Source organism: Nostoc sp. UIC 10890 (genome assembly GCF_054786515.1).
Genome location: NZ_JBSGKF010000003.1, coordinates 1 through 230,686, shown reverse-complemented (window position 1 = coordinate 230,686; position 230,686 = coordinate 1). Strand labels below are relative to the sequence as shown.

Sequence of the window (230,686 nt, the reverse complement as noted above, 5' to 3'; positions counted from 1 at the left end):
GCGCACTGCGGCTGAAGCCATGATTGAAGACTGGAAAGGTCAGCGCATCATCGAACTGCATGGTCCGATCGACTACTCACCAAACGATGTCGCTGCTGCTTTTGCCGCTGTGCTTAACCGTAATGTACAGGCAATTGCTGTTCCCGAAAGCGACTGGCAAGCAACAATTTCCAGCTTTGGCTTTTCACCTGAAGCCGTCAACAGCTACAGCGAGATGATGCGCGGTTTCAACTCTGGTCATATCGTCTTTGAAAGTAGCCCAGAGATAGAAACGCGCACCGGACAAACTGCAATAGAAGCTGCTGTTGATAGATTGACTGGAAGCAAATCCAAGTAAAAATTAGCTTGAGGAGATTGAAATAGTGCGTTATTTAAGTCAAATTTTCACGGGAGCAGGACTGATTGGGCTGTTGGCTATTCCGGTGATGATGCAAGCTCGCGCGAAGGCAGAGATTCAATCGAATGTGACTGCATTTGAGTCAAGTGATTACTCGACAGCGTTGAATCAGCAGTCCTCTCTGGTTCAGCCTTCAGCGATCGCAGACTTGTCCCAAGCAACTGCGTCTAATCCAGCAGATGCACAAGCAACTCAGATGATCGAGCAACGCAACAAAGCAACTGTCCAGCAGTCTTTCGACCAATGGCGCAACGGAACTGGCAGTGCATTTGATCTGCTTGCCCCGGATGTAACCTGGACAATTACTGGGACGGGTGCAACTGCGGGCACATATCGCAGCCGACAAGCATTACTCGATCAAGTCGTTAGCCCGACCAGTGCCCGATTATCAACTCCAATCATCCCGACTGTACGCGGCATCTGGGCGGATGGCGATATGGTGATCGTGCTGTGGGACGGGGAGGCGACCGCCAGAGATGGCAGATCGTATCGGAACACCTATACGTGGTATTTCCGCATGAAAGATGACCAGGTAATCGAAGCGATCGCCTTTCTAGACATGAGCAAGTTTACAGAATTGTGGACAAGGGTTTCACCTTCATGATTCAGGAAATGGAAATCAATATTTAGTTCACAGCACTCAACTCGAACAGAAGGGAAAACAACGATGTTAAACATTGAGAACAAAGTCATTGCGATCACTGGAGCCAGTAGCGGGATTGGCGAAGCCACAGCTAAGTTACTCGCTCAAAACGGTGCAAAGGTGCTTTTGGGCGCACGACGCACCGAAAAGCTCGAAAAGATTGTTGAGGAGATCCACGCCTCAGGCGGTACAGCAGAATTTAAAGCCGTAGATGTCACCGATCGAGAAGATGTGAAAGCGTTCATTGGGTTTGCGAAAGACAAGTTCGATCGCGTCGATGTCATCTTCAACAATGCAGGCGTGATGCCCTTATCGCCGATGAATGCCTTGAAGGTCGAGGAATGGGACAACATGATTAACGTGAATATCCAGGGCGTGTTGAATGGCATTGCGGCAGGTTTGCCGATCATGGAAGCGCAAGGTGGCGGACAGATCATCAATACGGCATCTATTGGTGCTCATGTGGTAGTGCCCACTGCTGCTGTTTATTGCGCGACCAAGTATGCAGTTTGGGCAATCTCTGAGGGACTGCGGCAAGAGTCAAAAACGATTCGTGTTACCATTATCTCTCCCGGCGTGGTTGAGACCGAACTCGGCTCTGATATTACGGACGAGCCAGCAAAAGGCTTCTTGAAAGAACTCCGCAAAGACGCACTCAACCCGGATACGATTGCCAGCGCTGTCCTGTATGCCGTATCACAGCCGGATGATGTCGATGTCAACGAAGTGATTGTTCGACCGATCCGTCAGATGATGTAGGTAACAGCTCTTGATCACGTCAGACGGATAGGATTGACCATACAATTAAGCGTTAAATCTAACTTAAGTTAGAGCTTATCTTCTATCTTAAGAAGAAGCAACTGCTCCATCAAATTACAGCCTAAAAATGTTAACTCACTGTAGACGACAACTAAAACCCAATTCCTTATATTGAATTCATGTGGATTGAGCAAGTGAATCGCAAGGTTCCATGCTTGATACAGATGTAGAAAGATGATCGACGACCATAGTTCCAGTTCTTTAGTTGTGCCAGCTTCAACCCAAGATCACAGTCAAGGTGTGCTAAGTGCCGCCGTGGTGTTAGTGATGTATGGGGATTATCAATGTCCTAGAAGTGCAGCCGTTTACAAGCTGATTAAAATCATTCGGCAAGAGCTTACGGTTTCTTTTGGAGAGGATTATTTATGTTTTATCTTCCGCCATTTTCCACAGATCCAGACTCATCCCCAGGCACAACGGGCAGCCCAAGTCGCCGAAGCCGCCGCCGTCCAAGGAAAGTTTTGGTTAATGAGCGATACTTTATTTGACCATCAACAAAGGTTGGAGAACGGTTATCTTGTCGAGTACGCCAATGATTTAGGGCTTGACATTCCTCAATTTCTCAAAGAGTTGTCTAAACAAGTGTATGTTGATCGCATCAATGAAGATATCGAAGACGGAAGACAGAGTGAAGTGACGACTACCCCAGCCCTGTTTATCAATGGAATTCGGTATACCGGGCGCTGGAACACGACGGAGTTGATGGCTGCCATGATTGCTGCAAGTCATTAAGTTCCCCGATCTTTGCTCTCAATTCATATCTGACTTGCCTGTAAGTGCTGTAAGCCATCTAATTTTGATGGCTAGATTTTGCCTGTTTCACTGAACAAAATTGCCGCTTTTTGAACCATGCCAACAACTGAATTCCTGCGTATTGATTTAGTGAATTACAAATCGGTATTTCATTGAGGATAGTTCTATGACGCATTCACTAGTACAAGGCAAGAATAATTCTGGGCATGAAGGTACACCTCAGACTGGTTCTCTTCGCGATTCCTCAGTTAATCATGCCCTGATTGCGATCGCGCAAGAAGTCACTGAGTTGCTAAGACAAGTTTACTCAATACAAACTGACGAAATTAAAACAGGAGAAACAGAATGATATTGCAAGATAAAGTGGCGTTAGCCACTGGCGGAACTTCAGGAATTGGTCGTGCAACCGCGTTAGCGTACCTCTACGGCGAAGCAAGCTACGCGTAGCGTTCCGTAAAGCCTGCGGCATAGCTACGCTTAGGGCGCAGCCTCTCGTAGAGAAGGAAAGCTTAACGTTCGCGTAGCGTCTCGCAGAGAAGTTATCGCATTTGGTGCTGCTGGAGCAAAGGTAGTATTCTCAGGCAGACGCGATGCAGAAGGTGAAAAAACTGCCAAACTGATTCGTGAAACAGGCGCTGAATGCTTATACGTCCATTGAAACAAGTTCACTAACATCACAAAAATCTGACAAATCATTTTAAGAATCTGAAAGCAGTCAAGCATTGGAACTCAAGACACTTTAGATAGATAGAACCAGGAGTATTTAATCATGGTCAAAGAGCAAACTGTAGACGGACAAGCTTCTTTACAAGCAACTACCAATTTGACACCAGCCCAGGAGTTTTTGCAAGAACTCTGGGATGAGCATCTGCAGCTTGAGTTTGACGCTCACAACACTGAAGATACCCTCGCCACGATGGTTGAGGATGCTTACGTTAACGGCATTCCGGTAATGATTGGGGGAGTAGGGAAACCGGCACTGCGCGAGTTTTATTCCAAATACTTCATTCCACAGATACCGCCGGACATGGAGCTGACTCCGGTCTCGCGCACAATCGGGACCAATCAACTCGTCGATGAAATGGTGGCTAAGTTCACTCATACCATTCAGATGGACTGGATGCTACCCGGCATTGCTCCGACTCTTAAACGGGTTGAAGTGGCATTGGTAGCAATTGTTCAGTTTCGTGACGACAAGCTAGCCCACGAACATCTCTACTGGGATCAGGCGAGTGTATTGGTTCAACTCGGCATGCTCGATCCGGGTACACTGCCCGTGGTAGGGGTTGACAGTGCGCGCAAGGTACTTGATCCGAGCTTGCCCTCAAACGCACTGATCGATCGCGACTAAGTGTAGGAGCCAGAAAATATCAATGTCTAAACCCGCCATTTTGTAATCAGGATCGTACTCATCCTGGTTGTAGGAGGTGCTTCTTATTGCTGGCCGCTACACGTATTGCTCATTGAGTTTTTGACAAAGTGACACAGCCATTCACAACAAGAGGTAACTATCATGATGCTGAAAGACAAAGTTGTTTTGGTGACTGGCGGAACATCGGGCATCGGTCGAGCAACCGCTATCGCTTATGCCCAACAACAAGCAAAGGTGGTGGTAGTTGGTCGTCGAATAGATGAAGGTGAAGAAACGGTTCGATTGATTCAGGAAGCTGGCGGAGAGGCGTTTTTTGTGCAAGCAGATGTCACGAAAGAAGCCGATGTTCAAGCAATGGTTGATAAAGCGGTTGACGTTTTTGGTCGGTTAGATATTGCCTTTAATAATGCAGGAATGGTGGGCGAAAATCCCTCATTGATTGAGCAAACAGAAGCGGAATATGACCGCATTATGAACATCAATGTCAAAGGCGTTTGGTTGTTGATGAAATATGAAATTGCTCAGATGTTGAAACAAGGAAGTGGTGCAATCGTCAATACATCATCTGGGGCTGGAGTCGTTGCACTTGCTGGCGTACCCCTCTACACCGCGAGTAAACATGCAGTAGTAGGTTTAACAAAAGCCGCCGCGCTCCAATATGCCAAAGCGGGTATTCGCATTAATGCCGTTGCACCAGGGTCAATCGAAACAGATATGTTTGAAGCAGCTACAGGTGGGCAGGATGAGGTCAAAGCTTATATAACAGGACTTCACCCGATCGGACGAATTGGAACACCGCTTGAAGTTGCAAATGCAGTTCTGTTTTTATCATCTGACATGGCATCGTTCATAACAGGTGAAACGTTGATGGTAGATGGTGGGTTTGTAGCGCAGTAGTCGAACGACAGTGCGAGATGACAACACTTGCAGGCAAAGTTGCACTGGTAACGGGCGGTTCTCGCGGTTTAGGAGCGGCGATCATAGGGTATGCGAAAGGTGTCCAAGATTCCAAATCTGAGTGTCGAAGTTCAGTCGGAAGAAAATCAAAAAAGAGAATTGTACGATGAAAATACGCTACGGGTTTCGACAGGTCGGCGATGTCGAAGTGTTCTACCGCGAGGCGGGGTCAAGCAATGCGCCAGTGATACTGCTGTTGCACGGCTTTCCGACCGCTAGCCACATGTTCCGCAACCTGATCCCTCTGCTTGCCGATCGCTTTCGGCTCGTCGCGCCGGATCTGCCTGGTTTCGGACAGACTAAGGCACCGCCACGCGGGATGTTCGCCTATACGTTCGACCACCTTGCCGACGTAATCGAGGGCTTCGTCGATGCTTTGTCGCTCGATCGATACGTACTCTACATCTTCGACTACGGTGCCCCAGTAGGTCTGCGTCTGGCGATGCGCCATCCTGAACGGATATCTGCGATTATCTCGCAGAACGGCAACGCCTACCTTGAGGGTTTCAGTGATGAATGGGGATCGTGGGAGACCTATTGGCGCGAACCGAGCGCAGCGAACCGGGAAGCCTGCCGCTCCTCGCTCACGCCAGACACAATCCGGAATTGGCAGTACGGTACCGGAGCCGATCCAAACCTTTTGTCGCCCGACGGCTACGAACTCGACATCGCCTACATGGGGCGAGCGGGCGCGGAGGAGATCCAGCTCGATCTGATCCTCGACTACCGCAGTAACGTCGCGCTCTATCCAGCCTTCCAGTCCTACTTTCGCGAACACCGTCCCCCGCTTCTCGCCGTCTGGGGTCGTTATGATCCGGCGTTTCTGCCCGCTGGTGCTGCCGCTTATCAGCGAGATCTCCCGGATGCAGAGATTCATCTGCTAGATGCCGGACATTTCGCGTTGGAGACCCATGCGGAGGAGGTAGCAACGTTGATCCGCGCGTTCCTCGACAGCACGATCGGTTCCACGCTGCGTCTTGAAAGGGAGAACGTACCTACGCTGAGTGGTATCGAAATTCCGTCACTGTTTATTCTAAATCAAGGAGAGTTAGCACAGATGGAATCTATGAAAGCAGCCGTATTAACTGCGTTTGGTGATGCTGAGAATTTTGAGATTCAAACTGTTCCCACACCAACACTGAAGGCGAATCAGGTGTTAGTCAGAGTTTGTGCAACCTCGATTAACCCGGTCGATTACCAAACTCGTCGTGGTGATTACAAGGAACTGGTTCAACTACCTGCCATCCTTGGAGTCGATGTTTCAGGAGTGATTGAGGCAATTGGCGAAGCTGTGACTGATTTCAAGGTGGGAGACAACGTGTATTACTCGCCGCAAATTTTTGGAGAATTCGGTAGCTACGCTCAGTATCATGTGGCTGATGCAGCGATTGTTGCACTGAAGCCTGCAAATCTATCGCACATTGAAGCAGCTTCTTTTCCGCTTGCAGGCGGAACTGCTTGGGATTGTCTAGTGACTAGGGGCAATCTACAAGTTGGTGAAACAGTTCTCATCCATGCGGGTGCGGGTGGAGTGGGTTCGATCGCAGTTCAACTCGCCAAAGCGATAGGGGCATACGTTTTTGCGACGTGTAGTTCTAGAAACCGAGATTTCGTGACAGAACTGGGCGCAGATCGGGTGATTGATTACAAAAATGAAGATTACGTAGAAGTCATTCGTCAAGAAACAAATGGACTGGGTGTGGATTTAGTTCTAGATACGATTGGCAAAGAAACAATTCAGCGTAGTTTAGAAATCATTCGTCCCTTTGGTAGGCTTACAAGCATTGTAGACATTGCAATACCGCAATCGCTTCTTGAAGCATGGGGTAAGAATCTGACGATTCATTTTGTTTTTTCACCCCAGTACCGAGCAAAATTAGAGGCTTTGACAAAACTCATCGAGCGTCATCAGCTTCGTCCAGTGATTGATTCAGTATTTTCTTGGGATCAGGTCGTTCTGGCACATCAGCGTCTAGAGCAGGGAGGAACACGGGGCAAAATTGTGCTGAAGTTTACAGAAGATTAGACCAGCTTTACAGCGTTAATAATTGCTAAACGGATCGGAGTTTGATTGTGTGCTGAAGGTCAATATTGATTGGAATAGGAGAAACATTGGGAATTGGTAGAGCAACAGCGTTAGCGTACCCCTACGGGGAAGCAAGCTACGCGCAGCGTTCCGTTGGCGCAGCCTCTCGTAGAGAAGGAAAGCTTAACGTTCGCGTAGCGTCTCGCAGAGAAGTTATCGCTTAAAGCATCCAATTGAACAGAGGAGAGATTCAAATGTCAGCCAAAAATAAAGCAATCTTAGAGGTAGCAAACGCGGCGATCGCCCAAGGCAACAATGAAGGATTCTTGTCGTTCATACGCAATGGATGCTTGCCCCATCTTGAAGTCTGCTTAACGCAGCATTGTTAAGACGGTACTCGATCTCTGCATAACAATTGTGATGCAACAGACAAAAACACATCATCAATTTACAACGGAGAAACCTCTCATGCCTTACATTACCGTTGGTCAAGAAAACTCTGCAACCATCGATCTCTACTACGAAGATCTTGGGACAGGACAACCGATTGTTCTGATTCATGGATTTCCATTGAACGGACATTCCTGGGAGAAGCAGGTTTTAGTTTTACTGAATGCAGGATATCGAGTAATTACCTACGATCGCCGAGGATTTGGCAACTCCAGTCAGCCCTCATCTGGCTATGACTACGATACCTTCGCCGCCGATTTGAATACACTCATGACCAAGCTTGACTTGCAAAATACCGTGCTGGTCGGTTTCTCAATGGGAACGGGTGAAGTCACACGTTATCTTGGCAAATACGGCTCAGAGCGGGTGCAGAAAGCCGTGCTGATAGCTCCCGTTCCACCGTTTCTGTTAAAGACAGACGACAATCCAGAGGGTGTTGATCAAAGCGTTTTCGATGGCATTATGAAAGCGATTGTTGACGATCGTCCAGCTTATTTCTCTGCCTTTTTCAAAGAGTTTTTCAATGTTGATGTATTGCTTGGCGATTCTCGTTCCGAGAGGCTTCGCCAACGCATCAGCAATGAAGCAATTCAAGCCAGTTGGAATGTAGCAGTAGGAGCTTCTGCTAAAGGGACTTTGGACTGTGTACCCTCTTGGCTCACCGATTTCCGCGACGATTTGCCCCGCATTGATGTACCAACTCTGATTATTCATGGAGATAGCGATCGCATTTTGCCACTGGAGTCCACCGCAGCAAGACTTCCAAAGCTGATTAAAAACAGTCAACTTGTTGTCATCCCTGGCGGGCCGCACGCCATCAACTGGACTCACGCCGATCAGATCAATCCCTTGTTACTGGACTTTCTTCAGCAGGAATAATCAGTGACCTGCTGAATTTCTGGCTTGTGAAAAAACTGTGTGATTCACCCCTTTGATTCAGACTCATACCAATTCAAAATTCAAAATTAAGAAACCTATCTTTTGTAAAGGTTTCTGGATTTGGGTCTGTATCAAAATCTTAGTGAAATGGTATCACACGCTAGTGGCGTGGCAAGCCTTAAATGTTGCATTAAAACTCTCTTGTGGGATGGGCTTCTAGTAGTCTCGCAAGAAAACTTTGCAAGGTTAATAGCAGCAAAAAAAATCTCTTTCTCCCCCTGCTTGCCCTAGCCTAGAAATTTTGGGTTGGTGAACTACTAGCCCGTCATCTGCTGGCAAGATGCCCACACGACAATAACTTATTTTTGCACTATTTTAGCCTTGCCACGCCACTAGGGCGTGTCTAAAAAGTAAACTTGAATGGAGACTTATAGCGATGTCTAAAAATCCAAAAATCGGCTTAGAAGGACTGCTTCGTCCAGAAGATAGCATCCTGGTACTGATTGACCACCAGCCTTATCAGTTCACCAACTTGAACAGCCATGAACCCACGATGATCATTAACAATGTGATTGGTCTTGCTAAATCGGCAAAAGTGTTTAACGTACCCACAATCCTGACCACAGTCATTGAAGAGAGAGGGGGTTACATCATCAAGGGACTACAGGATGTTTTTCCCGATCAAAAACCGATCAACCGCACTTTCATCAATACTTGGGAAGATCCAAACGTTACAGATGTAGTGAAGAAAAGCGGCCGCAAGCAACTTATACTTGCTGCGCTTTGGACCGAGATATGTCTCGCAATGCCAGCAATCCAGGCGCTGGGTGAAGGTTATGAAGTATTCATCGTTACCGATGCTTCGGGCGGTGTTAGTGCGGAAGCTCATGACATGGCGGTTCGCCGAATGGTTCAGGCTGGTGCAGTTCCAATCAACTGGATGGCTGTACTTGCTGAATGGCAACGTGACTGGGCTCGCACAGAAACATCTGCGGGTGTATCAGAGATTCTTCTTGAGCATGGCGGTGCTAGTGCAGTGGCCCTTGCATGGGAACTTCAGCTCCTGGCAACAACCCCTCCAGCGACCTCAGGTGGACATTAATACTTGAGGTTTCCTCTACGGAAGCAACAAGTAAAATAGGAGACAGCATTTTGAAAAAGATAAAATACTGTCTCCGTCTCAAGCGTTAGTGATTCATCTGTTGCGCCACTATTCTGAGGTCGTACAAATTATCATGCCTGAGAATAGAAGCTTAACTTACAGCCAATTGCAGCAAGCGATCGATTACATTCATGCTCATCTGAATCGTGATTTATCCTTAGCCGAACTGGTAAGTGTAGTTTACATCAGCCCGACTTACTGTGCAAGTTTGTTTAAGCGAACGATGGGGATTTCGCCCTATCAGTACGTAATTCAACGGCGCGTGGAACAGGCAAATTTCTTCTCCAAAATTTACAGATTTTGAACTTGCTCCGATTGTGTAATTGCAAGCCTAAACTTATGCTGATCCAAAAACTAAACGACTGTGAAGAAATTATCGCTGGAGATGGAACTGTTCTGCGCGAACTGCTTCATCCTGACAAACAAGACATCAACTTGCGTTACAGTTTGGCGTATGCGATCTTGCCTGTTGGCGAAACTTCGATTCCCCATTCTCTAAAGACTTCTGAGGTTTATTACATCATTAGCGGTGTTGGCGAAATGTCGATCGATAGCGAAGTTCGTCGCATTGAACCAGGCGATGCGGTTTATATTCCTCCAAATGCCATCCAGTTACTTTACAACTACGGCGACGAACCCCTTGTTTTCGTTTGTCTAGTTGATCCAGCTTGGCGCAAAGAAGACGAAACGATTTATGCACCAGTCTGATTCATGCAAATCTCACTGCTAGGGATTTGGCGAGAAGCGTTTATCAACGACGCTGACCTCGAACTAGCTCGATCCAGTTACGCACAATTATCGCCCCAACCGTATCAACCGTGGCTTGACAAGTTAGACCTGAAGCAGTTTTACTCGCTGCCCATCCCCAAAAGCTACCTCTACTGTACCGAAGACAACGTCCTCCCTCAAGGCGATTGGGGTTGGCATCCCAGAATGTCTAGCCGCTTGGGACTATTTCGGCTTGTACAAATGCCCGGTAGTCACGAGGTCATGTTTTCTAACCCGGTTAGTTTAGCAGAAAAGATGATTGTGGCAGGACGTGACTAGCAGCAGAATTTGCGATCGCCAACCCACTAATGTCGCCGTCATTCAACAAACAATGACCTGAAAAGGAGAAATCATGACAACTACATACCATCACAGTGCTGCTTTTGATTATATTGTGATTGGCGCCGGTTCAGCAGGCTGCGTTGTTGCCAACCGTCTTACAGAAGACCCTAATACTAAAGTATTGCTGCTCGAAGCGGGTGATCCTGATACCAAGCCAGAACTTCAAGTTCCCTCATTGTGGCCTACTACACTCTTAGGCTCGGAAGTGGACTGGGCATACTTAACTGAAGGGGAACCTTACTTAAATAACCGCAAAATTTTATCTTCACGCGGTAAAGTCTTGGGCGGCAGCAGTTCGATTAATGGCATGATTTATATACGAGGCAATGAACGTGACTACAATAGCTGGCAAGCATTAGGTAATATTGGTTGGAGTTATCAGGATGTCTTGCCTTACTTCAAGAAATCGGAAAACCAGCAGCGGGAAGCATCGTTATTTCACGGGGTTGATGGACCACTTAGTATCACAGATCCACTTTCTCCTGCAAAAGTGTCGCAACGCTTTGTGGAAGCCGCGATCGCACAGGGCTATGAGCAAAATCCCGACTTTAATGGCGTACAGCAGGAAGGTGCAGGACTTTACCAAGTGACCGTGAAAGATGGCAAGCGCCAAAGTACAGCAGTGGCATTTCTGCGTCCGATTAAAGATCGCCCCAACTTGACCATTCAAACAGGAGCATTGGTGACTCGTTTACTCTTTGAGGGAAAGCGTGCAGTAGGGGTAGTGTATGTTCAAAATGGAACGGAGTATCAAATCAGGGTCAACTCCGAAGTGATTTTGAGTGCTGGCGCCTTCGATTCTCCTAAACTGCTCATGCTTTCTGGAATTGGACCTGCTGAACATCTGCGGGCAGTAGGCATTCCTGTAGTTTTTGATTTGCCGGGTGTCGGCCAGAATCTTCAAGATCACCCACTTGCTGTTATTGCCTACCAGTCTACTCAGGACGTACCCCTTGCGCCAAGTAGTAATGGGGGAGAGGCTGGGTTATTTCTGCATACCAACAATAATTTAGATGCGGCACCTAATTTGCAATTTACAATTGTTCCGATTTTATATGTCGATCCTGCCTATGCACGTGAAGGTCCGGGATTCACCCTTACCTTTTACATCACCCGTCCCGAAAGTCGTGGTAGTGTAAGACTACGTTCCTCCTCCCCCTTCGACCCACCGTTGATTCGCGTCAACTATCTTCAGAAAGAATCTGACATGCAACTGATGGTTGAAGGACTTAAAATTTTGCGTCAAATTGTGTACTCCGATGCGTTTAATGAGTTTCGGGGTGAGGAAATTGCTCCAGGGAGTTCCGTGCATAGCGACAAAGCAATCGAAGATTATATTCGGCAAACGTGCGGTACGGGATGGCATCCTGTTGGGACGTGCAAAATGGGTATTGATCAAATGGCGGTTGTCGATCCTCAACTCAAGGTACGGGGGATTGAAGGGTTACGAGTTGTTGATGCATCGATTATGCCAACTATGATCACAGGAAACACAAATGCATCGGCAATTATGATTGGAGAAAAGGCTGCCGATTTGATAAAAGTTGGAACAAAATTGCCTCAATGATGGTGAAAGCCTCAGAGATAGCCTTCCGCCGCATTATCAAGCGTTACTCGACAAGCTAGCGAGAGAATCGGACGATAATACGATAACGATGCCTTTTGAGATTTGGCGAGAAGCATTTCTCAACGATGCTGACCTCGAACTGGCTCAATCCAGTTACGCACAATTATCGCCCCAAGCGTATCAATCATTATGTTCTCCTCATGTGGGTGATTTTCATGGCTGTTTCTAATCAAAGTACTTCCATTGACAGCGTTTGGCCCAGTTTGCCCTTAGCAGCTTGGCAGGATACCTATGCAACTCTCCATTTATGGACGCAAGTCATCTGTAAAATCCGGTTGGCACTGGCACCTAAACTTAATCACTGGTGGTAATCTACTCTTTATGTCACACCGCGTGGACTAACAACCGCTTCAATCCCTTGCGGAACTCGTAACTTTCAAATTAGCTTTGATTTTCTCGACCATCAACTACAAATCGACACTAGCGACGGCATTACTAAAAGAATTGCACTGGCTCCTCGCTCTGTGGCAGATTTTTACCAAATGGTGCTAACTACATTGAGCGACATCGGCATCGAAGTCCGAATCTGGACGATGCCGCAAGAAGTGTCAGAACCCATCCCGTTCGATCAAGACTATCAACACGCAGCTTACGATCCGGAGTATGCACAACGGTTTTGGCGAATTCTTGTGCAAGTCGATCGCATCATGACCTTATTCCGTTCACAGTTTATTGGTAAATCCAGCCCTGTACATTTTTTTTGGGGCAGCTTTGATCTTGCTGTGACTCGTTTCTCTGGTCGTCGTGCGCCAGAACACCCAGGAGGAGTTCCGAATATGGCAGATTGGGTTACGCGCGAAGCCTATTCACACGAAGTCAGTAGCTGTGGTTTTTGGCCAGGGGGTGGGTCAGTGGTAGAGCCTGTTTTTTACGCTTACGCTTATCCTGCGCCGGAAGGGTTTCGAGATTACCCAATCCAACCCAGAGAAGCTTTTTACAGCTCACAAATGCAAGAGTTTATCCTACCCTATGAAGCCGTGAGACAAGCTGACGATCCAGATGCAATGCTCCTTGCCTTTTTCCAAAGCACCTATGAAGCAGCAGCCAACTTAGGACATTGGGATCGAGTAGTCCTGGAGCGTTCCCCAACCGTGTAAGGCTAACAAATTGCAAATTAGGGAGAAAGAATCTGACTTTTCATGTCATGTGGATTGGATAATTTAATTTCTGGAAGTCCCCAAGGAGCTTTCGTAATCAAAACTGGGGTCAAGTCCGAAATCAGCAGCGCGGTGTAAATCATTTGCAAAAGCTATCTCTTGCGAGGTATGTCACTTAGTGACAAAATGTCATTTAATGACAAATATGGCACGAAAGACGGCTATGGCGAGTGATGGTGACAGCAACGCGATGAGCAATCACAAATCAGGCGATCGCAAATCAGGGGGGATGAATGCACAACGGCAACAGCGGGTACGTCTGGAGATTTCGCGGGAGGCAGCGCGTTTGTTCTGGGAACACGGTGTTGCTGCCACGAGCGGCGAACAAATCGCAAGCGCGGTTGGAATCTCGGTGCGAACCCTCTGGCGGTACTTCCGCAACAAGGAAAGCTGTGCTGAGCCGGTTTTGGCACAGGATGTCGAGGAGTGTGTGGCGGTGCTGCGCCGCTGGCCTCGGGAAGTCTCTCTTGAAGATCACCTCCTTGAATGGGCAACGAACCGAACCAAAGATGTCGAGCAGCAAGCCTACGACGAGGCTGTCATCAAGATGACCGTGCTGGCTGAAAAAGAGCCGGATCTTCGCGCCGCCTGGCTAATGACCCACGATCGAATTGAGCGAGAACTGGTCGAGATCATCGCGGATCGCCTGCGCCGCCCATCTGATGATATTGAGGTGCGGTTGCACGCGGCTGTCACCACCGCAGTTTTGCGCGTCATTAGCGAAGATGTCAGCACCGCCCTCATGTCGGGAGCCGATCCTGCCTCCATCGGCAACCCCATCAGGCATATAGCCCAAGCTGTGCGCGTAGCCACTGGCGGAGCCGTCGGTGATCCCGTTGATCCCTAAAAACAATCGCAACGGCAACTACAGCCCAATTCGAGCAGCCCGATTCGAGCAATACATACACGCACGAGCAAAGGAGACGAAGATGAGGATCAAAGCAATCACAGGACATCAGAAAATCGGAACGGAAGCGAAAGATTCAACTTACGTGGAGGCTGCCGGGTGGGGGAAGTATCGGTGGTGGCGGTATGTTCTGGGGTTGATGATCATCCTCTTTGCATGGATGGTCGTCGGTAGTAGTGCCAGCGTACTCGTCGCGTTCGCGCTCGGCGGACAGGCAGACCCCTCAGTGCTCAGTCCCGTGGAATACTACCTGTTTGTCATGACGAGTTTCTTGTTCTTCTTCGTAGGAGTCCTTATCGCTGTCTCCCTCGTCCACCGCCGCCACCCCCGAACACTCGTCACGGTGCAGGAGCAGATAAACTGGCATCGGGTCGGTCATGGATTCGTGGCGTGGTTCGTGCCGTACTGCCTGATCGGTGGGCTGGGGCAGTATCTGTTTTACCCGGATACCTTCTCCTTTAACTCCGACCTCTTAACCCTCGCACTCTTCGTGCCGCTGGCGCTGGTTCTTACCGCGATTCAGACGACCACTGAGGAGCTTTTCTTTCGCGGATACGTTGTGCAGGGTGCGAGCCTCATCTGGAGCAACCGCGTCTTTCTGGCGATCGTGCCAGCCGTGATATTCACCCTGCCGCACCTCCTTAACCCGGAGGTGTCCGCAGGCGGCTGGCTCACGGTCTTTTCCAACTACTTCTTCGTTCCGGGTCTGGTGTGGACTGTGGTCTCATTGATTGACGGCACCACCGAACTCGTCATCGGCGTACACTTCGCGAACAACATCGGCGGGGCACTCCTGTTCAACATCACTGGAAGTGCCTTGCCCTCACCCGCTCTGTTCACAATCAGCGAGTATCACGCGACCTACGGGGCACTAGCGGTGCTGGTTGCAGTACCCGTGTTTCTGGCGATCGCCTACAAGGTGTTCAAACGCGACGGGGTATCCAAACTCGTTTCCCAGAGCGATCGGAGTGGTCGTTGGTGACCCCGGCAAATCCCGAACCCATCAGCAACTGAAGTCAGCAACCCGATAAAAGGAGTCAATTATCATGCCTCGTGTTTCTTCAAATCACTTGCGGGAGTCGGGAAAGCCCCCTTCCGCGTCCTCGGCTCGGTCTAGCAAGACCTCCCGTCCGGGCTGGCCCGAGATTATCGTCGGACTCGTTGTCTATTTAATTGTAGGGTTCGGAGGCATCTCGCTGTTCAAGCAACTCAGTCTTGACCCCGTGGTCTACGGCCTGATCTTAACTGCATGGACTGGTGTCGCCACGCTGATCGCGTTCGCGGTGGCTGCGCGGCTGCGGATTCGTTCCCTGAGTGCCTTCGGCGTGCGTCGAACCTCCGGACGCTGGCTCCTGATCGGCGTCGGAGTAGGACTGGTTGCCTTCGTGCTCAAGAGTCTGGCGATCCTAGCCTGGGTTCAGATCACTGGGGACACGAACAATGTCCAGGATGTTTACGGAGATGGCGCTCGCGGCGGGTTACTGTCTCTGGTTTTGAGCACGGTGTTCATTGCCGTCTTCTCACCCCTTGGTGAGGAACTGCTCTACCGAGGCATCGTCACCAACGCGCTGCTGCGCTACGGCCCGTTCGCTGGGGTCGTGGGCAGCACTGTGATCTTCGCTCTCATGCATGGGATCAACAACATCTTTCCCGCTGCTGTGGTGGCTGGTCTTGCCACCGCCGAGGTTTTCCGTCGAAGTGGATCGATCTGGCCGGGTCTCGTCGTCCACTTCGTTTTCAACCTGCCCTCGTTCCTGTTGATGGTGTTGTTCACCAGCACGGGCTGATAGGAGGGATCGGAGTTTGATTTTGCGCCGAAGCTCATATTCGATACTTACAAGTTTGTTACCTGTGAGCGGAATGTAGAGCAATGTGCGCCTGAATCAGCAGATTAAACTAATTAAGGAGAATCACAGACATGACTATCACTCGACTAAAGCGCTCTCAAAGCCTCCAGTCGTTCAACTTCCAAACTAATCTCATGAAAAAGATAATTTTGCTAGCACTGGTGGGTACGGGATTCATAGTAAATATGCCCTTTATGGCACAGGCACTAGATTCAGAAAAAATTGGTCAGAACCTTGATCGAGAGCGGAATATGTCAATCGCTCAGTACAATCGCGACGATCGATATCGTCACGATCGATATCGTCACGATCGATATCGTCACGATCGATATCGTCACGATCGATATCGTCACGATCGGTCTCCTTATCGAGTGTTTGTGGTTTATTACCGCAGCCGTGACAATCGGAGATGGATTTTTGTGAGTACTCACTACAATCGTCGCGATGCCGAACGTGCTGCCGACCGCTTGGAGCGGCGTGGTTATCGAACCCAAATTTTATGATAGAGGCGTTTCAAACCAAGAGAGAACAACCAGATTTGATTTTAGGAGAAACACAATGATACTTCAGGATAAGGTGGCGCTAGTCACCAGGTGGCAATCTTTATCTTGACATTGTGTCTACCCAGTATGCTGATGTCTCTGGAGATTAAATCAATGGCAGTTTTGAAACAATTTGGGATTCTATTTGTGTTGGGCATTGCGGGAATTGTGATGCTTACGATTACGTCGGTTCCATTAATTGAGCAACGGTTAGCGAAACTGTCTCCAGAAACACTGGAAAAAGTGCCGCCATTGGGGATTTTAATGCTTCTGCAAGGACTACAGTATTCAATCCTACTGGCAATCAGCATTCTGATCGGAATTGGCTGTGCCTATCGCGTTGGATTACACTCACATTTGATTGATCATTGGGTGTTGCACACCGATAAGTCTCCATCTTTTGCCGTTGAGTTGAAGTGGAGCTTGGGTGTGGGTGCAGCAGGGGCGATCGTTCTCTTGTTGCTCGATCGGTTGATGCAACCTGCCCTACCTGAAGCGCTACAGGCAGCCAATAATACAGAGCGAAGTTGGTTGAATTTGCTCACAGCAATATTTTATGGCGGCATCACTGAGGAAATTTTGATGCGCTGGGGTTTAATGTCGCTGCTTGTTTGGATCGCATGGAAAGTCTTCAAACAAGGCATTACGTTGCCCAGTCAAGGGATTTACCAGGCTGCGATCGTTCTAGCCGCGTTGGTATTTGGACTACTACACCTGCCAGCGACTGCTGCGATCGTTCCCCTCACTCCAGTTGTAATTATTCGGGCGTTGTTACTGAATGGGATTGTGGGAATCGCGTTTGGCTGGCTCTTTTGGCAATATTCGCTAGAGGCTGCAATGTTAGCTCATATCAGCGTTCATGCTTTTACCTTTGTTCTTAGCGGTTTGCTGGCTCTTTTGGCTTAGGTTTTGGAATAGATATCATAGGGCTATCACTGCCCACAAAGTCTTGCTGTGAAAGGTTTTAAAGAGAAAGGTTTTGAAAATGGTGGGCGATGCCCACTACTTGAATTGATGCTCAACTCTACAGTTTTAAGGTAGTAAATCAAATGATTCAGTGCAAAGATTTCGCGCCTCGAATTACTGAACGAGGACCCTTCGGCGGAGCTTCCGATTACGAATCCTTCTCCGAGGTTGTGAGTACTGTCAATCAGTGGATTGCAAGTAAAACGATACAGATAATCAATGTTGAAACTGTTGTTTTACCCGATCGGATTGAAGGCACAAGTGATGGTGACTACGGAGTGACGACCAGTAATGCTTTCTACCCAGTGATGATTAGTCAGGGTCTTGCAATCAATTGCTTTCAATGTGTGCGTGTTTGGTACCGAGAATAAGCTTCACCGGAGAAGAAATGATGCAACGATCTACCTTGTTTACTTTCCTGTATCTGGCGCTCGGAGTTTGCCTGACGGCGATCGCGTTTGGATACCCAAACCTGCCTTCGGGTCTTCAAACCAGCTTGTTGATCAGTGCAGGAGCGTCCTACATCACTTGTATTTTCGAGCCATTTTTGCGGGAGAGGACAATCCGCTTCTATCGCCGCCGCAATTCATCGATCATCCTATCCTCGTTGGTGATTGGATTCATTATTATTTGGATGATTTGGCAGGTTCAAAGTCAGAACTGGACAATGGAAGCCATTTTACAGGTGCTTCCGTGGCTAATAGGTATTTTACTATATGCTGAAAACATTGTGATTATAAGGCAAGTGAATTCTGAACCTTAGAAACTGTTTTCTAACGCTTGTTAAGTGGTTTCTACCTTCCACGTTCGCTTGTTGTTGGCGAGTCTTCGTACATCAATCGAATCATCACCACATAAATCATTCCTTCATGATTCTCTGGCAATCACTCATAGTCTCGATTCAATATTCGTGCATTCTCTAGCCAAGTCCATGTCCGCTCCACTGTCCATCTTTATGGTTCTACCTGAACCTCAGGACATTATTTCAGGGGAGCTATTTGCTGCGACGAGTCAACAATATTCTCGGCTCAACTTCAAAGGAGCGAACATGGCACATCCAATCAGCAAATTTGGCTCCAGTTCGTTAATTTTTGCTCCGAGGAGAACTGCATCCATATTTAACTCCAACAATATCAAGAGTAAAATCAACCATGTTCAAGCGATTCTCTAAAGTTTCTATCCTGTTAGTCACAGTTACAGCGTTAGTGATGGTTTGTTTACAATCTTTTGGGGCAAAGCCTGCCCTATCTGAGATACCAGATTTAGGCTCCTCAAATCAGTCAACGCTGGTTGCAACAGCCGCTCTTCCCCCTGATCTTGTCCCGGCTGTTTTAGGCGGTAGACCTGTTTATGTACTGTATGTGACCAGAGCCGAAGATACGGTTCTCATCCGTTGTTATCCCGGTTATGAACCTACGATCACCGTTCGAGCGATGGGAAATAATCCCAATGCCAACACTCAAAAAGAAGGTGTTATGATGTGCCGCCCTTCTGCTTAGAACTGATGCAGCAAATTTACTCTGGTATCGCTACAGGCACATGGACAGAAGCCGCTTAAGCTCCTTACCTTTCAGCATCAAACTTGCGATTAGCGTCGAGGCGCAACTCTGAAGGAATCGCAACATACCTATCAAGAAAACGGCAGATATGTGGGCTTTTGCCGCTCACTGGATGAGGATGAAGGCTGAAGTAAGCGAAACGATCGCAGACGATTTATAACCACGGATGCGGTGGTTTTCACTCTTGAGCATCACTGCATCCATCATCAAATATCGGAGCTAAAACATGTCACGCAAAACGATCGCTAACAAAGACCAGTCTCCACAACGACCACTTGCTCCCAGTGCCAAACAACCGCTTCGGCGATTTCTTCGCAAACCCCTTCAGATCATTCGCACTAATTTTCGCGCCTACTTCACCATCAACGCCATCGTGTATGGCTTAGTCATCACCGGGTTGGTAGCGGCGATAGTCTTCCCCAACCTGAACGCAACTCAGGTAGCCATCCAGGAAGACAACGGAACGGCGGATCTTGTCCGATCGCTATTCAATAACCCCTGGCTGTTCTCACTGACTATCCTGGGAGTCAACGTCATGACCGGTGCGCTGTGGATCGTGCTCCCTTCGCTGATCATTCCCTTTGCTGGCATCGCCATGTTTGCGTATAAAACGTTCACTCTCGGTTTAGCGATGGCTCCGACTACCAAGATTATGGCGGTGGCACTGATCCCGCACTCGCTAACGATACTCATCGAATTACAAGCTTACGCCCTCTTGATGTTTGGCGCATACATCCTTGGTCGGTCTTGGGTTCGCCCCGCAACCATCGGCACTCGGAACCATCGTCAGGGTTACGTCCGTGGGCTACAACAGCTCGGTTGGCTGAGTCTGTCCACGCTCCCACTGTTCGTCGTCGGCGCGATCTGGGAGGCGTTCTCGCTGCGCTACCTGGTTCATCCGCTGACCCAATGGTTGTTGTAGCCAGTAGGGTGAGTACTGCCCACAAAACTTCTGTGAAGGGTTTTACAAAATGGTGGGCGATACTTTGACACCCTCATTTCTATTGATTGGTTTGACCGATCAGCATTCAAGATACATGATATGTCCACATACACAATTCCATTGGTCGCTGCATTGTTTCTGTTTCCGTTGCTCGGAGTGATACTGACGCTTCCCTGGTTGATCTATCACTACAGGAAGTACGGGTTCTTGAGTTGGCGGCTCTCACTCATTTTCTATTCCTTTGTGTTCTATATGCTGTGTGCCCTCTTTCTCGTGGTGCTGCCAGTACCAGCGGTGAGAGATACCTGCGCGCTGCAAACTCCTGGCACCGTATATTATTCTTTAGTGCCATTCTCTTTTGTGTGGGACATATTGCAAGAAACCGGAGCTGTTTGGTACCAACCATCAACTTACATGCAGGTGCTTGCAGAACCCGCATTTCTGCAAGTCGTGTTTAATTTCTTGTTGTTGCTTCCATTTGGGATATATTTGCGCTACTTCTTTCAAGAAAGGTACTCTTGGAGACGAGCATTCAGCTTGAGTTTTGCGCTTTCACTGTTTTATGAAGTAACGCAACTCACCGGATTATATGGGTTATATACCTGTCCCTATCGAATCTTTGACGTTAATGATTTGCTCTTGAACAGTACAGGTGCTTTGTTAGGTTTTGGTATTGCTCCGATTATTTTGCTCTTGTTCCCATTTCAACAGAGCTTGCTTGCAAAAAAAGAGCAAATGCTTCAACGAGCAATTGTATCGCCAGTCGTTCAACTACTTGCAGTGATTATAGACTACCTCCTAATTAAAGCAAGTTGGGCATTGGTAGCTCCTTTTCTAGCGAACTGGATTCCGGAGTGGCTCTATACCTTGATAGGTTTTCTAGGGATTTTCTGTCTTGCGCCGCTGCTATGGCAAAGGAAAACACCTGGTACAAAAGCTTTAGGATTTCAACTCATCTCTAGTGAAACAGACGAAGCATTGCCGATCCAGTTTCTTGTGCGATCGCTAGCACTTTATTTTCCGTTGTTTCTGTCAGCAGTTCCTAGACTGTCGAACCAAATTCAACTGGAGAGAACTTCGGCGTTCTACCCCGTGCTGATGTGGACACAAGTAGGATTGTCTCTCGCGGTATTACTGACATGGGGAATGTTAGGGCTTCATGTTGCAATCGTCATTGCGAATAAAAGGCATCGCCTCTTCTATTTTGACTCTGCTGCTCATCTTTTACCCCACAAAAAAGATAATTTTCCCATCTCTAAATAATTGTCTGAGCTACCTGGGCACTGCCCACAAAACTTTAAAGCTTACTACAACACACCCATCAGGAGGTTTCCAATGAACCGGAAGATTTTAGTCACTGGCGCAACTGGCAGCAACGGTACAGAGATTGTCAAGCGACTCTCAGCACAGAACGTGCAAGTCCGCGCAATGGTGCGTAACCCTGATCGAGCGAAGGAGATTGCACTCCCGAATGTTGAAGTGGTGGAGGGAGACTTTGATCGTCCTGAAACGCTGTTGCGTGTTTTAGTGAACGTCGATCGTGCCTTTCTTTTAACCAACTCAACAGAACACGCAGAAGCGCAACAACTTGCATTCGTTGATGCAGCACGTCAGAGTAGTGTCAAGCATATCGTCAAACTATCGCAATTTGCAGCCGATGCCCATTCGCCCGTGCGCTTTTTGCGTTATCATGCCGCAGTCGAAGCGGCAATCCAAGCATCAGGAATGACGTACACGTTTCTGCGTCCCAACCTCTTTATGCAGGGCTTATTAAGCTTTAGATCGACGATCACAAGCCAAAACGCCTTTTATGCAGCGATCGCCAATGCAAAGGTCAGCGTGGTAGACGTGCGCGATATTGCAGAAGTTGCAGTAGTTGCTCTAACAGAAACAGGGCATGAGGGAAAGATTTACAACCTCACCGGACCACAGGCATTAACTCATGCTGAGATGGCAGAACAACTCTCGGCTGCGCTCAATCGTCAGATTTCATTCGTCGATATTCCATCTGAGGCAATGCGCGATCAACTGCTCAACATTGGGATGCCAGTCTGGCAAGCAGACGGACTGATTGAGGATTACGCGCACTACCGACGCAATGAGGCAGCAGTGGTTTCGTCTGGTATACAGGACGCAATTGGTAAAGAGCCGCGCAGTTTTAAGACATTCGCCTGCGACTACGCAACAATGTTTGGCTAGACGCAGCCCAATAAGCCTGCTGCACCAAAACGAACCTGAGTTGTCATGGAAGCTATTTTACAAGCGTTTTCGCGGCTATTAGCCGTCTTAATATTTGTAGAAATCATTGGGGTGCGACTCTTTTAGCAATACGGTGTATTATCTGAAGAGTAATATATGACAAGCCTTCCACAGTAGTATCATCAGATAAAAAGGGACTTGATGGAATTGGCTGGTAAAAAGTGAAAATTCCGGGAAAATATCCAGACCTATGCAAGGATCTACTTTAAATCAAGGCATATTTTGGGAAGAAGCACGAGAGCTATTTGAAAAAATAGTAGGTTGGCTAGACTCAGATAGCATTTGCGGCTTAGAGCATGGGGAAATAGAGGGTAAGCTGCTGGAAAACGGGTACGAACTGCTCAGAAGGTTATTGCAAGGGTATTTTGATAAGCGAAGTGAAGACGAAATAGAGGGCTTAGTTGAAGGTAGCGACAAAGCCAAGAGAACGCATAAAAAAAAGTTGTCGCGGAAATTAACGACAATATTTGGTACAGTAATCGCCAATCGAATTGGTTACGGAGGTAGAAAGATAAATTCGCTTTCACCCCTAGATGCCGAGCTAAACCTACCAGTAGAACAATATTCTCACGGACTCAGGCAACGAGTAGCGGTGGAAGTAGCTCGTTCGGGATTTAGAGAAACAGTGGGAATCATCGAACAAACAACGGCAGCAAAAATAGGTAAGCGACAAGCAGAAGAATTGGCTTACCATAGCGCTTGTGATTTTGATGATTTCTATCACGACCAACAAGCTAAATCAAGAGAATTGGAGGAAATGGGTGAAATAGTAGTTATTAGTGCGGATGGAAAGGGTGTTGTTGTGCGTACAGAAGACTTACGTGCCGACACCCAAAAGCGTGCTAGGGAAACGAGCAAGAAATTGAATAAACGCTTAACTAAGGGCGAAAAACGTAATGCTAAACGAATGGCAACAGTGGCTTCGGTTTATACAATCAAGTCCTGTGTTCGCACACCCCAGCAAATTGTTAGCCCATCCGATGAAGATAAAAAAATTAAACGACCTCGACCAATCGGGAAGCGTGTTTGGGCTTCTTTAGTTAAACAGTTTATTTAGATGGATTGAGTACGACCGACTTAGAAATGGCGCTCGTTGGTTAACTAGGTGCAATGGTATCGAAACAAGGCTGATTCCTTGGTTTGAAGAACGCATCATGCACAACCCTAGTATGTACAGAGTCATGGAAGAGAAACGTTTTGGAGTTTGGACTTCAATCCCATTAAATGACTATGAAGCAATGAGGCAAGACGTAAAAGCCATGTCATTTACTGAAAGATTGGAATTAGCGCGAAATTCAGAAATTGGCTGGCAATTATTTCCTTTGGAATGTGGTTCGCAGTTGAAAGTTATCAGTGGTGTAGAGCTTCTCTGTCTTACCAGTGAACAGCTAGAAGTATTACTGAATAAGAAGCCCTACATACAAGAACAGCATCCAGGTATTTGTGCTATTGATGAAGATCCTATTCCTAAGTTGCTATTTTAATGTTGTATTCTTTTGCAAAATTACTACAGCTTTGAAAGCTACATCTCATACCCAAACTCAGACTCCAACAAACTCAGTACTTTCTCTTCCAACCCAGTCAAATAAGCCCGATTCAGCTTTCCCAACGATTCCAAAAACTTCTGCACCGATTCCTCCAGTCCACTCGAATACACTCGACCGATGCGATCGCAAATTACCTGCATCTGCTGACACTCGGCAGGCAGGTAATTGTAAGACTTTAGGTGCTGCAACCCAACCGTATACTCCCCATCCCAGGTTCTGACAGTGCAACTGAATTGGCCCACATGGTTGACTATGCCCCAGCAGCCACCCTTGCCTCTGAGTTCTGGATTGTCTTTGGCAAGAATTTGGCAGACTTCGCCAATTTGGTAGGTGTTGGGTATTCTGGTACGTTCCATAATTTTCTGCACTACATCAGTGACGATCCTCGCACTGGGAACTTTACCACCAGCCTCCTGTACTGCCCGTTGCCAAACTTTAACCTGCTGCTGGGGTTCTAGCTTTGCCAGAGGGCGCACTTGTCCTTCGTTAGTTGGCAGGATTCGTGAGGGGTTAGGTCGAGTTTTGTCTACTTCCTCGTTTTGGGAACAATTTGTTCCCGTTTCATCCACTTCTCCATTTTGGGAGCAATTTGTTCCCGTTTCATCCGCTTCTCCATTTTGGGAACAATTTGTTCCCGTTTCACCCACTTCTCCATTTTGGGAACAATTTGTTCCCGTCACTATGTTGTCAAATACTACAGAACCAGCTATTAGATAATTGACTCGGCGATGGGTGTATCCAAATCTATCACTACAATACTCCTCAAATGTGCGATGAGTGGATCTATATAACCTGCGATCGCGCAACTGAGCCAATGCCTTGCCTGCCTCAAAAAATGCACGTTCCACCTTGCGTTCTAAATGCAAGCGATCGCTAATTTCGTGCTCGGTTAATTCTGGAACTTCAACCGCAGTAACTGTAATTGTTGCTGAAGCTGGATCTTCTTGTTGAGTAAGATTATCTGGTGATGTACTGTCACTGAATGGAGCAGAGGTAGATTTTTTACGATTAGAAGGTGGTTTAGCCATTATTCCACCTTCCCTAGTTCAACAATATTTTTTCAAAGTCAATTGCAAAGTAAATTTTGGGAGTAGTTAATAACTGCTTACGCATAGCCCACCGCAGACATCGTTAGACATCGTTTCTTTGGAGAATTAGAAGATAGGGCAAGAGAATTAATATTCTGAGGGTTAACCATCAAACTTTACACCTAAGTCTATATTTAAAACTTGCTCAATTCTGCGAATTACATCCTCTGTCGCAGGCGCTCTTAAATCTTCGTTTTCCAACTGATACCAGTAAGAGCGGCTTAACTTAGACTCACGACAGATATCAGTCAAAGTCCTTTCATCACGCTCCCTTGCCTGTCTTATTTTTTGCCCCAGTCCTGGAAAGTCTAGGACGGTTTCAACTACTCGCTTTACTTGCACTGAATTCATAGATAAGTTCTCCAAAACTAATCTTATTGTAATTTGTCTACAGACGCTTGACAAGTGTATGCAGACAGTTTACATTAATAGGTATAAAGAAAGCGCCCCGGACTACCAATCAGAAGCGCTTTCCGTTCTTTTAGGAACTTACTAATTATGACTCATAACATCTACAGCCAACAACAGCTGCAACTGAAATCCATTGCGCGGCTCAAGCAAATCTACAGCGAAATCGCCTGCACAGTCGAAGTAAGTGACAAACGCTGCAAGGATGCCTGGATTTCCGCCATTGTTAATTATCAAGCCACCAAGATTCAGACAGTCACCCTCGCTGCCCCCGACGAACAGGCCCTCGCCCAAGCCGAACTCGACAGTTACATCGCTGATCAAGCTCAAGCCGTAGCTCCCGAACCCCTCAGAATAGTCGAAATCTCTTTTTACGATCATGAAATTTACTGCGGCGAGGAACTGATAGCCAGCATTAGCCACGACGATGACCTAACACAGCCTTGGGTAGTCTTGGTACAAGGCAAAGAGAAATTCCGCGCTAACACTTATGCAAGATGCTATCGCTTCATTCAATGGCATCACCAAGACAGCACACTAAACGAACCCGCCCAAGTAGAAACACCCCCCACAACCGAAAACCTAATCATGGCGCATATCTTCAACGAGTGCGAGAAGTACGGGTTTGAAATTCTTGATGATGGCATTTACAACAACAACGGCGTGAAACTGGGACAAGTCGGATGCACTGACAGGAACTGGTGGGTGAAGAGGCGTTATTCACGTCAGCAGCAGTATTCTAACTCTGTGTTTGATGCTGTGCGCTCATTGTCGATGGTGGACGTGTCTACTGATGGTAAATCCATTTTTGAGGAATATTTTTTAGATCAGCCGTTAGAACAGCTAACTGGCGATAAATTGCAACGCCTGCTGGAGAGAACGGAGTTAGTTACAGCGTAATTCAGAAGTCAGAATCCAGGAGTCAGGAGTCAGTAAATAAATAAAGAGCAGGGTGGAGAAGTTAATAAAATCTGCTTTTCTTCCTCCTCTTCTTCCTCTTATCAAAATTCTGACTTCTGAATTCTGACCCCTGAATTCTTCTTTCATTTTCCCTTCATTCACCTATTCATCTATGCAACCCACAATTTCGATCCCTCAACACTGGTCTTACCCTCGCTTTAACTTGGAACAGCGTACACAACAGGGCATCATCTTGGGACTTTACTACTACCCATCTGGTACAGAGTTGGCTGAACAATTTGATGATGGCTGGCGTTATGCGCTGATGCCTAATAAAAATTCTGATGAAATATCTTACTTGCAAGAGGATCAAATCCAAGCACTCACACCAGAAGAATTATTCTCAGAAATTACCGCAGAGATTGAGTTTTATCAACAGCAAATCTCTATTCTGCAACAACAGTTAGCCGTATTAACTGGAGGTTTTACAAATGCCTAAGACGGTTGACCCCAGCTTTGAACGCAGAGCAAATCATTTGCTGCGTTCGATTCAGCTTTGTGGTGGTTGCGTACCTCTGCATCGGCTTCAGTTGCAATTCTCTGATTCAGTAATTCAAACTCTGCTGGATAGAGAATTGGTGCAAGTACAGAACACGGGACGCGGCTTTTTGTTGGAGATTGCCGAGGATTTTTAGCTCTTAATCGAAGAGGAAAAAGCATGATTGACTACGTTAATGCACTTAAAACCAGTTGGTATATCTCCCCACCTTGGGGTCAAATAATTCCACCTGTTGAGGTAAATTTACTGGAGAGAGTTTACCTGAAAACTACAAGAACATTTGGTTATTGCTCTGGTGTGCAATGGAAACATGAGTGTTGGCTTTATACAATCATTTGTGGTGATGAAATTGTTCACGCTACAGAACATCAAATCATTGGGACTGGTCAATTAGAAGCTCTCACGGTACAAAAACCTGCTTTCGTTTTAGGTCAGAAAGTAATCCTTTGTTCTTATGGGGATGACACAAAACAACGGCTGATTCTGGGGGTTGTACTTGTGGATAAGTTTTGGTTTTATCTTGTCGAATTGGTATCACCAACATTGGCTGAAACACCAACCATACTTAATCGCTTCTCGCTGGTTGGTGAAAAAAGTTTGGTGCGCGTGAATGCCTGAATTAATTAACTATTTTGTTCAACACTTCTGGTAATAAACTATGTTGACACACTCATGGCGCGACTCAGAAATTCAGCAAATGCCCCAAGATGGAGAAATAGGTAAATACAGTATCCCAAAGGGCTATGTGAATGCAACCCAGATGGCAAAAGCTAATAAGAAATTATTGGCTGATTACATCAGGCTAAAGTCTACAACCGAGTATTTGCAGGCTCTTAGCCACGATATGGGAATCCCCATATCGTCACTTGTAATCGAAATTTCTGGACGCGCTAACTCTCAAGGCACTTGGATTCATCCAGAAATCGCCATTGATTTAGCTCGGTGGGTATCTGTAGAGTTCCGCATTTGGGCCAACAGAACCTTAATGAAAGTAATGCTCACAAGCCAAGTCGAGCCAGTACAAGAGCAAGAACCACCAAAAGCATTAGTCCCATCCCATGAAGCTGCACAGTTAGCCCTGCTGGTGGGTGAATTCGCTGGGTTAGAAAAATCCCTCACCGCCCAGTTAGCTGTTAACGCCGCCACCAGAGTTAATCCCGCACTTAAACCAGCAGCCGATGAACTCAAGTCAGCCATCGCAATTACCAACGTCAGTGATGACGCATACCTCAAGCCTACAGATATTGGCGAGAAAGTTGGAATGAGTGCGGTGGCAGTGAATAACTGGTTGGTTCATGCTGGCTTGCAATACAGAACTGAAGACAAGAAAATCCCATATCGTCCGACTGACTCAGGTAAGCAATGGGGGCGGATGGTAGCAGCGATCGCCAAAGGTTCAAATCAGACTGTCTTTCAGCTACGGTGGTTGCCAACCATTACACAATTGTTTTATGAACGCAACTGAGGTGAAACAGTGGAAGAACAAATTGACGAAATCGGTAAAGAAATCAGTCTTGCCTACAAATTTTACCAAGGATACGGTTACTTTCTCTCGTCAACTGTAGCCGAATGGTTAGGTGTTGAGTCTCTAGATTGGCAGCACCAAACAATTTTGGATCTGTGTGCAGTCGATTTAATTAGCAATGCTGTCCACAAATTGGGAAATGAGCAAGGGAGACGATACCTTTCATACTTTATGCTGCATGGAACTTACTCCGGCAGACAAACAGTTTTTGATGGTGGCTTGAATACATCCTCGCTTGAAACCATCTTAGTTGTGATTAACTTACACAAAACAATCGCACCCCAATTCATTCCAGATTTTGAGGTAGAGAAATGACACGATTCCACGATCCAAGAGCAAGTGCGATCGCTAAACAGATAGACCAAATTAACGCAAACGGTTGGGAGTCAGCCTGTGACCTTGCCCGACAAAACCACGCAGTTAAAAATGGACTCTCACCAGTAGAAACAGTATTGCGTTTCGATATGCTTCTGGCTAAGTCAAAAGAGACAGCCGATAAAAGACAGGCAATTTGGGTAGAACAAGTAAGCCAGGGTATTAGCGGAATCGAATGGTACACCGTCGAGTACGGTGGCATGGCTGTGGAGCTTCCCCGGCTGTGTGAGGAGTTAAGGCTCGTTCCTGGCGATAAAGAGATTCTTGTGCAGTCCAAGCCGGTGGCGCTCGACTTCCTTGTACATTGGAACCTCGCCTTCAAGCTGTGGCGTTATGACCGTGAAACAGAATCGCGCTGGTTCTCATCTCGGTGGATTCAGTTTTACACCGAATACATCTGCCGGGAATGGCTAGAACTTTGGGCAGAAGATGAGGTTTACCAGATTCTTTTACCAGATGGAACATTCCAGGACAAACCCATGTTTGCTATTAATGCTTGCTGCTGCTGGGGTAATCCTGAAGCAATCCACCGCACCACTGCATACTCTGATTCTGGCTCAAGCTGGTTTCAATGGAATAATTTTACGCCTTGGAGATAAAAAGTATGAAAGCCATAGTCACAGTAGTTGAGAAAATCTCATCTGAAGCTCACATTAATATTCCTGAAGGTTTAGCAGAATCAGGTATTAGACAGCACGTTGTAGACAATTACAACAGTGGCGAAATGCTTCCTTTACTGAATATTTTCCACGTTGATTTTGAATCTATTAGCGTTCACATTGGTAAAAAACTCCAAATTACTTGGCAACCTGGAAAGCCTTGGAGTTCAAAGCGTCCCTATTACTTTTGTAAACTTGGAAGATTTACTTTGACTCTGTTAACTGATACAGAGCAAAACTTAACTCGTACAGAAGTTTACTTTGGGCATCACAAGCAACTTATTTATACGTCAGAAAAAGAGATATCCATTGATTTGGCAACAGTCGAACTCCAAAATTTCTTAAGCGGATTAGCTGTTGAACTTCAGACTTTAAGCCACATTGAATTTAGTGAGGATGAAGTATGACTGTTGTACCATTATTAGCACCAGAAATCACCGTCATCGAAACTGTCACCCGACATCCTCTAAACTTTTACGAGTCTCCATCGTGGTTCACAACTGAATTACTACGCCATGTTCCGTTATCTGGTGTCATTGGTGAGCCTTGTGTGGGACACGGCGCGATCGCATCATTACTTCAGGCGTGGCCACACACCAAGCAAATGTGGACAAACGATATTGTGCGATTCGTTGCTTAGTAAATCACGGTAATCAGTCCGTAAATAACTAAGCCAGCCTGACAGCAGATTACTGTCATCAAAGGCTGAACTCTCGGTTTGATGTAGGTGAAAGCCCTACCATTCAGACTCAGAATTGACTCCTTATCTGCCCACACCGAACAAGCTCGGTTCTTGTAGAGTGAAGCTGGGAACAGGGCGCAATCAGACGACCGTTGCGGGTTGACACTGGCGCTAACAGGGAGTTCCTACGATGAAACAGAGCCTAGAAAAGCGACTTATTAGTGAACAGGGCGCAACACAAAAACCCCTGATTCCACTGGAGTTAATTCCCGCCGTAAAGGATATCACTAACGGCAAGAGTCAGGGGAATCCAGTAGTCGAACTGGCAACATCTAAGGGAACAATCAATCTCACCGAGGGAACGAATAAAAACGAGCTGTGGGTCTAGGGGCTTTTCGTTCCCCAAGTAGCCCAGACGAGCGGAGGAATCCCCACAGTTCGGGTAGGACAGACCGTAATTGGTCTGAGGTGTTCAGAATACACTAACTAGAGAAGAGAAAATGATTAGACACAGTTACAAAACTAGTGAATCTTGGAAAGCTCTACCGTGGAAGAAATTCCGCCGCAACCTTTTCCGCCTTCAAAAGCGGGTGTATAAAGCGGTTCTTGTTGGAGACAAGCGGAAAGCTAGGTCACTCCAAAAGCTTATTATGAAATCCACCTCGGCTCGATTTCTTGCAATTAGACTTGTATCTCAGCTAAATGCTGGTAAAAAGACGGCTGGTATTGATGGTAAAAAATCCCTCACTTCTAGCGAACGCTTCCACCTGGAAGAATGGCTAAGAGCAAACAGCGGAAATTGGAAACATCAAGGTTTGCGAGAAATCCCTATCCCCAAAAAGGACGGGACTACCAGAATGCTTAAAATACCAACCATCGCGGATAGAGCTTGGCAATGCCTTGCAAAATATGCACTAGAGCCAGCACACGAAGCAACCTTCCACGCCAGGAGTTACGGGTTCAGAACTGGGCGCTCTGCCCACGATGCACAACGGTACATCTACAACAACCTACGCTCTTCCTGCAATGGAATAGAGAAACGAGTAATTGAACTCGATATTGAGAAGTGCTTCGACAGGATTAACCACTCAGCAATAATGGACGAACTCATTGCCCCTTTTGGCTTAAAACTCGGAATATACCGATGCCTCAAGGCTGGAGTTAACCCAGAATTCCCCGAACAAGGAACGCCCCAAGGGGGAGTGGTCAGCCCATTACTAGCTAATATCGCGCTCAATGGGATTGAGGGTATCCATAGATACAAATACACAAACGGATGGATAGAGCCATCAGTCCGATATGCGGACGACATGGTTATTATACTCCGACCCAAAGATGATGCGACAGAGATACTTGAAAGAATCAGCGAGTTCCTCCGCAAACGCGGAATGAATGTAAGCCAAAAGAAAACCAAAGTTACCGCCACGACAGATGGGTTTGATTTCCTCGGCTGGCACTTCAAAGTGCAGAGCAATGGAAAGTTCAGAAGTACTCCCTCAGTGGACAACTTCAAAGCTTTTCGTAAGAAAGTAAAACACATCGTCAACAACTCGAATTATGGTGCTACCACAAAGGCTGAGAAATTAGCCCCTGTAGTTAGAGGTTGGAGAAACTACCATAAGTTCTGCAAGATGGACGGGTCAAAGTTCTCACTTTGGTTCATAAGTCACAGAGCATATAAGGTATTCAACGAGGAAACCAAACAAAACCGTCACTCATGCCGGGAGCTAATAGAAAAGGCATTTCCAAAGGTTCCTTTCTCCGAAAATAAACACGTCATGGTTGCAGGAACAAAATCCCCCTATGACGGTGATACAGTGTACTGGAGCGAACGTAACAGTAAACTATATTTCGGCGAAACCTCTATTGCTCTTAAGAAGCAAAACCATAGATGTGCTTCGTGTGGTTTAAAGTTCATCGATGAAGAACGGGTTCACCTGCATCACATCGATGAAAATCATGCCAACTGGAAAAGAAATAATCTGGAAGCAATTCACGAGAGTTGTCACGATTACAAGCACATGAGCAAAGGCGCAAGCTAAGAACATCGGAAGCTGGGTGCGATGAAAGTCGCACGCCCAGATTTAACAGAGAGGTGCCCCGGATAATACCGGGCATCGACTCTACCGACCCCAACAAAGCGGCTGATTACCACTACGATGCAACACTATCTCAATCATGGGACTCTTTCCCAGAGTGTGAGTGGATCTGCACTAACCCACCTTATGCGGAGTTTGCTGCACCAATTATCAAGAATGCTTACCAGAAAGCGCGTGTGGGTGTCGCTGCATTCTTGTTAACCAGCTTTCTCGAACCTTGCGATGACCGGGCTGAATTCCTTCAAGAACACCCGCCGTCACTTGTAATCATCATGCCGCGCTTCTGCTTTCGGAAAGACAAACGGGGTACTCGTTGGGCTACCGATAACGTTACCATCTCGTGCTTTGTATGGGACAAACGCGCAATAGGGCAGCAAATTATTATTCGTCCCAAGTCGGCGATCGCTGGGTTTTACAAAAATCCAGAACAGGCTATTTCACAAGAACGGGCAGAAAAAATTGTTCGGGCGATTGCCAAAGGAGAATTATGCAACAACTAACTTTATTTCCCGAATCTGCTCCTACTTTACCAGTCAACTATTATCCAGAATTTCTGAAAAAGGAAGAAGCCGACGAACTCTACCAACATTGCCAAGAACTGCAATGGCAGCAAAACCAAATCAGGATGTTGGGTAAAACTATGCCCGTTCCGCGTCTGGAGTGCATTTATGGTGACGAAGGGTGTGATTACCTCTACTCCAAGAGTGTACTGCTCAAACCATTACCTTGGACTTCATCGCTGGCCCAACTGCGTGACAAAATTACAGATGCTACTGACTACAGCTTCCGCATTGTCATTGGCAATCAATATAGGAGCGGACAAGACAGTATCGGCTGGCATAACGATAGCGAGGCTTCGATGGGATTTAACCCAGCGATCGCATCCATCAGCCTGGGTTCGGTGAGGAAATTCCAAATCAAGCCCATCGGGGGTAAGCCGACTGACTTTTGGCTGGAGCATGGGAGTCTGCTGGTGATGCTTCCAGGCTGTCAGAGTACTCATCTGCATCAAGTTCCGAAGACCAATAAGGTCGTTAGTACACGGATTAATCTAACTTTTCGACCGCACGTTGGGGGTAAAAGGTAATTCGTTCTGTCTATAAAACATTATCGTATCTTCCAAATATCGAATTCTATTAGTCAGATTGAAAAAGTCTTGAATGTATTACATCCCAAAACATCAGTAGGGGGATCTCATGAAGTTAACCGATTGTTTGATAGACCTTGGTAATTCTGTTGCTTATTACCCAAAACTAGTTGAAGTCACGGGTGGCGTTTTACCAAATTTGTTTTTATGCCAAATGTATTACTGGCTAGGTAAACAAAAAAATCCTGAAGGTTGGATTTATAAAACTCAAGCAGAGATTGAGAAAGAAACTGGACTGACTCGAAAACAACAAGAAACAGCCCGAAAATTTCTTAAAGCCAGAGGATTACTCCAAGAAAAATATACCGGATGTCCCAGACGCTTAGAGTTTTGGTTGGATAAAGATGCTTTAAATCAACGTTGGTCAGCTTTTATGAACAATCTTGAGCTACCAATTGCGAAAATTACTTCATCTTGGACTCGTAGAGCAAAAAAATCTCAGGATGACGCTGATCAAAAACCCAGCATAATGCCCAATTCGGACAATATAAACAGCACCAATAGTGCAATATGTAATGACCAAATAGAGCAATATATATTGCCTCAATCATCCAGTACAGAATGCCCCGATAGTACAGGCTATAATGCCTTCCTTGGACATACTGTAATGCCTTCTTCGGACAATCTATCTATATATACAAAGAATACTTCAAAGATTACTTCAGAGATTACACACAATGCGCCCCTGGCTTCGCCACCCGCGCCCCCCACCCAAGAATGTGTGTGTGAAAAAGAAGAACTTGATTTAACAACGAAAGAAATTGAACTTGAAGAACCAAGTTTAGAAAAACCAACCCCAGAAGAACCAACCCCACAACAACCCACTTCGTTGTTAAAAAATTGCGAGTCTTCGCAACAAACCGATAACCCCTCTTGTAGGTCAACTATTGCGGGGGGGTCGTTCGAGAAATGCGAACAAGCGAATAAGCCGCAACTAACCTGTCCCTACAAGACAGCAAAGAACGTGAAAGAACTGATTGATGCGTGGCTAACAGACCCGACTGCTATGAGTGATGATTGTGTGCCCCTGATTGTCAGAGACTCAATCAAGTGGAATCGCTGGGTTTTACCTTGGCGCAGTGGAGAGCGAAAGCTAAATAACTTGTACCAGAACTTCAACCCCATAGTCGTGGATTTCCTGGCAAAAGAATTAGCCACTAAGTCCAAACTCTCGGCACAACAGGAAATTACTCATGCTGTTGCAGTCATGAACACCTGGGAGAAAACCAAAGGGGGATGGACGAACCTGATGCAGCGCTATAACCAAGCATTGCAAACAGAAAAACAGCCCCTACCCCAACTGCATACTGTTACGGCAAAAAGACCAGGTAACACCACTAGCATCACGCTCGAAGATGCTTTAGCACAAGACCGAATGCGCCGTCAGCAAGAGCAATCCATTCGGGTTCCATCCAATGAATATCAACACAGCCCACAAATGCTGGAGCTAAAAGCGAAACTTCAAGCCAAAGCAAATGAGCCAAAAGTTCCGAGCAACACCAGACCCTCTTCCACGAATTTGCGAGAAGTTGAAGCGCAGTTAAAATTAGCACTAAGGGCATAATTATGCACTCTAATCAAGACAACGTAGTTCCTTTTGGCTCTAACTATCCAGTTTCAGGTCTGCCTCCACAAAACATCGAGGCGGAAGTTGCGATTTTGGGCGGGATTATGCTTGACCCAGAAGCGATGACTAGAGTCAGCGATCGCTTGAGCATTGAGGCTTTTTACATCAGCGCCCACAAAGATATCTATCAAGCCGCAGTCCAACTTCATGCTACATACCAACCCACAGATTTACTAAGCGTGACCGCTTGGTTGGCTGACCACAATTTGCTAAACCGCATTGGTGGCAGAAATAAGTTAGCGACTCTGGTAGATCGCACTGTATCAGCCGTCAACATCGACGCTTTAGCTGATTTGGTGATGGAGAAATATCGACGGCGACAGTTAATCAAAGTGGGATCGGAAATTGTCCAACTCGGTTACGAGACGCAAACTGAACTGCCACTTGTTCTATCGCTTGCTGAGGCGAAAGTTTTCACTGTAACCCAAAATCAAAGCGATGAACGTTGCAAGGTTTTCTCAGCACAAGACATGGGCATTGAACTTTTTCAAAAATTGGAGATGGGAAGTATGGCAGGCGACAAAGTTGGTTGGTACGACTTGGAAAATATCACTGGTGGCATTTATCCCAGTAGCTTGGTAGTTGTAGCTGCTGAATCCCACATGGGGAAAACTCACTTCATGATTTCTTATGCTTACGAAATCATGACCAAACTTGGAAAGCCAGTTCTGTACGTTACTCCAGAAATGGATAAGAATCAACTCAATGCCCGAATGCTGGCCCGAATCACTGGCGTAGACGCTTCTATGATTCAAACCAATACTCAATGCTACTGGGAGCAAATAGCACAAGGCATAGGACAGATGGTGGAGTTGCCTTGGAAGGTTTACGAGCATTCCTCCCCTACAACCACAATGATTGCTTCTGCTGTGCGCCGTGCCATTGCCGAATTTGGTGGTTCTATTGGTGCTGTGTTTATTGATTACTTGCAGCAGATTCCTCTGGAGTCCGGTGGAAATATGGCTTTTGAAGTCGGCAAGATTACCCGCCAGATTCGGGATATTGCCAAGTCTCACAAAATCCCTGTTTTCTTGGGCTGTCAAATTAATCGGGGCAATCAAACAACGGCTGATAAACGCCCCAATCGTCATCTGTTACGTAATTCTGGCGAAATCTTTGAGGTTTGTGACCAGTTAATCATGCTTTACCGCGATGCTGTTTATACAAAAGACCCAAGCGATCGCACTATTGAGTTGATTGTTGAGAAAAACCGCCTTTACGGTAAGCTCGGCACTGCGACCATGTTGTGCGATTTATCGACCTCGAAATTTTTGAACTTGGCGAGGTAAGCGATATGAAGTTAATTAATTCGGCGTACTACTGCCACCATTCCGGTCACGCAGATACTCCCAAATTCTGCGGATTTCTTCTTGAAAAGCTTGACGGTCGCGCTCTGCTTGAAGCAAGGAAGCAAGCAAAACTTCTCGATCGCGGTCAGCTTGAATTTCATTTTCCCTTATGGCTTGGCGATCGCGTTCAGCATCTCTTTGAGCAGCACGTAATCCTTCCTGATGGAGACGCGCAATGTCAGCCAATTCCCTAATGGTACGCTCTAACCTAGCAATGGTTTGGGAGTTACCCCTTGTTTCCCGCCTGTTAGCATTTTGTACTGTCCTTAACAAATCCAGTTCGTCACCTATCTCTTCTAGACGAGTATCAATATTATCAAACCTTGCACTGATATCTTCCGGTGGAAAAGCGTTTGTCATAATCCCTCCTTCTTCTTTCTATTCTCGCAGAAACTCACAATTACAGACTTTATGAGTACAACTATCCAACAACTCTTCCATAAATGGGCAACTCTTGCCCCTGATGAATGTTTATCTACTGAGCGCGATTACAAGTTCAAGCTCCGAATTTTACCAGATGTTGAAAAGTGCAATTCTCTTACTGCTAGTCGCCAAATTATTACTGAGAACTTAGAAACACATTTAGCCAATCGACGTGATCTTACAATTCAATTGTTGAATTTTGTGTTACTGACGATTATTCAGCACTGCGCGGCTCGACAGTCCAGTATCAGCTTCAGCTTTACAGAACTTGGGACTATCGCCACAATCTGCAACGGACTGCGTTCACAGCCACATCCACATCCAGCGATCGCGGCATTAGACGCATACATTCAATTGCTGGAGTTTTAAAACCGATGAAAGCGCTATCTGTTCGTCAGCCTTGGGCATGGGCAATTATTTTTGCTCTAAAGGATATTGAAAACCGAGGCTGGCCCATTCATTATCGCGGCGACATTCTGATTCACGCTGCAAAAACCTGCACCAAAAAAGAGTACCAGTCAGCGAGAGAATTTTGCCAAGGGATGGGGATAGTAATCCCAGAATTAATCTCTCTACGTCGCGGTCAAGTTATTGGCATTGTCACAATAGTTGACTGCCAATTTTCACAAGTTGCGTCTGGCTGGGGAATGCCCATGCAATATCACTGGAAGCTGGAGAATCCACGCGAGATTACACCGATTCCTTACATTGGGCGGTTGGGGATTTTTGAAGTACCGGATGATTTGGTCATGGAGGTGGCTGCATGACTAAAACAGCCCGAAGTCATACGCTACTTCCAAAGCCAAAATCAGTAATAGTTGAGTTATCTGCAACACCCGAAAAATTCTTAGAGGACGACCTTGAAAGCTCACAAATTCATAGCCAAGGATGCCTCTATCCGTATCTCGAAAAGAAAAAGCTACTTGATGGCTCAATAGCTTTTTACCCACGAGTTATAGGTGAGCGTGACCCAAACAACCCGACTCTATGGCGATGGGGATACAACTGGGAAGAACGAGTTGATGGAATATGGAAAGGGCGAAGTATCGGCTCAATTCCCCCTGGCGCTATTCCAATGATTCGTCTAATGCAACAGCAGGAGGCAACTAAGGAAGATATTATCGCCTTTATCAAAAAAGCGAAAACCAAAAAGCCATCACCAAAATCAGATGTCTGCAAAAATTTTGATAACACAAAATTAAAACCAGTTCTTCCAGATGATGCACCGATCGCTGTAATACTTTTCGCTGGTGGCGGTGGGATTGAAGCTGGGATGGTTCAAGCTGGTATTCGCCCAGTCATTGCAGTAGAGTTTGACCCAAGCAAACCAGACTTAAGCAGGGCGATCGCCAAAACCCATCACCGCAATTTCAGGGAATATGGCTGCAAAGTCATCCAGCTAACAGTTCAAGAAGTAGCACGGTTAGGATTTCTAGGTTTTCCCCGCCGCCCCGATTACCTGCACGCCTCCCCGGTGTGCGCTAACTTTAGTCAAGCCCACACAGCTAAAGCAGGTAAAGGTGGGGAAACTCACGATGATCTGACGGCTGCGATCGCAGTAGCAGAAGCCATCCGACAGTTGCAGCCACGGGTGTTTACGCTGGAGAATGTGCCGCGCTATCAGAACAGCCAGAGCTTTGCCATCATCTTGGATGCTTTGGAACAAGAGGGGTACTCGGTCGATTACAGCGTGGTCAACATGGCTGAATTTGGGTTGCCCCAGGCGCGGCGGCGGTTAGTTCTGGTTGCAAGTAGGGGTTTGAGCGTTGCAATACCCGCTCACAGAAAACCAATAGGTTGGTATGAGGCGATCGCCCATCTAATCCCTACGATGTCTGATTCACAACTACTCCCCAAACAACAGCAAGCGGTAGAACAATTTCTGGCGACGGGCATTCCCACACCACTGCTGATCGAACGAGTCGGAGGGCGTAAAGATGTGAAATACAAGCCTGCACATTTACCCTGCAATACGATATTGCGGTCGCATTTCACAGATCACAAAGGTTGCAACCGTAGTAAGTTCGCTGATATCTGGTTGCCGGATGGTACGGTTAAGTCTTTGTCTATTGAAGGGGCTGCAATCTTGCAAGGGTTTCCCGGTTGGTATGAGTTTCCCAACGAGACTGCTACGGCTGGGTCAATCATTGGCTACTCTGTCCCTCCCAGTTTCGCAACACAACTATTTATATCTGCACAGAGTAAATTATTAGGAGTGACTGTATGACTAACCTTGTCCAAAACTTAGAATCACTTCAGGCTATTGCCGATGGCTCCTCACCAATTCCCAGTTCCTTCTTACTGTGCTTTAACTGTTTCCAAAGTCCCTTAATTTGCTGATAAGCATAGCAGCACGAGAAAGATTTTTGGCGATTACTACGTTTAAAAGATTAGACATCTCCAGAAATTAAATATGCTCCCCCCAGAAACCTTGTAGAGAGGTAGCACTGCTACGTCAAAACAATTCTTTTTCGGAGATGTCTTTCATTTACCTGAAATATGCTGTAATTAACGCCGACGCTTGACAAGAATGAATAAAGCGATCGCACTCACACCTAAAAACCATCCCCCTGATGCTTCAGGTACACTAACTTTCAAGGGATTAACGGGTTTAGAGAGATTTTCCTTCCCGTTCTCAACTTTACGGTCAAAGCGATCGCTTTGGGCTTCTGCTTCTTTGAGTAACCGTCTTTGTTCATCGTTGACTAATACCAACATCGAAGAATAAGGGCTGACAATCTTATACTTTTTGGCTACGCCGTGAATCGCATCTAAACCTTTGAGGTTGTCTAACGTAACTTTTTTACTCAACCCTAAAATTAATTGTCTGGCTGCTAATGGCAAGAAATCATCTTGTTGGTTGCTAGTTGCAATTGCTGTGTCTAATGTTTGCAAATACCAAGCATAACCATTAACAACACTCACAACAGAGTTGCCTAAAACTGATTTAGTAGCAATTCGTTGTAGCACCTCAGAAATATTAACAGCAACTCCACCACCACTATCTTGTAATAATTTAATCATGCCATCATTATAAGCCCCAGGTAATCCACCTAGATGTAGCATCCACAAAGGTGCAGGCGTATTAGGGACGGTTTTATTGTTCTTCGATAATTCATAACTGCCTTCATCAGTCAACAACAAAACGACATCATAAGCTGTATCTCCACGCAAATTGTTAAACTGTGTCAGCATTTCTTGGGGTTGAATTGTACCGTAAAAGGCGACTTTTTCCGGTTGGAATTGCTGGAGATTATCTAAGCGTTTGGGTGCAGCACCTGGAGAAACACTGAGATATAAATCTGCATCGTTGTTTGTCAAATGATTATCTGCAAAGCTGTGTTGTTTCAACCATGATAATGTTTGCAGCAATTCTTTAATATGTTCCCCCATGCTGCGAGAAGTATCGAGAACTACAGCAACTCGCTGGACTTTGGGTAAGGTGTAATCTTGACTAGATAAGGGTTTAGCTAATATTTTGTAGCCAGACTCTAAATTTACTTCATGTAATACAGGTTGAATTTTTCCACTTGCTCTTATGAATTTTTCTAACCAAGCATCGTCTTTCAAACCGATTTCTTTGCCGTTGCGGATACGCTTGGTTTGATTAGTCCAGAAAATATTACGTCTTTCCCCTAAATCGGGCATTTCCCAACCCAAGTCTTGTCCCAGCACTTTGTAAGTTAACCATAGGTGCATTTCTGTGGGGAGTGGTGGTTGCCCTTGTATTTGTTGTACATTCTTTGGAGGAATAGGAAAAGCCCGTAAGCGATAATGTCTCGGACCTACTTGTTCCAACAAAGCCGGATCTATAGGGCGTGAACGTCTAACTTGAGAATTGTAAACTTTCTGGGCAGCACCGCGACCAGAGACAACAAAAGGGAAACGTTGGTCTAATTTATTAGTATCTCCCAACCATAAGCCAGTAATTACAGCGCTTTCTGGCAAAGAAAAGGAGTAAAAAACTTCCTGAACTTCTTGTGTTTGGTTTTTATAAATTTCGTATAATTCCACATCAGCCCAATCACCATGTTCTTTAACTGTGACTTCTTGTGATACTAATAAAACTTTTTTTTCGTTGATATTTAATAAACCTGCTTTAACTTCTTGTTCATTAAAAGTAGATTGTACTGCGTGACTAACTGCTGTTTTTTCTGCTTTTTGTAGAGGTGTATCAAAAAAATCGGCGTAAAGTTTCTCTGCCTTGGCGGTATCTTTGTCAGAACCATTATATAAAAATGGTGACATCAGAAAGTTATAAGTTGCTTGCAATCCATCAGTGACCGATTTATCTAAGCCTAATACATGATGATACATAGCACTGATATGGTTATTTTCTTGCTTGCTGCTAAGGTAGCGGTAAGAAGATAAATAAGCATTAACTAATCCTGTACGAATTTGTTCTGATTTGGCTACGAGCGTTTGGCGATCGCTATCATTTGTAGGTGCATTAGCTAAGAGTGAAAAAGCTAATACTTGGGGTTGTTGTTGTAAAGATACAAAAATAACTGCAAACGCCATAATAACTGCACCAGCTCCAGCAAATGTTTTATTCTTACCATGTTCTGAAGCAAAGGCTCTTAAAATTTTTGTTCCTGAATGTACATACATTGCTGTTAACGCCGATGGCATTGCAATAAACAATGTGGCACTGAAACTAACAATAGCCAGCCAAGGAATTATTATAAATAACCCTCCCACAAAAGCTGAGTGATATAGTACATCCCATAATAGTTTTAGCCATGCAAATTTGAGGAATTCTTGCAACAGAAATACTGCTAAAGGCAAGGCGTAAAATAACAACACCGCACCCGCATAAATTCCAAATACTAGCATTAATGTATGGGCTAACATTTGTGCCCATTGCAAACCACTTTTACGTCGGTCAGCATAACCCCAAAATAACTCTCCAGTAAAAGCAGCTATACATACGCCCATTGTTATCAGAATTTGGCTACTGGCTGATGTCAGTTCTCGGATCACAAATAACCGCAACAAACACAATAAAAACAGTGGTGCTTCTATACCATAAAATAGGCGAATTAGTTGTAAAGGTTGTTTGGTAAATCTCCAACCACCGATAATACTGGAAATTGTGGGGATGGCAATTAAAGTAACTAGAGTCAAAGAAAATTCAGATGGGATATCACCTGTTAAGGTTGCCTGAAATAATGGTACGCCTACGTATGGCAATATCCCTATGTAAACTAACATTAAAAATGTCAGATTCCAGATCCAAAAAATTCCATAAAAACTTGTATTCCAAAATAATTTCACAGCTTTACTCCTCTAAAATTAACGTTCATGCACCCATACCCCAGCATTGAAAATAGTTCCTTATTTTAAGTTTTCCCTTAACACTGGCTTTTGTAACAATTTGTTTAGGGACTTCTAGCTCTTTTGGTAATGGTGCTGGAATCTACCAGCCATGTATATATTCATTAGAGCCGGCAATAGCTAAACGCACATCTTTGTAAGGAAGAAAAATGTCCGGTGAGTTAGGTAGCGTTAAGATTTTTGGTATGGGGCGAAATATCAAATAAGGCTGCCGAACATACAAAAATAGACAAGTTGAAATGTAGGTGTTCGCTATTACTCATGAAAAACTGCCCTTGGGCAAGGAGTCCAGAGCAGTGCTTACAAAAAAAATATGGGAGTTTTAACTATTGCCCCCTGCTTTACATATAATTCGTTCGCTATGTAATACTCTTCAGTTCCAGTTTTGTAATTTACGCAAAAAGAGCGAAGAACTTTTCAAGCTGCACTATACAAGGATTAGACGGAATCAACCAAGCCCAATGCAACACCCTTAGCTGAGTGCGTGACAACCAATGGTTGTCAAACTTTGGTCAAACCAACATAAATCCACCATTATCCGAAGGAGCGATCGTAGGCTGTGGAGGGCGGTTGTTGCTTGGGTAGTTTCGGAGGCAATAGCTATGGCAGGGTATATAAGAGTGCAATGCAATCGCAGACGCGCAAAATTATCATAGCTTTTAGCACTTCCCATTATGTTATCTTTTTAACCTTTTTCAACCCCGACTGAGCAAATAAATTTCACGGTTGAGGATGCTGAGAATAGTTATAAATGTTAGTAAGGTAATATCTTTAAAGCTAAAACAAAGAAGGCGAAATTTCAAATGAACAAAAATGTCTCATTGACCTCTTTTCCAAGGTTAGAGACAGAGCGTCTGTTTTTGCGTCAAGAAACCCCAGAAGATGCTCCTGCTGTTTTTACAGTGTTTTCTGACCCAAAAGTGACTCAATTTCATGACCTTGATACCTTCACAAAACTTGAAGAGGCATTTGGTGTTATTGAGCGCCGGACAAAAAGATTTGAAATCGGGCGTGGAATCCGATGGGGAATTGCGCCTGTGCAAGACAACACCTTAATTGGTTCTTGTGGTTTTACATGGGACACACAAGCAATGAGTGCTGATATAGGTTATGAGCTTGCCAGTGCTTATTGGAGGCAAGGGTTTATGACAGAGGCATTACAAGCTATTCTGCAATTCGGCTTTTCTAAGTGTGGCTTGCAATTTGTTACTGCTGAAGTAATGTTGAATAACATCGCTTCCAAAAAACTATTACTCAAATTAGGATTCCAAAGTAGGGGTGTACTGAAACAGCATGGATTTTGGAAAGGGCAGCATCATGACTTAGAGCAATTTGTACTAGCTCGAAATTGAGAGCAGTGTAGGCTAACTAATACAATCAGATAGATTAGCATAGAGCCGAGATGCCACAATGCTAAAGGTGCAATAGCCCAAACCATCGTCCTGACAACGGAACAACTTACAGTTAAATCGGGTACTCACAATGAGAGTACCCTTGGCTGAGTCAAATCTACTACCTAACACCTGACCATTCTTGAACTACTTGGTGGGATCAAAAGCTACGACTATCTTCCTCCAGGTGGGAAAATGTGGAGTTTATTGCAGATGTACCGATTGGAACTCCAGTGCAAGTCTACAACCTCGTCCCCCGGCAATGGCAACCCGAAGCAGTGAGGGACTACTGGAAACCAAAGGGTTTTCTGGTGGTGCGCTGTGGGGGGCGGGGGCTGTTTTCAGTGGAGAGTGGGCAAGAAGAGAGCTGCATCAAGCTCTACTGTGTAGTACTAAAAATTACAGAAAATCATATACTCTCAACGCAGTTTCTAAAGTTCTGGTTACTTCTGGGTAGCAGTTGGCTTGCGAACAGTCGCAGCAGTTATACGATCAACCAATCCTGGCATAATTAGCTTTGCCCAAGGGAGTACTTTACCTTTCAACGTCATGACGTGTTCTCTTTTACGCCGCTCCATCGCCCAGATAATTTGATGTACACACTCATCTACTGACATATTGCCTTGCGTTTCATCACGCGGACTTTTGCCTAATGGTTTTCCATCTGCTCCCAACGCTCGTTGCCGAATATCTGTGGCGACAAACCCTGGTGAAACAACCAATACATCTACTCCTGTTGAGTGCAATTCTATCCGTAATGTATCAAAGAAGCCTTGCATGGCGTGTTTACTGGCAACGTAACCTGTACGAGTCGGTACACCTGTTTTGCCACAAATTGAAGAAATCGCCACTAATAGTCCTCGACTAGTTTTTAGGTAGGGTAGGGCATAATGAGTACAATAGACCGCACCTAAATAGTTGACCTGCATTACCCGCTCAAAAACGGACAAATCTGTGACTTCATCAAAGCACGTCAGCATTCCAATTCCGGCATTGTTGATCAAAATATCAATCTGCCCAAACACGCCAATCGCTCTCTCTACCAACTGCTGGCAAGCAACGGCATGAGTTACGTCTGTAGGTACTGCAATCACCTTCTGTGTATGATTTGTACAAGCAGTCAGTGTCTGTTCTAATCCTTCTTGATTACGAGCCGCTAAGACTAAATTTGCATCTTGTTGGGCTAACGAGATTGCCAGCTTTCGCCCAATTCCTGCTGATGCACCTGTGAGAACAATGGTTTTATTAGCAAAGCTCATAATCAATGTTTCCAGTCAAAAAATTGCCTATTGTAGAGCTTTATATTACCAGTCAATTTGCTTTTTTCTTTACATCTGCTGCCAACGGGTGCTTGGCTCAAGGGAGTCCACCTGCACAATGAAAAACTGCCCTGAGCAGGAGTCCAGAGCAGCGCTTGCAAATCGGTGAGTGGGTCGAATTTCGGTTGTCACTAGATGACCCACCAATTCGGATTATCCAGGGCATTTTTAAGCTATGTAGCCAATAACTAAGGCTCTATTCCTTGATCAATCCAAGCATCAATTGCTGTTTTTACCTCTAATTCAGTCACAGCAGACCATTCTTTTTCATTGATAGTTGTTTTAAATACCGCTCTTTTACCGTGACCAACTTTTTCCATTGAGTGTCCGCGATACACATTTTTAGGCTTAATCATTTTTCTTAATCATATTTAGAGAATATTATAAACTTTCGCTCAATAAGAAGAGTAGTTTGATTTTCTATGATGGCTGCTGATTGAGGAGATTATCATAACTATAGATTATAGGGCTAATTCCAAGTAAGGCAGTTAAAGAATAATTTCTATTATTTAAGTAAACTACAATACTAAATATTGAGCTAAAACACATAGCTAATGGCAAAGTAAATAAAATTATAAATTTAAGATGATTTTCAAATCCTGCTCTACTATCGGGCGCATCTTAAAATAGATAAACAGTTATAGCAAAAAGAATAGCAATTAAAGAGCCTAGCCATTAATAATCATGAGGCTTATTGCTATTGTTTTTATAAGGCTAATTATCACTAATAACATTTGACTACAGATTATTTTCATGATTATTATATTAAATATTATTTTTCAAATATTTATTAATAAGTAAGGTTAATTCAGAAATGTTTGCAACATATATTGTTTGGATAAAACTGGTGTTTAGCTTATCTTGCTATGTAATGCTAGGCTGGCTATTGGCTTGGACACCAGTTTGGAGTGAGGCTTTACAGCAGAGCAATGCCTTGACTTTATCCAGAATTACTTTAATATTTTTGACTTTAACATTGACTCGCACTTTTGCTTGGAAAATTTTTGGCGTTATCAGTTGGGCTAAAACTTTAGGTTGGTGTTACATATTAAGCCAAGGCATAACTGGAATTTTACTTTTAGCATTTAGTGGAGGAGTAACATTATATGTCCTTTTATTGGTAGTACTAAGTATCGCTTGGGCTGGTGCTTTTAGTTCAGTCGCAGTAAAAAACCAACTACTTCCATTTTTTAGTCAGTTGCACACTGTGCTAATTTTGAGACTTACCTTAATTTTTGGTTTAGGTTTAGGGATGTTAGCCCGTCTGAGCAATCCCTAAAAATTATCTTTAACTTTCGGTTATACTACCCAATAGCCAAAGGAGATTTTAGGCAGTTTAGGAATGTCTCAAAAGATTAATTAGCAGACGTAATAAGTCTTAATTAACCTGGTAGATAGTGCTGTTGACTGCTACTAACTTGGTGATTAAGAGAGACAGAATCAGCAGCAGATATACCAGAGAAATATCCGTCTTTTGAACCACAATATGGTAATGCCATTTGTTTAACTTTCACATTATTTAGATATGCTTCTAACTCAGATTCTAGTTTTTCATAGAGCGCTTGCACGATAATCGCGGGTACTGCAACTGATTCAGTAGTTCCAGCAATCCCTCCACTTTTCTGTTGCTCACGATTCTCAAGAATCCTACTTACAAGTCTATTAGCAGCACCTAATTTAAAAGCATTTCTAAAAGCGCGATTCCCTTGAGCTTGTTTTGCCAGTCGTTCAATAGTTTGTTCAAGATACTCAAACTGAATCCGAGTAGAGACGATATTCACTTTTCGCCCTAAGATAATCATTTTAGACCCGCTATAGTAGTGTCTGGTGATTGCAGAGCAGTAATTCCCCCAACAAACACCACTTAGTAAAATAAATTTCCATGAGGTCATGCGTTTGAACTGGCGAACTTCTTCTTCTTCTAGTGGTTGAGGTGTCCAATCTTGGAGTGAGGCTATTGATAAATTGTGCCGGGTTAGCATTTCTTGGGCTTTAGCTGCGGCGGCGCTTGCCTCTGCTTCGTTGGAAGACTCGCTAAGTGCGAATAGTTTTCTAATTTTGTCAGCGATTTTTTCTAGTTCTAACACCTGTGTCTGCATTCGGATCACTCAAGCAACTTTTGAAAGGAAATATCTTTTTTAATATACTTGTGTTAAATGAAAAATGTAGCTAATTTTTATTCATACATAGAAGATTTACTAAATTCAATTGGCAATGCTTGCTGATTATACGCCTCTTGCAAGGCTCACTCAAATTGCGCTTTGCTTAACAATATTTACAAAAAATACAAGCTCGTTTCAAATGTTGTAAAGTTCATATAGATGATAGATCAGTGAAGTTTTGGATTACAAGTAAATACTCTGAGGAAGATGTGCTAAAAATAGTTTTACGGCAAGTATACTGTGGTTAACATCTATATATTTGTTAAGTATTGCACAAGGCATTTAAAGTCTAGATAATTCATTAAATTTTATTAATAAAGCAGTTATGAACAAAAAATGGGCTGTCAAACGAATCACAATAAATCTTGCATCAACTGAAAGCGAAAAACTTGAAAAATATTGTGCAAGTACGGGTAGACCTGCAACTGATGTTATTCGGGAGTTGATTCGCTCTCTCTCCATAACCGAGTTGTCAACGTCTGAACAGACTACACCTACCCTAAAATATGATGTTCCCATTTTGAAATAATGGCAATTGAATAGCTTGTAACTGTTTGGCGTTATCAAGGTTAGACAAGGAAATCCCCAGCAACCTAATACTGCGGTTTTCCAGATCAATCGACTCAAACAGCGCTTTGGCTATCTCGAAAATCGTAGAGAGTTCACTGATGGGAGCAAGCATTGTCTTACTACGGGTTAACTGCTGATAGTCAGAAAACTTGACTTTCAATGTTAATGTACGGCCTCGTGTTTCATGCTTCTCTAACCGTTGCTCGACAATTTGGGCAATCTGTTCGAGTTCTTGTAACATCTGGCTGATATCACTTAAGTCCTGTGCAAATGAGGTTTCTGCACCAATGGACTTGCGAACTCGATTTGCTTCAACTGGGCGGTCATCTTCTGCCCTAGCAATCTTGTAGTAATATTGCCCTGCTTTACCAAAGTGGTGTGTTAACTCAGTCAGCGATCGCCCTTTCAAATCTGCGCCAGTATGAATGCCGAGCGAATGCATCTTCGCCGCCGTAACTTCTCCTATACCGTGGAACTTCTCAATCGGCAGCTGCTCTACAAAGGCGATCGCTTGTTCTGGCAAAATCACCGTTAGTCCGTTGGGCTTGTTCTGCCCTGATGCCATTTTTGCAAGAAACTTGTTAATCGACACGCCTGCGGTTGCCGTCAACTGAGTTTCCTGAAAAATTGCAGTTTTGATGTGTCTTGCGATAGTAGAAGCGTAGGGGATGTTTTGCCTATTCTCAGTAACATCAAGGTATGCCTCATCTAGCGCAACTCCTTCCACTAAATCACTGTAGCGTTTGAAGATAGCGTGGATTGAAGTGGAAATCTCTCGGTAAACGTCGAATCTCGGTCTGACAAATATCAGTCCGGGGCATCTAGCGATCGCTGTTATTGAAGGCATCGCAGAGTGAACGCCAAATTTACGAGCTTCATAACTAGCTGCTGCAACTACGCCTCGCTGATTCGGGCTGCCACCGACTACTAACGGTTTACCTCGGTAGCTAGGGTTGTCCCTCTGTTCCACCGATGCGTAGAAGGCATCCATATCAACGTGAACTATTTTCCTGGTTCTAGCGACAGATTCTTGTCCCAAGGGTAGCTCCACTACAAGCAGTCTCGCTTTTTACGCACTATGCCACGAGCAACAAATTAAATCCTAAACTACAAATCTTATAGTACACTAGCACTAGTTTGGTGATCTTAGTCCCCCACCATTTAGTAGAACCCTTTGGTGGCAATTCTTTATCCCCCATTAATGCAAAAATAATTGATAACTTTTTAACAGTATTGTCTGTTTGCCCCATCTCCTCAATATCCAGAATATGAATATCGACCGATTACATGAACTTAAGCAAAAGCTCACGAATGACGCAGACTTGTCCGATATCTGGCTATTTTATATGGATCATTTTGCAGATTGGCAGGAATTCACTGACATGGGTGAGCCTGCCTATAATGAATACCTAGATACTGTCCTCCAAAAAACTTGTCAGCAGATGTTTGACAGGGCAATAAAGATTAGTGACTGCTTGCTGATCTACATCGCTCCATATCATTTATTTCATGGAGGTTTCCAAGTTGAAGGACGTATCGGGGGTGTGATTTATTTCGAGGATATAAAAATTGGGTTAATTGCAGTGTCAGCAGATTATCCCCTTACTGATACGGTTAAGTATTCACGTTTTACTGAGATGATTCAACTGTCGGCTCCTAATGGCAATGACCGCAATTGAGAGAAACACAACTTATCCCTCTTTTGTCAGAGTGGGAGAATCCAATCGCCCAAACGGTTACAGGGCTTTAATTTTCACGTTTTGTCTATAAATTTTAGTTTCTGTTAGAAAATAAAGCCTCAAACCTTGATGAAATAAAACTTTCAGAATTAGGCTGAGATTATTGTTTTCCGAGAGTGACAAAACAGGGTTATAGATGTTTCAAGAAGTGCGATTACATTTCTTGAGACGGCAGCCGCAGTTTTCAATTTATGGTTGTTAGAACGAGGTTTTGTTGGGTTGCAACAAGACAAGACGATTTTTGAAGGGCAGTGATTCTCACGAAAATACTCTACTGAGTTCTTCCTCTCAATAGAGTATATAAAGTCACATTATTACCTTTTTGCTAAAATTTATTTTATACAATAGCAAGTATTAACACCTCTGTGTAAATACTTAAGATATTGATTGTAGCGATCGCCAACTTTTCTTTTCCATTAATTCGCCTCCACATAGTTAGTGGAGCGACAAATAAAAAATCGCTGTACAATTTCAAGCAATTTACCTTCACTAAAAGCGATTGTCTCTTGCCATTAGTGCTGACCTTGGATCGTATCAAAACTCCTCACTCTTCATCCTTCAGCCACTCCAACCCCATCCGCAACGCCGCCTCTGCCGTGTAATAAATCTTTTGTTCCCCGAATATGCCACCCGTGCGGCTAATGATACGGAATTCCCAGCAATGCCCTGGTGTGTAAAAAACCATTAGGATACTGCTGTTGACACAGAGTACCGTGTAAACTTTCACTTGGGACATTTACTCCGATTGTGGCTGTGATGATGTATTTTAATTGTCTGGGATTTCTCACTCAATCAACCCCAAATGCCGATGGAAAACTTCAACAGCATTCGCTACACCATCTTCACCCCGAATCTTCTCACCTAACTCCTGGGCTTTAGACCGCATCACCTCATCGCCCAGTACGATTTCAATCGCTGCTGCTAAAGTTTTATCTGACAGTTTCTTGTACGGTATCGGCGCAGGGCTGACTCCCAACCAAGTTAGCTTTTCTCCCCAAACTGGCTGATCTGCAAAAAAGGGTACGGTAACTGATGGTGTCCCTGCACGTAACACTGCTGCCGTTGTACTAGCTCCTCCGTGATGTACTACTGCTGGCACTTGAGGAAACAGCCAATCATGGGGAACTTCCTTGATCACAAACACTCGTAGCGAATCTTTTATATTCACTGTTCTTCCAACGTTCCCCCAGCCTGACAATATAATCCCGCCTTGATGTGTTTTCTTTAAGGCTTCTACGATGTAATGTGTGAGATATTCTGGATTGGGCATCGTCATGCTCCCAAATCCAAAACACAAAGGTAATTGCTTTCGTCCCAGAAAATCCTCTAGTTCCAGAGGTGGCTCGTATTCGGAGGCTTGCTCAATAAACCAAAAACCAGTTACATACACCCATGCAGGCCAGTCACGGGGTCTTGGGACGACGTGCGAACTAAATCCATACAATATAGGGATTCGTGATACATTTGCTGGAGTCTTCCGTCTGAAGCGTCTGCCCAAATATGGCAAGGGTGGCAATTTCAATGTTTCTGTTCTGAAGTGATTGAGCAGTGAACGATATCTTTGCCAGTGCAAAAACTCTACTAGTAAGTAGCTACCATAGTTTATCGCTTTCTTTAGCGGGTTTTTAGTTATTTGAGCAAATCTCAAAAACCCAAACATCCCTGTAGGAGTCAACGGTAGAACTGATGCAAAAAAGCAAGGTACGCCTAATTTCTCTGCGATATGATATCCAAAGGTAGCTAACGGCGTGTAGATAATTACCTCACTTCCCTGACACGCACTCCAAGCTGATTCCAACTGTTGAAGTAAAAGCTTATCTCCTTCTTCTTTTTTCAACTTTTCTCCCGCAATCAATCGCTGCCCTTGTTTCGATTGCAGAAACTCTTGCATATTGCCAGCGATCGCTGCAAACTTTAAATCGAACTTCCTCACAAATGGTTCAAAGTTTTCATGGGTTGCTACGGTTACTTCATGCCCCGCACGTTTCAAGCCAATAGCCAAAGCGCAGTATGGTTGCAAGTCTCCCCTTGAACCTACTGTTAGGATCGTAATCTTCAGTTTTCGGCTTGGTGCTATAGGTAGACTTTGGCTCAAATCTTTTTCCCGATGAAAACTCCAGTATCCAAAAATTGTACTAATTTCTTGTGCCTCTGGACGATAAACCAATACAGTTGAAATCAGCCTGCTTTTTCGTAACTGGTCAAAACAATTCACGCATGATCAATCTCATGAAATGGTCAAGGGAATCCCGTTATCTTTGGGTTTTAACTTGAGAATAAATGGAACAGCTTTCAATACCCAATCGGACACAGGTGTATAATTAGCAGCTTCTTCTCCAAAGCTAATAGAAAGCATATCTGTATGAATAATACCTGGATTGAGGGGTATAGCTGCCATACCAGTTGGCAATTCTTGTGCCAAAGAACGAGTTAATCCTTCTATTGCCCACTTAGAAGCGCAGTATGGTGCAACTTGGGGTGAAGTCGAACGTCCCCAGCCAGAACTAAAGTTGACAATAATGCCCCGTTTGTTTTTCACCATTGCTGGTACGAAATGGCGAATTATATTCGCTACTCCTTTGATATTGATATCTATTAGATCCGAAAATTCTTCAGATGGTATTTCCCACAAAGGCGCTGGATAATTGGTAATTGCCGCATTATTAATTAATATATCTGGCGGTGAATATTTTTGAAGTACGAAAGAGTGCCCATTTTTTTACAAGCTGTTCATTTGCTACATCTACAGATGTGAAATCGTTGGTAGCACTAAACTTTTGGCGTATTTTATCAATAACATCTGATGAACGGGCGCAACCAATAACAGTATGCCCCTGTTGAATAAAACCCTCGGTCATCGCATAACCTAGACCTTTACTTATGCCTGTAATTAGGATGAGCTTACTCATATATTTCTGGTATTATTAGATTTCAGTTTTTTTCAGGTCGGTTTCGTGGAGGTAAGGTTCGTCCATCATAAAACTGAATAACTAACTTACTTAGTCCGAGCCATGCTAGTGCAAAAATTAAGGGAGCTAGAGTTTCAATCACAACTACTACAACTGATGTTGTCTGAAAAAATAAAAAAAGCATTGGAGTCCAAGCCAAAGTAAGTACTGTTGCAACTCCACTCCCAAATCTCAATCGCTCAATAATAGAAAGCGCCGAGCTACAACTGGCACATTTTTCCGTATGAGAATGATACCTCTCCAGAAGCACGGACTTTGCCAATGGGGGAGAAAAAGTCTCTTTGCCAAATGGTTCAGCATTATATTGGTTTACCCACTGACGCAATTCAAATACAAAACTATCTGCTTTGGTTGGAAGGTAAAAAGCTTTAGTAAAGTTAGGGCTACCTCCTTTAGCTTCAAGATACCTTTCTTGATAGTGGAGAAAAATTTGATCGTCTTCTAAAACACCATTTTGTCCAATGTGGTAATACCAACGCGGTCTGAGCTTAATAAACCAACCTGGAAGTTTATCAGGAAACTTAAAAGGAAAACGTGCAAATACACGACATTCTCCTTTGCGTATGGGTGTAGCATAAACAACGGTTAGAATTCTACCACGCTGGGAGTTGATGTCATGCCACATTAAACTTGGAGCGACGAAGGTTGTAGACAACTTTCCTGATTGCCCTGGTTTCAAACCTTGTTTCCAAATCCCTTTGAATCCATGTTTCCCAGATTCAATCACTTCAAGTTCCAAAGGTGCTGCATTTGCCCTATTTCCTACCGTTTTATGATGTGTAAACGATATGTGGCTAGGGTCTAGTATATTTTCTAATAGTGTTAATGCGTCATAAGGTACATCTCTAAATGTATTAATTACAACCCATCCTTCGGGAGATTCTTCTAATGGTTCAATTATTGGGACTTCGGTTTTGGCAGCATTTTCATATTCACCAACGTATACAAACAGCAGCCCTTGCTTTTCAATAATTGGTAATGATGCTACACAAGCTCGTTTTGATGTCTCTGCTGTTCCACCTTTAACTTGTTGAGGAATCCTTTGACAATTTCCATCTCCAGAAAAAGCCCAACCGTGATAAGGACATTCCAAAAGCCCATCGTCACTAATCCTGCCTTCAGACAACGGTCCCTGTGCCTTTTCCATTAGAATTGATTACTTCGTACTGTCCGCTAATAGGAGTGCGTTCCCCTGGACTATGCAATGAAGATTGAGCCGACTCTAATTGGCTTAACACTGTAGTACCAGCACTATAAATTAGATAAAACTGCCTCGTAATTTCAAAACCTGGAACATAACCACCGTGGAACGGTATTTCTAATAGTTGACTGAGCGCCCCTTTAATTTCTGAGATTGGTTTAAGCAATCTTTCGTTGTCCTGGCTCCATCTAATAATTTGTGCATCTAGCAATTCTTGAAACTCAAGAGCGTGTAACGTCGCCTGATCTGAGGCAGTTTGGCTATCTACAACAATTGATAACTTGAGAGTAAACAAAAGTTTCGTTTGTATCTCTGGAGAATCATCATTAGAGGTAACTTGCGTACAATACTCGTCTACATGAAAACCAAACTGGGCCTTAAAATGGGAAAAGCGCTGTGTTTGAAGTTTTTCACTAAGATATGGTAGCAATCCAGTGTCTGGCTCTAATAAAATTTGACGGATGATTGGTGTTTGTATCATAAATACTCTACTAATTTTAAATTAGACGTTTTCTTGACTAACAATTTCACCAGATTCAGCAGTTTTATACATCCATCCAACTGACGAGAGTTAGCTCAATCGCTCTACCGATTTACTTAAAACATCTTTAGTGCTGCAATATGCCAGATAATTGCTCCCATTCCTGAGTAAGAGAGCAATTATAGACTATGAGTGGGTTGTTAATTGCAGCATCAGAGGCTCACGCCGATTTTGTTAAAATCACTCTTAATCCCTTCGACTTGTTTTAACCAGATAGGATTTTTGTTTTTAACTTGTTATAAATCAAAGGTTATTTTACTTAATAGAAAATGCCTCACTCTTCACTTGAAGCGGAGGCTACTTGTTGATGCAGCTAAGGTCTATCGAGTGTACACAGCAATTACAAATGATTAACTATTTAAATCAACAGAGCAAAGGGGAGCTTTATTCCTATTCTGATTCAACAATTCGTGGGAAAAAATAACCATTACCTCTTGCGGTCAAGATAAATTCTGGGTCGTTGGGGTCGGATTCTAGCTTTGTTCGCAATCGTGAAATATGCACATCCACCACACGGGTGTCTGTATTCATCTCTGGTACAAAACCCCATAATTGCTGTAATATTTCAGCCCTTGAAAAAATCTTTCCCGAATGATTCACTAACAACTCTAGCAAGCTAAATTCTATACCTGTTAGCCGAATGCGTTGCTCATCTTTATGGACTTGTCGCTTATTCACATCTATTTTGAGATTCCCAACATGAATGATCTCAAATTTAGAAATAATATTAATATCAGTTTTGTGGACGCGTCGTCTGAGTACAGAAGCAATTCGAGCCTCTAGTTCCTTGGGTGAGAAGGGTTTCGTCATGTAGTCATCAGCACCTAACTCTAGCCCAGTGATTCGGTCTGCTACATCTGCCAAAGCTGTGAGCATGATAATTGGTACGTCTGATTGTTTCCGTAATTCTTGACAGACACCATAACCATCTAGTTTTGGCATCATCACATCCAGAACTATCAAATCAGGGGTCAACAGGCGAAAAGCTGACAAAGCTTCTTCACCATCACTAGCTGTAACTACGCTGTAGCCAATCATTTCTAACCGCGTCTGTAAAATCCGCCGGATGCTGGCTTCGTCATCTACTATTAAGATTGTGCCTTTTTCACCTGATAAGTTTCTCAACGCTGTTCCTCCACAGCGAGAACTCTCAACCATCTATTATCTGCTCATTAGGAGTCAAAACCGCAAAACAGTATTTACGTACAGTCATGATCAAGAAGCGATGCCTGCGGCGAGCTACGCTTACGCTTAATACTTGCATCTGTCCTCCTCGACTGCTAGGGCATCTGCACGAAAAAGGAATTTATGTCCAATTAATAAATTCTTCAACCAGGGACTCGTATTTTCCATAGTTTTGGTGTACCTTGTTAATTCCGTGCAATTATTAATACTCATCTTTTACCAATTTTACCCAGACAAATTTTAAGTCAATGCCTTCGAGAAAACAGCCAATGAATACTTCTAATGAGATAACAAAGAAAATTATCAAAAAATCTGACAAGCTTACCCTGAAACAGATGAAATTAATCGAAGAAGCAGAAGACCAACTTTTTCAAGCTAATACTGACAATTCTACTGCCTCCGTGGTTGAGGTTGAGGAGAAACCAGTAATCACAATAGAACCTAGAGTTCCCGACTATATTCCATCGCTTGACAATCCTCCAGTACAGTCTGTTGGCAACTCTGGCTGGCAGGTTTCTGATGTCTGGCGGGATATCCGCGTTGATGATTTTTGTAATTAAAGCAGGCAATTTGTATTCTCAGACGGTTGAACATCAAGGCGGTTGCAATTATTCATGATCCGAATCTTAGAGATTGAGGGACAGGCACCTGATCAGGGAGAAAAGTTTTCCCGAATGCATTCTTGTGCAGCAATACCTCTGTCTCTTCGCTGAACCAATATTATGGCAACCGCCTGAGCAATTTTTGTAAACTATCTTTGCACTCAGTCAAAGCTATAGTTAATTGTGCCTATAACAAGTTACGGCTAACTATAACTAGAAGTTAGCACTTCACCTGTGTATTGCTTGACTTACGCATTACAAGCGATAACAGGGATAACCAAAATTCATCGGCAGCGCAATAGTTGATATTTTCGTTGCCAATATGCTCACTCCGCGATCGCATTGTGGGTTTGCAGACTAAGTGAAATTTTTTTAACGCAAGAATAAGGGTTTGAGCAATCTTTGTTGCAGACTAAATGAAATTTTTTTGCGGACTAAGTGAAAATTTCCCCCTAAATTCGCAGACTAAATGAAATTTTCCACCAAAAGAGCATAAAACGTTCCAATTCATTACAATACAAGGCTTTGAGCAAAAAATCTATCCAACAGCGATCGCCTGTCGCTACGAAAGAATCAGGGTTACACCAACAGATTTTCAATTAGTCTGCAATAGAATTTCACTTAGTCCGCACGAATTTCATTTAGTCTGCAAACCGACACAGTCACATGGTGAAAGTGTTGTGTCTGAGGGGAAGTGGTATTAATCGTAGATTATATCGGATAAAAGATAAGGGTTACTTATTTTGTCTCCCCCCCTAATTCGTGCTGTTACTGAAAGCATAAGATGAGCAAGTTGCTCGCTTTATGGTTTCAAAGCAGGTTGCTCAAGTTATGGTTACGAAAGTAGCGAAAATAAATCCACTCGTGATAGTAGCTCTGCTGCTTTATCTGAGCCGTTTTAGCAGAGCGATCGCTTTTGTATCTGCCTATCTCAAAGTTCTATTCATTTTATGTTTAATTCTCATTAAAGTAAAGTTATTGAAAATAAGCTCTGGTGTAAAACTCCTGCTATACCTAGCTTTTACGCCTCAAAAGGAGAAATCAGGCTGCTTGATATTCTGCGTGAATACGTTTGCTCACATTCTGCTTACAAAACAGCACCTTTGCTCAAGTAATGATTTCAAAACCTATTTTCGACGAATAGTCCCTGACGCAGTTAAAAGGCTTTGGGCAGCGTATTTGCTCAACTTATGGTTTCAAATTTGCTCATCTTATCCTTACAGTGACACGTGCCATACTATACTAATTTGTCTCTTGTCAAGTGAAATCATCTATCTAAAGACAGTTTTTTGGAACCCAAGAAGGAAATATGCTGTTAATATCAATTTAGTTTCAGCTTTGCTCAGTTTCTAATGAACTGAAGCAGGATCTTAAGATATCTTGCAAAGCTCCTCGCTGGAATAAATTGAACAAACCTTCGATACCCTTGCAGGGCAAAGGCATCTAAAGTATAAGAATCCTTCAATAGCAAGGGTTTAGACGTTTTTTAATTGAGCCTCTTTTTTCGTCAATATCCTTATCCTAGCAAGGGTTTCAGAAATGCCGTGCGTTTGCCCTGCATACCCTTGGGACAACATCATAAAAAATGGGGAAGTTTCAAACAACTTAAGTAACTGAGGTGAACAGACAAGCAACCGAAAAAAGCCTCCCCATTTTTTATGATTTGATGAATACCCCACGATTTATAGTGTTGCCAAGACAGAGGCTAACGCATTCAAATCTCTTAAACACTCTTCCCTACTCAGTTCTACTTTGCGGTCACTTTATGGGTTCTTGGCAACTTTTGGTGATGATAAAAGGTTACGCGCTTTAAGGCAGAAGGCAGAAGGCAGAAGGCAGAAGGGTTTTAAGATTTTGCTTGTCGTCGTAGAACTGGTGACAAAGGTTCAAATCTCATTTCAAGACAAGATTGTGATGCAGATATTCTGTAACCCTTGCTAGGCAATAATTTATGGAGTTTTCTTCTTTCTTCCTTCTGCCCTCTGCCTTCTGCCTAAACCAGCCCACTATTGATCACCAAAAGCTGACAAGAACCACATTATCCTTTAAATGACACCATTTGAAAGCATAAACGTGCCGCCCCGGCAAACTTATGATTACAGTCACACCGCCCTTGGTAAAACAGGATTTGCCCTGATCGCAACTCGTTGGGTAATTGAACGCTCAAACGCTTGGATGGAACGATGCAAGAGTTTGGTGAAAAATTTTGAGATAACTCTCAGCAGCAGCTAGAGCAAAGCTCAACCTTTGTTTCATCAGATTGATGCTCAAACGGCTAGCTAACAAATAGATCCCAAATGGGTTCTATACCAGTTGCGTAAGTCCTAACTAAGTACTGAAAAGCCTACACTATAAAGAAAAATGCTACAATGATTACACCTTCATATGAAAATTTAGGTGCAAATGTAAAAGCACTAAGTAACAGTGGGTATCTGGGTATGTCAGCAGATGCTCCAAAAAGTTTGTCAAAAGTTTTACAAAGAGCAGTCAAAAAGCATTCTGGGCAAGACTTAACATATATTAACTTGGATGGTTCTGAGTATAATCAATCGTATCAAGATTTACTTGAGGAAGCGCAAAAAATCTTGGGAGGGTTAAGGAAACTGGGACTCAAACCCCAAGACAAAGTAATTTTTCAGTTAGAACGAAATCAAGATTTTATTGCTGGTTTTTGGGGTTGTATTTTAGGAGGTTTTATCCCTATACCAGTTCCTGTGCCAATTAATTATGAAGAAGGCAGTAATAGTACTAACAAGCTTCATCATATTTGGCAGCTATTAGAACAATGTTTGATCCTAACAGATATTAAATCAGTATCGAAAATACAACCTTTGTCAAAACTCTTTCAATCAGAGCAGTTTGAGACAATCGCCATTGATGAGTTACGAGAGTGCGAACCAGATAAAAACTTGTATGTCAGCCAACCAGAAGATTTAGCATTGCTAATGCTTACTTCCGGTAGTACAAGTATACCCAAAGCGGTAAAAATCTCTCATCAGAACTTGTTAAGTATGACGGCAGGCACAATCATGATGAATGGCTTTAACCGTCAGGATGTAACCTTGAATTGGATGCCGATGGATCACGTGGGAGCGCTAGTGTTCCTTAGCATTATGGCAGTGGATTTGGGTTGTCAGCAAGTTCACATACCAACGGAATACATTTTGCAAAATCCTCTCAACTGGCTAGATTTGATTACTCGTCACCAAGGAACAATTAGCTGGGCTCCGAATTTTGCCTTTACCTTATTGTGCGATCGCGCCGAAGAAATTAGCTGTAAACATTGGAATTTATCTTCCATGAGGTTTTTGGTAAATGCTGGGGAACCTGTTATCGCCAAAACTGCGCGAAATTTCCTGAAATTACTGGGTCAACATGGGTTACCATCCACTGCACTGCACCCAGCTTTTGGTATGTGCGAAACCTGTTCAGGAATCACTTGGTCAAATAGTTTCTCTTTGGAAACCACCTCAGACGAGGATACCTTTGTTTCGGTTGGTGGTCCCATACCCGGAGCATCTGTGCGGATTGTAGATGAAAATCAACAAGTGGTGGAAGAGGGGACAATTGGACAGCTGCAACTTCAGGGAAATTCAGTAACCATAGGCTACTACCAAAATGAGGAGGCGAACCAAGAAGCTTTTACAAAAGATGGTTGGTTTAACACAGGTGATTTAGGATTTTTAAAAGGTGGATGTTTAACAATTACAGGACGACAAAAAGATGTAATTATTGTTAATGGAGTAAATTATTATAGTCATGAAATAGAAGCTGTTGTTGAAGAATTAGGAGAGGTTGAAGTTTCTTATACCGCTGCTTGTGCAATTTGGAATGAAAATAGAAGTACAGATAGATTAGCTATATTTTTTAACACAGAAAAGACTATTGATAATGGTTTAGTGGAGCTAATTAAATCAATTCGCACTCACGTTGTCAAATCTATTGGGATTAATCCTAATTACTTAATTCCGTTAGAAAAGACAGCTATTCCGAAAACTTCTATCGGTAAAATTCAAAGAAAACAATTAAAAGAACGGTTTGAAAACGGAGAATTTAAGGAAATTATTGCTCAAATTAGCACAGCTTTGGCTGAATTAAAAGCACAGAATTTTGTTTCGGGGAATGAGTTGGAACGTGATGTAGCCGAGATTTGGCAAGGAGTATTACAGATTCCGGAAGTGGGGATTCACGATAACTTTTTTGAGTTGGGTGGACATTCTGTAATGCTAGCACAAGTTCACAGTAAGCTACAGGAATTATTTGACACAACCTTGTCAGTTGTAGATTTATTTAAATATCCGACAATTCATACAATAGTTGAATATTTGACAAAAAAAGATTCATTAGAGGGATCATCCCAAGACGGAATTGCCCGTGCGAAATTGCGAACATCAGCAGTTAATCAAAGAGATGTAGCGATCATTGGCATGGCTTGTCGCTTCCCAGGAGCAGAAAATATTTCTCAATTTTGGCAAAATTTATGTGATGGAGTGGAATCAATTTCTTTTTTCTCTAAGGAAGAAGTCCTGAATGAAGGTATTCACAAGCAACGATTGGAGAATAAAAACTACGTTAAAGCTGCACCTATTATCAAAAACATCGAAGAATTTGATGCCAACTTTTTTGGCTATAGTACACGAGAGGCGATGATCATAGATCCCCAACAACGCTTATTCCTTGAGTGTGCTTGGGAAGCACTTGAAGATGCTGGTTACGATGGAAACACCTATGAAGGTGCAATTGGTATGTATGCAGGTGCGGGGATGAATACATACTTCATGCACAATTTATTCCCCAATCGGAATCAGTTTAATGCTGAAGATGGACCTAATTTAATGATGCTGGATTCTATGGGAGGATTCCAAATTCAAATTGCTAATGATAAAGACTATTTACCTACAAGAGTATCTTATAAATTAAATCTCAAGGGTCCAAGTCTGAATGTACAAACGGCTTGTTCAACTTCTTTAGTAGCGATCCACACAGCTTATCAAAGTGTGGTAAGTGGGGAGTGCGACATGGCTTTAGCGGGGGGAGTATCGGTTAGTGTGCCCCAAAAAGCAGGTCATTTATATGAAGATGGGATGATTTTGTCTCCTGATGGACATTGTCGCGCCTTTGATGCTAAAGCTCAAGGTACGATTTTTGGCAATGGTTCAGGAATAGTTTTATTGAAGAGATTGAATGAAGCCATCGCCGATGGGGATCATATTTACTGTGTGATTAAAGGGTCAGCCATTAATAATGATGGAGCTATGAAAGTGGGGTATTCTGCTACTAGCCAGGAAGGCCAAGCTACTGGTGTGACTGAGTCGATTGCTTTAGCAGGAATTAACGCTGAAACTATTACTTATTTTGAAACTCATGGTACAGGAACTTCTATGGGAGACCCCATTGAAGTGGCAGCTATGACTCAGGCTTTTAGATCTACTACTAATAAATTAGGATTTTGTGCTATTGGTTCGGTAAAAACAAATGTAGGACATTTACAAATTGCTTCCGGAGTTGCAGGGTTCATAAAAACTGCATTAGCTTTAAAATATAAGAAAATACCACCAATCTTACATTTTGACCAACCCAACCCTTTGATTGATTTTGCCAATAGCCCATTTTATGTAAATAAAAAGTTACAAGACTGGAAAACTGATGGAATTCCTAGACGTGCAGGGGTTAAATCACTGGGAATTGGTGGTACAAATGCTTGTTTAATTTTGGAAGAACCACCGAATCAAGTCAAAACAGGTCGTGGGGAGGGAAGCAAAAATAATGATTATCAGGAGCGTTCGCTTCACCTGTTAACTTTGTCAGCTAAAACACCAAAAGCACTCGAAGAGTTAGTCAGTCGTTATGAGCATCATCTGGAAAGCAACGTAGAGTTAGAAATAGCAGACATCTGTTATACAGCTAATACAGGACGTAGTCATTTTGATCATCGATTAGCAATTATCGCCTCTGACACTCAAGTTTTAACTGATGAATTAGTAAAAATTAGTGGTAAAGAAGAAATTAATGGTGTATTCACAGGAAAACCTTCTAGTAATAATCAATCATCATTAATTGCCTTCCTGTTTACTGGACAAGGTTCACAGTATATAAATATGGGAAGGCAACTCTATAAAACCCAACCTGTCTTTCGTAGAATCTTGGAGCAGTGCGAACAAATTCTACAACTATATTTAAAAAAATCGATTTTAGATATTATTTACCCAGAAGATAATCAAAAATTAAACAGTAGTATTATTGACCAAACCGCCTATACCCAAGTAGCTTTATTTGCAATAGAATATGCTCTTTATAAACTATGGGAATCCTGGGGAATAAAACCGGATGTGGTGATGGGGCATAGTGTTGGGGAATATGTGGCAGCCACAGTAGCAGGAATATTTAGTTTAGAAGATGGCTTAAAACTGATTGCTCATAGAGGAAGACTAATGCAACAGTTACCCTCTGGGGGTGAAATGTTATCTGTAATGGCTTCAATTGAAAAGGTAAATCAACTAATTGCACCATACTCTCAAAAAGTAGCGATCGCATCGATTAACGGACCCCAAAGCATTGTCATTTCTGGTGAGGCAGAAGCAATTGGAGCGGTTCAAAATAGCTTAGAAGCAGAAGACATTAAGACAAAACGACTGCAAGTATCCCACGCATTCCATTCACATTTGATGGAACCAATGTTGGCGGACTTTGAAGCAGTAGCATCAGAAATAACCTACAATCAACCAAATATTCCACTAGTATCAAATGTAACGGGAGCTAGGGCAGAAAATAGTATTGCCACAGCAAGCTATTGGGTAAATCATGTCCGGCAACCGGTGAAATTTGCCCAAAGTATGGAGACATTACAGCAAGAAGGTTATTCCATCTTCTTAGAAATTGGACCCAAACCAACTTTGTTAGGCATGGGAAGACAGTGCTTGCCAGAAGATGTGGGAGTTTGGTTGCCTTCTTTGAGACCAGGTCAAGAAGACTGGCAGCAAATGCTACAAAGCTTGGCTGAACTATATGTGCATGGAGTTAAAGTTGATTGGTTAGGGTTTGATAAAGATTATTCTCGTAGCAAGGTAGTATTGCCGACTTATCCTTTTCAACGGCAACGTTATTGGATCGAGGCTTCCCAGGGATATACGAAACAACTGAATCAACAAATGTATCCACTATTGGGAATTAAGGTAGAACTACCATCCACCGAGCAGATAATTTACCACCAGCATATCAATCTAACCAGTCATCCCTGGATTAGAGACCACAAACTCTACGATACGGATGTAATTCCCGGTGTGAGCTATATTGCCATGACATTTGCAGCTGTGGGCACACCAGTAGCGGTGGAGGAGGTTAACTTTATACAACCTCTAATTTTGGCAACCGCCAATACTACCCGTGAAACAGAACTGTTGATTCACCCTGCTGATACTACCCAGACTAAACAAAAAGTACAAGTTTTTAGCCGAGATGCTACCTCCAAAGACCAATGGGAGCAGCATGCTGAAATGACTTTAGTGAAGACCCCCCCGTCTTTGCCAGTTTTAAACCTAGACATCAAAGCTCTCAAGCAAAAGTTGAGAGCAATTGATAATGATAATTTAAAAGAAATTTACAACCAAATGTATGTGAACACAGGCTTCTGGATCGGTCCGATGCTGGATGCAATGCGTCAGGTTTGGGTAGGCGAAGGAACTTACCTTGGGGAAATCGAAGTGCCACAAGCCTTGGAATCCCAACTTGCTGGGGAACCAATCCATCCAGCTCTTCTTGATGCCTGTGCTCGCGCAACTCCTGAGATTTTAGATTCTCGTCTTGATGAACCAGGAGTATTTTGGACTCCATGGAAGGTGCAGGGGATGACCCTGAGCCGTCCAGCTCCGCGCCGTTTCTATGCCTATGTTAATCAACCCACTCGATTCAATGAACAATTGCAGACCCGTACTTTTGATATGCATCTACTAGATGAAAAGGGTCAGTCCTTTGGTCGCATTGACGGTTTTACCCTTCGACGTGCTCCCCGTGAAAAATTTTTGAGGAGTTTGCAACTTACACAAACGGAATCAATTACAGATTGGTTGTATTCTGTGGAATGGAGAAGCAAAGGTCTTTTGGGTAGGCTGCCAGCCCCTGATTTCCTGTTAACACCAGTAGAAATAGAGCAAAAACTGACGAAGGACCTTACAGAATTAGTTACTCAGATAGATGACAATAGTACTTTGCTTTTCGCAAGAAGCTTAGAGGAATTAAGCGTAGATTATATAGTGCAAGGACTGCTGTCAATGGGTTGGTCATACAAACTGGGAGAGACTTTTGACTCCGATACAGCAGCCCAACGCTTAGGAGTAGTTCCAACTCAGCAGCGATTATTCAAGCGTTTATTACAAATATTATCAGAAGCGGGCATTCTTGAGTGCAAACAACAACAGTGGAAGGTTGGACAAACCTTGGAAAAAGTCAACCCCACGGGAAAAAACCAGAATTTACTTCGCCAAGCTCCAGATGAAGCTGCAACATTGACATTATTAGACCGTTGTGGTACTCAACTGTATGGGGTACTGCGAGGAGCAGTAGACCCAGTGCAACTGGTTTTCCCCCAAGGAGATTTAACTACAGCAACCCAACTGTATGAAGATTCAAGTGCAGCCAAGGTGATGAACACTATTGTGCAAAAAGTCATCACCCAAGGCACCGAGAAACTACCTCCGACAAGAGGAATACGGTTATTGGAAATTGGAGCTGGAACAGGAGGAACCACTAGTTATGTTCTACCTAATCTAAATCCAAGCCAGGCACAATATCTGTTCACAGATATTGGAGCATTATTCACTGGTAAAGCCCAAGAAAAATTCCGTGATTATAAATTTTTAAAATATCAAACCTTAGATATTGAAGAAGACCCAGCAACCCAAGGATTTGAATCTTATCAATATGATGTAATTATTGCAGCCAATGTCCTCCATGCAACAACTAATATCAAGCAAACACTATCCAATGTGAAGCAATTGTTAGCACCAGGGGGAATGTTAGTTTTGTATGAAGCAACAACTCGCACAAGTTGGGTGGATTTAGTCTTTGGATTGTTAGAAGGATGGTGGAAGTTCCAAGATTATCAATTAAGACCAGACTATCCTCTGCTAAGTCGTAGTAATTGGAAGAAAGTGTTAGAGGATACAGGCTTTACTCAGGTAGTTACCTTGCCAGAAGTTCAGGGAATGCCAGAAATATTGTCTCAACAAGCAGTAATTATAGCTCAAGCACCTCAAACAATTGAGTGCACTGGATCAACAGCGAAGAGTTGGTTGCTATTCGCAGATGATAAAGGGGTTGCTCAACAACTAGCAAGACAACTAAATTCTCATGGAGATGTTTGTACCTTAGTATTTGCTGGGGACAAATATGAACAAATTGCCCCAACAGAGTTTACTATTAACCCCAATAACCTATCAGAATATGAGCTACTCATAAGGGAACTAGCAACATCTTCACCATCATTAAACGGAGTAGTGCAATGTTGGAGTATCTCTTCAGGAGTAAGTAAAACTATCAATTCTGACGAATTAGAAAAGTTATCTTTCAATGGGTGTGGCACCACCTTATTTTTGCTACAGGCATTAGTCAAAGGGGGGTTATCTCAACCACCCTGGTTATGGTTAGTGACTTCTGGTTCTCAACCAGTACCGACGAATCACCCAGTCATACCAGGAGTTGCCCAATCTTCACTATGGGGAATGGGTAAAGTGATTAACTTAGAACACCCAGAACTCAACTGTGTACGCATAGATTTAGACCCACTGCAGGCCATAGAAGATCAAGTAAATGCACTATTTAATGAAATCTGGTCTCTGGATAAGGAAGACCAGGTAGCATGGCGTGGTAATTCTCGTTATGTAGCTAGGTTGGTGCCCAGTTCTTATAGGCAAACCTTGATCGAAGGACGACAGTCATCATCAGATAATGTAAATACTCAAAAGCCTTTAAGTTTCCGCTCCGATGCTACCTACTTAATTACCGGAGGTCTGGGAGGTTTGGGCTTACTAGTAGCCCATTGGATGGTATCCAAGGGAGCCAAGAATTTAGTCTTGGTAGGGCGCAGTTCACCGGATGAAGCCGCCAAGAAAAAACTCACGGAGTTGGAAATGGCCGGAGCGGCAGTGGTAGTAGAAAAGGCAGATGTGTCTGATATTACAGCTATTACAAGAGTGCTGCATAACATTGAGAACTCCAAGATACCATTAGCGGGGATAATTCATTCTGCGGGAATGTTATCTGATCGGGTATTGGCAAATCAAACTTGGTCAAGCTTTGAGAAAGTTATGGCTGCCAAAGTCCAGGGAGCTTGGCATCTGCATCAATTAACTCAAAATCAGTCATTGGACTTTTTTGTGTTGTTTTCTTCTGTTGCATCCCTGTTGGGTTCTTCTGGTCAAGGAAATTATTCTGCAGCCAATGGGTTTCTTGATGGTTTAGCCCATTATCGTCAAGCTATGGGACTACCAGGATTGAGCTTGCATTGGGGGGCAGTTTCTCAAGTGGGAGAGGCTGCAGAACGAGGTGTCGAAACTAGGATTCATCAACAGGGTATGGGTGTGATATCTCCGAACCAGATGTTAGAATGCCTAGAATTACTAATGAGTGGTAATGCTAGACCGGAAGGTAAGCTATCAGACGCTGAAGTAGGGATTGTGCCAATTGAGTGGTCAGCATGGCAGGAGAAAGTAGCCAATTGGACATTTTTGTCAGATTGGCAAAAAATTATCCAAACAACTTATGGTGTAACTGGCTCGGAATTTCTGTCTAAGTTGGAAGCTGCAGCGACCGAGGAGCGTCGTTCCCTATTAGTGGCTCATATCCGTCGTCAATTATCCTTAGTAGTGGGAATCAATAATCCCGAATCTATTTCATTAGAAACTGGCTTTTTTGACCTGGGTATGGATTCTTTAACTTCTGTGGAGTTGAGGAATAAGTTACAAACTAGTTTGAGTTGTTCGGTACCATCTACTTTGGCTTTTGATTATCCTACAGTTGGTAAGCTAGTAGATTATCTAGTATCAAATGTTCTTTCTATGGAATTTTGTAATTTATCTGATGATTTGGAGTTGCAAAACGAGAATGAAACTGAATTAACAATTCCTGCAGAGCTAGAAGAACTTTCGGAATCAGACGCTGAAGTTTTGCTTCTTGAGAAACTTAGAAATATTAGTTACTGAAAATAAATTTAAATAAATTTTTACGTGGACATGAATATTAATAGGCGTAATACTTCTAACTCAAAACAAGCTGACTCTCTATCGCCAACTAAACAAGCGCTACTTGCCTTAGAGAGGATGCAATCCAAACTGGACGCTTTAGAATATGCCAAGACTGAACCAATAGCAATCATTGGAATGGGCTGCCGCTTCCCCGGAGGTGCATCTACTCCGAAAGGGTTTTGGGAAGTTTTAAAAAACGGAGTAGATGCCATCACTCAAGTACCCCCAAATCGATGGAATCTTGATAATTACTATGACCCAAACCCAGAATCTCCTGGTAAAATTTATACTCCTTATGGGGGATTCATTGAGCTTCTAGATCAGTTTGATGCTAATTTGTTCGGTATTTCTCCTAGAGAAGCGATTCATTTAGACCCTCAACAGCGATTACTATTAGAAGTTACTTGGGAAGCCATAGAGAATGCTCTAATAAATCCGACTGAACTTAACGGAAGCCAAACAAGTGTTTTTACTGGCATTTGTGGCAATGATTATTACCAACGCGTAATTGCTCAAGACTCAGAACAAATTGATGCTTATGTTGTATCAGGTAATGCTCATAGTACGGCATCGGGGCGAATTTCCTATATTTTAGGGTTACTCGGACCTTCTTTAGCAGTAGACACAGCCTGCTCCTCTTCTTTGGTAAGTGTGCATTTAGCTTGCTCCAGTTTAAGAAGAGGAGAATCTAACTTAGCATTGGCAGGAGGAGTGAATAGAATAATTTCTCCAGAGGTAAGTATAGCTTTTTCTAAAGCCCGTATGTTGTCCTTTAATGGGCGATGTAAGACTTTTGACGCTAGTGCAGATGGTTTTGTTCGTGGTGAAGGATGCGGTGTTGTTGTACTCAAACGTTTATCAGATGCATTAACTGATAAAGACAATATCTTGGCTGTGATTCGGGGAAGCGCCATTAACCAAGATGGTCACACCAGTGGTTTAACGGTTCCTAACGGTCCTTCTCAACAAGCAGTAATTCGCCAAGCTTTGGAAAATGGGGGAGTAGAACCGGCAAATATTAGTTATTTTGAAGCTCATGGTACAGGGACATCCTTGGGAGATCCGATTGAAGTTGGAGCCCTAGGGACTGTATTTGGCACAAGCCACTCTAAAGAGCAACCTTTAATAGTTGGCTCAGTAAAAACTAACATTGGACACTTAGAGGCAGCAGCAGGAGTTGCTGGTTTGATCAAAATAGTCCTACAACTGCAAAATCAACAAATAGTACCATCACTGCATTTTAACCAGCCTAATCCTTATATTAATTGGTCGGAATTACCAGTAAAAATTCCGACGCAGATTAGCCCTTGGACAACAAATGGAAAAAGCCGTATAGCTGGAGTTAGTTCTTTTGGGTTTAGTGGAACTAATGCTCATGTAATTTTAGAAGAAGCTCCGACTCAACAGTCCCAGGTTAAGGATTCTGATTTGGGTGAGCATCCTTGGCACATACTAACCTTATCTGCCAAATGTGAAAAAGCACTGCAAGAAATGATCCAAAACTATGAAGAATTTTTAAGTAGTGATAATACAGCAACAATTGCTGATATATGCTTTAGTGCTCATATAAGTCGCAGCCATTTTGACTATCGCCTTGCTTTAGTAGCTCCATCAACCGAGAAATTGCGCCAAAAATTAAAGGTTTTTCAAAAAAAACCGGAAGATACTCTAGGAGTGGTGAGGGGTCAAGTTGACAGTAAAAAGTTAGCAAAAATAGTATTTTTATTCACTGGTCAGGGTTCCCAATATATCAATATGGGAAGACAACTATATGAAACACAACCTGTCTTCCGTAGAATCTTGGAGCAGTGCGAACAAATTCTACAACTATATTTAAAAAAATCGATTTTAGATATTATTTACCCAGAAGATAATCAAAAATTAAACAGTAGTATTATTGACCAAACCGCCTATACCCAAGTAGCTTTATTTGCAATAGAATATGCTCTTTATAAACTATGGGAATCCTGGGGAATAAAACCGGATGTGGTGATGGGGCATAGTGTTGGGGAATATGTGGCAGCCACAGTAGCAGGAATATTTAGTTTAGAAGATGGCTTAAAACTGATTGCTCATAGAGGAAGACTAATGCAACAGTTACCCTCTGGGGGTGAAATGTTATCTGTAATGGCTTCAATTGAAAAGGTAAATCAACTAATTGCACCATACTCTCAAAAAGTAGCGATCGCATCGATTAACGGACCCCAAAGCATTGTCATTTCTGGTGAGGCAGAAGCAATTGGAGCGGTTCAAAATAGCTTAGAAGCAGAAGACATTAAGACAAAACGACTGCAAGTATCCCACGCATTCCATTCACATTTGATGGAACCAATGTTGGCGGACTTTGAAGCAGTAGCATCAGAAATAACCTACAATCAACCAAATATTCCACTAGTATCAAATGTAACGGGAGCTAGGGCAGAAAATAGTATTGCCACAGCAAGCTATTGGGTAAATCATGTCCGGCAACCGGTGAAATTTGCCCAAAGTATGGAGACATTACAGCAAGAAGGTTATTCCATCTTCTTAGAAATTGGACCCAAACCAACTTTGTTAGGCATGGGAAGACAGTGCTTGCCAGAAGATGTGGGAGTTTGGTTGCCTTCTTTGAGACCAGGTCAAGAAGACTGGCAGCAAATGCTACAAAGCTTGGCTGAACTATATGTGCATGGAGTTAAAGTTGATTGGTTAGGGTTTGATAAAGATTATTCTCGTAGCAAGGTAGTATTGCCGACTTATCCTTTTCAACGGCAACGTTATTGGATCGAGAGCACGGAAAGTCAAAGCCAAAAAGCAGCTTATTCCTCTTGTAAAACAGAGAGTACTCCAATTTTCGATTTGCTAATCCATGGGAATATCCAACAGTTGGCTCAACAAATAGAAAAAATTGGTAAATTTTCTCCAGAACAAGTCAATTTCCTGCCAGAATTTCTGGAAGTATTAGTAAAACAGCACCAGAAACAACTAATTACAGAAACTACCAAAGATTTCTTGTACCAAGTACAGTGGAAACCTTTAGTTGATACCCAACCCAAGACAAGCATTAAACCTAGCCATTGGTTAATTTTTGCAGACACCACCGCAGTAGGGGAAAAATTAGTTCAGCAATTGCAATCGCACCATTGTGAATGTAGTTTAGTTTATCGAAGTGATTGCTACCGAAAACTAGACGAAGGTACTTATCAACTCAATCCCACAGAGGCTCAAGAGTTTGAACAACTAATTCAAGCTATCGAGGAAAATAGTAAATTACCCTTACTCCATGTGATTAATTTGTGGAGTTTAGATATTCAAGGAACGCAAGACTTAACAACCACAACTTTAAAACAAGCACAACTTTGGGGATGTGGCACGGTGCTACAACTAGTGAAAGTGCTAACTAAAACCAAAAGTGTAGCCAAACTGTGGTTAGTGACTCGAGGTGCTCAATTAGTCAAATCCCAAACCGAATCAGTCTGTGTGGCTGCATCACCCTTGTGGGGAATGGGGCGAGTAATATCTCTGGAGCATCCCCAACTGTGGGGTGGAATGGTAGATTTAGACCCAATTTCTCCAGAATCAGAAGCATACACACTACTACAACTTCTAGTAAATTCTAACCAATTAGAAGACCATCTAGCTTTACGGGCAGATAATTTATACTTTGCTCGTTTAGTCAAGCAATCTCTCAAACCATATGATTCTGTGTCACTCAAGGATAATGCGACATATTTAATAACAGGAGGATTGGGAGCTTTAGGATTACACACAGCGCGGTGGATGGTTCAACAAGGAGCAAGGCATTTAGTACTCACCGGACGTAAGCAGCCTAACCTTGAAGCTCAACAAATCATTGAAGAACTGCAAAAGCTAGGGGCACAAATATTAGTCTTATGTGGGGATATCTCCGATGAAGTTGATGCGACTACAATTTTTTCAGAAATTGAAGCATCTTTACCGACCCTAAAAGGTGTAATTAATGCTGCTGGGGTATTAGATGATGCCTTGCTCCACTCTATGAGTTGGGAACAATTTACACAGGTGATGGCACCGAAAGTACAAGGGGCTTGGCATCTTCATAATTTAACTCAGAATAAAGCTTTGGACTTTTTTGTTTGTTTCTCCTCGATGGCTTCATTGGTAGGTTCACCCGGTCAAGGAAATTATGCCGCAGCTAATGCTTTTATGGATGCTTTAGCCCATCATCGACGGGGAATGGGTTTACCAGGTTTAAGTATTAACTGGGGACCTTGGGCACAAGCAGGAATGGCAGCAAGCTTAGATAATCGTAATAGAGATCGAATGGTTGCCTCTGGAATCACTCCTTTGACTCCAGAGCAGGGATTGCAGGTTCTAGGACAACTACTCGAACAGTCCTTACCACAGGTAGGAGTTTTATCGGTTCAATGGTCAGTGTTCCAAGAGAAATTTAGTTTTGGTAATCAAATACCATTACTTTTGGAATTGCTAGGAGAAACCGAATCACAACAAAAAGCCTTTAGAACAAAGACAAAGCAAAATGAGCTTTTAAAACGATTGGAATCTTTGCCTTGTAAAGAGCGCTACCATGTATTGAGAACTGAAATTCAGAGTGAAGTAGCTAAAGTATTGGCGCTCAATGATTCCCAACTACCTGGTTTTGAGCAAGGATTCTTTGACTTGGGTATGGACTCATTAATGGCAGTGGAATTACGTAACCGCATCACCCAATTACTAAAGGTGACATTACCCTCAACCCTAAGCTTTGACTTTCCCAACATTGAACAACTAACTAAGTATATAAGCTCTCAAATACTAGACCTGAGTACCTCGAATGATGGTCAGCAGCCAGAACAAAAAGTAAAAGCTGCAGAACATGAACCCATAGCGATTATAGGTATGGGATGTTCCTTACCTGGTGGAGCAAACACCCCAGAAAAATTCTGGGAATTATTGCATTCAGGTACTAGTGCCCGTGAAGAAATTCCAGCACAGCGATGGGACGTCAATAGCTACTATGACCCAGACCGAGAAGCCGCAGGTAAAATGGTCACCCGTTACGGTCACTTTATTAGTGGAGTAGATCAATTTGACCCAGAATTTTTTGGCATCTCTCCGAGGGAAGCAACAGCCATGGATCCCCAACATCGGTTGCTACTGGAAGTAAGTTGGCAAGCCTTAGAGCGAGCCGGACAAAAGGTGGAACGTCTATCATCCGAACCCGTTGGGGTATTTGTGGGTAACGATGGACATGACTACGAACAACTGATGCAAAAGCATTTAGAGCAAGATCCCAACAGTACCTTTGGCACCTATACATGCACTGGTAACAGTCCTTCCAGTGCGTCAGGACGTTTGGCTTATACTTTTGGGTTCACGGGACCAACAGTAACCATTGATACCGCCTGTTCTTCTTCCTTAGTGGCGATTCATCAAGCTTGCAACAGCATACGCCTGGGAGAATGTCAGATGGCAATTGCTGGGGGAGTGAAACTCCATCTAACTCCTAGTAGCTATATTTTTACTTCCCGAGCCGGAATGATTTCCCCAGACGGATTGTGCAAAACCTTTGATATATCAGCGGATGGTTATGGTCGGGGAGAAGGCTGTGGTATGGTGGTGCTCAAGTCTTTGAGTCAAGCCCAAGCAGACGGTGACCCAATTTTAGCCTTGATTCTGGGCAGTGCGGTGAACCAAGATGGACCCAGTAGTGGCTTAACAGTGCCTAATGGCCAGTCCCAACAAAAATTGATTTTACAAGCACTCAAACAAGCTCGGGTAGAACCGGCAGATATTAGCTACTTAGAAGCCCATGGTACGGGTACATCTTTGGGAGATCCCATAGAGGTAAATGCAGCAGCAGCAGTACTAGGGCTCCAACGTTCACCAAGTCAGCCCTTGTGGATAGGTACAGTAAAGACAAATATTGGGCATTTGGAGTCGGCAGCGGGGGTATCGGGACTAATTAAGGTAGTACTATCTCTACAGCATCAGCAAATACCTGCCAATTTACATCTGCAAGAGCCTAACCCCAAGATTGACTGGCAACCTTGGTTACAGGTACCTCAAGCTTTGACCCCTTGGGTTGGGCCGAAAGGTAGGTTGGCGGGGGTAAGTTCTTTTGGGTTTACGGGTACTAATGCCCATGTGGTGCTATCGGAAACCCCTGCTGCCATTGCCAGTTCTACAGTAGAGTATGAGCGTCCACTACATCTGTTGCAGTTGTCAGCCAAAAATGACTTGGCTTTGGCACAGCTAGCCCAACGCTATAGTGACCATTTAAAAACGCACCTAGAGCAGGACTTAAGGGATATCTGCTTTACTGCCAATAGTAGTAGGTTGGCTCACAAGCATCGTCTGGCGGTGGTCGCGAGCAATCGAAAAGAGTTGCAACAAAAGCTGGGTAACTTTGGTACAGATTCAGAAAGGATGGATTTGGTAACTGGACAAGTCAGTAGTAGTCAGTTGACCAAAGTTGCAATGCTTTTCACTGGTCAAGGGTCTCAATATGTGGGTATGGGTCGCCAGCTTTACCAAACCCAACCGACCTTCAAACAATTTGTGGATCAATGTGCCCAAATATTAGAAAACTACTTAGACAAACCTTTATTAGAAATACTTGATGTCGCTCAAGTACAGGAAAATGTCCTAGCTCAAACCGCCTATACCCAAGTAGCTTTATTTGCAATAGAATATGCTCTTTATAAACTATGGGAATCCTGGGGAATAAAACCGGATGTGGTGATGGGGCATAGTGTTGGGGAATATGTGGCAGCCACAGTAGCAGGAATATTTAGTTTAGAAGATGGCTTAAAACTGATTGCTCATAGAGGAAGACTAATGCAACAGTTACCCTCTGGGGGTGAAATGTTATCTGTAATGGCTTCAATTGAAAAGGTAAATCAACTAATTGCACCATACTCTCAAAAAGTAGCGATCGCATCGATTAACGGACCCCAAAGCATTGTCATTTCTGGTGAGGCAGAAGCAATTGGAGCGGTTCAAAATAGCTTAGAAGCAGAAGACATTAAGACAAAACGACTGCAAGTATCCCACGCATTCCATTCACATTTGATGGAACCAATGTTGGCGGACTTTGAAGCAGTAGCATCAGAAATAACCTACAATCAACCAAATATTCCACTAGTATCAAATGTAACGGGAGCTAGGGCAGAAAATAGTATTGCCACAGCAAGCTATTGGGTAAATCATGTCCGGCAACCGGTGAAATTTGCCCAAAGTATGGAGACATTACAGCAAGAAGGTTATTCCATCTTCTTAGAAATTGGACCCAAACCAACTTTGTTAGGCATGGGAAGACAGTGCTTGCCAGAAGATGTGGGAGTTTGGTTGCCTTCTTTGAGACCAGGTCAAGAAGACTGGCAGCAAATGCTACAAAGCTTGGCTGAACTATATGTGCATGGAGTTAAAGTTGATTGGTTAGGGTTTGATAAAGATTATTCTCGTAGCAAGGTAGTATTGCCGACTTATCCCTTTCAACGGCAACGTTATTGGATTGAGACAAATAATAATCTAATACATCAAAAACAGTTTTTATCAAATCATAAAAATCTTCACCCTCTACTCGGTAAAAGATTACATTTAGCAGCCTTAGAACAGCAAATTCGTTTTGAATGTCAAATTAGTGCTTCTCAACCAACTTACCTGCAACACCACTGTGTTTTTTCTCAACCTGTTTTCCCAGCAGCAGCTTACTTGGAAATAGCCTTAGCAGCAGGTTCAATTTTATTCAATTCAAATGATTTAATCCTAGAAGATATAGCAATCCAAAAAGTATTAATCTTATCAAAAGATGAAATTAAAATAATTCAGATAGTTTTAAACTTACAGTTAGTACAAAGCTATAAATTCCAAATTTTCAGTTTGGATATAAACACTAATTCTTCAGAACCTAAATGGATTCTACATATTGAAGGAAAAATATTACTAGGTAATAAAGACCCTCAATTAGAAACAACAAACTTAAAAGCGATTAAAGACGAGTGTAACCAACAGATATTACCTACTGAATTCTACCAAAAATTTGAAGAATGGGGTCTTAATTACGGTTCTTCTTTCCAAGCCGTTAAACAACTGTGGCACAGTGAAGGAAAAGCACTAGGTGAAATTCAGTTACCAGAAACTGAGGTGAATGTTGCAACTTTATACCAACTGCACCCAATTCTTTTAGATGCTAGCTTCCAGGTGTTAGCAGCAGTTATGGGTAAAACGGACAACCAAGAAACTTATTTGCCATTGGAAATAAAACGACTACAAATTTATCGGAGTGGTAGTAATAGTTTGTGGACTCAAGTAGAGATAGATGCAACAGAAACTAATAAACAAACTTTGAGCGGTAAAGTTTGTTTATTGGATGAACAAGGAATAGTAGTAGCAAGAGTTGAAGGTTTAACTTTATTACGTACTTCTCACGAGGCTTTGTTGCGTAATATTGAACCAAAATTTAATAATTGGTTATATCAAATCCATTGGCAAACCCAATCAATTTCACCCCATAACCAATCAATTGACTTAACAAAATCAGGTAGCTGGTTACTGTTTTCCCCACCCACAGGTATAGGCAAAGATCTAGTAGAATCCTTAGAACAACAAGGTTGGCATTGTATATTAGTAACACCAGGGGAAAATTACCAGCAGTTAGAATCTCAACATTATCAAATCAACCCCAACCATCCTGAGGAATTCCTGCACCTATTACAATCAAGCTTGGAGCAGCAACCCCCATTACGAGGAATTATTCACCTGTGGAGTTTGGACTCAACAATAGCACTAAGGACTGGGGCACAGGAGTTGCAAAAATCCCAAGAACTGGGCTGTGGCAGTGTACTTCATTTAGTCCAAGCCTTAGTAAAAAATCAAGATATGGAAAGTGCCCCATTATGGTTAGTGACTCAAGGCTCACAATCTGTGGGTAATGAGTCCCTTCCTATACAATTCCAACAAACACCTTTATGGGGGTTAGGTCGAGTAATTGCCCAGGAACATAGGGAATTACAATGCAGGTGTTTAGACTTAGATCCAACTATGGAAGATTCCCAAACAGTAGCTGCTTTGTTAGAGGAACTATTATCTCCTGGTGATGAAAACCAAATTGCTTACTGTCAAGGGGTACGTCACGTTGCCCGGTTAGAGCGGCAACAAAAAATGAGTACATCTACACAGTCCGGATTACAAATTTCCTCGCAACAACCATTTCAACTGAAGCTATCAGAATATAAGTCTTTAGACAACCTAATCCAAGCCGAAGCCAGTTACTTAATTACCGGAGGTCTGGGAGCACTGGGGTTAAAAACCGCTGAGTGGATGGTACAACAAGGGGTCAAATATTTAGTACTTACCGGACGTAGGCAGCCATCAGCAAAAGCTCAACAAACCATTGAACAATTACAGAAGGCAGGAGCGCAAGTATTAGTCCTGTGTGGAGATATTTCCCAACAAGAAAATGTGGCAAGAATTATAGAGTCAATCAAAGTATCTTTGCCAGCATTACGAGGAATAATTCATGCTGCTGGGATATTGGATGATGGTTTGTTGTTAAACATGAATTGGGAAAAATTTACACGGGTGATGGCACCAAAAGTACAAGGGGCTTGGCATTTGCATAATTTGACTCAGAATCTACCTTTGGACTTTTTTGTTTGTTTTTCCTCTATGGCTTCAATATTGGGTTCGCCTGGTCAAGGGAATTATGCTGCTGCTAATGCTTTCATGGATGGTTTAGCCCATCATCGACGGGGTATGGGTTTACCTGGCTTGAGCATTAACTGGGGGCCATGGGCACAAGAGGGAATGGCAGCAAATTTGGATAGTCCTCATCAAGGTAGAATGGTGTCCAAGGGAATGACTTTTTTGTCTTCAGAACAGGGATTGCAGGTTCTAGGACAATTACTCGAACAATCCATACCACAAGTAGGAGTCCTACCAATTCAATGGTCAGTGTTCCAAGAGCAATTTAGTTTTGGTAATCAAATACCATTGCTGTCCCAATTGGTAAAAGAAAGCAAATCTCAGCAAAAAGCCCTCAAAACAAAGACAAAGCACAATAATTTTTTAGAACAGCTAAAAGCTGCTTTACCAAGAGAAAGAGAAAAGCTTTTGATAATTTACATTAAAGATGAAATTTCTCAAGTACTTTCTTTGAGCACTTCTCAAATTGATATGCAACAGCCCCTGAACACTATGGGACTTGATTCTCTAATGGCTGTGGAATTGCACAATAGGCTTCAAACTGACTTGCTCGTGGATATATCTATAGTCAAATTTATAGAAGATATCAGTATCGTTGATTTAGCAACTGAAGTGAATGAGCAACTGAGCCAAGTTGCTCAGAATCAAGGAGTTGAGTCAGAAAATAATGGGCAACTCTACCAAAGCAATGGGAAAGAAAACGAGCGGATAAGAGGTGAATTATGAATTTAATCGAATTTTTACAAGATATTTCAATAAAAGGTTGGCAAGTGTGGAGTGAGGGCGAACGGCTTTGTTACGATGCTCCTCAAGAAGAATCAACTGCTTTAGTATTAGCTCAACTGAAACAATACAAAACCGAAATCTTACAATTGCTGCGCGATCGCCCAGATATTTTAAACGTCTATCCCCTTTCTTACGGTCAACGGGCACTTTGGTTTTTGTGGCAATTAGCACCAGAAAGTCATGCTTATAACGTATCATTTGTCGCTCGTATTTGCTCAACAGTAGATATTACAGCAATGCAAAAGGCATTTGAGAAACTAATAGAACGGCATCCTATATTGCGTACAAATTATCCCAAACTCGGATCTGATTCAATCCAACAGGTAAATAATTTTCAGGAATTAAATTTCTTGCAAATTGATGCTTCTGCTTGGAGTGAAGATGAACTGAAAGGGAAAGTGATTGAGAGCCATCAACAATATTTTGACCTCGAACGAGGACCTGTTATGCGAGTTCGGTGGTTTACTCGTTCCAAGAAAGAACATGTCCTGTTGCTGACCATACACCACATTGCTTGCGATGCCTGGTCTTTAGATATGTTAATACAGGAGTTGCCACAACTCTACCAAGTACAATGGGCTGATTTTAAGACATCCCTTTCTCCTCTAAAGCATTCTTACCAAGATTACGTTCGTTGGCAGAGGAATATTTTGCAGGAGACTGAAGGGGAAAGACTCTGGAACTACTGGCAGCAAAAACTGACAGGCGATTTGCCAGCACTAAACCTAGCAACCTCAAGACAGCGACCACCGATAAAAACTTATAATGGTGCTTCCCATCACTTCAAGTTATCTGACAAGCTCACTAAGCAACTCAAGGAGCTGGCTTTAAACTCGGGAGCAACACTTTACATGATGCTCTTAGCAACTTTTCAGGTGTTTTTGTATCGTTACACAGGCCAGGAGGATATTTTAGTCGGTTCTCCCACCTCAGGTAGGAGTCAAGCTAAGTTTGCTTCGATCTTGGGCTACTTTGTTGATCCTGTTGTTATGCGAGCAAATTTATCGGGAAATCCCAGTTTCAAAGATTTCCTCGCCCAAGTGCGCCAAACCGTATTGGAAGCACTTGCTCATCAAGATTACCCATTTGCTCTATTGGTAGAAAAGCTACAGCCACACCGCGACCCCAGTCGTTCGCCGATTTTTCAGGCTTCTTTTTCTCTACTGCAGTTCCAAAAATCTCAAGATATACAGAAGTTGTTTGTAAATCAAATAGAAACCTATGTTGATTGGGGAGAATTGAAGATAAAACCTTATGAAATACCTCAACAGGAAGGTCAGTTAGATTTAGGTTTAGAAATGGTGGAGGGGAGTTCATCTGTTTTTGGGGTTTTTAAGTACAACACTGACTTGTTTGATGAGTCAACCATTGAGCGCATGGCTGGTCATTTCCAGAATTTATTGTCAGCGATTGTGGAAAATCCTCAACAAAAGGTAAGTGAATCACCCCTATTGAGTGAAGTAGAACGGCATCAGTTGTTGGTGGAGTGGAATGATACAGCAAAGGAATATCCCAGTAAATGTATCCATCAATTGTTTGAGGAGCAGGTAGAGAGAACACCGGATGCAGTCGCGGTGGTATTTGAGAATCAGCAGTTAACCTACCAACAATTAAATCAAAAAGCCAACCAACTAGCACATCACCTGCTTTCCTTGCGAGTCGAACCAGAGGTGCTGGTAGGGATTTACGTGGAGCGTTCTTTTGAAATGGTGGTAGGACTCTTGGGGATACTCAAGGCTGGTGGGGCTTATGTACCCCTTGACCCCAATTATCCCCAAGAACGGTTGAGTTATATGTTGGCGGATTCAGGTGTTGAGGTGTTGTTGGCTCAAAAGTCCCTACTGGAATCTTTGCCGTCACATACTGCACAGGTGGTTTGTTTGGATAGTGATTGGGAAGTGATTGAGCAACACAGTCAGGAGAATCTTGATGTTGGGGTATGTTCAGATAATTTGGCTTATGTGATTTATACTTCTGGTTCTACTGGAGTTCCCAAGGGGGTTGGGATTGAACATTTTTCTTTGTGCAACCTTATTCAAGCACAGAAAAATTTATTTTATCTAGAACCAAATAGTCGTGTTCTTCAATTTGCTTCTATAAGTTTTGATGCTTCAGTTTCGGAAATATTTATCGCTTTGACTTCTGGAGCAATGCTAATTTTGGCTATAGCTTCTGAGTTAATCCCCGGTTCGGATTTAAAGCGAATTTTACAAGAAAGATGTGTAACTCATGTTACGCTACCTCCCTCTGCCCTGGCAGTACTAGCTACTGATGAATATCCATCCTTGGGTCAGATAATTGTGGCAGGGGAAGCTTGTAATTTAGAATTGGCCAATCAGTGGTCTGTTGGTCGTCGTTTGTTTAATGGTTATGGACCTACTGAGTCTACTATTGGTGCTGCAGTGGCTCAAATTAGCCATGGTAGCGAGAAAGTTACTATCGGTCGCCCCATTGCAAACACCCAAATCTATATCTTAGATAAGTACTTAGAACCAGTACCCATAAGTGTATCCGGAGAATTATACATCGGAGGTTATGGCTTAGCCAGAGGTTACCTCAACCGACCGGAATTAACTTTAGAGAAATTTATCCCTAACCCCTTCAATAGCAGATCAAAACTATATAAAACTGGAGATTTAGCTCGATACTTACCAGATGGTAATATTGAGTTTCTTGGTCGTCTTGATAACCAGGTGAAAATACGTGGTTTCCGCATAGAACTAGGAGAAATAGAATCAGTTCTGAGTACCCATCCTCAAGTACAGCAAGTCGCAGTCACCGAAAGGGAAGATACTCCGGGTCACAAACGGTTGGTAGCATATTTAGTTCCTTTTCAGTCAAAAGAAAAAGATCCCCAGCCCCAGACAGGAATTGAACTTTGGCCCTCAGTAGCAGAATTCTACGTTTATGATGAGCTCTTGTACTATGCGATGACCAATGATCATCGTCGAAACCAGAGTTACCAAGTCGCAATTAATCAAATGGTTAAAGATAAAGTAGTTGTTGAAATTGGCACGGGCAAGGATGCAATTATAGCCAGATTTTGTGCAGAAGCAGGTGCTAAGAAAGTCTACGCAATTGAGAGAGACGAGCAAACCAGTAAGTTAGCTTCAGCTTGCGTGCAAGAGTTGGGGTTATCAGAACAAATTCAAATCATACATGGAGACGCTACTACAGCCAACTTACCAGAAGAAGTTGATGTATGTGTTTCTGAAATTGTGGGACCCATTGGTGGATCTGAAGGAGCAGCAGTAATTATCAACAACGCCAGAAGATTTCTCAAATCAGATGGTGTAATGATTCCCCAAAGAAGTGTGACTCAAATTATTGCAGTAACTCTTCCTGATGAATTACTAAATCAACCTCAATTTACAAAAGTTTCAGGTTATTATACCCAGAAGATATTTGAGCAAGTTGGATATCCTTTTGATTTACGAGTATGTATTAAAGGATTAAATCAAGTAAACTGGTTGTCCAATCGAGGAGTTTTTGAGGATTTAGACTTTAGCAAGCTTGTTAGCACAGAATCTACTCACCAAATTAAATTAACTATTGAAAAATCAGGAAGATTAGATGGTTTTTCAGTGGGATTAAACTTACACACAATTGAAGGAGAATGTATAGATATTTTAGAAAATGAACATTGCTGGTTACCAGTTTATCTTCCAGTGTTTGAACCAGGAATTTATGTAAATGAAGGAGATATCATCGAAGCTGTTTGTACGAGAACGCTTTGTGAAAATAATTTGAATCCAGATTATACTCTTCGAGGTCGTCTTTTAAAAAAAACTGGAAAAGAGATTGAGTTTGAATACATCTCATATCATTGGAAACAATTGTTTAAGCAAAACCCTTTTTATCAACGATTGTTTGCTGAAAATAATCTAGAAGATTACGCAATTAATAAGTCAAAGCCTGAACGTAAGGTACTGAGTAGCAATGAATTGCGCTCCTACCTAAAGTCTAAATTGCCAGAATATATGCTCCCCTCTAGCTTTGTCATCTTAGACACCCTACCGTTGACACCCAACGGTAAAGTAGACCGCAAAGCCCTAAGTGCACCTGATGGGGAAGTTAGCCGAGAAGATGAATACGTCGCACCACGCACAGAAATAGAACAAATCTTAACCAACATTTGGCAAGAACTGCTCCTTAAAGAACAAGTCAGCATCCATGACAACTTCTTTGAAATTGGTGGCGACTCCATCCTTGGTATTCAAGTAGTTTCTCGTGCCAAAAACTTAGGAATACAAATCACTCCCAAACAAATATTCCAAAATCAAACCATCGCCAAACTAGCATTAGTAGCCAATACAACAGTTACTGTCAGTGCTAACCAAGGTATAGTTACTGGAGTTGCACCCCTAACACCAATTCAACAGTGGTTCTTTGCACAAAATAGCCAAGAAGCACACCATTACAACCAATCAGTTTTATTGCAGATTCCCAATCATCTGCAAACTGAATTAATCGAAACAGCCTTGAAAAAATTATTAGAGCATCACGATGCTCTGCGTTTACGATTCACATCAGTTGCATCTGAGTACAAACAAATAAACCATGGCTTTGATGATCCCGTAGCATTTACTGTAGTTGATTTATCATCAACTCCTGTCATTGAACAACCACAAGCTTTATCACAGATCGCCACGGAATATCAAGCAAGTTTAAACCTCTCAGAGGGACCTTTAATGCAAGTGGTGATGTTTAACTTAGGTAGTGAAGTTGATGCCCGTTTACTGATTATTATTCATCACCTAGCAGTAGATGGTGTGAGTTGGCGAATTTTACTATCAGACTTAGAAACAATCTATCAACAACTAATCGCTCAACAATCAATACAGCTAAGTGCGAAAACAACAGCATTTATTGATTGGGCAGATAAATTGAAAAATTATGCACAATCAGAAAAAATCAAACAAGAGTTAGACTATTGGCTCAACCAACCTTGGTCAGAAACAACACCACTACCATTAGATTCTGCTCACACTCAAGCAGAAAAAACAGTTGATAGTGCGATTAATTATAGAGTGAAATTGAGTCCAGAAGAAACCCGCGCTTTGCTGGGGTCAGTAAACTCAGCTTATAACACACAAATTAACGATATCCTCCTCAGTGCATTAGTAGTTTCCTTGGCAGAGTGGACGGGAGATTCAAAAGTACTAATTGACCTAGAAGGACATGGCAGAGAAGAACTATTTTCAGATGTAGACTTATCAAGAACAATAGGTTGGTTTACCAGTTTATTCCCAGTATTATTGCGATTACCAGACGATAACAAACCAGCAGAAGTTATCAAGTCAATTAAAGAACAATTACGAGAGATTCCCCATCGTGGTATTGGCTTTGGTATATTGCGTTACTTGTGTGAAGATACTACTGTAACCCAAAAACTACAGACAATTCCTACTCCAGAAATTAGTTTTAACTACCTAGGACAATTTGACCAAATACAATCGGAAACTGGTTGGAAATTTGCGCCAGAATCTACTGGAGATAATCATAGTTCAAAGCAAACTCGTCACCATCTATTAGAGATTAATAGTCTGGTGGTAGAAGGTGAATTACAAATTGATTGGACTTATAGTAGTAATTTTCATACTTATGATACAGTAAAAAAATTGACACAAAGCTATATTCAAGCAATCAAGTCAATAATAGAACATTGCCAGTCAGAAAATGGTTTTGGATATACAGCTAGTGATTTCCCAGATGCACAGTTAAATCAATTAGAACTTGATGAGTTATTAAAAAATTTGGGCAAATAGTGTAAATATAAAAAATATAGATAAAAAAAGAGAGAACAATGAGCAACGAAGAAATTAGAAAAAATATCTCTTCAATTTATCCACTTTCTCCCATGCAACAAGGGATGCTGTTCCACAGTCTTTATGCACCTTATAGTGGGGTATATCTTGAACAGATGACCTTGGGTTTGAAGGGTAATATCAATGTTGCTGCTTTTGAAAGAGCTTGGCAAAAAGTTTTAGATAGACATTCAATCCTACGTACATTTTTTGTTTGGGAAAATCGCCAAACTCCATTACAAGTAGTACTAAAACAGGTTAATGTTCCTTGGAATACTCTTGATTGGCGAGAACTTTCTTCTAATGAGCAACAACAACAATTAAAACAATTATTGCAAACACAAAGAGAACAAGGTTTTAACTTATCCCAAGCACCATTAATGCGGTGTACGTTAGTCAGGCTTGGCGAAGATAATTACAAATTTATCTGGAGTCATCACCACATCCTTATGGATGGATGGTGTTTATCAATTATTTTTAAAGAAATTTTAATTTTCTATAAAGCACATCTGCTTGGTGAAAATTGCCAATTACCAAAACCACGTCCTTACCAGGATTATATTGCTTGGTTGAATTCTCAAGACAAATCAGCAGCAATTGAGTTTTGGCAACAAACTTTGCAAGGTTTTAGTGCTCCCACTCCATTGGTAATGGATAAAACTCAATTTCTGAAAGAGCAACAGTATAAAACTGCGGATTATCAGGAGAGAACAAGTAGTTTATCCCCTGAATGCACTCAGAAGTTACTTCATATAGCACAACAACATCATGTGACTTTATCAACTGTAGTACAAGCTGCTTGGGCTTTACTATTGAGTCGTTATAGTGGTGAGAAAGATGTAGTATTTGGTGTGACTGTTTCTGGTCGTCCTCCTAGCCTCTCTGAGATAGAAAATATGGTAGGACTGTTTATTAACACCCTTCCCTTACGAGTACAAGTATCCACTCAGGAGCAACTCCTACCTTGGTTGCAAAAAATACAACAGTCAATGGTTGAATTACAAGAGTATTTTTATACTCCTCTTGTTGATATTCAAGCCACTTCTGAGATACCAGGTGGAATACCTTTGTTTGAGAGCATTGTGGTGTTTGAGAATTATCCAATTGATAATTCTTTGTTGAATGAAGAAGGTTCATTACACTTAGGTGATGTAGAGGTTTTTGAACAAACTAATTATCCACTAACTTTAGTTGCAGTTCCTGGGGATAAGTTGTCAGTTAGGATTAGTTACGATACTGCTCGTTTCTCTTCAAATACTATTGAGTGGATTTTAGGGTATCTGCAAACTGTTTTATCAGCAATTGCAATTGTGGAAAATCCTTCACATAAGGTAGCTCAATTACCTTTATTAAGTGAAGTAGAACGTCATAAGTTATTGGTTGAGTGGAATAACACTGCAACAGATTACCCATCTGATAAATGTATTCATCAGTTATTTGAGCAACAGGTAGAAAAAACCCCCAACTCCATAGCAGTGGTGTTTGAAGAAGAACAATTAACCTACCAACAATTAAATCAAAAAGCGAACCAATTAGCACATTATCTACAAACTCTGGGAGTGAAACCAGAAGTGCTGGTGGGTATTTGCATAGAATACTCCATTGATATGATTGTAGGACTGTTGGGGATACTTAAAGCTGGTGGTGTATATGTGCCGTTAGATCCGAACTATCCGCAAGAACGACTGGCGTTCATGCAGGAAGATTCGAATGTGCATATCATATTGACCCAGCGGCCTCTGCTCGAAAAGATTTCCCCTCAAAATGCCCATATCGTTTGCCTGGATAGGGATAGGGATGTCATTGCTAGGGAAGGCGTTGAAAATCTGGATCGGCAAACAACACTGGATGACCTTGCATACGCAATCTATACGTCTGGTTCTACTGGAAAACCCAAAGCCGTTCTCGGCACGCTTCGCGGCATTGTCAATCGCTTGCATTGGATCTGGGAAATGCTACCATTTGGGGCAGATGAGATTTGCTCTCAGAAAACATCCATCAATTTTGGCGATCATGTTGCGGAAATATTTTCTCCCCTTCTCAAAGGAATTCCCCTTGTGATCGTTCCAGATGATATACGGGGCGATATTCCCAGGCTAATGAGCCTGTTGAGCGATCGAAAGGTAACTAGAATTGTTCTCGTTCCATCGCTATTAAAAGCGATACTGGAAAATGCGCCCCAACAACTGACAAAACTTCGATATCTCAAATATGTCTTTTGCAGCGGTGAAGTCTTACCGCTAACCTTGGCTAAGGAATTTCACCAGAAAATCAGCTCTGCCAGATTGTTCAATCTCTACGGCTCTTCAGAAGTTGCCGCTGATGTTACATGCTTTGAAGTCAAACTGAGAATCGCAAATCAAATTGAAGCAAAAAGTAAAGAGAAACTTGATGCTTTAAAAAATCTTCCTAGTGGCTCAGGGGATAGGGAAACTGCTGTCCTGCATAAAGAAATAATACATTTGCAGTTGGTAGACGAGCCAAGAGCAGATTTAGGAGAAGCTCTAGAAAAATATCTGAAAAGAAATACGATTCCGATTGGAAAACCGATTTCAAACACACAAATTTACATCCTCGACAAGTATGGCAATCTTTTGCCACCTGGTGTTACGGGTGAGCTATACGTCGGCGGAGATGGGCTTGCAAAAGGGTATTTAAATCTGCCCGAGTTAACGCGGGAAAAGTTTATCCCCAACCCGTTTGTGAAGGACAGGGGGAAAAGTAAAAAGGCACAAGCAGAAAGATTGTTTAGGACTGGAGACCTAGCCCGCTGGCAGCCGGATGGTAATATCGAATTTGTAGGGCGTATCGATCACCAAGTGAAGGTGCGGGGCTTCCGCATTGAACTTGGAGAAATCGAAGCAGTCCTCAGTACCCACCCCCAAATCCAACAAGTCGTTGTCATTGCCATAGAAGATATTCCAGGTAGCAAACGTTTAGTAGCCTACATAGTCAGTGAGGATGAATCACTAAGTACCCATCACCTGCGTGAATTCCTCAAACAAAAGCTACCAGAATACATGATGCCCAGTGCCTTTGTCATCTTAGACACCTTACCGTTGACACCCAGCGGTAAAATAGACCGTAAAGCCCTTCCAGCACCTGATGGAGAAATTAGCCGAGAACATGAATATGTCCCACCACGTACATCGGGTGAAGAAATAATAGCCAACATCTTCGCTTCTATTCTAGGTGTGCAAAATGTTGGAATCCATGACAACTTCTTTGAATTGGGAGGACATTCCCTACTAGCAACCCGATTAATTTCCCGACTCAGAGTTGCCTTTGAAGTAGAAATAGAACTAAGTGCAGTCTTTTCCTCTCCCACTGTAGCTCAATTAGAGCAAACATTAACCCAATTACGTAGTACTAATAGCGCATTAAGTCTTCCCCCCATTCAGCCAAGAACACAGAACCAACAATTACCCCTATCTTTTGCACAAGAGCGGTTGTGGTTCCTCAACCAACTTGAAGGGTCAAGTGCCACTTATAACATGCCAGGAGCAATTCGTGTCACTGGAAAGTTGGATATTAATGCCTTGCAACAAGCATTATCAGAAATAGTCCGCCGTCATGAAGTACTACGCACCAGCTTCCGAACTGTGAATGGCACACCAATACAGGTAATTCACCCAGAAGCCACCATGAACATCAGTGTGGCGGACTTACAGCAACTAGAAGCAACAGAACGGGAAAGTGTCCTTCACCAACAAGCACAACTTGCAGCAATTACCCCCTTTGACTTAGAAACTGCACCACTAATCAGGTGTAGTTTATTGCAGTTAGATGCCAGGGAATATGTGTTATTACTGACGATGCACCACATTGTCTCTGATGGTTGGTCAATGGGGATATTCAGCCAAGAACTATCTACTTTATATCAAGCTTTTAGTGCAGGAAAACCATCCCCCTTGGCAGAATTACCAATCCAGTATGCAGACTTTGCAGTTTGGCAAAGACAATGGTTAAGTGGAAAGGTACTAGAAACTCAACTCAATTACTGGCTTTCTCAGTTAGAGGGTGCACCAGAATTGTTACAATTACCTACTGACCGTCCTCGTCCAACCGTGCAAACTTTCCGGGGTACTACTCAAAGTTTTAGTTTAAATACTGATTTAAAAGAGAAGTTGCAAACCCTGTCTCGGAACTCGGGTACTACCTTATTTATGACCCTGCACGCAGCGTTTGCCACTTTACTCTATCGCTACAGCGGTCAATTAGATATTTTAATTGGTTCACCCATTGCCAATCGCAACTGCAGTGAAATTGAGTCTTTGATTGGCTTTTTTGCCAATACCTTGGTATTGAAAACCCGTTTTGAAGATAATCCCAGTTTTGAGAATTTGCTGGCACAAGTTAGGGAAACTACACTTGAAGCTTATAAACATCAGGATGTGCCTTTTGAACAGGTAGTTGAAGTACTACAACCACAACGCTCTTTGAGTCATGCACCCTTATTCCAGGTAATGTTTGTGTTGCAGAATGCACCCATGGGTGAATTAGAATTACCTGGTGTGACCCTTAAATTATTGAGTTCTCAAACAGAAACAGCCCGGTTTGATTTAACAGTATCAATGCAGCAAACTTCCGAAGCACTAGTGGGTTCATGGGAGTACAACACTGACTTATTTGATGGGTCAACTATTGAGCGCATGACTGCTCATTTCCAGAATCTGTGTAGCGCGATTGTAGAAAATCCCCAACAAAAGATAAGTGAATTACCATTATTAACAGATTCTGAGCAAGAGCAGGTACTGCACAGTTACAATAACATCGCTACAACTTACCTGCTGGATAAATATGTTCATTTCCTGAGTTCAAATAATTTACAAATTTACATTTTAGATAACCATCAACAATTAGTTCCTTTGAGTGTAGAAGGAGAAATTTATTTGGGGAATTGCGATTTACTCCCAGACAAGTTACATCCAGAACCAGAAAAATTTATAAGTTTCATAGAACATACCCAACTGGGTAAGTTATTAAAAACAGGGGAATGGGGTTGTCGTCGAGTCGATGGTTCTCTGGAATTGCTAGGAAAAGAGCATCGAATTGTCACAGTTAATGGACAACGAATTAACCTACAACGTATTGAACAAGCTTTACAAACAGCGAAAGGGGTAGAAGATTGCTATGTAATGGTACGCAATCAAAAATTAGTCGCTTACGTAGTCAAAGATGGTTCTTGGTCTAGGGAGTTTTTACACCATTATTTAAAATCTCAGTTACCTGGATACCCATTACCCTGCATCTATGTACCAGTATCTGCTTTACCATTGACAAGTTTTGGAGAAGTTGATGAAGTAGGTTTAGCTTCTATTAGCATAATTGATTCTGAGTTAATTAACACTTGGGAAGAACAAATAGGTTCTCAGGCGGAAATTGATAAAGTTGCTGTTTTTATTGAGCCAAATGTAAAAACGATTTCTCCTATACATTTAGAAGAACTTTTACCATCAACCCAAGCTATTTTCAATCAAGGTTCTACTCCAGTTGAAACTCCCAGAACTGCTAGGGGAAAAGAGAGTAGTTCCCTATTAGAAATAAAATCACCTGCCATCAGCCACGAAGAAGTATTAATCTTTCCAGAATCATCTCCAGAAACTTTAGGGGAGATGCTGCAAAAAACTGCTGGGAAATTTCCTCACAAAGGAATCACTTATATTAACTCTGATGGTTCCGAACAAGTTCAATCATATGCCCAGTTATTAGAAGATGCTCAAAGAATTCTAGGTGGCTTCAGAAAACTGGGAATTAAGCCACAAGATAAAGTTATTTTGCAATTAAAAGAAAATAAAGATTTTATTAGTGCTTTTTGGGGTTGTGTGTTGGGAGGCTTTATTCCCGTACCCGTTGTAATTCCTGTAAGCTATGACCAGCCCAATGTCAATCTAAATAAATTACAAAATAGTTGGCAGATGTTAGAAAGACCTTTGGTTTTAACAGATAAAAAATCATTGTCAGAACTAAAGAAATGGTCTCAAAATCTAAATGACGACAACTTTAAGTTAGAAACTATTGAAAGTTTACAAAAGTTCTCAACAGATAAGGATTACTATAATGCCCAACCAGAAGATTTAGCACTGTTCATGCTTACTTCCGGTAGTACAGGTATGTCTAAGGTGGTACAGTTGAGCCATTTAAATCTACTGAGTAGGACTATTGGTTCAATACAAATGAATAATTTTACCCAAGAAGATATAACCTTAAATTGGATGTCATTAGACCATGTTGCAGGTTTAATATATTTTCATATCCGGGATATTTATTTAGGATGTAAACAAATTCATGCTACTAGTCAATTAGTGATTGAAAAACCTTTAAGATGGTTGGATTGGATTGATGCTTTTGGTGTCACTGTTACTTTTGCTCCCAACTTTGCCTATAGTTTAATTAATGATTTTGTTCAAGAAATAGAAAAGCAGAATTGGAATTTATCTTCTATTCGCTTGATGTTAAATGGTGCGGAACAAATTGTTGCAGCAACAGCAAGACGTTTTTTGAAATTACTTGCTCCCTTTGGCTTATCTGGGGATGCTATGACTCCATCTTGGGGAATGGCTGAGGTTTCCTCTGGTATTACTTATTCTGACAATTTTTCACTCTTATCAAGTTCAGATGATAATTCCTTTGTAAATCTTGGAAAACCGATTAGGGGTACTTGTCTGAGAATAGTCAATCAAGACATGGAAGTATTATCAGAAGGTGAAATTGGTTTACTTCAGGTCAAAGGATTAACCGTTACTTCTGGTTATTATCAAAATCCAAAAGCAAATAAGGAAGCATTTACCGAAGATGGTTGGTTTAATACAGGTGATTTAGGATTTATAAAAGATGGATGCTTAACGATTACAGGACGACAAAAAGATATCATTATTATTAATGGAGTTAATTATTATAGTCATGAAATAGAAGCTATTGTTGAAGAATTAGGAGAGGTTGAAGTTTCTTATACCGCAGCCTGTGGAGTCTGCGTTGCTAGCAACAATACCGAAGAATTAGTAATCTTTTTCACTCCGTATGTATCTGAGAAGAATCAATTATTAGAGCTTTTGAAAAAGGTTAGGGAACAAGTTGTAAAATACTGCGGGATAAACCCAAGTTATTTAATACCCATAGATAAAGAACTGATTCCCAAAACTTCCATCGGTAAAATTCAACGTTCCCTCCTTAAGCAACGTTTTGAATGTGGTGAGTTTAAATCTCTCAGACAGAGTGTAGACTTGTTGCTTGGTAATACTAATACTATTCCCAACTGGTTTTACCGTAAAGTATGGAAAATTAAAAAAAATAAAAATAGTTTACTCAATTATTCTTCTCATAAAACTTTAACCCTAATATTTACAGATAATTTGGGTTTGGCAACAAGATTAACCGAGGAATTGTCCCAAACTGTTCAACCATATGCTCAAGTTACTATTGGTTCAAATTTTGCTCAAATTAGCCCAAATCATTATTCTATTGTTCCTGGAAATCCACAACACTATCGCTTGTTAATTGATTCTTTGAGGCAAAATAGCCAAGTAATTAGTCAAATTCTTCATCTTTGGAACTACAACGAGCAGACTGAAAAAATTTCTAGCTTGGAAAACTTAGAGTCCACTCAACAACAAGGAATTTACAGTTTACTATTTTTAGTACAAGCTTTAGAAGAAATTCAAGGCAAACAGCAAGCAGTCAAATTATTATGGATTGCTAATCAAAGCCAATTAGTTCATCCCACAGATAAAATTCAACCCGAAAAATCCACTGTTTTAGGCTTACTTAAAACTGTTAGTCAAGAAATGCCTTGGTTAACTACTCGTCATTTAGATTTACCATTAGCACCAGAACTCAACAATAGTTATATTTGGCAAGAACTGTATTCTGCTGATAAAGAATTGGAAGTTGCTATACGCAATAGAGAACGTTTTGTGTCTGGTCTGGAACCAGTAGATATGACTGCTAAGGAAAAACAAAAAATTCCGATTATACCAGGAGGAACGTATCTAATTACAGGAGGGCTTGGAGGAATTGGGACTGTTATTGCAAAGTACTTATTAGAACATTATCAAGCACATTTAATATTAGTTGGTAGAACTCAAATTGAAGATAATAATGAGGAAGCTAGCACAAAATTGCAGAGGTATCAAGAATTAGAAAAACTACCAGGTTCAATAATTTATCAAACTGTAGATATTTGTGATTTAGTAGGTTTACAACAGGTAGTAGAAAAAGCAACACAAGAATGGAGGACTCAACTTGATGGGGTATTTCATATGGCTGGGATTATTCAGGAAACGCCAATCGAGAAAGAAACCCCAGAAAATATCGCTGCTGTTTTACGTCCTAAAGTTAGCGGTACTTGGGTATTGCATCAATTGCTCAAGGATAAAGAAAATGCTTTATTTGTCCACTTTTGTTCTGTAAATGGTTTCTTTGGAGGAACCAATGTTGCAGCTTATAGTGCAGCAAATAGTTTTCAGTCAGCATGGAGCGATTATCAACAACAAAACGGTTTCCAAAGCTATTGCTGCTCTTGGAGTATGTGGAATGAAACCGGAATAAGTCATGGCTATCAATTCCAAGAACTCAGTCGTGCTAAGGGCTATTTTATTATTACTCCTCAACAAGGATTTTACTCATTTTTAGCAGCTTTATCTGGTTCGGAACATAATCTATTAATCGGATTGGATGGAACTAAAACAAATGTTGAACATTTGATTCGTGATTGTCAGCCCAAGCAGAAATTAACTGCTTACTTCACCTCTCCCACACCAGAACTTGCTGCACTCTCCTTACAAAAGTTACAACTACACGATCGCTTTGGAATACCCAATCAAATTAACTTTGTCCAACTTGAACAAATACCCCTTACTCAAAGAGGAGAAATTAATCGGGAACAAATTGCTGCTATATATGGAGGTTTGAATACTTCTGAGCAGACAAAACCACGGAATCAAACAGAACGTCAGTTAGTTGAGATTTTCCAAGAAGTTCTCAATCTACCCTCTGTTGGTATTCATGACAACTTCTTTAGCTTAGGAGGACATTCCCTTCTAGCTGTCCGTCTAATGTCCGAGATTCAACAACAATTCCAGAAAAATTTACCTTTAGCCACTCTTTTTCAAAATCCCACCATTGAACGACTAGCACTTCTTGTTGGTTCCGATTCCGGAGCCGAACTTTGGTCTCCATTAGTACCAATTCAACAAAACGGTTCATTACCACCTTTGTTCTGTGTACCAGGAGCAGGTGGAAATGTTCTCTACTTCCACCACTTAGCACAATATCTTGGGAATAATCAACCGTTATACGGTTTACAAGCCCAAGGTCTTGATGGTGAAACCGAACCTCATAAAAGTGTTGAAGAAATAGCCTCCCAACACATTAAAGCAATTCAAACAGTTCAACCAGTTGGTCCTTACTTCTTGGCTGGTCATTCCTTTGGCAGTCATGTAGTATTTGAAATGGCGAATCAACTACAACTTATTGGAAAGTCTGTTGCTTATGTTGGAATTTTAGATACTCATGCACCAACTTCTCAAGCTAATCATCAGAATGATTTTTCTAACTGGGATAATGCAAAGTGGATATATCGAATGGCTGAGGTTATTGAAGATATTGTTGGAGAAAATCTATTTTTATCTTATGAAACTCTAACTTCTCTAACTCGGGAGCAACAATTAAATTATTTCAAGCAAAAGTTAGAAATAGTTGGTTTTTTGCCTGCTCAAACAGATATCAAAATGGTTCGTGGTTTATTACAAGTTTTCCAAACTCAATGTCAAATTAAGTATGAACCGGAAAAGACTTATAAAACTCCAATCACTTTGTTCTGTGCGAGGGAGATAAATCCAGAGCAAGAAAGTTCTTCTCACATTTTCCAAGAGCCAACATGGGGTTGGAATCAGTTTTCTGATGGAGAAGTGGAAATCCATATAGTTCCGGGTAATCATGTTTCAATGCTGAGTGAGCCTCATGTCAAGGTATTGGCTCAACAAATGCAAATATCTCTTGAACAAGCACAGAAAACCCATCAATTGGAAAAATGAAATTCAATAGTGTCCAAAGTCTAATTAGTAAATTTACGCCAAATCCAGCATAACTAAGAATGATTAATACTGCTAAATCCTCATTACTTCCTGGTCCCAATACACCATCTTGGTGGAACTTATTGCAATGGCTTAATAATCCTTGTGAATTTTTGGAACAGTGTCGAGCACGCTATGGAGACACTTTTACCTTCAAAGCTATTGGTTTTGAACCTTTAGTACTTATTAGTAATCCTAAGGATATAAAAGAAATTTTTGATAAACACAAGTATTTTGACAGTGGAAAAGCTAAAGCTAACGATTTAGCAGGATTTTTTTTAGGCAACAATTCCGTCACCTTGCTTGATGGAAGTAGTCATAAACGACAGCGTAAACTACTGATGCCTGCTTTTCATGGTCAAAATATATCTAACTATGGAGAACTAATATGCCATGCAACGAAGCAGGTTACTTCTAATTGGCAACCTGGTCAAAGATTGATTATTTACAAGGAAGTCAAAGAAATTACGCTGCGAGCGATGTTAACGGTTTTACTGGGTTCAGATAAAACGGAACGTTATCAACAACTCAAATTGATAGTTAATCAAATAGTATCCACTATAACTAATCCCTTTGCTTCTAGCTCTCTTTTCTTCAATGTGTTTAGAAGAGACTGGGGTTCTTGGAGTGCCTGGGGTAATCTTTTACGTTGCCAACGTCAGATTGCAAATATCATTTCTGCAGAAATCAAAGAACGTAGAGAAAATTATAACAATTACAACAATGATATCCTCAGTATGATGATGGCAGCACGAGATGAAAATGGAGGAAAAATGACAGATGAGGAGTTGCAAGATGAGTTAATGACACTTATCTTTTCTGGATATGAAACTACATCTGCAGCAATAACATGGGCATATTATTGGATTCATTACTTACCAGAGATAAGAGCCAAGTTATTTCAAGAATTAGATGAGTTAGGAGATAATCCAGACCCAACGGAAATAAGCAAATTACCTTATCTCAATGCAGTTTGTGCTGAAACCTTGAGAATATATCCAGTTGGTCTAACTACTTTTCCTCGAATTGTAAAATCGCCAATAGAAATTGGAGGTCATCAATTTGAGGTAGGAACTTGTCTTTATCCATGTATTTATCTAATTCACCACCGGGAAGAACTATATCCTAACTCTAAAGAGTTTAAGCCAGAACGTTTTCTAGATAATAAATTTTTAAATTATGAGTATTTCCCTTTCGGTGGCGGTAACCGAACTTGCATTGGTATGGCATTTGCTCAGTTTAAAATGAAGTTAGTATTGGCTAATATTTTGCGGAATTGGCAATTGGAATTGGTAGGCAAACCTCCTTTAAAACCAGTACGAGATATTTTCTCAATTTATCCTCAAGGTGGATTAAAAATGGTTGTATTGTAAAAAACTGAAGTTTAAACTATTAGAGTAGAGGATGTTTAAAATATTTTTTACTCAACTCCCAATTTTTTAAACATCCTCTTAAAAGCTTATATCGGCGGATTATTGCATTCCCAGGTAAAATCAATAGCTGGTAAGTCTTTTGGAAAGCTTTTTGGTCTACTGAATGTAAATAATTCTGTTTAAACATACTTATCATGCTCTAAATAAACATGCAATAGAGGCATTTAAATTTATGTTTGATTATTACCTAGCTATATCGAGGGATTTACAACCTATATCAGCAAGACTTATAGTATTTTTTTTGAAAACGTATTTATTGTAAACATGAGAATTCTAAAAAAATTAAGCTAGTTGTAGCAGAGCAGTGACATCCAGGAGAAAATTAAAAGTGTATTCAATAGAAATTGAAAATCTAATAATTAGAGTGAAAAGTGTATTAGAAATGCCAGTTTCTAAAGAAGCTGAGATGGCAAATAAATTTAATGAGTTTGGATTCGTAATACTAGAACACGAACCTTCAGCAACACCTAAGAATAACTTATTAAAATTGTCTGATTATTTTGGAACAATTATTCAGCACGAACATTCTGATTCACAGGGAATTGTCCCCATCAGTCCTGTTGATAGTTATCCAGAATATGTAAATACTACAACTACAGATTTATCGTTACATACGGATGGAGCGTTCACAATTACTCCACCAAAAGTAATGGCAATGCAGTGCCAGATTGCTGCTGCAAATGGCGGGTTCACGAAGCTTATTGATGGCAAGCTGGTATATGAACATCTAAAGCGGACAAACCCAGTTGGATTATTAACTTTGTTTAATCCTAATGCGATTACAGTCAAAAGAGATAATAAAAAAGCAACTAAACCTATTTTTGAAGAACATCATGCTGGGCTTATTGTAAGGTTTAGAGCAGATAATGCAGCTCATGTTTCGGTTGAATCGAAAAGTTTTGCGGCATTTAAATCATTTGAAAACTTTGTAAATAATCCTGATAATCAAGTAATTTTTAAACTGGCACAAAACCAAATAATTATTGTAGATAATACTAGAGTTTTGCATGGAAGAACTGCATTTTGCAAACAAGAGTATAGGCTACTAAATCGACTTTGGTTTGATGGACAATCTAATATTATAAATTTAAAGTTTGGTATTTCTATAGCCCAAAAAAACTTGAGTTTATTTGCTAAAAAGTATCAGCCATCTCAAATAAATATAGGCTCAGATATTTCTCAGTCAACTCAATTGAAATTTAAAGCCACATGAGGAAAGAAACGATGCGTATTATGTTGAAGTCGAAAATTCACAGAGCGACGGTGACGGAAGCCAACGTTAACTACATCGGAAGTATTACAGTAGACAAAGTTCTGATGGAAAAGGCAGACATACTACCGGGTGAAAAGGTTATGGTGGTGGACAACACTAATGGTAATCGTCTAGAAACCTATGTCCTAGAAGGTGAGGAAAATTCCGGGGTCATCTGTATGAACGGTGGCTCCGCCCACCTAGTCAATTCAGGAGACCTTATCACATTGCTAGCATTCGAGGTAACTGACGAAATCAAGGAACCGAAAAAAATTATCGTGGATGAAAACAACAAGTTTCTCAAGTACCTGTAAAGCGTAAGCCCATCGCATTTTAAAAGTGTGCTTTTAAAGGTTGTGTCGCAAAAAGCTGAGTGAGATAGTGCAGGGTAGGAAATCCTTGTCGTTAATGCTTAGAGCTTGTCATGTAACAACCTTGCCTCTTTTGAGCTAGAAATGTCTTCTCAGTAAGCTTTCTAGATAATAAATTGTAAAAGTTGTTTCTTGACAGGCTCTTAGCTTTCCATTTCCACTCGCTCCCTGTTCAAATGGCGTCACCTTTTGCCAGAAATCATCCTGCTTAATGTGCGTTGGTACTGCCGCTCGTTGTTCTATTGGGACTTGGAGGAGATGATGTAGGAGCGAGGCATAGACGTGGATCATTCCACCCTGAATCGATGGGTGTTGAAATGCGGCTTGGAACTGGATTTCGGATTCGTCCTCATTTATTTGAAGCAGACGAATGATTCATGGCGGGTAGACGAAACTTACATCCAAGTTAAAGGGGAGTGGAAGTATCTTTATCGGCCGGGGAACAGTGTAGCTCAAGCCAAGTTTATCAAAGAAATCTTTGGAGTTGTCGCTTAATGCCACACGAGTAAGACAGATTGTTTGTCCCTAGGCGACACAACCGCCATTGTTGCGAAAATACTGTATCTTTTGGAGAAGAAACCTGCAATGTCTACACTGCCTAATTCCACACAGATTCTAATTATCGGAGGGGGACCTTCTGGATCTACTGCTGCTACCCTATTGGCTCGTGAGGGCTTTGATGTAACGCTTTTAGAACGAGAGGTATTCCCGCGTTACCACGTTGGGGAATCTCTTTTGCCCTCTGCTTTAGAAATTTTTGACCTGCTTGGCGTACGCGAGAAAATTGAAGCTTATGGCTTTCAGCGTAAACCTGGAGCGTACATAGAATGGGGAACGGAAAAGTGGAGCCTCAATTTTGGGGAACTTACGGGGGACAACACCTACAGCTTCCAAGTTCGCCGTGACGAATTCGACCACTTGCTTTTAGAGCATTCAAAGAGCCAGGGTGTGAAGGTTTTTGAAGGGACTAAAATTCGCCAGTTGTCTTTTGATGGCGATCGCCCGCGCAGCGCTACTTGGTCACAATCAAATGATACTACCGGGGAGATTTCTTTTGACTTTATGATTGACGCTTCAGGTCGTGCTGGGATCATGGCGACGGAGTATCTGAAAAACCGCCGTCTACACGACGTATTCCAGAATGTTGGCATCTGGGGGTACTGGAAAAACGCCTTGAGACTACCTAAAGGTCAGTCGGGTGCGATTGCCTTGGGCTCCATTGCAGATGGTTGGGTGTGGGGAATTCCTTTGGATGAGGAAATTATGAGCGTTGGTGTAGTGATGCATAAGTCAACCTACAAGGAGAGACTGACTAAGAACTTGAAGGATATCTACGTGGAGGCGATTGCAGAGTGTCCCTTGATAGCGGATCTGGTTGCACTAGGGGAGCTAGTCTCAGACGTGAAAGTTGAGCAAGATTACTCTTACACTTCCGACTCCTTTTCAGGACCAGCCTACTTCATATCGGGAGACGCTGCTTGCTTCCTAGACCCCCTACTATCGAGTGGGGTGCATCTTGCTACCTATAGCGCTTTGTTAGCCGCAGCCAGTATCACAAGTGTTATACGTGGCGAGGTGACTCAGTCACAAGCTGCTTCTTTCTACGATCATAGCTATCGGCAGGCTTATTTGCGTTTCTTAGTGTTCGTATCAGCCTTCTACGATCAAAACCGTGGCAAGGATTCCTATTTCTGGGAGGCACAACGGCTTAGTCGCCGTGACTTCGGCAGTTCTAACCTAAAGCTAGCATTCTTGAATCTGGTGTCCGGCGTCGAGGACTTGGAGGACGCTAAGGAGGGGATTGCCGATTTTGTTATGGCAGAGATGTCTCAGCGGATTCAGTCAAGCCACAGCATTAGGCAAGACAAGCAGGCGTTGGCAATCGAAAGGGAAAAAGGTAACGAGGTAATGAAGACAAATGCCCAGTTTTTCAATGCAGTCGAGGGATTTTCCATACTATCGGCAGTTGGGGCAGTTGATGGTCTATATGTTACAACTCAGCCAAAATTAGGATTGGTACAGGTAATCCCTCTCCAAAGAAACTCTTTGCTCCACACTTAGAGCCTGGAAATACTAAAAATGGTAAAAATTTATGCGATGCTGATCGCCAAGACGAACATCTTGTCATGACGTAATTGTTCATGATCGAATGGCACTAAGAAAAGCTCTAAGCTATACGGGATAAGGAGTCTAGCTACTCAAGAGTCTGAAACCATTGAGCATAGTGTCTAAAAGCTTCATCAATTAAACTAACAAATACTTCACCGATAGCTTGATTATGAAGACCGGGAAGTTGAATTAATTTTTTGAAGTGACGGCGTAGATGAGCTAAACATTTTTGTTGGGCAGTAACTTGATGCCGTTGTAAACACTAAAATCGTTGCTGATAATTACGCCTTGATATTGGGTTCCTAAAATTGCTTCTAATTCGGATCGTGAGCGAGTATCAGCCGCAGTAAACAAGCAAAACTCAGAATTAGCAACTACCCACAACCATTCTTTGGTTCCTTTGACTGACCAAGGTGTTTCATCCACATAAATGTTCGGCTGCGTCTGTTTTAGCCAATTACTTAACTCAGTGATGCTTGGTTCAATTGCTCCAGTTATTCGTTCATTGGTTGCAACTAACGTTCCCAGCCCAATATCGATTTGCCCCAGTTCCCACAACATTTCCTGCTGTTTTTCGTAGGGCATATGTGCATAGTTATTTGCCCATCCTAAAAACGCCTGTAATTTCACCCCTAAATCTTGTCCTGGAATGATATCTTCTGGCCAAGAGGCAGCTTGTACATTGCCACAACTCTCACACACGCAGGTTTGGCGTTGATACTCCACTATTTCTATAGGACGTTCTACTAGTTGCGCTACCGCGTGTTTTTCTACTTTTACTGCTAGGGGTGCAAATGTTTTTTGGCCACAGTAAGCACAATCCGTAGGACTGATAATTTCATAGCGATCTACTCTGCCAAAGCCCTTACGGGTTTTGCCTTGATGTCCTGGCTGCCCACCTGGTTTCTTTTTGGGCTGATTTGATTCCTCTTCTTGAGGTGGTGCTTTTTGTTTTCACTCTTTTTGTGAATGTCAAGAGACGGTGGTTTCGACGAATTAGAACTGTCTAAATCTCTACTGACTTTTAAACGCTCTATTTCTTGTTGTAGTTCTTTGATGATTTTCTGTAACTCACGTATTACTTGAGTTTGGACTAATTAGCATTTAGCAGTAATGAATAGAAGGCAAGAAAAAGTTACCCAACTTCTTTCAGAGGCTGAGTTAAGTTGAATCGTTGAAAAAGAAGCAGAACCTAAGCAGCAGTTGAGTCGGCTTTGTTCAGTGATTCTTGGGATTTAGCTTTTTTAGATGCGTGTTTTTTGACAATGGGATAACGAGGACGTAAAGGTGGCTGATGCCCTTGGGCGCGACCAGGTGATTTACCGCGAGTTTTAGGGGGTTGAGCAGGAGTACCAATGGCGGCTAAAATTAGTGGAAAGGCTTGTGCGACGCGCCCTGGAGATAGTTTATCCTGATTTGATTGCCAAGGTAATGGGGAGTCGATACAGGCAACTCTAGCTAACCATAGTTGCCAAGTTAACAGGGGCATCAGGTGACTCCATCGCTCTGCTGCCTGAGTAGAGCCAAGTTGAGGTTGTGTCCAATACAACCTCTGCTTCGCTTTCTCGATACCAATGCTCTAGGGCAAAACGGCGCAAGTATTTGTGCCATAGATCCTCTAATGCAGGCATTGTCTGACCCAAACAAGCTAGCCATAAGGGTTGGAACTTACGATAGCGTCCGACTGGTTGGATCACCTCGACGCGAATGATTTCCATTGCTCGGTTTGGGGATTGAAGGAAATGAAACCCACTCCAACGCATTACTTTAACTCGACCAAATTTTAGGTCTTCAACTTCTAGAGTTTCAGTTGCTACAGGCCAAGTTTCAGGGTCATTGAGCTTAAACTTATGACCATGCTTACACGGTGCGCCTCGTCCTTTATAAGCACTAGGTTTACCCCATACGCATCGGTTAGAAGCTAAACGTAACAACAGGTCTGCATTAATCTCCTCCGTCGCTTGCACAAATTTGGCGTTGCCGTAACCTCGGTCATAAGCGGCAAGCGGCCTTTTTCCTAACTCACGAGTGATTTGTTTGAGTTGGAATGCTGCTTTGCTTGTTGGCGTTTCAAAGGTGGTGAGCCGTTCATGTTTCAACGGCAATGCCCAACTCCCATCTGCCTCTGGTATCCACGAAGACAGTGCTGTAACTTTGTCCGATACCTATGCTTCCCTTGGAGTCCCCATGAAAAGTTCTTTCTTTCTAGCGTGGCAAAACTTACTAGAGAAGACGACTCTCTAAATTAGCCAAGTAACCCTTGGGGTCTCTGCGAAATCGATATTGTTCAATTCTGGCAATGCGTGGTGTTTTTGCAATTGAGAGCGTAATTCGAGCCAAGTAACGATATCAACTTGTGCTAAATCAGATGCGGTAAAAGAATGAAGTTTAGTAGCGATGGCACAGGCAAGTTTGACAGAACCACGAATAACGAGGGATGAGGGGGCAACCTTACGACCAGTACAACGACGTTGATGATGACGTAGCATACCAAAAGCATGTTCTAAGTCATTATTAGTTCTGGGAAAATCTTCAATTTCATAACAATGAAAAAGTCCAGACCAGTAGTTATGAGTGGTTTTTATAAAGTTATCGATTGCGCTACTAAGTGTACCAGCTTTCTGTTTTTGTTGGGACATTTCTGTTAATAATTCCTGATAACTTTGTTTAACTCCAGCAGCATCAAGACCTATTTTATTATTGAGAATATTACTAGCTTTATCAACCCACTGATATGCAACTATAACAGGTGAAAATAAAGATGCAGTTGCAGATAATCCCTTAGCTATAAGGTGTTTTAGGTTGACTAAAGGTGGTGGTAAAGCACTTTTTTTTCCATCCGTTCTAAGCTTTGCTCTATCAATGTCAAATTTTCTTGTAACTTTAATCCAGATGCTTCTAACGGTGGATGACCATCATTGGTTATAGAACTACGTACTGCCGAACAATAATCTTCAATAATTGTCGCCAAATCCTTATCTTCATTGGTAATACTACGTTCAATGTCTCGTAATCCTCTAACTTTTTTCTTTAATTCCTTTTTTGCATGTCGATCCGCCTCATATATGGGAATAATAGCCTCCTTCAGGTAATGATAATGACATAAACCATGAGCAATACTAGGTAATGCTAACCTAACAGCTTTGCGAATTGATTGTTGTCCATCACTAACAACGCCATCAATTGGTACATTTAGGGTATTAGTTACTTCTAATAATAACGCCACTAAATCTTCATTTCTTGATGATAATAAGGTTTTAGCAAGTATTATTTCTCCTGATAAGCAATCTCGAATTACCCATAATACTTCATGTCCAATTTCTGGCTGCATTCCATCGATCGCTAATATCACCCGTCCTTGATCAGCCACTATTGCTTTTAACCTTTTATGGTCTTTTAGCCATAAAGAAAGTAATTCGTCATATCTGTCAATTAGGTACGTGACCGTTCGTTGACTGATACATATACCCTTTAATTCAAGGTAAGTGTGTATTTGAGGAACACTTCTATGTTCTTGGTAGCGTAATGCTCCTATATAAGCAATCACATCCAAACCAAATTCGTTTTGTGGTAGAGCGAGTGACCCTTCTTGCTCTGGTCGATATGCTTTTTTATACCGCACACATAACTTATTTTGACATCGACGAATTTTTAGCTGTAGTTCTACTACCCCATTTAATGTTCTTATATGTCGAGGATTATTGTATTCATTCCACATTGCTTCCCCGCACGAAGGGCATCTTTTTTGAACACAATCGAGTACTTCAAACGATGTTGCCTCTGGTTTTAGACTTTTTCTTGCCAAGTTTTCGCACCATTATTTCGCTACAAGGTCAAGATTACAGGATTTTTACTCTTCTCTAGTAAGTTTTGCCACGCTAGCTTTCTTTTAGTGTCTTCGCTTCTGGTCGTGCCCAAAAGCTATGATCTCCTGCTAGAAATGGCTGTTCATCCGTCGCTATCTCCTGTACCAGCAGCTTCATCAGCAACATTTTCGGTGGACGACTATCATGCAGTGCTGCATAAACGCTCGACCATTGCCGTCGAAATACTGGGCTTTGTGACAAGCTTACAAACGATGGGATACTCGGACTTGTCAATACTGCATCCATCAATTCAAATACAGCATCTTTTGCCTTCCCCAAACAATCGTAGATAGCTTGCCGGAATTTTTCTAGTTGTGTCAAGATCATCACGTCAATGATTTATCGATTACTTTCATTGACTTTACGGCAGTCAGTGTTACTGCTGACTGCTTTTCTCTAGCCTTTTAGTCCAAAGTCCAGGTATTACCTTGTTCTGCTCAATGATTATCTCTACCAGTTCTTCCTTCGATAACTGGTTCAAGCTTTCTCGGTCTAAAACAGTACGGCAGGTTTTGGTTCATATCTGTGATACTCCCCCTTAAGTGTTCCCTTTGTCAATACTCTGCTACCTGAATCCTTACAATTTTGGGAAATGAATTTATAATCTACAATTAAACTAATTATATTTTAAGCCCTTGCCCAAAATTACCATATTTTGGGTTATTTTTATCGGATTTTTCTTAACATTCAACACTTCTGCTTTTAACCATACTTTTTGACTGCCATAATTTTCTCAGCTATGGACAGCATTCGTATAGTCCCCCCCTAATTCGCGATGATATCTCGCGAATTATTTTTCCTTTCTTTGGTCTTCTTGCCAAATTGGGATGCTCCTCGAATTGGCTGGCAATATTGCGGCAGACTATTCTTAATTTGCAAGATAGACCTGAGAATTTCAGCCGCTTAGTTAGTCGGCTACATAATGAAGAACAGGCGTTATCACACGCTATTGCAGTTAAAGATGGAACTGCAATCCAAATACTCTATTTGCACAAAGTCATGTTGTGTTATCTATTTGAAGAACACCATCAAGCTGAACAGACTGCTATTTTGGCAAGGCAACATTTTGAAGAGGTGACAGCAATAACGGTTCTACCTATATTCTGTTTCTATCATTCGCTGGCGCTTTTGAGCCTATCGCCTGATGCTTCAAACTCTGAAAAAGTAGCTTGGCTAAACTCTGTTAACACCAACCAAGAAAAAATGCAGAAATGGGCAGAACATGCTCCCATGAATTATCTACATAAATTTTATCTAGTCGAGGCAGAGAAAGCGCGAGTCTTAGGGCAATTTCTTGAGGCTGAAGAGTTTTATGAACAAGCGATCGCAGGTGCTGCTGAAAATGAGTATATCCAGGAAGAAGCACTCGCCTATGAATTAGCGGCTAAACATTATCTGGCGCGAGGTCGGTCAAAAATTGCTCAAACTTATATGAAAGAGGCGCACTATTGCTACGATCGCTGGGGCGCAATCGCTAAAGTTAAAGACTTAGAAACTCGCTATCCACAGTTCTTTTCTCAGTCGTCTAGAGCCGCTTCCACATCAATTCCTATTACTGCTGAAACTATCTCTAATCCCTTCCATACCGCTTTCGATTTAGCAGCAGTGATGAAAGCTTCACAGACGATTTCTCGTGAAATTGAACTGAAGCAATTGCTGCGATCGCTGATGCAAACTTTAATTGAGAATGCTGGCGCACAAACCGGATATCTGATTTTAGAAAACTCAGGAGAATGGTCGATTGAAGCGGCTTGTGAACTCAATGCCGATGAGAATGCTTGTGCGACTCAGGTGTTACAGTCTATTCCAATTGCCGATCAATTGCCAGAATCAATCATTCAATATGTGATTCGGACTCTAAAGCCTGTCACCTTAAATGATGCGACTCGTGAAGGTGCTTTTATTAATGAGCCATACATTCAACAGAACCAGCCTCAATCTATTTTCTGTTTGCCGCTGCTGAATCAAGCCAAGCTGGTCGGTGTATTGTATTTAGAAAATCGGTTAGCAGTTGGAGTATTTACACCAGAGCGATCGCAGGTCTTGCAGCTATTATCACCTGAGTTCGATGTAAGGAAAGAAGCTATAAATCTTTCCTGATAAGAGTTACAGGATTTTGTTAGGCTTGAGTAATTGTCAATAATTTTAAGCTATTTATAAATAATTGCTAGTAGACAACTTCAATAAGTAAATTTTTCTAACAAAAACCTAAGTAATATTACTAGCAACAATCAATATTGTCTCTAAGCTCTGAGAATAAAGTAATTATTTCAGAGAGAGGAACGGATAATGGAATTAGAAAAATTATTTTATGAAATAGATAATTTTTGTGTGATTTTTGAAGAAGCTTTTCAGTCTAAAGCTATTGCATCTCAAAAGCAACAAAGAGAAAGCAAGAGTCAACTATGTTTAAGTGAGGTCATGACAATAATAGTCTATTTTCATCATTCTAATTATCGAAATTTTAAGAGTTATTATCAAGAGAATCTAGTAAAATATCATCAAAAAGAATTTCCGTGTTTGGTAAGTTATAACAGATTTATCGAATTAATGCCTCATACTTTAATGCCCTTAATCTTATACTTAAATTCTCGGAAAGGAAAAATCACTGGCATCAGTTTTATTGACAGTACATCGATTCCAATTTGTCATCCAAAAAGAGCAAAAAGAAATAAAGTATTTAAAGGGTTATCGGGTTGGGGAAAGAGTTCTGTAGCTTGGTACTTTGGGTTTAAGCTTCATTTAATCATTAATGAGCAAGGAGAATTATTAGCTTTTCAAGTAACTCCTGGAAATACAGATGACCGAGTACCAGTTCCGACCTTAACTCAAAATTTATGGGGTGATCTTTTTGGAGACAAAGGGTATATTTCTAAAAAGCTATGGGAAGAACTTTGGTCAATAATATCAAGCTAATTACTCCCTTTAAGAAAAACATGAATAATAAGTTGATTGAGTTGTGGGAAAAACTGATGTTACGCAAAAGGTCGTTAATTGAAACTGTTAATGACCAATTAAAAAACATTTCTCAAATTGTTCATTCTCGCCATAGAAGTGTTAATAATTTTATGGTTAATCTCCTTGCAGGTTTAATTGCTTATACTTTTCAAGAGAAAAAACCCTCTTTAAAGCTAGATAAAAATGAAGCCGAAAATTTACCTGCTTTGTTAGTTTAATTACTCTTTTTATTGAAGTAAATTATTTAACTTAAATTTTCCAAAGTAGCAGTTTTTGGATTAGCTTATTTTGACTATTAATTCTCAAGAAGAATCACTAATTGATAGAACATCGACTACGACTCATTTTTAAGCGTTTCTGTTATGTCGAACTCAGGTATTATCGACTCAAGCAGCGATTGCCATCGAAAATGCCAACCTTTACTCAGAACTACAGGCTAAGGAAAGCAAGATCACCCAGTTCCTCGAAGCGATTCCGGTGGGAATTGCGATCGTGGATGCGATGGGTCGCCCTTACTATACCAACCAATGCGGCAATCAACTCATAGGCAAAGAAACTGATACTTCCATCGCACCGGAGCAGATATCAGAGGCTTATCAACTTTATGTAGCGGGAACGGATCAAATCTATCCAGCGGAGAGCTTGCCTATTGTGCGGGCATTAAGGGGCGAACGCGTTAGGACTGAAGATATAGAAATTCGTCGAGATCAGGTCACAATTCTACTTGAGGCACGGGGAACACCAGTTTTCGATCGACAGGGCAATATCACTTATGCGATCGCTACCTTTCAGGATATTACAGAGCGCAAACAAGCCGAGAAACTCCTAGCTGACTACAACTGCACTTTAGAGCAACAGGTCGCAGAACGAACTGCTGCGTTACGACAAAGTGAGGCCAATTACCGCAACCTGCTACAAACCGCGAATTCAGTCATCATTCGCTATGATCCGCAAGGACGAATTCGATACATCAACGATTATGGGGTAAAACTCCTGGGCTATGAAGAACATGAGATTTTAGGGCGAACCTTATTTGAAACGATCATTCCAGAAGTCGAACTCTCTGGACGCGATGTAAGACCTATAGTTCACGATTTACTTCGTAATCCTCAATCGTACCCACAAGGCGAGGGTGAAAACCTGTGTCGAGACGGTAGACGGGTTTGGATTGCCTGGTCGAATCAAGCCATCTTCAATGACCAGGGAGATGTCGTTGAAATCTTATCGGTGGGCAATGACACCACCCAGCGTAGGCAAGCAGAAGAGGCATTACAACGCAGTGAAGCCAAGTTCCGAACTATCTTTGAAAACTCGCAGGTCGGCATCTTCCGAACCCGCCTCTCGGATGGATTACTTCTCGATGCCAATCAACGCCATGCCAATCTGTTTGGCTTTGATTCACCAGAGGAGAGCATTGGGCTTGAATACGCCACAGACTACTATGTAAATCCCAGCGATCGCCAACAATTCCTTGAGTTGCTGAAGCGTGATAGGGAAGTGCGAAGCTATGAAGCACAGGGGCGAAAACGAGATGGGACAGTGTTTTGGGGACTTTTCTCTGCTTATCTGAATGCAGACGATGGATACATCGAAGGCGTGATTGCGGATATTAGCGATGTCTACGACGAGCTTCGCTTACGCAAACAAGCAGAAGCAGCCCTGCAAGCCTCAGAGTCAAAGCTACGGACTCTAATTGAGGCAATTCCCGATCCATTATTTGTACTGACTGCTGAAGGGCGATTCCTTGAAATAATCGCACAGGAACCAAATCTACTATGGCAACCCATTGAGGAGATGATTGGTAAAACCATGCATCAACTCGGAAAGGAACAAGCCGATGAATTTCTAAGTTATATTCAGCAGGTGCTGAGAACCCAACAAATCCTCACAGTCGAGTACAGTGCGTTTCTAAATGGACGAGAAGCCTGGTTTTCGGCTCGCATTGCCCCAATCAATCACGACCGGGTGATTTGGCTATCGCGAGATATTACGGCGCTGAAGCAAGCAGAAGAAGCCTCAATTTTAGAGGAGCGCAACCGCATGGCACGCGAAATTCACGACACACTCGCTCAGGCGTTTACAGGTATTCTGGCTCAGGTAGGAGCTGCAAAACAGGTGCTAACAGATGATTTGGAAGCAGCTCAGGCGCATTTAGACCTGATTAAAGAATTGGCGCGAACTGGACTGACTGAAGCGCGGCGATCGGTCGTGGCACTCCGTCCCCAGCTTTTGGAGTCGGGCAGTCTACAGAGCGCTCTACATCGTCTCGTTGCTCAACTCAGAACTGCCGCAATGGAACCCAAGACTAAGAGCATAGCCTATCGACATTGCACGCTCATTCAATCGGTGATCGCCGAGTTCTAAAGTTGCAAAATTTTTTTCCCACCAGTCCAGCATTGCTTGTCACCTTTAGCACCGAGTTTTCATCACTTTACCGTATCTGCCGCGCTGTTTCTTAAATCCTTTACCAGTAAGCTTTTCAAGATTTAACGGGAAAAGTCAGATTCGGATTTGAAGTCAGCTATTGAACTAGCGCAACAGCTTGCATTCGTTGTGCGTCAACGCCTGCCTGAGCAGCTCGATACTTGGTTAAACAAAGCTAAAAACAGCTCTGTTTCTTTGTTGCGCTCCTTTGCTGTTAGTTTAGAGTCTGACTACAATGCTGTGAAAGCAGGTGTAACTATGTCAGTTAGTAATGGCCCAGTTGAAGGCCATATTAATCGCTTGAAAATGTTAAAGCGACAGATGTATGGTCGCGCCAAAATAGATTTACTTGAACGACGATTTTTATTGGCTATTTAAGGATAAAAATTTGACAATTTACACTTGATTATATGAGTTATAGAAATCAGTTTATCTGGCAAAGGGCGGTTCAACTTGCTATCAATTGTTATAAATTTACCCGCCTATTTCCTCAGTCCGAATTGTATGGTTTAACCAGCCAAATCCGACGTTCTTCTGTATCTGTAGCATCTAATATAGCAGAAGGCTATGGAAGGCGTTCAAAGCCAGAATACATACAGTTCTTACATATTGCATTAGGCTCTTTGAGAGAACTTGATACTCAATTAATCATTGCCAAAGAAGTAGATTTAGCGTAAGGATTCAGGTCTAATATTTAGGAAGTAGGGATGGGCGAGACAGATACTTATTAGAATTAGCCAGCAGTGCTTGTGCAAAAAAGTCAATCACAGACCTACCTTGACGGCGGCAGGTTTGCACCACAGTCAATAAATTGGCAGTATGTTGAAACCGCTCCATTGAACGGGAACCACCGCTAACCTTACGTTTTGTCACAGCCAAACGAAGCGATCGTTCGGCCTGATTGTTATCAGGAGGAACTTCAGGGAAGTCAAGGAAATACCACCATTGACTTGCTTTATCGCGCAAAGAACGTAAAAGCTGGCCTGCTGTCGCTCCTGCCTTGTCAATCCACTGATTGAGTAAGGAGTGCAACTTAGCTTTGAATTGATTGACCCAATCGTTATAACTACTTGAATCAAGAGTTTCAAACCATCGAGCATAATTGCTAAAAGCTTCATCAATTAAATTAACAAACGTTTCACCGATAGCTTGGTTGTGAAGACCTGGAATTAAGATTAGTTTTTTGAAGTGTCGGCGTAGATGAGCCAAACATTTCTGCTGGGCAAAAGCTGGATAGCCATTGTAAACGCTAAAATCATCGCTGCTGAGTACCCCTGTATATTCAGTCCCTAAAATGGCTGATAATTCGGCTCTGGAACGAGTGTCAGCAGCAGTAAATAGGCAGAAATCAGAATTGGCAACTACCCACAACCATTCTTTGATCCCTTTGACTGACCAAGGTGTTTCATCCACATGAACATTAGGTTGTGTCTGTTTTATCCAATCACTTAATTCATTAATGCTTGGTTCAATCGCTTGAGTTATTCGTTCATTGGTTGCTACGATTGTTCCTAGACCGATTTCAATTTGCCCCAGTTCACATAGCATTTCTTGCTGTTTTTCATAGGGCATGTGTGCATAATTATTGACCCATCCCAAAAAGGACTGTAATCTGATTCCTAAATCTTGTCCTGGGATAATATCTGGCGACCATAAGGCTGTTTGTATATTTCCACAACACTCACATACGCAGGTATAGCGTTGATATTCCACTATTTCAATTGGACGTTCTACTAATTGCGCTACAGACTGTTTCTCTATTTTTACTGCCGTGTGAGCAAATGCTTTTTGACCACAACAGGCACAATTAGTCGGTCGTAAGATTTCATAACGATCTATTCTGCCAAAGCCCTTACGGGTTTTTCCAGTATGTCCTGGTTGCCCACCTGGTTTTCTTTTAGGATGGTTTGGTTCTTCTTCCAAGGGTGCTTTTTTGTTTTCACTCTTTTTCAGAATGTCCCCAGATGGTGGTTTGGATGAAGTCTTGCTGTCCAAATCTCTGCTGACTTTTAACTGTTCTACTTCAAGGTGTAGTTCGTAGATTATTTTCTGTAACTCACCTATTGCCTTTCTCTGCTCAATGATGATATTTACCAGTTCGTCTTTCGATAACTGATTTAAGCTTTCTCGGTCTAATTCTTGAGGCAGACTTTGGTTCATATTTGTGATACTCACCCTCAAGTGTCCCCCTTGTGAATACTCTGCCACCTGAATCCTTACGATTTAGCCGAGAAAAATCTTTTCACACCCCTATTAAATGAAGTTGAGGAAATGCAAAGTATATTAGTTGCAAGTTTAAACAAACTTAAAGCTTGAACTTACTACTTATTCCTTTCTTTCTTCTGACTTCTGCCTTCTGCCCTCTGCCTTCTGCCTTCCCCAACCAAGATCACCAAAAGTTGCCAAGAACCATTTTATCCTTACAGTGACAAGTAGATCCGCGCTTCCTAAATATTCTAGAATGCCTGGTACTTTATTTTTTCGCAAGTCCCTTACTACAAAAACGAACCTGTATTGCTTGGCAGCCGACGGCTGCCACAAACTCACGCCTCCACAACGATTATCATTCTTAATCAGCTTTATACCTAATTCTCTGAAAGTCCTATGTGGTATACTGTTGGGGAATTAAACCTTGATTATCGATCTTTAATATTTAGATGCGTTCGCCCTAACCAGTTATCCAGTAGAATTGCTTTCTCCTAAGTGTACTGAACTGAACTGAACTGATAACCGCTATACCATATTTAGGGTTTACTCCGAATTACTCCAATATGTTGTTACGCTTCAATCACTCTTCTAAAATGGTAATACTTACTTTGCGGTAACCTCGGTCTCGAAGTGGCAACGTTTCTAAATAACGGGGGTCTGTTAACCACTTTTGTACATGGTCAGCAGAAGGAAACTTTAATATACGAATGGATTCTCCCTCAAAAGAGCCTAGCAATTGTTCTTTGACATTAAGACGCAAAACGAGTTCTGCTCCATATTCATCACGAATAGCTTTAGCTTGTCTTTTGTAATTTTCTAGAGCTTCTGGTTCATCAGGATTAGGTGTCAATGTGGCAAGTACATAAACCATTTGCTTTTCCTCTTCGACTTACTGTTATTGTGCGACTGCATTCAAATTTGAGGCTTCAAGCGATAAGCTTTTAGTGATTCAAGCTGAAAAACTGACACTTTTTGATCTCATCTGGCTTGCCCACTACAGTTGCTTCAGCTACTGCAGGATAAGAGACTAAGGCTAGGCTGTTGACTTTGTGCATTTTTCGGGAATTTTTGGGAAAATTATTCGTGTTATTTTTGTTTGACCTAAACTGCCTGAAACAGACGCTTAACATGCTCTAGTTTCAACGGCTCTTTAAGTAGTGGGTTATCTAAAAGATAGATTTGACCGACAGAAAGATAATTAGCAGCATGCCAGTAAGCGTTAATTTTACGTAGTTCATCAGAAGTCAGAGCGTCCTTTGCAACCTTGAGTTGACTTGAAAAAACCCTGTGTGGAACTAGCTTTAGCTTGCTTGAAAGCTGATATACGCCAAAGTTTAATAGTTTCGTCCCCACTGCCACTAGCTAAGGTATCACCTTGAGGACTAAAAGCAACTGACCAAACAGATTTAGAATGCTCTGCCAAATTGTTTAGTAGTTCGCCAGTAGGTAAATGCCAAAGTTTGATAGTTTTGTCATAGCTACTACTAGCCAGAGTCTGCCCATCTGGGCTAAAGGCAACTGACAAGACTTCTGCCGAATGCCCTATTAATGAACTTAGCGTTTTGCCATTAGATAGGTGCCAAAGCTTGATAGTCTTATCTGCACCGCCGCTAACTAAAGTTTGTCCGTCAGGACTAAAGGCAATCGATCTCACTGTCCCTGAATGCCCTGCTAGTACGCGTAGCAATTTGCGAGAGGGCATTTGCCAAATCTTGATGCTACCACTCTCACTACTAGCAGCTAAAAGATTACCTTGACGGCTAAAAGCGACAGATCTCACCCAATCTACATCTTGAAGTGTGTAGAGCAGTTTGCCAGTCTTCAAATTCCATAGACGTATGGTTTTGTCAGTACTACCGCTGGCAAGTAAATCTCCATTGGGGCTAATGGCAATTGCTTTGATATTATCTGTATGTCCTTCAAGGGTATTAATCAGAGCTCCTGTTTTACGATCCCACAGCTTAATCCGGTTATCCCAACTACTACTAACAAGGATATTACCATCAGGACTAATGACAAGGGATTCAATTCCATCAGTATGTGCTTTGATAGAGTGAAGTAGCTTGCTGTTACGCAAATTCCAAATTTTAATAGTACCATCATAACTACCACTAGCTAAAGTCTTACCATCTGGGAAGAAGACAACTACATAAACCCAAATTGAATGCTCCTTGAAAGTACTAGAATAGTGAGTAGTTAGACAAGAGTTAGAGGTGAGTGTGTTTGTTTTTGATTCTGAAAGCAGTCTAGACGAGTCCATTCCAAGGCTAGCTGCTATTGCCGCTATTGCGAAGGCTACGGAAACTTTGCAGTAATTTGGCTTTGACACTATAAAGAGGCGCTCCATTTACAGAATCTGTTCAAGGTTGCTAGTGCTATCCCATAGTATTTGCTGGCAACTTTCTTTGAGATTTTTTTCCTTTAGGTTTTTGTTGTTTATTTTGGCTTTCAATCCAAAGTCTTATAAGGAATAAAACTATTATCCCGGTAGTAGCTACAATTCCAATGGGCGTTAAATATGTCCAATGCCCTGACATTTTGTCCCAAATATGCCATGTTAAAAGGAACATAGCTAGGTAGGTCAATTGATGCAATTTTTTCCAGTTTTTCTTCAGTTTTTTAATGCTCCAGTTATTAGAGGTTATAGCCAAAAGTGTAAAAATTATAAAAGTGATTGTTCCTTGAGAATAAATCCAATATGTCTTCAGGTCAAAAGCGTCAAAGTTCCTTTTTTTTACCAGTAAGAATCCATGGATCAAGGCAAAAAAAAGGCAAGAATACCAATAGAACGGCGATGTTTTAGCAGCCATTGAGGCAGACCAGTTTCTTTGGTCTGAGGAAAAACAATTTTCAGAATTGTAGGGAGCAATGTGACAATATAGCTAGTTAATGCCAAGAATCCTAATTGATTAGCTAATGATGCTACATCCATTCTCATAGTAAACGCCCTCTTTGCATTTAGATATTGGAATCCTAAAAATTACTAACAAATCGTTGTGACAGTCCTTCTTAGTTCTTTATTTAAATGAGTGACAAATGAACAACATTTGCTACAACGGAGGCAACTTCCGCAACGCACTACCACCCAATAACAACTGACAAAGGACGACCCGAATGAGAGTTTAACAAATCAGTTTCAGAGGTTAACTGTACGCATTAAAGCCTCTGGATAACGCATACCTGATGCAACACCCTGAGGTGCTACCTCGTTAATATGCTGTAGATCATCTACAGAAAGTTCTATTTTTAAAGCATCAAAATTTTCTTCCAAATGAATTCGTTGCTTAGTCCCAGGAATTGGAATGATATCTTCTCCTTGTGCTAACAACCAAGCTAAGACAAGTTGTGAAGGTCGGCAACCTTTTTTTTGTGCGATCGCCTCAATATGCTTGAGAAATACAAGGTTATGTTTAAAGTTGTTATCTTGAAAGCGCGGCAAACGACGCCGCAAATCGTCCTGTGCCAAATTATCAAGATTCTTAATTTTGCTTGTAAAAAAGCCACGACCTAGAGGGCTAAAAGCGACCAGTCCGATCCCAAGTTCCCGACACATTGGCAGAATTTCATTTTCGACATCGCGGCTCCACAAGGAATACTCGTTTTGCAATGCGGTAATTGGATGAATAGCATGAGCACGTCGAACAGTTTGAGGAGCTGCTTCCGAAAGACCTAGAAAGCGAACTTTGCCTTCTTTAACTAACTCAGCCATAGCACCTACAGTGTCCTCTATAGGTGTGTTGGGGTCAACCCGGTGCTGGTAGTACAAATCAATAACTTCTACACCAAGACGAAGCAGGCTAGCCTCGCAAGCAGAACGGACATATTCAGGTCTACCACTAATCTCAGCAATGCTGCCATCTTTTCCTCGAACAATACCGAATTTGGATGCTAAAACTACTTGGTCACGATACTCTCGGATTGCTTTTCCGATTAATTCTTCGTTATGACCAATTCCGTAAGCATCTGCCGTGTCTATGAAGTTTAACCCTAGCTCTAGAAAATGATGAATAGTTGCAATTGCTTCTTTTTCGTCACGGGAACCATAGTATTCTGACATTCCCATGCATCCTAGACCTAGTTCTGAAACAATAAGCCCTTGTTTTCCCAACTTCCGCTTTTTCATTTTTTCTCTCAAATGTAAGGTAAGGTAAGTACTTTGTTGCTTGATTCAAAAAATGTTCATAGTATTGAAAGATTTAGCTGTAATTAGTTAGTACCGCTTTACGGAGTTGCTCTATAGCTTGTTGATTAATTCTTTGGGCACAAGCTTGCGGTAGGATCGTCTCTAGGTTGCGACAGGTGACAAACAACCTACCACCCAACGTAACTGCTCCTACGATAATTGGTGCAATACCTGCCACTGTTACGTAAAGTTGCTTTAGATACAATGAACCGAACTGGATTGGAAAATTTAAGCGACCTAAATTGGTGATAGTCAGGTCTGAACCTATTAATCCTTTCAGATACTGGCGCAATTTTAATGCATCAGGTTTAGTAGATAAAAAAGCTTCTACCTCTAACAGATGATTGAATATCTTGTTATTTTCCATTACCTGTTTGAGCTGATGCTTTACATCTCTAGCTACATCCCATAATCTGCTTGCAGATCCAATTTGATGATAAGTGACTTCACGGGTATAATATGCTCCAAAATCTTCACCTAATTTCGGTGAAAGATAATTTCTAAGATTAATTGGAGACATACACTTAAGAATTTCATCATCTTTCAACTTTAACTCATTAGCAATAGCTAAGAAATATGCTGCACATATTGCACCATGAACACTAGTATGCTCTTTGCGACAGTATGAGATTAGCCTAGCAGTCTCCTCAGGGAAAAGACACCAATAAAGTAAACGGTTTTGCTGCTCACCAGCATTTTCGTTAGGAACAGACAGCTTTCGTTCAAAAATTGTGGAATATACTGTTTTAATAAACTGGTCATCAACAATTTTCTTGTCTCTTAAAGGAATAACTTCCTCACAAGAGGGTAGTTCTTGCAAACAAGGCTGGTTAATGTTGAGTTCACTAAGATAGTGTAGAACATCCCGTATGAGATAAGCTCCTGATAAACCGTCACCAAGACAATGGTCAAAGCAAACAATGAGTTCAGAAATATTGGGAGCTTGAAGAAAAATTACGCGTATTAGGGGTCCTTTAGCCCTAGAAAAAGGGCGGGAAAGTTCTTCTTGAACCTCCAGGCACCAATGTCCTTCTCCTTTCCGCTCAATGACTTGCAGTGGGACACTAGAAACACCTTCAGACACAAAACGTGGGTTCTCAGACTCTTCGCCCACAATTTTTACTTTAAGCAGCGGATGTCGCTCCTGAGCCCAAGCTAGAGCTGCATTGAGTTGTTTGATGGTAATTGATCCTGTAACTGTTGCACAAAGAACGACGTTTATTGGTTTAGTCTGAGCTAGTAAAGACAGTGTGTGTTCTGAGGCTCCTAATAAACGGTTCATAAGTCCTCCATAAGGTTAAGTGCGTTATGACTTAGAAAACAAAGTAGCAGAGGAGTGTGTTGCTAAAAGTTGACTGAAGTTGCTAGAAGAGGTATCTAATTGCACGCAAACCTTGTATATTTTTATACGATTATCTCAATATTTATTGCGGCTATCATTAACGAGAAAGCCAGGATAGCGCACAGACCGGGAAAGCCTATAGGGTGAAGCAAGTTGGTTACTATAGGGCCAAAACTAGCACCAGTAAAAAGCACAAATGTGTATAAAGCGAGTGCAGATCCTCTTGATCGCGATGCAATAGAACCTATAAGGGTAATCAAAGATGGCATGGTAGTAGATATACCTGCAACAAAGATTCCACTTGAAAGTACCAAAATGAACAATTGACCTGAAATAGCTTCTAAACCCAAACCAACAGATGCCAGCAAGAGTCCACGAACCACGGCAGTCTTGCTCCCCCACCGCTTTATGAAATTACTAGTAAATGGAGCTAACAGCATTCCAGGAATACCAGCCATACGGATAAATAAGAGGTCGTTCTGGCTAATTTCATAACGACTGACTAAATGTGGTTCTAATCCGCTATACATTGATACAAAGCTGAAGAGAACCATCAAAGCGGCTCCATAAGTAGCAAGAAGCTGATATGATCTCAAAAGTGATATTATATTTTTGTAAACACTTAGGATGCTTGCACCAGACTTTTTTCTAACACTATCAGGAAATTTATAAGCGACAGTAAAAGCAAATACAGCGTAAGCGATCGCTAAAAACCAGAAGACCCAACGCCAGCCAAAGGTTACAATGACAATGCTAGAATAAACTTGCCCCACAATCCCAGCTAAAAGGAACCCTGTACTAACACAAGCAATACCAACAGGACGAGTTGATACAGGTAAAACCTCACTAACATAAAATAAAGCTATTGGTGCAAATGTTGCTGCAAGAAATCCTTGAAAAGCTCGAAATTTAACTAGTAATTCAAAAGAGGGACTTGCACCCACAGCAACAGTCATCAACGCTAGCATTGCTAGTCCTGGAACTAGCAAGACCTTGCAACTAAATCGGTCACATAAAGGACCAAATATCAAGAAACCAAAAGCATATGCAAAACCAAATGTGCTTGCAGTCCATGTTGCTACAACTTGAGATACACCAAAATTCTCACGAAGAACCGGAATGAGTGGAATTGCAAGGTAAAGCTGGGATAGTACAAGCAAAGCACAGACAGATAGAACAGTGATTACCAATGGAATGTTGAGTGAAAGTGCAAGACGCCGATTTTGTTGCAGCATAATTCTTAATCATCTAATCCTTCAATCATTAACAGTTTTTGGACTGGGTAATATGGTCGGGCTGGCCTGCTCTTGCAACCAGTTTGTAAAAAGCTCATTGAGCAATCGCTGGCGTGTTTGTTCATTCAATTGTGCTACAATCCATTTCTCTAGCCTCACAATCATTACCCATTTCCCTACTTGAATTGGAGGCAAAAGTTGACCTGGCTGACTCATTTTAAACATCTTTGCTAAACCTGGATGGCACTCATTTAACTCAATTGGGCCAACAAATCCACCAGTTTGGGCTTCTGGACTTTGAGAATATCTTTGAGCTAGCTCAGAAAAAGTTTCTTCTTTTTCTAAAATACGGAAATAAAGTTCTTGAGCAAGACCTATATCTTGAACTCGAAGCAAGGAATAAACAACTTGGTTAAGTTCTAACTTACGTTTATGAAAGTAAGATTCTACTTTGTCTCCCCAGTTTGCTTGTTTAAACTTTTCAATTTTCAATTTGCGTGTTACTAAAGCTTCTAATTGTTGTAAGTTCATGCCATAACGACTCAACCATGTCTGACGTTGTGCTTCTGTAACAAGTTGATTGGTTTGACAAAACTGCTGGTAGTTGCTAGCTATTTCCTCAGATGTACATTCCATAGAAGCAATAGCTTCATCAAGAATAAGCTCAAGCGACAATCGGGGTAGCATTTGATAAGTAGTTAATAGAGGGATAATTTCATTAGCACTAATAGTGCGATCCCTAAGTTGTAAAATTGCTACCATATGTGGTATATCATGACCGGGTAATCGCTTACGATAAAAGAAGTGAGTGCAAAGATGACTAATGCCGAAAAGAATTAGTGTAGCCACACATCTAAGTCTAGAAGAGCTAGAAAAACGGGCGTTGCATAATAGAGGGATGAGTTGAGGTTGTCTACTGTGCAATGTCCATACATTAGCTCCTACTTTAAGAAATTAAAGTAGGAGCTAATTTTCATTACACTAGAACGTTTTCGACGATATAGTTGCCCATAGCTATACCGGCTGCCAGGCCTTCTTCACTTGCTGAGCGATAATGTACCCCACCATATATGCGGCTTAAGGTGTCTTCAAGACCAGCTTTGTAGAAACTACCGAAAGAGCGAGCTATACCAGGTGTTTCTGGTGAAGTTACAGTAAAGCCAAAGTCTTCGCCAAAGAAGTGCTCCATGACTGCAGCACCGGCACCACCGCCCATAGCGTGTCCAGCCAGATAGTCAGGATTAGAAGGTGTGGGTAGCAGTGATACCCATTGTGGATCGGCAACTGTATCTGGGTTGTTATCAGTATCAGCCTCTCTAATTGCAGTAATCGGTCTCCAGAAATTGTACTCATATTTAGAAGCCAAAGCAGCAATACTCGCATCAGCTTGTCCAAAGTTTAACAGTGCAAACAAACGGGCATTTTCCTCTAGTGTATTGCCCTGTTGTAAAGCTACTTCTTGTGCAATGATATTCCAATAACCTGTCACTCCTAAGCTATCTATACGGTCAAATGACCAGAATTTTGCAATTTCTGTCTGATCGGCAGTACGTATTGTACTATCAATACTACCTAAAGCCTTGACTTCATTTAGCTCTGCTGCATACTGTTCGCTTGTCAATTCGGGGAAGCCATCTCCTATATATTCATCAACTGAAGGAACACCAAAGGGAGTGACATTGCCCCACTCCGGAAAACCTGCGGGTAAATAATTAGGAGGAGTGGGTCGCCAATCACCCGGTTCAGTTCCTGGTGTATAAGACCCTCCTGAAAAAATATCTGCACCATCTGCGCTGCGAATGGACAATATTTGCTCGGCAATGTATGTTCCTAATTCAATCCCTTTGGACTTTGCATCACCATCAGGAATTTCTGCCAGCGACCTATTAAATTGTAAGTCAAATTCGGCTGTTTGAGTTGGAAAGAGATCGACCAACGCGGTATATGCAGCAGCAGTGGCAGCAGCTTCCCGTGAAGCATCTTCAGCGAGACATGGTTCTACACTGACAAGATAAGGATCGTGGTTTTGGTCTATTGCATTAACAGCATCATATATTGCACCATGAACAATTGCTAAAGACCGCGATCCTCTTAGAACATACTGACCACTACTTTGTACAGCATTCAAAGCAGTGGCATTCCAATCAAGAATAACGTCGCTATTTTCTACAGAAACATGTGTACTAGCTAAGTTATTTGCTAAGTTGGTTTCTGCACTCCTATCACCAACATTCCTACCTGCTTCAACTTCTGCAATTAAATAGTAAGAAGCAGGTGCTACAACAGAGGGATTGCGAACTTCAGTCCCTGCAAAGTCTATAGTAAATTCTTGGGACTCTCCTGGAAATAAGTTAACTAAACGGGAATCTAAGCTACCCAACAGCTCATCTGTACCCACTAAATTACCTTCATTTAATGGGAAATTAAGGGCTGAGTCCACAGATGCATAGAGGTTGATGTCTAAAGGTCCTGCAAATTCTCTCTCACCTTCATTGGTAACAACAACCTTGACTAACCCTTTTTCTTGAGGAAAGAGTTCAGGTGAATCAATATTTTGGACTTGGATAGTTAAATCTGGTGACAAAGCTGTATTCGTTGCGTCCATAGATGCATAGAGGTTGATGTCTAGAGGTTCTGCAAATTCTCTTTCACCTTCATTGGTAACAACAACCTTGACTAACCCTTTTTCTTGAGGAAAAAGTTCAGGTGAATCAATACAGTGGTTCCTGCTATTATGCAATAAAGTTTTTCTCCCTATTCCTCTCCTAGCAAAGCTTTCAGTTTTGAGGCTGTATCTCATACCTGCTGGAAGTGCTGTATTTTGGACTTGGATAGTTAAATCTGGTGACAAAGCTGTATTCGTTGCGTCCATAGATGCATAGAGGTTGATGTCTAGAGGTTCTGCAAATTCTCTTTCACCTTCATTGGTAACAACAACCTTGACTAACCCTTTTTCTTGAGGAAAAAGTTCAGGTGAATCAATACAGTGGTTCCTGCTATTATGCAATAAAGTTTTTCTCCCTATTCCTCTCCTAGCAAAGCTTTCAGTTTTGAGGCTGTATCTCATACCTGCTGGAAGTGCTGTATTTTGGACTTGGATAGTTAAATCTGGTGACAAAGCTGTATTCGTTGCGTCCATCTAAATATTTCTCCTCTCAAATATAAGAAGTGTTGGTTTTAATCCAATACGGTTCGGATAAGACGAAAATTATTATCATCACGGCGATACATAGAGTTGCTATGCCCAGTCCGTAAAGAGCATTGGAAGCCTAACACATCACTAAATTTCACTAAAAATCCTTAACTGAACCGTATTGCGTTTAAATCATTAAAGAAGCTGAACTTCAAAAACTTCCTTCATCTCAAAAAGTGTTGTCTTCAAAGAGTAGATATCCTCTACATTCAAAATTAAAGCAGAAGGAACAATTTTTCGGATTAACTTAGACAATACTTGTCCCGGTCCTACCTCAACAAAAATTTCAATTCCCTGTTGTTGAATATAACGTATTGAAGACTCCCAATGAACAGTAGAAGTCATTTGTTGCGATAACAAATTCATCCATGTATAACCGCCAATCACTGGTTGTGCTGTAATGTTTGAAATGACAGGTACAGTGGCATCATTAAATGAAACATTACGAGTCTCTTTAGCAAATTGTTTGGCAGCTTCTTGCATTAAAGGAGAGTGAAATGCCCCTGAAACAGACAAGGGAATAGCTTTCATATTGTTTTCAAAGGCAAATAAAACAGCTGCATCTACAGATTTATCATCTCCAGAAATTACGATTTGCTCAGGTGAGTTTAAGTTAGCAGGAACTAATACACCTCCCGGCTGAACAGCCTTGTTACATAATTCTTCCACTTCCTGTAATGTAACTCCTTTAAGAGCTACCATACTACCCCTTTGCATCTTTGACATCAAAGACCCTCTGATCTGAATCAAACGTATAGCATCAGAGAAAGAGAGTACGCCAGTAGCGACTAACGCAGCATATTCTCCTGCACTATGACCACAAATAAATTCTGGCTTTGCAGAGAACTGTTCTTGAAAGACAGTGTAAATTGCAATGCTTGTTGTCAACAAACAAGGTTGTGTAATAGAAGTTTCCATCAAATGCTCTTCAGGACCAAAGAAAGAAATATCCCGAATAGCTAAATCGGTAATCTGCTCTGCAGATTTAAAAATTTTCTCGGCTGATGAAAACTCTTTAGCTATTTCTAGCCCCATTCCCACATATTGAGAACCTTGCCCTGGAAAGACTAGCGCATAATGAGCCTGCTTTATTTGTTTCATAACCCAAATAATGCCTCCAATGCCAATGCTACTCCATCTTCTCGGTTAGAGAGAGTCACAAAGTCAGCCACTTGTTTTAGCTCGGTTACTGCATTACCCATCGCAATACCTAACCCCACAGATTGGATCATTTCCATGTCGTTGTAGTTGTCGCCAAAACTGATAATTTCTTCTGTTTCTACTCCGAGACGTTTGGCAACTTGCAAAACACCTTTTCCTTTTGAAGTATTAGGAGGTAAAAACTGCATCCTCCAAATATTACCTTGCCAGGGAACTAGTACGCAATCAACTTCTCCTTGAAATTGAGCAGAGACTGTCGTTAATAATTGCTCTAGTGCATCTTTTCTATCTATTAGCAAGATGCTTGTGGGAGTTAGTTCAAGTTGATGAAGAGAGGAAATATACTTGAAATCAACTTGCAACTCTTGGGAATAAATCTCGCTGTAAGGGTTAGGGGTAGTCAGGTAAATCTCATCATCGCAATTAAAATGAATGACCCCCCCCTTTTCCTCTAACAAATCCAGTAATTTCACAACCGCATTTTTTGGGATTGTCTGATGGTGATAAGTTTGACCGGTTTTTACATCCTTCACTAATGCTCCATTATGTGCAACTATAAGACCGGGCGTCCCCAACTTATCGAGATGATTTTTTACAGCCTTTGCCATGCGTGCTGTTGCCAGTAGAACAAGCACTCCTTTACTGGCAATCATTTGGACAGCGGAAATTGTACGTTCTGAAAGCTGATGGTTAGGGCTTAATAAAGTCCCATCCATATCAAAAGCTGCTATTTTAAAGCGCTCGCTCTTCTTTTCTGAAGATATTTGAAGTAGCTTTTGAAAAGACAATTTTTCTGTGTTAAGCACTCTTCACTCCATCTCCTAAGAATTGATAAGCATCTTGTACAGTTTTAATTTTTCCTGCTTGAGTGGTAGATATCTTAACGCCAAACTTTTGACGTATTAACATTACAATTTTGACGATATCTACAGAAGAAATTCCTACATCATCTACCCATGAAGCTTCAGGACAAAGCACGTTTAAATCTATGTTAAGTCTTTGTGCAACAGCGATGCGAAATTCATCAAATGAGGCTGTAGTAGAATGTTTCTCATCTATTGCAACCATAACTTTCCTCTTTTACTATCCTTGTTGGTAGTGCTTAGTCATCAAACTAAATTCTTTCTCGTTCATGAAAACACAGTCATTTTTTGTTATTAAACCATTTGACTGTTAACTCAAAGAGTTCCTTTTGATGAAATGGAAATGAATGATGGGCTCCTTCTATTATCTGTAACTTTGGTGGGTTCTCTGAAATCATTTGCACTTGCTCTACTAATTGTTTTACCTCTGACAATGGAACTGTTGCATCTTCAGTTCCATGAATGATTAACAAAGGTTGGTTTACCTGAGCAACTTCTTTAAACATATCAAGTTCGGAAGATTGCTTTAGAATTTCAGGTCCACATTGCATAAGTTCCCCATGATAAAGAAATTCTGCTTCATCACTCTCTTGCAAAATAGAAAATGCATCTTCTCCAACCAGTCGCAGCACTATACCTGATAAATCAGTAAATGGTGCCCATGCAACAGTTTTATATATCTGCGAGTTTCTAGCACTTTCTCGGATAACAGTCACTCCACCCATGCAATGTCCAACGAGTCCAATTCTATACGGATCGACGCCTTTTATTGCAGTCACTAAATTGATCGCAGCTTGTAAATCCTCTAATTCTCTATCTAAAGTAAGGTCTACCAAATCACCATCGCTATCACCTGAACCTGCAAAATCAAATCGAAATACTGATAAATTGTGTTTCACAGCATAGCGAGCAAATTCCACAAATCGGCGACTTCCACCAATTTTTGTACCGGCAAAGCCATGGCATACAATCAGGCAAGGTCTAGATCCATCTCCTTGTCCATGATGCATAACACCCACAAGGTTTTGTCCCCGCTTATTTTTAAAGACAAATGCTTCCAGCTTTGACATATTCAGAACCTCTTCTTATTCTCTAAGGAATGCAATTCTTCCAGCACATTGCAACTGCGATAGCTACTGCATAATCTTTGTCATGGCTAATGCTCACATCCAAATAACTGGCTGCTATTTTCTGCCAATACGGAAGAGCAGTTCCTTGTAAAAAAATAATTGGTTTTCCATATCTATCATGTAGAATCTCTATGTCAAGCAATTCAATCTCACTAATGCCACTTCCCAAAACCTTTAAAACAGCTTCTTTGCAAGCAAACTTTCCTGCTAATCGTTGAAGTCGTTGAGCATCATAAGAAAGCTCTAAAGTATCCTTCCACTCTCTCTCTGTAAGCCAGACTCCTATTGGTTCATCTACCAAGTCTTGCATATGTTTGATACAAACTATATCTATTCCAGTCTTTAGTTGAATAGAAGACTGGGTAGAAGATGCACAAAGCCTGTCTTCCATAAACATTTGATTCTTGATATATAAACAACTCTTTAGCAAACAAAGGATTTGTCCCAGCGAATTAAACTTGCTGCACAAGTAAGCCCAGCCCCAAATCCAACCATCATTACATAATCATTTGGTACAATTCTCCCTTCTTGAACTGCATCAAATAAAGCAAGTGGAATTGAAGCTGCAGATGTATTTCCATATTTATGGAGGTTGCACATGAAATGTTCAAATGGAATTCCCAAGTATACAGCTAATTCTTCGATAATATGAACGTTAGCCTGATGGGGGACAATAAGCTGAACGTCTTCAATGGATATCCTTGCTCGTTCACAAGCATCGAGGATAGCATCACAGACTATAGGCACTACAGCTTGGAATAGTTCCTTTCCTTTCATTTTTAGAAAGTGTTGCCTATTTTCAACAGTTTGAATTGACGCAGGAAGTGTAGTTCCACCAGCAGGCATATATAAAAGATCCTGACCTGAACCATCAGCACGAAGCACAGAACTTAAGAAACAATTTTCCTGTGCTGACTCGAGTAAAACAGCGCCTGCACCATCTCCAAACAAAACACATGTAGAGCGGTCTTGCCAATCTATACACCTTGAAAGAACTTCTACCCCTATAACCAAAGCATTACGCACGGTGCCAGTTTTGATGAATTGGGCTGCAATTTCAAGACCATAAACAAACCCCGAACATGCTGCAGATATATCAAAAGCAAATGCGTTATTAGCTCCTATACCATCTTGTACCTTACAAGCCACTGATGGAAATGGAGCGTCTGGCATCATAGTTGCCACTAACACCATTTCTATTTCCAATGGATCGATTCCACGCTTGCTTAACACTTGCTTGGCAGCAGAGATTCCCAGGGTAGACGTGTTTTCTTCAGGAGCAGCAATTCGGCGCTCAATTATCCCAGTTCTTGTTCTAATCCACTCATCAGATGTATCTACGATTTGAGCTAGCTCGTAGTTTGTCATTACCTTAGTCGGTACATAAATTCCTAAAGCAGACAATTTTACAGGTATCATGTACACCTCCTATGAAAACGTGAATATTGTTGTCTTCACTGCTGTCTAAACATTGTTGTGTATTTAAAGCCAAACTGTGTCAGACTGACTGTAACACTTGAGGTACAGCCATCGTGATACTTGGTTCCTGACTCAAGTACGAAACCCGAATTGCAGGTTTACCATCAACTAAAGCCAGTAGAAGACAGCACTTACTACCTGTCCGAGAGTCCCAACAGTAGATTGGAATACCAAAATGCTGTGAAAATTCTGCCACTGCCTTTTGCAGATCGCAAAAGGTAACATTCTTAACTTTAACGAGCTTTGTCCTTAAAATAGCCTCTGCTAGGATAAACACCGATCCAATCTCACTTAAAACTCTACTTTCAAGCGAAATACTATTGCCAGTTTTTAACTCACTCAATTCCGCGTCAGAAAGTTTCAGTCCGAGAAGATTAACTGCTTTTTGGATATTACAAGCCTGTAAGTCTATTGTTGGTTCAAGCATATAACTGTTCAAATTCTCAATCAAGGATAGTAACAGTGTTAAGACGTAAACATTAGTTACAAAATGCTAAAACCACCAAAACATTGGAGAAACTGCATCACTTATGAGTGTCAATAATATTCGTAAAACAATTGACACCTTTAGCTCGGTCATCAATAGTAATGATACAGAAATGTATGCAAAACTTGAAAACCTTTTTATGATTAAGCTTTAACAATTGCTCTGCTATGCCTACCTCAAGTCATTGTAGGAAACTTTGCACACAGAACCCTTTATAAGATTATGAGGGTTTAGAACGTTTACCAAAACGTTAAGTGCTTTTCTCCTTAGGCAAAGTTGGTTTTAGCATACATTGTTAATTCATAGAGAGCAAACTCATTCAAATTCTGAACGCCTCTCCTAATTAAGGCTTTGTAAATTCATTGGCAGGAGTGCCTTCCGAACCTAAACCCAAACCCAGCCAGTATTTCAAAAGTAATAGGGGTCAAATGAGCAGCTATGCAGAAAGTTACGATAAGGACTTGATGACCTGCTGGTAACATACTGATTGACATGGATAAAACTGTACCATTTAAACCCCTCTAGTTTTTGTAGCCTGAAATCCTTATGGCTACGTTGTAAAATTCTGTATCAAATAAACTTTAGGTAAATTGGTACATCGAGAATTGCAAAAAATATCGATTTGCAGAATGCTTATCCAGTAAGGGTTATAGCCTTAGCGTAACTTTCTGTACGATTGCTCATTTACCCCCTAATATGGGTTTGCTCTGTATGCTCTGTTGCTATTCGTACTTGATCAAATATGATCAACAATTTTTTTAAATCTTCATAACAATCATTTTACATTTCGCTGTTTTATGTATTCGTAAATATACTGATTTTTCGTTTTTTGTATAAGATAAATACTACAATGTAGTTAATTATACATCAAGATTGTCTAGAAAGAACATTTTATTGTGTACGATATTTTAGTGATATGACTTATATACAGACGATTTGCAAGCAGCAAAAGTCAAGGAAAAAAAACGAGGTAAACTTCAGCTATTGCATAAAATGCAGAATTTTGATTTGCCTTGAAAAGAAGCAGTTTAAGTGCAATCTTGTAGAATATGAAGCGACAAGATATACGCATTAAGGCACTTACTAGTAATAAAATATCTAGCTGTCGCCCAGCCTGAAAGGCTGGGCGACAGCTAGATATTTTATTTTCTGGATCTTCCTAACGCTCTTCCATCACTCTAGTTAAAGAAAAATCTTAGAAAACTTTTGTACTTCAGATAACAATTGGGTTTAGGCTTTATTTTCTAACATTATGGCTAAAATCGTCATTTTTACCTGAAACTCTTGTGCAGTAAAGATTTTTCTCTGCTTAGAGTGATGGAAGAGCGCTAACTGATTTTTCAAACAAATAATCGGTAATACCTAAAATTAAATTTAATTAACCTGAGAGGCGAAGTTCATCAGATTTTCTAATTCAATAAAGTATGATTAAGCACTTTTTTGCTAGTGATATTACCCTAATGTCAAAATTTCCTGACTTTTTGTTTTTAACAGAGTATCTTTTTAAGCGCTGTTTTTGCACTTTCAATTGCGCTTTAGAGTAGTTTTGTGGCAACGAGAAATTAAATATGGCACGCGGAACCTAAGTAGAAAAGATACTTCATAAGGCAGAGGGCAAAAGGAAAGATTGTAAGCTTTTGTATAAAACTAAATCCTCTGTGCTCTTCTTACAAACTTTTCTCGCCTTGGGAAACCCTCCCCTCGAAAGTTTGCGTTGCCATATGGTAAGACAGCCCAGAGCAGTTGCTTCAAGCTCTGGAAACAAAGCCAACGCACTGCTCTGGGCTTTTAAGTAGGTTGAAAATATATAAAGTGCAAACTTTATCAAATCCCTCTCCTTAAAGAGAGGCGCAAGGGACGCATTTATGCGTAGGGTCTCCTTCAACATAGCTGACGAGCGTACTTCTGCCTTCTTAACTAGTATTAATGCATTATTTGCAATATTGAAATGCATAAAACAATGATTATTAATTTGCATACATTAATTAAGATATTTATTGAGATATTTATTGAGATATTTATTGAGATGACATCAAACAACGCTCGCTATGCAATGTTCAAAGTTGACAGACAATGAGACAGGCTTGCAAGAAGATTTCTTTCTGTAAGGTGCTGCGAACCCGAAGGATTACCCCGTTTATCCTTGTTTTATTAAAAAGAATGCGGCAATCGTTTGCTATGTGTTGGTCATTATCACCTCGATTATGATGCTAAATGTGGGTAAAGGCAGCGTTGCTACCTACCTGGTTGCCTTTTGTCTGATTACTTTCTCCTTGGGCGATTAGCTGGCGATCACGTTGTGCCAGTTGCGTAAGTCGTGAGACTATGCGAAAAACTACGGCATTGTCTTTACCGCATTTGGCGCAGCTGCACTGCTGGGAACACTGACGGTAGGTCACATCCGCGATGTGTTCGGCAGTAGTTATACATCCTTCTGTTACGTCACGGGACTGCTGGCGGTGATTGGGATTGTAATTGCTGTATTTAACTTGAAGCGCAATCTGATGGTTGCGGTGGAACTACAATTAGGCAAATAATTGCTCAAAAGTTTTGTAAAAAGGAACTCTTAAAGCTTAATACCGGATGCGTATAGTGGGGGCTTTAAACTCCCAAATGGCGCGTACCACGCTCTTGAGTTGGCTTTGCTACCGGACTTAACATCAATCCCAGTAAGGAACTCCGCGAAACCGTTCCACTAAGAAGTCAACAAATACCTGTATCTTAGAAGGTATATATCGTCCTGGTCCAAATACAGCAAAAATATTGGTTTCTGGTGTAGTCCATTCATCAAGGACACTCAAGAGTTGCCCGCTTTTTAAATCTTCACCCACAATAAAGGTCGCTAATAATCCTATGCCGTAGTCACCCAAAGCTGCTTGATATAGCGCCTCTGCGTTATCAGACCGGATCTTCCCTCTAACAGGGACAATCACTTGTTTGTCTCCACAGGATAAATGCCATGTATCACCTGTAGCAAGCAACGAAAATATTAAACAACTGTGCTTTTCCAAATCTTCCGGCTTCTCTGGACGCCCGTAACGGTCTAAGTAACCAGGAGAAGCGCATAGGACACGGCGGTTAGGAGCTAGCTTGCGTGCAATAAGTTGTGAATCTCTGAGTTTGCCGATACGGATAGCAACATCAACGTTTTCCTCCATTACATCAACAAATTGATCGGTAAATGATAACTCGAGGCTGATTCGTGGGTAAAGAGCCAAGAATTCTGGTAATGCTGGAGCAATATGCCTTTGTCCGAAGGCAACAGGCAATGTTAAATGAAGGAGACCGCGTGGGTCTGTATGCAGACTAGATACTGTTGCATCCGCCTCATCTAATCTTGTAAGAATGTCTAAACAGCTTTTCAAATAAATTGCACCTGCTTCTGTAAGTACGACGTGACGGGTATTGCGATTGAACAGCCGAACACCTAGCGTTTCTTCTAAACGCCGAATTCGTCGACTGAGGGTAGACGGATCGATTTGCATTTTATCAGCAGCCTCGACAAAGCTAAGTCTTTGGGCAACGGCTACAAAACTACGAATAGATTCAAAACGATCCTCAATCATAAGACCATTCTGTTTACCAAGTGCGAGACATACAGCTTACCAAATATTAATGCATCAGACGCAATATTGAAATGCATGGAACAATGATTATAAATCTTCGTGCATTAGTTAAGATATTTCATGAAATGACACCAAAAAAGCAACATAAGTACTAGACAAACAGTTTGATAGAAGGGCAATGACATCAGAATTATCGTTAAAAGGAAGAAGTGCAATTGTAACAGGGGGTGGACGTGGGCTAGGTCGATCTGTGTGTTTAACGTTAGCACAAGCAGGTGTACGTGTTGCCGTTCTAGCCCGAACATTGGCGGAAATTGAGGCTGTGACCAATTACATTCAGAAGCTAGGCGGTCACGCCCTTCCTATTCAATGTGACATGGCTCAAGCCGATGCAATTGAGGATGCTTGCCTTCGTGTTACCGAGGAACTTGGTTCTGTCGATATCATTGTAAACAACGCAGCGGTGATTGCACCATTCGGTCGTACTGTAGAGATCGATCCGGTCGCTTGGGAACATACTATTAAAATCAATTTAAATGGTGCTTTTCGATGTATCCACGCTGTTCTACCTAGCATGATAAAAAAAGGTTGGGGACGAATCGTTAACGTGTCAAGTGCTGGCGCAACGGGCACAGGCACACCAAGTGGCAACGCTTACGCCACCAGTAAAGCAGCCTTAGAGATGATGACTCTAAATTTGGCGGCTGAGTTAGAAGGTACTGGTGTTAAAGTGAATGCCTTTCGCCCTGGGACAATCGATACAGCGATGCAGGTAGAAGCTAGGTCAGCTCCTGTAGAGGTTGTAGGTGAAAATATGCACAACCTTTTCCAAAGGTTTTACAACAAAGGTATGCTGCGCGATCCGATTATTCCAGCCGCAGTGATTACCGATATAATTCGGAGCGAACTGCATGGTCAGGTCGTTGACATCAATGAGTATCTCAACCGCAGTGCCGTACCTAAATTTTTTTATAGAAAACAATTGAGTCGGTCTGCATTGTGAGAGGGTTGCAACAGTGGTGTACTAATTACTGTTTTGAAATCCAAGCAGCTACCGATAAACAGAGTTCACATACCAAAATTGAGGCTAACGTGCCGATAGGTTAGCCCAACTGTAGAATGGGTCAAATTTTATGTTTAAGACATTTCTTCATACAGCTGCATTTGTGGCGTTTACCTTTAGCTCAGTTCAGCCTGTTGCTGCCTCCGCACGTGTATTAGCCCCTATCAATCTACCCTCTAACTTCCAATATCCGAACGGAATTACACACGCCAGCGATGGTACGCTTTATATTGGTTCGATCACAAGCGGACAGATATTGCGTATTAATCCAAAAGGCAGGGTTGAAACCTTATTTCCTGGAAACGACCAAGTGTTTGCCGCCACAGCTCTGCGACTTGACGAGCAAGGAGGAATTCTCTGGGGAACCTCTCCCGACTTCTTGGGAGTTCGCAGTTCAAATGGTAAAATGACTCGCCGTCCGCATCGGATTTTCGCAATCGATACCCGCACAGGCAAAGTTCTGCGCGTCATCTTGATGCCTGATGGTGGCTTCGGGAATGATATGGCGCTTGATGCAAATGGCGGCGTTTATATTACAGACAGTATGCGTTCCCGCATCTACCACGTCGCGCCTGGAACAAATCGGTTACGCGTTTGGGCAGAAGACGCACGATTCGGCTCTAAGGAGATAGGACTTTCCGGTATTGCCCGTAGATCTGATGGAGTTACTATCGTGGGTCATTACTCCGACGGAAAGCTGTACAAACTGACACCTCAACCCCAAGAAAGTGTCAAGGTTGAGGCTATAGTCCTTGATCGCAAGCTTGAAAACCCTGATGGGATGCAGTTTGCGCCTGATGGCTCTCTAATTGTCACTGAAGGTGCAGTTGCAAGCGGCAATGGCCGCCTTTTACGCATAGATGCACTTTCGACCGGAGCTGCGCCTAAGTTGGTAGAAACCATAGCATCAGGCATGGAGTCACCAGTCAACTTAACAGTGGTGGGTCGCGAGGTCTGGGTCACCGAAGCACGCATCCGCCATCGTATTTTGCCAGGACGGGAAAAAGAAATCCCCGAGCGCTTTTTTATTCGTCGTTTCACGCTGCCGGCGAACACATCCCCTAACTCAATGGAAAATACTACCTCATCTAGGGTAAACTCTCAAAAACAGAGATGCAAACATGGTTGTCTACAGGCAGCTATTGTGGAAGGGTATTGTTTGAGGTTCAGTCTGGCTCAAAATAGGTCTTGAACAAAGTTATTAAAGCTACATAATAATGAACTTGAAATCTTGAGGTGACTTGATGAAAGCAATTGCACTTTGTGATAGATTTGGTCTCAATAACCTCCAAGTTGTAGAGCAATCACAGCGCAATCCAACTAGAGGGGAAGTGCTGGTCAAAATGGAAGCGGTTTCCCTCAACTATGTGGACTTACTTGTAGTTAAAGGGTTGCTCAATCCAAATCTACCTTTACCTTACATCCCTATATCTGATGGAGCAGGAGTTGTTGAGCAGGTAGGTGAGGGTGTCACGGGATTTAAAAGAGGTGATAAGGTTGTGACGACCTTTATCCCTAATTGGTTGAACGGTAAACCGACTCCGGTGACAACCGACTATTCGACTCGACAAGGTTTGGGTAACATTCCAGGACAAATTTCGGAGTATAAATGCTTTCACCCCAATCAACTTATTCACGCTCCAACAAATCTTTCCTTCATTGAAGGGTCAACTTTACCAATTGCTGGACTAACTGCCTGGAATGCACTGCAATATAGCAATTTGCAAGCAGGTGAAACAATACTGCTGCACGGAACAGGTGGTGTATCCATCTTTGCACTCCAATTTGCAAAAGCACGAGGCGCACGGGTGATTATCACCTCAAGCAGCGATGAAAAACTCAAACGGGCGCAACAGTTGGGTGCTGACTCGTTAATTAACTACAAAACAACGCCTGATTGGGAAAAAACGGTACATCTGTTTACTGAAAACAACGGAGTTGATGTAGTTGTTGAGACGGTGGGCGGTCAGAACTTGCAGCGATCGCTCAATGCACTCCGTATGGGGGGACACATTTCGATTGTGGGATTACTGGATGGCTTTGATACCAGTATCAATACATTAACCTTGATGCACCAACAAGCTACAATTAAAGGCATGGAGGTGGGGGGGAAACACGATTTTGAGGCAATGAATCGGGTAATCGAAGTCAAGAACATTCATCCGGTAATTGACAAAATTTTCCCCTTTAAGCAAACCCAAGAGGCATTTGAATATCTGGATAAAGGCTTGCACTTTGGAAAAGTTGTCATTACTCTCTAAAATTTCAGACGTAAATATTGTCAACTTAACTTAAGAAATCAAGTCTGAGATACTGAATATTTGAGCAATTTTTTCATCAGATCATCGACCCAAAAGCTTATACCAATCCACTCAATATTTGAAACAAATGCACCTCATCGCCTACAGCACCTCCATAAGGCTTTGGGGAGGTTAGGAGGGGTTTAAATATGTCATATTGTTTCATGAAACTGGGATTAGCGTCAAGTGCAACAGATTCTTCTGATTGCAGATAATGCCTCCATCGTTTGGATTTGAACAACGTACACTCTGCGTTCATTCAATATATGTGCAGCACAAAGGCAGAATTCCTCTCAACCAACACGACTACGAAAGGTATGCCAACGATTTAAAAGTTGGTGAGAGTGAACTGTCGTCAAAACAGCTACGTAATCAAGACTGTTTTAAAGTAAAGCAAAGGAAATCAATCATGGCTAATAATACCACGAAAGTTTGGTTTATTACTGGTAGCTCAACCGGATTTGGACGGTCTTTGACAGAAGCAATACTCAAGCGTGGCGATCACGTCGTTGCTACCGCCCGTAAACCAGAGCAACTCAGTAACCTTGTTGACCAGTATCCGGAAACAATGAAAGCTGTTCAACTCGATGTTACTAAACCGCAGGAAGTCCGTGATACTGTGAATGTTGCCCTCGATGCCTTTGGCCGCATTGATGTACTGGTTAATAACGCTGGCTACGGTGCTTTGGGTGCAATAGAAGAACTTAGTGATGATGTCATTCGACGCCAGTTTGAGACCAATGTCTTTGGGGCACTTGATATCATGCGGGTAGTGCTTCCAGTCATGCGAAAACAACGCTACGGTCACATCGTCAATTTTTCGTCGGTTGCTGGCTTTGTGGCATTTATGGGAACAGGAATTTATTGTGGCACCAAGTTTGCACTAGAAGGGATATCTGAGGCACTAGCTAAGGAGGTAGCCCCACTAGGAATTAAAGTAACGATTATAGAACCTGGTGCTTTCCGCACAGACTTTAATGGGCGATCGCTGGTTACACCAGATGAACTCATTGACGATTACACCTCCACCTGTGGTCAATTCCTCCAGTGGATTCGGAACATGGACAACAACCAACCAGGTGACCCAGACAAGGCAGCTCTTGCAATAATCCAGGCTGTTGAAAGCGACAATCCACCACTGAGGTTAGCTCTAGGCGCAGATGCCGTCAATGCGATTGATGCAAAGCTTAAGTCAGTTAAAGAAGAACTTGACACCTGGAAATCTGTTGCATGTGATACAGCATTTGAGGGGGTTGAGGTCGGAGCGATTGGCGGGTCAGTAAAAACTTTACTGAGTGTAGCAAGCTAGAAGTAGAGAAGCTTTAAAAGCTAGTGTGGTAAAATTCACTAGAGAAGACGACTCTCTAGATTAGCTAAGTAAGCCTTGGGGTCTCTGCGAAATCGATACTGTTCAATTCTGGCAATGCGTGGTGTTTTTGCAATTGAGAGCGTAATTCGAGCCAAGTATGAATATCAACTTGTGCTAAATCAGATGCGGTAAAAGAATGAAGAGGATTATTGTTAGAGTCGATGGGTGGTATTATCCACCGCACCTCTCCTACAGAACCGTACGTGCCCGTTTCCGTGCATACGGCTCCCAGATATTCTTAGGAGTGTGTGTTCCCTTTTGCCCATGTGTAAATAATCGTGGCAGGACTCGTGTATTGCTTGGAGGTTTTTAGGCTTCCAGTTATGATGATTACCGTCTATGTGGTGTAAATGGACTCGCTCATCACTTGTCAATTTCATTCCACATCGACCACATGAATGGTTTTGCTTTTGCAAAGCTTTAGAGGTTGCGCCATCGTATAGCTTACTATTGCGTTGGCTCCAGTAAGTTAAGTCTAAGTCTCCGTCATAAGGTGACTTATTTCCTTTAACCATGACATAGGCGCTTTGGGAGCAAGGAACCGTTGGGAATGCCTTCTGCACAAGCTTGACGCTTGACTCACGGTCGTTCTTCGTTTCCCTTTTGAATACCATTCTTGCTCTTTCGTTCATGAACCAAAGTGAGAACTTTGACCCTGACATGTCACAGAACCTGTGGTAATTTCTCCAGCCTCTAACTATTGGTGCGAGCTTTTCAGCCTTCACCTTAGAACCATAATTTGAGCAGTTAACGATTTCCTTGACTTTCTGACGGAATTTTTTAAAGTTCTCCACTGAAGGAGTGATATTAAGTTTTCCGTTGGCTTTTACTTTGAAGTGCCAGCCTAGAAAGTCGAAACCCTCTGTCGCAGCAGTTATCTTGGTCTTCTTCTCACTTACTTTCATTCCTCGCGCTGCTAGGAAGTCGTCAATTCTTCCAAGTATCTCGTCTGCATCGTCTTGAGGTCTTATCACTATTACCATGTCGTCGGCGTACCGGACTGATGGTTTTTGGATGTATCTCTCTGGGGTTTTATCGGTGATTCTTTTCCTAAGATTATTGTGGTATCTATGAATGTCCTCAATCCCGTTTAGAGCGATGTTAGCTAGTAGAGGACTTACAACTCCGCCCTGTGGCGTTCCTTGCTCTGGAAATTCGGGGTTGATTCCGGCTTTTAGGCATCTGAAAATCCCTAGTTTGATTCCCTGGGGGGAGATCAAGTTTTCCATAATAGTGGAGTGTGAGATCCTATCGAAGCACTTTTCAATGTCGAGTTCGATAACTCTCTTATTTATTCCGTTGCATGAGGAATTTAGATTTTGAAACAAGAATTGTTGGGCATCGTGTGCCGAGCGTCCTGTCCTAAAACCGTAACTCCTAGCGTGGAAAGTGGCTTCGTGCGCTGGTTCTAGTGCGTATTTTGCAAGGCATTGCCAGGCTCTGTCTGCAATAGTGGGAATTTTTAACAGTCTGGTTGTCCCGTCCTTTTTAGGAATTGGGATTTCCCTTAAGCCTTGATGCTTCCAATTTCCTGCTTCGTTCTTTAGAGTAGTTTCTAGCTCGAAACGTTCTTCCAACGTAAGGGATTTCTTACCATCTACGCCCGCTGTCTTTTTCCCCGCATTTAGCTGAGATACTTGTCGAATTGCTAAAAATCTAGCTGCTTTGGACTTCAGAATAAGCTTTTGCAATGACCGCGCCTTCCGCTTGTCTCCTGCTGAAATCGCTTTAAACACTCTTTTTTGTAGGCGGAATAAGTTTTTCTGAAACCGTTTCCAGGGCAACATCTTCCAAGATTCACTAGTATCGCTATCGTTACTGTGTCTAATCATGCTCTTCTCAATTAAGTGTTTTCTGAATACCTTGCAACAATTACGTTGCATCCTACCCGACTTGAGAGAGTTCCGCGTCTCATCTCGCCTACTAGGGTTCGACATTCCCTAGACTCTCAACCCGTTTTTATTCGTTCCCTCAGATGATTGATTGTTCCGTTAGGTGTAGCCAATTTGACCATCAGAAACCCTAGATTCTCGCAGTTACTGACTACACTACTGCGGGTTTTAACTCTGATAGAGTCAGGGGTTTTTGGTTATGCCCTGCTCTGGAATAGGTCACTTTTCTAGGCTCAGTTTCACCGTAGGAACTCCCCATTAGCGCCAGTGTCAGCCCATAACGGCCGTCTGATTGCGCCCTGTTCCCAGCTTCACTCTGTAAGAATTGAGCTTACTCGGTGTGGGCAGATAAGGAGTCACGCCAGAATCTTGCGGGAAGGGCTTGCACCTTCATCAGTCTGAGAGTTCAACCTTTAATGACAGTAATCTGCTGTCGGGCTGGCTTAGTTATGTACGGACTGGATACCGTGATTCACTAAGCAACGAGTCGCACGTATTCATTCCACATTGCTTCCCCGCACGAAGGGCATTTCTTGCCAAGTTTTTGCACCATTATTTCGCTACAAGGTCAAGATTACAGGATTTCCACTCTTCTCTAGTAAGTTTTGCCACGCTAGCATCTTTCACTATCCGACCAGATGGAATCTTATTGCCAGCTTGCTCTACTGCCTGCTGCCATACATCCGCTTGCACAGCCGGTTCCAACTCGGCTTTCGCCAAAAACCGCAATTGTCGTTCGTTTGTCGGCATTGGAATTTGCCGACCAATGGTCGGCAAAAATTTTTGAAGATTCCCATAAACCACAGTAGCCGAAATCTTTAGGTAGGCGGCATCACGGCTATAATTGAAGCGTTCGCGGCAATACTCCTCAAAAGTCCGGTGCGTGGAACGGTACAGCCGTCTGTCCCTCAACTCTATCAGCGCTTGACCCGCCTCCAAAAATGCTCTCTCCACACGGTGTTCTAAATGCAGGCGTAAGCTTTGTTCTTCCTGGGTGGTTGAGTCGATGGGGGATATTATTCCCCGCACCTCTCAGTTAGATCCGTGCGTACCCGTTTCCGTGTACACGGCTCCCGATGTTCTTAGCTTGCGCCTTTGCTCATGTGCTTGTAATCATGACAACTCTCGTGAGTTACTTCGAGATTATTTTTCTTCCAGTTGGCGTGATTTCCATCAATGTGATGCAGGTGAACCCGTTCCTCATCGATGAACTTTAAGCCGCAGGTGGCACATCTATGGTTTTGCTTCTTAAGAGCAATAGAGGTTTCGCCGTAATAGAGTTTACTGTTACGTTCGCTCCAGTAGGCTGTATCTCCGTCGTAGGGTGATTTAGTTCCCTTGACAGAAATGTGTTTGTTTTCGGAGTAAGGAACCTTTGGGAATGCCTTTTTTATTAGCTCCTGGCATGAGTGACGGTTTTGCTTGGTTTCCTTGTTGAATACCTGAAAAGCTCTATAACTGATGTGCCATAAGGAAAACTTTGACCCATCCATCTTGCAGAACTTATGGTAGTTTCTCCATCCTCTAACTACCGGGGCTAATTTCTCAGCTTTTGTGGTAGCACCATAATTCGAGTTGTTGACGATGTGTTTTACTTTCTTACGGAATGCTTTGAAGTTATCCACTGAGGGAGTACTTTTGAACTTTCCGTTTTTCTGGACTTTGAAGTGCCAGCCGAGGAAATCAAACCCATCTGTCGCGGCGGTAACTTTGGTTTTCTTTTGGCTTACATTCATTCCGCGTTTGCGGAGGAACTCGCTGATTCTTTCAAGTATCTCTATCGCGTTGTCTTTGGGTCGGAGTATGATGACCATATCATCCGCGTATCGGATTGATGGTTCTTTGATATCCCTCGCCGAGGTTTTGTCAGTGATTCTGCGTTTCTGATTATCATGATATCTGTGGATACTCTCAATTCCGTTGAGCGCGATGTTCGCTAATAGTGGGCTGACCACTCCCCCTTGAGGTGTACCCTGTTCGGGGAATTCCGGATTAACTCCTACCTTGAGGCATCGGAGTATACCGAGTTTTAAGCCTTTGGGGGCAATGAGTTCGTTCATTATTGCTGAGTGATTAATCCTGTCGAAGCACTTTTCAATATCGAGTTCAATTACTCGCTTATTTATTCCGTTAACCTTGGAGTTAAGGTTTAGGAAGATGTACTTTTGTGCATCATGGGCAGAGCGCCCAGTTCTGAACCCGTAACTCCTGGAGTGGAAAGTGGCTTCGTGTGCTGGTTCGAGTGCGTATTTTGCTAGGCATTGCCAAGACCTATCCGCAATTGTTGGTATCTTAAGCATTCTGGTAGTCCCGTCCTTTTTAGGGATGGGGATTTCCCGTAAGCCTTGATGCTTCCAATTTCCACTTTTCATTCTCAGTAATTCTTCAAGGTTGAAGCGTTCTTCAAATGAGAGGGATTTTTTGCCATCAATACCAGCCGTCTTTTTACCAGCATTTAGCTGAGATACAAGTCTTATTGCAAGAAATCGAGCCGAGGTTGATTTTAAAATAAGCTTTTGGAGAAACCGCGCTTTCCGCTTGTCTCCAACATGAACCGCTTTATACACGCGCTTTTGAAGGCGGAAAAGATTTCGGCGGAATTTCTTCCACGGTAAAGCTTTCCAAGATTCACTAGTATGTCTACTGTGTCTAATCATTTTCTCTTCTCTAGTTAGTGTATTCTGAACACCTCAGACCAATTACGGTCTGTCCTACCCGAATTGTGGGGATTCCTCCGCTCGTCTGGGCTACTCGGGGAACGAAAGCCCCTAGACCCACAACTCGTTTTTATTCGTTCCCTCGGAGAGATTGATTGTTCCGTTAGATGTAGCCAATTCAACTACTGGATTCCCTTGACTCTTGCCGATACTGAGTTGATGTTCGGCGGGAATGAACTCCAGCAAGGTCAGGGATTTTGTGTTGCGCCCTGCCCATAACTAAGTCGTTTTTCTAGGCTCTGTTTCATCGTGGGAACTCCCCGTTAGCACCAGTGTCAACCCGCAACGGTCGTCTGATTGCGCCCTGTTCCCAGCTTCACTCTACAAGAACCGAGCTTGTTCGGTGTGGGCAGGTAAGGAGTCAATTCTGAGTCTGAATGGCAAGGCTTACACTTGCATCTGACCGAGAGTTCAGCCTTTAGCGACAGTAATCTGCTGTCGGGCTGGATTAGTTATTTACGGGCTGATTACCGTGATTCACTAATCAACGAATCGCACCAACTCTGTTACTTCAATAGCAGTAACCGTAATCGTTGCTGAGGCTGGGTTGTGTTGGCTAGAAGTATTTTCGGGAGCAGAATCGGTTGCTGGCTTTGGTTCACCAAATGCCCCAGGGATAACTTTCTTGCGTCTAGATGGTGGTTTGTTCATTGCCCCACCTCCAGGCTGACAGCAGATGAACAAATATTGAGTTGTGTCATCATGAAATATAGAGTTTTTATTTATGCCCCCATCCTTTAAACAGGTTGGGGTTTTTCATTGCTTTTTATATTTTGCACCGATGAAAGAATACTTTGACGAAAATCAGTTCAATACCACAGTTAACAAGAAAGACTTCAGAAGTCAGGAGCCTGAATTCAATTCTGACAACTGAATTCTGACAACTAACTTCAATTTCAGCTTATTCTAGAAAATACCCTCTTCAGCACATGGGTAAAACAACGGCTAATGCTTGATTATTTAACGGCGGGTATTGCATTTTGGATGACTTTGTTTGGAGTACAAGAGTCGTTGTTAGAATTTCGTCTGGGTTATCTTGGTCGTTACTGGTTTCTTGCAATTAGTGCTAGCTTACTCCTGAGCTTTTTGCTCTCTGCTCCGATTACTATCACACTAATCATTAAATTTGCGGTAGATCCATTCAGTTTCCCAGGTAATGTAATTCTCTCAGGAATTGCTGCGGTAATCTTTGGTGTGATTCTTACCCTGGCGCAGTGGTTGATACTTCGTCAATCCGAAATGACACCGAGAGTTTTTGCACTGATCAATACAGTTATTGGAATTCTCGTCTACTTCCTACTGGTATGGTTCAATGAGGGGAGTTTGGAGTGGAGTGGTAATCCCTTTAGCGGCTGGAAAACTGTAATAATATTTTTAGCTGGTGGTGCGATTACCGGAGCAGCCACTGGTAAAGCCTTGAATTTTTATTGTGAGCGAGTCGAACAGCGATTAATTCAGCTAGAGAGAGAAAGAGAAGAGAAAGAAAGACTCAGAAGAGAAAAAATAGAAAACGAAATATTTGAAAGGAAAAAGCAAGAAAGAGAAAAGCTTGAAAGGGAAATTCTAGAGAGGAAAATGATTGAGAGAGAAATTGCTTTGGAGGAAGAAAGAAAGTGGTATGAAGAACATAGTGATGATGATTTTGATTATGAAGATGAAGATGAAGAATAATATCTTGGCTTCATGTTATCAGTTATACAAGATACGGCATTGTTGCATGAATGGGGAAAAATGGTAAATTTTACTTATTCCTTCCTACCTCTACTAATCCCCTCCTAGTTTCCTAGTTTGACTATGAAGACGAAAGCCAAAGACAACTACAGAGTGCGTAACTGGCAGGAATACGATGCGGCACTCAAGCAGCGAGGCAGTCTGACTTTCTGGGTGAGTGAGGAAGTAATTGAACAATGGCGCAACGAAAAGAAGACAGGACAGAAGGTAGCCTCTAATTATTACAATGACATAGCGATCGCTACGATGGGAACTGTACAATCGGTATTTCACTTAGCAGGGCGGCAAACGGAAGGATTTTTGGAATCACTGTTTATCTTAATGAGAATTGAGTTGAAGGTGCCAGATCACTCCACTTTGTGTCGTCGTTTGAGCAAATTATCGGTGGAACTGCCCGTAATCCCAAAGGATGAGGCAATCCATGTTGTGGTGGATTCAACTGGAGTAAAAGTGTATGGCGAGGGAGAATGGAAAGTTCGCACACACGGGGTAGGTAAACGACGAACGTGGCGGAAGTTGCATCTGGGAGTTGATGAAGGAACCGGAGAGATTTTGGCAGCGGTGGTGACTACTAATGACGTAGTAGATTATGAGGTACTGCCTGACTTACTGGAGCAGATTGATACCCCTATTGAACAAGTATCTGGTGATGGCGGTTATGACACATTTGACTGTTACAACACAATCACCTCACACACACACAATGCCAAAGCAGTGATTCTACCTCGCAGTAGCGCCAAGATTCAGCAACACGCTAACTGTAAAGAACTGCCTTTTAAATATACAAAGTAATCTTAAAAAGCGTTGTACTGCACAGAGAAATACACCCCGTTATCCTGCCAGGTTCTTCCGTTTGAGTCCACCGACATCAAAGGAATTCCCCAATCAACACGAGCGTTAAAGTGATCGCCCCCGCGCCACTGCAACCCTAACCCTACAGAAGCCAGAGTATTCGAGTCAGGGTTTTCCGTGCCTGCGTTCCACACAAATCCGAAGTCTGCAAAGGGAATTATTTGCAAAGTCCCACCAGCCCTGAGAATCGGCACTTGCACTTCAGCCGAAGCAAACACGCCATTATCAACTAAGAAAAAATCTTGGCGATATCCTCGTACACTATCCACACCACCCGCGCCAAACTGTTCTAGCGGCAAAAGTGTAGTAGTAGCTAGTTGCGTATTCAGACGCAGTAACATCAGAGTCTCTGGAGCCAACAGCCGTAACCATTGGGCTTGCCCTTGCCAACTGAAAAAACGACTGTCCGCTCTATCTGAATTTATCGTCGCGTCGAATGCATCAAGTCCCACGTTGAACTGCGATCGCACTGCAAATACTTCACGGTTATTGCGAGACACCCATTCTTGAAAAAATCGCAATGCTGATACTCTTGTACGTCCTTGCTCATCTGCACCCGACGAGGGGAATGGTAGTCGCTCAAACTCCAAATACGAAGCTTCAGTTTCCCGGCGAGAAGCTGTAATACCAAGGGCAAATTCTTGATTAAGGGTTTGGATTATCGGCTGGCGATATGTCAATTCGTAGTAACGAGAAGACGATTGGATGTCTAGAACATTGAAAGGCTCTTCGATGACATTGCTCGATGTTGTACCATAGCTGAAGCTAAATGTCCCATCTTGAGGATTAAGGGGCAGTGTATAACTGGCATCGAAAGAGTTGCTACCATCGGTGTTAGTATACCCCAAACCGATACTATCTCCCAATCCCAACAGGTTTGCTTCAGTTACTTGCAGACGACGGCGGAAACTTCCTACTGCTGGCGATTGCTCGTTGTCTAGTGTTATCTGAGTATTAAATGTGTCTGCTTCCTTGATACTCACTTGTAGTACGCTCTCCCCTGGACTTGAGCCTTCTGATAATTCAGCTGATAGGTTTTCAATCAAAGGATTAATTTGCAACAGTTGCAGTGCTTCTAACAAACGTTTTTGATTGACAGGCCCTTTTGTCTTTGCTTGTATGCGATCGCGTACATAATTAGGAGAAAGTCGTTGAGTACCTGTTATTTGAATTTCTTCCAATTTACCTTCGACTACTTGAATTTTGACAACACCGGAACCCGGACGAATTTCTTGAGGTGGAATATAAGCACCAGAAGTAATGTAACCATTATTCACGTATAAGTCAGTGATTCGAGAACGAGCTTGGTATAGTTCAGCTAGCGTAATTTGTCGATTCGTAAAGTCGGACAAAACTTTAGCCATCTCTTCTTGACTGAAAACTGTACTACCAATAATCTCGAAGCGTTTAACTGTAACTGTTCCCGTCAGATTGCTCGGTAATGATTCTTCTGGTGGGGTTGGTTGGGATGGTGCTAGTAGTTCTGGTGGTGGGGGTAGTTGCTGAGGAACTTGAAATGATGGTTGCGGTGTCGGCGTAGGGGGTTGTATGTCTTGTGGAGGGGGCAGATTAGGTACTTGTCCAGTCTGTACAGTCTGTGCTTGTAGGGGTTTAGAAGTCGCACTAAGCAGTATCAATAGGCTTAAAGGCAGCCAAGTCAATGTGCGGTTTTTGGGGGATTTATCGGTCATCAGATTGGGTAGGATATTGCCGCAAACTCTGGAATTGTACAGCCTGGATGCTTTGGATTGTCGTAGACATCGCGCTTATTCAAACTAAAATCTAAATCTGTTAAATCCAGTAGTTGAGACTATCTTATTGTTTTTTAATAGATAATGCAGATACAAAATCACCGCCATCCTTGAATGCACAAAATCGTCATTTAATCAACCTCTTTTATATTAGTTTTTTGGATGAATAGAATGGTTATATCAATACCTTAATTCTGAAGCTCCATATTATAATCACGATTATTGCGAAGTATATTTTCCCAAAGAATTATATAATATGATTTTGATACCAAAAATAAATATTTTGCATTTTTAGTAAGATTCATGATTACTAAAATACGTATTGCTAACATTCTGAGCATCGACTCATATAAAGCACCAATATTATTTGCAGACTACTGAGACAAAATAATCCAAACCCAATATTAATAATGAGTTTAGATAAGGAACAGAAACAGATACAACATCAGTCGAGACTTGGACTTGAAGTACTACAAGGTTGCAGCCTTATAGACCTCACGGAACAACAGAGGTATGAGTTTAAGAAATCTCTTTGGGAACACGGTGTTGTTGTCGTCAAACAGCAAAGCCTTATCGCATCAGAATTAGAAGAATTTGCCAGAAAAACTTTCGGTAACCTAATGTTTGGTGGCTCTAACACATTAGATTCTGACATCAGTCCAGACTTACAAAGTCAATATATCAATATCTTGGGTAATCCAAAGGAAGAAACAGAACCATTGGAACAGTTCGCCTGGAAGTGGCATCAAGATAAAGACGGTCTTCCACGCACAGAAGGACTAGACATGAATGCTCTATATGTTGTGATGCTTTACGCGGTTGAAGTACCTACGGAAGATATCAATGGACATCCTCACTCTACTCAATTTATTGATTTGATAGAAGCATACAAAAATTTAGATGTCGAAAAACAGCACCAACTAGAAAAAATATACTTGTATCATAAAGCCCCCCAATTCACTAAGAAAGCTGTTGATATTCCCAGCAAAATGCATCCTCTTGTATCTACTCATAAAATCACTAATAGAAAGGGACTATACCTGGGTATTGACACTACAATCCCCGTTGGCATGGAAAATAATATAGAAGGCGCAAAAAAATTTATGGAGGATTTATTTGAAACTGTTTTTAGCAGTACACCTATTTATTCTCATATTTGGGAAAAAGGAGACGTTATATTTTGGGACAATTCACAGGTAATGCATAGAGGTATTCCCTATAATGCAAAAAAATATAAGCGTATTGCATTGCGTTTAGGGGTCGTAGAAAAATAAAATTTTTCATTACTATTCATCTTTTTGTTTAGCTTTAAAATACTAAATTCAACTTTAAAGAGGCGCATTATTTTGAAATCAATTAATATAGTATTTTGGAGTATTAAAGGCATTGCCTTCCTTCTCTTGCTGGATTGCTCATCAGTTATAGCAGAAGTTATGCCAGACCAAAGCTTGCCTGTTAATTCTATAGTTACACCACAAGGTAATACCAAAGTAATTGATGGAGGTACTATACAAGGTAATAACTTGTTCCACAGCTTTGAGCAGTTTTCTATTCCTAGAGATAATACAGTTTTATTGAATAATTCTCTAAGTGTTCAGAACATTTTTAGCAGGGTAACAGGTTTGTCAGCTTCAAAAATAGATGGGCTACTCAAAGCTAATGGGACAGCTAACCTATTTTTAATTAATCCCAACGGGATTATTTTTGGACAGAATGCGCGCTTAGATATTGGAGGTTCCTTTATTGCAAGTACTGCCAATGCTATTACGTTTTCTGATAGTTTTAAATTTAGTGGTGCAAATTCTTTGACAAAACCTTTGCTGACCGTTAGTATGCCTATTGGCCTGCAATATTATGGCAAATCAGCTGCGATTCAAGTCAAAGGAACTAGTCAAGGTTTAATTGCTCCAAGTTCAGCAAACTCTCCAATAATCAGAAACGATGACGTAACTGGATTGCGGGTACAACCAGGTAGAACCCTAGCTTTAGTGGGAGGGGATGTTACCCTAGATGGCGCTACTTTAACAGCAGAACAAGGACGAGTTGAGATAGGCAGTGTCGCCTCTGGCGTGGTCAGCCTCAATCCAATTGATCAAAAATGGACATTGGGCTATGAAGGAACCTCTTCTTTTAAGAACATTCAGTTATCTCAACAAGCTTTAGTAGATAGCAGTGGCGATACAGCTGGCTCTATCGCCATACAGGGAAAACTTATCTCTTTAACTGATGGTTCAGTGGTTTTAAATCAAAATTCAGGTTCGCAACCTTGGGGAGGTATTAAAGTCAACGCTTCTGAATCGTTGCAATTAAGCGGAGCCTCGCCAGACGGAAGATTTATTAGCCTCATACGGACTGAATCGCTAGGGTCTGGAGATGGAGGAGATATAGAAGTTTTCAGTAAGCGGTTAGTTCTTCAAGAAGGAGGAGCTATAACTAATAGAAATTATAGCGATGCTAACGGAGGTAACGTTCTGGTAAATGCTTCTGATAGCTTACAATTACTTGGTTTCTCATCCTTTAATCCTTTTCTTATTAGTAGTATCGTTACCAGTAGTTTAACTTCTGGAAAAGCAGGAAACATTTTAGTGTCAACAGGGCAACTAAATGCTCGTGATGGAGGGCAGATAACATCTATAGCTCGTGAAGCCAGTAATGCAGGAAATGTAACTGTAAATGCAACTGGTTCTATAGAATTAACTAATTCCGCTGAATTAATCGATTTAATTCTTTTAGGGCGAAATGCAAATAGCCTTTTGTCTTCTGTAGCTTTTGGTCAAGGAAGTTCTGGGAATTTAGCAATCAGCACCCCAAAATTAATAGTGGGAGATGAAGCAACAATTAATACTTCCACTACAGGCTCTGGCTCTCCTGGATTTGTTGACATTAACGCTTCTGACATAGAGGTAAAAAGTGGCGCTAGTATTAGTTCGGCTGTCATTATGGCAAATGCGTCCACCCAACAACGACTTTCATCTCGTCCAAATCCAAACGGAGATACTGGAAGAGTAAAAATTAATACTAATAGCTTGCGCTTGACGAATGGTATTATTAGCGTTAGAAGTCTTGGTACAAATGAGGGTGGAACACTTGAGGTCACTAGTAGATATATCTCGTTGGATAAGGAAAGCTTAATTACCGCGGCAACTGTTTTTGGCGAAGGCGGTAATATTTTCTTGAATTCCCAATACTTGCAATTGCGTCGAGGCAGTGCCATCACTGCAACTGCTGGTAATAGTGGCAATGGTGGTAATATCAAAATTGACACAGGGATTTTACTTGCTCTAGAAAATAGCGCAATTACGTCCAATGCCTTTGAAGGAAAGGGAGGTAATATCAGAATCGACACCAAGGGGCTTTTCCTTTCTCCAAACAGCCAAATTACAGCCAGTTCAGAGCGAGGCGTTAACGGTACGGTTGAGATTAACTCTTTAATCAGAAATAATGTGCAGCCTAAGACAGAACCAGAAGCGGTTCAAGTAGACACCAAGATTGCATCGGTCTGTCAAGGGCGATCGGACACACTAGCAAGTACTTTCGTCGTTACTGGTCTTGACGGTTTATTGCCTAGCCCTAGCAATCTGCCATCTCACAACCCTGTTTGGCAAGACAATTCTCTTTTATATCAGTCCGATCATGATTCAGAAAAACTAAAATTAATGGATCAAGAACCTACACGAATACTAGAAGCACAAGCTTTAGTACAAAAATCTGATGGTAGAGTCTTCTTGACAACAAATTCCAGTTCAGTCAGTCCTAACACTGCATTGTCTGCTAGTCCATGTTCCGGCTAAATTGACCAAGTAGGCATGAATCAACTTTAGTTAAAAATTAATGATTAAACGTCGAGATTGGGTCAAATACTTATCTCTAAGCGTTGTAGGGTTATTTACGTTTAATAATAAAGCGTTTCTTACCCCTGCTTACGCCACGAATAAAAAACACAATCAGGCGCGACTATTGACCCAAAGAGGAAAAAAGTATCTTGATATAGGTCGAGCAGCAGAAGCCCTTAAAAATTGGGAAGAAGCCACAAAAATTTATCGTCAAATTCACTATGAAGAGGGCATTACTGGCAGCTTAATTAACCAAAACTTTGCCTTACAAGCTTTAGGCTTAAATCGTCGGGCTTGTACAATACTTTTGCAAGCTTTAAAGTTAGATACGGATGCTGATATTTGCGCCATCCCGTCAGAGAAATCTACTGAATCTACGATGAAATTACTGACGACAGCAATTGATCAGCAAAAGCTAATACCTCTGAATCTGTCTGCATGGCATAACTTGGGAGATGTATTGCGATCAATTGGCAAGCTAGATGAATCAAGAATAGTGTTGACAAAAATTTTGTCAACTGCTGAAAATTTCCCGTCTGCTGATAATAGTATAATTTTACTCTCTTTAGGGAATACTGAAAATTCATTTTATAAGCAAGCAAGAGATAATTATAATTCAATAGAAGAACCAGCGTTCAAGAAAGAAGCTAGTTCTTTAATTCAGAAAAAAGCTCTGCAATCAATTGAGATTTATCGGCAAGTAATTAATTTACCAACAACTTCTCAAGAAGCAAAATTGCAATCTCAATTACAGTATTTGAATTTGCTATTAGATTTTGAGGAATGGCTAACGGCAGAGGTGAAATCAGGGAAAACAAATTTAACCAATGTTCACGCTAGTATCACTCAACAGATTCAGCCAGTAGTGGACTTAGTGTTACAAAACTCTTCAGCATTTTCTCAATTATCTGCTACCCAGTCTGTTTATGCGAAACTTAACTTTGCCAACAGTCTAAATCAAATCTCAGACAAACAATTAGATTCATTAGCTATTGAGTACGCTGAAAGCGCTTTGTTAACTGCTCAAAGCACGAATAACCAGCGACTAAAGTCAGAAGGTTTCGGTACTCTAGGAAAGCTTAAGCTAGAGCAATCACAACCATATTTTGAAGAGGCTTTGAGATTGGCTCAATCAGTTCGAGCATGGGATCTTGCCTATCAATGGCAGCAGGAATTAGCAAAATTGTACAAGGAGCAGGGAAAACATAAAGAAGCTCTCCAAGCATATAGCGCAGCAATTGAAAACGTAACTCAAGTTCGGAACAATCTTTTGTCAACTAATACAGATTTACAGTTCTCCTTCAAAGAAAAAGTTGAACCTTTATATCGTGACTATATGCGATTGCTCCTAACAGAGTCTAATCCCAATTTGCCACGAGTAATTCAGACTAATGAAAGACTGCAAATAGCAGAACTGGAAAATTATCTTCAATGTGGTAAGCTTAATCTTACAGCTTTGAATGAAATTGAAAACTTAGATACTAGCCCAACAATTATTCATATAATCGACTTAGTTGATAGTCTAGAAGTAATCTTTCAATCTCCTAAACAACCTATTCATCACCACTCTGTTGATTCTCAGCTAATTAGAGGGCATATTAATAATTTTATAGACACTTTACAAGATAATAATCTTGCCTATGTTAGTGCAGATGTGATTCTTGACCGTTCACAAGCACTTTATAATTTATTGATTGCACCTATCAAATATTTACCGACATCAGGAATACTAGTATTTACTTTGGATGCATCTTTGCAAAGTTTACCGATGGGCTTGTTTCATGATGGAAAAAATTATCTGATCGAGCGTTACGGTATTACAGGTACTCTCGGTTCTCGAATACAACCACCTAAACTTTTAAAAGAGAAGCAGTTAAAAGCTTTCATTGCTGGACTCAGCAAGATCAGCCCTAGTTTTTACGCTCCCAATGCTCCCAAAGGACTCAAGGTATTACCAGGGGTAGAAGTAGAAATAGCAAATGTAAAAAAAGGAATTACTTCTTCAAAAGTATTGTTAAACGAAGATTTTGTTAGCCCAATGCTAGATAAAGAATTGAGTACAGATGATTTTTCAATAATTCACCTAACTACTCACGCTCAATTTAGTTCTGTTCCTGACCGAACAATGATTTTTGCTTGGGATAAACCAATTACTGTTTCCGAATTTAATGATTTACTCAAAGAAAAAACTCAGTCTAGCCAAGAAGGAATTGAGTTATTAGTTTTGAGTGCTTGCCAAACTGCCAAAGGTAATAAGAGATCAGCTCTAGGAATGGCTGGAGTGGCAGTACAAGCCGGAGCTAGAAGTACTATAGCCACTCTCTGGCAAGTAGATGCTGATTCCAGCGCTTTACTGATGAAAGAATTTTATCAGCGATTGAAAGATGGTTTGACTAAAGTCGAGGCACTACGTCTTGCACAATTGCAACTGATATCAAACCCTCAATATCAACACCCTTCCCACTGGGCAGCATTCTTACTTATTGGCGGCTGGCTATAATTTCATGATCAAGTTAACGATCTTTCAACCATTTCACCAATTTTAACCCTGATTGTACCTTTTCTAATTCAGATGTATTACTACTGCTCAAAGCTAATTGAGCTGCTATCGTGTAAGTATGCTCCGCATCTTCTGGTAACAACGCTCCTAAATAGCGATCACCTAGTAATCTGTAGAGAGTTGGATTTTGACTACCTGCCACGACTCGTGCTTTTAATGTCTTAATTGATTCATCTAAAAGAAGCTTTGACATATATATAGCATCCAAATCTCGGAAAGCGGCTTCATCAGGCGACAATCCCAAGTCTCTAATTTGCTTGACTTCATCAGAAATCTGCTGAACATCATCAAAAGGTAAAAGATGGACTACTAAGGGACTATAATTCAGGGGTTGGTCGCCATAGTTACTAATTACAGTAATTGTATAGGTGTTGCCATACTGTAATTCTTTTTGCTCTTTCGGATATGGCAGATTAGTAGTATTTCTTACATCTGCTTCCCAGCTAACACCATTGCCTTTTACTACTACTGTATAGCTATCAGCGCCTGCCACTGAGCGCCAAGAGATTTCTGGTCTATTATCTATAATTGAACTGCCGTAAGGACTAGTTACAATCGGCGCATTTTTTTCATCATCTGGCCCCTTATAGTCATGTGGACAAGGAATTATATTTAATACTGAACACTGTACAGTTTCATTAGGTGGTGGCGCACATATTTGTGTATTAAAAACAGTGTTCTGCTTCAAATACAGAATTTTTCGGTTTAAGAAACAGAGAACTTTGACCGCGCTTCCGTTTTGAGGATTGATCCGCTCTCCCAAACACAAATATCTTCCTGTTTTTAGGAAGCGATCGCCCATGCTATAAACTCGACCACTTGGTTCATCACATAAATTCTTTTGTAATATTCGTTGCTGTCCCCATGCACTGGTAGCCAACAAAAGTATTAGTGTTGGTATTGATACCAGGGTTGTAAGTCGGACTGCAAAGACTTTTTTAATTGGGCTAGGTACGGTAAGCATTACAACTTCTTAAAAAGCTAATTACTTTTTTGTAGTTTAATCTAAGTAGAGAACAAATAAAGCATAAAATTTAGTTTATAGCGTCAAAGCCTGTTATGGGTTTGTCCTGATCTGTCGAGAATTAGGCTTAAGCCTAATTCTTTGTAATACATCTCCTCGCCAGCGAAAGACTTCTGGCACTTTCGACTCAAGTATCAAGCAGGCTTCCCAATTAAGCCAGGAATTATCGTTATCACCCAAAGCTTCTTGAACTTGTGCCAGTAAGCAGTAAGTGTCTGCTCTTTGAGGATCTAATTCTCCGGCTTTTTCTAAATATTCCTTTGCTTGACCCAACTTGTTCTGCTCTAACTTTGCCCAACCTAAGTTTTTATACAATGCAGCTTGTAATTTTGGTTCTTTAGTTTTTTGTAACCCTTGTAGTGCTATAGCAATCGCCGCATTATAGTCACCTTTTAGATTTTTCAATCTTGATAGATTATTAATAACTGGAATTGCTTGACTATTAATTTTTATCGCCAACTGATACTGCTGCTCTGCTAAATCTTTTTTTCCTTGGTCATCATAAAACGTTCCTAGCCCATAATGTCCTGACCAACTATCAGGGTTCAACTTCAAAGCTTTCTCATAATTAGTTGTTACACATTCAAACTCATTTAATAACTGGCAAACAAATGCTAAATTATTATAAGTTTCTACATCTTGATTATTATATTTTATCGATAATTCATAATACTTTTTCGCAGATCGCAGGTTTTGAGTACTACGAGATGCTTTATCAAAATAAAACTTGGAAATAGAATTTTTCACTTCAGGATTAATTTTTATAGCTGAGTCAAAAGACTCTTGTGCTCCCTGAGAATTATTTGCTGCTTCTAACTTTTGTCCTTGAGTTACTAGATAGTTAGCTGCTAAACGTATAGATAGAAAGACACCCCCAACAAATCCTAAAACCATCAATGTATATTTGCTATATTTAAAAACTTTAGAATTAGCTAATCTATAATTTTTAATTTGCTTAGGCAGTTTTTCTAACCGCTGCAAAATTACTTCAGTAGTCTGCGGACGCTGCCCTGGAAGGAGAGCCATTAATTCATCAAGAAAATCAGCAAAGGGTTTGTCAATCTGCGATGCTTTATCTCTCCAAATTAGGTTTCCTGTTTTTTTATCTGTTGGTAGGTCAATCAGAGAAATACCAGTAACTAGATTTACAAAAGTTCTACCTAAAGCGTAGAAATCTGACTGGGGTACTGCTTTACCATTAACTTGCTCCAGTGGAGAATAAAGAGGCGTGCTGATAGCTGTAATTTCATATTGTCCTCCCCTACCTGTACTAGTCCCTCCGCTACCGCTAACTTTTGCTAGGTAAGTGTCAGTCACTTGCCGGGCTGCACCAAAATCAACTAATGCTAGTTGACCATTTGGCTTAAGAATTATATTAGAAGGTTTAATATCTCGATGAAAAAAGTTAGAGCGATGCACTGTGTCGAGAATGTCAACCAAGTGTTGCAGCCATTCCAATGATAGAGATTGTGAAATCGGGCGATTAGACTCTAACCATCGCTCCAAATTTTGTCCCTCAATTTTATCCATAACTAAGCAATGCAATGTTAAGGAATTATTGGAAGGAACAAAAGTAAAAAAATCATCTATGGTGCTTCTAGGAATACCGGAATGGCGGATTTTTTGTAAACAGAGAGATTCCCGCTCAATTAACTCAACCAGCTTAGGCGAGTTCCATTTCAAAACTTTCATGACTCGCTGCTTGCGAACAGGATTCCATTGAGTACCAGCATCATCTACTTCAAAAACTTCAATGTAATTATACGGGTCGTTAGTGAGCGCTCTCAATGGCTTGACTAAGCGAATGCGATTATTAATCAGCAACGAAGTCCCACAAGAGAGACATTCTTCGACATGATCAGAATTATGATTTTGGCGGTGATTGCAAAGGGGATTGATACAGTAACTCACTGAACCTCCTTACCCAAAAAGCTCCTAGCATTTATACATAGCGAGTGACGTACACAAAAATATAATGTATATTGCAACACCGTGTTATCACCGCTTAAGAAAAAGTCTTCAGTAAAACTATCAGAAAATTTTATGATACTTTTTTACAAAAAATAGTTAGAACTGGAAGAAACAAAGTATATTAATGTGATGCAATACCCTCTTAGAAGTAATCATAGTCTAGGAAAAGCCCTTTATAAAGGCCTTCTAGACCTACGGAAATAGCAAGTCATGGATTTTAGTGCCGTACAAAAACTGAATTCACCTGCCCTTACCTCAGTTATCCCAAAAGGACGGAAGGAAGGGCAAATATCCTTGGCAACAGTAAATTTTGAAGCTGCATTGGTTGTAGTAGATAATTTAGTGTTTGGCAAAAGAGGCAAACACCTATCTGAAGCAGAAATTATTGTCCTAAAGGGAGCATGGGATGATGATGATTACGAAGAGGTGGCAGAAAACTCACCTTACAGCCTTAACTACTTGCAAAGACGCGTAGCTCCTCCCTTATGGGATTTACTCTCCGAAACTCTTGGCAGTGGAGAGCGGGTTGGAAAAAAGAAGCTGCGGCGTATTCTATTAGAGCAGGTTACTAAAAAGTATCCTATTCTATCTGCGTCAATTGAAAACCAAAGACCCTCTGGCAAGGAACTAGTGCAACTTATGGGAAGTCCCCTGCCTGACATATCCAGTTTTTATGGACGGACAAAGGAACTAAACCATCTAAAGGAGTTAGTAATCGAGCAGCGATGCGTATCACTCATAGGAGTAGCGGGCATCGGTAAAAGTGCATTAGCTGCAAAACTATTAACAGAACTTAGTGTAGAATCTCAATCTAGATTTGATTGCTTAATTTGGAAATCGGTGTCCCATGCACCACTACTTCAGGACTTAATAGCCGATTTAATAGAGCTAACTCAACCCACAGAACCGGAGCCAAGCTTACCTAAATATACTCAGGCAATGCTTACTGTGTTAATCAAGCAGTTGCAATCACAGCGTTACTTCATAGTATTGGATGAATGTGAAGCCTTATTTCAGACAAATAATTTGGAGCAGAGGCTAGAGTACAAACTATTTTTTCGCCGCTTAGTAGAGGAGCAGCATAAAAGCTGCTTACTTTTGACTAGTCGAGTTTGGCCTAATGAGTTCGATGTACTGATAGAAGCTGATCGACCTATTCAGTATCTCAGAGTTGGAGGTTTAGATCCGGATGCGGCCATGCAGTTTTTATCTGCCTTGGGATTGTGCAACGAAGAAAAGCGCTGTAGTCAATTAATTCAAACTTATCGCGGTAATCCTTTAGAACTAAAAGCAGTTTCCAATCGAATTCACCACTTCTTTGCAAGTAGTACTGAAAGATTCTTTCAAGATCCAACTACACTCGTTAGTAGTCGGTTTCAAGAAATGCTCAATAAGATTTTTGGTCAAGTATTAAGCAAGATACAGCGAGAAATCATGATTTATTTAGCAGAGAAAATAGTTTTAAACTTTCAATATATTAGTTTCAGTAAATTATTAATTGAATTAAATCAAACCCAAAACATATCTATCTCAACATCAGAGTTGATTACAGCACTAGAAGGACTTGAAAAAAATTCATTAATAGAAAGTAGTAAAGACCCAGTTACAAAAGAAATTAATTTTACTCTACAACCAGTAATAAAAAAGTATATTATGACAGATCCTCTGGGGTTGGTACATACATCTGATGCTTCAACAACATTAGCAATTGCATCTTAAGAGAGGTAGCTATGATTGCAGGCAACCTAGAACTAACAATTAAGATTAACGAACTGTCACAACCCAAGACCATAGAGAATGGTTGGCAACGGTTTGACCTAGACTGTGACGGACGCATCATAACAATCACAGTTAAACCAAGGATTTACAATAAACTGATCGATCATACCAGTAATTACCCACAGTGGGTAACAGCGATGTCTAACGACAAGCCGCGAAGCATCTACGCAGGTAAACTCGGTCAGTCAACTGAGCATGGGTTCGTGTTAGAAGAACCCAGCATACAAGTTTTCGAGCGCAAGCCCAAGGCAGAAACAACGTTTGCGGTAGGTGCTGCTTCTTGAAAAAGTGATTACCCAACTAGGGTAAGCTGAAACCAATACTGATAAATATGGAGGAGTCAAACACAAAAAAATCAGAATCTCGCTAGATACGGAAAGACCACAAGTTATGTAAAATCAAGCTGATTGCGTAAAGGAGGAAAAGGTGAAGATACAACAGTACGACAACTTAACGCACAAAGCGCCACTAAGGAGTAGCGCTTCGTGCGTGGCTTAAATTTCATATAACCTCAGAGCGGGGTTATCTCACGAAAACCAAAGCAGTGGTAGATAAAGTTTGCCGACTTTTCCACTGACTGGTCAGACGAGATTGAATCCGCTGCTTCTCGTATTATACGAGAAGCCGCACGAAACTCACCAGTTTCGTGTGGCAATTTTTGTTGTTGAAATTCATAAGTTTCTGTAAAGTTAAGTTTGATTAAGAAATATCCCGAATTTTGTAGCAAAAAATAGTAGCAGCGCGAATAACAGTTATCAGTTGGAATTCACAGTCCTTTCTCATTGTCAACTGTAGACTGATAACTGATGCAACCCCCTCTGAGCTTGTCAACCAAGTAATCAGGGGAAAAGATCGTGATAAATAGCAAACCCAAGAGCGCAGTAGTTCAGTCCTTGGGATCAGAAAGTGCAGCTTTTGTACAGCAACTTTGTGCTGTAGCGTCGGGTAATTTCAGGAATATCCTGCCTAGTGGTCTACCAACTCAAAAATTCTGGGTGAGGATTGGCGAAAGGTTAAAAGGGAAAGCGATAAAATACCTTTCCCCTTTACCCGTTTCTCTTTACCCAGCCAAGGGAACTTGGCTAACTACTAGAGCAACAGATTTGTTGCTGCTGATTTCTCCAGCGTTGCTTTTGGGCATTGTGTTGGCGAGTGGGAAAAGTTTGGGCACCGATATTACTTTGAGATTAGATACAGCTTTCTCCAAGGAATTCCAAGGGGAGAGCCGATGAATAGCGCGACAATTGAATACCCAAACAATCTCACGGCTACCGAATACCATGAGTTGCTAACTGGTAGCGCCATTCATCCTGCATTGATTGAGCGCAACTTCTTCCACATCGAGGGAGAAACAATTTATGACTACCTGTTTATCTCCAACAAAATTCCTCGAAAAAATGCAGGTCGAGTCACGGATGGATACATCAAAATGTATCAGCATCTATTACTGGGTGGGACGTGGATTCAGTCACTTGACCCATTCAAAAACTGGCAACCGATGGAGTGGGGGCGGATTAAGCCCAACTTCCCGCGCTTTGATTGGCAAACAGGTAAACCAGTTAAATACGAGTCACCCCCCAAAACCCCCAACCGCGTTACCTATTTTGATGTCTCTAACCCCATCTGGGACAAAGTTGCAAAGCGTTATTTAATTAAGCGCTATCATTCACTTTTAGCATTGCGCTTACTGGATCAACTTAATCCACTAATATTTTGGGAGTGGGTGAAACAGCATCCAGAGATTCCGATTATCTTATGCGAGGGAGAGAAGAAAGCCGCTTGCTTGCTTAGTTTAGGGTTTGTAGCGATCGCACTTCCGGGAATTTGGAATGGGCGTGTAGGCAAACAAGATTTTGATGAACGGTTGCATCCTGACTTAGTACCAATGACTCAGGCGGGGCGCAAGTTCATAATTCTTTTTGACTACGAAACAAAAGCTAAAACCAGGTGGTCGGTGTTTCAAGCCACTGTTCGCACTGCAAAAGCAATCGAATCGGCTGGTTGCTTTTGTGAAGTTGCGCTGTTACCAGGCCCAGAAAAAGGCGTTGATGATTTCGTGGTTGGTCGCGGTGAAGATGCTAACGCTCTACTGACCGCAATCATCGATGATGCTAAATCACTTGCTGATTACAAGCGCTCGTATCGGGCTAAAAAATGGGGACTAAGTAAATATAAACCAGATGTCACAGTCAATATTAAATATTTGACCCAAGCACTCTGCATTCCGGATCTGGAGGAAAAATGTTCATCTGTCCCGCCACTTTATGATCTGGCAGAAGAAAAATTGTTTACCCCAAGTGTTAGCTCTACAAGCTGTGGAGAGGTAGAAGGAAAACAAGAGTTAATAATTTCTGACTGCCCTGACCAAGCCCCGTTGGGGCAGGGTGTGGGGTGTGGGGTGTGGGGTGTAAGGAAAGAAATAGCCCCGTCTTTTCAAGACGATTGCATTGGTCGGAGTTCCAAGCTCAGTCCAATGCCGTCTTCACTACACCCAACACCCGACCCCCAACACCCTATTTTTGACCACAAACCCAGTACCCAAAATCCCAAAAAGTCTTTCCGTTTTCCAGAAAAAGGACTAGTCGTACTCTGGAGCGACATGGGCACTGGTAAAACTGAACTTATGCGCTGGTGGCGTGACCAAAATCCTGATGCACGGTTCCTCAACAATGGACATCGGGTTAACTTGTTGAAAAATCTTGCCGAACGCTTGCAGACAGCGATGTACTCCGACTTGGGTTACACAGGTTTAGCCCAGGCTCAAGCCCTTAGTATTACTATTGACAGCTTGCACAAACTCAATACTCAGTCTCTCACCTACGGCTGCATATTTATAGATGAAGCTTGCCAATACCTCACCCACCTACTACACAGTAATACTTGCAAACAGCACCGTGCAGCAATCCTAGAAGTACTGGAATATATAGTATACAACGCGCCACTGGTCGTCATCGCTGATGCACACATGGATGACCTGACTGTGGATTTCTTTCTTGCAATGCGACCAAAAGGTGAAGTACCTTACATCATTAAAAACGAATGGCGGAACGGGGAGCGCACAATTTATTGGTACGAGGGGGATAATGAGAGCGCCCTAGTCGCCCAAATCTCGGCAGCGCTGATGCTTGGTGAGAAAGTTATGGTTGCCAGTGACAGTAAGCGTTTTATCAAAAAACTCGACAAATCCTTTACTATCAAGTACGAAGAATCTAACTCCGAAAAATCACATACACAAAAAAAATGGCGTATCTGGTCTGTTCACTCTGACAATTCTGGCAGTGATGAAAATGTTGCTTTTATCAAAGATATCACCAACGCCGTCAAAAACTTTGATGCCTTGTTCACCTCTCCCAGTCTCGGCACTGGTGTCGATATTTCCGAGTATCATTTTGATTTAGTGTTCGGTGTGTTTCACGGCGTTTCCCAAACTGCTACTGAATGCGCCCAGCAACTGTACCGTTATCGTCCAAAAGTCCCGTTTCATATTTGGGTGGCCCCGCGTCCTCCTTTTGGTTACAAGGATACCAATGCTACCAAGATTAAAGAGCGCTTGCTCCAAACCAATGAAATGACCGCTTTTCTGTTGCGGATTGACCGTCAAACAGGCAAACGCGGAGCCGAGAAAGATTGGGCGCTTGAGGCTTACTGCCAAATTATGGCTAACCGCCACTATTCTCTCAATAATCTGCGTGATGATTTGCGATCGCTCCTCACCGAAATGGGCAATACATTTATATATGTGGGCAGTGATTCAGATCCTCAGTCTCTCGAAAATCTTAAAGCAGCAGCACAAGCTTTGGATAGTGCCCACAATTCGGCTGTTGCCAAGGCCAAGAATATTACTTTGAGCGAGTACCGTGCCCGTCAGAGCAAAGATTACCTTGACCCTAATGAAATTTTTGAATGCGAAAAGTTCCGCATTTCTGATTCTTACGGCATCGAAGTAACGGAATCACTCGTAGAAATGGATAAAGGTGGTCGCTTAATTAGAGCGATCGCCGGACTTGAGGCCATTTTAGCCCCACCCGAAGAATCGTTTACTGACCCGAAAACTGGGCAAACTTATCCTACCCCACCAACAATTGTCACCCAAAAAGACCGCGCCGAACGGGACAATTTACCTTTGTGTATCGACTGGGGGAATTACTCGGCTCGATGGTTGGCTAGATTTAACCTGGGGCTGCATCAAATTCTCACTTCTTTAATGAAGGGTGATGAAGTTACTGCCGACGATTCCACCTTACTCAAGATGAGGGAGATCGCTATACATTGTGCTGCTCACGTCAAAGCAATTCTTGGGTTTACTATTCCCAGTGACTGTAAGCCTATTTGGTTGCTAGGAACTTTAGTCGAGCAGTTGGGGCTAAAGTTGACCTTCCGTAAACAGGGTAAACGGGGGCAACAGGTGAAACTTTTCTCTTTATCTAAAGAGGAATTAGAATTTGCAATGCATGTAATTGCTCATCGTGAAACGAAGCGTAATCAAAAAGAAAATCGAACCTATTATGCCTCCAAAACCCCTGCTGCGTATAGTGTAAACCCCAATCAGCAGGACGTATCCACACCCCCCCTTGATGCTATAGGGAACTCCCATTGCCAAGGGGAGGATACTACCGAATTTGAGTCGCCTCCAACAGATCGCGTTACGCTACTCCACTGTGTAGAAATACTTCGCTCTGGTATTTCTCGTGGAGTGGACGCAATCAAAGGCATTCTTAAACGATGGATTGGGGATTTGCGCTGGGAGACAGTACTGGAACTTGAGGCGATCGCGGCAAATGAACTGCGACTTGTGGAATCTCAAGTTCCTGAATTTTATGAATGGCTCTTGGAAGAAGTGTTGCCTATGGAGGGGGCTGGCTAGAGAAAAATCCCTTTGGCATTTGAAAGCTGTTTTTTATTTCGTTCCCGGTAGCAATTGATGCCACTGGTTCCCATTTGTGCTGCATTTTCACAAGTCATGCAAAATGTTAGAGATCCATCAAGTTTAAAGCGCTACTGTCATTCGGTCTAGCCTTGAGATAGTGATCGGTGATGGCTAAATTGGCATGACCCAAAGTTTCTTTCACCAGCACTGGATTAGTCCCGCGCTCAATAGCGTGAGAACCGTGGGCATGACGTAACCAGTGAGCCGAAACCAGTTCGCTTAATCCAGCTTCTTGTGCAATTGCTTTGACAATCGGGTGCAAGTTTTGACGGTCTAAATGTCCCCCTTTTTGACTTGGAAACACTGCTTGATTGGAGTGAGCCGAAGCTTTGAACTCGATTAATTCCGCCCAAAGCTTCGGCTTGATGAGAATTGTCCGATTTTTGCTGCCCTTGGCTTTACGAACATACACCTGACCACTGTCGCCACGGGGTGTCAAATCTCCCCAAGTCAGCTCACAGATTTCACTTGCCCGTAACCCTGCCTGATACAAGAGTTTGATAATTAACAAATTACGTAGGGCTGTGTACTGTCGTTTGGGAGTTTTCGCATCAGCTAAATGCTTACTTGCTGCCCGTATCAACAATTTAATATCAGCTTCATCGAGATAGCGTTCGTTGATTACATCCGGCAATTCACCCAGTTTTAGTGCCATACCTACATTAAAAGGGAGATATCCAATTTTATGAGCGAAACTAATCAAGCTTTTAGCCGCGGCAATGTATATCCGCTTTGTACTTTGGGCATTGCCCCCAAAACAACTGGCGTATTCTACCAAGTCTTCATAAGTCACTTTTTTGAGGGGTTTGTCCAAAAATTCCAAGAATCGCCTAATGTAGCGTCGGTAAGAGATGATAGATGACTCTGCTTTTCCTTCCAACCACAGCCCAATCAACTTCGCCTCCGCCTGTGCCACTGGCAAGGAAGCGATCGCCTTTCTATGCGCTGTTATGTGGACTAGAGAGAGGGTCATTTTTATTACTCCCTTAAAAACCAGACACAACATAAGTTTCGTCTGATTTTATAGTGTCTGATTTTTATTGTCCTTTAAAATGGGCGTTTCAACTCACCCTCAAGCGAATGAAAATTTCTCGATTTTTGCGTATAGTACACCTCTAATACTGAGGAGCGTGACAAACACAATACTGCTATGCAATTGTTCAGCAGGGTATTTATTTTGAAAAACCTAAAAGTAGGTGAAAAAAAATAAACTAAAAATGACTTTATAGTTAATAAATGATATAAGAGGTCAAAGAGCGGACTCCAAAGTTTATTTACCAAGCCCCGTTGGGGTAGGGGAAGAAATAGCCCCAACAGCCAGTGGGATAAAAGCCCCGCCATCTCTTGGCGATTGCATTGGTGGGGGTTCAAACGCAGTCTTCCCTACCCCCTACACCCTTCTTGTTTACGCCGCAGTGTACTGCTTTTTAAGCGCTATCACGCCATAAAACTATAGAGTCATTTTTAGTTTATTTTTTGAGAGTGGTTTGGCTTACGAGACAGAGGGCGAAAGCACAGCTAGCCCGGATTTCTCACCGATGCTCAAAGTCTGTGCTTGTGCAGGGGAGCAGAAGAGCAGAGGAGAGTTATTGTACAAGTTCTTTCCCCTCTGCCCCTTCCCTCAAGAAGAGTGAGAAATGTGGGCTAGCTACCAGATTTCTCACTCTTGATTGAGAGCAACAACCGCTTGCCGGGTGAAATTGTTAAGTTGAACATTTCTAAATTGCAATCGTCGGGTGCAAAAAAGCGCTTTCCAACCTCTGCTGTAATCGCGTATATCGCAGTTGGCCGTCACTAGAACGCAAAGCCTTGGATATCGCTTTCTTGGAACCAACGACAATCGCTAACTGCTTGGCACAAGTTAATGCTGTGTACAACTGTTTACGAGACAACATCATATAAGGCTGCGTATAAATTGGCAGAATTACTACCGGATATTCTGAACCCTGGCTTTGATGAATGGTGAAGCTCCAGGCGAGGGCAATTTGATTTAAGTCTGCTCCGGTTCTAACAACAGTATGCTTACCATACTGTACAGTAACTTCCATCTTTTCAAGATCAATGGCCTTGATAATTCCGAAGTCGCCATTAAAAATTTCGTGATTATAATCATTAGTCAGTTGAATGATCCGATCGCCTTCTCGTAATAAATTCCCGTCCCTGGTAATCTCTACTTTGTCGGGACTGGGGGGATTAATCAACTGCTGCAATACGGTATTGAGGTTACGAGTCCCAAGCAAACCGCGCGAGGTGGGGCAAAGCACTTGCACATCAGTAGCTCGATTGTAACCGAGGCGGGGAATCAAGTCTGTAATGATTTCGGATATTGCTTTAACACCATGTTTGGGGTGATGACCGCCGCCGTGCCACAGACACTCAGACACGGGATTATCGGAAATAGGTTCAATTGTAGGAAACTGGCTTCGGTTAATTTGGTGAGCAGCGGTGATAATTGCGCTCTGTTGGGCTTGCCTAAATACCTTGGTCAACCGCACCACCGGAACGTGACCAGAATTAATCAAGTCAGCAAGGATTTGACCGGAACCGATAGAGGGTAACTGGTCAATGTCACCCACTAGCAGTAGTTGGGAACCGTATTGTATCGCCTTTACCAAAGAAGATGCCAGAAACAAATCAAGCATACTAGCTTCTAGCGCGACAATTGCGGTATGGGGTAAAGGGTTTTGATTATCGCGTAAGAAGCCCATTGTCTTTGGGTCAAATTCCAACAAGGAGTGTATCGTCTTGGCTTCGAGTTGTGTGATTTGACTCAGGCGTTGAGCAGCGCGTCCAGTTGGCGCAGTTAAGGCGATAGATTTGCCCATTGCTTTCCACAGAGAGACTATGATCTCGGTGGTGAAAGTTTTACCGCAACCGGGGCCACCAGTAAGAATTATTACCCTTGAATATGCAGCCATTTCTACCGCTAGCCGTTGCTGTGGTGAAAGTTTGATTTTACGACTCTTGGTGAAGCGCTCAATCCAGGCGCGAACACGAGGCATATCTTGTGCAACTGGTTGGCAAAATCTAGATTGTATTAATTGAGCAAGGTTCTGTTCGGTGTGAAAGTAGGTTGGTAGATAACATAGCAGCGTTTGGTCTGAGCTTTTCTCGCGGATTAAGTCATCCTTTCGTGCCATGTCTTTGATAATATCAGCGAGGGCATCTTCTTCGGGTGTGTGATCTGGTGTAGTCAGCAGTTTGATAACATTCTCAATGAGTTTTGGCTGGGGTAAATAGCAATGCCCATCGGCAGCAGCTTCGTTCAAAACATGAATTAAACCAGCACGGTAACGGAACTGACTATCAGGCGCAACTCCTAAATTAAAGGCAATTTTATCAGTTCTGAGAAAACCAATACCGTAGATGTCAGCAGCTAACTGGTAGGGATTGCTGGTGAGAGTAGCGAGTGCTTCATCCTTGTAGTGCCTGTAAATTTTGACTGCATAAGTAGTAGAAACGCCATGACTGTGGAGAAATAGGATTAAATAGATGTAAGAGATGTAAGAAAATAAAATAAAAATAAGTTGATAGCTAAATAAAGATATTTTGAGTTGAAGCAGAGACTTGATATTTGGGTTATGCCATCGGCGACGGCGACCCGGACGCGAACAATCCCACAAACTATCGAGTTTGCCCCAGTACCAGCGATGAATTGTGTCGCGTACAGTCTGTGGATGCCATTTTAAGTATTGTGCGATCTTTAGCACTGTCCATCCAGCAGCTGATAAGCGTAGTACAGTGGCACGACTTTGAGTTCTTGGTGGTATACCTTTTACTTGAGTGCTAGTAGGGCTTGATCTTCTATTGGTGACAGGTCAACTTTTAAAGGCGCTGGCATCTTGGTCAGGGGTAAAAATATTTACGACTAAAAGAGATTATCCCAACTTGATGTGCCATTATTCTCTCTCGACCTCGACTCGTTGCTGGTGAGGAAATCACTGCTGACGACCAACATCTATTAAATATGTCGGCGATCGCTGTTGACTGTGCTGCTCACATCAAAGCATTTTTGGGTTTCACTGTTCCCTCTGACCCCAAACCGATTTGGCTGTTGGGGTTGTTAGACCACCTGGGGTTAAAGGTTAAAGTTAACTTACCGCAAGCAGGGGACAAGGGGTCAACAAGTTAAATTATTTTCTTTATCTAAGAAAGAATAAGACAAGACTAGCGTTGGTTGGTTATGCTGGAGATGGAGGAAGTCGCCGCGACTGAACTGCGATCCAAGGAAGCGACTGTGCCTGATTTTTACGATTGCGTTTTCTTCCATTCGTCTACTGTTAAGCAAGTTTTCCCAGTGGGTATTAATCCTGTGGTTGCTGACACACCGAAATTTTTCAGCGCATAATTTTCTACTTCTGCGTCCTTGAAGGCAAGTTCTACTACTGTTTGCTTTTCCTGCTTTGACAGAGCTTCAATCTTCACGTTTGCTGCGGTAGGAACAGGATTCGTTTTATCTCTGGTGAAATTTTTTACATTATAAAATTGCTCTTGTTCTGGCTTACCTGAGTTCAAGCATCCTTTAGACTTGACAAACAATCCTGTAGACCAATAGCTATTAACAAAGTGTTGCTTATTAATAAATTGCACCCCATTAGCTGCCCAGACGTAAACGGGATCAACATATCCTTTAGTTTTGGGAATTTTAGTTTCGCTACATCTTACTCCATCCCGCAGACGGCTTCTATAATCTCCGCATACCTTCCAAGTTATTCTATATAAGTTAGGTGTCTCTTCTACATATTGCCTTATTTGCTCCTGTACTTTCTTATCTTTTTGGCTTTGCACATCAGTTAACTTAGCCCCATAATCATTTTCTGCCTGAGCAACCTTGTCCGTATCAGACAGGCAAGCTCCTAAGCAAAGTCCTACACCTATTGAAACAAGTGCTGTAAATATTTTTCTTTTACTCATAAATACTCCAACAAATGATTATGAAAATTAATTTCCAATTTCCTTGCTTGACCAAATATCTACTTCTAACAAATGCTGAAGTACAAGCTGCAAGTATTATACATATTTGTTCTATACATGCAATCAAGTTTTAACAGTTTTTAGTTATGATGCAAAACATGGTGAGGTATTGAAGGTAAAGTTCAATTTATGGAAAGCGGAGATACTTAAAACTAATTTAGATATTTCGCATCATAAAGCTAGCCAATAGTCAATCCCCCTGCTTGATACTTACTGAAGAAGTTGCACAAATATTTATACCAATAGATAACTGAGGATGTGAGTATATCAAGCACAAAGACTGATAATACAACAAATAACTTTTATCTACGTAGATAATTAATGTTAGTAATACTACTCTAGTACTACAGTTCTGTTTTTTTCAGTACCAGAGTACGTCGATTTTGGAGTTGACTTATTCAAGAATGTGCCTATCCCTCAAGACATCGTTCAGGAGAACGAAAGCAGATGCCTACTGACTACAAATACCCAGAAAGTTTTTCCGCTTCACCAACAGCAACCCTCTCACCTGACCCAAAGGATGAGAGGGCGAAAAAAGGCACACTTACACTCATGGGTGTGACTGGTGTGTTGATGATAGCAGAGATGTCCGTCCACAATATATTGATGGGTGGATTTATGATTGCGTCTGCCGTCGTAATTGCCTTGCCGAAACAGTCACAAGCATTATTTACTAACTTCGATAAACTACAACGAAAGTATGGAGTTAATCTCTATGCAGTGTTATTTGCGGTGTTAGCAGTAATTTGTCTAATTGATTTTGCGGCGGCTCCAGCTAATGCTCAGTTCTTCAATAATGCTCAAACTTGGATGACCACCACTTTTGGTAATGCCGGCAATGGACAAACAGCAGCAGTTATCGCGCTTTTTTTCAATGTATTGAGAGCTTTATTCCTATTATATGTTGGGATCAGTCTAGTTCGGATTATTCAATCTGCCCGGAATGATGAAGACTGGCAGACACTAGCAAGAACTCCATTAATCATAGTTATGGCAGTTTTTGTTGGAGATTTAATTACTGGTTTGATTGTTCAGGTTTAGTAAGAAAGCTTTTTAAGTTATCAGTTATTGATAAATACGTATTTGAATTAATAGCTGATAACTCTTGATTAAATTCAGTAAATATGTCAAATAAACATGATTTTCGGACAGTAAATCGGATTTTAGGAGAAAGACCAAGGCTAGGTCCATTCCCTGCCGACCAAATATTTGCCTGGACATTAATAGCAATAGTCAATGTATTTATCTTTAATTATCTACTGAAAACAAGTTGGTTAGGTACTAGCTTAAGTATTGCTTGGGGATGGGCAACATGGTGGACAATTTCTACAAATAAAGACTTTTTCGGTAAGTTCGTCAGCGTCCCTCGGATTAGTAGGGGATATATGAAATTTCAATCAATACAACAGAAGTCGGAAGCTGGAAGTCGGAAGTAGTCAGAAAAATAAGTTCTAAGTTCTAAGTTCTAAGTTTTAAGTTCTAGTGAAATTTCAGTTATTGGTAAAGTTATGCCAAATTCTTCTAAAAAAGCTAAAGATAAATTAGGTAAAGCCGCATTAGAAAAGGAGCAGATTAGTGTTGTCAAAATGCTCACTCCCTTTGAAGATATTATTCATTTAGCGGGCATTTGTGACCTCAACTTAGGAGGTAGACATGGCGTAGGCGCATTAATTCTCAAAAAAGGTGAAAATATTCAAATCAAATTCTGTTTTGATTGTTTAGGTATTCATTCCAATCTGGAATCAGAGCAAATGTTACCCATTTTCGAGGGAATAGAAGCTGGGCTAAAAGAAATTCCAGAAGGCGAAAACCTGACAATACATCTAGGGTCATTTACTTCGGATTATGACAGACAGCAAGAACTATCGAAGCTAGAGACTAATTGCTCACAAGACCAATTAAAGCTGTTAATTCGGAGTGAAAGGTTAAGAACTAAAGAACTAACGCAAAGCGGAACTAGAAAAAACAAATTCTTGAGGCTATGGTGTACTTATACTGTTATTTCTGACGATGAACGTTCTAAAGATGTTATCGAATCGATTATTAGAAAATTAGAGAAAGGTTGGTTTTCATTTACAGGTGAGATCCATGCCATCAACAATACCAGAATTGAAAATATCCTCCAAAATTCCTTTAGCAATGGTTTTTTGCAGTGGTCAGCTATCCTGGGCAACAAGATGAAGTTGGGGATTAGGGTTTTAAGTGCTGAAGAAATATGGTCAATAATTTGGCAGCAATTCAATCTGTCATCGCCACCAGCAATCCCTAATCCTTTAAAGATAGATTCCGGCAATGGACTAGTAGAAACTCAAACTAGTGATTTTCATATCCGCCACCAGATGTTAGAGAATGAGGAGTCTGTGCCATTCTTTGATAGGAAATGGGTAAAAATCCAAAATAAATATATTGGGGCGCTCAACTTCAGCCAAAAACCAGGGGGCTGGTATGACGAACAAGCTCAATTGCGATATCTGTGGGAACTAATCTCTAGAGATAGTATTTATGATACAGAGGTTATTTGTCAGCTAACAAAGGCAAATCAAGCTATTTCTAAAACTAACCTACAACGGATCACCAAGCAATCAATTACCAGCACTTCTTTATCTACAGGAAAAGGGAACATTGATGTCAAATCAGGTATGAATATTGAGGACTCTGTGGAGGCGCAAAAGACAATATACAAAGGTAGTGTTGTGGTACATACCGGAGTTGCTTTTCTCGTCCACCGCCCAACCCCACGGGAATTAGACGAAGCTTGCCGATATCTTGCCAGCTATTTCTTGCGCCCGGCGGTAGTTGACCGGGAGATTGAATACGCTTGGAAGACATGGTTGCAGTGTTGTCAGATGGTGTGGGAACCACTGTTAACCAAGCCTTTTAACCGCAGACTGCCATATTTTAGTTCGGAAGCACCAGGGCTGATGCCATTAATCAGGACTGCCACAGGAGATCGCACTGGCTTTGAGTTAATCGCAGAAGAAGGCGGCACACCAGTACATTTAGACTTGTACCAAAACCACAAGAATTTGGCAGTCTTCGGCGCAACTCGTTCAGGCAAATCAGTACTGGTAGCGGGTATTCTTACCCCTGCACTTGCACAAGATATTCCGGTGGTGGCATTAGACTATCCTAAACCAGACGGTACATCCACTTTCACTGATTACACGAATCTACTTGGTGAAGATGGGGCATACTTTGATATCTCTAAAGAAGCGAATAATCTTTTTGAACTTCCTGATTTACGCTCTCTGGATGCAGAACTGAGAAATGAGCGATTGAGCGATTTTAAGGAATTTCTCAAATCAGTTCTGATGACAATGGTGATTGGACAGGGCATGATTGGTGTCAGTCCTTCAATGGTTACAAATATTGAGTCAATTATTGCGTTAACATTAAAAACTTTTTTTAATGATGACGAAATTAAATTGCGCTACAAGTTAGCAATACAAAATGGATTTGGAACTCAATATTGGAGCGAAACTCCGACGCTCAAAGATTTTTATAATTTTTGTTCTCCAGCTTTCATACAATTAGATTCTATTGCTAGTAATAGTCAAGAGATTTCCGAAGCCTTACAGCAAATCAGGCTGAGAATAAATTATTGGTTGAGTACCAGGGTAGGACAATCAATCTCACGCCCATCCAGTTTTAGAACTAATGCCAAATTGTTAGTATTCGCTTTACGTAATTTATCGAGTGAAGCTGATGCAGCGATTCTTGCTCTTAGCGCTTATGCTGCTGCTTTACGTCGCGCACTGTCATCAAAAGCTTCGATATTCTTTCTTGATGAAGCACCAATTTTATTCCAATTCGATGCGATTGCTGATTTGATTGGGCGATTGTGTGCCAATGGAGCTAAGTCTGGTATCCGCGTCATCATCTCTGCCCAAGAACCAGAGACTATATATCAGAGCAAAGCTGCACAGAAGATATTTGCCAATATCACTACACGTTTAGTAGGCAGGATTCAATCATCAGCCGTTGACCCATTTATTGTTCGCTTTAAATATCCAACTGTTATCATCAGGGTCAACAGTACAGAAGCTTTTTATCCAAAAAAGGAGGGAATTTATTCTCAGTGGTTGCTTGATGATAATGGCAAGCTTACTTTCTGTCGCTATTATCCTGCCTACTGTTTATTAGCCTCAGTTGCTAATAATCCAAACGAGCAAGAATTACGCAGTTTGTTTCTTAAACACTATCACAATAATCCTATGCTTGGGTTAGTCAAATTTAGTGAGGATTATATCAGAATGATTCGGGGAGAAGAGTTATCAGAATTGGCAAAGAATTTACTCTCAAAATCACGCACAAAGCAAGTAGATTAATATGAAAAAACGGACGATTGGTGTAATAATTTCTGGTGCCGTTGGCAGTTTATTTATTGCTGCACCTAGCTATGGCATCAGCATCAACGATTTTTTTAGTTCGATCGTATCGGATCTTCAAGGAGAAGTATCGGAAATTCAAACATGGGCTAACGAAGAAATTAACAGTGCCTGGGCGGACATCAAAGAAAACGCCTCAGCTGCAATTGATAGTTCTATAGGGCAATTGGGTGCGCCTGACCCAATTGCTTCGGCTGATCAATTGAAGGATTCACTTAAGGACGATTATTCTTATCCTGTCGCCCAAGAAAAAGCACAGAAGTTGGAACGTGAACTAGCTTTGGCTTCTGTCGCTAGCGTCGTCAGCCTTATGGGGCAACAAAAAACTCAAGAAAAAATTGATACTACTGCACAAATCGCCCAGCAAGCAAAAGATATTTCTGATGAAGCTCAGAACATGGATGCCTCTCAAAACATTCTCAAAGCGATCGCCGCTCAGAACGGCTTAATTGTGTCAATGTTGGCACAGCAGCGTACTGATTCTTTATCAGCCCGACAGGACAATGCTTACTCTAATCTGATGCTGACGCAAGTAGCAGATCATCTTGACTCCCAACGGAAAAAGGAAAACTCCGAAGAAGATGGCAGATTGTCTCTAGTGCATGAAGTGGTACTTAATGCACGGCTAGATCCTACTTCTGCTGACTGATTAAAAGGGTATAGAAACACAGTAGGAGGTAAAGTTACAAGAACTTTTTCCTCCTATAAAAACAATCAACTAGCGTTCAAATATCTGACAAAATTACTGTATTGAGCAAGGATTAAAATCATGTTTTTACTAGCCCAAGTAGATGGTGGCGATTTAGCTGATTTAGCAAAAGAAAATGCAGCTTCAATAGCCCAAGGATTTGATGAGCTTTGGAACGAAACTATTACAGGTGGTGTTTATTCAGCAATTTGTACAGTTGGAGCTTTATTCGCTATAGCAACACTAACTTTCTTCGTCGTTGAATGGACAAAAAAAATGATGGCGGGGGAAGAGCAAAGAGCTTATACAGACTTTATTTGGCCGTTAATAGTAATTGTTTTGCTCAGTAATAAGGGGGATGTACTAGGAAAGTCAACTTTGGGGATTAGAAACTATATTAATAATGTAAATAATATAGTTCTTAGCGAAGCGGCGGCAGGAATTGACCTCAAGCAAGCATTTGAAAGTGCATTGGGAACTGAAGCAGCGCGTAGCGCTATTGGTATTGTTGTAAATAAATGTATAAATTCATCTTTAAGTCAACAAGAAGAAATCAACTGTTTGAATCAAGCTAAAGAAGATTTAACCAAAAAATATCCAGATAAGTTTAACAATAATAATGGAGTTTTTTCTTGGTTTATAGATGCGGTTGATGGCGCTATGGATGCTTTTAATGATGTAAAAGATGGTAAAGCAAACGGAATTGATTTAATTTTATCTCCCATTAATGCTTTTGTTGGGTCTGCTGTTACTGACATAGTTACGATAATTTTAGTCGGAATGAATGGGGCTTATCAATGGGGAATTGAACTGACTATGCTCGTAACAGCACTGCTGGGGCCTATAGCTGTTGGTGGTTCTCTGCTACCTTACGGAGCTAAATCAATTTACAGTTGGTTAGTAGGATATTTCAGTGTAGGTTTTGGCAAGCTCTGCTTCAATATCATTGTTGGTTTCGCCGGGCAATTAGTCGCTGATTCTAAATCCTATCAGCCAATGTTCTTCCTATTTACAATTGGTATAATTGCGCCATTCTTAGCTACAGGTTTAGCGGCTGTTGGTGGCGTTTCTGTTTTAATTCAAATTAATAAAGCTACTGAAACTTACAGTGGGATTGCCATTGAGGTTGCTAAAGGTATTGCTACTAAAGGTGGTAGTTTAGTCGGGAAAATAGCTAAATAAGACCTATGCTGAATCAAACAAAAAAACCTCAACCAAAAGAACCATTGCAGTTACTTAGTTACAATAAATATGTAACAACAAGAGTTGGAATAATTTCTCTAGCTGGGTTTTCAATGGCTGCGCTTTCTCTATTATTACAATTTCTCAATTACGGAGCGATTAGTGTTTTAAATAAAAAGCAGTTAGCATTAGTACAACTCTCATCAGGAGAGACAATCGCGGCTAAAGCAGTAGACCCAAAAGAACGGTCTGATGAAGTAATTAAAAAATTCGTATCTGATACATTTATTACTACGTTTAATTGGGATGGATTAGTAAAAGCATTTAATGAGAAAGGAGAACCTATCACTAAGCAAGATACTGGGGTAGAAGTAGGTAAACTTAATAATAAATCTAATAGTAGGGTTGCGACTAGAGCCTATGATGCTGCATTTGCTTTAAGTGAAAATGAAGGATTTCGCCCCGCCTTTCTCAAGAAATTAGCATCAATCACTCCGACAGGTATATTCAATGGTGATACTCAAGTATCTTTAATTCCCAGATTCATATCCCAACCACGTCAAATTAAATCAGGAAAATGGGAAATAGATTTTATTGGTACACTGGTAACTTTTGACCGTGAGTATAACTCAGGGAAAGGAATTGCTTTCAATAAAACTGTTACAGTTTCTTCAATTTCTAATCCAGAATATATCCCAGCTAATACCACTGAGTTAGCTAAGAAGATTTATGCAGCCCGTCGCGCCGGATTAGAAATTACAGAAATTGTAGATTTAAACTTCGGGAGAAGAAAATGAGTGAAGAGAATAATAAAAATGGGTCTGTATCGACTATAGAGGATTTGCTGAATCTAGATGATGCTAATAAAACTGATGGTAATAAAGCACCAGAACCGGAAAGTTTATTAGTACCAACTAAGCACAATTTTGTTACTTCTCCTTGGTCAAGATTAGGGATAATTGCTGTCCCTTTTGGAGTTGGATTTTTAGCTATATTTTTGATGCTCAATGGCGTTTTCAATCCCGCACCAGCACCAAAGATTGCTCAAAAGCCAGGGGAAACTATTACTGCTACAGAACAAACACAAGATGATGAGGGGGATGGTGACGCTCGTGCAAAACTCGCTCTGTCGGATCAAGAAGATGAGTTAGGTCGCATTAACAAAAATAAAAAAGACCAACCAGCGCCAGTACCAGTTTCAGTAGACCAAAAGGTTGTGCCATCTAGCCCACCATCTCCACGACCTGCGCCACGGACTGTTCAAAATACACAACCACGTCGCGTAACTCAGACTGCACCACAACCTAGAAGAACCTACACTCAGCCACCAACACGCAGGAGTTTTTCTCCAAGACCCTCTATATCTGCACGGACACTCACGCCCCAAGATCCCCTTGAGCAAATCAACAAACTTCGTACCATCGGTTCTTATGGCAAAATCGCTTATGCCGAAACTAGCACCACCCTTTCATTAGACCCAGCACAAAATCAACCAAGTGTATCTGATGAGCAAACTGATTTTCAGAATGTAGAGAATGATACTCCTGTCCAAACTACGCTGCAAAACTCAACCGACTCAATTGAAAAAATCCGCCCCAGGTGGCAAGCGACTTCTAAAGTTAACAAGATTACTTTAGCTAACAATTATTTACCTCAAGAAAGCCAAATTCTCCAAGGTAAACAAACTCGTTATTTAACAGTTGGCTCATTTGCTACTGGTGTGATTGTTACCCCATTAGTTCAAACCACAGTTAATAGTTCAGGTAATAATTCAGGAAAGACACAAACACCAACCTCTAATAACACTAAGTCTATTGCTCTCCTGCAAGAGGATTTACGCGATAACTATGGTCAAGTCGCGATCCCTTCGGGAACAATGTTTGCAGTCGAGTTAGCTTCAGTTGATGGCGGCAGTTACGCTGTCGCTTCTGTTCGGGGCATCATCAAAGATAATACAGAATATCCTATTTCTGCGGGTGCGATTTCCGTGACAGGAGTTGGTGGTAGACCCCTAATAGCTCGAAGATTTCAGGACAGGGGTGGCGAGATTGCCCGTAGTGACTTGTTTGGTGGCGCTGTGTCTGCATTAGGAAAAGTTGGGGAGATTATGAACCAACCGGATAGTGAAGAAGAAATTTCTGATGAATTCACAGGCAGGATTCGCAGACGTAGTAGTGGCAATCAGCGCAATCTCACTGGTGCGTTAATGTCAGGTTTTTTTGATCAAGTTAGCCAAAACATCAGCCAACGTAATCAACGTAATACTCAAGAAATTACTTCTCGCCCTAATACTTGGTTTATTCCACAGGGAACCAAAGTCACCTTTAATGTAAATCGTTCTTTAGAGTTGCCATGAAAAACTTTTTGATTGGTATACCGTTAGCGATCTTCGTTGCTTGTATACCAATATCCACAATTGCCGTACCAGTCGTCCGTACCATCTTTCAATCAATGGCTAGTGGAGAGCAGGCCAAACTACAAACTATCAACGTTTGGAATGGTCACGGTGTAGCAATTTCATTTTACGACCTTGGTGAGACAATAAAAAAAGTCTGGTTAGATGATCCGTCGCAAATTCTGCTTGACACAGACGGTTGCTTAGAGGGACTGGATCAGAATTGCCCTAATCCTGGCGCTGGGCTGATTTATCTGCGGCGGATCAAGAAAGTAAACATTCCCGGAATACCGCAAACATCTACCACTTTGTTAACAGTAATTACGCAGTCATCCTCTGGTGAGCGTAAAGCTTACAGCTTTCGGTTAGCAACAAGTAATGGCACTCCTAAATATAGTCAGGTGGCGATCAAGGCTGATGTGGCACGAGAACAAACAGCCCCGAAGCCTCAATTGCAATCATTAGTTAAAACACAGCAAATAATTAACCAAATTCGAGGCGGTATTGTTGCCGCTATTAAAAATGGATGGATGAATCAGCAAGATGAACTACACCAACGCTTGCAAAAGTTAATCGGTTATTTACAAGCAGGGAATGACATTTCTACTGCTGCTAATAAGGCTTCTGTCTCTCAAGACTTAGTTAATAAATTAATTGCTTTGAGTAATAGTTCTGATAATTTAACACGGCGGTAATGGCTTATGAAATCATCTTTTCGCCTCAATGATAACGCCTTACGTTACTTCATTTTTTTTGGTTTAGTAGGTAGCTTATTGATTCATAGTTTTATCAAGTACGGGCTACTCAATCAAACCATAGGGTTAATCATGCCCAAGGCTTCTGCACAAGTACCCGTTATCAATTCCCCTAATGGGTTTACTCCTGATTGGTCGCGCTTGCGTTTTAGCGACATGATTATTTCTGTAAGTAGCAGTGTTACCTACCCAGGCACAAGAGGTACAGAAACTAGAACCTGGACGGCAGGACAAAGCATTAGCGAGTTTATGGAACTGGGAGATTTTGAAACACCTCAATTAGCAATAGAAAATTTAAATATCTCAACCATAGCTTCAGTACAAGGAATCAATTTAAGTAGGTTAACATTAGATGATTTTCAATTAACTCAATGGCAAACTTTACCATCTTTAACCGAAGCGATTCCTGGCTTAGGTAATAGAAATGTTACAAGTGTTAAACCTGTCAGCGATTTCTTGAGAAGATTTGGAATTACTGGGGGCACAATAGGTAACGCCAGCCGGAATTCTCGTTTACGTGACGTTCAATTAGGAAGAGTAATAAATTTAAAAGATTACTCACTAACATCTATTTCCGACATTGAAAACACATCTATTAATAGATTTGAGAATTGGCAAGACTCCAAAATTAATGGAGTACCTGGATTATCAACACTCACCTGGGATAATTTGCCAGGGTTGGAAACACTCGACCTTTCATTCATGGGAAAAGTTGACATTGTACTGCGAGACATAGAAGCAAACCGAACTCGCTCAATTTCCGGTAGTTATCAACAAGGGTTTAATGTCGCTTGCCTACAAAATAATTGCGCTCATGCAGAGATGGCAGGTATCGGCAGGACTACAGGTACTCAATGGATTTCTGGCAAAGTACAGAAGGTAACAGGTGGCTTTGGCATCTTGAAAGCGCTTAACTCCAGTCAAGAACCAACTGGTAGAAATCCTTTTGGTTCGGCATTTAAACAAGTGATTTGGGATATTGATGAAGCAAGCGGTTCTATGAAAACTGCCATGTTCTTCCGTATTTGCAAAACTATTCCCTTCGTTGGTCGCACCTGTTCGCCATACTTTATCGGGCCTGTTCCGTTTATCGAATACAAAGAAAAAGACCCGATTATTTTCGGTCAACCCTCAACACTTCCAGATTAATGCTTTGGTAGGAACAGGGCAAAACTTGTAGACCTTCGACTTCCAATACCTTTATGAACAAGTTTTTAGCGACAACTAACACAACTACTAGTCAAATATTTCAGTTTGAGCAATTGCAGAACCCTCATGACAGCATCGGCAAGTACACTCACTCTCTTTTCACCCCCAATGGACTAACAGTTTTGTCCTTACTTGGTGCTTATATTTTGATGAGGGTGTTTTTTGGCAATGGTAACAAAAAGAAAATCGCTACTTCTTATTGGGGTGGCTCTAAAGAAACTGCTACTGCTCAGAAAAAGGCCATCTTACAAATTGCCAATCCCCAATGTGATAGTGCGGCGCTTTACATTGGTAAGCATCAGGAAAAAGGTGGTGGCGCTACTTTCTATATCCCTGATGTGCAAAGAGGTACAGCAGTCATCGGCGCTCCCGGTAGTGGTAAAACATTCAGCGCCATTAATCCGATGATTTACTCGGCAATTGATCAGGAATTTCCATGTATAGTTTATGATTTCAAATACCCATCTCAAGCGAAAGTTGCTGCCTACGCCAAATACAAGGGCTATGATGTTCACATCTTTGCACCGGGATTTCCTGAATCTGAAGTCTGCAATCCTTTAGATTTTCTTCGGGATAGTAGTGATGCCGAATCATCCCGACAAATTTCAACCGTCATTAATAAGAATTTCCGACTTCTGGGCAATTCAACTGAAGATGGTTTCTTCGGCCCATCCGGTGATCAACTGACTCAAGCAATATTGATGTTAGCTAAAGAGTTCGGTCAATTCGCAGATGTCATGACTTGTGCTGCGATACTCTCTAGTGAGCAAATGGTCAAGCGCCTCATGGCTGCTTCTCTCAATCCTTGGGTAAAAATTGCCTTTGGGCAACTGTTCAGTTCTGCTGCATCTGAAAAGACTGTTGCAGGCATTGTTGCAACTGCCAGCATCATGTTCACTCGCTTTATGGCGAAAAACACATTAGGATGCTTTATCGGCAAGACAACTTTACCTTTGGAAATTAAAGGAAAGCAGATGATTATTTTCGGGTTGGACAGAGAGCGCCGTGATGCAGTAGGGCCTCTCATGACCAGCATCTTACACATGACCATCGCCCGTAACATTGCCAAAAAACGGAAAGCTCCGTTAATCGTTGCATTGGACGAATTACCTTCAATATACCTACCTGATTTATATAGGTGGCTCAACGAATCACGTTCTGAGGGCTTCTGCGGTATTATCGGCTTCCAAAATATGGGGCAGCTTGAGAAGAACTACGGTAAGGATATTGCTAAAGCTATCCTTGGTGCTTGCAGCACTAAGTTTATATTCAATCCTGGTGAGAACGAGTCGGCGCAATTGTTTTCCAACTTCTTAGGTGATGAAGAGATTAAGTACAAGCAAAAAAGCCGTTCTACTGGTAGTAAAAATAATAGTACTAGTATTAGTGAGCAAGAGAAAACTAGAAAGCTTTTTGAATCGGCTCAATTTCTGAAGTTAATTGCTGGTAAATGTGTTTTTATTAATCCGGCTTATGCTAATAGAAAGGAGGGGTCTGTTCCTTTGCTCAAAGCTATCAAAATTAATGAACTACTCAAAAATATTGATAAATATAATCAACTTAAATGGGCAAGGATTGTCACTTTACTAGCTAGGAAAAGTACACAAAAGTTTCCCTCTCAGGAAGATTTAGCTTTGCGAGTTAAGCAAGTCGAGCAGCGTTTTCCCATTCCCGACAATCCTCAAGCTGTTTCTAATAATTCTGGACTGACATTCAAAGAAGTCGGCAGCATGATTAATCAAAACAAATCTGACAGTGGAATTTGATTGTTATGAAAATGACTATTGAAGAATTGAAAATTAATAATTTTGAACTAATTCAAACACTATTTCACGAAAAGATTTTAGCAAATGGTAGTTTTATTGATATTAGTCTGCCTCCCCTTCAAATTATTCAGGAGTTTAAGACTTTATCTGAAACTAGACGAAAGCTGAGGAATTTGGGCATATATACTATCATCAGCTTAAAAAACACTTACATTAAACTAAATCAAGAATCTTGTCTGAAAATTGTTAACCAATATATTCACGGTATCGGCTGGCATGATTTGCAGTATATCTGTTTTTTAGATATTCAACCTACCAATATTTATATTCATATTATTTTTAATCGCGTTACACCAGGGGGTCAACTAATCGATATTAAATGCTTGGGGGCTAACTGGCAACAATATGAGGTTCTACGTCAATCTTGTTCTCTCATCATCGACAACCCTATTCATAACAAATATTTGCAAATCCGCTGCAACTGTTGCGGTTAGACAATAGTGTGGCTGATTAATTTATTTTAGTCCATCATTACCTTAATAAATATGTTTGATGAACGACATCTACAACTCACTTCCGCTTACGCTAGAGCTAGTCAGCATTTTATTAGAGCTTTTATTTACCCTTTAGGAGAATTTCTCTACAAATCAATAGAATCAGCTATTGATCTAAAATGTCGAATCGAAATAGGAGAAGAAACTTATTTTCTTACTCCTGATGAGGATGGTGGCTGGAAATGGTCTTCCTGTAACTTTGAAGGTGTAACAGATGAGGAAATAGAAGAAGTAGAAGAGATGATGGCATATTTATTGCCTAAACTTCTCCCCGGTAGTAATGATATAACACCGTCGAATTTTCCTCCTGAACCTGATTTACCTCCAATTTTACCCAACCCGAACTTTCCCAAAAACCTTCCTCCTTCGGGTACAGGAGTTGACTTTTTAAGTATACAAGTTGAAAGCAATAATACTCTGGAATATGAATATTTTACAATCAGAAATGATTACGTCACAGATGCAGGTGAAATCAAAGATATATCATTTGCTCAAATTGTAGATAAGTCCTCCATTTTGGAAGAAGATGTTGTGCAAACGAATGACATTCATGAAGACTATGAGCAGAGTGAAGTTATTAATTCTCATGAAATTGGCAATGAGCATTTAACAACAAAGATTGTCATCGACCACACAATTCCTGTAACTAGTGAAAAACTTGAGCCACAAAATACTCAACATATCCCTCATCACCCAGAACATATTGATCCGCAACATTGGCACGAACTCGTAGTAGGCAGCGCGATCGCACCAGAGATTGCACATCTCAACTTCTCTAGTCTTCATTTTAGCTATGTCGGTGGCGAACATGAAGCTTGGGAACGACTCATGATCAGCGACAAACTTTCACGTACAAATACAGGTAGCCTCTCTACTAGGCTTTTAGAACTCTATTCCAACTTAGATGCGGGTGGTTGGTGGTGTAATTCAGGAGTAGATCCGCGCACATTTGCTAATCTTACCCCTGGTGAGCAACCTCAAATTAAAGAATGGGGATGCTATAAGCCAAACCGCCCCAGACCCAAAACCGTAAAAAAAGATGGGTTCACTGTTGCGGTTGAAGGCAAATTCATTAAATATGAGCATCCACCATCGGTAGAATTGAGTATCTTCCTGCTTGATGTCCCCTCTGAAATTGCCGAACGCATTTACTCCAAACATCAAGTTAACCCCACCGATAGCGATCGCAGCAGTGGTTTTTGGTATTGTGTGTGTAAACATAACATTCCGATCACCATTACCGAAGGGGCGAAGAAAGCAGCCAGTCTGTTAAGCCAAGGTCACGCAGCCATCGGACTACCGGGAATTTCCTCCGGCTATCGCTCACCTAAGAACGAGTGGGGCAAGAAAATTGGTGATTCCTATCTGGCTGATGAGTTAACTGTTTTCGCTACTCTTTATAGAGAAATCAAAATCTGCTTTGATTATGAAACCAAGCCTGAAACTAAGCTCAATATCCAAAGAGATATTTGGAAGACAGGAAGCTTATTACAAGAATTTGGTGCTGCCGTTAAAGTAGTAACGCTACCAGGGCCGGATAAAGGTGTAGATGATTTTATAGTTTCACGAGGAAAAGAAGCTTTTGAAAAGCTATCTGCCGGGGCTATATCTCTAGAGTCATGGCATCAAAATCAACTTGATAATTTACGTTTTACTATCAAGCTCAAAGATGGCACAGTCAAAACAATTGATCAACAAAGAGGAGACTCTACTGTGACAGATGCTGCCGAATTAGAACCAAACATTGGTGTATTTAAAAAAAGTCGTGCTAAATCACCTATTGACCCTAATTCACAAATTATAGATATAAAAGTTAATGATTCAGACATTATCCATATAGATGTTGCCCCAGAGCCAGCCCAGCCAACTGAAACTGCTGTAACTAGTTCTTCTTGGGCTAAAAAAGAAAATGTAACACTTTATGAGCCTAATTTTTTTAGAAAGCGCCTAGAAGCTAGTGAGAATAAACAAATAGCTTTTGCTGCTTATACTTTGTTAAAAAAATATGGTGTTGAGGCTAAAGATGAACAACAGCAGACCAGTGGCAAAATCTACCATGCAGATGCTTTTGTAATTAAGAATCATGGCGCTGATAAATACAGTATCTATCGTCGTCATGATGATGTAGAGTTAATGACTTTTCAAGCTGATAAATGGGGACACGTAGGCAATATTAAACTTTCTTGCACAGAAATAGAGTCTGAACAAAAAATTTGGAGAGAAAAACAAATTAACATTCTGCCTATTGAAAGGCAGGAGTTTTTGTTAGTGGCTGACTACCTGAAAGCTGGTAAAGAATTGCCCTCTGTTGATGAAGACCCTCGCAAAATAGCTTCTGTCGTTGGTTCAGTCTCTCCTAAAGGCACACACAATATTTTAGAAAGTTTCAAAGAAAACGAGGTATTAAAAATACTCACACAAAGTATTACTAGCTTCGAGAAAGACGACTTAACCTTGGGCAATTACCGGATTATTTTTCAGCAAACCAGTGACAATACATCTACTCTGCAATTACTCAAAACTGAACACAATGGTACAAATCGGGAAGCTGTTCGCTTTCAGTTTGAGAAAACTGACACTGGTATGACTCATCAAGTCCAAGCGATGGCTATCACTGAAGCTGATTTGGAGAAGTTAAGACTGTTGGCTCAAAAACTGCATATTAATTACAAAGCATTATTTGGCAACCCGACAGACACCCGTGACATCGACTTGCCCGTTCATCCCGAAATTACCCGTAATTTAGACGATGATCAGTCACACCAATCTACTCAATCTACGCCCAACGTACCAGATCGCAAGATACAATCAAACCCACAAGAAGCAAGCTCTAATTCTCCAAAACAAGACAACGCTGTGCTACCACTACATCCAGTTTTGAAACAATATTGGGAGCAGTTAGAAAAAGATGGTTCAAGTCATAAGACTGTAGCGCAAGGACATTTAGAATTTCAATCTAAAATTCAGGAAACTGGAAAATTAACTATTGGTGAACAGCGTGAACTTTACCAGCAGATTCAAAATCTTGCCTGGAGTGAAATTAATCACAATGGGCGTACTGATATTGTGCTTCCACCATTAGCCCACATTGTTAATGATTTGCGATCGCACCTTCTTACAGAACCACAGCCACAGTTTTCTTCTGACCCAAAGCGTGATCCACTCGTGCCTCTTCACCCTGACATCGCCTCTCATTGGCACGGTTTAGAAACTAATAATGCTTGGTCTAGTGTTGCCAATCAGTACAACAATCCTTTACGGGAAAAACTTGTCTTAACTGGCAAGCTGACTATTGGGGAGCAACGTGAACTTTACCAAAAAATTCTCCTTCAAAGTCAAGTCGAGCAGCGCAATAAAGGGCAAACGAATATTTCACTTCCTCCTCTGAGTGATGTTATTCAGGATTTGCTCAATACTCGTAGCCAGGTTATTAACAATACCTATACGCCCAAGGTTGAAGTACATTCCCAAAAATATCACACTCCACAATGTACTACTAATTCACAGGAATTGGAATTGTAATACCTATGCAGTCTAACTCAGTAGCCGAAACCATTACTATCATCAACCGCAACAGTGGCTTTTCTGACAACCAAATGGTCTACAGACTGGCACTGATGATGGAGAAACACCCACCCTCACCGTCAATAACCCCCGCACTAGAACCCACACAGCGCGAGAATATTATTGGTGAGGTGAGAAATACTCTATCTCTTACGCAAAATGCTCAAAGTACTGAAGAATATAGGCGATCGCTCAAGCAAAAATATTACCAAGAGTACGCCCAGAAATTTGGTTTGGGTCAGACTGAACAAATACCTGATATGGAGAACTCAACAAGAGTTGAAGATTTGATCAATGAAAAGAAAAAGACGTTCTTGCAGCAGATATTAGAAACTAAAGGGCGCAAACTGCCTTTTGTTGACAGCCAACAGTCAAAATCGGTTGAGAGTGAAAATGATGAGGTTGCTAAAAAGTCTCTCATTCCTGCACTAATGAATATTATCGTTACAAAGGGACAAGATATTATTGGTGGTCGAGTCTATGAAGGTATGGCTTATCAATTAAATTTATTGATGAGAGAAGGTATGCAGCGTCTGACTATTTGGCGCAAAAGTGATAATCAATCGGCTTTTAGTGCTTATAAAGTAGAAGAAGAGGAAGAATACAAGGTAATACACAATCACCTTTCACCACAAGAAATACAAAAGCTGATCAACTTTGATATAAGAGTGCAACAGCAACAGCCACCGCCACAGCAAAACGAGCGATCTCCTGACGGCCCAGAGTTAGACTAACTAAAATACCCGATAAACAACCCAAGAATGTACGCACTAACTAAGACATATCGCTTCGTCACCCGCTCGAATTGTGACCAGGGTGAGATGATGACAGCTAATACTATGTAAAACAATGCTTGTAAAAAATCGTTGTGCCCCAATTTAATGATTGCCGCTATCATCAAAGCCACAAAAATTAGAAATTCCACTCCTGTTTCGATTCTGTCCCAAAGTTTTACATCATATAGGTAACGCATCTTGTAACCTCTTTTAGAAGTCGGAAGTTAGAAGTCGGAAGTCGGAAGTCAGAAATTAAACTCAAAACTTCCGACTTTCGATCTCACACTTCATACTTCTTCCTGTCTCACTATAATTCTGATCTTTCTCCACGATTAAAATTAGGAGCTTCAAACCTTTTTAAACTCAAAACTTCCGACTTCCGAACTCCAACTTCCGACTTGTTTTGATGACTTGGGCAACATCCTACCATCAACCCCATAGATCCCGTCATCTTTGTAAGGAAATATAATGGTGAATTTAGTTCCTTGTCTAACTACCGAGTTTACGCTTATCCTCAAACCATGAGCATGAGCCACACATAAGGCGATGTACAGTCCGAGTCCCATCCCTGATTGATGTAATAAATTGCTATTTGGCATTCGCCATAATGGGATAAATATATTGGAAATTTGTTCGGCGGCAATCCCACAGCCGGTATCTTCAATCTCAATAATTAAATCATCACCTTGATTGAGCAGCCTTAAAAAGATATCTCCGGCAAGAGTGTACTTAATAGCATTTGTCACCAGATTACACAGCATTCTGTCAATACTTATGCTATCACCTCGTACTTGCGTTCCATGCTTGTACGATGATTGAGTTTCATAGTGGAGATTCAAGGAATGATACTGCGCTATTGGTTTGAATCGAGAATAATTATTTTTTAAAAAACTTAACATATCAAACTGCTCGTCTGTCACTGGATTTAGTTCAAAAAAAGCAGTTCTTTTAGATTGAATCAAACTCATCCCTCGCTCATTCGTTTGTTGTAAAGCGATCAGCAACGGCTTTATCTCTTCTAAGGACTGTCCATAAGCACCATCAATTATCTGATTCAAAACTAACGATGCTCCTTGATAGTTGTTTGAAACATCGTGTAACAAACCTAATATGCTTAAAACTTCCTGTTGCATAACTATGTTTCCAACGACAGATGGTATTTTGGCTACTTTTATGAATAAATCCTAATTATGTCTATAAAGTTTGAGAATGCTTTCATTTTAGTTCTAAAAAAAATTATCCAATCAAGCTTTAGTACTAAACTTTCTTTGATTTATCTGGAAAGATTTTTTCTTACTTATATTTTATATTACAGACACAAAAAGTAAAAGGCTTAACACCAATAACTATGTTATAAATATTGAGTCATCTTATAATCGAAGTGATCTATGATTCGATTAACGCTCATTGAGGATGAAGAACTCATTAGGTTGGGGATCACTACTGCTATCAATCAACAACCAGATATGGAAATGGTCGGCGTTGCTCGTACTGGTATTGAAGGGATTAATTTAGTTAAGGAATTAAATCCCGATGTGATTTTGGTGGATATTGGTTTACCCGACATATCGGGGCTAGAAGTGATCAAAGAGGTCAAAGTCAATAGCAAGACTAAAATTGTTGTTCTTTCTTCCCATTCTTCTCAAGGCACTGTTCAATCAGCTTTAAATGCCGGCGCTGATTCTTACATTCTCAAAAAGAATAATGTTCCTCTGATTTTAGAAGCAATTAAAACCACATTCTACGATAATAAGTCTTTTTTTGACCCTGATATTAGCCGACATAATTTTTTCTTCCAGCAGAAAATTAAGGGGAAGAGTTACCAAGATCATCTTAGTGCCACTGAAATGCAAATTATCTCTTTGATGGCAGATGGTTCTTCTAATAAGCTGATTGCCGAGCGGTTATTTATTACTGAAAGTACCGTTAAAGGTCATATTAACAAGATTTTTGCGAAGTTAGATGTCAAGGATCGCGTCAATGCTCTGATTGAAGCTAGTAAACTTGGGTACATCGAACAAGATTACTTGAAAGTAGGTTAGCTACTCACTTACCTACTTGAATTAAACAATAGCCTTGGGTTTTACTCTGCTGTGTTTGACAGGCTTCAATCGCTGCTTGATTCTTCAAGATTATTTGATACATTTGCTTACCCTCTTGGGATTTTGCCCATTGGAGAATCTTTATCTCGTTACGTGAGACTACTACTGACTGATTCGTTCCTATATTTTGCACCAGATTCCATGTGGTCAGCGAACCCAGCAAGGTACTGCCAGCCGCTACTAATCCACACACAAGAGATACTGTCCCCAATCCCCAGCCTGCCTGCACTTTCATGCCTGTGTCGGTAGGCTTGCTTTTTTTGATCTCATCACGCACGGCACTAGAGACAACTGTATAGTGCATTGACTCGGCTTGTTTGCTTGTCTTCTCTAGTTTTTGGTCTATCAGTGCCGCCCACGCTTCTATCATTGCCTCCATTCTTGCCTGGAGGTCTATGATCGTTTCTTCATATCTGCCTAGTGTCGCCATCATCCTAAAAACTGGATCGTCTGGTGTAATTCCTAGTTGATATGCCCCTTCAACTATGCGTTTTTGTTCTGATGGGGAGTAGCCTTGTAATGTGTCTTGTACTCGCATTTCTCACAAGCTCCTTTGCGTTTAATGATGAGTAATAAGTAATGAATGGGTAATGAGTAATGAGTAAGAAGTAAAGAGTAATAAACAAGAAATAAGATATTGAAGTATTCGCTCATAACTCATAACTCATAACTCATAACTCATAACTCCTCCATTTGAGGTGTGTTGAGAAATCTGGGTTGTAGTGTCATTAATCAAGCCCTAGATATTTAATAGCCAAATTGTTATTCATCACTGAATGATGAAACTTTTTAATCCACTGAAAAATGAAGCTTCTCCAAAATAAAATTATTGAGAAATCCTGGCAAACTTGTGAATATGGTTTATCAGCCTTTTCCATTGCTTGATAATGATTCCGATGTAGAGCCATTAATTCTACTTCTGTCCCTCCTATGATTAACAGCTTTTTCCGCATCTTCTCCTCATATTCTCTAAACTCTGGCGCAAAATGGTAATTTTTCACTACCACGTAGTTAGCGTTAGTGGTCGCGTTCTGGATGATTGCATTTAAGTAATATATACAGTCTTCCCTGTGAGAAATAGGTTGAAGAAATGTTAAATTCCAACCAAATTTTACTACAACCTCAAATAAGCTAGCACTCTCGATATATTGAATTACTTTTTCAATATCTTGTCCGGGCATATCAACAATTATCACATCTAACTCAGGATGATTTAAGTCATCTGCTATTGCATCAGCATCGTCATTTGATAAATTAAACTTCTTAATGGTTGCTATATGTTCATAAGCTTGAAATACAGGGAATGATTCTTGGTTATAAACCTTTATCCGTTTTCCTTGTTGGGCGAACATTTCTAGCAATAGCTTGATAACTGTAGACTTACCCACCCGCGCATCTCCTACAGTTATAATCATTCTTTTTGACATATTTATTCCTATTCAGATAAAATCTTCTCTATGCCAAATAAATCTTTTTTTGGCTTTATTTGCCCTTTAAAATTGTTCAGCCAGCTTAAGACTCTACCAAATACAGACGGATATTCATCTTGTTCAAGTCCTTGTCTAAATGTCAAATTTTTCACATCTAAATAATCGTAGGATTTTTTCGCTAGTTTTGGCATATTTATACTTGTGAAATTATGCCCTGTTGCTTTTACTTGCTGTTCAATTACTTTTATTTCTTCGGAACTATCATAAAAAGTAAACTGTTCTGTCTCTCCATAAAACAAGTTTTTTACTATTACATAATCAACCCGATCGCCGCAGAAACTATATAGTTCTAGTAGTTGAGTTATACAATCAATTATTGTACTAATAACTATTACTATAGTTACCTGCATCTTACATTTATTATTTACTACATCTAAAAACCCCATCTCGGTTATTAAAATTTTTAAAGTTGGCAGAAATTGTGATGGCGTTTCTAGTAGTATCAAAGATTGTGAATCTCGATATTTCCCAGATTCTTTTGATTTGGGATAGACTAATTCTTTTAAATTATCTACAAATTCGTCTAATTTATCTGAATTAGATATATCTAAACGTTGAATATTTGCAGCTTTTTCATAAAATCTGATCAAGTGTGGATTAGAATTATCCGCGTCTAACCCAACAAATTTTACTGCATTATCTATGTAAGTTTGCGCTAAACCCCTGGCAAACGTTGACTTACCAACACCTCCTTTATCTCCTGTCACCATTACTAATTTTCTTAGCTTTTCTGGATTAGTTTTATTGTTGGTATTCTTATTATTCTTTTTGGATACTGGATTATTAGACTGTGTATTACCAGTGTTTTCTTTTGTCACATAATTGGGTGCTAGACTGTCGGGATCTGTATTAATAATGTTCTCTTCTACCACATTGTTGAGTGCTATATTGTCGGATGCTAGACTGTCGGGATCTGTATTACTAGTGTCTTTTTCTATCGCATTGTTAAGTGCTATATTGTCGGGTGCTAGGCTGTCTAACTCTGTATTAACAATGTTTTGTTCTGTTACATTGTCGGGTGCTAGGCTGTCTAACTCTGTATTAACAATGTTTTGTTCTGTCACATTGTTGGGTGGTATATTGTCGGGCACTGGGCTGTCGGGATCTATATTACTAATGTCTTTTTCTATCGCATTGTTGGGTGCTATATTGTTAAACTGTGTATTAGTAAAGGGTTGATCTGCCAGATTGTTGCTAGTATTTTGGTTATTATCGTTGGCTATCTTAATAGTCATCATTCTTCTTCCTTTTGATATTGACCGAGAAGATTGGAGATTGAATAGGGCAGATTGGAGTTTGAATGTTTTTGGTACAAGCCCAGCAATAAAGTGGGCAGAATAAATCTAAAAGACGCTCCTACGTCGCTAACGCTACGCTATCGTCAATTCTCTTATCTACAAGACGCTCCTATGTCGCTCTAAGCGAAGCCATGCCGCAGGCTTTACGCTACGCTATCGGCAATCTGCAATTTTTTTACAGATACTGTTTTTGAAATATCGGTCGGATTGTAATACGTACCCAATGCAGAAATTTATTAATCAAGTCCGCTTTTACAATCGTCTTTAAGGTATTGATGGCTGTAAAATTTAAGGTTTTTACTTTTACTACCTCTTCTTCAATAACTACATAACGTTCTTGACTGTGAATATTCATCAGTACTATTTTTTCGTTATTTAATTCTGCTGCAACGACGTTGAACACATCTTCGGCAAATATCTCTAACCCTAGTGGGGTAGAGATTACTCGCACCGTGTTACCCAAAGGATGATCAAATTCCCAATATGTCCATACTCTTCCCATAAATAGATTGCCATATTTGATTCAACACACGAAGCTATTTAGGTACTGTTTTTTTCAGTACTATGGTTTCTTGATTTTTCAAAAATACGTTATACAATTACTAGCGATTATTTTTGATTCTCAAAGAATTGCCTCTGTCAACACTGATATTATTCTTAGGCAAAACGTAAGGATTCAGGTCTAATATTTAGGAAGTAGGGATGGGCGAGACAGATACTTATTAGAATTAGCCAGCAGTGCTTGTGCAAAAAAGTCAATCACAGACCTACCTTGACGGCGGCAGGTTTGCACCACAGTCAATAAATTGGCAGTATGTTGAAACCGCTCCATTGAACGGGAACCACCGCTAACCTTACGTTTTGTCACAGCCAAACGAAGCGATCGTTCGGCCTGATTGTTATCAGGAGGAACTTCAGGGAAGTCAAGGAAATACCACCATTGACTTGCTTTATCGCGCAAAGAACGTAAAAGCTGGCCTGCTGTCGCTCCTGCCTTGTCAATCCACTGATTGAGTAAGGAGTGCAACTTAGCTTTGAATTGATTGACCCAATCGTTATAACTACTTGAATCAAGAGTTTCAAACCATCGAGCATAATTGCTAAAAGCTTCATCAATTAAATTAACAAACGTTTCACCGATAGCTTGGTTGTGAAGACCTGGAATTAAGATTAGTTTTTTGAAGTGTCGGCGTAGATGAGCCAAACATTTCTGCTGGGCAAAAGCTGGATAGCCATTGTAAACGCTAAAATCATCGCTGCTGAGTACCCCTGTATATTCAGTCCCTAAAATGGCTGATAATTCGGCTCTGGAACGAGTGTCAGCAGCAGTAAATAGGCAGAAATCAGAATTGGCAACTACCCACAACCATTCTTTGATCCCTTTGACTGACCAAGGTGTTTCATCCACATGAACATTAGGTTGTGTCTGTTTTATCCAATCACTTAATTCATTAATGCTTGGTTCAATCGCTTGAGTTATTCGTTCATTGGTTGCTACGATTGTTCCTAGACCGATTTCAATTTGCCCCAGTTCACATAGCATTTCTTGCTGTTTTTCATAGGGCATGTGTGCATAATTATTGACCCATCCCAAAAAGGACTGTAATCTGATTCCTAAATCTTGTCCTGGGATAATATCTGGCGACCATAAGGCTGTTTGTATATTTCCACAACACTCACATACGCAGGTATAGCGTTGATATTCCACTATTTCAATTGGACGTTCTACTAATTGCGCTACAGACTGTTTCTCTATTTTTACTGCCGTGTGAGCAAATGCTTTTTGACCACAACAGGCACAATTAGTCGGTCGTAAGATTTCATAACGATCTATTCTGCCAAAGCCCTTACGGGTTTTTCCAGTATGTCCTGGTTGCCCACCTGGTTTTCTTTTAGGATGGTTTGGTTCTTCTTCCAAGGGTGCTTTTTTGTTTTCACTCTTTTTCAGAATGTCCCCAGATGGTGGTTTGGATGAAGTCTTGCTGTCCAAATCTCTGCTGACTTTTAACTGTTCTACTTCAAGGTGTAGTTCGTAGATTATTTTCTGTAACTCACCTATTGCCTTTCTCTGCTCAATGATGATATTTACCAGTTCGTCTTTCGATAACTGATTTAAGCTTTCTCGGTCTAATTCTTGAGGCAGACTTTGGTTCATATTTGTGATACTCACCCTCAAGTGTCCCCCTTGTGAATACTCTGCCACCTGAATCCTTACGGCAAAACTGATAACGGTTGGATGTTAAGCCGATCGCCAACCTTGATATTGGCAGTGCCTTTTACTAGCTCTAGCACTTGGGAGGCAACTTTCCCCTTGTAGATGGGACAAGGGGTTTTGTAACACGGTTGGGCATTGTAGACCGCAGTTGTCACCACATTGTCCTTAAGATAAAAGATGTCTAATGGAAAATTTACCTTGTACATCCAGAAAGGCACGTCGTAAATTTCTCTGCCCAGGTTGAATAACATCCCGTGGTCGCCGTTTAAGGATGCTCGAAATTTCAGCCCTTTCTCTAATTGCTCTGGTGTAGAGGCGACTGAGAGCTTAAATGTGCGATTGCCTTTCGTGAGAAGGTGCGTAACTGGTAAATCCTGGGGACGAGTTTGGACGTAACCGAGCGCCACAGTGCCGATGATAATTGATACTCCAGCTAGGGGGCCTAGTATGTTTAGTAACTTGAAAGCAGCAACGTATAAATCCTTTTCAGAATTAATTTTTAAAGTTTTCATGTTTCACCAAAAATATCAACGTTGCCGAGACTATATATAGATGAATCAATTGGACTAGATGGAAGGCCATGCAAAGCCGCAATGTTACGCATACTTTCAACTCGGTCAGCTTCGCGGATGGCCAGAGGATTCATACTCTGCCTTGCAGCCAACAATGCCGACAATGTAATCTCAAGTGATGGCAGTTCGCTAGCTGGTGCAACATCATCACCAAACATTTCACAGAAACTAAAGACGGCGGCACGTTCAACAATGGCTTGAATCTCCGCCCCCACACATCGCTGCGTGGCTTTGAGTAACCTTTTCCATTCTTCTTCGCTGTACCCATCGCCCCCGTTACGAAAACGAGGATCGAATTTAGCGAGATGGATCTTGAATATTTCGTGCCGTTCTCCATAATTGGGTAAATCCACCTTAAAAATCTCGTCAAAGCGTCCACTTCTGGTTAGCTCTGGTGGTAGCCATTGAATATTGTTAGCCGAAGCGATAATTAAAACCTCACTAGTACGTTCTTGCATCCAGGTCAAAAGCATACCAGCGAGGCGTTTAGATAAATCATCATCCCCGGCGAATCCCTTATCAAAGTCATCAAGGTATAAAATTACACGATTGATTCGGTCTACCAGTGCGAGTAAACTCTTGAGTTTATATTCAGCCAAATTACCGTAACTACGGAAACTTCCCCACTCCAAGATAATCAGAGGTAGCCCTAATTGTGCAGAACTTGCTTTAGCGGAGTAAGATTTTCCTGTTCCCGGTGGGCCGATTAGTAAAATCCCCTTGGGTAAACGAAGATTATACGCTTTTGCCAGTGTTGTTAATAACCGCTTGTAAGTTTTAAATGCCGACTGCATCAGTTCTAAACCACCGATAGGGGTAGTTGGGGGCTGAAGGAATTGAATATTATAAATTCGCTTAAACAGTTCGATTTTGTAAGCGGACAGTCTTTCTACTAACTCATCCGGTGTAATTTCATCAACAATCGCCTGTCGAATGCCATAATCGATATCTGCTAAGTACATCCCTAAGCCAGCGATCGCCGTCGCATGAATATCGCTATGACTGTAATCCGGTAATACTTGAGCTAAGTAACTGCTTATTTCCTCTATAGCTGGCAGTTGTTGAATGACTGTCGGAACTTCGGGGGCAATGTCAGATGACACGGTGGCGTTTGACCCTAAGAGAATCGCTGCTTTGTTAGCATTGCAATTGTACAGCTTCAGGTTAATGAGGGCTGACTTAATCCACTCGGAAGTCAGAAAGAAATCGGGGTCAGTGGTAGACTCTCCCAGCCAAGGGAATATGCCCTCTAGTATGAGAATCCCTTGTAAATCGGTAGTTTTCCAGAATCGGAGAATTTCAAAGTAATGTTCGCGCCTGCTTTTAGCGATCGCTTGATACTGATTAACAGTTTGTAAACTTAATCCCTCCTCATTAGTAGATAACTGGTGCAGTTGGTCATCTTCCAGCATCCACAGGTAACAGTTAATATTGTATTGCTGGCATTCCAGGGCGAGATTTGTCAAAAGTTTGAGTCTTTCTTGTAATGGAGACTCGACAGCTATCAGCTTATTGTTAAGTTTGATTAGAGAGAATATTTGTTTAATTAACTCATTATTCATTAGGGCTTTAGTTAAATTTCACCCCAATATTATTGATAGCTAAAACTCTTTACTAGCTACTTTGGTACTGAAAAAATCGGTACTAAAGTAGCTTGACTTTTTTGCAACTATAGCTCTAACTCCTCGTGTTTTTGTTGTGAGTACCGTTGTTGCAATTGATGGGAGAAATTGATTAACTGCGTATTCCAATCCCGACTTTCGCACTTGAGTTGAGTCGAGTGTGGCAGCAGTTCTTTAACAGCCCGTGCCACTGTTGGTTGACTAAAAGCTACCTGTACATGAGCCACATTACGTAATCTTTCAACAGGTAAATTTGAAGTGTCATCTACTGCCATGTAAACTGTTCTGTTTTCTGGTATTCCTTTAACCTGATATTCCAGCATGGCTACTGAAATGGTGTCAATAGGAGAGTCAGACAGTACGACAGTACTAGTTTGTTCGCTAGGCTTTTTCCCCAAAGTAAAGTAAAACCAGCTATCACGGCGAACTGTACCTAACTCATAACCAGAGAAATTATTAGCTGTCCCTTCTAAAAATGCTCCTTTGGTTTTTCCGTTGAGATCCCGCATCACAAAAACTACATTTGCTTTTGAGTCGGCATAAATTAGTCCCTGGTTATGTAACATTTGTACACAATCAGAGGGTATGCCTCGTTTCTGAGTTAGGTAATGTTCAACGCCTGACCAATTAGCTTTATCCTCAACAGGTGGGGTGAATTGGGGTGCTGGTTGAGTTTGGATAATGTCAGCCGTAACTTTTTGAGCATGAGCGATCGCTGCACGTTTTGCGCCGACTTCACCAAATCTTTCCCCTAGCCATGCGATCGCAGTTGTTTGGTTGCATTGATTAACGTGCTTGACTAAATCAATAGCACTGTTACCCCCTAACGAAGAACCATTGCCAAAGTCAGTAAATTGAGAGGCATCTATATTAATGATGTGGTTTCCTCCAACCCATTCATTCCCTTTACGCCACAGCCCTAACTCAATAGCAACATCATCTAAAGCTAAATCAGTTGACCATTTGGTAAGTTTTCGTAATTGTTGATTATCTTGTTCTAATTGCTCTATGCGCCGCCGTAATTGGTCATTCTCAAGTGAGAGAGCTTTGGCTGTAGCTTCCATCTCTTCCTTACGCTGATTCGCCCTGTCTCGGTCAGCAGCTTTGGCTAAAAGATGTTCTGCACTTAGCTCATCAACTTCTAAATCCCGCCCCTCCTCCACTATGCGGTAAAAATCTTTGATGTCCTGGTGCTTTGCTCTGCTTCCTTTAATACCGCGCTCCAACCCAATTAGCCGCATTGTCTGGTAGTACGAATCCTGAAACTCATGAATTTTCTGCCGCCCGTCAAAGAAATGATTGCACCGTAGCTGTCCCTTATCATCCAAAGGCACAAAATAAGCGTGAATATGGGGGGTGGCTTCGTCCAGGTGTAACTCGGCGCGGACAATGCGATTGCCATATTCATCCGCTAACCATTGGTGAGTCGCTTCTAGCCAATCATCCAACTTTTGTGGTTCATAGTAACCGGCATTAGTTAGGCAGTTGGGACGGAAATAACTGGGCGATGCACTCAACAGTAACTCCACGCAGTACACCGCATCAGTGCGAATCTTCCGCTTCTGCTCCGAGTCCCCTATCTTAGCTAAGACTAAATCCTCTAGTCGTTCTTCTGGGGCGAGGCTACCGATGAACCGAATATTTTTTTGAGTGGGATCTGCATTAGGGGTTTCTCTTTCTCGTGCGGTGTGAGATGCACTCCCTGATATGTTACCCCGCTTTAATTTTTTTAATCGCGCGATCGCGTATGCCATTTTTTATCTACACTAAAATTTGGAAATACAAGTTTTTGGGCTGACTGACTGAGAAACAAATATCACTCAAATTATTGCTGTTTTTTCTCGGTTTAACGCCTATTTTAAAGCCAAATCGCTCAAATGCGAAAATGGCCAAATAACCGTAGTGAGTACGACTATCTTAAGCCACCCTACAGCAGTTCTGAGGCATTTCACAGGCAATTCTCCCGCTATCCCCAAGATTCCCTTAGTAGCATAGTCACTGTTGACACAATTTCAGCCTAAATAGGTAACATCCGGCTTTCTGTGATTTGGACTAAAAAACCACGCAATAGCAAGGCTTTTGGGCTGTTTTACTGTCAATAAGTCTTGATTAATGAGAATTGATGGTCTGCTCACAGAATTTTTTGAGAATTACTCAAGGTTTTCAAAGCCAATTCAGAATTTTTTGAGAATTACTCAAGATTTTCAAAGCCAATTCAGAATTTTTGGGAGTTTTTGTAGTGCAAAATCAACAAGCTTGTAGTACACATTCTCAATAAGACCTAAGCTTATTGAGAATAAAAACATGGCGAAAAAGTGGCTGTAGCTGATTAATGATAAGGCTTTCAAGAGAATAAATGCAAAAACAGTGGACGGCCAAGAGGACAGAAAACGGCGTTTCTTGTCCTTTTGGCCGTCCAAAGGAAAGTCATGAAATCTAGATATTTCCAATTTTGGCTTGTGTGAGGACGGCCAAGAGGACAGAAAACGGCATTTCTTGTCCTTTTGGCCGTCCAAATTCATAGTATTTATTTTGACCAAAAGCGTACTTAAAAATCAAATAAACCCGACTTAAATAGTGTAGATTCAATATTTTGAAGGAATTGCGTTATGAAGTCTAAAAAAAATGATTAAATGAACAAGTAGAAATAAAATTTAAGCACTTCAAGATTGCTTCATAGATAAAAAAAGTGAAATTGAAGTTCCTCAAGACGAAAAGTGTTGAAACTAAATTTTAAGAAAAATAAAGTTCAGCAGTATTAAAAATAAAGTGTCATAATTTTCAATATCTGCATTACCTCTGTGAGAAGCATAAAATATGGCAGAGATAGAACAAATAAGAGTTTCGATTAAGCGCCCGAAAGATAGTTTAGATGGAAAAGTAGTTGGCTACATAAGGTCAAATCCATTTGGTTTAGAAGCAGATTATTCGCAAGTTATAACAGCAACGCTAAAAAACCACTGGCTACCTCTTGCCTTGTTTTCTTCGGGACTGAGGGGAGAAGAATTAAGACAGATTGGCATTTGGGCAATTAGTCAACTAGAAGCACAAATTAGTATGATTCGGAGAACTTGCGGGATAGCACCAGACCCACTAGTGGTGACATCAAATATATCAATGCAAGCATCAAACATAGTGGCATCAGATAGTCTATCTGTCTTAGGGATTACTTCAGGAGATGGGCAAATAAGTTCTACTGATGAGGAAGATGAAGACCATGAAGATGACGATGACGATGAATTTCTTGACTCGCAAAACTATCAAGAGATGACCGACATTAAGCGGATGTTTGGCTGGAACAACCAGAACGGGGGCTGAAGATGAATAAAAAGAATAATTCTAAAGACTACACAAAAGTTGCGATAACGATTGATTTAGGGACAAGTTTTCAGAAGGGGATAGCACAGATTTATCCAGATGGGGTTCCAATAGTTTTAGCAATGGAACCAGAAATAGCGGATTTAGGGGTAGAGTCAATAGAATATTTGTCAAATCAACTCGTACAAGATACGACGGTGTGGATAGGAATTGGGTCAGACTACTATGTCTTGGGAGCATTAGCCAAAAGTATGTTCGCGGGGACATCAGCTATTAGAGATTTAAAGTATCAATATGCCTTACCGAAAGTAGCAGCTATGTTATGGTTGGCAATTCGGCGGCTGGGAGTGAAAAACCCAGATATAGAGCTATATGTACATTTGTTGTTGCCAGTGGGAGAAGCTTCGGATGGGCAAACGCTCAGAGCAAAACTAGCACAGAACTTAAAAACAGGAATAATCACGCCAACAGGGAGGTTAAAAGCAAAACTGCGTAGCTTTGATGTCAGTCCAGAAGGGGCGGGTATCATGGCATATCGCAGTCGCAACGTCAACATAAACTATTTCCAAAAGAGTATAGGAATGCTGATGTTAGGCTATCGTAATGCCAGTTTTATCCTGTCGCACAAGGGGAATGCAATAAAAGCTGAATCTACAGATTTAGGGATGAATTGGGTAGTGCATCAGTTTGTAGAACGTACTGCTGTAGGTTTATCAAAAGATGACTTACGCCTAATTTCAGCTTTAGCCGAAACCACGAATAACAATTTTGATGCACTGCGGTTTCTATCGCGCAAAACCAAAATTGAAGAAATCAATGCTGATGTAGAGTTGTTTTGTCGGATTTTACCGATAGTTCGCAAAGAGTACTGCCGTGCTTTATGGCGCTGGTTGAGAAATATTGCTCAAATGGATGAAATTTTAGTTTGTGGTGGGACAGCATCCTTTGTACGCCAAGAGCTAACCGAACATTTTGATAGTGAAGGCATTCCCATTTGTTGGAATGGCGGAATGGAACTACCTAAATATTTAGACACAATGGGATTAGGTGATAGGATAGCCGATGCTTGGGCATCCCATATTAGCCATATCAAGTTTTTGGATCATGAATTGAGCTATGACCGCCAAGACAAACCCCTAGTTCCTGATTATTATGTTCAACCATTCAAGAGTTTTAAACCGGACATGGAGATTTGGCAAAGGAACGGTTATATCACTACAAGTCTTGGGATTTAGATTAGTTTGCATTTGTACGACAACTGTTGCGACTAATGCTGTCTGATGTTAGACAGACATTCTGTCTAACATCGCCAAAGCTAACAAATGCAAGGGTTTGGCTTTGAATGGTGTTTCCCTCCGCTTAATCAACAATTGCTCAAGATTGTTGGCTCAAACAATAAACGCGAATAATTAACCTTAGTCAATTGATATGTCAGAAACGACACAATTACAAGTACAAGAATTAGCCCACTTCGCCCAAGAACAAGACTTTAATCAGCAATATCGTCAGTATTTTGGCGATGTCTGGGACGAAGTTGGAGTTAGAGATATCTCCAAAATGACCATCCAAGATGCCGAGCAAACTTTGAAGGTACTAGCTGATAGTGAAGCATCTCCCCAATTCATTAAATCCCTACTAGCACAAGCAGCAATTGATGGTGCTACACCGCAAGTTTTAGAGTATTTTCTCACAAGCGACATTGACGGCGATGGACGGACTTTGGCTGAGGAAATATTTCAGGATGGGACGAACCCACTAGAGCCGGATACACCCCAACCATCACCCAAGGCACAGGTTTTATCTCCATCTCCAACAGAAGATTTGGACTGGGCAATATAGCATATATCCTCAAACTTTACTAGCAACCTGAGTTTTGATTTTTTCAGTACTCAAGTTGCTAGTTCTTTTTAGAAAGCATATCTAAACTTCTTAAGTTAGGTATAAGTTCCATTTTTCAAAAAGCACACTAGGGTGTAATTGACTTATCAATTACACCTGTTCCCTCAACTAACTCAACAAATAAAGAAGGCTATAGTATGACTATATTAGGTATTAATAGACCTTTAGATACAACCCAGGCAAAACTGTGGGATGAGCGCGATTTGTCTACAAGCGATCGCCGCCGAGAGCATCTAGAAATTCTCCTGTGCCAGAAAGTACAAATAGGTGAAGACCCCGCCTTATGTAAACAAGTGTTGAATTATTTGTATTTCTCGGCATTTCAACAGAATCTGAATCGCATTACTGTCCAAAAGGAGAAAGAAAAGTCGGTCTTTGCATCCGTACAGCAAGTGATTATTACGTCCTTTGCTATTTTAGGAATGTTTGCGTTCCTTGCCGCCGCTTCCAACAAGTCAGTTGTGCGATCGTCTGGGGTAATCCCTCCAGCTATAGAACGCCTTGCCAATTAACCAAACAATTCGCTTTTTCGCCCAGCAGACAACGGAAGACCAACTGCAAGTGTATATGTGGGCTGAAGTAGTCAGAGAACACTCGGCATTCAATTCACTGCACATATTAATCATTACACCCTTTGCCATTTTAGGAATGATTGCCTTTTTTAACGGGGCGTTTCGCTCTGCCAAACCATCGGCTGCTGCTAACCTGCCTGCTGTTCAAGCTCATGAAAAGGATGTTACTAAAAAGCTGAAAGCTCTGTTTGATAATGCTTTCAGCTTGTATTATCACTCGTTCTGCTTCGGCTCACCTAAAATGCTGTGTCCTTGTCGAAAGGCAAACTGTCTTCCGGCTCAAAGTTACGCAGGTCTTGCTCCATCTGCTGCCGACGTTGAACGTATGTTTTGCTGGCATACATTCTGCTATTCATTTCTTGTTGACCGAAGTTGATGCCTTGTTCTGCCTTTTTTGCAGAAACTTTGTTGTAATCATCAACTTCAATTTTCTTGCGTCGCTCCATCTCTTCAAGCCATCCCTCACTGATGCCCTTGTCTAGAGCTTCTTGAACGTACTTAGGGTTAAGAGAACCGTCTGGGTTAAACTGCCGCTTTTCTTCTGCTGTAAAGAAATCGTAGGCAGTGTAAACAGGCCACGCCTCTGGGTCGGTTTCATCTAAATGCTTCCACTCATCATATTTGATTTTTAACCTACGGGCATAGTCATCAATGGCTTCTGGAATCATTCCACTAGACAACATTTCAATTCTTGCCTCATTTTTTAAAGTCCCATCTGGGTTGAACTCCTTCTTATGCATATTTATCCAACGTTTAATTCTCGACATATAAAACCTCCTAAAAATTACAAATTATTAATAATTTATGACACTAGAATTCAAACACTTTGATACTAGACTAAATCAGTGGATTTATCCAGATGCCAATAATAAAAATCCTGAGTCAATTTTAGCTGAGAAGTTAGACAACACACTACTTGAATCTTACTTTCCTGAAAAAAAATTCTCATTTGGACATATTGATGAGTACAGTAAATCAGAAGACTTAAAAAATCATCCAGATGGTCATGTTCTTCTGTTATCTTCAAAGACACGTTTATTATATGGGCCACCAGAATGTTTAGAAGTAATCGAAAAACTTTGTCCAGACCGTAAAGACCGTGGTGCTTATGGCTCTATCTTTCTAGGTTCGTGTAGGGATACCATTAGTGAAAAATTAAATATTCTAGTAGTAGATGATTCGACCGATGCAAAGGGAAAAAACGGAGGAATCCTTGACAACGAGGTTGCTTGGAAACTGGTAGGGGATTGTTATGGGCAAATTTCAACTGAATTATATGATAAGTTAACCAAAAGAGAAGAACAATCAGACAAAAGTTATCGCGTAATTCAGCATCGCTTCGGCTGGAAAGAAGGGGATGGAGAAGATACTGAATATCGTTTTGGCAAGGGAACATTAAGACCATACGACTTAAAAGAAATAAAGTATGCTAACCCCAATAACACGCCTAAAATAGACCTGATTATCCCCATTAGTAGCTTTAAGGGTACAGACAAGGATAAGCCTGGAAGCCCATCTAAACCTCAAATTGAGCCAGGATTATATCAGCAAACTATTTGGTTGGGTGAAAAGGTACAATCTCAAAAAGGTAAAACTGCCATATCTCAATTATTGGCATCATTTCCTCAAGGTATTAAGGATTTTGCAGAAGAATTAGAGGTACAAGCCCAAAAGCTAGCAGAAGCTCAAGATGACCCTAGAATTGTTGCACAACTGTACTGTGAAAACTACGAAAAGCGAAAAGAATTTTCAGAAGAGCAAAAAGAATCTTTAGGACAAGAAATTATTGAATCAGTTAAAACTGATACTTTAAGTAAACAAGTAGAGAATAATTCTGATGAAGACTTAGAGCTAAACGATGAATCAGATGAATCTCAGAAAGATGATATGTTCATGTACAAACTCATCAAAGCTGATTTACTTGGTCATCAACAATTACTAGAAACGGAAAAGGTAAAACAAGAGTTGAATCGGTTTATACAAAGTCAGTGGCGTGATATTGCAGTTGGCAAGACACTAACTTTTGACCGAGGAATGATTATCCCTTCCAAAGAACTTAAGAATGGCGAAATTTGTGTGACTTGGATGGATGAAAATGAAAAAATATTAAATTTTCGTTCTCCCTTTCTTAATTCTAACGGTCTGTGTGTTTCTAATAACAAATATGTTGAAGACCGCCTAGCTCCAGATGGTACAGACTTACAAGGAATTATTGTAGTCAATGATGAAGATCACAAACGCATACTTGCTCGGATTGAAGCGTTAGAAGCCCAAGGTATTCAACACAACGAAGTTAATCCCGTCGAAACCGAATCAGAACGCCAAGCACGAGACTACGATGGTGACTGCATTGGTGTAGCAAGAGCTAGCTTATACCCTAACCTGACAGCAGAGGCAGAGCAAAGAAATCTTCCCAAAAACGCCTATTCGCCCACGGTTAAGCTCAAAAAACAATCATTTTATGATCCCACCGATGGAACCCAGCCTCCATTTGAAAAAATCGCTATCCACATGAGCGATAGCATCAGCGTGGGCATAATCAACAATCAAGTGACAGCACTGGAGGCATTAGAATCAGAAATTGAGGTACTAAACACTTATGGTACTTTTGAGCAGAAATCAAATTATTTAGACCAAGTTTCTAACCATTACGAAACCCTGTTTGAGCAAGAACGCCAGAAAGATCCAAAGTTAATTCGAGAAGAATACAAGCCTTATATGCAAGGGGTTGTTGAAATTGCTCATTCTCAAAGAACTCCCGAAATTATCCAGCAAGCAATGGACATTAACCGTCAAATGTACCGGAGCATGATTGAAGAAGGATGTTATCAAAACCAAATAGCGGTTGATTTATTCAAAAGTGCTAAAAAACCTGAGATGGATAAAATCAGGGAAAACAGCCGCTACTTGTATCGTGATGTTAATTATATTAAAGATAAGAAATCTTCGTCAGTTTATTTAAACACGGGGATAACGCCAAAGGGCTACTCACCAGTAGAATTATTGATTAGCCAAACCAATAAATATTTCCAAGAATCACAGTTAGAATCGCGTCCCATCGTCCAGTTTAAAGACTTATTCAAAGGAGTAGAATTTACACCACAACAAAAATTTGCAGCGATCGCCGCGAAGTACGAGTTCGATCTGAAATTCAACGCTGCGGTACGGATGTCTCAACGGCGTGAAACTGAGAAAGGGCCATCCGCAATTGTGCAAACTCCACAGGGAACGCAACTGGAAATTACCAACCTCACCCGCTACGGGCATCCTCTGATTTGGAAAGCCCAAACGTTGAACATTCGCTTAGATGAAATAAGAGAGAAATTCAGAAGTTTTGAACGCCCGCACCGATTATTAGCAGTTGCACAGATAGATGGTGAGGTTGGGTCAGATGGAAAACCCGCTTACCGCAACCTGGGGACAGTTAGCCAACAATCTGTAACTGACCACAACCTCAAGGCGGGGATGACCATGCAGGGAGCTAAACTCTTAGAACTAAAACCAGAACTTACTAGAAGCCAAACTAAACTACTCTTTGCCAAGGCTTATGAAACGGCAGAAGCATTTTACACGAAGATCCCAGAGTCAGAAAAACTTGCATCCGCCGCCGCCGCTTGGAATATCTGTGCATCCCGCCAAGATGAACTTGAAGTTGCAAGAAAAGAAAACGCAAATCCCCAAGCGATCGCTAAAAAAGTCTCTAATTTTGCTTTCGCTGCTTTCCCCAATGAGATTATCTCTCGCTTAGATAAATTGCAATTTACTGAACCGAAGTTAGTCACACTGAATAATGAAGCGAATCAATTTTTGGGTCGAGACTGGAATCCCACCGAAAAACACCCGATAGAAATTAGAGCTAGTCACCACCCAGTCGGACATGAGCGCCATGTTTCCAGGCTAATGTTTGTCCAGGATAGTGACGGCGAATATAAGGAATTCGCCATGCTCGAAACCAGAACCGCACAGCTTCCCATTGGAACGAAAGCGCTCTCTTGTATGGTTGGGGTAGAACCTGCCACAGCATCAGCAACTATTGGACTACCAGGAAACGAGCCGGTTGAAATTACTATCCGTGAACTCAAGAACTTCTCTTATGCAGGACTTGTTTTCAACGCCGAATCGGTCAACTTAGAATTTGGCACTGTGCCGATTCCTGATAAAACAGTAAAAATCAAAATTGATGCTTTGACCCTGGGTGAGTTAGACAGTGATTCTGCCCAACAGTTAAAAGAAATTAATTATCTTAAAAATGGTAATCCCCTAAAATTAAAGCTCACGTCAATTTCTGAGACAGGAGATCAAGCTTTTGTCCTGGGTGAGTCTCCCAATGGAAATCTCCTCAAAATTAATAAAATTAACTTCTATGATTTTTCTGGTCAGACATTCAATGATCAAGATTACCGAAAACTGACTATCGAAACCTCAGCTTCTAAAACTAGAGATGCTGCGTTTTTGAATGGTGAACCCTTGGGAGTATTGCACTTTAAAAAAGACAAAGACGCGCTCAGACAGCTTGGACTGCTCAAAACCGGAAAACTAACACCCGCACCCACTATTATTGAAAGTAATTTCTCTGTTATTTGCGCTCAAATTGACCCTAATACCGTTGAATATCCTACTATTTGGACGAAGGAATTTCAGGCTTTTGGGACTCAATCAGTTAATTCTGAAGAACAAGAGATGATTGAGAGTAGTACGAAAATTCTCCATCATATTAAAGAGCGTCCTACTTTCTTATTTTCGACAGAATCAAACAAAAAACTTGGAGTCATGGGCTTGGCTGTTGACAATCAGAAAGCTGAAACTGTGACTAAATGGTTAACTGCTCAAAAAGTTGAATGTCAGCAAGTACCAACAGAAGATGTTATCAGGGAAACTAAAAAAGGTCTAGCAGTATTTAACTTAGTCAGTAGTTCAATTCCCCCCAAAACTTTGGAGAGCATGACCAAGAAATTCGGGGCTGTGATTGAATCAAATAGTGGCTATCAACAAAGAGTTAATTCCCTCGCCACACGACCGCAGTTTTTGAAACCACCAGAACAAACAGCGCAATCTCCGCCTCAACAAAGCGCTCAATTCCACCCAAACCAAGAGGTTCAAAATATCGCTCCTCCTGTCATCAAAGGCAAACCGATTCCGATGAACTACCCTTTAATGATGCATGGTGACACCAATCCAATACCAGTAAACACTTGTATTGATGCGATGAGAGGATATGGTCGAACTCACACTACTAGAGCTTATGAGCCTTACAAACAGTATGGATTTAAGGAGGGCGATATTGCTCTGGCAACAGGCATTGGTAAGCAAGTCGCCTTTCGAGTCGGTAAGCAGTATCAAATCACACCTGATATGATTGCTGACCCCGTTTATCAACAGCAATGGGCTGACATGGAAAAGCACTCACCCAAAGCATTACCAGAATTGTTCACGGAAAAACAGCAGGTGTGGGGACTACATCTAGAGCCATTGGGGGATTATGTGGACGGGAAAATAGTCCCGTTTCCTGAACCACAAAACAGAGCCTCACCTAATCAAGAAGTCCAACCTCAATCAGTTACCATTGATGATTTAAGAAATTGGTACAATGCCGCAGATAAGTTAGGGAAGTCGGAGAATTACAAAAAACGCATTGTAGAAGTGGCTAATCGGTTTAAAGCTGGTGAGCAATTATCAGCCGAAGCCTTGACAGTAATGAATCAAGATACATTTGAGCTTGAAAGAATCAGTCGGCTGACTCAAATTGCTCAAAGAATTGGCATGGTTTGGGGTAAGTCTAATGAAAATGGCACTCAAGTCCAAGGAAAGATTTATGACTTGGCTTTCAATACCCAGCAGAGGGATTTAACTATTTCGCAGAAAAATGGAGAGGTAATTTTAAACTTGCAATCTGGCAAGGTGCAGACTAATAAAGTAACTCCACAGATATTGCAAACTTTTGAGTATGCTAATACTCAAATTGATAAAATACTAGCTAAATCTCAAACACAACAAATAGACATACAAAGATAGATTTATCCTAGAATAGCCTTTTTAAGCAATAGAAAAGGAGGACAGCACTATGGAGACGGCTAATTTAGAGCAAGCACAGGTTTCTTATAATCAAGGTCTGGCACATCTAAAGTCAGGCAATTTAGATGCAGTTATCGAGTGCTTTAGAGCAGGGTATACAGTCAGCCAACTGTAAGGATGTTCAAAACTGATTTTTTCGCAAGTAATAAAGAGAAAGCAGGAGTGTTGGCAAAAATCTAACTATTGAAGAATGACTTACTCATCATCTTCTTCAAAAACGCTTTGAATGTCTCTTGCCCCATGTATAACACGAATAACTTCAATCCCTTGGTTTATAGAACGGTAGAAAATTAGATAATTCCCTACTGGAAAACTTCGCAGATTTGGTGCTAAGGAATCGCGTTTTCTTCCCATACCTGGGTTTGATGCCAACATTTTGAGCTGACTGTCTATTTTTTTTAGAAGCTGATCTGCTTTATCAAAGCTGTCACTGGCAATAAAATTCCAAATATCCAATAAATCAGCTTGTGCTAACGGTTTTATAAGAATTGTCGCCATTATGGGGATTCTCTCGTCTGCCGTTGTTGTTTCGCCAATTCGATAATTTCATCCATGTTTAGCGGTGTAGATTCTCCGCTATCAATCCCCTGCTGTATCTCCCTACGTAACTCGGCAAGGCGTATTGCTTTGAGGGCATCCTGCTCTTTGAGCAGCCGCAGACCTTCACGGATCACTTCACTAGCCGAAGTGTACATACCGCTTTCAACTTTGGATTGCACCCACTTTTCCAGTTCTATGGTCAGAGAAACGTTCATCTGCTACCTCTTGATAGGCTCATAGCAATAATCCTACCGGGAATAACAAAAAATGTCCAACTTTGTTATTACTGGAGTTGAATAATGCCCAAGTAAGAAAATTGGCGTTGCAAAAATTATTACATTAATTGTTACAATTGAGGGATACAGTTGAGGTCTGGCAAAGCTTTCAGGGCTAATTCCCCTTCTTTAGCGTTGCCAACTTCCTGTGACGGTTACAAATCAAAATCAAGGCTGAATGTTTCTCCTGAAGAATCCTCTTCTTTCTCGTCTGCAAATGGAGTTTGAGTCCAAGACGTGAGTTGGTTTGATTCAGTATTAATAGGTGAGGAAGGTAAAAGTTGTGCAGGTAATCCAGCCTTGATGAAAACAAAATAGCAATCAACTATAAAGTAAAGCGTGTCCAGGTAACTTTTATCTAGTTTTTGCGATTCTGCAAATATGCGCTCTCGGTAATTATCTTTGAGGCGAACTTTTTCCGGTGCTAAGTCTTTTTTATCTGCCATTGTTATAACTTCACTTAAGAGATGTAGTAGTTGGGTTCTTGGCAAAAATAGTTTTTGCCATCTCTAAAAGCCCAGAGACATTGGCTTCTACCGGATTGTCCAGGATTTTGAAGCCGTTTTTCTCCAACAGCTTCTTAAATCCTGGTAAGAGACAGCCTCCACCAATCGCCCAGATTTCATCTCCCTGGTGCTTGGCATCCAGTGTCAGATTCACCACTTTCTTCAAGTATTTTTCATACCAATCTTTCAAACAAGCGCTGTATATATCTTTGATATCGATGTCACGACTGTATCGAGTATGCCCCATTTCCAAACAAAATCGGATTTTGGATGGATCTCCGATTTTTCCACCATTTAGATGTTTCATTTTTTGGGAAATATCATCGATGAGAACTTCTACTCCTATGGGGTAAGCAGTGTGAACTTCTCGCTGACCCCGGTTGTAACGAGAATACAAAGTCGTACCATTGCCAAAGTCTAAAATGGTTAATTTTTTGGGTAGTGGATGCCCAAACAATGCACCCATTCCCTCTAGTACAACTTTCAGAACTTCTACTTTCACGTCTGATTGTTTGCCAGCAAGTATTGGCTGATATTCTCCATTGAGTACTTTTTGTAATTCTTCAGCCAGACCAACATCATGTAAGCTGACGACTAATTTTAAGTGCCAAGCTTTACGGTGTGGTAGATGCGCCAATGCACCCAATAAAGTCAATAATGCGTTGTTGACTTTATTTTCATTATTGTCTGTGTTGCGGTCAAAATAATTCCCTGTCCGGTAAGCAGATTCTCCAACTGTATAAGCAGTACCGTTAAAAACTACACGCCCTGGCACATCTTCCATCTCGGCATTGGTTATATAACTGGGTACACGAATTACTTCAAACCCTTCGACTAAAAGTTTGAGACTTCCGTAACCGTTATCGAAACCCGCAGGAAAAATTTTTTGCGACGTGTGAATGTTTGACATCTGCTCCAAGTAATACACTTTAATTTGTGAAAATTATCTGTTCAAGGGATCTGCAAGAGCAAGAGAAAGAAGAATAAAATAACTTCCCCTTTTTTGCCTAATCTCAAGAGCTTATCATAACCCCTTGGGGGCTAAATGGGGTACAAAATATTAACCAGTCAAATATACCCCATTTAGCACCTATATATACCCTATATAGGGGTTAAAATGTCACCAAAGGCTTGAACTAATATTGGGGTATATATAGCCCCTATATAGCCCCCATCAGGAATTTTTGAAATCTTTTTTATCAACGCAGCAGAAATTAAATTAGATCGTTGTTGACTTTTTGATTTATACTTTACTGTCAATAAGATTGTTGAAAAGCAATTCAGTCTTGATCTCTAACTTCTTGCTGAATACGTAATTTAGGGTCACTACTTGCTTACAGGTTCAGCTTTCTCAACTGAATTATCATTAACACCCAAAGTCAATTCCAAAGGAGTTCTTTCTGGGTAAGCTTTTACCACTTGTCGATAAACTTCATAGTTAGTAGGTAGCGTGTTCTGAGAATTACCCACTCCATAGGTCAGTTTGTACTTTATATCTTTGATCAATTCAGGTTTACCTACCTCTTCTTGAGGTCTTTTTTGTTGTTCAACTTCATCAACACTTGGCCGCAACGGTAAAGTAGGCCACCATAATCCTTGGTCATATAGGCCAACAACTGCTCCTGGCGGTTTCAATCCATTTGGATTCACCACTGAAGTATTCGTTCATGTTTCAATGTTTTGCTTAAAGATTAGAAATGAAAGACTTCAGAATTTTGCATACGCAAAAATATGAAATTTCAGTTTTTCATCTATCTGATTTACTAGATTTTTGCTTTTTCAGCCATGTTCCTAATAGTTCTTCTACTAAATCGCTTACAGGGCGCGGTGTTCGCTTTCTCAATTCTTTTCTTTCCTCTGCTAAGACATCTTGAACTTCTAATAACATATCCAAAGGAATATATGCAGAAATTTGAGTATAGTTGGGATTGCTCCGACGACCAGCAGGCCGTCCTGGCCCACGCTTTTCATCTTGAGGTACAGTTTTATTTTTCTGAGGCAGGTTGCTTTTTGTTTTCTTTGCTACAACTGGTTGAAGCTTCGTTGCCTCTGGTATCTCTTTCAAGCCTTTCTCTGTTTTCTCTGTTACATCTGTTTGTAATAAACTAGCTTGTTCTATTTCTTGCTCCTGAAGTACTTCTTGTGGTTCAAGTACTTCTTGTGGTTCAGGTACTTCTTGTGGTTCAGGTAATTCTTGTGGTTCAGGTACTTCTTGTGGTTCGAGCGATTCTTGTGGTTCAAGTGGTTCTTCTGTACGCTGTTCTCGCAATGCTCGAAGGCTTGCAAAGCGACCACCTGCTGGTTTTTCTTGTGTCATTAGACCATTATCTCCTTTCCAAGTTCTTCATACCCAGCCCAAGCAGCATCTGCTCTTGGGTCAGGGTAATCTTTGACGATAACACCCTCTAAAGGCGCTCTCTCAAAGGCTACTAGGCGCTTAATTTCGGCTTTAAAAATAGGAATATTTTCAGCTAAAAGCATTTCTTTTGCCTCCTTCCCAGACTGGCTTGGTGGTGGTGGAACCATCGTTAGTAAAACTTTAAAATTGGATTTCATCTGGTGCAAGATTTCAATTGTTCTTAAAAGAGCATCCAAATCTAAAGCTTTTGGTGTCGTTGGCAAGATAAGAAGATCACAAGAGTCAGCTAGCTCTTCAAGGTCTTCTTTGGTTGGTCGGGCTTGGGTGTCAATTATAATATGCTCAAACTGACGAATATATTTAGGCATCTGAATATCAGTAACTACCTTGAATGGTAGTTTCCCTGGTGCAGCCCATGTCATAGCAGAACGGTTCTGATCACCATCAACAAGTAAAGCTGCCCCCTTTCGGTTTAAATAAGCTGCTAAGTGAACAGCCGTTGTTGTCTTGCCTACTCCACCTTTGAAACTAGCTACTGTAATAATCACTATTGGTTCCTTTTGCTGAATTAGAGCTTAGACTTATAGCGTATGTTAGCGAAATAGTGAAATTATACAACTTTAAAAATTTAGTTTTTCATAGTTTCAGCATTTTGTAGTTTCGCGTATGCAAAATTCTGGTATAGCGAAACTCTGAAAAATCAAAGCTCCATATTGCTGGAATGTCGTTATAGGGTTTTCTCAAGCCGAGGTTACACAATGATGTTATTTTCGCGTATGCAAAATTCTGGTATAGCGAAACTCTGAAAAATCAAAGCTCCATATTGCTGGAATGTCGTTATAGGGTTTTCTCAAGCCGAGGTTAAACAATGATATTATTTTCGCGTATGCAAAATTCTGATATAGCGAAACTCTGAAAAATCGAAACTCTATATTGCTGGAATGCCGTTATAGGGTTTTCTCAAACCGAGGTTAAACAATGATATTACTTTCGCGTATGCAAAATTCTGATATAGCGAAACTCTGAAAAATCGAAACTCTATATTGCTGGAATGCCGTTATAGGGTTTTCTTAAACCGAGGTTAAACAATGATGTTATTTTCACGTATGCAAAATTCTGATATAGCGAAACTCTGAAAAATCGAAACTCTATATTGCTGGAATGCCGTTATAGGGTTTTCTTAAACCGAGGTTAAACAATGATGTTATTTTCACGTATGCAAGATTCTGATATAGTGAAACTCCATATTGCTGAAATGCCATTTTTGCAAAAAAATTTATATAAGCTCACACACAAGATTGCGGTAAACCGTTGTCAGCTTACCGCAGAACTCACACTAACTATTCCACATTCCAACCATCAAACAGATTAGGCTGATCAATTCCGTACTGCCTCTGCACCAGCCGCCTCAGTTCTGCCACCGATTTAGCCGACTTCATCAGAACTAGGACTGATATCACGTGGGGAGATAATCTCTCCTTTGTTTCTTTCGACAGCATTTGGTGTATTTTGTACTTTCTTCTCCCGTTAGGCAAAATTGGATTAACAATATCGAGCTTGGCTTTTTCTTCTGGAGTCATCCAGTTGTAGACAAACTCCCAATAGTATTTACCATTTTGTATGTGCCTCTTATGCAGCTTGCTTATCCGTGCTAGATTCTCCTCAAATTCAGTCTCGAAAAGTTTCGTCCAAGGGCGGGGCGTATCCAAGATGCGAGAATCATCGATGCGTCGTTGTTCAACTGTCCGCGACTCTCCCCAGACTTGATCGAATCTGCTAGTGAGTGAGTCTTCAGACAAGGCATCTATTAGCTTTTGAGCTTGTGTATTTCCTTTCGTGTCGAAATAGCGCCAAATTATTCTGGCATCCTTTACTGATATAGTTTCAGCACGGGTTCCCACGCCATTGACGGTATATTCCGCAAAAAGGGTAACATGATTTAGTCCTTGTCCTACAAGCTTTTGATAGACTTTGGGTGCTTTAAAAGGTAACGTGATTAGCCAGTTACGATTGATACTAATGGTTGAAAGGATTTGATTTTGAGACATGCGGTACTCTTCCGTCTCAACAATCCTAATGGCATCAAACCGATAGTTGCCGATGTACAACTCAACGGCTTGGGCGGCTGCAAATTCTTTCTTAGCCATGATTGCTTTCTCCACAAAAATTTCATCAATTTCTCGCGGAGCGTTTGCATGGTAGATTGCACTTCCTTTGGTGTTATCATCGCTGCCCAATTTGTGAAAGTAAAAAAGACCCAGATTAAATGTCATGCCTGGGTCTTTGAGGTTGGGAATTATCCCAAGATTTCAATCACAGCCGCTAGAATAGCTGGCGCTTTATCTGAAACCGGAATGAACACCCGCTTTTTCCAGTTGATGATCTCGGTGAAGCAACCTACAGCTAAGAGTCGCTCTGCCAGTGAGATAGCATTAACCAGTTCTATGCGAGGTTCATTAGCAACGAAAGAACGTCGCAAGGTTACACCACCTGGCAACTGCTGTGTATATCTCTCGTTGAGTACCAGCTTCACAAGTTCTTCTGGAGAAAGCAGCTGGTTCCTGAGTCCAAGTTGTTCGCGCACGGTTTGAATGTCGTGAGCATTCACCACCCGACCGAGAATCTTTTGTCCATCGCTGGTTTGCAAGCGGAAGACTCGGCTATTGTGCTGTGGCAGGATTTTCCAGGTGACAACTCTCACCGCTAACTGCAAGCAGTGTAGCGGGAGCATCTCAGATTCACAAATGAGACTTGCTGCTTCATAGGCTGGGTATCCCCTAAGCCTCCACAGCCAGGAATCGGTAGTCCAACCGACCCACGCTTTAACACGGCAGTCGCTCCACTTGGGGAAACCCCAAGACCGCGCTGCCTCAAATTCATTGCGCTGTTCCAATCGCGGTCAATGACTAATCCACAAGAACAACTATGAACGCGGACGGACAAAGTTTTCTCGACTCTTTCGCCACAATTTGAACAATTAATACTTGTCCCTCTAGGGTCAACTCCAAGTGTCAGCTTGCCGCGTTTTACCGCTACTGCTTGCATGATTTCCAGGAATGCACCCCAGGCAACATCAAGTATCGACTTAGCTAATCGTGTTCTAGCTAAACCTCTAATGTTCAAGTTTTCAAAAACAATCAAGTCATAAGATTTAACCAACCAATGAGCGACATGATAGTGAAACTCTTTTCTTTGTCTCGCAACGTGCAAATGAGTCTTTGCAACCTTGCTAGATTGCTGACTGTGATTCTTAGACCCTTTGATTTTACGAGCAAGTTGCCGTTGCTGACGGGCTAATTTTGATTGTGCTTTACGGTAATACTGCGGTACTTCAATACTTTGTCCATCAGCAGTAGTTAAAAATTTCTCCAGACCGACATCTATACCTGTGGCAGACTTAATTTTATCAACAGATAAAGAATCAGGTACAGTTTTATCCTCAAGAGAAAAACTCACATACCACCCATCAGCTTTACTTAAAATTGTTGCTTGCTTAATCTCAAATCCTTCTGGAATTGGTCGATGCAAGATAACATCAATCTCACCAATCTTGGACAGCTTGAGAGTATTACCTGTCAGATGTGCGCCAGCTTTTGGTGAATTAACGCGAGGAAATGTAAAAGAACTTATATCACCACGCTTTTTAAAACGTGGTCTTCCTCCCCTTTTACCCTTTTTGTCAGGTGTTAACCATCGTTTCCACGCCTTGTCCAACCGCATTAAATTTTGTTGTTGGCAGTCGGCGTAGATGTTTCTGTAATTAGGAAATAGCTCTTTAGTCCGCTTGAGGTTGCTTGCTTGTGTATAGTAATCTGCTTTGTCTGGTATCTCCCCAATTGGTTCAGAAACTAAGCTACATCGGTCAATTTGTGACCTTGTGCGCCTTAGCCAGTCCAATCTTTCCCCTAGTGCGTAGTTCCAATGACGACGCAGCAACTCGCCCCAAGTCTCAAGAATGACAACTTGTTCGGGAGTAGGGTTGAGTTTGAACTGATAAGTTAGTAGCATATAGTCATAATACCATTTGGTGGCATGACTTACAACATAGGACACAGAGCAGTTTATAGCCTTAATATTCATTTAGTGCTTGTCACTAAATATCGGAGGAAGGTTATCAACCAAGCAATGCTCAAACGACTGCAAGAAATATTTGAAAACACCTGTACTAAGTGGAGAAGCAAAGTTACGGAATTCAACGCAGAATCAGACCATGTTCACCTGGTTATCAGTTACCCGCCGGATGTGGAAGTCAGCAAGCTAGTGAACAACCTAAAAACAGTGTCTAGTCGTTTAATTCGCAAGGAGTTCAATGAACACGTTGATCGGTTTTACAGTAAACCAGTCTTTTGGACAGGTGCATACTTTGTCGCCTCGTGTGGAGGTGTTACCCTGGAACAACTTAAATCTTATGTTGAGAAACAAAGCAGTCCTGATTGCTGATTTCGGGGGGATTGACCCCCACTCAATCAGCCCTTTTATCCCCATCACCGCCAAGCTTCGCTGTGGCGGGAGTACCCCGGAGGCTTAGATGGGTAGGAGAATACCAGTTACCAAATGCAGGTAATCGGTTGTGAACTTAGGCAGTGCGTCTATTTCAGTAGACCAAGCAGCAGCAAACGCATCAATAGAAACTTGCTGCCAAGTGGAAGATTCCAAGTCTTGAATTGGTACGCGAGTTTCTTTCTGTGGGCGAATCAGCAAAACTCTTGGGACAACTCCACCCTCAGAGTCGTATATACTATGTGTTGGAATTGACACAGCAGCATTGCCTGACTTGGAGTTGATCATGAGCATTCCTTGATATTGAGTTGCGAACTCCAACATCTCTTCGGCAGTTTTGATGCGGTTATTTTGGGTGCGTTCTACTTTCAAGTAATTGGTGACGCTACCAGTTTGAGCATGAGTATATACAGCTTCCTGGCTCAATACAGTAAAGCGTTCAGCCCGTAAAGTCTCCACCCCCATTTCATAGACACCAGCAGCGATCGCTGTTTCAATCTGCTGACTTAGCAACAACTCAAAACGCTCGAAAATGATGTTTTGTATATCAATGCGTAAAGCCAGCAGTCGGTTAAGGAATTGGCGCAGGGGTGGGAGATCGATTTTCATGCCGCCTTCGTGGGAAGTGAGCGAGAGTCCAGTCATTTGCTCAAAAGTCCCTAGTGGAACTTCATAAAATCGACCTTGGTATATTTGTCTGAATAATTCATACAGCGCGTGTTCTGCATAGTTCGACTCCAGATTATCTTTAGCCTCAAATATCCCATTGCCACCCGTCTGCCGTTGACCGCGAGTAAGAGCGCCCAAGCTATCCAGCCTTCGGGCAATGGTTGAGATAAAGCGGCGTTCACCTATAACGTTAGTGGTAACAGGTCTGAACACGGGTGCAGATGCTTGGTTGGTTCTGTGCGATCGCCCTAAACCTTGGATGGCATTGTCTGCCCTCCAGCCGGCTTCCAACAAATAATGCGATCGCCGTCTCCTATTCACAGCGTTGAGGTCAGCATGATAGCTGCGACCCGTACCACCAGCGTCACTGAAGATGAGGATTTGTTTGTCTCCCTGCAAAAACGCAGCAGTTTCAGCAATATTCGCTCCAGCACCGCGTGAATCTACAAACAAACGTCCAGATTCATCTTTGAGAACTCGCTTACAGCGACCAGTTACTTCAGCCACTTGCTTGTGACCAAAATGCCACAGTAATTGTTCTAATGCACCAGGAATGGGATCAAGGCTTGCTAACTTATCGACTAACACATCCCTCAAGGCTACAGCTTCAATAGAGATAACTGGAGAGCCATCAGCGTCAAAGACTGGCTCGGATCTTTCTTCTCCATCAACGGTTGAATGGATGGAATGAAGATGAACAGGGAAAGCACTCATCAGGTAATCCATGACGTATTCCCGTGGGGTCAAGTCAAGATTGAGATCCTTCCATTCGGAAGCCGGAACTTCATCAAGTCGTCGTTTCAAAAGTTCTTCATTAGTCGAAACTATTTGAATGACAATTGCAAGACCTTGGGCTAAATCCTGCTCAATCGCTTTGATCAGGGTAGGGCATTTCATCCCGGTCAGCAGATGATTGAAGAACCTCTGTTTATGGCTTTCAAACTGCGACTTAGCAGACATCTTAGCAGCACGATTGTACGTTTTTGCGCCAGTTATATTGCAAGCTTCTAACGCTTTGTGGAGGTTATTATGAATAATTTGAAAATATCGGAGTCTAAATGGATTGTAGGGTAAATTTTACAAGTATTTTTATTACGAATGCACACAGGTAGGAGATTCAGTTCAAAGTATAGAATCTTCTTTGGCTCCTACAGCTTTTAATGTAGCTCTCTGAATTTTTGTTAAGCCGATTACATTTGTAATGTTCATACCTTCATAAGGACGAGGGATTCTTAAAGTTTTATTTTCAATTACCTCTTTAGTTTCTACACTATGATAAATCTTGATAGTCTCGTCATCACTACCACTAACTAAAAATTTCCCATCTGGACTAAAAGCGATTGACCTTATACCTTTGGTGTGATTTGAAAAAACTTTTTCACATTTACGAGTTGAGGTATGCCACAATCTTAATGTTTGATCTTCACTACCACTAGCTAAAAATTTCCCATCTGGACTAAAAGCGATTGTTCGTACCCAACTAACATGCTCTCGTAAAATTTTAAGACATCTTCCTGATTTGACATTCCATAATCGTAATGTCTTATCTTCACTACCGCTAGCAAGAATTTTACTATCTGGGCTGAAGGAGATTGATCTTACTGGACTAGTATGACCAGATAGAATTTTTTCACATTCTCCAGTCTTGACATTCCATAGTCGAATTGTGCGATCACCACTACCGCTAGCTAAAATCTTACCATCTGGACTAAAGGTGACAGACCACAACCATTTTTGATGACCTTTTAAACTATTCAAACGCTTAGGCTCATTCTTTAAATCAGTCCATAAGTGAAGAATATGATCTTCACCGCTAGCCAAAATCTTACCGTCAGGACTGAAAGCAATTGATCGCACTGGATTATTAAAGTTTAGAAAATGATGCAGAGCTTTACCTGTTGCGATATCCCACAGTATAATTTTGCAATCATTACCACCACTTGCTAGTATCTCAGCATCAGGGCTATAAGCAAGAGTTAGAACTCGGTCAGTATGACCTTGTAAAACACTTAGACATTCACCAGTGATAACATCCCATAATTGTAATGTTTGGTCTCTGCTAGCACTAGCTAGTACAGTATTTTTACAAAAAGCAATTGACTGAACCTGATTTACAGCTTCTTGCAAAATAGGATTTTGACCAATTAAAGTTTTACCATCAGGACTGAATAAAACTGATTTAACCCAAGCCCGATCAGCATTTTCTTCTAAAGATATGCTTTCACCAGTTTCAACATTCCATAACTTAATTTGTTGATCTTCGCTACCACAAGCCAGAGTTTTACCATCAGGACTGAAAGTTATTGACCTAACTGGACTCTTATTTAGTTGTAGAGTTTTACTACATTCTCCGGTATCAACATTCCATAACTTAACTGTACAATCAGTACTACCACTGGCTAAAATTTTATCATTTGGGCTAAAAGTAACATTTAATACCCAATCGTTATGCCCACTTAAATTACATAAGCATTTTTTCGTGTTTACATCCCATAATCGTATTTTTTGATCTTCACTAGCACTAGCAAGAACTTTGGAGTCACTACTAAATACAATTGATCTAACAGGGCCGAGGTGTCCTTTTAAAACTCCAATTTGTTTACTACTAAGGACATCCCACAATATAACTGTGCTATCACCACTACTACTAGCTAATGTTTTACCATCAGGACTAAAAATAACAGACCAGATCCAGCCTGTGTGTCCTGGAAGAGCGTAATGCAATTTGCCCGTAGCAGTTTCCCATAAACGTATTGTGTTATCCTCACTACCACTAGCTAATATATCTCCTTTAGGATTAAAGGTAACTGTGCGTACTGGAGCTTTATGACCTTTAAGAGTTGAAATATGATGACCATCTCTAAAACGTACTAACCTAACATCACCATTATCATCACCCGTAGCTGCCAAACTGGAATCAAAATTGGATGCAACTGCCAAAATTTTCCCCAGTCCAATATTAAATATTGAATTTTCTAAATTTGCATTTGTAAAATCAACATCTTGAAGAATGGCATTGGTAAAATCAGCTCCTAAAATTACACTACGTTGAAGATCACAACCTTTAAGACTGATATTATCTAGTTTTAAAAGAAGTGTCGCTGCATTACCTCCAAGAAAATTAACTTCTTCTTGATTTTTCCCTTTAGTCGAAAAAACAATATTTTTTAGCACTTCAATTGTTTCTGTGCCGGGTTTAATCATTAAAATTAATAGATCGATAATTGCTCTAGTCAAGGTTAGCTGACCAATCGTTTTTGATAGATATTCAAAAGGTTCTTGTAAGAATCTACCAAGCGGTAAAATAGGTATAATTTCACCCTGATGATTAATTGTCCTCTGAAAATATGAAGACCATGTATAATCTTGTGGTGATTCATGAGATAAATGTGATTGCGATCTAGCAATTTCAACAAATTCTGAGTTTAATATACCTAATTCAGCAGCTAACTTGTAAGCAATAAAAAACTCTAGGAAAGAACGATGCGCCGGAGTATAATCTCCATCAGCATTACGAATAAGCATCGTCTGTCCCATCATGTCGTATTGCCAGTGGTCTAAATCCCTTTGTTTCTGAACTACAGAACCAAACAAATGCCGAATGCGGTCTGGAAATTCTTTGTAGTTCATGCTCATCTTGTCTGTAGAAAGCATTTCCCACGACAGTTCACACAGAAAGTAGAGTTTATCTGCCAATGAAGTAAAAGTGCGTTCGGCTTTGATATCCCTCTCCATCTTGTGCCGCACAGCATATAGATATACCCGTGATATATCAACTGGTTTACCCGCTTCAATTTCTGGCAAGGCTTCTATAATAAGTTCTGTCATTACGGGACGACGTGCTAAATCCCGCAGTGTCGTATTATTCATTACTCTTTTTACAGTCTCTGGTTCAGTACGAAACGCTAGTACCTGCCGAATTTGCTCGTCATCAAATTTTTCTAATTCCAGCACTTCAAAGCGCGGTGTTTCTAAAGGCAAGTTAATTGTAGATGCTTGCAACTCTGCACTTAGCAAAGCTCTGCCTTGTTTGGCTTCTGGAAAATGTTCGGTGCGACAGGTGAGAATTACCTTTGCCCCTGGTACTACTACTTTGGCTAGTTCCCAGAAGTTGTTAATCATTTGTTGGCGATTTACCCTGGCTGCCATTTCATCAAAGCCGTCGAAAATCAATAGCACTTTACCCATGCGATTGAGTTGTTCAAAAGCAGAATAACCAGGCAGTGGAATTTCATGCTTACGAAAAAAGAACTCGGAAAATAACGATTCTACACTGACTGCTTTTGCATAATCCCGTAAGGGAATAACTAACGGCAAACGTGGACGTTCTACTCCCCGGTGTTGAGCATCACGATAGCGTTGCAAGGCAGTCCAGGCATAATGCAATCCAAACCAAGTTTTGCCAGTACCAAATTCACCCAGAATGGACAGGTGTTCTTTAGCAGGATCATCAAGCCAGCGATCAACATAACCATCAATCCAACCATCAACTTCACCATAACGGCTAATGCCCATTTTCTGCTTTGAGATGGGATCAAATTCCTCTTTGGTACAAGCTAGGGGTACATAGGTGCGGTCAATTCCTCGTTGCTTAATTTCATCTTCCAACCAGTTGAGATAGCCACTAAAATCGGCATCTCGATCCAGTAACTCATCAAGGGTATAGCAAAAAAATTCCTGGTTTTCTTGCTTGCTCACCTCATCTTTAACAGCCCGACTGATACGGCGGTTTGTAATGAGCCAACCTATATCTGTTCTTTGAGAATTGACTGACTTTCGCAAGGCGGCAACATCTTTCATTTCAGCTTCTCCTGTGATACCGCGTACCAAAATTCGGTTATAACGCTTGCGTCCTATGGGATTAATGACATTAATAATCCACTCAAAATAAGTTTCATTGTTAATTTCATACTGTTCAAAGTCATAGCGTAAAGCAGTAAACCAAGCTCGTAACTGTTCTGCTAATTTAGCTGTTTGATTTGGCTGATTGGCAGTTGGTGTAGCAGGTTGAACAGCTTGTTTATTGCCTGTTTCTGTTTTAAAAATAATATTAATACACCCCAAATTATTAGAGATGAATTTTTGGGGTGCGGTTTTTAATTCTTCTCGCAAGAATGCCACTAATGTTTCGTTCGTCACCCATTGGTTAGATACATTAGCCAAGTTAAATCCTCGCAAAATTGCGTTAGTCAAGACACTATTTGCTCCACCCACATTTTCATAGGCTGGCTCAAATTCTCTGGAAGCAGCAATGAAACAGCGATCACGTGTATTGCCACGTTCACCTGGATCAGCTTCGGTAAAATTGAGTAGTTCACCACTAAAACAACAGTCTAACCAAATAATTTGCTGTCTTACTGGGCTTTCTTGTAATAATTCACGTAACCACTTTAAGCTTAGTCCCCAGTTTCCCACATCAGGATTAGTATCACTGGTAGCTAGAAAACCTTCTTTAATCCGCCGACCTGTGCGAATACCATGCCCAGAAAAATAAAACAAGGCTGTATCAGGAATGCTCTGACCTTCAGGATAAAATAATTCTTCTAAAGCATCTTTTAAATCTGTCAGCTTGACTTCCTGATGTGGTGATATCCGTGGAGCATTATCTTCAAAGGGGTCTAGAAGTTGTGGCAATCTCTTGACATGAAAATTTCCAGCTTTACTAAGTCGCTTGGCGATCGCTTCTGCATCTATTGCAGGTGATCGTAAAGCTGACAGTCTTGAAAAATTGTATTGATTAATGCCAACTACTAAAGCATCTCTACTCATTAAATATGGTACTTTATTAGCAAAACTCTGGAAAATTTATCAAAATTCTAACGGCTGTTTAATTCTACTTGTCTCTTAAGATACAATATTTAAGTAAATTTTCTTTACGAAATCTCACCACTCATAACAATCACTTGTCTTTTAGTGGCGTAAAGGTTGGAGTGTCCTGATCAGATCCCCGCAACAAGTAGACTGTTAATTGCTTACCGAACTCTTGTTCTTGCTCAGGATTTATCGGGATTGGCCAGCGAAGAGATTTATAAAGTTCTAATCGGTATAAATCGAAAGCAGATTCTAGCAAGCTACAGTAAACACTTGCGGCATCAACTGCCCAGTAATAGGTAAATATAATTCCGAGTAGCCCAACAGGAACAGCCCACCAAGCCCAAACAGCCCAAACTATAAATAGCAAACTCCAAAGCCAAAAACGGGCTGCTGTGTTCAAACTTGACCTTGCTTCCTGTAGTTCTTTCTTGACTCCATCGGGTAATACTAGCCAAAGGCGAGACCAGCAAATTACTGCATCCAGTCGATACTTATCGTAAGGGCGGCTTTCAGCTGCTCTAAGAATATTGCCTAACTTTGTAGGCATTAATCTATTAAGCTGAGATGGAAACTGCATAAGTTGTCCATCTAGCGTGACATATTCGGCTAATTCCTCGTTAGTCAAAACTTGTTTATTTTGTTTATCAGCCAGAGCTTGCCATCGTTTATCTTTTCGTTTAAAGTCTTGCTCTTGTCGGTGTATCATCCAACGTCTTAAAGGCTGTAACCAAGCAAACCAATAGCCTTCTAAAAATCTCAAAACAGGTAAATCAAACCTTTGAACTACAAAAGCTGAGACAGCAATTATTAGTAAACCACTTACCAGAACAGCAATTAGCAAAGATTCTGGTTGCTGTTTGAACGAATCTTCCAACGGTTTTCGTCCAAAACGCCAAACCCAAGCAAGTAGTCCCCCTAACCAAAAAACAAAAGCTGGTGTCAGGATGTTTGCTGCCCAGTTTTCTGCAAGTTTTCCACCCAGACTTTCTAAAAATTTGGTTGGCATACATATTAATGAGTGGCAGGGATTAACTCTACACCATGAGTAGGGCAAATCGGTATTGTTGCACCGACAATCCGACGATACCAAACATAATCTCCTTGAGGACAATTATATTTTTGAGCAGATATCGGTTGACCTTGACCTGGAAGTGGCTCAAAACCTTTTGATACCTGTTTCTCACTCAGAAACTCCGCTATCCAACTACGTGTGTCTGAGTAACTTTTGAGGATTTCTAAAATCTGCTGATCTGTTGATTGCCCTGCTTGAGCTTGCGCTAAAAGTTCAGCCAATTTATTGTCTACTTGAACCGCATCATTTCCTAAAAGTTCTCCCAAATAAGGACGAATCGACCGACCACCCTCTAGAACGTCTTCAGGTTTAAACACCACAACTAAAACCTCATGATGTAGAGTTAATCACTATTTTTCTAGTTATACACCCAGACCGACTAGCAGAGTTAATTTTTCTGAACCATCTACGTTATCACTGTACAAATTACCAAAGTCTCATACTCCACGCCGTGACATACTCCCAGTATTGCCTTTTGGGACAACCTGAGCTTCTCAGCGACTCCCCCCAATGGGTCGGACATTAACTGAGCTTTAAAGGACGCGATGCCCCACCGCCCTATGTTTTATATTTCGTGCTGCGTTGTGGTCACGGTCGTAGCTTGCACCACACTGGCAATTGTGCCATCGGTCAGCCAGTGTTTTTGGTACATCTTGACCACAATCAGAACATTCAATGGTTGATTTATGTGAGTTTTGTGGCAATCCTGCGCCTCCAGCGTTTGCAGCTTTGAGACTAGCGATTGCCAAAAATTGACCCCACCCTGCATCAAGAATTGATTTGGCTAGTCGCGATCGTCGCGATCTAGCTAGACCTATGATATTTAAATGTTCATAAGCAATAAATTTGTATCCCTTAGACAGCAACCACAGAGCAGTTTTGTAATGAAAATCTCTACGTTGGTTGGCTACTTTTTGATGCAACTTGGCAACTCGTTTTACTGCTAATGCTCTACGTTTTGACCCTTTTTGTTTACGAGACAACTGACGTTGCAGGCGTTTCAGGCGTTTTTGTGATTTGCGGTAATACTGGGGAATAGCAACTTCTTCACCGTCACTGGTTACTAAGAAAAACTTAAGACCCATGTCAATACCCACTGTGTTATCTGGTGTAGGTATGGCATCAGTTTTAAGACTAGGCACAGTCATATCTTCTAAACTAAGTCCGATGTACCAGCCGTCAGCTTTCCGCGTGATAGTAGCAGTTTTGATTTTAAAATCGTCAGGTATGGGGCGGTGCAATATTGCTTTTACCTTTCCAATTTTAGGCAACTGAATAAACTTACCTTGAATGTGTTCAGGCTTAATTGGATCGGGGAAAGTTAAAGAACGATAACGCCCTTTACCTTTAAATCTAGGACGACCAGACTTTTTACCATTTCTATCACCTTTCAACCATCGAGTGTAAGTTTTATCAACTCTTGCAATTACATTTTGTAATGTATGCAAAGAAAGTTCTTTATACTCAGGAAATAGAGCTTTAGTATTAGCTAAATCCTTTTGTTGTGACCAACGATTTGGTTGGTCTTTCAACGGTGCAATGCTGCAACAAACCATAGAGCATCGGTCAACATCACAACGATTTTGTTCCCACCAGTTAAACCGTTCTGCCAACCTGTAATTGTACTGGCGGCGGCATAATTCGAGCCAGTGTTCAAATGTGTCTATTTGTTTTTGAGTTAGACGTAAACGGTACTGGTAGGTTATTCGCATTGTTAAAAACTCCTCTGCTTTAGACTTAAATACTGTTTAGCTACCCCACCAAATACCTAAGTACTTGCGGATCTATCGCAGCAATCCGCTTCTTAATGGAATGTGGGGGATTCTTGAAAAACCGTTTTAAGTCCCGACTCTTGACTAAATAATTTCTAGCAGAACGTCTGATGGCTTTAAGCCAACCTAGTCTTACCCATCTAGCAACAGTACAGGGGTTCAATGAAAGGGCTTGAGCAATTTGATTGCAACTGTAATTGTCCAAAGTGGGACGTGCAGAATAACCCAAGGAGTACAGTTTTTTATGAACAGCTAAAGTTGTGCGATGATAGCCTCGTCTTCTGAGTCTGTATGCTATCTGTTTAGGTGTGTAAGCTTCAGACATCTCTTCAAGAATTTCTAACTCTTGGGGAGTCCATTTTTTCTTCATTTGTTAACCTCCAGAATTGCTGGTAGAAATATTTAGAGGGACTTGCTTGATTTCTTTCTCCGGGGCGGGGTCTCTACTTTTGCAGGCCAACACCCGCCCCATCATCTAGACAACCTTGTGTCAACGCTTCTTACCCTGTGGTAATACCTGCTGATTCTGTGGTTGTAAAGATGCTCTGGCTTCAGTTTCAGACATAGATGGCAGTGCTAAAGCCGTCTTATTTGCGTTCTCTGCCCATCTTTCATAAGTTTCATTAGTCACCCAGTGAATTGTTGCTCCCGATTCAGCACCAGAGCGAATCATCTCTGCTGCAACTAAAGCGTCCCTTTCAAAATCAGATTCCGGGTTGCGGTAACTCCACTGAATAAACCAATACGTTCCTAATGCCCCTTCTACTTTCTGAAACTCGGCGCAGAAGATGTAGTTTTTGAGTACGCTAGCGATCGCGCTATAACAAAACTCTTTCGGATCTCCCGCCATTCCCTCTTCACACCACGATTGAAAAACACGATGGGCGAAGTGATTGTACAGTGAGGCGAATGAATCCTTACTACGGCGGTGCATCAAGAAAGAAAGCAGCATTGAGGCTGGTCCTTTGAACTGGTCTTTTAACCCACCAGTTACAGGAATGACCCACAGTTCGGTGAAGGGTTCATTGATAAAGTTCTCGTTGATTGTGAGTAGACGGTCAGGGCGAGAAATAGCGATCGCAAAATCAGCCTTGTTCCCTTTGAGATATCCCCCCGCTTGTGCTTCTAAAATTGTGAGCTTCGGGGGGCAATCGAGAAGGAATTGCCCGTATTCTTTAGCGCAGTTAGCTTGTAGTTTAGGTTGACTGGGTGGGATAAGAAAAACGCTGTTATTGATTTTGATGGTTTCCATAATGGTGTTGTATTTGTTGTGTTTGTTTTGGTGAGTTAGTGGGTTTAGTTCGTCGGTGATTTGTCAGAATCTTGTGTAATTGTCAGTAAAAAACCGTGTTTGGTATTCTGTACTCGTACTAGTTCTCTATCGAGTAATGATTGGATTACTGTTCGTGAGAAATTAATGCTGTGCAAAGGAGCAGAACCACCACTCAAGAATTACCAATTCGCAATTCGCAATTCGCAATGACGGACGAAACTTGTACTGAACAAAGCCGAAGTATTGAAAAATTCATTCAGAAATTTAAGTTCCTAATTTAAATTCTGAAAAAACAATTAGTATTAATATTCAAACCAGCGTATTTTTGCTTAGTATTTTAATTGCGAATTGCGAACTGCGAATTGCGAATTGTTCGGTCAGAGCAGTTTTTGGGCGATTTAGCCATCAGCTATGCCTCCAGGAATTGCTTTTAATTCGTACTTAAGCAGTTCAAGTTGGCGTAGACATTTTTCTATTTCAGCCTGAATCTCTGCTCTCAATTCCTGCGGTGTCAGTAATTTAATCTCATTCTCTAAGTGATTTCCTTCATCAATGGAATTGATGTCAGGCATGACGATGTACCGCCAGCCTTCGCCATATTCATGTGTTAAAAGACTATCGCTTAGGTAATACTTGATGCCGATGATAATTCCCTGCTCTGTACGTTGTCCTAAAGTAAAACGAGGGTATTTCCAACCGTGTGGAATGGTGATTGTTGGTTGCATGGTTGTAATTGTTGAAGTTGACTATGCTGCTATGGCTTTATCTGTAACTCTGGATTTATTTGCTACTTTCATAAAGCCATCCAACCCAACTGCTGCTTCTTCTGCCTGGGCGTACCGAATCTGATCCATAGCGTTAGACCAGTGGGTAATATGCTGAAATATCACTCCAATCATCGAATCAACTTTGTACACTCGATAATTTTTGGGGCAGGCTCCATTGACGTAAACGAGCGTGTAACCAGGGATTTCGATAATCTCTGCATTCGAGTCTGTTGGCGGGAGAAAAATTTTCTCTGGTGAATCATCCAACTCGGCTACTTGAAGAGAGGGTGTAGTTTCTGTGGTGTATGCCATTGTGATGTTTGTTACCTATTACGCTGTAGAGGCGATTACAATTGTCTTGATGTGCAATCGCCCTTTTAATGTCAGTAGTTACGCTGCTAGAGCTGGTCGAACTCCCAAAAACGTAATCGCTTCTTCTGCACTCGATGCGAATCTGTTCATGCCGTATGTGCGGGGTCTAGAATACCAACCCTCAAGATTGCAACCGATGTAGCCCACTAGCTGATTATTTCGGTAAAGTTTAGTACTGAAGGATAACCAATCAATCTGGGGATGCCACAGATTGAACTTGACACAAGCTTCTTCTAATTCATCGCTGAGGCGTTCATTGCGCTCCAATGGAGTTTCGGGAAGTGTCGCTTTAACCTCTGTAACTCTTTTTGCAAACCAGTCTCGATCAAACGGTAGCCGTCCGCCACAGACTAACTGCACCCATACTGTGATTCCGCCTTCTATCCAGATGGTACGGACGGATTCGGGTTGGACTTCGATAATCTCGCCAATAATCCGACGATCACGAGCAGTCAGGGGGTCTTGGGTTGGGGCTACAGCTTCGGCTTGGGTTTCCAGGTGGCTGTATAGTTCAGCTTGGGCTAGGGCTTGCTCATCTCTGCGAGGAGCATCAGCAAATGTGATTAGTGTGTTGAGATTGAAGCTTGGAGGTGCTTGCTCTGTATAGGTTGAATGCGTCATAATTATATTCCTGACTCATGCTTTGGGTTAGGTTTTCACAAAGGGCGATCGCTTCGTTGTCCAGACTGCGGCGGTCGTCTTTTGTTTAGGCTTATAAATATAGTATAGTGTCTGTTATCCCAATTGTCAATACAATGGGATAACAAAATATAAATACCTGGGAGTACACTTGTTAATACAAGGGTTTCGCTGATAGCGTTGATCAAGAAAAGAGGAAAGTACTATGACTGAATCAAGGCTAAATATCAGGATTTCACCAGAAAAGAAGGATGCTTTTTACCAAAAGGTCAAGGAAGAAGGTAAGAACGCTACCGATGTCCTGCTTGATTTAATTGAGCAATATCTGGGTAACAAAGCTGAGTCTGGCGATATTGTGGAGCTAAAGCACAGAGTCGCAAAATTAGAAGAGTTAGTATTGGGGGAAACTGCCGCCTGAGAGAAGAGAACGAATCTCTCAGGCAATTACTAGAAAAACTAAAAGAAATGCTCAAGGAAAAACCCGCCAACCAATAGGCGGGTTTACTGCTTTAAAGGTGTTGCATCTTTTGTGATGATACTGTGCTACCATTTGGGATAACAAGCATATTCTGTAAAAGTGTCACATCCCACATGGAAGTGGCGCATCTGTACCATCTGTGAGAACAGTTGGCTACAGGCAGTAAACAGGGGGTATAGCTAGTTCCTATACACCTCAAAATATGTTTTGTGCCTTTCAAAATTTGGAGAAAACTAAACCCTTGAGTTAGTGCCTCAAAAACATTGCTCTTTGGTCAGTCTCACAAATTGCACAGTTCATGATCAATAAAACAATATCAAATCGCCCTGTACCATCTACAGTGGCTAATTTTGTTCGCCCATATAAGCAGTTTTTTACGGGTGTATGCAGCACATATAGGTAAAACCATGCTGACACTAAACCGTTCCGAGACAACATCAGCACTCGATTACAGCAACCTCAACGCCAGCATTCAGGAAACCTTCGCTGCTATCGACCGATTCGAGTGGCAAGCGGTAGATGAAATCCTCCAGATGAGGGAACAACAGCTTTATCTGCAAGCTGGATATAAAAACTTTGAAGAATACTGCCAGCGTGAATTATACGCCTGGGGTGGATACCGACGAATCAACCAACTGCTAGGAGCCAAAAAGGTCATAGACGCAGTTGGTGAATTGGGCGGACACATCAAAAATGAGCGCCAAGCCCGTCCACTGCTGCGGCTAGTCAAGGAACCAGAGAAACTAAAACAAGCTGTAGCGATCGCTCTCAAAGATAACCCTGACCCAAGCGTTTCAGACTTTGCTGCTGCTGCCCAAAAAGTGGTTCCTCAACTTCCACGCAAAAAGCAATCTATTCAGGAACCAATGGTTCCCAAAATTCAAGAACCAGTGGTTCTTCAAAAAGCTATTGTCACAGTTTCACAACAGTCACACCCAAGGTATGGAGAAGAGGGAACCATTGAGGCAGACGCACCGAATCACTGGCAACAGATTGTCACGTTCAGTGATGGTGAAAGGTTGTTGATCAACAATGGGGATCTAGATGCCGCCAGCGTCCCATTCCCCAGAGAACGCACTCACCCCGCAGAATACACAGAAGCGATCGCGGCACTCAAAGAGCAGCATAAACATGAACTAGAGCGTCTAGAGCAGGAATTGAGAATTGGGCTACAAGCAGAAGTATCGGCCAGAGCAGAAGAACAAGTAATTGAGCAAATTCAATCTCTGCAAAACCTGTACAAGCAACAAAGGGAGCAAAACATCCAGTTGCAGGAACGGCTGGATGAGATGGAGGCATTGAAAAAACTGGAAATTGAAAACCAACAACTCCAACAACGTATTCAGGAATTAGAACACGCCGTACAACAGCATCCGGTTCAACAATGGGAAAATACTATGACCCAGCAAGCTACCAAAGCGTTGAACAAGCAGGTGAAACAGGCGCTAGAGAAAACCATTGATTTGCGATCGCTAGCTGTTGAACCCCCAAGAGAAAATGCTCAGGAATGCTTACGACTCATGGGTATGGCGTTGAAGAATCTCGCTAGTGCTATGAACAACACCCAAGCTTTGGAAGCTGCATCCATAATTCTGGGGAGCGAACCTACACCATCTGCGATCGCCTACCGAGCCGAGCAACTGGAAATGTTACCCCAGGCAGTTAGTGATATTAGGACAGTGCTAGCTAAACCTGGATGTACGTGGCAGGACTTTTGTAGTGTTGCTCAAGAGTATGAGGTGATAAAAGCAGACTATCTAGCAGAATTGACCACCCAAGAGACTGATTTAATTACCGCACTTCAAACGGCATCTACTGAACCGGACACAATCGGGCTTGGTTCTATCGTTGCTCACGCTGACCCATACCGCACTTTGTATGTTGAGAGGGGTGAAGTTGTAGAGGATTTGGGCGAAGAATTGGTGGTTGCGTGGGATCACTGGAAGGAGCAATCGAAAAAAGCTGATAGGTATTCACGAGATGAGTTGCGATTCTGGCAGGGTGAGAAAAAGTAGATAAAACTCGCCTCTAGCAAAAAGACTAACGCGGCATGGGTGCAATGTCGCTCACATTGTCATGGAAAAATTTAGGAGATAATTATGACTACAGCGTTAAAAGCAATCAATGGTGGTAGCAAACAACGAAGCGATCGCAAACAAGCTTCAGAAGATAAATCGATTAGACCACATTGCAAAGTATCGATAGAGGATATTAACTGGGTTCGTCAACAGCCTCCATCAGTCCAACAGCTTTGGTTAGATAGCGTGGCGGCTGAACAATTTGGGGGTTCTGCTCATAAACTCGATACTAACCTCACCTACAAATCTTTGCAAAAAGCAGGGGCGGCGTTAACTGCCCAAGGCTTGTTTCAGTTTGAGGAAGTGTTTGGCCGCTTGCCTTCCGGTAGACCAGGACTGATTAGCTACCGTGTTCGTAACTTGCACGGTTATTACAATCGCTTTTACTGGGAATCGTCCACGTCTGGGGAAACCAATTCTTGTGACGAGAAAGCCGTCCACACCGGGGAGAAAGTAAACCAGCCCGGAGTGAATGAAAACCATCCCAAAGTGGAACAAATTCAGTCTGATTGGAAATCATTCCAAAAGAATGGTCAAAAAAGTGAGGAATTGCAAGGGTTTCAAAAACCTAACAACGTTTCTAACTACCCGTTAACTACCTACCAACAACCAACTAAGGTTGTTGGTATGGTAGTTGGTTCTGACGCGCCAACTGAAAATTCGCGTTTAGAGGAGACGGCTCATGCGCCCTTGAGGGGCGCGTCGCCTTCACGTACTGAAAGCGCATCAGAACTTGAAGACTTGCCTGTGGCAAAAGACTGCACGACGCTAGCGCTTGTGGATGATGCACAGGGTGAATCTACTTCGTTGTTGGCTGAAAACCAAGATTGTGAAGTTGAGCCAAGAGACTGTCATGAAGGTACTTGTTCCGGCGCGCCCGTCGCTCAAAATGAATTTTCTTTAAATTCTGCGATCGCTAATCAAACTCAGGGGCAGGTAGAACAAAGTAATTCCGCTTCGTTGTCGGGAGAAAATCAAGTCTTCGGTTTTGAATCGAAAGACTGTGATGAAGGCACTGATTCCGCCGCGCCCGTCTCATTAAATCAAAGTGAGATATTTGAATGGTTGGATAGAGCAAACCTTGGAGAATGCCCCCCATTGTGGGTAATTCAATATTTGCTAGACAGCAAGTATTACGCCAGCATGAGGGCATCAATCAGCAAGTTTGAAAAGCAGTGGAATATATCTGTAATCAATTATCAAGTGCGAAAATCTAGTTAGGCGTTGTTTACCGCCGTTCGCAGAGCGTCTCGTAGAGAAGACATCGCCATGAGATCCAAAGCTAGACTATTGCGGATGGAGAAACTGAAAATGGCTTCTCTGGTTGGGGAAAATCCTGGTTTTGACTTCTTGCAAGAGTGCTGGGATGATCCGGCTTTGCAGATTGTGATCAAGAAGCTGCTGGCGAAGTTTCCGCAGTGGGGGATTGCGATTGTTGATGGGGTGTTGGTGGATTGGGAGGGGTAAATTAAGTTTCTTAAAGAATATGAAATAAGACAGCAAGAACAAAATCCAAATTCTTCATTTCCCTCAATTTTGTTCTAGCTATCTGTAAAATAATCTGAGTCAACTTTTTTAACTTCATATACAGCAAATGGCGTAACCCCAACATTATTTTCTATCATTAACTGAGTCAGAGTTTCACCATTAACCAAAATAATCTTAGTGTCAATCCTTGAAACATAATCTTTAGCTTCACTTGTAAAAGTTGATGTTGTTATAAATACACCTTTTTTTGCACGGAACCCTTGTAAAGCTCCAGCAAATTTTTGAATTTCAGGACGACCTATAGAATTCTCCCAACGTTTGGCTTGGATATAAATTACATCCAGACCAAGACGATCTTCATTGATGATACCGTCAATTCCGCCATCACCGCTACGACCAACTGTTTTACCAGCATCCTTGCGAGTACCGCCATATCCCATTTTGACTAATAAATCTACCACTAGTTTTTCAAAGAAAGCTGGTGGAGAATTCTTAATTATCTGTAGTAAGTCTGATGCTAAATCTCTTGTTAGCTTTTGAATAGCAATCTCTAAATTTTCTTCTGGTGTACGACTTGTATCTAGCTCGACTTCATTACCATTAGATATAGATTGCTCTGATTGCTGATTATAATTTTGGAATTCTAGAAATTCAGGAAATTGCTTTAAAAATTTAGCATTAATCTCAACAGGATTAGTTTTAACAGCATCGAATCCCCTATCAGTTATACGAAAATAACCTCGCTTAGTTGATTCTATTAACCCAGCTTTTTTGAGATAAGTGCGTGCCCATCCTATACGATTATCAAAAGTCGGTTGGCGGCCGCTAGGTAGTAGTTCCTTGCGTTCTTCTTCGGTTAATTGAAAGTGAATCGCCAGAGCCTCAATTCCTTCCCGTAATGAATGTTCCTTTTGGTCAGTCGTAAACTTCAGCAACGGCAGCATTATAGCTTGGTAATCAGGGATGGGCATAAAGTCTATTCAGCAAGGGTAAAATACTTGAACAGAAAATACTATATAATAAACGATTTTTACGCTTTTCTCCTTAAGAATGGTCAAGTGAAGCAATTGCTGCTCGTTCAGCTAAAGCGATTGCTGCTTGACGGTGCTTATATTTATCTACTCTTGTGCAGAAGGCGTAGATCAAGATTCCTTTGCATTGATGCTGCCAAGCAACGAATTACTTTCTGAAAACGGGGACGCATAATCTGCGACTCGCTCCCATCCCCACTTATAAGCAGTGTCAACTAAAATTTCTTTCCCATTGCGGAACTTAATAAATTCTTGCCCGTGGTCATAAAATATGTCTGCAACCAGTTGATTACGCTCGTCGTAACCCCACATATCTACTGCTGCCCTCCACCAGCGCTTTCCGGGCGAGAGCAACTGTTCAAGTTCTAAATACTCCGGCTTCCAGTATTTGGTGCGCCATTGATTTGCCAGTGCATCGATTAATATCGCAGTTGGGTAGATCGGCTTCAGGTTTTCTTCGAGCCAAAGCATATAAACAATTGCGCTCATGAAAGCATCTTCTAAGCCATAACTGGATGCTTCTAGAGTGTCTTGGAGTTGCTCGTCATTAAAATTTACGCCGAGCGATTGCAAGGCTGGAGCGTACAAATCAAATAATTCTTGTTCTACTGAATCGGCAGACCAGAACCACATAAGAAAAAGAAAACTCCTGCTGGGTGGCTAAATAAAATTTAGCATTTAGCGTGGGAAGTTTTGATGTGGAAACAAGTAGCGATGTCTACGACGGGCTATTCGGCATCGCAGAAATTTGGCTACCTGAACTTGAATAACTCAATTGCCATAAAATTACATTGATAATCGCCGATTTCCATACCATTGACTCAAATCATCCTCAATCGCCTCAAGAATTGCAATCGCCTCAGCTATCGATTTTGAAGAAGCAGCTAAAAGTGCGATCGCTTGCTCAACTCGTTGTTGATAGTCAGTAGGGCAAATAGCAAATGTACTTGCGATTGCCACTGCTCCCTTTTCATTCAACAGGTAATCTTCATTGAGGGCGAATAAAACCTGATTCATACACGCCACACTGCGGAAACAACAACCTGCTGCATAAACGACATCATCGCGTGCAATCGCCTTTTTTGCAACCACCAGCGAGAAACTGATTTCCCAGGCGAAAGTATCAATAGTTGCGTGTTTGAGTCCAACTGGATAAGGCTTTGTTTTGAGCTTCAAAGCTTCTAAAACACCATCAGGGTCGTAAAGCACCTGACAAATAGCAATTTCCCCCATATAAATCGAGGATACAAAACCATGAGGATGTCCTGGTTGGTAATCAATAGTAATTCGTCCAGCATGACAATCATCAATTACACGATTCACCTTGGCCAAATCACGATAGAGAAAATCTACGCCTACATCCTGAACCTGTAGCCAACCGCCGCCGTTAATCCACTTTCCCCATCCACCAATGGCAGTAATCAAATTTACACGATGTTTATCATCAAGCTCATAGGCAAGGCGATTCAGAGCAATTAAATCAGGCGGTTTTTCTGAATTATAATAAATTCCCAAATCCACATCTGACTTATTGGTGTGATTGCCCCGTGCCCGTGAACCGCCCAATGAAATGGCTGTAATTCCCTCAATTGACCGCAAACTTGAAACAATATGGTTGATGAATTGAGGCGATTTCTGATTCATAGAGCGATTGTTAGATTTCTATCGCTGTCATTTTATATTTTAAAGGCATCGCCACTTAAATCGATAATGCGATTGATTCATTTGAACTCACTGTCATTATGAAAATATAATTTCTGAGCCGCGTCCGTCCCAAATCCTGAAAAGTGATCGCATGAGGCGATTGTTGCACGGTCGAATATGCGACCTCTTCGGATGCAGAAACTCTTACGTTGCGGCGAATTCGGTGCAGAGTCCGGGGTTTGAGTATTTGCAGGAATGTTAGGATGATGACCCTGCTTTGCAGATTGTGATCAAGAAATTGCTGGCGAAGTGTCCGCAGTGGGGGATTGCGATTGTGGATGGGGTGTTGGTGAAGTGGAATGGTTAGCGCTCACAGGATTATGGCCACCAGAGTTTGAGTGAATCAACCATCTCATGATGCAAGCAGTTTGTAGGGTTGAGCAAGTGTTCGGTTTGCACCTACCAAGCTTGATTCAGTAATCAGTAATCAGTAATCAGTACTGAGCAAGGAAATTTGGGGATATAGAAAGGGACACTATCACTATATTTTTAAAGCGAGTTTTCAATTAAAATATAACTAGACCAAAAGGTTGGTGCTTTATAGTTAGGATGTTTCAGGAGTTGTAGCTGGGCACGTCGGACTGCTTTGGCTTTGGTGATGTTGCCATTATTGAGTTCTTGATAAAAGGCACTAACAAACATTGCCGTGGATTCATCATCAATCTGCCACAGGGGAGCTATGGTACTGCGTGCCCCAGATCGTACAGATGCTCCTGCAAGACCCAGTGCTGCACGGCTGTCTCCTGTTGCTGTCTGGCAGGCACTTAAAACGAGTAGCTCTACTATAGTTTTGCCCTGACTGCGAAAAAGAGTATCAAAATCTTTGACATTTATCTGACCATCGAAATCCAAAATAAAAGTGTCTTCAAGGCGTGAACTAAACTGACCGTAAGTTGCTAAATGCACTATGTTGAAGGAAGTACCACCAATTTCACTTTCCAAATTCTTTTTCTTAAAATCTCCATCCAATAGGCTGGTTGTCGAAACTCCTGCTTTAGCAATACCGTCAAATTCAGATTTGATCGCCAGTAATGGTGCAAACTTGGGAAATCCTGGCGGCGGCTGAGTCAGTCCTGCGGTTAGCGCTCTCAGCTGCTGTTTAATTAGCGGTTTGGGATCGAGGAGTTGCAGACCCACGCTCAGAGCAATTGCATATTTCTCTACCAAATATTGCTTACCATCATATAGAGCTGACATTGGTAAATTGCGTAACGAGCCATCCAAAACAAACACTAAGGTATCGACACCACTTTTTTGCAATTGTAACTCAATGGGTTTGAGCAGCCAGTTATAAACTTCTTGCGATTGGGTTTGAACAATTTTGGTAGCATTTGGATTGCTAAGATTTTTTCGCAGTTCTACTAACAATTTCTCTACTTCTGTATGAGAAATCTGAGTAGTGTAGCTTTGCAGGGGTTGTTTAGGAATTTTGACAATTACCTGAATTTGGTCAGGGAGAATAAATGGGTAGATAACTGCGGTTGTTGGATCAGTCTCTTCGTTTTGCTTTAACTTATCTTTTAAATACTTGTTATCTAAATATGTTTCACCAAAAAACTTA

General features: G+C 41.7%; 178 protein-coding genes and 17 pseudogenes (1 of these 195 cut by a window edge). 108 read left to right on the top strand and 87 right to left on the bottom strand.

What is annotated here, in order from left to right; genetic code table 11:
* The 30 genes and pseudogenes from ACWATR_RS32215 to ACWATR_RS32070 all read left to right on the top strand — a co-directional run.
* A protein-coding gene (locus ACWATR_RS32215; RefSeq protein WP_225226213.1) for an NmrA family NAD(P)-binding protein crosses the window boundary here: on the top strand, positions 1-337 show its final stretch. 569 nt of this gene lie to the left of the window's left edge; 337 of the gene's 906 nt are visible here — the last part of the coding sequence; the start codon falls outside the window, past its left edge; its stop codon occupies positions 335-337.
* 25 nt (positions 338-362) lie between these two features.
* Positions 363-1,001 carry a nuclear transport factor 2 family protein gene (locus ACWATR_RS32210; protein ID WP_460341948.1) on the top strand — a complete coding sequence of 213 codons (639 nt, stop codon included), beginning with the start codon at positions 363-365 and terminating at the stop codon, positions 999-1,001.
* 63 nt (positions 1,002-1,064) lie between these two features.
* Positions 1,065-1,799, top strand: a complete 735-nt coding sequence (locus ACWATR_RS32205) for an SDR family oxidoreductase (protein ID WP_460341945.1) — start codon at positions 1,065-1,067, stop codon at positions 1,797-1,799.
* A 234-nt stretch (positions 1,800-2,033) separates the two neighbouring features.
* Positions 2,034-2,591 (top strand): DsbA family protein, encoded by a 558-nt coding sequence (locus tag ACWATR_RS32200; RefSeq protein WP_460341942.1) that lies wholly within the window; start codon positions 2,034-2,036, stop codon positions 2,589-2,591.
* Between the two features lie 187 nt (positions 2,592-2,778).
* A complete protein-coding gene (locus ACWATR_RS32195) occupies positions 2,779-2,961 on the top strand; it encodes a hypothetical protein (protein WP_460341939.1) in 183 nt (60 codons plus the stop codon).
* Between the two features lie 420 nt (positions 2,962-3,381).
* Positions 3,382-3,963, top strand: coding sequence for a hypothetical protein (locus ACWATR_RS32190; RefSeq protein ID WP_460341936.1), 582 nt, complete (start codon positions 3,382-3,384; stop codon positions 3,961-3,963).
* Between the two features lie 162 nt (positions 3,964-4,125).
* Positions 4,126-4,881, top strand: coding sequence for an SDR family oxidoreductase (locus tag ACWATR_RS32185; protein WP_460341933.1), 756 nt, complete (start codon positions 4,126-4,128; stop codon positions 4,879-4,881).
* Between the two features lie 166 nt (positions 4,882-5,047).
* Positions 5,048-6,967 carry an alpha/beta fold hydrolase gene (locus tag ACWATR_RS32180; protein WP_460341930.1) on the top strand — a complete coding sequence of 640 codons (1,920 nt, stop codon included), beginning with the start codon at positions 5,048-5,050 and terminating at the stop codon, positions 6,965-6,967.
* Positions 6,968-7,221: 254 nt separating this feature from the next.
* Complete coding sequence (locus tag ACWATR_RS32175) at positions 7,222-7,356, top strand: hypothetical protein (RefSeq protein ID WP_255449157.1); 135 nt, start codon at positions 7,222-7,224, stop codon at positions 7,354-7,356.
* Positions 7,357-7,435: 79 nt separating this feature from the next.
* Positions 7,436-8,296 carry an alpha/beta fold hydrolase gene (locus ACWATR_RS32170; RefSeq protein WP_011316795.1) on the top strand — a complete coding sequence of 287 codons (861 nt, stop codon included), beginning with the start codon at positions 7,436-7,438 and terminating at the stop codon, positions 8,294-8,296.
* A 436-nt stretch (positions 8,297-8,732) separates the two neighbouring features.
* Entirely contained in the window at positions 8,733-9,398 is a 666-nt protein-coding gene (locus tag ACWATR_RS32165; RefSeq protein ID WP_185564181.1) for a hydrolase, read from the top strand.
* A gap of 133 nt (positions 9,399-9,531) precedes the next feature.
* Positions 9,532-9,762, top strand: a complete 231-nt coding sequence (locus ACWATR_RS32160) for an AraC family transcriptional regulator (RefSeq protein WP_153228519.1) — start codon at positions 9,532-9,534, stop codon at positions 9,760-9,762.
* A gap of 35 nt (positions 9,763-9,797) precedes the next feature.
* Positions 9,798-10,166 (top strand): cupin domain-containing protein, encoded by a 369-nt coding sequence (locus ACWATR_RS32155; protein ID WP_185564180.1) that lies wholly within the window; start codon positions 9,798-9,800, stop codon positions 10,164-10,166.
* Positions 10,167-10,169: 3 nt separating this feature from the next.
* Positions 10,170-10,505, top strand: coding sequence for a hypothetical protein (locus tag ACWATR_RS32150; protein WP_011316798.1), 336 nt, complete (start codon positions 10,170-10,172; stop codon positions 10,503-10,505).
* A 73-nt stretch (positions 10,506-10,578) separates the two neighbouring features.
* The gene (locus ACWATR_RS32145; protein ID WP_460341922.1) at positions 10,579-12,135 is read left to right on the top strand and encodes a GMC family oxidoreductase; all 1,557 of its coding nucleotides are present in this window, start codon (positions 10,579-10,581) and stop codon (positions 12,133-12,135) included.
* Positions 12,113-12,364, top strand: a complete 252-nt coding sequence (locus ACWATR_RS32140; protein WP_224311643.1) for a hypothetical protein — start codon at positions 12,113-12,115, stop codon at positions 12,362-12,364. The genes ACWATR_RS32145 and ACWATR_RS32140 overlap by 23 nt, the downstream gene beginning before the upstream one ends.
* Positions 12,351-13,292: pseudogene (locus ACWATR_RS32135) on the top strand (DUF5996 family protein). Before ACWATR_RS32140 ends, ACWATR_RS32135 begins: the two are co-directional and overlap by 14 nt.
* 223 nt (positions 13,293-13,515) lie before the next feature.
* Positions 13,516-14,199 (top strand): TetR/AcrR family transcriptional regulator, encoded by a 684-nt coding sequence (locus ACWATR_RS32130; protein ID WP_224311642.1) that lies wholly within the window; start codon positions 13,516-13,518, stop codon positions 14,197-14,199.
* Between the two features lie 82 nt (positions 14,200-14,281).
* Positions 14,282-15,241, top strand: coding sequence for a lysostaphin resistance A-like protein (locus tag ACWATR_RS32125; protein WP_460341918.1), 960 nt, complete (start codon positions 14,282-14,284; stop codon positions 15,239-15,241).
* A 64-nt stretch (positions 15,242-15,305) separates the two neighbouring features.
* On the top strand, positions 15,306-16,046 hold the full coding sequence (locus ACWATR_RS32120; RefSeq protein ID WP_460341915.1) for a lysostaphin resistance A-like protein: 741 nt from the start codon (positions 15,306-15,308) through the stop codon (positions 16,044-16,046).
* A gap of 131 nt (positions 16,047-16,177) precedes the next feature.
* On the top strand, positions 16,178-16,609 hold the full coding sequence (locus tag ACWATR_RS32115; protein WP_460341912.1) for a hypothetical protein: 432 nt from the start codon (positions 16,178-16,180) through the stop codon (positions 16,607-16,609).
* Between the two features lie 153 nt (positions 16,610-16,762).
* On the top strand, positions 16,763-17,554 hold the full coding sequence (locus ACWATR_RS32110; protein WP_460341909.1) for a CPBP family intramembrane glutamic endopeptidase: 792 nt from the start codon (positions 16,763-16,765) through the stop codon (positions 17,552-17,554).
* Positions 17,555-17,697: 143 nt separating this feature from the next.
* Positions 17,698-17,985: a hypothetical protein gene (locus tag ACWATR_RS32105; protein WP_460341906.1), complete on the top strand. Its 288-nt coding sequence runs from the start codon at positions 17,698-17,700 to the stop codon at positions 17,983-17,985.
* A gap of 17 nt (positions 17,986-18,002) precedes the next feature.
* Positions 18,003-18,377, top strand: coding sequence for a hypothetical protein (locus ACWATR_RS32100; RefSeq protein ID WP_460341903.1), 375 nt, complete (start codon positions 18,003-18,005; stop codon positions 18,375-18,377).
* 388 nt (positions 18,378-18,765) lie between these two features.
* Positions 18,766-19,113: a hypothetical protein gene (locus tag ACWATR_RS32095; RefSeq protein WP_193912078.1), complete on the top strand. Its 348-nt coding sequence runs from the start codon at positions 18,766-18,768 to the stop codon at positions 19,111-19,113.
* A 286-nt stretch (positions 19,114-19,399) separates the two neighbouring features.
* Positions 19,400-20,095 carry a stage II sporulation protein M gene (locus tag ACWATR_RS32090; protein ID WP_460341899.1) on the top strand — a complete coding sequence of 232 codons (696 nt, stop codon included), beginning with the start codon at positions 19,400-19,402 and terminating at the stop codon, positions 20,093-20,095.
* Between the two features lie 120 nt (positions 20,096-20,215).
* The gene (locus ACWATR_RS32085; RefSeq protein WP_460341896.1) at positions 20,216-21,379 is read left to right on the top strand and encodes a VanZ family protein; all 1,164 of its coding nucleotides are present in this window, start codon (positions 20,216-20,218) and stop codon (positions 21,377-21,379) included.
* Positions 21,380-21,451: 72 nt separating this feature from the next.
* Positions 21,452-22,315 carry an SDR family oxidoreductase gene (locus ACWATR_RS32080; RefSeq protein WP_460341893.1) on the top strand — a complete coding sequence of 288 codons (864 nt, stop codon included), beginning with the start codon at positions 21,452-21,454 and terminating at the stop codon, positions 22,313-22,315.
* A gap of 250 nt (positions 22,316-22,565) precedes the next feature.
* Positions 22,566-23,423, top strand: a pseudogene (locus tag ACWATR_RS32075) (ISKra4 family transposase); the annotation flags it as partial.
* A gap of 106 nt (positions 23,424-23,529) precedes the next feature.
* A complete protein-coding gene (locus ACWATR_RS32070; RefSeq protein ID WP_460341890.1) occupies positions 23,530-23,859 on the top strand; it encodes a hypothetical protein in 330 nt (109 codons plus the stop codon).
* Positions 23,860-23,897: 38 nt separating this feature from the next.
* Here the strand turns inward: ACWATR_RS32070 and ACWATR_RS32065 are convergent, their stop codons facing one another.
* Positions 23,898-24,950, bottom strand: a complete 1,053-nt coding sequence (locus ACWATR_RS32065) for a hypothetical protein (protein WP_460341888.1) — start codon at positions 24,948-24,950, stop codon at positions 23,898-23,900.
* Between the two features lie 162 nt (positions 24,951-25,112).
* On the bottom strand, positions 25,113-25,361 hold the full coding sequence (locus ACWATR_RS32060) for a helix-turn-helix domain-containing protein (RefSeq protein WP_190737052.1): 249 nt from the start codon (positions 25,359-25,361) through the stop codon (positions 25,113-25,115).
* Between the two features lie 147 nt (positions 25,362-25,508).
* Here ACWATR_RS32060 and ACWATR_RS32055 point away from each other — a divergent pair, with 147 nt between their 5' ends.
* The 15 genes from ACWATR_RS32055 (at position 25,509) to ACWATR_RS31985 (ending at position 36,280) form a co-directional block, all read left to right on the top strand.
* Positions 25,509-26,318 carry a hypothetical protein gene (locus tag ACWATR_RS32055; protein ID WP_460341885.1) on the top strand — a complete coding sequence of 270 codons (810 nt, stop codon included), beginning with the start codon at positions 25,509-25,511 and terminating at the stop codon, positions 26,316-26,318.
* Between the two features lie 172 nt (positions 26,319-26,490).
* Positions 26,491-26,817 carry a hypothetical protein gene (locus ACWATR_RS32050; protein WP_460341882.1) on the top strand — a complete coding sequence of 109 codons (327 nt, stop codon included), beginning with the start codon at positions 26,491-26,493 and terminating at the stop codon, positions 26,815-26,817.
* Entirely contained in the window at positions 26,810-27,013 is a 204-nt protein-coding gene (locus ACWATR_RS32045; RefSeq protein WP_460341878.1) for a hypothetical protein, read from the top strand. Before ACWATR_RS32050 ends, ACWATR_RS32045 begins: the two co-directional genes overlap by 8 nt.
* 23 nt (positions 27,014-27,036) lie before the next feature.
* On the top strand, positions 27,037-27,495 hold the full coding sequence (locus ACWATR_RS32040) for a DUF1392 domain-containing protein (protein WP_460341875.1): 459 nt from the start codon (positions 27,037-27,039) through the stop codon (positions 27,493-27,495).
* 40 nt (positions 27,496-27,535) lie between these two features.
* Positions 27,536-28,342 (top strand): KilA-N domain-containing protein, encoded by an 807-nt coding sequence (locus ACWATR_RS32035; protein ID WP_460341872.1) that lies wholly within the window; start codon positions 27,536-27,538, stop codon positions 28,340-28,342.
* A gap of 9 nt (positions 28,343-28,351) precedes the next feature.
* A complete protein-coding gene (locus ACWATR_RS32030) occupies positions 28,352-28,717 on the top strand; it encodes a hypothetical protein (protein ID WP_460341869.1) in 366 nt (121 codons plus the stop codon).
* Positions 28,714-29,376: a hypothetical protein gene (locus ACWATR_RS32025; RefSeq protein ID WP_460341866.1), complete on the top strand. Its 663-nt coding sequence runs from the start codon at positions 28,714-28,716 to the stop codon at positions 29,374-29,376. The genes ACWATR_RS32030 and ACWATR_RS32025 overlap by 4 nt, the downstream gene beginning before the upstream one ends.
* Positions 29,377-29,381: 5 nt before the next feature.
* Positions 29,382-29,843 (top strand): hypothetical protein, encoded by a 462-nt coding sequence (locus ACWATR_RS32020; protein ID WP_460341862.1) that lies wholly within the window; start codon positions 29,382-29,384, stop codon positions 29,841-29,843.
* A complete protein-coding gene (locus ACWATR_RS32015) occupies positions 29,840-30,076 on the top strand; it encodes a hypothetical protein (RefSeq protein WP_460341859.1) in 237 nt (78 codons plus the stop codon). The genes ACWATR_RS32020 and ACWATR_RS32015 overlap by 4 nt, the downstream gene beginning before the upstream one ends.
* Positions 30,077-30,308: 232 nt before the next feature.
* Positions 30,309-30,506 (top strand): hypothetical protein, encoded by a 198-nt coding sequence (locus ACWATR_RS32010; RefSeq protein ID WP_460341856.1) that lies wholly within the window; start codon positions 30,309-30,311, stop codon positions 30,504-30,506.
* 112 nt (positions 30,507-30,618) lie between these two features.
* Positions 30,619-32,160, top strand: a complete 1,542-nt coding sequence (locus tag ACWATR_RS32005; protein ID WP_460341853.1) for a group II intron reverse transcriptase/maturase — start codon at positions 30,619-30,621, stop codon at positions 32,158-32,160.
* Entirely contained in the window at positions 32,121-32,717 is a 597-nt protein-coding gene (locus ACWATR_RS32000) for a hypothetical protein (protein ID WP_460341851.1), read from the top strand. Before ACWATR_RS32005 ends, ACWATR_RS32000 begins: the two co-directional genes overlap by 40 nt.
* A complete protein-coding gene (locus tag ACWATR_RS31995) occupies positions 32,705-33,304 on the top strand; it encodes an alpha-ketoglutarate-dependent dioxygenase AlkB family protein (protein WP_460341848.1) in 600 nt (199 codons plus the stop codon). The genes ACWATR_RS32000 and ACWATR_RS31995 overlap by 13 nt, the downstream gene beginning before the upstream one ends.
* A 109-nt stretch (positions 33,305-33,413) precedes the next feature.
* Complete coding sequence (locus ACWATR_RS31990) at positions 33,414-34,928, top strand: hypothetical protein (protein WP_460341845.1); 1,515 nt, start codon at positions 33,414-33,416, stop codon at positions 34,926-34,928.
* Positions 34,929-34,930: 2 nt separating this feature from the next.
* Positions 34,931-36,280 carry a replicative DNA helicase gene (locus ACWATR_RS31985; protein WP_460341842.1) on the top strand — a complete coding sequence of 450 codons (1,350 nt, stop codon included), beginning with the start codon at positions 34,931-34,933 and terminating at the stop codon, positions 36,278-36,280.
* Positions 36,281-36,295: 15 nt separating this feature from the next.
* Here the strand turns inward: ACWATR_RS31985 and ACWATR_RS31980 are convergent, their stop codons facing one another.
* A complete protein-coding gene (locus ACWATR_RS31980) occupies positions 36,296-36,700 on the bottom strand; it encodes a hypothetical protein (protein WP_460341839.1) in 405 nt (134 codons plus the stop codon).
* A gap of 51 nt (positions 36,701-36,751) precedes the next feature.
* On the opposite strand from ACWATR_RS31980, the gene ACWATR_RS31975 reads away from it, so the two are divergent.
* Genes ACWATR_RS31975 through ACWATR_RS31965 form a run of 3 tightly spaced genes read left to right on the top strand, consistent with a single transcriptional unit; the run spans position 36,752 to position 38,990 of the window.
* Positions 36,752-37,132: a hypothetical protein gene (locus tag ACWATR_RS31975; protein ID WP_460341836.1), complete on the top strand. Its 381-nt coding sequence runs from the start codon at positions 36,752-36,754 to the stop codon at positions 37,130-37,132.
* 5 nt (positions 37,133-37,137) lie between these two features.
* Positions 37,138-37,530 carry an ASCH domain-containing protein gene (locus ACWATR_RS31970; RefSeq protein ID WP_460341833.1) on the top strand — a complete coding sequence of 131 codons (393 nt, stop codon included), beginning with the start codon at positions 37,138-37,140 and terminating at the stop codon, positions 37,528-37,530.
* Positions 37,527-38,990 carry a DNA cytosine methyltransferase gene (locus tag ACWATR_RS31965; protein WP_460341830.1) on the top strand — a complete coding sequence of 488 codons (1,464 nt, stop codon included), beginning with the start codon at positions 37,527-37,529 and terminating at the stop codon, positions 38,988-38,990. Before ACWATR_RS31970 ends, ACWATR_RS31965 begins: the two co-directional genes overlap by 4 nt.
* A 28-nt stretch (positions 38,991-39,018) precedes the next feature.
* Here the strand turns inward: ACWATR_RS31965 and ACWATR_RS31960 are convergent.
* The 3 genes and pseudogenes from ACWATR_RS31960 to ACWATR_RS31950 form a co-directional block, all read right to left on the bottom strand.
* Positions 39,019-39,108, bottom strand: a pseudogene (locus tag ACWATR_RS31960) (DUF7219 family protein); the annotation flags it as partial.
* 163 nt (positions 39,109-39,271) lie between these two features.
* Positions 39,272-42,040: a TIGR02921 family PEP-CTERM protein gene (locus ACWATR_RS31955; RefSeq protein ID WP_460341827.1), complete on the bottom strand. Its 2,769-nt coding sequence runs from the start codon at positions 42,038-42,040 to the stop codon at positions 39,272-39,274.
* 532 nt (positions 42,041-42,572) lie between these two features.
* Complete coding sequence (locus ACWATR_RS31950; protein ID WP_460341824.1) at positions 42,573-42,773, bottom strand: hypothetical protein; 201 nt, start codon at positions 42,771-42,773, stop codon at positions 42,573-42,575.
* Positions 42,774-42,903: 130 nt separating this feature from the next.
* On the opposite strand from ACWATR_RS31950, the gene ACWATR_RS31945 reads away from it, so the two are divergent.
* Positions 42,904-43,452, top strand: a complete 549-nt coding sequence (locus ACWATR_RS31945; RefSeq protein WP_460341821.1) for a GNAT family N-acetyltransferase — start codon at positions 42,904-42,906, stop codon at positions 43,450-43,452.
* Positions 43,453-43,934: 482 nt separating this feature from the next.
* On the opposite strand, the gene ACWATR_RS31940 is transcribed toward ACWATR_RS31945, so the two are convergent.
* Together ACWATR_RS31940 and ACWATR_RS31935 are read right to left on the bottom strand one after the other, a co-directional pair.
* Complete coding sequence (locus ACWATR_RS31940; protein WP_322687400.1) at positions 43,935-44,750, bottom strand: SDR family oxidoreductase; 816 nt, start codon at positions 44,748-44,750, stop codon at positions 43,935-43,937.
* 248 nt (positions 44,751-44,998) lie between these two features.
* The gene (locus ACWATR_RS31935; protein ID WP_375514780.1) at positions 44,999-45,166 is read right to left on the bottom strand and encodes a hypothetical protein; all 168 of its coding nucleotides are present in this window, start codon (positions 45,164-45,166) and stop codon (positions 44,999-45,001) included.
* Positions 45,167-45,624: 458 nt separating this feature from the next.
* Here ACWATR_RS31935 and ACWATR_RS31930 point away from each other — a divergent pair, with 458 nt between their 5' ends.
* Positions 45,625-46,089 carry a hypothetical protein gene (locus tag ACWATR_RS31930; RefSeq protein ID WP_460341815.1) on the top strand — a complete coding sequence of 155 codons (465 nt, stop codon included), beginning with the start codon at positions 45,625-45,627 and terminating at the stop codon, positions 46,087-46,089.
* Positions 46,090-46,192: 103 nt separating this feature from the next.
* On the opposite strand, the gene ACWATR_RS31925 is transcribed toward ACWATR_RS31930, so the two are convergent.
* Complete coding sequence (locus ACWATR_RS31925; protein WP_460341812.1) at positions 46,193-46,909, bottom strand: DUF2786 domain-containing protein; 717 nt, start codon at positions 46,907-46,909, stop codon at positions 46,193-46,195.
* Positions 46,910-47,297: 388 nt separating this feature from the next.
* On the opposite strand from ACWATR_RS31925, the gene ACWATR_RS31920 reads away from it, so the two are divergent.
* The gene (locus tag ACWATR_RS31920; RefSeq protein WP_460341809.1) at positions 47,298-47,501 is read left to right on the top strand and encodes a ribbon-helix-helix domain-containing protein; all 204 of its coding nucleotides are present in this window, start codon (positions 47,298-47,300) and stop codon (positions 47,499-47,501) included.
* Here ACWATR_RS31920 and dinB read toward each other — a convergent pair.
* A complete protein-coding gene (gene dinB, locus ACWATR_RS31915; RefSeq protein WP_460341806.1) occupies positions 47,472-48,593 on the bottom strand; it encodes a DNA polymerase IV in 1,122 nt (373 codons plus the stop codon). The two genes, ACWATR_RS31920 and dinB, sit on opposite strands and share 30 nt — an antisense overlap.
* A 217-nt stretch (positions 48,594-48,810) precedes the next feature.
* On the opposite strand from dinB, the gene ACWATR_RS31910 reads away from it, so the two are divergent.
* Positions 48,811-49,221 carry a hypothetical protein gene (locus tag ACWATR_RS31910; protein ID WP_460341803.1) on the top strand — a complete coding sequence of 137 codons (411 nt, stop codon included), beginning with the start codon at positions 48,811-48,813 and terminating at the stop codon, positions 49,219-49,221.
* 397 nt (positions 49,222-49,618) lie between these two features.
* Here the strand turns inward: ACWATR_RS31910 and ACWATR_RS31905 are convergent, their stop codons facing one another.
* The 8 genes from ACWATR_RS31905 to rpaB form a co-directional block, all read right to left on the bottom strand.
* Positions 49,619-49,819: a hypothetical protein gene (locus ACWATR_RS31905; protein WP_460341799.1), complete on the bottom strand. Its 201-nt coding sequence runs from the start codon at positions 49,817-49,819 to the stop codon at positions 49,619-49,621.
* Positions 49,820-49,825: 6 nt separating this feature from the next.
* Positions 49,826-50,017: a hypothetical protein gene (locus ACWATR_RS31900; protein ID WP_460341797.1), complete on the bottom strand. Its 192-nt coding sequence runs from the start codon at positions 50,015-50,017 to the stop codon at positions 49,826-49,828.
* A 48-nt stretch (positions 50,018-50,065) separates the two neighbouring features.
* Positions 50,066-51,496 carry a glycosyltransferase gene (locus tag ACWATR_RS31895; RefSeq protein ID WP_460341794.1) on the bottom strand — a complete coding sequence of 477 codons (1,431 nt, stop codon included), beginning with the start codon at positions 51,494-51,496 and terminating at the stop codon, positions 50,066-50,068.
* A gap of 12 nt (positions 51,497-51,508) precedes the next feature.
* Positions 51,509-51,934: an SDR family oxidoreductase gene (locus ACWATR_RS31890; protein ID WP_460342035.1), complete on the bottom strand. Its 426-nt coding sequence runs from the start codon at positions 51,932-51,934 to the stop codon at positions 51,509-51,511.
* Between the two features lie 10 nt (positions 51,935-51,944).
* The gene (locus tag ACWATR_RS31885) at positions 51,945-52,190 is read right to left on the bottom strand and encodes an SDR family NAD(P)-dependent oxidoreductase (RefSeq protein ID WP_460341791.1); all 246 of its coding nucleotides are present in this window, start codon (positions 52,188-52,190) and stop codon (positions 51,945-51,947) included.
* A gap of 22 nt (positions 52,191-52,212) precedes the next feature.
* Positions 52,213-53,397: an aromatic ring-hydroxylating dioxygenase subunit alpha gene (locus tag ACWATR_RS31880; RefSeq protein WP_460341788.1), complete on the bottom strand. Its 1,185-nt coding sequence runs from the start codon at positions 53,395-53,397 to the stop codon at positions 52,213-52,215.
* Positions 53,369-53,932, bottom strand: coding sequence for a hypothetical protein (locus ACWATR_RS31875; protein ID WP_460341783.1), 564 nt, complete (start codon positions 53,930-53,932; stop codon positions 53,369-53,371). The genes ACWATR_RS31880 and ACWATR_RS31875 overlap by 29 nt, the downstream gene beginning before the upstream one ends.
* A gap of 450 nt (positions 53,933-54,382) precedes the next feature.
* Positions 54,383-55,150: a response regulator transcription factor RpaB gene (gene rpaB, locus ACWATR_RS31870; protein ID WP_460341780.1), complete on the bottom strand. Its 768-nt coding sequence runs from the start codon at positions 55,148-55,150 to the stop codon at positions 54,383-54,385.
* Positions 55,151-55,446: 296 nt separating this feature from the next.
* Between rpaB and ACWATR_RS31865 the strand changes: the two genes are divergently transcribed.
* From ACWATR_RS31865 to ACWATR_RS31815, 11 genes and pseudogenes are all read left to right on the top strand, one after another.
* Complete coding sequence (locus tag ACWATR_RS31865; protein WP_460341777.1) at positions 55,447-55,737, top strand: hypothetical protein; 291 nt, start codon at positions 55,447-55,449, stop codon at positions 55,735-55,737.
* A 2,115-nt stretch (positions 55,738-57,852) separates the two neighbouring features.
* Positions 57,853-58,011 carry a hypothetical protein gene (locus ACWATR_RS31860; RefSeq protein ID WP_460341774.1) on the top strand — a complete coding sequence of 53 codons (159 nt, stop codon included), beginning with the start codon at positions 57,853-57,855 and terminating at the stop codon, positions 58,009-58,011.
* Between the two features lie 137 nt (positions 58,012-58,148).
* Positions 58,149-66,974, top strand: a complete 8,826-nt coding sequence (locus ACWATR_RS31855; protein WP_460341771.1) for an SDR family NAD(P)-dependent oxidoreductase — start codon at positions 58,149-58,151, stop codon at positions 66,972-66,974.
* Positions 66,975-67,004: 30 nt separating this feature from the next.
* Positions 67,005-77,408 (top strand): type I polyketide synthase, encoded by a 10,404-nt coding sequence (locus tag ACWATR_RS31850; protein ID WP_460341768.1) that lies wholly within the window; start codon positions 67,005-67,007, stop codon positions 77,406-77,408.
* Positions 77,405-83,236: an amino acid adenylation domain-containing protein gene (locus tag ACWATR_RS31845; protein WP_460341765.1), complete on the top strand. Its 5,832-nt coding sequence runs from the start codon at positions 77,405-77,407 to the stop codon at positions 83,234-83,236. The genes ACWATR_RS31850 and ACWATR_RS31845 overlap by 4 nt, the downstream gene beginning before the upstream one ends.
* Positions 83,237-83,274: 38 nt before the next feature.
* Positions 83,275-93,309, top strand: a complete 10,035-nt coding sequence (locus ACWATR_RS31840) for an SDR family NAD(P)-dependent oxidoreductase (RefSeq protein ID WP_460341762.1) — start codon at positions 83,275-83,277, stop codon at positions 93,307-93,309.
* Positions 93,310-93,368: 59 nt separating this feature from the next.
* Positions 93,369-94,721, top strand: a complete 1,353-nt coding sequence (locus ACWATR_RS31835; protein ID WP_460341760.1) for a cytochrome P450 — start codon at positions 93,369-93,371, stop codon at positions 94,719-94,721.
* A gap of 388 nt (positions 94,722-95,109) precedes the next feature.
* On the top strand, positions 95,110-95,994 hold the full coding sequence (locus tag ACWATR_RS31830; protein ID WP_460341757.1) for a TauD/TfdA family dioxygenase: 885 nt from the start codon (positions 95,110-95,112) through the stop codon (positions 95,992-95,994).
* A gap of 11 nt (positions 95,995-96,005) precedes the next feature.
* On the top strand, positions 96,006-96,347 hold the full coding sequence (gene panD / locus ACWATR_RS31825) for an aspartate 1-decarboxylase (RefSeq protein ID WP_114085962.1): 342 nt from the start codon (positions 96,006-96,008) through the stop codon (positions 96,345-96,347).
* A gap of 210 nt (positions 96,348-96,557) precedes the next feature.
* Positions 96,558-96,851, top strand: a pseudogene (locus tag ACWATR_RS31820) (DDE-type integrase/transposase/recombinase); the annotation flags it as partial.
* 138 nt (positions 96,852-96,989) lie between these two features.
* Positions 96,990-98,465, top strand: a complete 1,476-nt coding sequence (locus ACWATR_RS31815) for an NAD(P)/FAD-dependent oxidoreductase (RefSeq protein ID WP_460341753.1) — start codon at positions 96,990-96,992, stop codon at positions 98,463-98,465.
* A gap of 136 nt (positions 98,466-98,601) precedes the next feature.
* On the opposite strand, the pseudogene tnpC (ACWATR_RS31810) reads toward ACWATR_RS31815, so the two are convergent.
* From tnpC (ACWATR_RS31810) to ACWATR_RS31795, 4 pseudogenes are all read right to left on the bottom strand, one after another.
* Positions 98,602-99,604 (bottom strand): annotated as a pseudogene (gene tnpC / locus ACWATR_RS31810) (IS66 family transposase); the annotation flags it as partial.
* A 101-nt stretch (positions 99,605-99,705) separates the two neighbouring features.
* Positions 99,706-100,718, bottom strand: a pseudogene (locus tag ACWATR_RS31805) (transposase); the annotation flags it as partial.
* An 18-nt stretch (positions 100,719-100,736) separates the two neighbouring features.
* Positions 100,737-102,231, bottom strand: a pseudogene (locus ACWATR_RS31800) (ISNCY family transposase).
* 166 nt (positions 102,232-102,397) lie between these two features.
* Positions 102,398-102,706 (bottom strand): annotated as a pseudogene (locus ACWATR_RS31795) (NF041680 family putative transposase); the annotation flags it as partial.
* 525 nt (positions 102,707-103,231) lie between these two features.
* On the opposite strand from ACWATR_RS31795, the gene ACWATR_RS31790 reads away from it, so the two are divergent.
* From ACWATR_RS31790 to ACWATR_RS31780, 3 genes and pseudogenes are all read left to right on the top strand, one after another.
* A complete protein-coding gene (locus ACWATR_RS31790) occupies positions 103,232-104,479 on the top strand; it encodes a GAF domain-containing protein (RefSeq protein WP_460341750.1) in 1,248 nt (415 codons plus the stop codon).
* 189 nt (positions 104,480-104,668) lie between these two features.
* A pseudogene (locus tag ACWATR_RS31785) lies at positions 104,669-105,555 on the top strand (IS982 family transposase).
* A 154-nt stretch (positions 105,556-105,709) separates the two neighbouring features.
* Positions 105,710-107,635 (top strand): annotated as a pseudogene (locus ACWATR_RS31780) (PAS domain S-box protein); the annotation flags it as partial.
* On the opposite strand, the gene ACWATR_RS31775 reads toward ACWATR_RS31780, so the two are convergent.
* Positions 107,594-107,734 (bottom strand): IS4/Tn5 family transposase DNA-binding protein, encoded by a 141-nt coding sequence (locus ACWATR_RS31775; protein WP_460341747.1) that lies wholly within the window; start codon positions 107,732-107,734, stop codon positions 107,594-107,596. The pseudogene ACWATR_RS31780 and the gene ACWATR_RS31775 sit on opposite strands and share 42 nt — an antisense overlap.
* 114 nt (positions 107,735-107,848) lie before the next feature.
* On the opposite strand from ACWATR_RS31775, the pseudogene ACWATR_RS31770 reads away from it, so the two are divergent.
* Positions 107,849-108,139: pseudogene (locus tag ACWATR_RS31770) on the top strand (transposase); the annotation flags it as partial.
* Positions 108,140-108,171: 32 nt separating this feature from the next.
* Positions 108,172-108,435 (top strand): annotated as a pseudogene (locus tag ACWATR_RS31765) (four helix bundle protein); the annotation flags it as partial.
* Between the two features lie 13 nt (positions 108,436-108,448).
* Here the strand turns inward: ACWATR_RS31765 and tnpC (ACWATR_RS31760) are convergent.
* The gene (gene tnpC, locus ACWATR_RS31760) at positions 108,449-109,921 is read right to left on the bottom strand and encodes an IS66 family transposase (RefSeq protein ID WP_460341563.1); all 1,473 of its coding nucleotides are present in this window, start codon (positions 109,919-109,921) and stop codon (positions 108,449-108,451) included.
* A gap of 60 nt (positions 109,922-109,981) precedes the next feature.
* On the opposite strand from tnpC (ACWATR_RS31760), the pseudogene ACWATR_RS31755 reads away from it, so the two are divergent.
* Positions 109,982-110,077: pseudogene (locus ACWATR_RS31755) on the top strand (four helix bundle protein); the annotation flags it as partial.
* A gap of 472 nt (positions 110,078-110,549) precedes the next feature.
* Here ACWATR_RS31755 and ACWATR_RS31750 read toward each other — a convergent pair.
* The 18 genes and pseudogenes from ACWATR_RS31750 to ACWATR_RS31665 form a co-directional block, all read right to left on the bottom strand.
* Positions 110,550-110,840 (bottom strand): DUF1330 domain-containing protein, encoded by a 291-nt coding sequence (locus tag ACWATR_RS31750; protein ID WP_460341744.1) that lies wholly within the window; start codon positions 110,838-110,840, stop codon positions 110,550-110,552.
* A gap of 251 nt (positions 110,841-111,091) precedes the next feature.
* Positions 111,092-111,217: pseudogene (locus tag ACWATR_RS31745) on the bottom strand (phosphoketolase family protein); the annotation flags it as partial.
* The gene (locus ACWATR_RS31740; RefSeq protein ID WP_460341741.1) at positions 111,207-112,229 is read right to left on the bottom strand and encodes a WD40 repeat domain-containing protein; all 1,023 of its coding nucleotides are present in this window, start codon (positions 112,227-112,229) and stop codon (positions 111,207-111,209) included. The gene ACWATR_RS31740 and the pseudogene ACWATR_RS31745, both read right to left, overlap by 11 nt.
* 115 nt (positions 112,230-112,344) lie before the next feature.
* Complete coding sequence (locus tag ACWATR_RS31735; protein WP_460341738.1) at positions 112,345-112,779, bottom strand: ferric reductase-like transmembrane domain-containing protein; 435 nt, start codon at positions 112,777-112,779, stop codon at positions 112,345-112,347.
* A 326-nt stretch (positions 112,780-113,105) separates the two neighbouring features.
* Positions 113,106-114,092, bottom strand: a complete 987-nt coding sequence (locus tag ACWATR_RS31730) for an aldo/keto reductase (protein WP_460341734.1) — start codon at positions 114,090-114,092, stop codon at positions 113,106-113,108.
* Between the two features lie 73 nt (positions 114,093-114,165).
* Complete coding sequence (locus tag ACWATR_RS31725; RefSeq protein ID WP_460341729.1) at positions 114,166-115,434, bottom strand: phthiocerol/phthiodiolone dimycocerosyl transferase family protein; 1,269 nt, start codon at positions 115,432-115,434, stop codon at positions 114,166-114,168.
* A 122-nt stretch (positions 115,435-115,556) separates the two neighbouring features.
* The gene (locus ACWATR_RS31720; protein ID WP_460341726.1) at positions 115,557-116,729 is read right to left on the bottom strand and encodes an MFS transporter; all 1,173 of its coding nucleotides are present in this window, start codon (positions 116,727-116,729) and stop codon (positions 115,557-115,559) included.
* 21 nt (positions 116,730-116,750) lie between these two features.
* Complete coding sequence (locus ACWATR_RS31715) at positions 116,751-117,578, bottom strand: peptidylprolyl isomerase (protein WP_460341723.1); 828 nt, start codon at positions 117,576-117,578, stop codon at positions 116,751-116,753.
* A 127-nt stretch (positions 117,579-117,705) separates the two neighbouring features.
* Positions 117,706-119,868, bottom strand: coding sequence for a vanadium-dependent haloperoxidase (locus ACWATR_RS31710; RefSeq protein WP_460341720.1), 2,163 nt, complete (start codon positions 119,866-119,868; stop codon positions 117,706-117,708).
* Positions 119,869-120,057: 189 nt separating this feature from the next.
* The gene (gene fabD, locus ACWATR_RS31705) at positions 120,058-121,023 is read right to left on the bottom strand and encodes an ACP S-malonyltransferase (protein ID WP_460341716.1); all 966 of its coding nucleotides are present in this window, start codon (positions 121,021-121,023) and stop codon (positions 120,058-120,060) included.
* Positions 121,020-121,889, bottom strand: a complete 870-nt coding sequence (locus tag ACWATR_RS31700) for a Cof-type HAD-IIB family hydrolase (protein ID WP_460341711.1) — start codon at positions 121,887-121,889, stop codon at positions 121,020-121,022. Before ACWATR_RS31700 ends, fabD begins: the two co-directional genes overlap by 4 nt.
* A complete protein-coding gene (locus ACWATR_RS31695) occupies positions 121,882-122,151 on the bottom strand; it encodes an acyl carrier protein (RefSeq protein WP_460341708.1) in 270 nt (89 codons plus the stop codon). The genes ACWATR_RS31700 and ACWATR_RS31695 overlap by 8 nt, the downstream gene beginning before the upstream one ends.
* A 76-nt stretch (positions 122,152-122,227) precedes the next feature.
* Positions 122,228-123,016: an alpha/beta hydrolase gene (locus ACWATR_RS31690; protein ID WP_460341705.1), complete on the bottom strand. Its 789-nt coding sequence runs from the start codon at positions 123,014-123,016 to the stop codon at positions 122,228-122,230.
* Between the two features lie 22 nt (positions 123,017-123,038).
* Complete coding sequence (acpS, locus tag ACWATR_RS31685) at positions 123,039-123,467, bottom strand: holo-ACP synthase (protein WP_460341702.1); 429 nt, start codon at positions 123,465-123,467, stop codon at positions 123,039-123,041.
* A gap of 32 nt (positions 123,468-123,499) precedes the next feature.
* On the bottom strand, positions 123,500-124,495 hold the full coding sequence (locus ACWATR_RS31680; RefSeq protein WP_460341699.1) for a beta-ketoacyl-ACP synthase III: 996 nt from the start codon (positions 124,493-124,495) through the stop codon (positions 123,500-123,502).
* Between the two features lie 79 nt (positions 124,496-124,574).
* Positions 124,575-124,982 (bottom strand): hypothetical protein, encoded by a 408-nt coding sequence (locus tag ACWATR_RS31675; RefSeq protein WP_460341696.1) that lies wholly within the window; start codon positions 124,980-124,982, stop codon positions 124,575-124,577.
* A gap of 2,270 nt (positions 124,983-127,252) precedes the next feature.
* Positions 127,253-127,441, bottom strand: a complete 189-nt coding sequence (locus ACWATR_RS31670) for a hypothetical protein (RefSeq protein ID WP_460341693.1) — start codon at positions 127,439-127,441, stop codon at positions 127,253-127,255.
* Between the two features lie 261 nt (positions 127,442-127,702).
* Complete coding sequence (locus ACWATR_RS31665) at positions 127,703-128,608, bottom strand: LysR family transcriptional regulator (RefSeq protein ID WP_460341690.1); 906 nt, start codon at positions 128,606-128,608, stop codon at positions 127,703-127,705.
* Positions 128,609-128,786: 178 nt separating this feature from the next.
* On the opposite strand from ACWATR_RS31665, the gene ACWATR_RS31660 reads away from it, so the two are divergent.
* The 4 genes from ACWATR_RS31660 (at position 128,787) to ACWATR_RS31645 (ending at position 133,280) form a co-directional block, all read left to right on the top strand.
* Complete coding sequence (locus ACWATR_RS31660) at positions 128,787-129,611, top strand: SDR family NAD(P)-dependent oxidoreductase (RefSeq protein ID WP_460341687.1); 825 nt, start codon at positions 128,787-128,789, stop codon at positions 129,609-129,611.
* Positions 129,612-129,981: 370 nt separating this feature from the next.
* Positions 129,982-130,863, top strand: a complete 882-nt coding sequence (locus ACWATR_RS31655) for an NHL repeat-containing protein (protein WP_460341684.1) — start codon at positions 129,982-129,984, stop codon at positions 130,861-130,863.
* A gap of 52 nt (positions 130,864-130,915) precedes the next feature.
* A complete protein-coding gene (locus ACWATR_RS31650) occupies positions 130,916-131,932 on the top strand; it encodes a zinc-dependent alcohol dehydrogenase family protein (protein WP_460341681.1) in 1,017 nt (338 codons plus the stop codon).
* Positions 131,933-132,380: 448 nt separating this feature from the next.
* Positions 132,381-133,280, top strand: coding sequence for an oxidoreductase (locus ACWATR_RS31645; RefSeq protein ID WP_460341678.1), 900 nt, complete (start codon positions 132,381-132,383; stop codon positions 133,278-133,280).
* A gap of 212 nt (positions 133,281-133,492) precedes the next feature.
* Here ACWATR_RS31645 and ACWATR_RS31640 read toward each other — a convergent pair whose 3' ends face one another.
* The 4 genes and pseudogenes from ACWATR_RS31640 to ACWATR_RS31625 form a co-directional block, all read right to left on the bottom strand.
* Entirely contained in the window at positions 133,493-135,172 is a 1,680-nt protein-coding gene (locus ACWATR_RS31640; RefSeq protein ID WP_460341676.1) for a group II intron reverse transcriptase/maturase, read from the bottom strand.
* A 678-nt stretch (positions 135,173-135,850) separates the two neighbouring features.
* Positions 135,851-136,228, bottom strand: a pseudogene (locus ACWATR_RS31635) (hypothetical protein); the annotation flags it as partial.
* Positions 136,229-136,314: 86 nt separating this feature from the next.
* Positions 136,315-137,889: a group II intron reverse transcriptase/maturase gene (locus ACWATR_RS31630; RefSeq protein WP_460341673.1), complete on the bottom strand. Its 1,575-nt coding sequence runs from the start codon at positions 137,887-137,889 to the stop codon at positions 136,315-136,317.
* A 540-nt stretch (positions 137,890-138,429) separates the two neighbouring features.
* Positions 138,430-138,600 carry a hypothetical protein gene (locus ACWATR_RS31625; protein ID WP_460341670.1) on the bottom strand — a complete coding sequence of 57 codons (171 nt, stop codon included), beginning with the start codon at positions 138,598-138,600 and terminating at the stop codon, positions 138,430-138,432.
* 297 nt (positions 138,601-138,897) lie between these two features.
* Between ACWATR_RS31625 and ACWATR_RS31620 the strand changes: the two genes are divergently transcribed.
* Positions 138,898-139,620 (top strand): hypothetical protein, encoded by a 723-nt coding sequence (locus tag ACWATR_RS31620; protein ID WP_460341667.1) that lies wholly within the window; start codon positions 138,898-138,900, stop codon positions 139,618-139,620.
* A gap of 123 nt (positions 139,621-139,743) precedes the next feature.
* Positions 139,744-140,454: pseudogene (locus ACWATR_RS31615) on the top strand (IS5 family transposase); the annotation flags it as partial.
* A gap of 20 nt (positions 140,455-140,474) precedes the next feature.
* On the opposite strand, the gene ACWATR_RS31610 reads toward ACWATR_RS31615, so the two are convergent.
* Complete coding sequence (locus ACWATR_RS31610; RefSeq protein ID WP_460341664.1) at positions 140,475-142,223, bottom strand: ShlB/FhaC/HecB family hemolysin secretion/activation protein; 1,749 nt, start codon at positions 142,221-142,223, stop codon at positions 140,475-140,477.
* A gap of 470 nt (positions 142,224-142,693) precedes the next feature.
* Here ACWATR_RS31610 and ACWATR_RS31605 point away from each other — a divergent pair, with 470 nt between their 5' ends.
* From ACWATR_RS31605 to ACWATR_RS31595, 3 genes are all read left to right on the top strand, one after another.
* The gene (locus tag ACWATR_RS31605; protein ID WP_460341661.1) at positions 142,694-143,557 is read left to right on the top strand and encodes a TauD/TfdA dioxygenase family protein; all 864 of its coding nucleotides are present in this window, start codon (positions 142,694-142,696) and stop codon (positions 143,555-143,557) included.
* A 72-nt stretch (positions 143,558-143,629) separates the two neighbouring features.
* Positions 143,630-146,074: a two-partner secretion domain-containing protein gene (locus ACWATR_RS31600; protein ID WP_460341658.1), complete on the top strand. Its 2,445-nt coding sequence runs from the start codon at positions 143,630-143,632 to the stop codon at positions 146,072-146,074.
* Positions 146,075-146,114: 40 nt separating this feature from the next.
* On the top strand, positions 146,115-148,616 hold the full coding sequence (locus ACWATR_RS31595; protein WP_460341655.1) for a CHAT domain-containing protein: 2,502 nt from the start codon (positions 146,115-146,117) through the stop codon (positions 148,614-148,616).
* 13 nt (positions 148,617-148,629) lie between these two features.
* Here ACWATR_RS31595 and ACWATR_RS31590 read toward each other — a convergent pair whose 3' ends face one another.
* On the bottom strand, positions 148,630-149,640 hold the full coding sequence (locus ACWATR_RS31590; protein ID WP_460341652.1) for a hypothetical protein: 1,011 nt from the start codon (positions 149,638-149,640) through the stop codon (positions 148,630-148,632).
* Between the two features lie 93 nt (positions 149,641-149,733).
* Positions 149,734-151,611, bottom strand: coding sequence for a protein kinase domain-containing protein (locus ACWATR_RS31585; protein WP_460341649.1), 1,878 nt, complete (start codon positions 151,609-151,611; stop codon positions 149,734-149,736).
* A 270-nt stretch (positions 151,612-151,881) separates the two neighbouring features.
* On the opposite strand from ACWATR_RS31585, the gene ACWATR_RS31580 reads away from it, so the two are divergent.
* The 4 genes from ACWATR_RS31580 (at position 151,882) to ACWATR_RS31565 (ending at position 158,314) form a co-directional block, all read left to right on the top strand.
* Entirely contained in the window at positions 151,882-153,390 is a 1,509-nt protein-coding gene (locus ACWATR_RS31580; protein WP_460341646.1) for an NB-ARC domain-containing protein, read from the top strand.
* An 11-nt stretch (positions 153,391-153,401) separates the two neighbouring features.
* Positions 153,402-153,734, top strand: a complete 333-nt coding sequence (locus tag ACWATR_RS31575; RefSeq protein WP_460341643.1) for a fertility inhibition FinO-like protein — start codon at positions 153,402-153,404, stop codon at positions 153,732-153,734.
* A 570-nt stretch (positions 153,735-154,304) separates the two neighbouring features.
* Entirely contained in the window at positions 154,305-154,682 is a 378-nt protein-coding gene (locus ACWATR_RS31570) for a hypothetical protein (protein WP_460341640.1), read from the top strand.
* Entirely contained in the window at positions 154,679-158,314 is a 3,636-nt protein-coding gene (locus ACWATR_RS31565; protein ID WP_460341637.1) for a plasmid replication protein, CyRepA1 family, read from the top strand. The genes ACWATR_RS31570 and ACWATR_RS31565 overlap by 4 nt, the downstream gene beginning before the upstream one ends.
* Before the next feature lie 106 nt (positions 158,315-158,420).
* On the opposite strand, the gene ACWATR_RS31560 is transcribed toward ACWATR_RS31565, so the two are convergent.
* On the bottom strand, positions 158,421-159,350 hold the full coding sequence (locus ACWATR_RS31560) for a tyrosine-type recombinase/integrase (protein WP_460341634.1): 930 nt from the start codon (positions 159,348-159,350) through the stop codon (positions 158,421-158,423).
* A 745-nt stretch (positions 159,351-160,095) separates the two neighbouring features.
* Positions 160,096-162,087 (bottom strand): SF1B family DNA helicase RecD2, encoded by a 1,992-nt coding sequence (gene recD2, locus ACWATR_RS31555; RefSeq protein ID WP_460341631.1) that lies wholly within the window; start codon positions 162,085-162,087, stop codon positions 160,096-160,098.
* 257 nt (positions 162,088-162,344) lie between these two features.
* Here recD2 and ACWATR_RS31550 point away from each other — a divergent pair, with 257 nt between their 5' ends.
* Entirely contained in the window at positions 162,345-162,509 is a 165-nt protein-coding gene (locus tag ACWATR_RS31550) for a hypothetical protein (RefSeq protein ID WP_460341628.1), read from the top strand.
* Between the two features lie 116 nt (positions 162,510-162,625).
* Here ACWATR_RS31550 and ACWATR_RS31545 read toward each other — a convergent pair whose 3' ends face one another.
* Entirely contained in the window at positions 162,626-163,291 is a 666-nt protein-coding gene (locus tag ACWATR_RS31545; protein ID WP_460341625.1) for a hypothetical protein, read from the bottom strand.
* A gap of 507 nt (positions 163,292-163,798) precedes the next feature.
* Here ACWATR_RS31545 and ACWATR_RS31540 point away from each other — a divergent pair.
* From ACWATR_RS31540 to ACWATR_RS31480, 13 genes are all read left to right on the top strand, one after another.
* Positions 163,799-164,392, top strand: a complete 594-nt coding sequence (locus ACWATR_RS31540; RefSeq protein WP_460341622.1) for a hypothetical protein — start codon at positions 163,799-163,801, stop codon at positions 164,390-164,392.
* 83 nt (positions 164,393-164,475) lie between these two features.
* Positions 164,476-164,787 carry a hypothetical protein gene (locus ACWATR_RS31535; protein ID WP_460341620.1) on the top strand — a complete coding sequence of 104 codons (312 nt, stop codon included), beginning with the start codon at positions 164,476-164,478 and terminating at the stop codon, positions 164,785-164,787.
* Positions 164,788-164,859: 72 nt separating this feature from the next.
* On the top strand, positions 164,860-167,679 hold the full coding sequence (locus ACWATR_RS31530; RefSeq protein ID WP_460341615.1) for a hypothetical protein: 2,820 nt from the start codon (positions 164,860-164,862) through the stop codon (positions 167,677-167,679).
* A 1-nt stretch (position 167,680) separates the two neighbouring features.
* Positions 167,681-168,388, top strand: coding sequence for a hypothetical protein (locus ACWATR_RS31525; protein ID WP_460341613.1), 708 nt, complete (start codon positions 167,681-167,683; stop codon positions 168,386-168,388).
* Positions 168,389-168,508: 120 nt separating this feature from the next.
* Entirely contained in the window at positions 168,509-169,609 is a 1,101-nt protein-coding gene (locus ACWATR_RS31520; RefSeq protein ID WP_460341610.1) for a hypothetical protein, read from the top strand.
* Positions 169,610-169,614: 5 nt separating this feature from the next.
* A complete protein-coding gene (locus ACWATR_RS31515) occupies positions 169,615-170,406 on the top strand; it encodes a hypothetical protein (protein WP_460341607.1) in 792 nt (263 codons plus the stop codon).
* Complete coding sequence (locus ACWATR_RS31510; RefSeq protein WP_460341603.1) at positions 170,403-171,965, top strand: TrbI/VirB10 family protein; 1,563 nt, start codon at positions 170,403-170,405, stop codon at positions 171,963-171,965. Before ACWATR_RS31515 ends, ACWATR_RS31510 begins: the two co-directional genes overlap by 4 nt.
* A complete protein-coding gene (locus tag ACWATR_RS31505) occupies positions 171,962-172,699 on the top strand; it encodes a hypothetical protein (protein ID WP_460341600.1) in 738 nt (245 codons plus the stop codon). Before ACWATR_RS31510 ends, ACWATR_RS31505 begins: the two co-directional genes overlap by 4 nt.
* Positions 172,700-172,705: 6 nt before the next feature.
* On the top strand, positions 172,706-173,908 hold the full coding sequence (locus ACWATR_RS31500; RefSeq protein WP_460341597.1) for a hypothetical protein: 1,203 nt from the start codon (positions 172,706-172,708) through the stop codon (positions 173,906-173,908).
* Positions 173,909-173,961: 53 nt separating this feature from the next.
* Positions 173,962-175,734: a type IV secretory system conjugative DNA transfer family protein gene (locus ACWATR_RS31495; RefSeq protein ID WP_460341594.1), complete on the top strand. Its 1,773-nt coding sequence runs from the start codon at positions 173,962-173,964 to the stop codon at positions 175,732-175,734.
* Between the two features lie 5 nt (positions 175,735-175,739).
* Positions 175,740-176,228 (top strand): relaxase/mobilization nuclease domain-containing protein, encoded by a 489-nt coding sequence (locus ACWATR_RS31490; protein WP_460341591.1) that lies wholly within the window; start codon positions 175,740-175,742, stop codon positions 176,226-176,228.
* Positions 176,229-176,279: 51 nt separating this feature from the next.
* Entirely contained in the window at positions 176,280-179,810 is a 3,531-nt protein-coding gene (locus ACWATR_RS31485) for a DUF3854 domain-containing protein (protein ID WP_460341588.1), read from the top strand.
* Between the two features lie 5 nt (positions 179,811-179,815).
* The gene (locus ACWATR_RS31480; protein ID WP_460341585.1) at positions 179,816-180,586 is read left to right on the top strand and encodes a hypothetical protein; all 771 of its coding nucleotides are present in this window, start codon (positions 179,816-179,818) and stop codon (positions 180,584-180,586) included.
* Here ACWATR_RS31480 and ACWATR_RS31475 read toward each other — a convergent pair.
* Both ACWATR_RS31475 and ACWATR_RS31470 read right to left on the bottom strand, forming a co-directional pair.
* Positions 180,583-180,825 carry a hypothetical protein gene (locus ACWATR_RS31475; protein ID WP_460341582.1) on the bottom strand — a complete coding sequence of 81 codons (243 nt, stop codon included), beginning with the start codon at positions 180,823-180,825 and terminating at the stop codon, positions 180,583-180,585. The genes ACWATR_RS31480 and ACWATR_RS31475 overlap by 4 nt on opposite strands.
* A gap of 150 nt (positions 180,826-180,975) precedes the next feature.
* Positions 180,976-181,761 (bottom strand): sensor histidine kinase, encoded by a 786-nt coding sequence (locus tag ACWATR_RS31470; protein WP_460341579.1) that lies wholly within the window; start codon positions 181,759-181,761, stop codon positions 180,976-180,978.
* A gap of 255 nt (positions 181,762-182,016) precedes the next feature.
* On the opposite strand from ACWATR_RS31470, the gene ACWATR_RS31465 reads away from it, so the two are divergent.
* The gene (locus ACWATR_RS31465) at positions 182,017-182,670 is read left to right on the top strand and encodes a response regulator (RefSeq protein ID WP_190936548.1); all 654 of its coding nucleotides are present in this window, start codon (positions 182,017-182,019) and stop codon (positions 182,668-182,670) included.
* Between the two features lie 4 nt (positions 182,671-182,674).
* Here the strand turns inward: ACWATR_RS31465 and ACWATR_RS31460 are convergent, their stop codons facing one another.
* From ACWATR_RS31460 to mobV, 8 genes are all read right to left on the bottom strand, one after another.
* Positions 182,675-183,268, bottom strand: a complete 594-nt coding sequence (locus ACWATR_RS31460) for a DUF6753 family protein (protein ID WP_460341575.1) — start codon at positions 183,266-183,268, stop codon at positions 182,675-182,677.
* A 190-nt stretch (positions 183,269-183,458) separates the two neighbouring features.
* Positions 183,459-184,157 (bottom strand): hypothetical protein, encoded by a 699-nt coding sequence (locus ACWATR_RS31455; protein WP_460341572.1) that lies wholly within the window; start codon positions 184,155-184,157, stop codon positions 183,459-183,461.
* Positions 184,158-184,165: 8 nt separating this feature from the next.
* Entirely contained in the window at positions 184,166-185,458 is a 1,293-nt protein-coding gene (locus ACWATR_RS31450) for a nucleotide-binding protein (protein WP_460341569.1), read from the bottom strand.
* Between the two features lie 235 nt (positions 185,459-185,693).
* Positions 185,694-186,020, bottom strand: a complete 327-nt coding sequence (locus ACWATR_RS31445) for a hypothetical protein (RefSeq protein ID WP_460341566.1) — start codon at positions 186,018-186,020, stop codon at positions 185,694-185,696.
* 180 nt (positions 186,021-186,200) lie between these two features.
* The gene (tnpC, locus tag ACWATR_RS31440; RefSeq protein ID WP_460341563.1) at positions 186,201-187,673 is read right to left on the bottom strand and encodes an IS66 family transposase; all 1,473 of its coding nucleotides are present in this window, start codon (positions 187,671-187,673) and stop codon (positions 186,201-186,203) included.
* Positions 187,674-187,729: 56 nt separating this feature from the next.
* The gene (locus ACWATR_RS31435; protein WP_460341560.1) at positions 187,730-188,245 is read right to left on the bottom strand and encodes a DUF192 domain-containing protein; all 516 of its coding nucleotides are present in this window, start codon (positions 188,243-188,245) and stop codon (positions 187,730-187,732) included.
* Complete coding sequence (locus ACWATR_RS31430; RefSeq protein WP_460341557.1) at positions 188,242-189,867, bottom strand: AAA family ATPase; 1,626 nt, start codon at positions 189,865-189,867, stop codon at positions 188,242-188,244. Before ACWATR_RS31430 ends, ACWATR_RS31435 begins: the two co-directional genes overlap by 4 nt.
* Before the next feature lie 107 nt (positions 189,868-189,974).
* A complete protein-coding gene (gene mobV, locus ACWATR_RS31425) occupies positions 189,975-191,681 on the bottom strand; it encodes a MobV family relaxase (RefSeq protein ID WP_460341554.1) in 1,707 nt (568 codons plus the stop codon).
* Positions 191,682-192,744: 1,063 nt separating this feature from the next.
* On the opposite strand from mobV, the gene ACWATR_RS31420 reads away from it, so the two are divergent.
* The 4 genes from ACWATR_RS31420 (at position 192,745) to ACWATR_RS31405 (ending at position 195,656) form a co-directional block, all read left to right on the top strand.
* Entirely contained in the window at positions 192,745-193,245 is a 501-nt protein-coding gene (locus ACWATR_RS31420; RefSeq protein ID WP_460341551.1) for a hypothetical protein, read from the top strand.
* A 2-nt stretch (positions 193,246-193,247) separates the two neighbouring features.
* Positions 193,248-194,480, top strand: a complete 1,233-nt coding sequence (locus ACWATR_RS31415; RefSeq protein ID WP_460341548.1) for a hypothetical protein — start codon at positions 193,248-193,250, stop codon at positions 194,478-194,480.
* 193 nt (positions 194,481-194,673) lie between these two features.
* Complete coding sequence (locus tag ACWATR_RS31410; RefSeq protein WP_460341545.1) at positions 194,674-195,084, top strand: hypothetical protein; 411 nt, start codon at positions 194,674-194,676, stop codon at positions 195,082-195,084.
* 197 nt (positions 195,085-195,281) lie between these two features.
* Positions 195,282-195,656 (top strand): hypothetical protein, encoded by a 375-nt coding sequence (locus ACWATR_RS31405; RefSeq protein ID WP_460341542.1) that lies wholly within the window; start codon positions 195,282-195,284, stop codon positions 195,654-195,656.
* A gap of 296 nt (positions 195,657-195,952) precedes the next feature.
* On the opposite strand, the gene ACWATR_RS31400 is transcribed toward ACWATR_RS31405, so the two are convergent.
* Positions 195,953-196,483, bottom strand: coding sequence for a hypothetical protein (locus ACWATR_RS31400; RefSeq protein ID WP_460341539.1), 531 nt, complete (start codon positions 196,481-196,483; stop codon positions 195,953-195,955).
* Between the two features lie 37 nt (positions 196,484-196,520).
* On the opposite strand from ACWATR_RS31400, the gene ACWATR_RS31395 reads away from it, so the two are divergent.
* Both ACWATR_RS31395 and ACWATR_RS31390 read left to right on the top strand, forming a co-directional pair.
* Entirely contained in the window at positions 196,521-201,728 is a 5,208-nt protein-coding gene (locus ACWATR_RS31395) for a hypothetical protein (RefSeq protein WP_460341536.1), read from the top strand.
* Between the two features lie 49 nt (positions 201,729-201,777).
* A complete protein-coding gene (locus ACWATR_RS31390; protein WP_277926785.1) occupies positions 201,778-201,903 on the top strand; it encodes a hypothetical protein in 126 nt (41 codons plus the stop codon).
* Positions 201,904-201,983: 80 nt separating this feature from the next.
* Here the strand turns inward: ACWATR_RS31390 and ACWATR_RS31385 are convergent, their stop codons facing one another.
* From ACWATR_RS31385 to ACWATR_RS31340, 10 genes and pseudogenes are all read right to left on the bottom strand, one after another.
* Positions 201,984-202,286, bottom strand: coding sequence for a type II toxin-antitoxin system RelE/ParE family toxin (locus ACWATR_RS31385; protein WP_460341532.1), 303 nt, complete (start codon positions 202,284-202,286; stop codon positions 201,984-201,986).
* Positions 202,286-202,543, bottom strand: a complete 258-nt coding sequence (locus ACWATR_RS31380) for a type II toxin-antitoxin system ParD family antitoxin (protein WP_190965425.1) — start codon at positions 202,541-202,543, stop codon at positions 202,286-202,288. Before ACWATR_RS31380 ends, ACWATR_RS31385 begins: the two co-directional genes overlap by 1 nt.
* 215 nt (positions 202,544-202,758) lie before the next feature.
* Complete coding sequence (locus tag ACWATR_RS31375; RefSeq protein ID WP_190965191.1) at positions 202,759-203,049, bottom strand: hypothetical protein; 291 nt, start codon at positions 203,047-203,049, stop codon at positions 202,759-202,761.
* A 10-nt stretch (positions 203,050-203,059) separates the two neighbouring features.
* Complete coding sequence (locus ACWATR_RS31370; RefSeq protein ID WP_460341528.1) at positions 203,060-204,019, bottom strand: ParM/StbA family protein; 960 nt, start codon at positions 204,017-204,019, stop codon at positions 203,060-203,062.
* Positions 204,020-204,435: 416 nt separating this feature from the next.
* Positions 204,436-204,768 (bottom strand): annotated as a pseudogene (locus ACWATR_RS31365) (hypothetical protein); the annotation flags it as partial.
* An 88-nt stretch (positions 204,769-204,856) separates the two neighbouring features.
* A complete protein-coding gene (locus tag ACWATR_RS31360; RefSeq protein WP_460341525.1) occupies positions 204,857-205,426 on the bottom strand; it encodes a hypothetical protein in 570 nt (189 codons plus the stop codon).
* Entirely contained in the window at positions 205,426-206,016 is a 591-nt protein-coding gene (locus ACWATR_RS31355; RefSeq protein WP_190944375.1) for a ParA family protein, read from the bottom strand. The genes ACWATR_RS31360 and ACWATR_RS31355 overlap by 1 nt, the downstream gene beginning before the upstream one ends.
* A gap of 792 nt (positions 206,017-206,808) precedes the next feature.
* Positions 206,809-207,741, bottom strand: coding sequence for a P63C domain-containing protein (locus ACWATR_RS31350; protein WP_460341521.1), 933 nt, complete (start codon positions 207,739-207,741; stop codon positions 206,809-206,811).
* Between the two features lie 23 nt (positions 207,742-207,764).
* Complete coding sequence (locus tag ACWATR_RS31345; protein WP_460341518.1) at positions 207,765-208,199, bottom strand: hypothetical protein; 435 nt, start codon at positions 208,197-208,199, stop codon at positions 207,765-207,767.
* Entirely contained in the window at positions 208,172-209,476 is a 1,305-nt protein-coding gene (locus ACWATR_RS31340) for an RNA-guided endonuclease InsQ/TnpB family protein (protein ID WP_460341515.1), read from the bottom strand. The genes ACWATR_RS31345 and ACWATR_RS31340 overlap by 28 nt, the downstream gene beginning before the upstream one ends.
* Positions 209,477-209,500: 24 nt before the next feature.
* Here ACWATR_RS31340 and tnpA point away from each other — a divergent pair, with 24 nt between their 5' ends.
* Complete coding sequence (gene tnpA, locus ACWATR_RS31335; RefSeq protein ID WP_334881810.1) at positions 209,501-209,908, top strand: IS200/IS605 family transposase; 408 nt, start codon at positions 209,501-209,503, stop codon at positions 209,906-209,908.
* Between the two features lie 84 nt (positions 209,909-209,992).
* On the opposite strand, the gene ACWATR_RS31330 is transcribed toward tnpA, so the two are convergent.
* The 10 genes from ACWATR_RS31330 to ACWATR_RS31285 form a co-directional block, all read right to left on the bottom strand.
* The gene (locus ACWATR_RS31330; protein ID WP_460341511.1) at positions 209,993-211,597 is read right to left on the bottom strand and encodes a strawberry notch C-terminal domain-containing protein; all 1,605 of its coding nucleotides are present in this window, start codon (positions 211,595-211,597) and stop codon (positions 209,993-209,995) included.
* Between the two features lie 162 nt (positions 211,598-211,759).
* Complete coding sequence (locus tag ACWATR_RS31325; RefSeq protein ID WP_460341508.1) at positions 211,760-216,406, bottom strand: WD40 domain-containing protein; 4,647 nt, start codon at positions 216,404-216,406, stop codon at positions 211,760-211,762.
* A gap of 130 nt (positions 216,407-216,536) precedes the next feature.
* Complete coding sequence (locus ACWATR_RS31320) at positions 216,537-217,457, bottom strand: hypothetical protein (protein ID WP_069074060.1); 921 nt, start codon at positions 217,455-217,457, stop codon at positions 216,537-216,539.
* Positions 217,458-217,462: 5 nt separating this feature from the next.
* Positions 217,463-217,843, bottom strand: a complete 381-nt coding sequence (locus ACWATR_RS31315) for a hypothetical protein (RefSeq protein ID WP_069074059.1) — start codon at positions 217,841-217,843, stop codon at positions 217,463-217,465.
* A gap of 213 nt (positions 217,844-218,056) precedes the next feature.
* Positions 218,057-219,235, bottom strand: coding sequence for an RNA-guided endonuclease InsQ/TnpB family protein (locus ACWATR_RS31310; RefSeq protein WP_460341503.1), 1,179 nt, complete (start codon positions 219,233-219,235; stop codon positions 218,057-218,059).
* A gap of 40 nt (positions 219,236-219,275) precedes the next feature.
* Positions 219,276-219,665 (bottom strand): MerR family transcriptional regulator, encoded by a 390-nt coding sequence (locus ACWATR_RS31305; protein ID WP_460341500.1) that lies wholly within the window; start codon positions 219,663-219,665, stop codon positions 219,276-219,278.
* Positions 219,666-219,785: 120 nt separating this feature from the next.
* Positions 219,786-220,547, bottom strand: coding sequence for a hypothetical protein (locus tag ACWATR_RS31300; RefSeq protein ID WP_460341497.1), 762 nt, complete (start codon positions 220,545-220,547; stop codon positions 219,786-219,788).
* A gap of 419 nt (positions 220,548-220,966) precedes the next feature.
* Positions 220,967-221,293, bottom strand: coding sequence for a hypothetical protein (locus ACWATR_RS31295; RefSeq protein WP_460341494.1), 327 nt, complete (start codon positions 221,291-221,293; stop codon positions 220,967-220,969).
* Between the two features lie 21 nt (positions 221,294-221,314).
* Entirely contained in the window at positions 221,315-221,647 is a 333-nt protein-coding gene (locus ACWATR_RS31290; RefSeq protein ID WP_460341491.1) for a hypothetical protein, read from the bottom strand.
* Positions 221,648-221,725: 78 nt separating this feature from the next.
* A complete protein-coding gene (locus ACWATR_RS31285; RefSeq protein ID WP_460341488.1) occupies positions 221,726-222,328 on the bottom strand; it encodes a hypothetical protein in 603 nt (200 codons plus the stop codon).
* Between the two features lie 223 nt (positions 222,329-222,551).
* On the opposite strand from ACWATR_RS31285, the gene ACWATR_RS31280 reads away from it, so the two are divergent.
* The 4 genes from ACWATR_RS31280 to ACWATR_RS31265 all read left to right on the top strand — a co-directional run bounded on the left by ACWATR_RS31280 (position 222,552) and on the right by ACWATR_RS31265 (position 226,369).
* The gene (locus tag ACWATR_RS31280) at positions 222,552-222,764 is read left to right on the top strand and encodes a hypothetical protein (RefSeq protein ID WP_100903988.1); all 213 of its coding nucleotides are present in this window, start codon (positions 222,552-222,554) and stop codon (positions 222,762-222,764) included.
* Positions 222,765-223,231: 467 nt separating this feature from the next.
* Positions 223,232-224,839 (top strand): hypothetical protein, encoded by a 1,608-nt coding sequence (locus ACWATR_RS31275; protein WP_460341483.1) that lies wholly within the window; start codon positions 223,232-223,234, stop codon positions 224,837-224,839.
* 84 nt (positions 224,840-224,923) lie between these two features.
* Positions 224,924-226,123: a hypothetical protein gene (locus ACWATR_RS31270; RefSeq protein ID WP_460341481.1), complete on the top strand. Its 1,200-nt coding sequence runs from the start codon at positions 224,924-224,926 to the stop codon at positions 226,121-226,123.
* 48 nt (positions 226,124-226,171) lie between these two features.
* Complete coding sequence (locus tag ACWATR_RS31265) at positions 226,172-226,369, top strand: hypothetical protein (protein WP_460341478.1); 198 nt, start codon at positions 226,172-226,174, stop codon at positions 226,367-226,369.
* Between the two features lie 74 nt (positions 226,370-226,443).
* On the opposite strand, the gene ACWATR_RS31260 is transcribed toward ACWATR_RS31265, so the two are convergent.
* The 4 genes from ACWATR_RS31260 to ACWATR_RS31245 form a co-directional block, all read right to left on the bottom strand.
* Positions 226,444-227,361, bottom strand: a complete 918-nt coding sequence (locus tag ACWATR_RS31260) for a restriction endonuclease (RefSeq protein WP_460341475.1) — start codon at positions 227,359-227,361, stop codon at positions 226,444-226,446.
* Between the two features lie 171 nt (positions 227,362-227,532).
* Positions 227,533-228,054, bottom strand: a complete 522-nt coding sequence (locus ACWATR_RS31255) for a hypothetical protein (RefSeq protein ID WP_460341472.1) — start codon at positions 228,052-228,054, stop codon at positions 227,533-227,535.
* Between the two features lie 153 nt (positions 228,055-228,207).
* Entirely contained in the window at positions 228,208-229,065 is an 858-nt protein-coding gene (locus tag ACWATR_RS31250; RefSeq protein WP_460341469.1) for a nucleotidyltransferase domain-containing protein, read from the bottom strand.
* 549 nt (positions 229,066-229,614) lie between these two features.
* A partial coding sequence (locus ACWATR_RS31245; RefSeq protein ID WP_460341465.1) for a CHAT domain-containing protein occupies positions 229,615-230,686 on the bottom strand: 1,072 nt, incomplete at its 5' end.

Excerpts from the sequence above, each read along its gene's own strand:
- ACWATR_RS32120 (WP_460341915.1), top strand. The coding sequence starts at position 15,306 with ATGCCTCGTGTTTCTTCAAATCACTTGCGGGAGTCGGGAAAGCCCCCT.
- ACWATR_RS31360 (WP_460341525.1), bottom strand. The coding sequence starts at position 205,426 with ATGACACAAGAAAAACCAGCAGGTGGTCGCTTTGCAAGCCTTCGAGCA.
- ACWATR_RS31940 (WP_322687400.1), bottom strand. The coding sequence starts at position 44,750 with ATGAGCTTTGCTAATAAAACCATTGTTCTCACAGGTGCATCAGCAGGA.
- ACWATR_RS31400 (WP_460341539.1), bottom strand. The coding sequence starts at position 196,483 with ATGTCGAGAATTAAACGTTGGATAAATATGCATAAGAAGGAGTTCAAC.
- ACWATR_RS31530 (WP_460341615.1), top strand. The coding sequence starts at position 164,860 with ATGCCAAATTCTTCTAAAAAAGCTAAAGATAAATTAGGTAAAGCCGCA.
- ACWATR_RS31375 (WP_190965191.1), bottom strand. The coding sequence starts at position 203,049 with ATGGCAGATAAAAAAGACTTAGCACCGGAAAAAGTTCGCCTCAAAGAT.
- ACWATR_RS31725 (WP_460341729.1), bottom strand. The coding sequence starts at position 115,434 with ATGAACCGTTTATTAGGAGCCTCAGAACACACACTGTCTTTACTAGCT.
- ACWATR_RS31590 (WP_460341652.1), bottom strand. The coding sequence starts at position 149,640 with ATGCTTACCGTACCTAGCCCAATTAAAAAAGTCTTTGCAGTCCGACTT.
- ACWATR_RS32150 (WP_011316798.1), top strand. The coding sequence starts at position 10,170 with ATGCAAATCTCACTGCTAGGGATTTGGCGAGAAGCGTTTATCAACGAC.
- ACWATR_RS31340 (WP_460341515.1), bottom strand. The coding sequence starts at position 209,476 with ATGCTACTAACTTATCAGTTCAAACTCAACCCTACTCCCGAACAAGTT.
- tnpC (WP_460341563.1), bottom strand. The coding sequence starts at position 187,673 with ATGAACCAAAGTCTGCCTCAAGAATTAGACCGAGAAAGCTTAAATCAG.
- ACWATR_RS31730 (WP_460341734.1), bottom strand. The coding sequence starts at position 114,092 with ATGAAAAAGCGGAAGTTGGGAAAACAAGGGCTTATTGTTTCAGAACTA.
- ACWATR_RS32190 (WP_460341936.1), top strand. The coding sequence starts at position 3,382 with ATGGTCAAAGAGCAAACTGTAGACGGACAAGCTTCTTTACAAGCAACT.
- ACWATR_RS31300 (WP_460341497.1), bottom strand. The coding sequence starts at position 220,547 with ATGGAAACCATCAAAATCAATAACAGCGTTTTTCTTATCCCACCCAGT.
- ACWATR_RS31445 (WP_460341566.1), bottom strand. The coding sequence starts at position 186,020 with ATGGGAAGAGTATGGACATATTGGGAATTTGATCATCCTTTGGGTAAC.
- ACWATR_RS31985 (WP_460341842.1), top strand. The coding sequence starts at position 34,931 with ATGCACTCTAATCAAGACAACGTAGTTCCTTTTGGCTCTAACTATCCA.
- ACWATR_RS31420 (WP_460341551.1), top strand. The coding sequence starts at position 192,745 with ATGGCAGAGATAGAACAAATAAGAGTTTCGATTAAGCGCCCGAAAGAT.
- ACWATR_RS32130 (WP_224311642.1), top strand. The coding sequence starts at position 13,516 with ATGGCGAGTGATGGTGACAGCAACGCGATGAGCAATCACAAATCAGGC.
- ACWATR_RS32065 (WP_460341888.1), bottom strand. The coding sequence starts at position 24,950 with ATGGCTAAACCACCTTCTAATCGTAAAAAATCTACCTCTGCTCCATTC.
- ACWATR_RS31275 (WP_460341483.1), top strand. The coding sequence starts at position 223,232 with ATGCTGACACTAAACCGTTCCGAGACAACATCAGCACTCGATTACAGC.
- ACWATR_RS32040 (WP_460341875.1), top strand. The coding sequence starts at position 27,037 with ATGATTGACTACGTTAATGCACTTAAAACCAGTTGGTATATCTCCCCA.
- ACWATR_RS31910 (WP_460341803.1), top strand. The coding sequence starts at position 48,811 with ATGAATATCGACCGATTACATGAACTTAAGCAAAAGCTCACGAATGAC.
- ACWATR_RS31990 (WP_460341845.1), top strand. The coding sequence starts at position 33,414 with ATGAAGTTAACCGATTGTTTGATAGACCTTGGTAATTCTGTTGCTTAT.
- ACWATR_RS31605 (WP_460341661.1), top strand. The coding sequence starts at position 142,694 with ATGAGTTTAGATAAGGAACAGAAACAGATACAACATCAGTCGAGACTT.
- ACWATR_RS31930 (WP_460341815.1), top strand. The coding sequence starts at position 45,625 with ATGTTTGCAACATATATTGTTTGGATAAAACTGGTGTTTAGCTTATCT.
- ACWATR_RS32070 (WP_460341890.1), top strand. The coding sequence starts at position 23,530 with ATGCACAACCCTAGTATGTACAGAGTCATGGAAGAGAAACGTTTTGGA.
- ACWATR_RS31320 (WP_069074060.1), bottom strand. The coding sequence starts at position 217,457 with ATGCCAACCAAATTTTTAGAAAGTCTGGGTGGAAAACTTGCAGAAAAC.
- ACWATR_RS31610 (WP_460341664.1), bottom strand. The coding sequence starts at position 142,223 with ATGACCGATAAATCCCCCAAAAACCGCACATTGACTTGGCTGCCTTTA.
- ACWATR_RS31675 (WP_460341696.1), bottom strand. The coding sequence starts at position 124,982 with ATGCTTGAACCAACAATAGACTTACAGGCTTGTAATATCCAAAAAGCA.
- ACWATR_RS32045 (WP_460341878.1), top strand. The coding sequence starts at position 26,810 with ATGCCTAAGACGGTTGACCCCAGCTTTGAACGCAGAGCAAATCATTTG.
- ACWATR_RS31690 (WP_460341705.1), bottom strand. The coding sequence starts at position 123,016 with ATGTCAAAGCTGGAAGCATTTGTCTTTAAAAATAAGCGGGGACAAAAC.
- ACWATR_RS31250 (WP_460341469.1), bottom strand. The coding sequence starts at position 229,065 with ATGAATCAGAAATCGCCTCAATTCATCAACCATATTGTTTCAAGTTTG.
- ACWATR_RS31880 (WP_460341788.1), bottom strand. The coding sequence starts at position 53,397 with ATGGAAAAGGCACAGGGACCGTTGTCTGAAGGCAGGATTAGTGACGAT.
- ACWATR_RS31415 (WP_460341548.1), top strand. The coding sequence starts at position 193,248 with ATGAATAAAAAGAATAATTCTAAAGACTACACAAAAGTTGCGATAACG.
- ACWATR_RS31495 (WP_460341594.1), top strand. The coding sequence starts at position 173,962 with ATGAACAAGTTTTTAGCGACAACTAACACAACTACTAGTCAAATATTT.
- ACWATR_RS32020 (WP_460341862.1), top strand. The coding sequence starts at position 29,382 with ATGAAAGCCATAGTCACAGTAGTTGAGAAAATCTCATCTGAAGCTCAC.
- ACWATR_RS31260 (WP_460341475.1), bottom strand. The coding sequence starts at position 227,361 with ATGCCCATCCCTGATTACCAAGCTATAATGCTGCCGTTGCTGAAGTTT.
- ACWATR_RS31485 (WP_460341588.1), top strand. The coding sequence starts at position 176,280 with ATGTTTGATGAACGACATCTACAACTCACTTCCGCTTACGCTAGAGCT.
- ACWATR_RS31525 (WP_460341613.1), top strand. The coding sequence starts at position 167,681 with ATGAAAAAACGGACGATTGGTGTAATAATTTCTGGTGCCGTTGGCAGT.
- ACWATR_RS32145 (WP_460341922.1), top strand. The coding sequence starts at position 10,579 with ATGACAACTACATACCATCACAGTGCTGCTTTTGATTATATTGTGATT.
- ACWATR_RS31840 (WP_460341762.1), top strand. The coding sequence starts at position 83,275 with ATGAGCAACGAAGAAATTAGAAAAAATATCTCTTCAATTTATCCACTT.
- ACWATR_RS31385 (WP_460341532.1), bottom strand. The coding sequence starts at position 202,286 with ATGGCGACAATTCTTATAAAACCGTTAGCACAAGCTGATTTATTGGAT.
- ACWATR_RS31345 (WP_460341518.1), bottom strand. The coding sequence starts at position 208,199 with ATGCTCCCGCTACACTGCTTGCAGTTAGCGGTGAGAGTTGTCACCTGG.
- panD (WP_114085962.1), top strand. The coding sequence starts at position 96,006 with ATGCGTATTATGTTGAAGTCGAAAATTCACAGAGCGACGGTGACGGAA.
- ACWATR_RS31640 (WP_460341676.1), bottom strand. The coding sequence starts at position 135,172 with ATGATTAGACACAGTAACGATAGCGATACTAGTGAATCTTGGAAGATG.
- ACWATR_RS31305 (WP_460341500.1), bottom strand. The coding sequence starts at position 219,665 with ATGAAGAAAAAATGGACTCCCCAAGAGTTAGAAATTCTTGAAGAGATG.
- ACWATR_RS31535 (WP_460341620.1), top strand. The coding sequence starts at position 164,476 with ATGTCAAATAAACATGATTTTCGGACAGTAAATCGGATTTTAGGAGAA.
- ACWATR_RS32095 (WP_193912078.1), top strand. The coding sequence starts at position 18,766 with ATGTTCAAGCGATTCTCTAAAGTTTCTATCCTGTTAGTCACAGTTACA.
- ACWATR_RS32125 (WP_460341918.1), top strand. The coding sequence starts at position 14,282 with ATGAGGATCAAAGCAATCACAGGACATCAGAAAATCGGAACGGAAGCG.
- ACWATR_RS31500 (WP_460341597.1), top strand. The coding sequence starts at position 172,706 with ATGAAATCATCTTTTCGCCTCAATGATAACGCCTTACGTTACTTCATT.
- ACWATR_RS32195 (WP_460341939.1), top strand. The coding sequence starts at position 2,779 with ATGACGCATTCACTAGTACAAGGCAAGAATAATTCTGGGCATGAAGGT.
- ACWATR_RS31255 (WP_460341472.1), bottom strand. The coding sequence starts at position 228,054 with ATGTGGTTCTGGTCTGCCGATTCAGTAGAACAAGAATTATTTGATTTG.
- mobV (WP_460341554.1), bottom strand. The coding sequence starts at position 191,681 with ATGGCATACGCGATCGCGCGATTAAAAAAATTAAAGCGGGGTAACATA.
- ACWATR_RS31750 (WP_460341744.1), bottom strand. The coding sequence starts at position 110,840 with ATGGTTTATGTACTTGCCACATTGACACCTAATCCTGATGAACCAGAA.
- ACWATR_RS32025 (WP_460341866.1), top strand. The coding sequence starts at position 28,714 with ATGACACGATTCCACGATCCAAGAGCAAGTGCGATCGCTAAACAGATA.
- tnpA (WP_334881810.1), top strand. The coding sequence starts at position 209,501 with ATGACTTACAACATAGGACACAGAGCAGTTTATAGCCTTAATATTCAT.
- ACWATR_RS32205 (WP_460341945.1), top strand. The coding sequence starts at position 1,065 with ATGTTAAACATTGAGAACAAAGTCATTGCGATCACTGGAGCCAGTAGC.
- ACWATR_RS31515 (WP_460341607.1), top strand. The coding sequence starts at position 169,615 with ATGCTGAATCAAACAAAAAAACCTCAACCAAAAGAACCATTGCAGTTA.
- ACWATR_RS31630 (WP_460341673.1), bottom strand. The coding sequence starts at position 137,889 with ATGATTAGACACAGTAGACATACTAGTGAATCTTGGAAAGCTTTACCG.
- ACWATR_RS31710 (WP_460341720.1), bottom strand. The coding sequence starts at position 119,868 with ATGGACGCAACGAATACAGCTTTGTCACCAGATTTAACTATCCAAGTC.
- ACWATR_RS31290 (WP_460341491.1), bottom strand. The coding sequence starts at position 221,647 with ATGGCATACACCACAGAAACTACACCCTCTCTTCAAGTAGCCGAGTTG.
- ACWATR_RS31455 (WP_460341572.1), bottom strand. The coding sequence starts at position 184,157 with ATGTCAAAAAGAATGATTATAACTGTAGGAGATGCGCGGGTGGGTAAG.
- ACWATR_RS31935 (WP_375514780.1), bottom strand. The coding sequence starts at position 45,166 with ATGATTAAGCCTAAAAATGTGTATCGCGGACACTCAATGGAAAAAGTT.
- ACWATR_RS31470 (WP_460341579.1), bottom strand. The coding sequence starts at position 181,761 with ATGCAACAGGAAGTTTTAAGCATATTAGGTTTGTTACACGATGTTTCA.
- ACWATR_RS32160 (WP_153228519.1), top strand. The coding sequence starts at position 9,532 with ATGCCTGAGAATAGAAGCTTAACTTACAGCCAATTGCAGCAAGCGATC.
- ACWATR_RS31370 (WP_460341528.1), bottom strand. The coding sequence starts at position 204,019 with ATGTCAAACATTCACACGTCGCAAAAAATTTTTCCTGCGGGTTTCGAT.
- ACWATR_RS31510 (WP_460341603.1), top strand. The coding sequence starts at position 170,403 with ATGAGTGAAGAGAATAATAAAAATGGGTCTGTATCGACTATAGAGGAT.
- ACWATR_RS31565 (WP_460341637.1), top strand. The coding sequence starts at position 154,679 with ATGAATAGCGCGACAATTGAATACCCAAACAATCTCACGGCTACCGAA.
- ACWATR_RS31505 (WP_460341600.1), top strand. The coding sequence starts at position 171,962 with ATGAAAAACTTTTTGATTGGTATACCGTTAGCGATCTTCGTTGCTTGT.
- ACWATR_RS31660 (WP_460341687.1), top strand. The coding sequence starts at position 128,787 with ATGACATCAGAATTATCGTTAAAAGGAAGAAGTGCAATTGTAACAGGG.
- ACWATR_RS31550 (WP_460341628.1), top strand. The coding sequence starts at position 162,345 with ATGTCGGCGATCGCTGTTGACTGTGCTGCTCACATCAAAGCATTTTTG.
- ACWATR_RS31885 (WP_460341791.1), bottom strand. The coding sequence starts at position 52,190 with ATGAGTAAGCTCATCCTAATTACAGGCATAAGTAAAGGTCTAGGTTAT.
- ACWATR_RS31405 (WP_460341542.1), top strand. The coding sequence starts at position 195,282 with ATGACTATATTAGGTATTAATAGACCTTTAGATACAACCCAGGCAAAA.
- ACWATR_RS31650 (WP_460341681.1), top strand. The coding sequence starts at position 130,916 with ATGAAAGCAATTGCACTTTGTGATAGATTTGGTCTCAATAACCTCCAA.
- ACWATR_RS31295 (WP_460341494.1), bottom strand. The coding sequence starts at position 221,293 with ATGCAACCAACAATCACCATTCCACACGGTTGGAAATACCCTCGTTTT.
- ACWATR_RS32170 (WP_011316795.1), top strand. The coding sequence starts at position 7,436 with ATGCCTTACATTACCGTTGGTCAAGAAAACTCTGCAACCATCGATCTC.
- ACWATR_RS31545 (WP_460341625.1), bottom strand. The coding sequence starts at position 163,291 with ATGAGTAAAAGAAAAATATTTACAGCACTTGTTTCAATAGGTGTAGGA.
- ACWATR_RS31490 (WP_460341591.1), top strand. The coding sequence starts at position 175,740 with ATGAAAATGACTATTGAAGAATTGAAAATTAATAATTTTGAACTAATT.
- ACWATR_RS31285 (WP_460341488.1), bottom strand. The coding sequence starts at position 222,328 with ATGACGCATTCAACCTATACAGAGCAAGCACCTCCAAGCTTCAATCTC.
- ACWATR_RS31980 (WP_460341839.1), bottom strand. The coding sequence starts at position 36,700 with ATGACAAACGCTTTTCCACCGGAAGATATCAGTGCAAGGTTTGATAAT.
- tnpC (WP_460341563.1), bottom strand. The coding sequence starts at position 109,921 with ATGAACCAAAGTCTGCCTCAAGAATTAGACCGAGAAAGCTTAAATCAG.
- ACWATR_RS31645 (WP_460341678.1), top strand. The coding sequence starts at position 132,381 with ATGGCTAATAATACCACGAAAGTTTGGTTTATTACTGGTAGCTCAACC.
- ACWATR_RS31965 (WP_460341830.1), top strand. The coding sequence starts at position 37,527 with ATGACTAAAACAGCCCGAAGTCATACGCTACTTCCAAAGCCAAAATCA.
- ACWATR_RS32050 (WP_460341882.1), top strand. The coding sequence starts at position 26,491 with ATGCAACCCACAATTTCGATCCCTCAACACTGGTCTTACCCTCGCTTT.
- ACWATR_RS31475 (WP_460341582.1), bottom strand. The coding sequence starts at position 180,825 with ATGCGTTACCTATATGATGTAAAACTTTGGGACAGAATCGAAACAGGA.
- ACWATR_RS31850 (WP_460341768.1), top strand. The coding sequence starts at position 67,005 with ATGAATATTAATAGGCGTAATACTTCTAACTCAAAACAAGCTGACTCT.
- ACWATR_RS31280 (WP_100903988.1), top strand. The coding sequence starts at position 222,552 with ATGACTGAATCAAGGCTAAATATCAGGATTTCACCAGAAAAGAAGGAT.
- ACWATR_RS31480 (WP_460341585.1), top strand. The coding sequence starts at position 179,816 with ATGCAGTCTAACTCAGTAGCCGAAACCATTACTATCATCAACCGCAAC.
- ACWATR_RS31920 (WP_460341809.1), top strand. The coding sequence starts at position 47,298 with ATGAACAAAAAATGGGCTGTCAAACGAATCACAATAAATCTTGCATCA.
- ACWATR_RS31855 (WP_460341771.1), top strand. The coding sequence starts at position 58,149 with ATGATTACACCTTCATATGAAAATTTAGGTGCAAATGTAAAAGCACTA.
- ACWATR_RS31390 (WP_277926785.1), top strand. The coding sequence starts at position 201,778 with ATGGAGACGGCTAATTTAGAGCAAGCACAGGTTTCTTATAATCAAGGT.
- ACWATR_RS31465 (WP_190936548.1), top strand. The coding sequence starts at position 182,017 with ATGATTCGATTAACGCTCATTGAGGATGAAGAACTCATTAGGTTGGGG.
- ACWATR_RS31580 (WP_460341646.1), top strand. The coding sequence starts at position 151,882 with ATGGATTTTAGTGCCGTACAAAAACTGAATTCACCTGCCCTTACCTCA.
- ACWATR_RS31410 (WP_460341545.1), top strand. The coding sequence starts at position 194,674 with ATGTCAGAAACGACACAATTACAAGTACAAGAATTAGCCCACTTCGCC.
- ACWATR_RS31925 (WP_460341812.1), bottom strand. The coding sequence starts at position 46,909 with ATGCAGACACAGGTGTTAGAACTAGAAAAAATCGCTGACAAAATTAGA.
- acpS (WP_460341702.1), bottom strand. The coding sequence starts at position 123,467 with ATGGAAGACAGGCTTTGTGCATCTTCTACCCAGTCTTCTATTCAACTA.
- ACWATR_RS31680 (WP_460341699.1), bottom strand. The coding sequence starts at position 124,495 with ATGATACCTGTAAAATTGTCTGCTTTAGGAATTTATGTACCGACTAAG.
- ACWATR_RS31775 (WP_460341747.1), bottom strand. The coding sequence starts at position 107,734 with ATGCTGGACTGGTGGGAAAAAAATTTTGCAACTTTAGAACTCGGCGAT.
- ACWATR_RS32175 (WP_255449157.1), top strand. The coding sequence starts at position 7,222 with ATGTCAGCCAAAAATAAAGCAATCTTAGAGGTAGCAAACGCGGCGATC.
- ACWATR_RS31520 (WP_460341610.1), top strand. The coding sequence starts at position 168,509 with ATGTTTTTACTAGCCCAAGTAGATGGTGGCGATTTAGCTGATTTAGCA.
- ACWATR_RS31695 (WP_460341708.1), bottom strand. The coding sequence starts at position 122,151 with ATGGTTGCAATAGATGAGAAACATTCTACTACAGCCTCATTTGATGAA.
- ACWATR_RS31735 (WP_460341738.1), bottom strand. The coding sequence starts at position 112,779 with ATGGCTGCTAAAACATCGCCGTTCTATTGGTATTCTTGCCTTTTTTTT.
- ACWATR_RS31720 (WP_460341726.1), bottom strand. The coding sequence starts at position 116,729 with ATGCTGCAACAAAATCGGCGTCTTGCACTTTCACTCAACATTCCATTG.
- ACWATR_RS31740 (WP_460341741.1), bottom strand. The coding sequence starts at position 112,229 with ATGGACTCGTCTAGACTGCTTTCAGAATCAAAAACAAACACACTCACC.
- ACWATR_RS31665 (WP_460341690.1), bottom strand. The coding sequence starts at position 128,608 with ATGATTGAGGATCGTTTTGAATCTATTCGTAGTTTTGTAGCCGTTGCC.
- ACWATR_RS31970 (WP_460341833.1), top strand. The coding sequence starts at position 37,138 with ATGAAAGCGCTATCTGTTCGTCAGCCTTGGGCATGGGCAATTATTTTT.
- ACWATR_RS32155 (WP_185564180.1), top strand. The coding sequence starts at position 9,798 with ATGCTGATCCAAAAACTAAACGACTGTGAAGAAATTATCGCTGGAGAT.
- ACWATR_RS32200 (WP_460341942.1), top strand. The coding sequence starts at position 2,034 with ATGATCGACGACCATAGTTCCAGTTCTTTAGTTGTGCCAGCTTCAACC.
- ACWATR_RS32115 (WP_460341912.1), top strand. The coding sequence starts at position 16,178 with ATGACTATCACTCGACTAAAGCGCTCTCAAAGCCTCCAGTCGTTCAAC.
- ACWATR_RS31835 (WP_460341760.1), top strand. The coding sequence starts at position 93,369 with ATGATTAATACTGCTAAATCCTCATTACTTCCTGGTCCCAATACACCA.
- ACWATR_RS31815 (WP_460341753.1), top strand. The coding sequence starts at position 96,990 with ATGTCTACACTGCCTAATTCCACACAGATTCTAATTATCGGAGGGGGA.
- ACWATR_RS31435 (WP_460341560.1), bottom strand. The coding sequence starts at position 188,245 with ATGAAAACTTTAAAAATTAATTCTGAAAAGGATTTATACGTTGCTGCT.
- ACWATR_RS32110 (WP_460341909.1), top strand. The coding sequence starts at position 16,763 with ATGGCAGTTTTGAAACAATTTGGGATTCTATTTGTGTTGGGCATTGCG.
- fabD (WP_460341716.1), bottom strand. The coding sequence starts at position 121,023 with ATGAAACAAATAAAGCAGGCTCATTATGCGCTAGTCTTTCCAGGGCAA.
- ACWATR_RS31460 (WP_460341575.1), bottom strand. The coding sequence starts at position 183,268 with ATGCGAGTACAAGACACATTACAAGGCTACTCCCCATCAGAACAAAAA.
- ACWATR_RS31270 (WP_460341481.1), top strand. The coding sequence starts at position 224,924 with ATGACTACAGCGTTAAAAGCAATCAATGGTGGTAGCAAACAACGAAGC.
- ACWATR_RS32165 (WP_185564181.1), top strand. The coding sequence starts at position 8,733 with ATGTCTAAAAATCCAAAAATCGGCTTAGAAGGACTGCTTCGTCCAGAA.
- ACWATR_RS32105 (WP_460341906.1), top strand. The coding sequence starts at position 17,698 with ATGATTCAGTGCAAAGATTTCGCGCCTCGAATTACTGAACGAGGACCC.
- ACWATR_RS31560 (WP_460341634.1), bottom strand. The coding sequence starts at position 159,350 with ATGACCCTCTCTCTAGTCCACATAACAGCGCATAGAAAGGCGATCGCT.
- ACWATR_RS32090 (WP_460341899.1), top strand. The coding sequence starts at position 19,400 with ATGTCACGCAAAACGATCGCTAACAAAGACCAGTCTCCACAACGACCA.
- ACWATR_RS31975 (WP_460341836.1), top strand. The coding sequence starts at position 36,752 with ATGAGTACAACTATCCAACAACTCTTCCATAAATGGGCAACTCTTGCC.
- ACWATR_RS31875 (WP_460341783.1), bottom strand. The coding sequence starts at position 53,932 with ATGATACAAACACCAATCATCCGTCAAATTTTATTAGAGCCAGACACT.
- ACWATR_RS32015 (WP_460341859.1), top strand. The coding sequence starts at position 29,840 with ATGACTGTTGTACCATTATTAGCACCAGAAATCACCGTCATCGAAACT.
- ACWATR_RS31995 (WP_460341848.1), top strand. The coding sequence starts at position 32,705 with ATGCAACAACTAACTTTATTTCCCGAATCTGCTCCTACTTTACCAGTC.
- ACWATR_RS31575 (WP_460341643.1), top strand. The coding sequence starts at position 153,402 with ATGATTGCAGGCAACCTAGAACTAACAATTAAGATTAACGAACTGTCA.
- ACWATR_RS31265 (WP_460341478.1), top strand. The coding sequence starts at position 226,172 with ATGAGATCCAAAGCTAGACTATTGCGGATGGAGAAACTGAAAATGGCT.
- ACWATR_RS31900 (WP_460341797.1), bottom strand. The coding sequence starts at position 50,017 with ATGTCCCAAGTGAAAGTTTACACGGTACTCTGTGTCAACAGCAGTATC.
- ACWATR_RS31330 (WP_460341511.1), bottom strand. The coding sequence starts at position 211,597 with ATGTCTGCTAAGTCGCAGTTTGAAAGCCATAAACAGAGGTTCTTCAAT.
- ACWATR_RS32035 (WP_460341872.1), top strand. The coding sequence starts at position 27,536 with ATGTTGACACACTCATGGCGCGACTCAGAAATTCAGCAAATGCCCCAA.
- ACWATR_RS31450 (WP_460341569.1), bottom strand. The coding sequence starts at position 185,458 with ATGATGACTATTAAGATAGCCAACGATAATAACCAAAATACTAGCAAC.
- ACWATR_RS32185 (WP_460341933.1), top strand. The coding sequence starts at position 4,126 with ATGATGCTGAAAGACAAAGTTGTTTTGGTGACTGGCGGAACATCGGGC.
- ACWATR_RS31845 (WP_460341765.1), top strand. The coding sequence starts at position 77,405 with ATGAATTTAATCGAATTTTTACAAGATATTTCAATAAAAGGTTGGCAA.
- ACWATR_RS32005 (WP_460341853.1), top strand. The coding sequence starts at position 30,619 with ATGATTAGACACAGTTACAAAACTAGTGAATCTTGGAAAGCTCTACCG.
- ACWATR_RS31950 (WP_460341824.1), bottom strand. The coding sequence starts at position 42,773 with ATGGGAAGTGCTAAAAGCTATGATAATTTTGCGCGTCTGCGATTGCAT.
- ACWATR_RS31325 (WP_460341508.1), bottom strand. The coding sequence starts at position 216,406 with ATGAGTAGAGATGCTTTAGTAGTTGGCATTAATCAATACAATTTTTCA.
- ACWATR_RS31310 (WP_460341503.1), bottom strand. The coding sequence starts at position 219,235 with ATGCGAATAACCTACCAGTACCGTTTACGTCTAACTCAAAAACAAATA.
- ACWATR_RS32010 (WP_460341856.1), top strand. The coding sequence starts at position 30,309 with ATGAAACAGAGCCTAGAAAAGCGACTTATTAGTGAACAGGGCGCAACA.
- ACWATR_RS31625 (WP_460341670.1), bottom strand. The coding sequence starts at position 138,600 with ATGAACAAACCACCATCTAGACGCAAGAAAGTTATCCCTGGGGCATTT.
- ACWATR_RS32100 (WP_460341903.1), top strand. The coding sequence starts at position 18,003 with ATGATGCAACGATCTACCTTGTTTACTTTCCTGTATCTGGCGCTCGGA.
- ACWATR_RS31350 (WP_460341521.1), bottom strand. The coding sequence starts at position 207,741 with ATGACATTTAATCTGGGTCTTTTTTACTTTCACAAATTGGGCAGCGAT.
- rpaB (WP_460341780.1), bottom strand. The coding sequence starts at position 55,150 with ATGGTTGAGAGTTCTCGCTGTGGAGGAACAGCGTTGAGAAACTTATCA.
- ACWATR_RS31620 (WP_460341667.1), top strand. The coding sequence starts at position 138,898 with ATGCTTGATTATTTAACGGCGGGTATTGCATTTTGGATGACTTTGTTT.
- ACWATR_RS32180 (WP_460341930.1), top strand. The coding sequence starts at position 5,048 with ATGAAAATACGCTACGGGTTTCGACAGGTCGGCGATGTCGAAGTGTTC.
- ACWATR_RS31540 (WP_460341622.1), top strand. The coding sequence starts at position 163,799 with ATGCCTACTGACTACAAATACCCAGAAAGTTTTTCCGCTTCACCAACA.
- ACWATR_RS32060 (WP_190737052.1), bottom strand. The coding sequence starts at position 25,361 with ATGAATTCAGTGCAAGTAAAGCGAGTAGTTGAAACCGTCCTAGACTTT.
- ACWATR_RS31865 (WP_460341777.1), top strand. The coding sequence starts at position 55,447 with ATGAATACTTCTAATGAGATAACAAAGAAAATTATCAAAAAATCTGAC.
- ACWATR_RS31945 (WP_460341821.1), top strand. The coding sequence starts at position 42,904 with ATGAACAAAAATGTCTCATTGACCTCTTTTCCAAGGTTAGAGACAGAG.
- ACWATR_RS32080 (WP_460341893.1), top strand. The coding sequence starts at position 21,452 with ATGAACCGGAAGATTTTAGTCACTGGCGCAACTGGCAGCAACGGTACA.
- ACWATR_RS32085 (WP_460341896.1), top strand. The coding sequence starts at position 20,216 with ATGTCCACATACACAATTCCATTGGTCGCTGCATTGTTTCTGTTTCCG.
- ACWATR_RS32055 (WP_460341885.1), top strand. The coding sequence starts at position 25,509 with ATGACTCATAACATCTACAGCCAACAACAGCTGCAACTGAAATCCATT.
- ACWATR_RS31595 (WP_460341655.1), top strand. The coding sequence starts at position 146,115 with ATGATTAAACGTCGAGATTGGGTCAAATACTTATCTCTAAGCGTTGTA.
- ACWATR_RS31380 (WP_190965425.1), bottom strand. The coding sequence starts at position 202,543 with ATGAACGTTTCTCTGACCATAGAACTGGAAAAGTGGGTGCAATCCAAA.
- ACWATR_RS31430 (WP_460341557.1), bottom strand. The coding sequence starts at position 189,867 with ATGAATAATGAGTTAATTAAACAAATATTCTCTCTAATCAAACTTAAC.
- ACWATR_RS31395 (WP_460341536.1), top strand. The coding sequence starts at position 196,521 with ATGACACTAGAATTCAAACACTTTGATACTAGACTAAATCAGTGGATT.